Below are 222,443 nucleotides of genomic sequence, written 5' to 3'. Positions count from 1 at the left end.
GTCGATCTTCAGATCCGTGGTGGAGCGGATGGGGATCGAACCCACGACCTCCACGATGCGAACGTGGCGCTCTCCCAGCTGAGCTACCGCCCCACGGAAGCCGCAAATATTAGCAGCGTGCGTTAGGTTCGCCAAGACCTGAGTCGGGATGGACTCAGCCGGGCAGCAGGCCGGGCAGGCGGTCGTGCAGTACCTCGCGGCGCCAGCCTTCGAGGAACTCGGGCCACTCGACGGTGACCACGTATTCCTCCAGCACCTTGCGCGGGCACAGCAGGCCGGGTGGCAGGTCGAGTTCGCCGGCGAGGTCGTCGACCAGGGTCTTCATGCCGGCCAGCGCCTTCTTCGCCTCGCCCTGCGGGTGGCCGGGGATGCGTGCGGTGGCGGCGATCTCCTCGTCGTCGACGGGTGGGGCGAGCAGCTCGAACAGCTCGCTGCGCTGGGCCGAGCGCAGGGCGCGCTGGTCGCGGCTGCGTTGTTCGAGGTCGCCGAGGCTGGCTGGCGGCTGCTGCGCGAGGTTGAGCGCCAGGGTATCGTCGAGCAGCCAGGGGCGCGGCACGTCGAGGCGGCGTGCGCTGCGCTCGCGCCACAGCAATAGGCGGCGCAGCAGGGTTTGCTGCGCGACCGGCCAGTCGGCAGCGCCACGCAGCGCGCGCTGTGGCTGCGCGTCGCCGTCGCGGTGGCTGGCGCGCTGCTTCAGCCGGGCGCAATCCTCGGCGTGCCAGGCGCGGCGATCGCGGCGCAACAGGCGCTCGGCCAGCTGTTCGTGGATGGTCTGCAGGTACACCACGTCCAGCGCGGCATAGCGGCGTTGCGAGTCGGTGAGCGGGCGCTGCAGCCAGTCCGAGCGGGTCTCGCCCTTGTCCAGTTCCACCCCGGCCAGTTCGGCGACCAGCGCGCGGTAGCTCAGGCCCAGGCCCATGCCGACGAAGGCGGCGGCGATCTGGGTGTCGAACAGGATGTGCGGACCGTTAGGCAGCAGCGGTGCGAGGGTTTCCAGATCCTCGCCGGCGCTGTGCATGACGGTGGTGGCCGGGCCGGCACCGAGTTGCGGCTGCAGCGCGTCGCCGATGTCGAAGGCGAGCGGGTCGACCAGCGCATGGCGGCCGTTCCAGCCCAGCTGCAGCAGCGCCAGCTGGGGGTGGAACGTATTGCGGCGCATGAACTCGGTGTCCAGGCCGACCATGGCGTCGGCGGGAATCGGCGCCAGCCAATCCCGCAACGCATCGGGCCGGTCGATCCAGTCGGCGGCGGTTTCGGATGGGGGCATCGGTGCTCCTTGGAAGCTGCGGGCGCGGATTGCCCTGCAGGCGGTTTGTGCCTATGGTGAGCAGCGCACGATAACAGGCCGCACCAAGGACGCCCATCTATGCCGAACAACGCAAGCCTGCGCCGTCAGCGTGCTCTCGGCGGCGCGCTCGGGGTGATCGTGCTGGGGTTCGCGCTGCTGTACCACTTCTTTCCGCGACTGTTCCACGTCAATCCGGCCGAGGCGCCGCGTCGTTCGATGTCGCTTGGCGCCGCCGCGCCGGGCAGCGGACCGCAGCCGGAACGGATTTCGGCGATCAGCGAGCTCAATGCCGGACCGCCGCTGACGCTGGCGCCGGCAACGGTGATCGCCTCGCGCAGCGGCAGAAGCGCGAACCTGCCCGAGCAGCACAGTGCCGATCCGCCGGAGGTGCAGGCCCTGCTGGCGCGGGCGACCCGGGCGCTGCACGCCGGCCAGTTGATCGGCGACGCGAACAGCGCCGCCGCCTTGTTCGGGCGGGCGCTGCAGGAAAAGCCGGACAGCCGCCGTGCCGCGCAGGGCCTGTTCGACGTGCGCGCCAGGATGGTGGCGGAGATCGACCAGGACATCGCGCTGGGCGACGCCGATGCGGCGCGCGAACTGCTCGCCGCCTTGCGCACCCTGCCGAATGCCAACGCGGAAGTGACGCAGCTGGAAGCAGGCCTGCAGACCCTGGAGAAAGTGCGGCCGATGCTGGCCGAGGCCGCCGCCCTGCTGCGGCGGGGCAAGGCCGACCAGCCGCGGGGCGGTAGTGCGCTGGACCTGTATCGCGAGGTGCAGAAGCTCGACCCGCAGAACGCGGTCGCCGAGCAGGGCATCTTCGAGGTGCAGCGTGCCGTGCTGGATCGCGCACTGGCCGCGGTGGCGCAGAACGATTTCGCCGGGGCCGACCGTGAGCTGGCGGCCGCGCAGGCGATCCGCCCCGGTTCGCAGCAGATGATCGACGTGCACAAGCGCGTCGACGACATGCGCGTGCAGCGCGCGAGCGGCGTGCTGGTGCAGGCGCACACGGCGCTGGATGCCGGCAACCTCGGGCTGGCCACGAAGCTGGCGGCGCAGGCGCGCGCGATCGACCCGGGGCTGCCGGCGCTGGCCGCCTTCGGCGACCAGCTCACCAACGCGCGCCTGTACGCCAGCTACAAGCCCGGCCAGGTGTTCACCGACCGCTACATCGACCTGCCGGGCAAGACGCCGGCGATGGTGGTGATCCCCACCGGCAGTTTCCAGATGGGTGCGTCCGCCGACGACGAGGACCGCATCGACGCCGAGCTGCCGCAACATGCGGTCGCCATCGCCAAGGGTTTCGCGCTGGCGCGCACGGCGGTGACGGTGGCGGAATTCCGCGAATTCGTCCGCGCCAGCGGCTACGTGCCCGACTCGGTCAAGCTGGGCGGCGCCAGCGTGTACGACGAGCGCAGCGGCGCGTTGCGCGACGACTCGGACGCGACCTGGCAGGATGACTATTCCGGTCGCAAGGCCGACGACAACCTGCCGGTGGTGAACGTCTCCTGGAACGACGCCAAGGCCTATGCCGACTGGCTCGGCCAGCGGACCGGCAAGGTGTACCGACTGCCCAGCGAGGCGGAGTTCGAATACGCGCTGCGCGGCGGCACCCGCAGCCGCTACTGGTGGGGCGACGGCACGCCCACGCGCACGGTGGAAAACCTCACCGGCTCCGGCGACCGCTCGCGCAGCGGCCGGCGCTGGAGCCATGCCTTCCGCGGCTACCGCGACGGCTATTGGGGGCCGGCGCCGGTGATGAGCTTCGCCGCCAATCCGTTCGGCCTGTACGACATCAACGGCAACGTCTCCGAATGGGTGCTGGACTGCTGGCACGACAACTACATCCGCGCCCCCGGCGACGGCAGTGCCTGGATCAACCCGGGCTGCCGCTCGCACGTGGTGCGCGGCGGCTCCTGGGGCAGCTCGCCCGACCAGGTGGACTCGGCCTATCGCCAGGGCAGCAACGGCGACGCACGCAGCGGCCGGGTGGGTTTCCGGGTGGTGCGGGAGCTGTAGCCGGGCATGAAAAACCCCGCGCGGGGCGGGGTTTTTCCGGTGTCTGGTACCGGTGAGAGGACTCGAACCTCCACTGTGTCACCACAAGCGGATTTTGAGTCCGCCGCGTCTACCATTCCGCCACACCGGCATGTGCGAGCTGGGGATTATGCCGGGTTCAGTGCACGCGGTCGAGACCCAGCTGGCGCACGTTGCGGCCGTACCAGCGGTCTTCCGGCAGCGGCTGGAACACCGAGCAGCGGGTCATCGGGCCGGAATAGATGTGCAGGCTGACGGTGACCGCGTTGTCGCTGGGGTTGCGGATGCTGTGGTATTCATGCGGCGGGATCAGGCTGCCGGCCGAGCCGGCGCCGGCCTGGATCGAGCCGACCGGCTGGAAGCAGTAGCGCTGCGCGTCGTGCTCGACCAGCTCGTACTGCACGATCTCCAGCGCGCCGTTCCACACGCCCTCGACGCACCACATGCCGTCGTGGTCATGGATCGGCGTGCCCTGGCCAGGGCCCCAGGTCATTGCCACCACGCAGTAGCCGTGCTCCTCGCTGCGGTACAGCTCGCGGCGGGCGTAGTGGTCGGGATTGGCCTCGAACACGCAGGGGGGCAGGGTGACGGCCTTGTCGCAGATCAGCCGGCACAGGCTGTGGCGCAGGCTGTCGGTGAGCTCGTGGGTGGTCGGCTTGGCCACGGCGGCGTCGATCGCGTCGATCAGGGTGCGGCTGCCGGGGAAATCCAGGGTAAGCATGGCGGTCTCGGTCTGATGCGTGATGGAATGGATCTTACCAGCGCAGCGGTCAACCAGCCGTCAGCCGGTTCAGGAAGCCGCCGATCGCGCGGCTGTAGTTGTCGATGTCGACCAGGAAGGCGTCGTGGCCCTGCGGCGAGTCCAGCGCCACGAATTCCACCCGCGCGCCCGCCGCTTCCAGGCCTTCCGCGATCTGCTCCTGCTGCTGCAGCGGGAACAGGATGTCGGTGCTGACGCCGATCACCATGGCCTCTTCGATGCGGATGCGCTTGAGCCCTTCCAGCACGCTGCCGTGGCCGTATTCGGCGATGTCGAACCAGTCGCTGGCGCGCGACAGGTACAGGTAGCTGTTCGGGTCGAAGTGGCGCACGAAGCGCTGGGCGTGGCCTTCGAGGTAGGACTCCACCTGGAACTCGCGGCCGAACGGCTCGTCCTCGCGCTGCTCCGGGTCGAGCCGGATGCGCGCGAAGCGGCCGTTCCATTCCATCGCCGAGCGATAGGTGATCACGCCGAGCTTGCGCGCGATGCTCATGCCGATGTCGGGGTAGCTGCCGCCTTCTTCGGCGTGGATGTCGTAGCGGCCCTCGTTCCAGTGCGGGTCGAGCCGGATCGCCTCGCGCTGCAGCGAGCGGATCGCGATGGCGAACGGCTGCGCCTGCGGCGCGGTGTCCACGCTGATGTGGGCACGCACGCTGCCGGGGTGCAGCAGCATGTAGGCCAGCGCGCTCATGCCGCCCATCGAGCAGCCGATCAGGCAGGCCAGCTGGCCGATGCCGAGGCTGGCGACCACGGCGTGCGCGGCGTTGGCGACGTCTTCCAGTGCCAGCTCGGGGAAGCTCAGCCGGTACGGTTCGCCGGTGGCCGGGTCGATCGAGGCGGGGCAGGTGGAGCCCTTGTCGCTGCCCAGCGAGTTCACGCAGATCACGAACCAGCGCGCGGTGTCGATCGCCTTGCCGGGGCCGGCCATCTCCTGCCACCAGCCCGGTGCCGGATCTTCCTCGCAGGAGGTCATGTGCGCACTGGGCGACAGCCCGGTCAGCACCAGCAGCGCATTGTCGCGCGCCGCGTTCAATGTGCCCCAGGTTTCGTAGGCGACGTGCGCGCCGTGCAACGCACCGCCGCGCTTCATCGCGAACGGCGAAGGCAGCGGGAGGTAGCGGCGCGCGTCGCCCATGCTCAGTGCACCTTGTCGATGCTGATTTCGACCGGCGTCGTGCGGTCCACCGCGACCACGCCGGCGTCGCCTTCCAGATCGCCGGGCTGGGCGATCGGCTGGCCGCTGTGGCTGATCCGCGCGCCGACGAAGACCTGCTGGACCGAGGACAACTTGAAGGCAGGCGTCATCGCCATCGCGTCGTTCAGCGTGACGGTGGTGGGCAGCCGGGCGGGATCGAGCCTGGCCACGGCCAGCGGCATCGGCGGGCCCGGCTCTGATGGGGTGCCTGCCGCGCGGGCGTAGACGAACAGCGCATCGCCGGGGGCGAGCTTGTCCTTCAGCGCCGGCGCCAGCGTCACCTGCACCTGCAAGGCGGCGCCCTGCGGGGCAGGCGCGGGGGCGCCGCTCGATGGGTCGGCCGGCGCGCCGCCGGAGCGGGCGTCGGCGACGGCGATCTGTTCGGCCACCGCCTTCGCCACCGACGAGCCGGGCTCCAGCTGTGGCAACAACAGGCGCCAGGTGGCGGCGGCCTCGCGGTATTCGCCACGCTGGAAGTTGCCGATGCCGAGCAGCCACAGGCCGCGCTGGCTGTCAGGGTGCAAGCGCACGGCGCGCTCGAGCAGTTCCCGCGCACGCCCCTCGATCAGGTGGTCGCTGCGCGTCATCGAATCGTTTTCGGCCCAGCCGATCATCGCCTCGGCGTTGTTCGGGTCGAGTTTCAGCGCGTGGTCGAATGCATCGCGTGCCTCGGCCGGTTGGCGCAGCATGCTGCTGGTCTGCGCCAGCAGCATCCAGCCCTGCAGGTCGTCCGGCTGCTGCTGCAGATGCGTGCGCAGCTCGGCGATCGCCTGCGGCAGGCTGATCGCCGCGGGCTGGGCGGCCACCCCGTTCAGGGCGGCGGGCGTGCCCACCAGCAGGTACAGCGCGCCGGCGCCCAGCGGCAGCACCAGGGCGATCAGCAGGCTCGTCACGAACACGCTGCGCGGACGGCCGGACTTGCGGCCCTGGCGCATCAGCGGCAGCAACAGCACGGCCAGCGCCACGGCGACCATCGCGGCGGCGGCAATGAAAAAAACGGTCTTCACCAATCGTCCCCGTTGTCGGTGGGTGCCTCGGCGGCGCCGTCGCCGCGGTTGCGCCGGCGGATCGCGGCCAGCACCACGCCGGTGCCGCCGCACAGGATCAGCAGCGGGCCGAACCAGAGCAGCCAGGTACCCGGTTTCAGCGGCGGGTCGTACAGCACGAACTCGGAATAGCGGGCTACCAGGTACTGCTTGATCTCCTCGTCGCTCCTGCCCTGCTGCATCATCCGGAAGATCTGGTTGCGCAGGTCGCGTGCGATCGGCGCGTTGGAATCGGCCAGCGTCTCGTTCTGGCACATCGGGCAGCGCAGCTGGTGCGTGAGGTGCTGGAAGCGCAGTTCCTGTGCATGATCCTTGAACGGCATGGGCTCGATCGCCTGGGCGTGGGCGAAGCCGCCAAGCAGCAGCGAAGCTGCGAGAAGCATCCGGAACAGCTGGCGCGTCACGGTGCCTCCTTCAGCATTGCCGCGATCGCCGGCTTGAGTTCCTTCGCCACCACGTCGGGCGTCAGCGGGCCGATGTGCTTGTAGCGGATCACGCCCTTCGCGTCGATCAGGAAGCTTTCCGGCGCGCCGTACACGCCGAAGTCGATCGCGGTCTGACCGGGCTCGTCGGCGATCAGCAGGCCGTACGGATTGCCGTGCCGGGCCAGCCAGTTCTTGGCGTCGGCCGGGGCATCCTTGTAGTTGTAGCCGACCAGCGCCACGCCGAGGGACGGACCTTCGGCGGTCAGCACCGGGTGCTCCACGCCGCACTCGATGCACCAGCTGGCGAACACGTTGAGCAGGTAGGGCTTGCCCAGCAGGTCGGCCTTGCTGACCGTCTGCGCGGGCTCGTACAGCTTGGGCAGGTTGAAGGCCGGAGCCGGCTTGTTCAGCAGCGGCGTCGGGATCGCATTCGGATCGTGCCGGGTGTTCCACCAGATGCCAAAGCCGAACAGCCCGACCAGCAGCATGAAACCGATGAAGGGAAGCAGCCGGTTCATGCGTGGTTTTCCTGCACCCGCAGGCTGGCGATGGCCCCGGCTTCAGCTCCCGCGCCGCGCTTGAGGCGGAAGCGCTTGTCGGCGGCGCAGACCAGGCCGCCCAGCATCATCAGCAGGCCGCCGGCCCAGATCCAGCGGACGAACGGCTTGTAGTACAGCCGCAGCGCCCAGGCTCCCTCGACGTTGCCGGCATCCATCGGTTCGCCCAGCGCCACGTACAGGTCGCGGGTGACGCCGGCGTCCACCGCCGATTCGGTCTGCACCTGGCCGCGCAGGTAGGTGCGCTTCTGCGGGTGCATCACGGTGAGCTCCCTGCCGTCGCGGATGACCGTGACCACGCCCTGGTCGGCCTTCCAGTTCGGCCCGTTCGCGCGGTGCACGCCGTCGAAGCGGAACTCGTAGCTGCCGATGTGCTGGCTTTCGCCCGGCGCCATGCGTACGTCGCGGGTCACGCTGAGCGACTCGGACAGCAGCACGCCGGCCACGAACACGCCCACGCCCAGGTGCGCCAGCAGCATGCCGGCCATCTCGGCCGGGTAGCGCCGGCCGCGCGGCATTTCACGCCAGCGCTTGTACGCATAGAGCAGCACGCCGACGGTGATCCACACGGCGGCGGCCACGCCGACGATCGCCTTCAGGTTTCCGTCGACCAGGAAGGCCGCGACGATGGCGCAGGCCAGCGCGGCGATGACCACGCGCAGCAGCAGGCTCTTGAGCACCGGCGCCTCGCCCTTGCCCCAGCGCAGGAACGGGCCGAACGGCAGCAGCAGCACCACCGGCGCCATCAGCAGCGGGAACAGGAAGCCGAAGTAGGGCGGCCCGACCGAGATCCGGCCCAGGTTCAGCGCATCGCCGATCAGCGGGAACAGCGTGCCCAGCAGCACCATCGCCGCGGCCACCGCGAACATCAGGTTGCCGATCAGCAGCACCGTCTCGCGCGAGACCACCTTGAACGGCTTGCCACCCAGCACCCGCGGCGCACGCAGCGCATACAACAGCAGCGAGCCGCCGACCACGATGGTGAGGAAGGCCAGGATGAAGATGCCGCGGCGCGGATCGGAGGCGAACGCATGCACCGAGGTGAGCACGCCCGAGCGCACCAGGAAGGTGCCGAGCAGGGAGAGCGAGAAGGCGAAGATCGACAGCAGAATGGTCCACGCGCGCAGCGAGCCGCGCTTCTCGGTGACCGCCTGTGCATGGATCAGCGCCGCGCCGACCAGCCACGGCATGAAGCTGGCGTTCTCGACCGGATCCCAGAACCACCAGCCGCCCCAGCCCAGCTCCGCATACGCCCACCAGCTGCCGGCGACGATGCCGCAGGTGAGGAAGGCCCAGGCGATATTCGTCCACGGCCGCGCCCAGCGTACCCAGGCCTGCTCGAGCTCGCCGCCGAGCAGGGCGGCGATCGAGAACGCGAACGCCACCGAGAAGCCGACGTAGCCCATGTACAGCATCGGCGGGTGGAAGGTCATGCCCGGGTCCTGCAGCACCGGGTTCAGGTCCGCGCCGTCGCCCGGCATCGGCAGCAGCCGTCCGAACGGGTTGGAGGTGAAGATGATGAAGGCGAGGAACCCCACTGCGATCAACCCCATCACGGCGATCACGCGCGAGGCGAACACTTCGGGCAGCTTCTGGCTGAACGCGACCAGCGCCACCGTCCACACGTTGAGGATCAGGATCCACAGCAGCAGCGAACCCTCGTGCGCGCCCCACACCGCGGCGATGCGGTAGTACCACGGCAGCGCCAGGTTCGAGTTGTCGGCCACGTACTGCACCGAGAAGTCGAAGCGCAGGAACGCCCAGGCCAGGATGCCGAACGCCATCGCGACGAATACCGCCTGGCCGGCCGCGGCCGGGCGCGCCACCGCCATCAGCGCGCGGTTGCCGCGCCATGCGCCGATCAGCGGCAGGATGCTCTGCGCCAGCGCCAGCAGCAGGGCGAGGATCAGCGCGAGCTGGCCGAGTTCGGGGGTCATGGCTTGGGGTTTCCTTGCATGCTGTCCGGCGCCGCCGCGGCTTCTTCGACCCGCTTGCCTTCGTGCGCCTTGGCCATGGCGTCCTTCAGCTCCTTCGGCATGTAGGTCTCGTCGTGCTTGGCCAGCACCTCGGTGGCGACGAAGTGGGCGTTGTCCATGTGGCCGGTGGCGATCACCGACTGGTTGTCGCGGAACAGGTCGGGCAGGATCCCGGTGTACTCCACCGGCATCGCGCCGCCGGCATCGACCACGGTGAAGGTGACCTTGAGCGAATCGCTGGCACGCTGGATCGAGCCGGCCTTGACCATGCCGCCGAGCCGGAACGTCTTGTAGCTGGCGGCCTCGCCCGACTGCACCTGGCTCGGGGTGAGCAGGTAGTTCATGTTGTTCTGCAACGCCAGCACGACCAGCACGGCCGCGACGGCCGCCGCGGCGAGGATGGCCAGCACGATGGTGAGCCGGCGTTTGCGGGTGGGATTCATGGGCATGACGATCGACCGCCCCGGTCAGGGGGACGCTGGAGTGGAAGGGGGTTTGCGTTCCTGTCGCGCGCTCTGACGCGCCAGGCGGGCACGAAGTTCCGTCAGCACGCGGCGGCGGCGCAGGCGCGGCGCGACGGTATCGGCGGCCAGCACGACGAAGAACAGCGCGTAGGCGGGCCACACGTAGGCGGCGTAACCGCCCATCCTGAAGAAGGCGGCGACGCCGTCGCCCGTCACGAGGAAGTGCAGCAGGGCGCTCATCGGCCGGCCTCGCCTTCGGCAATCCTGCGCACCCAGTCCTTGCCGCTCTCCAGATCGAGCAGGTCGGTGCGCGCGCGGCGGAACAGGCTGGCGGCGTAGTAGAACTTGGTCGCCAGGGTCACCGTCAGCAGCGGCCACAGCATCGCGCCGGAGATTTTCGACTGGCCGAACACGTTGACCGTGCTGCCCTGGTGCAGGGTGTTCCACCAGTTCACCGAGAAATGCACGATCGGCACGTTGATGATGCCGATGATGGCGAGGAACGCCGCAGCGCGCGCGCCCTGGCGGCGATCCTCGAATGCGTGGTACAGCCCGATCACGCCGAGAAACAGGAACAGCAGCACCAGCTCGGAAGTGAGCCGCGCGTCCCAGGTCCACCAGGTGCCCCACATCGGCTTGCCCCACAGCGAGCCGGTGACCAGGGTGATGAAGGTGAACGCCGCGCCGATCGGCGCCGACTCCATCGCCACCACCTCGGCCAGCTTGATCCGCCACACCAGCGCGATGAACGAGGCGACGCCCATCACCGCGTAGATGAACATGCTCATCCATGCGCTCGGCACGTGGATGAAGATGATCCGGTAGGCGTCGCCCTGCTGGTAGTCGGCCGGCGCCAGCACCAGGCCGCCGTACAGCCCGATCGCGCCGAGCAGCAGCGCCATCGCCATCGCCCATGGCTGCAGCACGCCGGCGAAGCGGTAGAACGTCGGCGGCGAACCGAGCTTGTGCAACCAGAGCGGAATCCAGCTAGCCATAACCGATCAAGCGTCCAGGGCAATACGAAGGGCCGCCGCGCAGGCCAGCGGCGCCAGCACCACGGCCAGCACCAGCGCGGCGGCGAGCCAGGCGACCGGCGCGAACCATGGCAAACCCTGTTGGGCGGCCGCCACGGCGCCGGCGGCGAAGATCACTGCCGGCACGCAGAGCGGCAACAGCATCAAGGCGAGCAGCATACCAGAGCGCCGGGTGCCGGCCGTCAGCGCCACCAGCACCGCGCCGAGCAGGCTGAGCAGCGGCGTGGCCAGCGCCAGCGCCAGCAGCAGCACCGGGATCACCGCGCCGGGCAGGTGCAGCATCGCGGCCATCAGCGGCGCGATCACGATCAGCGGCAGCGCGGTGGCGAGCCAGTGGGCGAGGATCTTCATGCCCAGCATCAATGCCAGCGGCTGCGGCGCGAGCACCAGTTGCTCCAGCGAGCCGTCCTCGATGTCGCTGGCGAACATCGCGTCCAGCGCCAGCAGCATCGCCAGCAGCACGGTGACCAGCACCACGCCGCCGGCGATCCGCTGCAGCAGGGTGTCCTCGGGGCCGAGCGCGAACGGGAACAGCATGGTCACGATCAGCGCATACAGCACCGGCATCGCGATGTCGCCACGCCGGCGCCAGGCGAGGGTGAGGTCGCGCCGCAGCATCGCGGCGCAGGCGCTGGCGAGGCCCGGGCGGTTCATGGCTTTGCTCCCGCCCCTGCGACCGAAGGAAATCCTTTTGGGGCGTGCAGGGAAGGGTTGGGGAGGGGCCAATACATGCGATGCCGCGCGTTAGTCATGCATGCGGATCCGTCGCGGCTCGCCGCCGTGGAAGCTCACCGTGCCGTGGCTCGTGACCATCGCCGCGCCACCGGCGTCGGTGTGCGCTTCCAGCAACTCGTTCACCAGCGCGATGCCGATGCGGTCGAGGTTCGCGTACGGCTCGTCGAGCAGCCACAGGCTGGCCGGCAGCAACAGCAGCCGTGCCAGCGCGGCGCGTTTTTTCTGGCCGGCGGAGAGCCGGCGCACCGGCTCGTCCTCGTAGCCGCGCAGGCCGATCCGGGCCAGCACCGAGGCTACGCTGGCGCCGTCGCGACAGCCATGCAGGCCGGCGGCGATGTGCAGGTTCTCGCGTGGACTGAGATCGGCCTTGAGGCCGAGCTGGTGGCCGAGGAACAGGATCTCGCCGGCGCAGCGGTCGCGCTGCAGTGGTTCGCCGCGCCAGTGCAGTTCGCCGGCACCGATGTGCAGCAGTCCCGCCAGCATGCGCAGCAAGGTGGTCTTGCCGCTGCCGTTGTCGCCTTCGACCAGGGCCAGTTCGCCCTCGCACAGCTGGAAGTCCAGCGGTGCGAACACCGGCTCGTCCTGGCGATGGAAGCTCAAGGCCCGCGCTTCGAGCAGGGGCATGGCGGCGGGGGCAGCAGTCATCCGCGCGATTGTCCGCAATGCCGAGGGCGCTTGTCCATGCGGCGCGCTGCCGCTGCACAGGTCATCAGGGTGTTGCGCCTTGCCGAATGCGGGCCACCGAGGGCCTGCCACGAACCAGGCATGGCGGGTGCCCGATCCGGCGTAGCTAGGTACGGACATGTGCCGTACCTGGCGGGTAGGGAAAGGGCAGGACGGCCCTTTCCCGACAACCTATCGGTCCAGCACCCGCAGCAGGGCGGCGCTGCCGGCTTCGCCATGCACGTAAGCCAGCTGCCCGTGGGCTCTGGCCAGCTTGTCCAGCACATGGGTGCCGGCCCCGATGACGAACAGGCTGGGCTCGCTCCAGCCGGAAGTGCCTACGCCGAGCGCCGGATGGACGGCGACGCCTGGCTGGTCCTGCAGCGTGGCCAGCAGTTCGCGCTGTGCGGCGAGGTTCTCCGCCGGCGGACGTCGGCGTGCCTGTGGATTCCATGCCGTGATGAAAGCCCACGGGCGCGAACCGATCGCGGCTGCGAGCTGGGGCGGCAGGGGCAGGTCCACGCGTATCGTTGCCCAGGTCACGGTATCCAGGCAGACGTGGTAGGCGGTGGCGTGAAACGCCTCGAGCAGTGCTTCATCCATGGCGCAGCCTCGGCAGTGGCGCCAGCTTCGACTGGAACAGCCGCGCGGCGGCTTCGATGTCGACGGCCGCCACTTCCGGCGTGTCACGCAGCAGCTGTTCCAGCAACTGGTCCTGCGCCCGGCCGCGCTCGAGCGCGTAGGCGTAGGGCACGTGGCTGAACGTCACCAGGCGATAGCGCGCCATGTAATGGCCGGGGATGCGCTGAGCCAGCAAGGCCCCCAGTTCGCGCTTGGCCAGGTAGCGCGGGTCGGCCACCGAGTCGCGCATTTCGACATAATTCTCCAGCGCCATCGTGGCGATCGCGTCGGCGTTCGGTTGGCGCACGCGCTGGAATTCGGCGAACACCCCGGCGCTGTCGTCCGGCGCCTCGGCCAGCAGGTCGGCCAGCACCACGGTGTCCTCGAAGCCGCAGTTCATGCCCTGGCCGTGGAACGGCACGATCGCGTGCGCGGCGTCGCCGATCAGCAGTGCGCGGCCGTCGAGGTGCCAGCGCTCCAGGTACAGCGTGGACAGCGTGCCGACCGGGTGGCTGTCGAAGTCCTCGTCGAAGCGCGGGATCAGCGGCAGCAGGTCGGGGAAGTCCGCGGCGAAGAAGGCGCGCGCCGCGGCCGCGTCGGGCAGGCTGGCGAAGCTCGGCGCGGCGCCCTGCGCCGGCAGGAACAGGGTCACCGTGAAACTGCCCTCGGTGTTCGGCAGCGCGATGCACATGTAGCCGCCGCGCGGCCAGATGTGCAGCGCGTTCGGTTCCAGCGCGAACTGGTCGCGGCCGCTGCCGGGTTGCAGTACCGCGGCCGGCAACTCACCGGCCGGCGGGATTTCCAGTTCCTTGTAGCCGTGGCCGAGCGATTCGATGCGCTCGCCCAGCGGCGCGTGCGCGTTCATCGCCGCGCGCACCGCGGAGCCGGCGCCATCGGCGCCGATCAGCAAGTCGGCCTCCAGTTCGCGTTGCGCGCCCGCCGCGTCGGCGAGCCGGATACGCCGCCGTCCGAAGTCGGCGCCAACCAATGACTGGCCGAAGTGGAAGCGCACGCCGGCCGCCTCGGCCGCGTCCAGCAGCAGCATGTTCAGCGCGCCGCGCGACACCGACCAGATCACCTCGCTGTCGTCCACGCCGTAGCGCTGCAGGCCGCTGTTGCCGCCCGGCGCATGCACCATGCGCCCGCGCATCATCACCGCCCGCTGCAGCACGTCGTCGGCCAGGCCGGCCGTGCGCAATGCCTGCAGGCCACGCTCGGCCAGCGCCAGGTTGATCGAGCGACCGCCGTGGAAACCCGCGCGGCGCGGATCGGGCCGCTTTTCGAACACATCGACCGCAAAGCCGCGCCCGGCCAGCTGCTGCGCCAGCAGCGCGCCGACCAGGCCGCCGCCGATGAGGGTGATGGTTGGCTGCGCCATGCCGCGGTCCGTGGAGAGAGAGTCCGCCCACTGTTCCGCAAGCGGCGCGCGACTGCAATCCCGGGCGGCCGGAGCCTGCCTCAGAAGCTCATGAAGTAGCCGCCGTTTACCGGCAGGTTGACGCCGGTGAGGTAGCCGGCGTCGTCGGCGGTGAGGAAGGCCACGGCGCGGGCAATGTCGGCGGGCAAGCCGAGCCGGCCCACCGGGATGTCGGCGACGATCTGCGCGCGGATCTCGTCCGGCACGGCGGCGACCATCGGAGTGTCGCAGTAGCCGGGCGAGACGGTGTTGACGGTGACGCCCTTGCGCGCGGTCTCGCGCGCCAGCGCCATGCTGAAGCCGTGCACGCCGGCCTTGGCGGCGGAATAGTTGGTCTGGCCGAACTGGCCGGTCTGGCCGTTCACCGAGCTGATGTTGACGATGCGGCCGAAGCCGCGTGTGGCCATGCCCTCGACCACGTGGCGGCACATGTTGAACACGCCGTCCAGATTCACCCGCATCAGCTCGTGCCACTGCTGCGGCGTCATCTTGCGCAGGCTGGTATCGCGGGTGATGCCGGCGGCATTGACCAGGATGTCGACGCTGCCGTGCTGCTGTTCGATCCGTTCTACCAGTTGCCGGCAGCTGTCGAAATCGCTGACGTCGGCCGGCTCGAACGCGATGGCGCCTCCGAAGCCGGCGACCTCGGCGTGGAACGAGGCCACGCGCTCTTCGCGCGAAGCCAGGTCCAGCGCGATCACCTTGCGTCCGGCGCGGGCCAGCTGGCGGCAGATTTCCGTGCCGAGGCCGCCGATGCCGCCGGTGACCAGCGCGGTACGGGAAGAAGGGTCGGTTCGAGTCATGTTCGGATCCATCGGGGCGCCAATGCCGCAGGGCAGCACGTGTTGTGCTGCAGCGATCGGGATGGGGTGCAAACGAACGGCGCGCCGAAGCGCGCCGTGGGGGTCAGGCCGGAATCAACCGGATTTCTTGCCGCCGCGGCTGGACGCACCGGGGGTGGGAATCACCTTGGCGGCGGTGTCCATCAGTCCGCGCTGCAGCGCCTGGAACGCGGCGAGGTTGCGTTCGGTCAGGTCGTTCAGCGTGTTCCAGGGGGTCTGTCCCATCAGGTTGTTGAGCTGGCTGCGGAACTGCGTCTGCTGGTCGAGGAAGACCTGCAGGCTGCGCTCCAGGTAAGGGCCCATGAAGCCCTGCAGCGAATCGCCATAGAAGCGGATGATCTGGCTGAGCAGTTGCGGCGACAGCATCGGCTGCCCCTTGTCCTCGTGCTCGGAGATGATCTGCAGCAGCACCGAACGCGTCAGGTCCTCGCCGGTCTTGGCGTCGCGGACCTCGAAATCCTCGTTGTCCAGCACCAGCTGGCGGACTTCCTCCAGCGTGATGTAGCTGGAGATCTCCGTGTCGTAGAGACGCCGGTTCGGATACTTCTTGATGGTGCGCTTTGTTTGTGCCATGCGGCGAACGCTAGCAGAAGATATTGCGCCGCACCAGTCGGCATGCTGCACCCTCCGGTGCAGCATGCCCGCATCAATGCCCCGCCGCGCCGCCGGCGCTCCCGAACGGCGGTTTGGCGAACCACAGCACCGGGATCAGCAGCACGAACAGGATCGCGCAGGCCCAGAACACGTCGTTCACCGCGAGGGTCAGCGCCTCGCGCGTCAGCAACTGGTCGATCAGGCCCAGGCTTTGCGTGTGCGACAGTCCGCCGTGCGTCAATTGCCCGATGAACTCGGTGGCCGCCGGGTGGCCCGGGCTGACGTACTCGGTCAGGCTGGCATGGTGCGATTCGCCGCGGTGCTGCCACAGGGTCACCATGATCGCGGTGGACACGCTGGAGCCGATCGTGCGGCAGAAGTTGGACAGGCCCGAGGCGCTGGCGATCTGGTCCACCGGCAGGCCGGACAGGTAGACCTGGTTCAACGGGATGAAGAAGCACGGGATCGCCAGGCCCATCACGAAGCGCGGCACCACCAGGGCGGAGAACGAGGCGGAGCTGTCGAAGGTGGAGAACCAGTATGCGGTGCCGGCGAACACCAGGAAGGCGAACGTCACCACCGCGCGCAGGTCCAGCCGGTGCATGTTCTTGCCCAGCACCGGCGCGATCAGGAACGCCAGGATCCCCACCGGCGCGGTGGCCAGGCCGGCCCAGGTGGCGGTGTAGCCCAGGGTGATCTGCAGCCACAGCGGGAACACCACGTTGATGCCGAAGAACGCGAACATGCCCAGCGACAGGCTGATCACGCCGACGGTGAAGTTGCGCTGCCGGAACAGCGACAGGTCGACCACCGGGTGCTTCGCGTGCAACTCCCACGCGATCAGGAAAGTGAGGCAGACCAGCGCGACGAGGCCGAGGGTGAGGATCATCGGCGAGGAGAACCAGTCATGGTCGTTGCCGTTGTCCAGCATGAACTGCAGCGCGCCCACGCCGACCACCAGCAGCAGCAGGCCGATCATGTCGATCGGTGCCTTGTAGGTTTTCGTCTCGCGCTTGCGCAGCAGGCCCCAGGTGACCACGGCCGCCGCCAGACCCACCGGCAGGTTGATGTAGAAGATCCACGGCCAGGAGAAATTGTCGGTGAGCCAGCCGCCCAGGATCGGGCCGAAGATCGGCGCCACCACCACGGTCATCGCCCACAGCGCGAGCGCGATGCCCTGTTTCTCCTTCGGATAGTTCGACAGCAGCAGGGTCAGCGACAGGGCCACCATCGGGCCGGAGCCGGCGCCCTGCAGCAGGCGGCCGATCACCAGCATCGGCATGCTGGTGGCCAGGCCGCACAGCATCGAGAACACCACGAACATCAGCACCGAGCCGACGAAGGTCTTCACCTCGCCGAAGCGGCGCGCCAGCCAGCCGGTCAGCGGCTGCATGATGGCGCTGGCCAGCGCGTAGGAACTGATCGTCCAGGTGCCTTCGCTCGGACTCACGCCGAGGCTGCCGGCGATGTGCGGCACCGCGACGTTGACGATCGTCATGTCCAGCACCTCCATGAAGGTGCTGAACGCGACGGCGATGGTGAGCAGCGCCAGCGGGCCGCCGTGCAGCGGCTTCGGCGGTGCCGCGGAAACGGCGTCGTTCGGCGTGGCGGCCATGGCGGCTCAGTCCGCGGCGCTGGGCAGGTTGGCGCGGATGATCCGCTCCGCTTCCGCATCGGCCTTGCTGGCCATCTGCTCGTAGACGTCGGTCTGCGCCACCGGCTGCGCCGCCGCCGCGTTGGCCAGCACGCTGCCCCGGTCGTTGCGGATGTCGACGGTGACGTCGGTGGACAGGCCGATGCGCAGCGGGTGCTGGTCCAGCTCCTTGTTGTCCAGCGCGATGCGCACCGGCACGCGCTGCACCACCTTGATCCAGTTGCCGGTGGCGTTCTGCGCCGGCAGCAGCGAGAACACGCTGCCGGTGCCGGCGCCCAGGCCGATCACCTTGCCGTGGTAGACGGCATCGCTGCCGTACAGGTCGGAGACGATCTTCGCCGGCTGGCCGATGCGGATGTGGCGCAGCTGGCTTTCCTTGAAGTTGGCGTCGATCCACAGGTCGTGCAGCGGCACCACGGTCATCAGCTGCTGGCCCGGCTGCACGCTGTTGCCCAGCTGCACGCTGCGCTCGGCCACGTAGCCGGACACCGGCGCGTAGATCGCGTTGCGCTGCGCGGCAACCCAGGCCGCGCGGAAGTTCGCGCGGGCCTGCATCACCACCGGGTTCTGCGCCACGTCGGTGCCCTCGATCGCCGCGTGCGCGGCGGCGGACTGCGCCTCGGCCGCGTTCACCGCGGCGCGCGCCTGTTCCACGCCGTCGCGCAGGTGCTGCACGATCTCCGGCGATTCGGCCTGGGCGGCGATCAGCGGCAGGCGCCGCCGCAGGTCCGCCTCGGCCTTCTTCAGGTCGAGCCTCGCGGCGACCACCTGGGCGTCGGCGCTGGTCGCCGAGCTGGTCTGCTGGCGCACGCCGCGCACGGCCTGGGCCAGCGCGCTGCGCGCCTGCGCAAGCCGGGTGTCGGCGTCGGTGCTGTCCAGTTTCACCAGTACCTGGCCGGCCTCGACATGCTGGGTATCGTCGGCGAGGATCGCCACCACCGTGCCCGGTACCTGCGCCGAGATCGCCACCTGATTGCCGCCTACATAGGCGTTGTCGGTCTTCTCGCGGGTGGAGAGCACGAAGAGCCACAGCAGGAACCAGGCCAGCGCGGCGAGGACGAAGACGCCGGTCACGATCAGCAGCGTCCGGCGGCGCTTGGCCGGATCCTTCGCGGCCATGCCGCTGTCATTGGCATCGACGGAGGTCGTGGCGGATTCAGTGGCGCTCATGGCTGGGGGCTCCGGCATTGGCGGAAGGGGATGAGGAGGCAGTGGTTTCGCCGGCGCGGCGGTAACCGCCGCCCAGGGCCTTGATCAGGGCCAGGTCGGTGCTTGTGGCCTGCGCCTGCAACTGGGTGGCGGCATCGCGCTGCTGCAAAAGCGCGGCCTGTGCGCCCAGGCTCTCGCGGATGTCGCGCACGCCCTGCCGCGCGCGCGCCTGCGCGCTCGCCAGCAGGCGCTGCCCGGCGTCGAGCTGGGCCTGCTGCTCGTGCTGGCGGGCGGCGACCTGTTCGGCGCCCAGCGCCTGCGTGGCCACCTCGCGCGCGGCGGCCAGCACGGTGCTGTCGTACTGCGCCACGGCGGCGTCGAGCTGGGCCCTGCGCACGCCGTAGTTGGCTTCGAGCGCGCCGCCGCTGAAGATCGGCAGGTGCAGCGCCGGGGTCAGCGCGAAGGTGCGGCTGCCGGCGGTGAGCAGCTTGTCGAGGTCGATGCTCGACAGGCCGGCGAGCGCGGTGATGCCGATGTCGGGAAAGAATTCGGCGCGTGCGGCATCGGTCTGCTTCAGCGCCGCCTCGACCTGCCAGCGGCTGGCGGCGATGTCGGGACGACGCGCGATCAGATCCAGCCCGGCATCGGCCGGCACGCCGCGCGCGATCTTCGGCAGCGGACGCGCGTGCAGTTCGGGCAGGGTGGCCGGCGCCACGCCGAGCAGCGAGGCCAGCGTGGCGCGACGGATCTTTGCCGAGCCGTCGAGCGCCACCCGCATTTCGCGCACCGCGGCCAGCTGGGCCTGCGCCTTCTGTGCCACGTCGGGCAGGTCCACGCCCTGGCGCACGCGCAGCCCGGCGATATCGGCAAGCCGCTGCTGCGTGGCGAGCAACTGGTCGGCAAGTTGCAGCCGTGCCTGGTCGGCCTGCCAGCCGAAGTAGGTATCGGCGACGGCGTACTGGATCGCCAGGGCGGCCGCGCTGCGCTGCGCCTCGGCGGCATGCGCCTGGTCCAGCGCCGCTTCCATCGTCGCGCGCTTCTTGCCCCACCAGTCGAAGTCGTACTGCAGCTGCACGCCGAGGTCGGCCTGGTTGTACCAGGTGAAACCGAGGAACCTGCTCGGGATCAGTCCGTGCTCGCTCATCCGCTGGCGCGATATCTGCGCACTGCCGTTGACCGACAGGCCCAGCTGCGCCGCCGCCAGCTGGGCCGACTGCTCGGCGCCCTGCACGCGGCTTTGCGCCAGGGCCAGGTCCGGTGACTGCCGCATGGCGCGGTCGATCAGGTCGTCCAGTTGCTGATCATCGTAGTGGCGCCACCATTCGGCGGCCGGCCAGTCGGCGCGGGCCGGTGCCTGCAGGCCGGCCAGCGGCACGTCGTCGCGCAGCGCAGGTTCGCCGAGTCTGGCAGGTGCGGCGGCACAGCCTGCCAGCGCCAGCAGGGTCGCGGCGACCAACGCCGTGCGACCGCGGAGCGGGGCATGTTTCATCGGGGTTTCCTTCATGGGAGGCGGCTCTCGCCCAGCTGATCGAGGTTGCCGGCCAGCTTGCGCAGCAGGCGATCGAGATGGCGTTTGTCGGTATCGCTGAAACCGGAAAACATGGTGGCGACGCGGGGAAACATCGGCGGCAGCATCTTCTGCACGAAGCGCCGTCCGGCCGGGGTGATGCGGATCAGCACGCGGCGGCGATCCTGTTCGCTGCCGCCGCGGGTGATCAGGCCGCGCTTGACCAGTGCGTTGGCGATGCGCGTCATGTTGGTGGCGCCCTGCGAGGTGTATTCGCACAGTTCGCCCGGGGTGGAGCTGCCGTCCGGGCGGCTGTACAGGATCATCAGGGTCAGGAATTCGCTGTGGTTGAGCTTGTACGGCTTCAGCTTGAATTCGAGTTCTTCCTCGATGTCGTCGCCGAGCATCAGCATCAACCGGCACAGTCGCGCTTCGAGCGAAGGTACTTGCGGGATGATCTGGCTGACCCGGCCGACGCCTTCGTCCATCATCACGATGCAGTTTGCCAGTCGTGCCATTTCACTGACTCATATTTCACCAGTGAAATAAAAAATAACAGACCCCGGCCACCGCTCGCAAGTGACGGATGGCCTAAGCGTCAGAGCTTGAGAAGAAAACCACTTCCCGTGGTTTTCTTCTTGTCGCGAGTCCGGTATACGCCCGGACTCGCTCACATGAAACAGTCACCCCAGTGACTGTTTCATGTCCGGCCATCGATGGCCGGTCTGAGAGGTTGAAAAACCCACAGCCTCTCAGTCGAGCCCGAACAGGCGGCGGGCGTTGGCGCTGGTGGCGGCGGCAATCTCCGCTTCCGGCGCGTTGCGCAGCGCCGCGATGCAGCGCAGGACCTCGGTGACGTGGGCCGGTTCGTTGCGCTCGCCGCGGTGGGCGGCGCCGGGCTGGTCCGGCGCATCGCTTTCCAGCAGCAGGAACTCGATCGGCATCTGCGCCACGATGCGGCGCAGGCGCTGCGCACGCTCGTAGGTCACCGGGCCGCCGATGCCCAGGTGGAAGCCCATGGCCCACAGTTGCCGGGCCTGCTGCTCGCTGCCGGAAAAGCTGTGCACCACGCCGCGCAGGCCGCCGTGCCGGCGCAGGGTCAGCGTGACTTCCTCGAGTGCGCCGCGCGCATGCACGATCACCGGCAGGTCGCGCTCTTGCGCCAGCTGCAGCTGGCCGATGAAATAGTGCCGCTGCAATTCGAGATCGAGGCCGTCCACGTGGAAGTCCAGGCCGATTTCGCCGATCGCCACCGGACGGTTTTCGTTCAGCCAGGAAAGCAGCTTGCCGACATCTTCCGGGGCGTGCCGGGACAGGAACATGGGATGCAAGCCATAGGCGGGGTGAAGGCCAGCATGAACGGCGCAGAGATCGCGGATTTTCGGCCAGCTTCCGGCATCGACGGCGGGAATGACCATCCTGCCGATCCCCGCCAGGCGGGCGCGCTGGATGACCGCTTCGCGGTCGTCGGCGAAGGCGGGGTCATCGAGATGGACATGACTGTCGACGAGTTGGAGCATGATTCGCTTTTCGTGCGCTGGCAGAGAGTTCCGCGACCTTGACGTGAAGATAATGTAACGGGCGTGAGCTAGCTCCGATTCAGTTGGAAAAATGTTCAATGACCATGCGGGTTGCTGTGCGGGTGCCGGCAATGCGGCCAAACAAAACAGAGGAGAGGATTGTGATGAACAGGTTGACAGTCAATGTACTGAATATTGCCATCGCGGCAGCACTCGCCACCGGTCTCGCGGCCTGCAACCGCAACGCTGATGCGGGCGTTTCCGGCGCCTCTGCGGATGCCGGCGCCAGTGCCAGTGCGGATGCCGGGGTCAAGTACGCCAAGGTCGTCAGCGTCGATCCGATACGTTCGACCGTGAACAACCCGAAACAGGTCTGCCACGACGAGACGGTCACCCACTCGGAGCCGCCGAAAGACCAGCACCGGATCGCCGGCACGGCGATCGGCGCGGTGGTCGGCGGCCTCCTCGGCAACCAGGTCGGTGGCGGCAAGGGCCGGACCCTGGCCACGGTGGCGGGCGCGGTCGGCGGCGGTTACGCCGGCAACCGCATTCAGGCCAGCCGCCAGCAGGCGCAGGTGAGCACTTCGGTCGAACGCAAGTGCGATACCGTCAACAACACCAGCAACAAGATCGTCGGCTATGACGTGCGCTACGTATACAACGGCGTCACCCGCACGGTGCGGATGGATCACGACCCCGGCGATCGGGTGCAGGTGCAGGAAGGCGTGACGGCCGTGTCCGACGCCCGCTGAAACCAACCACAGGAAAGGACGTGATCCCATGAACGCACTCGTCAGCAAATTTGCCCTGATGTCGGCGATGACCGCGGGACTGGCCCTCGCCGGCTGCGCCACCAGCCCCTACGGCAACAACGGCAACTACGATCGCGGTTACCAGGGTTCGCAGGGTGGTTATGGCTACGGCGACCGGAACGTCCGCTGCCAGACCTGCGGTGTCGTGCAGGACGTGCAGCAGGTCTACGTCGACGGCAGTGGCAACGGCGGCACGCTGGGCGCGATCATCGGTGCGGTTGCCGGCGGCGTGCTCGGCAACCAGGTCGGCAAGGGCGATGGCCGCAAGGCTGCCACCGTGGTGGGCGCGGTCGCCGGTGGCGTGGTCGGCAACCAGATCGGCAAGCGCAGTGACGGCAGCAATGCCGCCTGGCGCATCGTGGTGAGACTGGACAATGGCCAGTACGCCACGGTGACCCAGCGCGAGAATCCCGGTGTCCGCAACGGCGACTATGTCGAGGTGCGTGGCGACCACGTCTATCCACGCTGATCAATCCGATACGGACGTCTGGACGTCCAAAAAAAAGGCCATCGAAAGATGGCCTTTTTTGTTTGTTTGTCGAATCGTGCGACCATGGACGGCCGCTCGTCTCGTTCGCGCGACCATGGATGGTCGCAGGATCGTTGAGAAGTGCAGCCAGGGATGGCTGCCCGTTTGACTCTCGCGATCATGGATGGTCGCAAAGGCGACCCTCACATCAGTTCACGGCGTAGAACGCATGTTCGCCGATCGTCACGCTGGGCCGGTTGCGCGACCATGCCGGCGCGATCGCGGTCGTGGCGAAATGATCCGCGTGCGGCACCAGCATGCGCCGCTGTGCAATCGGCAGTTGCCAGTTGCGCAGCGACGTGCCGGCCACTTGCCACGCCTTGTTGAAGGCTTCCAGGTTGCTGATCTCGAACGAGCCTGGCGTAGTGGTGATCGCGAACTGGTGCGGCGCCGTGACCACCTTGCACAAGGTGTTGCCCCAGCGGCCGCGATCGAGCCGGCGCATCGCGACCTCGGCTACGGCGAGTTGCCCGTTGAGTGGTTCGCTGCGTGCTTCCAGGTAGACCGTGGTGGCCAGGCAAGCCTGGTCGGCGACGGGCTGGGGCATCAGGGACGTCAGCCACAACAGCATGGAAAGTTTCATGGTTCTGCCTCCAACGTGCTGTACGCGCGAAGTCGGATTGCAACTTCATGCGCCGTTGCGGTGGACGGGCGGGCAGGCCGTTCCACCTGGATCACCGTCATGGCCGAAACTTGTGGCCATGACGTTTTGCCACGGGATTGTGGCGGTCGAGCGGCGGATTCGATGCCGATCGGGATTTGGCTGTCGGGCGTTGCGCGGCCGCATCGGCCGTGTTGCCTTCGACTGTTGCGCACTCGTTTGGTTGCGAGGCGATATTCCATCCGGCGTCAGCTTTTGCCGGGTCGCGCCGATCCGGATTCATCCGGTTCGTCGCGTGTATCGGCACCCCGTGTTCCGGATGCCGCGATATTCGATCGGCGGAGCCTAGTGGCTGAATTTTCCGCTGGCAAGTGCCGGGGCGCCGAAGTTTAACTGACGCTCACGATGGGTTGACAAGTGTCGTCACGAAAAAAAACGATCGTCACGCATGCATCACGCGATCATCACTCATGCCGGCCACGAAGCGACGAGTTGCAGCGTGGTGCCGTCGTCGAAGACAAGCGTGTGCCCATCGCCTGCATGCGCAGCGATGTCGTCGTTCAACACGACGAGTGCTTCGATGACGTCGTCTGCAACGATGGCGTCGAGCACACAGCCGACATCGCGACCTTCGCTGCGCAGGACATCGCCGGCATCCATCGCTTGCGACAATCTGACGCGGTGCAGGTGTCGCTTGTGTCCGCCGCGGAAGTGCAGCCGCGCGACGATCTCCTGGCCGGGGTAGCAACCCTTGTCGATGGCGACGGCATGCAGGCGATGCAGCGACAGTGCTGGCGGCAGCAGTTGGTCCTGCAGTTGCGCGGGCAGCCAGGGCCAACCCGCCTGCAGCTGCGGCAGGCGCCATGCGTCGTCGCCGGTACCGGTGGCACTGATGCGCAGACTGTGCGTGTCGCAACCGAGCGAGATGCTTTCGCCATCGTCCGTGACGGAGTGCAGCGGCTTTGCCGGGCCGGTTGCGAGAATGCGCGGCGGCAATGCCGTCACGTCGACGCTCGAGCGGAACACGAAGCGCCGCAGCACATCGGCCATCGACGCGGCGACACCTCCGCGCAGCAGCAGCAGGTAGCGGTCGTCGGCAAGTCGGGCCAGATGGAAGAGGACGCGTACGCGTCCCTGCGGATCGAGCCAGGCACTGAATTGCCAGTGGCCGGCGGCGAGCGAGTTGACCGCGCTGCCGAACTGCGCATGTGCAAAAGCCGCCGCGTCGGGGCCTTCGATCAACAGGGTTTCGGCGGGATGGTGTGTCGGCATGAGACTGGCGGAGTTGGGGGCAGGAGAGGCAAGCCACAAGTGGCGATGTCGCGATATGGCCACGCCGAAGCGTGGTGCATGGTTGTACTGCATTGCCGCAAGTATTAACCTTTGCCGGCTTTCAAAGACCATGTCCGATACCTCCTCTCCAGCCGAATCCACACCAGTTTCCGTTCCGGCGGAAACGACAGCCGTGCCTGTGGGCCTGGCAGCGGACAAGGCGTCGGAGGAGCGGCCGGCTCCGGATCCCACGCGTTACGGTGACTGGGAAAAGAACGGGCGCTGTATCGACTTCTGAACGGCCGCGCGGCGCACGTCGCCGTCGCGTATCAGGACAGGGGAAGGTGCGGCATGGGCATCAGCGATTCCACACAGGATAGCCGCCATGGCAGATACGCAACGACCGCTCTCCCCGCACCTGCAGATCTACCGCAAACAGGTGCAGATGATGACCTCCATCACGCATCGCGCCACCGGCATCGCGCTCGCCATCGGCACCTTGCTGGTGGTCTGCGGCCTGCTGCAGCTGGCGGCGGGTGAGGAGAGCTTCAACCGCTTCAAGGGCATCATCGGCAGTCCGGTCGGCATCGTCCTGCTGCTCGGCTGGAGCTGGTCGCTGTTCTACCACCTGTGCAACGGCATCCGGCACCTGCTGCAGGATGCCGGCCTCGGTTACGAGATTCCCCAGTTCGTCCGCTCCAGCTGGCTGTCGGTCGCCGGCAGCATCGTGCTTACGGTGCTGGTCTGGGCTTATGTCTGGATGGCCGGAGGTGCGGCATGAGCGCGAAGGACGTGGTCGTGAAAGACCGCCGCAACCCGTTGAAGACCGCCCGCGGACTGGGCTCGTCGCAGTCCGGCGTGGGTCACTGGTGGACCCAGCGGGTGACCGCCGCGGCGCTGGTGCTGCTGGGCGTTTGGTTCGTGCTCACCGTGCTTGGCCTGCTGCATGCCGATTACGCCGCCGCCCGTGCCGCGGTGGCGAAGCCCTGGAACGCGCTGCTGCTGATCGCGTTCGTGCTCACCATGTTCTGGCATGCCGTGCTGGGCCTGCAGGTGGTGATCGAGGATTACGTGCACACCCGCTGGAAGGAGGTCGTGCTGCTGGTGGCGATCAAGTTCCTCGCGGTGCTGGGTGCGCTGGCTGGCGTGCTGGCCGTGCTGCGCATTGCGCTGACCCCATAAGACAAGACGCGAGGCCGCGATTTCATGGAAAGCTACAAGGTTCAGCAGCATCTGTATGACGTGATCGTGGTGGGCGCCGGCGGCGCCGGGCTGCGCGCCACGTTCGGCCTGGCCGAGAAGGGCCTCAAGGCCGCCTGCATCACCAAGGTGTTCCCGACCCGTTCGCACACGGTGGCGGCGCAGGGTGGCATCTCCGCCGCGCTCGGCAACATGGGCGAGGACGACTGGCGCTTCCATTACTACGACACGATCAAGGGCTCCGACTGGCTCGGCGACCAGGATGCGATCGAGTACATGTGCAAGAACGCGCCGGCCGCGATCATCGAGCTGGAGCATTACGGAGTGCCGTTCTCGCGCACCGACGAGGGCAAGATCTACCAGCGTCCGTTCGGCGGCATGACCACGCATTACGGCAAGGGCACCGCGCAGCGCACCTGCGCCGCGGCCGACCGCACCGGCCACGCGATCCTGCACACGCTGTACCAGCAGGCGCTGGCGCACGACGCCACGTTCTTCGTCGAATACTTCGCGATCGACCTGATCTTCGACGCCGAAGGCGTCTGCCGCGGCGTGCTGGCGCTGGACATGAACGAGGGCACCTTGCACTTCTTCCGCGGCCACGCGGTGGTGCTGGCCACCGGCGGCTACGGCCGTGCCTATTTCAGCGCCACCTCGGCGCATACCTGCACCGGCGACGGCGGCGGCATGGTGCTGCGTGCCGGCCTGGCGCTGCAGGACATGGAGTTCGTGCAGTTCCACCCCACCGGTATCTACGGCGCCGGCTGCCTGATCACCGAGGGCGTGCGCGGCGAAGGCGGCTACCTCACCAACTCCGAGGGCGAGCGCTTCATGGAGCGCTATGCGCCCAGCGCGAAGGACCTGGCCTCGCGCGACGTGGTCAGCCGCGCGATGACGATCGAGATCCGCGAGGGTCGCGGCGTCGGCGAGCACAAGGATCACATCTACCTGAACCTGATGCACCTCGGCCCCGAGGTCATCCACGAGCGGCTGCCGGGCATCGCCGAGTCGGCGCGCATCTTCGCCGGCGTCGATGTGACCAGGCAGCCGATCCCGGTGATCCCGACCGTGCACTACAACATGGGCGGCATCCCCACCAACTATCACGGCGAAGTGGTGCAGAAGCGCGGCGGCGACGTCGACGCGGTGGTGCCGGGCCTGTTCTCCATCGGCGAGGCGGCCTGCGTATCGGTGCACGGCGCAAACCGGCTGGGTTCGAATTCGCTGCTCGACCTGGTGGTGTTCGGCCGTGCCGTGGCGTATCGCTGCGCCGAGCTGATCCAGCCGGGCACCGCGCACAAGGACCTGCCGACCAACGTGCTTGACCAGTCGCTGGCGCGCTTCGACGCGCTGCGCAACGCGAACGGCAGCACGCCGACGGCGCAGATCCGCGCCACCATGCAGCGCACGATGCAGAAGGACGCCGCGGTGTTCCGCACCGGCGAGTCGCTGGCCGAGGGCAAGCGGAAGATCTCCGAAGTGTTCGACATGTTCAAGGACGTCAAGGTCAGCGACCGTTCGCTGGTGTGGAATTCCGACCTGGTCGAGACGCTGGAGCTGTCCAACCTGTTGGCGCAGGCGGTGGCCACCATGCACGCGGCCGAGCAGCGGCCGGAAAGCCGCGGCGCACATGCGCGCGAGGATTTCCCCGAGCGCGACGACGCGAACTGGATGAAGCACACCCTGGTGTGGGTCGACGAGGCGGGCAGGTCGCGCTTCGACTTCCGCCCGGTGCATTCGAATCCGATGACCGACGAGGTCAAGGCCGTGCCGCCGGCGAAGCGCGTCTATTGACCCGCCGCCGCGGCATCGCGGGAACATCATTGGTTGTACGGCCGGGGCGCAAGCCCTCATGCAGAAAGTCGAAGGGTCCAGCACATGGCAGAGTTTTCGCTACCGAAGAATTCCAAGATCCAGCCGGGCAAGCACCACCCCGCCAAGGATGCGAAGAAGCCGCGTACCTTCCGCATCTACCGCTGGTCGCCTGACGACGGGCAGAACCCGCGCATCGACACCTACGAGGTCGATCTGGCCGCATGCGGCCCGATGGTCCTGGACGCGCTGCTGAAGATCAAGAACGAGATCGACCCCACGCTGACCCTGCGCCGTTCCTGCCGCGAGGGCATCTGCGGCTCGTGCGCGATGAACATCGACGGTACCAACACGCTGGCCTGCACCAAGGCGATCGGCGAGTGCAGCTCGGGCGACGTGAAGATCTATCCGCTGCCGCACATGCCGGTGGTGAAGGACCTGGTGCCGGACCTGACCCATTTCTACGCCCAGTTCGCCTCGATCAAGCCGTGGATCCGCACGCAGAGCCCGGCTCCGGACCGCGAGCGGCTGCAGTCGCCGGAGGAGCGCAAGAAGCTCGACGGCCTGTACGAATGCATCCTCTGCGCGTGCTGCACGACCAGTTGCCCGAGCTACTGGTGGAACGGCGACAAGTACCTCGGCCCGGCGATCCTGCTGCAGGCCTACCGCTGGATCGTCGACAGCCGCGACGAAGCCACCGGCGAGCGCCTGGACGACCTGGAAGACCCGTTCAAGCTGTACCGCTGCCACACCATCATGAACTGCACGCGGACATGCCCCAAGGGCCTCAATCCGGCCAAGGCGATCGCGGAGATCAAGAAGCTGATGGTGGAGCGGCGCTCGGCCTGAGCGCACTACCATGATTCGCAAGGACAGGCCGCCACGCGCGGCCTGTCGCTTTGTGGCGCAGCGGCTACACTTCGCGCTCATGGATACCGATCGAGCCAGTAATGGATGAAGCACGCATCAAGCGCCTGCGCTGGCGCACCCGCCGCGGCACCCGCGAACTGGACGCACTGTTCGGCGGCTGGTTGGACGAGCGCTTCGACACCGCGGATGCGGCGCAACAGCGCGCCTTCGACGAACTGCTCGACGTGCAGGACCCGGACCTGTGGGACTGGGTGATGGGCCATGCGCGTCCCGAACGGACGGACTGGCAGGCGATCATCGATGACATCCGCGCCCGCCATCGGCTTTGAGTACCGTCCGTCGCGGTGGCTGCGGCGGGTCCTGCTGCTGGTCGCCGCGCTGGCGGTGCTGGCGGTGGCGCTGAGCGCGCTGCCCGTGCTGTTGAAGCTGCTGCTGGCAGCGTTCGCGCTGCTGGCAACCTGGCGCACGTTGCGTCGGCTGGCCGCGGATCCCGTCACGGCGGCCGGCTGGGGTGCCGACGACATCTGGACATTGCGCCTGCGCAACCACGAGGACGTACCGGCCACGCTGGCCTCGTTCCGGGTGTATGGCGTGTTCTTCGTGCTGCTGCGCCTGCGCACGGCGGAGCGGGGGGCGCAGGCATTGCTGCTGGTGCCGGACAACAGCGACGCGGACATCCGCCGCCGCCTGCGCATGCGCCTGGCGACCGTGCAGCCCGGCGAAGCCGTGCCGCGCCTTTGATCGGGCGGCAACTTCAACGCTCCAGCGCGGTCCGAGCGAATACCTGATAATGCACGTCCGGGCGGCCCGCCCTGCGATCCCCACAAGCGACCCGCCCATGTTCCGACCGCTCGAACTCTTCATCGGCCTGCGCTACACCCGCGCCAAGCGGCGCAACCAGTTCATCTCCTTCATCTCCACCGTGTCGATCGTGTGCATCGCGATCAGCGTGGTCGCGCTGATCACGGTGATGTCGGTGATGAACGGCTTCGACTACCAGATGCGCTCGCGCATCCTCGGCGCGATCTCGCATGCCACCGTTTCCGGCGTCGGCCAGAGCGTGCAGGAGTGGCCGCGTGCCTTGCGGGTCGCCGAGGCGAACCCGCACGTGCTCGGCGCCGCGCCGTACGTGGAGAGCGAGGCGATGCTGCTGGCGCGGCGCTCCAGCGGTGCGCTGGTGCGCGGCATCGAGCCGGCGCAGGAGCCGAAGGTCGTCGACATCGACAAGCACATGATCGAGGGCAAGCTCGCTGAACTGACCCCCGGCAGCTGGAACATCGTGCTGGGCCGCGAGCTGGCGATGACGCTCGGGGTGGCGGTCGGTGACCGGGTGACCATGGCGGTGCAGCAGCTGCGCGCCACGCCGATGGGCAGCGTGCCGCGCATGCGCAGCTTCCATGTGGTGGGCACATTCGAGCTGGGCATGGAGCAGTTCGACTCCGGTCTGGCGCTGGTCAACATGAGCGATGCCGAGAAGCTCAACGACCTCGACGGGCCGACCGGCATCCGCTTGAAGCTCGACGACCTGTTCAACGCCCGGCCGGTCGCGCGCGAACTGGCCGACCAGCTGGGCCAGGTCTATCGGGTGCAGACCTGGATGGACACCAACGCGAACCTGTTCGCCGCGCTGTCGATGGAAAAGATGGTGATGTTCATCATCCTGTCGCTGATCATCCTGGTCGCGGTGATCAACCTGGTCTCGATGCTGATGATGCTGGTCACCGACAAGCAGGCTGACATCGCGATCCTGCGCACGCTCGGCGCAACGCCGCGCAGCATCATGGGCATGTTCATGGTGCAGGGCGTGCTGGTCGGCTTCGTCGGCATCGGCTTCGGCGTGGGCTTCGGCTCGCTGCTGTCGTGGAAGCTGCCGGGCATCATCAAGTGGATCGAGCACACCTTCCACGTCACCTTCCTGTCGCCGGACGTCTATTACATCAGCGAGGTGCCGAGCCGGCTCGACTGGCACGACGTGGGCTGGACCGCGCTGCTGACCTTCGCGTTCTCGCTGCTGGCCACCCTCTATCCCGCGTGGCGCGCCTCGCGCACGCAGCCGGCGCAGGCGTTGCGCTATGAATAAGGCCGTCATGAACCCCACGACCGAACACGTGCTGCGCGCCAGCCATGTCGCCAAGACCTACGACGAGGGCGGCTTGCGCACCGAGGTGCTGGGCGACGTCAGCTTCACCCTGAAGCGCGGCGAGACGATGGCGATCGTCGGCGCCTCCGGCTCGGGCAAGAGCACCTTGCTGCACATCATCGGCGGCCTGGACACGCTCACCGCCGGCGAGGTGGAAGTGGACGGCCGCGTGCTGTCGAAGCTGTCCGACGCCGAACGCGGCCGCGTGCGCAACCGTTCGCTCGGCTTCATCTACCAGTTCCACCACCTGCTGCCCGAGTTCACCGCACTGGAGAACGTGTGCATGCCGCTGCTGATCCGCGGCACGGCGATCGCCGAGGCGCAGAAGCAGGCCGCGGCCTTGCTGGAACGTGTCGGGCTGGGCGGGCGCACGCACCACAAGCCGTCCGAGCTGTCCGGCGGCGAGCGCCAGCGCTGCGCGGTGGCGCGCGCGCTGGTGACGCGCCCGGCCTGCGTGCTCGGCGACGAGCCGACCGGCAACCTCGACGAAGGCAATGCCGCGCAGGTCTACGCGCTGATGCTGGAACTCAACCGCGAGATCGGCACCAGTTTCGTGCTGGTCACCCACGATCCGCACCTGGCCGCGAAGATGGATCGCACCCTGGTGCTGCACAACGGCGCGCTGCAGGAAAGCCCGAAAGCCTGAACCTCGCCGGCGATGGCGGATGCCGGCGCCCGCCTACGCGTTTTTCATCCGCATCGCCGTCGCCGGGGCGCTAGGCTCGGGCTCTTCCAGGATGGACGGGCAGGCGGCATGAAGCGATTGACGGCGACCACCGCGGCGCTGGCCCTGCTGGCCGGCGTGCTGCTGGTGCAGTGGTTGCCGCAGCTGCCGCCGCGCTGGTGCCTGGTCCTGCCGTTGCCGGTCATTGCCGTGCTGGCCTGGCGCTGCCCGCGCTGGCGCTGGCTCGCGTGGCTGCTGTGCGGCGTCGTGTGGGCGGCGTGGCGCGGCGGTCTGGCGATGGAGGCGCGGCTGCCGCCGGCGCTGGAAGGGCGCGATCTCGCCGTCGTCGGCACCATCGCCGACCTGCCGCTGGCGCACCCGGATGCCAGCCGCTTCACGCTGCAGGTCGAGCAGGCCCGCGTGGACGGCGAACCGGTCGCGCTGCGCGGCCGCGTTACCGTGACCTGGTACCAGGATGCGCCGGCGCTGCCGCCGTGCAGCCGCTGGCGCCTGCTGCTGCGCCTGAAGCGGCCGCGCGGGCTGCTTGATCCCGGCGGCGCCGACAGCGAACGTTCGGCGCTGGAGCGCGGCATCGTCGCCACCGGCTATGTGCGCGACGATCCCGACAACGCGCCGCTCGGCGGCACGCACTGGTGCGTCGACGGCGTGCGCGACGCGGTCGCCCGCGGCATCGCGGCACGGGTGCCCGAGCGCCGCGACGCGGCCTTGCTGCAGGCATTCGCGGTGGGCGACACGCGCGGACTGCAGCCGCACGACTGGGCGGTGGCGCGCGCGAACGGGGTCTCGCACCTGATCGCGATCTCCGGCTTCCACGTGGGCGTGGCGGCGGTGTTCGGCGTGTGGCTGGCACTGCTTGCCTACGCGCTGTGGCCGCGGCTGGGCCTGTGGCTGCCGCGGCCGCAGGCGCAGGCCGCGGCGGCGTTGCTGGTGGCCGGTGCGTACAGCGCGCTGGCCGGGTTCGGCCTGCCGACCGTGCGTACCCTGCTGATGATCGCGGTGGTGGCGCTGGCGCGCTGCAGCCGACGCGCCGGCAGCGGCCCCCAGTCGCTGGCGCTTGCGATGATCGCGATCCTGCTGGCTGATCCGCTGGCGGTGCTGGCAGCCGGCTTCTGGCTCTCGTTCGTCGGCGTCGCGTTCCTGATGCTGTGCCTGCAGTCGCGCGGCCGCGGCCTGCGCGCGTTCCTGCACGAGCTGTCGGCCGGGCAACTGGTGATGACGGTGTCGCTGTTGCCGCTGACCCTGTGGTTCTTCGGCCAGGCCTCGCTGGTGGGTGCGCTGTCGAACCTGGTCGCCGTGCCGGTGGTCAGCTTCGTGATCGTGCCGTCGACCCTGGTCGGCATGCTGCTGCTGGGGCTGTGCCCGCCGCTGGCAGGCCCGGTGCTATGGCTGGCGGCGTGGATCGTGCACGCGCAATGGTGGCTGCTGGAGTACCTGGCGACCTGGCCCGGCGCGAACTGGTACCTGCCCGCGGTGCAGCCGCATGCGCTCGCGCTCGCCCTGTTTGGCGCGTTGTGGCTGTTCCTGCCGCGCGGCGTGCCGCTGCGCTGGCTCGGCTTGCTGCTGTTCCTGCCATTGCTGTGGCCGCCGACCTCGCGGCCGCCGGAGGGGGCGTTCCAGGCCTGGGTGCTGGATGTGGGGCAGGGCCTGTCGGTGCTGCTGCGCACTCGCGGGCACGCCCTGGTCTATGACGCCGGCGCGCGCTATCCGTCGGGCTTCGACCTGGGCGAGGCGGTGGTGCTGCCGTCGATCCACGCGCTGGGCATCGCGCGGCTGGACATGCTGATGATCAGTCACGGCGACAACGACCACGCCGGCGGCGCCGGGGCGGTGGCCGGCGCTTTTCCGCGGGCGCAACGCTACGCCGGCGAACCGTCGCGGATGCGCGTGCCAATGCAGCAGTGCGAAAGCGGCCAGACCTGGCAATGGGACGGCGTGCATTTCCGGGTGCTGGGGCCTCCCCACGGCGAGGGCGACCGCAAGAACGACAGCTCCTGCGTGCTGCTGGTCGAGGGGCGCGGCGGGCGCCTGCTGCTGGCCGGCGACATCAGCACGGCGACGGAACCCCGGGTGGCGGCGGCGCTGGGCCCCGGTCCGCGGCCGGTGCTGCTGGTGCCGCATCACGGCAGCAAAACCTCGTCAGGCGCAGCTTTCATCGCGGCGGTACAGCCACCGCTGGCGGTGGTGTCGGCGGGCTGGCGCAACCGCTTCGGCCACCCGAAACCGGAGGTGCTGGCGCGCTATGCGGACGCCGGCGTGCCGGTATTCAATACGGCGGACCAGGGGGCCATTCCGCTGGACTTCCCCGCCGATGCTCCACCGCGGCGCGAGGCCGGCTGGCGCCAGCGCCGGCCTCGCTACTGGCGCGAGTGAGGAATGCCACGCCTGCCGCAGTACGAACCGACGGGACTGCTATGATGCGCGCTTCCTGTCAGGTAGCGCATCCGGGGTCGAAAAGTGCTGGAAATTCTGATGGCTGGCGGGTGGGCGATGGTACCCATCCTGATCTGTTCGGCGATTGCCCTGGCGATCGTGCTGGAGCGTTGCTGGACCTTGCGCCGCAAGTCCGTGCTGCCGCCGGGGCTGGGCGATGAAGTGCGCGAATGGGCGCGTTCCGGTCAGCTCGATCCGGGCCATCTCGACGCCCTGGCCAGCGGCTCGCCGCTGGGCGAACTGCTGGCCTCCGCCCTGGTCGTGCGCCGGCAGTCGCGCGAGCTGATCAAGGAGCGCATCGAGGACACCGGCCGGCACGTCGTCCACCGGATGGAGCGCTATCTCAACACGCTGGGCACCATCGCGCTGATCGGTCCGCTGCTGGGCCTGTTCGGCACCGTGATCGGCCTGATCCGCATGTTCATGGAAGTGATGGCCGGCGGCATCGGCGATCCGGCCAAGATGGCCGGCGGCATCGGCGAGGCGCTGATCTGCACCGCGTCAGGCCTGACCGTGGCGATCCCGGCCTACGTGCTGCACCGCTACTTCCGTTCGCGCGTGACCGGCTATCGCGTGGAGATGGAGAAGCAGGCCACGGCCCTGCTCGACGACCTGACCCTCTCTCCCTCGGCGGCCGTGCCGGTGCGGCCGCGGCGCACCCCGGCGCCGTCCACGCCGGGCGCAGGCTGAGCGCGCCCATGCGTATCGGCAACGACCGCCGCGGCGACGAGTTCGAGATCAACGTGATCCCGTTGATCGACGTGCTGCTGACCCTGCTGATGTTCTTCGTGCTGACCAGCACGTTCGTGCAGCACTCGCGCCTGCAGGTAACCCTGCCGCAGGCGAGCACGCAGGATCGCGACATGAACGCCCCGGCGCTGACCGTGATGATCGACCGTGACGGCCGTTTCTTCGTGGGCAGCGACGAGGTGATGGGCGAGGGCATCGAGGCACTGAAGCAGACCATCGCGCGCAACGCGGGCGACGACCGCGAGCGCCAGGTGACGATCCGCGCCGACGCGAACACGCCGCACCAGCACGTGGTCACCGCGATGGACGCGCTGGGCCAGCTCGGCTTCACCCGGCTGTCGATCGCCACGACACCGAGTAAGCCGGGCGCAGCGCGGTGAGCGACGCGAACAAGAGCGTCTCGATCTGGGATGCGGAGTCCTGGCGGATCTACAAGCGCCTGCTCGGCTATACCTGGCGTTACTGGGCGGTGGGCCTGGTCTCGCTGTTCGGGATGCTGGCCGATGGCGCCGGTCAGGCGATTTTCACCAACCTGTTGAAGCTCATCACTGACGACTTGTTTGCTAAGAAGGACCCGTACCTGATTTTCTGGATGCCGATCTGGATCATCAGCATCTTTTTCGTGCGCTCCGTCGGCACCTTCGTCAGCAACTACGGCATTTCCTACATGGGACGGCACGTGGTGCAGGCGATCCAGCAAGATGTCTTCGATGCCTACCTGCGACTGCCGGCAGCATTTTTCGGTGCCGAGCCGTCGGGGCAGCAGATTTCCCGCATTACCTATACCAGCGAGCAAGTGGCCGCAGCGGCGACCGACTCGATAAAAACGGTGGTGACCGACGGATTCACCGTCATCGCCATGCTCGCGGTAATGCTCTACAACAGCGTCTATCTAACGTCGGCGCTGCTGGTGATGGTGCCGGCGATCGCATTGATCGCCGCCATGGTGAGCCGGCGCTACCGGCGGATCAGCCGGCGCATCCAGGGATCGATGGGTTCGGTCACCGGCACGGTGGAGGAATCGGTCGGCGCGCATCGCGAGGTGCGTGTCTACGGCGGCCAGGCGCATGAGAGCAACCGCTTCAGCGAGGTCACCCGGCGCACGCGTGGGCTGAACCTGAAGATCGCGGCGACCAATGCCACGTCCAGCTCCACCATTCAGCTGGTGGCCGCCAGTGCGCTGGCCGCGCTGGTGTTCCTGGGTACGCGGCCGCGGGTCCTGAATGAAATGTCGCCGGGTGTGTTTCTGGCCGTGCTGACCGCGATGGGCATGATGCTGCCCGCGCTGCGGCGGCTTGCCAATGTGCAGGCGAACGTCCAGCGCGGCCTGTCCGCGGCCGAGGATCTGTTCGAGATCATCGACCTTCCGCCCGAGCCGGATGACGGCACGCTGCTGCTGGGCCGCACGCGCGGCGAGCTGTCGATGCAGGGCATCCGGCTGGTTTACCCGCGCAGCGAGGTCGAAGCGCTGCGCGGTGTCGACCTGCATTGCGCGCCCGGCACGGTGACCGCGCTGGTCGGTCGCTCCGGCAGCGGCAAAAGCAGCCTGGTCAGTCTGCTGCCGCGGTTCTACGCTCCGAGCTCTGGCCGCATCATGCTGGATGGCGAGAATTACGAAAGTTACACGCTGGCCTCGTTGCGCCGGCAGATCGCCTGGGTCGGTCAGAGCGTGGTGCTGTTCGACGACACCGTGGCCAACAACATCGCGTACGGCGAACTGGCCGGTGCCAGCGAGGCCGACATCGTTGCCGCCGCCGAAGCGGCGAATGCGATGGAGTTCATCGCGCGCATGCCGCAGGGCATCCATACCCAGGTCGGGCAAAGCGGCAACATGCTGTCGGGCGGCCAGCGCCAGCGCATCGCGATCGCCCGCGCGATCCTGAAGAACGCGCCGATCCTGGTGCTGGACGAGGCGACCAGCGCGCTGGACACCGAATCCGAGCGCCTGATCCAGCAGGCGCTGCAGCGGCTGATGAAAGACCGCACCACGCTGGTCATCGCGCATCGCCTGTCCACCATCGAGGGTGCCGACCAGATCGCGGTGATGGACCAGGGCCGCATCGTCGAACGCGGCACGCATGCCGAATTGCTCGCGCTCGGCGGACACTACGCGGCGCTGCATCGCATGCAGTTCCACGACCATGCGGCCGAGCAGGCCGGCGACTGAGGAAGCACCCATGGCGCTGATCGACACGCTCGAATCAGCCTGGTACGGCGGCGGCCGGGCACCGTGGTGGACGCGGCCGCTGGCGATGCTGTACGGCGGCGCATCGCGCCTGCGCCGGGCGCTTTACCAGGCCGGCTGGCTGCGCCGCGTGCGCCTGCCGGTGCCGGTCGTGGTGATCGGCAACATCAGCGTGGGCGGCACCGGCAAGACGCCGCTGACGATCGCCGTGGTCGACGCCCTGCGCGAACGCGGTTACCGGCCCGGCGTGGTCAGCCGCGGGCATGGTGGCAGCCGACGCGAACCGCTGTTGCTCGGCGACGCGCCGGATCCCGCACAGGTCGGCGACGAGCCTTGCCTGATCCGCGCCAGCGGCGTGCCGGTGGCGGTGGGGCGCGACCGTCCGGCTGCGGCGCGGCTGCTGCTCGACGCCGGCTGCGACGTGCTGGTCGCCGACGATGGCCTGCAGCACTACCGCCTGGCGCGCGACGTGGAAATCTGCGTGATCGACGGCATGCGCCGCTTCGGCAACCGCCGGCTGCTGCCGGCCGGACCATTGCGCGAACCGCTGGGCCGCTTGCAGCGGGTGGACCTGCGCGTGTGCAACGGAGGCGCCGCCGAGCCGGGTGAATACCCGATGCAGCTGTGCGGCGGCGAGGCGGTCGCGCTGGACGATGGCCGCACGCGGGCATTGGCGAGCTTCGGCGGCCAGCGCGTCCACGCGGTGGCGGCGATCGGCAATCCGCGGCGCTTCTTCGACAGCCTGCGCGCGGCGGGCATCGAGGTGATCGAGCATGCGTTCGCCGATCACCACGGTTTCGTTCCGGCGGACCTGGACTTCGCGGACGGCCTGCCGGTATTGATGACCGACAAGGATGCGGTCAAGTGTCGGCGCTTCGCCCGGGCGAACTGGTGGCGGGTGCCGGTGCAGGCGCAATTGCCGGCAGCATTTTACGAGGCACTGGGCGAGCGCCTGGACGGTTTGCGACGCGAAACGAGCTCGCCGGCCACATAGACCCTGCGCGCCAGCCCCCCGCCGATCCAGTAGCACAGCTCGGCCGGCTGGCGCACGTTCCACGCCACCAGGTCGGCGCGCTGGCCGGCCGCCAGCGTGCCGCGGTCGTGCAGGCCCAACGCGCGGGCCGCGTTGGCGGTGACCCCGCGCAGCGCTTCCTCCGGGGTGAGCCGGAACAGCGTGCAGGCCATGCCGGCGGCCAGCCGCAGCGACAGCAGCGGCGAGGTGCCGGGGTTGCAGTCGGTGGCGATCGCGATCGGCACGCGCTGTTCGCGCAGCGCCGCCACCGGCGGCAGCTTCGTCTCGCGCAGCGCGTAGAACGCACCGGGCAGCAGCACGGCGACGGTACCGGCTGACGCCATCGCCTCGATGCCCGCCTCGCTCAGGTGTTCCAGGTGGTCGGCGGAGAGCCCGCGGTATTCGGCGACCAGCGCGGCGCCGCCCTGGTCGGACAACTGCTCCGCATGCAGCTTCACCGGCAGGCCGAGCTGTTTCGCGCGCTCGAACACGCGGCGGGTTTCCTCGCGGTTGAAGCCGATGCCTTCGCAGAACGCATCGACCGCATCGACCAGGCCTTCGGCGGCGAGCGCGGGCAGCATCGCGTCGCAGACCAGCGAGACGTAATCGCCGCGTCGGTCGCGGAATTCCGGCGGCAGCGCATGCAGGCCGAGGAAGCTGGTGCGCACGCTGATGCCAAGCTCGCGGCCGAGCCGTCGCGCCACGCGCAGCATGCGGCGCTCGGTCTCCAGCTCCAGGCCATAGCCGGACTTGATCTCCAGTGTGGTCACGCCGTCGGCCAGCAGGGCCTGCGCGCGCGGCAGCGATTGTGCGAACAGCTGCTCCTCGCTGGCGGCACGGGTGGCATTGACGCTGGAGGCGATGCCGCCGCCGGCGTGGGCGATCTGTTCATAGCTGGCACCGTTCAGGCGCAGCTCGAATTCGTGCGCGCGGTCGCCGCCGAACACCAGGTGCGTATGGCAGTCGACCAGCGCCGGCGTGACCAGCGCGCCGTCCAGCGATTCGACTACAGCGGCGAGCGCGTCGGGGGCGTCCGGCAGCGTGTCCATGCGGCCGACCCAGGCGATGCGGCCGTGATGCAGCGCGATCGCGCCGTGCTCGACCAGTCCGTACGGCGCGTCACCGGCGAACGTGGCCAGGTTGGCATTCAGCAGCAGTCGATCCCAGCGGGTCTCGTTCATGTCGGCACCGATTCCGTGTGGATGCTCAGGGTTGCCCAGGCGCAGGCGGGCGGGTCGGGGCGACCGGTTCGCCGAACGCGCTGGTGTGGCCGCCGGGCGGCAGCGGCTCGTCGGGCTCGTCCCCGCTTTCGCCGGCCGACGGAGGGCTGGCCTGCTGGCGCTCGAAGTCCTGCACCATGCGCTCGGCGAAATCGCGGTATACCGGGGTGGGGCAGAACAGCGACGACGCGGCGCGCGCGAGCAGGCAGGCGGCCATGATCGGGATGACCATCTCCTGGTTGTCGGTCAGCTCCATCGCGATCACTGCCGAGGTCAGCGGCGCGCCGGTGACGCCGGCCAGATACGCGCTCATGCCCAGCAGCACCACCGCGGCGGCGGGAGCGCCGGGCAGGAAGTGCGCGATGTTCTGGCCCAGCCCGGCGCCTACCGCCAGCGCCGGCGAGAAGATGCCGCCGGGAATGCCGGCCCAGTACGAGACCACGTTGGCCGCGAGCTTGGCGATGCCGAAACCCTGGTCCGGCATGCCGGCCGTGGCCTGCACGATCGCGCGGGCCTGGTCGTAGCCGGTGCCGTAGACGCTGCCGTGCGTGCACACGCCGAGCAGCGCCAGCGCCAGGCCGCAACCGGCGGCGAAGCTCACCGGCCAGCGCTCGCGCAGGCGACCGACCTGCGCCAGCGGGCCGTGCCGGCTGAGCAGGATCAGCCGCGCGAACAGCCCGCCGAGCAGGCCGCAGACCACGCCGGTCAGCAGCACGGCGAGCCAGGCGTGGCCCAGCGGCAGGCTCGCCTCGACCTCGCCGAAGTAGGAGTAGTTGCCCATGATGCCCAGCGAGACCACGCCGCCGATGATCACCGCGGTGAGCAGCAGGCCGCTGAAGCGGTGCTCGAACGTGCCGGCCAGCTCCTCGATCGCGAACACCACGCCGGCCAGCGGCGTGTTGAACGCGGCCGCGATGCCGGCGGCGCCGCCGGCCAGGATGAAGCGCGAGGCGGCCTTGGGGTCGCTGAAGCCGAAGCGGCGGCCGAGCGAATAGAACAGCCCGGCGCTGACGTGCACGGTCGGTCCTTCGCGGCCGATCGAGGCGCCCACGGCGAGCGCGATCAGGGTCAGCGCCATCTTGCCCGCGGCAATCGGCAGCGCCAGCATCCGCTCGCGGAAACCCGCATCCTCGATGTGCAGCGTGGCGATCACCTGCGGGATGCCGCTGCCGCGGGTCGCGCGCAGGCGTCCCGCGGTGACCCAGGCGAGCAGGCCGAACACCAGCGGAGTGAGGATCAGCGGAATCCAGCTGCCATGGCCGAGGATGCCGAGAAACAGATGGTAGGACCAGGTGCTGGCCTTGGCGAACAGGATCGCCGTCAGCGCCACCAGCACGGCGCCGGACCACAGCACCAGTCGGCGCTTCCAGTGGTGCGGTGCGAAGAATTCGTGCCCGAGCAAAGATTGCAGGCGCGGGTTGGCGGACTTCATTTCGGGTTCGGGCGGCTTGGGCATGGCGCGATTATCGCAGACTCGCCGCCGAGGGCATTCCGCAGGTCGCGATCAGCGCGGCCGCCAGCGGGTCTCGTACAGGTCGAAGCGGCGGTCCTTGAGGTTCTGCACCGCGCCCGCGTTGCGCGCGCTGGCCAGGCTTTCCAGGCGCAGGTCGGCGAACAGCACGGTCTCGATGTTCGGCGTGGAATCCGCGGCGATGCCGTCGCGCGCGAACGGGAAGTCGCTAGGCGTGAGAATGCAGCTCTGGCCGTACTGGATGTCGAAGTTGTTGACGCCCGGCAGGTTGCCCACGTTGCCCGACAGCACCACGTAGCACTGGTTCTCGATCGCTCGCGCCTGCGCGCAGTAGCGCACGCGCAGATAGCCCTCGCGCACGTCGGTGCAGAACGGCACGAACAGCATCAGCGCGCCCTGGTCGACCAGATAGCGCGCCACCTCGGGGAACTCCGCGTCGTAGCAGATCATCACCCCGATCGGGCCGCAGTCGGTCTGCACGGTGGCCGCGCTGTCACCGCCGGTGATGTTCCACACGTTGCGCTCGCTCGGCGTGGGGTGCAGCTTCTCGCGCTCGTGCAGCGAGCCGTCGCGCAGGCACACGTAACAGACGTTGTGGATGTCGCCGTTGGCCTGCTCGGTGGGATGCGTGCCGGCGATGATGTTGATGTTGTAGTGCACCGCCAGTCGGCTGAACAGTTCCTTCACCTGCGGCGTGTACTGGCTCAGCTTGCGGATCGACTCCACCGGCGACAGCTCGGTGTTCTCGATCGACAGCAGCTGCAGCGTGATCAGCTCGGGGAAGGTGACGAAGTCGGCGCTGTAGTCGGCGGCGATGTCGGTGAAGTATTCGACCTGGGTGGCGAACTCCTCGAACGAGGTGATCCGGCGCTGCTGGTATTGCACCGAAGCCACCCGCACCGAGTCGGGCAGCAGCCGGGCCGAGGTGACCGGCGGGATATCCGGCTGGTCGAGCAGTTGCGGGTTGCGCCAGACCAGGTGCGCGGCATAGCCCAGTGATTCGTGGTCGGACGGCACATAGGCGCGCAACACGCCGATCACCTCGAAATCGTTGGAAAGCTGGAAGCTCAGCGTCTGGTCGCGGCGCCGGCCTTCCACCACCGCCTGCACGTAGGCCTCGGCATTGCCGTAGCGCTGGATGTTGCGGGCCAGCCCCGGGATGCGTCCGCCGAAGACGATCCCGCGCAGCTTCAGGTCGACGCACAGCCGCTTGCGCGCCTGGTACAGCCGCTGGCCGATGCGCATGCCGCGATAGTCCGGGTGCACCACCACTTCCATGCCGTACAGCCAGTTGCCGTCCGGCTTGTGCCGCGAGCCCATGCCGCCGCCGGTGATCTGCATCCAGGTATGCGGCGCCAGCGCGGTGGCCTCGTCGATGCGGAAGGTGGCGCAATAGCCGACGATCGCGCCCTCGTACTCGACCACGAACTGGCCTTCGGGGAAGTGCGTCTGCTGCGAGCGCAGCATCTCCGCCGAGTGGCCCCATTCGGGCGTGTAGATCCGTGCGGTGAGTTCGACCAGGGCCGGCACGTCGGCGGGCACCGCCTGGCGCAGCAGCAGTTTCGGCTTGTTTTCGCTGTTTTTCCTGACCATCGCCCGAGTATGCCCGCGGCGGGGTGAAGGCGATTTCACCTCCCGGTTACACTGCGCGGCATTGCCATCCGGAGCCGGAACCATGAGCAGCAACGCCATCGCCCACTTCAAGGCCGGCCATGCATGGCGCGGCGATGGCTGGCAGGCCGATGCGGTGCTGGGCGTGGATGCGGGCGGGCGGCTGCAGGCCGCGCTGGAGCCGGGCGGTGCGACGCTCGGCCGCTGGGTGTTGCCCGGCATGCCGAACCTGCACTCGCATGCGTTCCAGCGCGCGATGGCCGGCCTGGCCGAACGCAAGGGAAGGGCCGACGACAGTTTCTGGAGCTGGCGCGAAACGATGTACGCGTTCGCCGCCACGATCGGCCCGGACGAACTCAAGGCGATCGCCGCCCAGCTCTACGTCGAGATGCTCAAGGCCGGCTACACCAGCGTCTGCGAGTTCCATTACCTGCACCACCAGCCGGATGGCACGCCGTACGCGTCGCCGGAGGCGATGTCGCTGGCGCTGATCGAGGCGGCGCGCGAGGCCGGCATCGGCCTGACCCTGCTGCCGGTGCTGTACATGAGCGGCGGTTTCGACGGCCGTGCGTTGAGCGCGCGCCAGCGCCGTTTCGGTCATGTGGTTGATGCCTGGCTGCGCCTGCTGGAGACGCTGCGCCGGCAGCAGGGCGACGAGGTGTGCGTGGGCCTCGCGCTGCATTCGCTGCGTGCGGTGCCGGAGTCGGCGCTGCGCGAGGTACTCGCCGCCGAGCCGGCCGCCACCGGCCCGATCCACATCCACATCGCCGAGCAGGTCGGCGAAGTGCAGGACTGCGTGGCCACCCGCGGCGCGCGGCCGGTGGAATGGCTGTTCGCGCATGCTGCGGTGGACGCGCGCTGGTGCCTGGTCCACGCCACCCACCTCACCGCGGCGGAAACCGCGCAGCTCGCGCGCAGCGGCGCGGTGGCCGGGCTGTGCCCGACCACCGAGGCGAACCTTGGCGACGGCCTGTTCCCGCTGGCCGATTATCTCGATGCCGGCGGGGCGCTCGGCATCGGCTCGGATTCGCACATCTCGATCTCGCCGGTGGAGGAACTGCGCTGGCTGGAATACGGCCAGCGCCTGGCCACCCGCCATCGCAACATCGCCGCGCGGCACGAGGGCGACAGCGTGGGCGAGACGCTGTGGCGCGCCGCGCTGCATGGCGGTGCGCTGGCCTCGGGCCGGCCGGTCGGCGAGTTGCGCAACGGTGCGCGCGCCGATTTGATCGTGCTGGACGAGGACTCGCCGCTGCTTGCCGCGCGCGAGGCGCGCTCGGTGCTGGACAGCTTCCTGTTCGCCGGCAACACGCCGCTGGTGCGCGACGTGATGGTGGGCGGGCGCTGGCAGGTGCGCGACTTCCGCCATCGCGACGAGGAGCGTATTGCGGCGCGGTATCGCGGCGTAGTATCAAGGTTGCGCTGATTCCGCGGACCGGCGCCGGTGCCCGCCAGCGGGTTCAGCGGCAAGGCGTGTCGAAGGGGCAGTCGGTCATCTCACGAGTCAACCAGGGGAGAGTTGCCATGCAAGGTTCTGCCGATCTGGGCAAGTTGGTGCTGCGTGTCGTGCTGGGCGTGTTGATCCTGTTCCATGGCGTGTCCAAGCTGATCCACGGACCGGGCTACGTCATCGGCGTGGTGACCGGAGCCGGCCTGCCGTCGTTCGTGGCCTACGGAGCGTACGTGGGCGAGGTGGTGGCGCCGCTGCTGCTGCTGGTCGGGTACTGGACGCGGGTGGGTGCGCTGATCATCGTGGTAAATATGCTGTTCGCGTTCGGGCTGGTGCATCTGGCCCAGCTCGCCACGCTGGCCGACACCGGTGGCTGGGCGTTGGAGCTGCAGGGCATGTACCTCGGCACCGCGCTGGCGATCATGCTGCTCGGCGCAGGCCGCTACAGCCTGGGCGGCGCGAACGGCCGCTGGAACTGAGCGCGTCCTGGGCCTGAACGGCCGCCATCCGGCTGCGGATCGGCGGTCGTCGCGCTGCGCGCTGCGGCGTTACGGCGAACACATCCCCCATGAGGAGTGTTCCATGCGCCGCATCGTTTCCATCCTGTGTTCCACTTTGCTGCTGGGCGCGGGCCTCGCACTGGCCGGCTGCGTCGTGGTGCCCGCACGCGGGCCGGTGCGGGTCTGGGTGCCCGGCTACTGGGCCAACCCGCACGTGTGGGTGGAAGGACACTGGCGCTATCGCTGAGTGCCACGGGTGCTGCACGGGCGGGAGCGGATTTGCCACACTGGCGCTTCCCCTCCCGACCCGGAGCGCACGTGCGCCCCCATCCGTTGCTCGCCGTGGGACTGGCGCTGTGCTCGGCGCTGTTCTTCACGCTCACCTACGTGCTCAACCGCAGCATCGTCGCCGGCGGCGGGCATTGGGCGTGGGCGGTGATCCTGCGCTACCTGATCACGCTGCCGCTGCTGGCCATGGTGCTGCCGCTGCAGGGCGGGCTGGGCGAACTGCCGCGCGAGCTGCGCCGGCACGCCCGGCCCTGGCTGCTGTGGAGCAGCGTGGGGTTCGTGCTGTTTGGCGTGCCGCTGACCTGGGCGGCGAGCAGCGGGCCGTCGTGGCTGGTCGCCGGCAGCTTCCAGACCACTGTGCTGGCCGGGCCGCTGCTGGCGCCGCTGATCTATCGCGACGAACGGCGCCGGCTGGCGTTGCGCACGCTGGCGCTCGGCGCGCTGATCGTGGCCGGCGTGTTCGCGCTGCAATGGGGCCATGCGCAGGGCCGGCTGCATGCCGGCGATTGGCTGGCGATCGGCGCGGTGGTGCTGTCCGCATTCGCCTATCCGCTGGGCAACCGCAAGCTGCTGTTGCACCTGGAACACTGCGACAGCCGCCTCAACGCGGTGCAGCGGGTGTTCGGCATGACGCTGTGCAGCTGGCCGCTGTGGCTGCTGTTCGCGCTGGTGGCCTGGTTCACGGTCGGCCCGCCGACGTGGCGCGAGGCGCTGCTGGCCGGCGGCGTGGCGCTGTCGTCCGGCACCGTCGCCACGATCCTGTTCTTCCGCGCCACCGACATGGTGCGCCGCGAACCGACCGCGCTGGCGGCGGTGGAGGCGATGCAGGCGGCCGAACTGCTGTTCGCCACGCTGCTCGGTGTGCTGTTCCTCGGCGAGGCGTGGCCGCATGGCTACGCTGCGTTCGGCGCACTGGCGATTATCGTCGGCATCGCGCTGTTCGGCTGGTTCAGCGGGCGCGGCGCGGCGGGGCACGACGAGGAACTTCGCGCGCTGCGCGGCGACCGCAGCGCCTGAGGCCGGAGCGTCATCCATCGTTCGGCCGTCTCGCTCTATCCTTGCCGGGTTGAGCCACCGGGGTGAGCGAAATGAAGCATGACGCGGAGCCGGAAGCGGCGGGACCATTCGAAGCCGAGGCGCCGGCGCCGTACATCCACCATGGCACGCCCGCGTTCCGCCGCACCAACCTCGCGCTGTTCGCGGCCGGCTTCGCCACGTTCGGACTGCTGTACTGCGTGCAGCCGCTGATGCCGGAGTTCAGCCGGCACTACGGGGTGAGCGAGGCAGGCGCGGCGCTGTCGTTGTCGCTCACTACCGGCGTACTCGCGTTCGCGATGCTGTTCGCCGGCGGGTTGTCGGATGCGTGGGGGCGCAAGCCGGTGATGGTGGCCTCGCTGCTGGCCTCGGCGCTGCTGGTGCTGGCCAGCGCAGCGATGCCGACCTGGAGCTCGCTGCTCGTGGTGCGCACGCTGCTGGGGCTTACCCTGAGCGGCCTGCCCGCGGTGGCGATGACGTATCTCGGCGAGGAGATGGACGCCGAATCGATCGGCCTGGGCATGGGCCTCTATATCAGCGGCAGCGCGGTCGGCGGCATGGGCGGCCGGCTGATCTCCGGCGTGCTGGCCGACTTCTTCGGCTGGCGCATCGGCGTGGCGGTGGTCGGCGCGATCGGCGTGGTGGCCGGGCTGGTGTTCTGGCGCGCGCTGCCGCCGTCGCGGCATTTCACGGCGCAGCCGCTGCGCTGGCGCACGCTGCTGGGGCGCTTCGCCGGCATGTTCCGCGACCGCGGCCTGCCGTGGCTGTTCGTCGAGGGCTTCCTGCTGCTCGGCGCGTTCGTCACCGTCTACAACTACCTCGGCTACCGGCTGATGGCGCCGCCGTACGGGCTCAGCCAGGCGGTGGTCGGGTTGATCTTCGCGATCTACCTGATCGGCACGTTCAGCTCGGCATGGATGGGCCACCTGGCCGGTAAGCTCGGGCGGCGCAAGGTGCTGTGGACGGCGTTCGCGCTGATGCTGGCCGGCGTGGCGCTGACCGTGGCGCGGCCGTTGCCGCTGATCATCCTGGGCATTGTGGCGATCACGTTCGGCTTCTTCGGCGGCCACTCCATCGTCAGCAGCTGGGTCGGCCGGCGCGCCGGTGCGGCGAAGGCGCAGGCCTCGTCGGTATACCTGTTCTGCTACTACATGGGCTCCAGCATCGCCGGCGCCAGCGGCGGCCTGTTCTACGCATTGCACGGCTGGAACGGGGTGGCGCTGTTCACCGGCGCGCTGGTGCTGGCCGGCCTGCTAATCGCGTTGGGCCTGGTGCGGTTGAAGCCACTGGTCGACGTGGCCACCCCGCCCACGCCGATGAGCAAGGGGGCGATGGGGTAGGAGCGCTCTGCTCCTCCCCCTGCTGGCAGGGGGAGGCAGGGAGGGGGTAAAGCTCTTGATCTGAAGTCCGAGCAAAAAGCACCCCACCCCAACCCTCCCCTGCGTGCAGGGGAGGGAGAAAAGCTTCAGCGCGACTCGGGTTTCAGCACGTCCTTCACCGCGTCGTAGTCGCCGTCGTTCGCGGCGGCGGGGAGGCCGAGCAGGTGGGTCATCAGCGGGTACACGTCCACGTTCGGAAACGCCGGCACCTTCGCGCCGGCGCGGAACGCGGGGCCGTGCGCCACGAACAGCGCCTGCATCAGCGGCTCGGCGTTGTCGTAGCCGTGCTCGCCCATGCTCAGCCGGCCCTTGCGCTTCGCCGCGTAGTCGCTGGTGGTGATGCGCCAGTGCACGTTCGCCAGGCACAGCAGCTGCGGCACGCGCGGGTTCCTGCCGTAGGCCAGCCGCGCCGGCACGCGGGTCTTGTCCCAGCACTGCATGTGCGGGTGCGGCTGCTCCAGGGTCTGCTCGACCTTCGCGAAATCGGCGCGCGCCTCCGTGCTGTCCGACGTCGGGTTGAAGCCGGCCAGGATGCCCATGCTCACCGTCTGCACGCGGTCGAGCGGGACCAGTTCGTCGATCATCACGCTGTTCGATTCCGGCACGCCGGCCATGCCGTGGTCGGACAGCACGATCAGGTTGATCCGGTCGAACAGGCCGCGCTGCTTCAGGCCGTCCACCAGCCGGGCCAGCGCCGCGTCGGTGTCGCGCAGCGCCGCGTCCACCTCGGGCGAGTCCGGGCCGTGGACATGCCCGGCGTGATCGACCTCATCGAAGTACAGGGTGAGGAAGCGCGGCCGCTCGGCGACCGGCAGGTCCAGCCACGCCAGCACCTGGTCCACCCGCTCGCCGGCCGTCACGCTGCCGTCGAACGGCTTCCAGTAATCCGGATGATGGCCGTGGATGTCCGCTTCCGAGCCGGGCCAGAACATGGTGGCGGTGCGCACGCCATGCCGGTCGGCGGTTTCCCAGAGCGGCGTGCCCTCGGCCCACCAGCGGCCGTCGCTGACCGCCTTGCGGCTGCCCAGCGAGAACTTGCCGAGCTGCGGGTCGAACATGGTGTTGTTGACCACCCCATGGTGGTCGGGGGTGAGGCCGGTGACGATGGTGTAGTGGTTCGGGAACGTCAGCGAGGGGAACGCCGGCTGCATCGAGGCGGCCTGCACGCCGCCCTGCGCCAGCATCGCCAGGGTCGGGCTGAGCCCGCGCTGCAGGTAGTCGTGGCGGTAGCCGTCGATCGAGACCAGCAGCAGCGGCGCCGGTTCGACGCTGGCAACGGTGGAGTTGCGGGCCTGGTGTTGCGCGGCGCAGCCGGCGCCGAGTGCCACCAGGGAACCCAGCAGCAGGCGAAACAGGATTTTCATGCGATGAGCCTTACGATCGGGACAGTTGCTCCCACATGATCGCGCACCCGTATGACCAAGACACGTCACTTCCGTCACGCCTCGTTCCGGCACGCCCTGGGTTTCGGCTTGCTGGCGTTCGCCCTGCCGGGCCTCGCCGGCGCGTGGCAGGCGACGACGCAGCCGCAGCCGGTGATCCGGCCGCTGCCGGCCAGCGTGCAGTACCAGCAGACCATGCAACAGCAGCAGACGCGCGACCAGCTGCAGAAGAGCCAGCTGCAGCAGCAGTTGCAGCAGGGCGTGGCGGACACCGCGAAGCGTCCCAGCGCGAACGACCCGCGCAGTCAACGCCGGCTCGATCAGGCCGATCGCGCGCAACGCGAGCGCGACCGCGCCAGCCAGCAGGATCTGCTCGACCGCGAGCGCGACGCCGCGAACCTGCCGCGCGTGGTGCCGCAGGCGGCGCCCGCGTCGTCCTCGCGCGACGGGCATTGACGCGGCGTTTCAGCCGAACAGGTCGCCGTGCGCGATGCGCTGTTCCAGGTTCAGCAGGTAGCGTTTCGTCGGCAGGCCGCCGCCGAAGCCGGTGAGGCTGCCGTCGGCGCCGATCACCCGATGGCACGGCAACACGATCGGCAGCGGGTTGCGCCCGTTCGCGGCGCCGACCGCACGCACCGCCAGCGGCTTGTCGATGCGCCGGGCCAGTTCGCCGTAGCTGATCGTCGCGCCGTACGGTATCCGCCCCAGTTCGTGCCAGACCTCCAGTTGGAACGTCGTGCCGACAGGATGCAGCGGCAGCTCGAAGTGCTGGCGTTCGCCGGCGAAGTATTCCTCCAGCTGCACGCGGGCGAACTTCAGCGGCGCGGCTGCGCGGACCCAGCCCGGATGCGCCTGCTTCGGATGGCGTTCGCGCTCGAACCAGATCTGGCGCAGGCCGCGGCTGTCCGCGACCAGGCGCAGCGTGCCGACCGGGCTGTCCATCTCGTCGTAGTGGATCGTGTCGGGCGGGTTAGTCATGCGATCGCTTCCGGTTTTTTCTGGCGTGCCGGCGACAACGCCTGCGAGGCGCCGCGCCACAGGTGGATCACCGCGTACGCGCGCCACGGGCGCCACGCATCCGCGCGTTCGGTCAGCGCTTTCGTGCCGAGCGGCGCGGCGCCCGGCGCCGCTTCCCGGCGCAGGATCAGGTCCGCCGCCGGGAACGCGTCCGGGTCGCCCAGCGCGCGCATCGCGATGTAGTGGGCCGTCCATTCGCCGATGCCGGGCAGCGCGACCCAGCGCACCACAAACGCGTCCAGCGATTGCCCCGCGCTGAAATCCACCCGGCCGTCCAGCAGCGCCTGCGCCATGCCGCTGATCGTCGCGGCGCGCGTCGTGGTCAGGCCGATCTCGCGCAGGTCCGCCTGCGCCAGTGCGGCCGGCGTCGGGAACAGCCGCTCCAGTTCCGGCAACGGCGCGACCGGCAGCGGCTCGCCCCAGCGTTGCACGATGCGCGTCGCCAGCGTGCGTGCCGCCGCCACGCTGATCTGCTGGCCGAGGATCGCGCGCACCGCGATCTCGAAACCGTCCCAGCCACCGGGCAGGCGCAGGCCGGGGTGGCGGGCGACCAGCGGGCCGAGCACGGCGTCGCGGCGGAACGTGTCCGCGATCGCCTGCGGGTTCGCGTCCAGGTCGAACATGCGCCGCAGCGTCGTCACCACGCCGAGCAGCCGCGTCGGCTGCGGACAATGCAGCTGCAGCCGCAGCGCGTGCTCTCCGCCGGGCCACGCGCTGAGCCGCAGCCAGCCGGGCGCATCCGCTGGGCCGAACACGCGCGCGTAGCTGCCTTCGTCGACGAGTTCCACGCCCGGCAGCGCGCGCGTGCGCAGGAACGCGAGCAGGCCCGGAAAGTCGTACGGCGGCCGATAGCTGAGCCGCAGCAGCAGCGGCGCGCCGGCCGCAGTGCGCGGATGCCGGCGCAGTTCGCGCGGCGCGATGCGGTTCGCCTGCGCGAACGCCGCGTTGAACCGGCGCAGGCTGCGGAAGCCGGACGCGAGCGCGACTTCCGTCACCGGCAGCGCGGTTTCCGTCAGCAGCTGTTTCGCGAACAGCAGCCGGCGCGTCGTGTGCACGCTGACCGGCGGCGCGCCGATGCGCTCGACGAACAGCCGGCGCAACTGCCGCGCGCCGATCCCGACGCGCGCCGCCAGCTCGTCCAGCGACTGCTCCGCCAGCACGCCGGCCTCGATCAGCTTCAGCGCACGCGCCACGACATGGTCGCCGCGCTGCCACTGCTCGTTGCCCGGCGCGAGTTCCGGCCGGCAACGCAGGCACGGCCGGAAGCCGGCCGCTTCGGCGGCGGCCGCGTTCGCGTAGTAATGCACGTTCTCGCGCTTCGGCGCCGGCGCCGGGCACACCGGCCGGCAATAGATGCCGGTGCTGCTCACCGCGGTGAAGAACAGCCCGTCGAAGCGCGCGTCGCGGCTGAGTCGGGCCTGTTCGCAGACATGCGGGTCGGGCAGTTCGTTCATGGCTGCAGGCTAGCACCACCCGCGCCGGCCGACTCGCCGTTTTCGGACATTAATGCCGGGGGCAAAACAGGCCGGTCGGGGCGCTAAGTTCGACCGGCCAGGAATCAGTTCGCGCGATCAATCCGCGCAAGCGCCGCGTGTGCTTCCCCGTGGAGAACCTCGAACAACCGTCGATCGGTTCGTCGTCCCGGCGAAAGCCGGGATCCAGTGCCTCAGGCTCCAGACGCCTGAAGTCGCTGGGTTCCTGCTTGCGCAGGAATGACGGCAATTTTTCGACGTCCCCCGCCGTATCTCACTTCACCGGCGCCATCAGGTGCTCGTACGGCGTGCCGGCCCACATGATGTACGGCGCCGCCGTGTCCGGATCCGCGTTCTTCGGATAGTTCGCATAGAACGCCGGGTCCGCGCCGACGATCATGAAATGCGGCCCGGTCTTGATCCAGTGATTGCCGCTGTCCGGTTTCTTCGCGTACGGATCCGTGTTGCTCGCATCCGTGCCGCCGGCCAGCATGTACATCATGCCGAGCTTGCCGGCCGGTGGCGGCTGGTGCGCCATGTACGCGTTCACCCATTCCATCGCGTTCTGGTCCATGCACATCGGATCCGGCCCCGGCGTTGCCGGGTTGTCCGGCATGCAGGTGAACCCGTTCGTGCCCTTGCGCAGCGTGCGCATCTTGCCATCCGCGCCCATCGCCACGATCGTCGCGTCTTTCGCGACGCGCGCCGGTGCCGCGTGCATCGCACTCGCGATCATTTGCGCGTCGCTCGGTGCGGGATGTTCCGCCGCCGGCACACTGCTACCGATGGCGAGCATCGCTACGGCGATGATGGCCCGGTTCCTCCAGTCTTGTTGTTTTCGGCTTGTGGTTTGCATGACAACCTCCTCAACGCGACTTGTGACGGTCGCCCCGGGGTCCCCAGCGGGAAGTCTGTGCTGGCGCCATGGCGCGGTCAATCGGCGCGATGGCCAGTCCGGATGGCGGCCGTTGGGGGACTCGCGCCGGCCTGGGCGGCCGTCCCGCATGGCTCAATCCATGCTTGGGTCGGCCAGCTCACGCGTCGGCAGCGGCGCTCCCGTCGAAGATCGCATCCGCTGCCGGATCAGCGCCTGCCGAGCATGGCCGACAGCACGCCGTCGCGGCGGATCAGGCCGTGGTACAGCGCCCCTTGGGCCTCGTGTGATCGGGGATGCGCGGCGGCGGGTTTTTTGGCCGTGCCGTCAGGTCTTCGCTCCGTGGCGGCATGTCGTTACGTGCGGCTTGCCGGTGTGGCCCGACGGCGGGGCGTGGCCCCATGAGCCACCGTTCGGCTGCACCGGGCGCTGGCCTATACTCGGTGGTCTGACTCACCGGAGCTCTTCGTGATGAACGCACCCACCCGCATCGACACCACCCGCACCATCCGCGCGCCGCGCGGCAGCGAGCTTTCCTGCAAGAGCTGGCTCAGCGAGGCGCCGTTCCGCATGCTGCAGAACAACCTCGATCCCGAGGTGGCGGAGAACCCGGCGGAGCTGGTGGTGTACGGCGGCATCGGCCGCGCCGCGCGCAACTGGGAGTGCTTCGACGCGATCCTGAAATCGCTGCGCGAACTGAACGACGACGAGACCCTGCTGGTGCAGTCCGGCAAGCCGGTCGGCGTGTTCCGCACGCATGCGGACGCGCCGCGCGTGCTGATCGCGAACTCCAACCTGGTGCCGCACTGGGCCACCTGGGAACACTTCAACGAGCTCGATAAGAAGGGCCTGATGATGTACGGCCAGATGACGGCCGGCTCGTGGATCTACATCGGCTCGCAGGGCATCGTGCAGGGCACCTACGAGACGTTTGTGGAGATGGGCCGGCAGCACTACCACGGCTCGCTCAAGGGACGCTGGATCCTCACCGCCGGCCTCGGCGGCATGGGGGGCGCGCAGCCCCTGGCCGCCACGCTCGCCGGCGCCTGCAGCCTCAACATCGAATGCCAGCAGAAGAGCATCGACTTCCGCCTGAAGACCCGCTACGTCGACGAGCAGGCCACCGACCTCGACGACGCGCTGGCGCGCATCGCGAAGTACACCGCCGCCGGCGAAGCGAAATCCATCGCGCTGCTCGGCAACGCCGCCGACGTGCTGCCGGAACTCGTGCGCCGCGGCGTGCGCCCCGACGCCGTCACCGACCAGACCAGCGCGCACGACCCGGTCAACGGCTACCTGCCGCAGGGCTGGACGCTGGAGCAATGGTTCGAGCGGCGCAAGGCCGACCCGGTCGGCACCGCGCGCGCCGCCAAGCTGTCGATGAAAACCCACGTGGACGCGATGCTCGCGTTCCACGCGCAGGGCATCCCCACCTTCGACTACGGCAACAACATCCGCCAGATGGCCCAGGACGTCGGCTGCGAAAACGCGTTCGCGTTCCCCGGCTTCGTGCCCGCCTTCGTGCGCCCGCTGTTCTGCCGCGGCGTCGGCCCGTTCCGCTGGGTCGCGTTGTCCGGCGACCCGGGGGACATCTACAAGACCGACGCCAAGGTCAAGGAACTCATCCCCGACGACGAGCACCTGCACCGCTGGCTCGACATGGCGAAAGAGCGCATCAGCTTCCAGGGGTTGCCCGCGCGTATCTGCTGGGTCGGCCTGGGCCTGCGCGACAAGCTCGGCCTCGCGTTCAACGAGATGGTGCGCAAGGGCGAGTTGAAGGCGCCGGTGGTGATCGGGCGCGACCATCTGGATTCCGGCTCGGTGGCGTCACCGAACCGCGAGACCGAGGCGATGAAGGACGGCAGCGATGCCGTCAGCGACTGGCCGCTGCTCAATGCCATGTTGAACGTGGCTGGTGGCGCGACCTGGGTGTCGCTGCATCATGGTGGTGGGGTGGGGATGGGGTACTCGCAGCATTCCGGGGTGGTGATCGTGTGCGATGGCACGAAGGAAGCGGACGAGCGGATTGCGCGGGTGCTGTGGAACGATCCGGGCACCGGGGTGATGCGGCATGCGGATGCGGGGTATGAGATTGCAGCGGAGTGTGCGAAGGAGCAGGGACTGAAGTTGCCGATGGTGTGAGGTGATTTGCCTCGCGTATGCGCCTAAGTGTTTAACGGAAATGGCACCAATGTGCGTGACGTAGACTTTACTCAATTAGGGGATTGGTAATGCATCTAAAATCATTGGTTATCAAGAATTTTCGGGGCATTCAAGACATTCAGGTTGAGTTCGATAAAAGGGTCGGTGTAATTGTCGGTCCCAATGCGATCGGAAAGACAACAATTTTGGAAGCTATAAGGCTTGCCAAAGCATTGCTCGCACCACGCACTCAGCAGGAAACGCAGCAAGTCCTATTTGCCTTAGGTGCTTCTAATCCACACAATCCGCAACTTTTGATCTTAGAGGCCTTGGCAGGAGATATTGAGAGGAAAGTTGAGATAACTTGCAAATATCGAGCATTGCAGGAAGAAATAGATCTTATTGGATCCTCTATTTCAAAAATGGCTATTGGATTGGTGCAGGCTCGAGCGGGGCAGAATTTCGTAAATCCAGCAGCGCAGGTGGCTTTTTTTTCTTCTCCTCAAACAAAGGCCTTAATTCAAAAGGCGGAGGAGGATCTGAGTAGTTATTTAAGCGCCGTTTGTGACAATGGCAAGCTTATAAAGCTATCTATAGTGATAGACCCTGTGTCTGGAAGAATAGAGAATTTGGATGAATTTGGCCCTCTTTTCTTTGGTTTTATAGATCGAGGCAATCCGCCACAAATTGCGTCCTTCAGTTATTTTCCTGCGGACAGGGCTCTGCCGTATGGTGAGGTGCCTGTTCAGCTTGGTGCTGCTGATGTCAATAATCAGATTGAGTCGCACAACTCTCAACCTCAGCTCAAGTTTTCTAGATTAAAGAATACGATATTTAATGTCGTGGCAATGAGTGGTGGCGATCGTAGCCTGTTGGCGAAAGAGTTCAAAAGGATATTTGAAGGGATATTGCCGGGTCGGGAACTTATGGGTGTGGGCATTAATCAGCACGGTCAATTGAATATTTCAATTCAAGATACCGAAAGCAAGAGAGTTTTCGATATCGATAGACTGAGCAGCGGTGAAAAGGGGCTGATTCTTACGTTCTTATTGCTCTGGCAGACGGTTGCTGAACACGGATTTGTGATGCTTGACGAGCCGGAGCTTCATTTGAATCCGTCGGTTTGTCGCGAACTTTTGCCGTTCCTTGTGAGTTCTTATGTCTTAGAGAAGGATATGCAGATTCTAATTTGCACTCATTCGCCTGAGATACTTACAAGCGCGTTAGAAATTGGTGAGTGCTCTCTATATCATCTCACCTCGGGATACTCTCTGAACAAAGTCATGAGGCAAGATCAAAGTGACGTGGTTGAGGCTCTGCGATGCCTGGGCACTTCTGAAAGTGACGGTTTGCTTTATAAGGCCACAATACATGTAGAAGGCGTAGATGATGTAGACCTTTTGAAGCAAGGCTTTGGTGATTTGTTGCGAAGATATAAGCTCGTTGACTTGGGTGGTCGAGGTGAAGTCGAAAAGCATATTAAAAAGCTTCAATTGTTGGAGGCAGAGGGCAAGGATCTGACGCCGCGATATTTTATTTTTGACCGCGATGAGGCTCCAACAGGGCTGAAAAGCACGAATGCCGTCCGCATCCTTCAATGGAAACGACGGTGTTTGGAAAATTATTTAATTGACGCCGAAGCGATTGGTATGCTTTTACAGGAAAGGGAATTCACAAAAGAGCCTATATCGAGTCAAGGAAAAGCTGGCGCCATTCTTCGCGAATTGGCTATGTCTCAGCTTGACCAGCTCGCCGCCAAAAATGTCTTTGCGACTTATAAATATGAAAGTCCCGGACTTCGTGCTAGCGATGTTTCCGGGAAAGATATTGCCACATTTGCTGATGCGTTGTACGCAAGAATTAAACTTGTGCGCGATCAATTGTGTGGAATTGATGAAATTGCATGGAAAGGTGACTTCATTACTAAGTGTGAAAAGGAGCGCCAAGAGCTGGAGGATTTTTGGGCGAGCGATTGGCAGAATGAGTGTGATGGCAAGAAACTATTCAACGACATTCAGTCTAAGGCATCGTTGAATGTTTCGATCGCGAAATTTAAAAAGAGAATTATGTTGCAAATCGGCCAGACGCCAGCGAAGGAGGGCTGGATGGCAATGAGAGACCAACTTAAATCATTACTTGCAGAAGAAGTTGATGCGAAGATCTAAGGGAGAGGGGGGATAAACCCATGCGCTTGTGAAGCGCTGGTTAGACATCAGCCTTACCCGACCCCAGGTCAGCCAACCTCTAGACCACCCCCGGATAACGGGATGGAGGCAATTAAGCCGCGATCATGGGCTCCACAGAGAAAAGGTGTCAGGGATAATTTTTGTCGCAGAACTCGGGTCAGAGAGCACTTCAATTGGGCGACGTATACGGAAATTCGACTCTACCCCCGGGCCCTTCGATGAGCGCACCATCTCCCACCAAGACCATCGGCCTGCTCGCCTACGACGACATGCAGGCGCTGGATCTCGCCGGCCCGCTGGATGTATTCGGCGGCGCGAATTCGCTCGCGCACGGCACACCGCCGTATGAGCTTTGCACCATCGGTCTGCAGGCGTGCGCGGTGCGTGCGGAGAACGGTTTGTCGATCGTGCCTGCGCACGCGCTGGACGATGTGCCGCCGCTGGATACGCTGCTGATACCGGGCGGCCTGGGTGCGCGGCTTGCCATCAATCGCGATGCGCGCCTGCTCGAATGGTTGCGCGAACGCGCGAAGGACACCCGGCGCATCGTCTCGATCTGCACCGGCGCGTACGTGCTGGCGGCGGCGGGGTTGCTCGACGGCCGCCGCGTCACCACGCACTGGCATTATGCCGACGACCTTGCGCGTCGCTATCCCGCCTTGCATGTCGAAACGGATCGGCTGTTCCTGCGTGACGGCTGCTTTGCCACGTCCGGTGGGCTTACCGCAGGCATGGACCTGGCGCTCGCGCTGGTGGAGGAAGACCTCGGTGCGTCGGCCGCGCTCGGCGTCGCGCGGTATCTGGTGATGTACGTGAAGCGGCCCGGCAACCAGGCGCAGTTCTCCACGCCGCTGGCGGCGCAGGCGCAAGGCAACGGCCGCATGGGTGCGCTGGTGGATTGGCTGCTGGCGCATCTGGACGAAAACGTCGGCATGGAACGCATGGCCGAACAGGTGGCGATGAGCGCGCGGCATTTCCGCCGCGTGTTCGCCGAGACTTTCGGCGTGACGCCTGCGCGTTTCGTCGAGAAGTTGCGGCTGGAACAGGCCTGCATGCGATTGACGCAAGGCAGGGCGCCGATCGAGCGCATCGCATCGAGCGTGGGCTTCAACAGCGCGGATGCGTTCCGCCGGGCGTTCCGCGCCCGCTATGGCACGACGCCGAACGAATACCGCGAGCGCTTCTCCGGCTGAGGTCTGGCCGGATTCGTCGGCTTTGCGTCCTTCGCGGCGCGCATCGAGACAGGAGAATTCCGCTGCCCCTTTCTGTCGGAGAACGCCCGTGCTGTCGAAGCCGCTTTGCCTGGTGCTGATGGCCGCGATGGCCGCCACTTCTTTCGCCGCGGCAGCCGATGATCCGGTCTCGGCGAACACGCATGCTCCCGCCTACACCGCCGACGGCAAGCTGATCCTGCCTGCGGACTATCGCGAGTGGGTGTATCTCAGCTCCGGCCTCGACATGAGCTACAACCCGAAGGCGATGGCCTCGCCCAGCCCGATGTTCGACAACACCTTCGTCAATCCGGAGAGCTATCGCGCCTTCGTGCGCACCGGCAGCTGGCCGGACAAGACCGTGATCGTGCTGGAAGTGCGTGGCTCGACGGGCAACGGTTCGATCAATCAGCGCGGGCATTACCAGAGCGGGGGCGTGCAGGGCATGGAAGTGCACGTGAAGGACACCGTGCGCTTCCAGGGCGGCTGGGCGTTCTTCAGCTTCGACGACAGTGCCGCGCCGGCGAAACAGATCCCGGTTGCCGAGGCGTGTTACTCCTGCCACAGCGCGCATGCGGCGGTAGACACGACGTTCGTGCAGTTCTATCCGACGCTGTTGCCCATCGCACGGCAGCACGCCACGCTGAGCGCGGCGTACCTGGAGGACACGGCGGAACTGCTCGAGTCGCCGGCAAAGTAAGCACAAGACTGATACCGTTCGCCGTATGGCGTGGTCCAGACCGGCCACGCGCCCGTTGTCGGGAGACGACAATCCAGGGGAACGCATCAATGAGCAGGATCTTCATGACTGCGGCGGCGCTTGTGTTGCTGACCGTATGCACGGCGCGGGCAACGATTCCGCCGACGCCGAAACTCGACGATCGGGCCGCCGAGCCGGCGGCAGACGTCGCCCAGTTGGTGCAGAAGGCCTTCACTGACGCCAGTCACAATGACACGGCGTCCGCGCAGGCAAGACTCGACAAGGCGGTTCATGCCGAGGGTTTCGACGACCTTCCGACGGATCTGCGATACCGCGCACTGCTGGTTGCCAGCCTGATCGCCACCCAGAGCGGCCAGGACAAGAAGGCTCACGAAATGGTCGTGCGGGCGACGGCTTTTGACGAGGCCGATGAGACGGCATGGACGACCCGTCTCTCCACCGCGTTTTCCGTCGGCGATTACAGCGATGCAGGGCATTGCGTGGCTGTCTTAGCTCAGCGCTGGCCCGGAAAGCTGGGCAACCTGAATTCCGGTGCGATCAGGCAGCTTCATTACCAGTTCCTGCAGGTGCAGAACCCTGACACCGATCGGGAGATGCTGGACGCACTGTTCGATGCGGGATGGCTGGAGAGTGGTATCGAGCCCAGCAATCTATGGCGTGACCTGGCGCTGCTGCATATTGAACACAACGACATCGCGCGCGCCACGGCGGTCGCGTTGCGGATCACCTCGGCTCAGGCTGCGCTGAGCATGCGCGTGGATCGGCGTTTTGATCCCATCACCCTCAAGCGCCCCCAGGATTTCGATATCGATCGCCTGGTCGCCGCGGAGATCAAGGCAGCGCAGGAACGAGTGAAGGCCCAACCGGACAAGCTTGAGCCCATTGCGGACCTTCAAGCGCTGCTCCTGATCACCGGCCAGTATGCGCGCGTGCTTTCGATCAGCAACACGGTACTCATTCATTCCGGGCACGGAGACGGCCCCAAGACCTACACGGACTTTGACGACAAATACCCTTGGGTGCTCGACAACCGTTCCCGGGCGTTCAAACGGCAGGGACGTTGGGACGATGCCGTGCGCGTAGAAGTATTGGCAGCGCGGCGTCCCGAGCATGGCGGCATGAACGTAAGCCAGTTGATCAATCTCGGGGAGCTGTACGCCGATCTCGATTTGCCCGACAAGGCAGCCGATACCATCGTCGAACTCGGCAACATGAGTCCCTTCGGGCGCATGCAGCTGGAAAGCGTGAAACTGCGAATCGCTGTCGCGAAAAACGACGCCGCCGCCATCGCTGCCTCCATGAGCTATCAGCGCGAGCATCGCGCCGATGCCATTGCCACGTGGGAGGACGCCCTGCTGCTTTGTGGGAAGCTTGACGAGGCCGAATCCCTGCTTATCGAGCGGCTGCAGAAACCCGCTTGGCGGAATGCTGCGCTCGTCGACATGCAGCATTACGCTGATGTCACCGAAACGCCGAAGGAAAAGCTGATTCACGACCGTTGGAACACGGTCACCGCGCGGCCCGATGTCCAGGCCGCCATGCAGAAGGTCGGCCGGGTGGAGAAGTTTCACATTACGGAGGCGCTGCGCTGATCCATCGGGAAAATTGAAGCGAAAGGTTTCAGGGACAATTTTCGACTAGCTATCGCGTCGTTCAAAATGTCCCTGACACCATTCCTGCATTTCCTGGTGCCCAGCGAGCAATTTCCAGTCAGGGGGCAACGTGGGCAATTCCTGTCATCAAGAACAGCCGGGTGCTGCCGTTGCATCGCCCTCCCGCCTCCCGCCGACGCGGGAGAGCGTGATCGTGACCGTGCTTCCCACTGCCGCGTTCGGCGCTGTGGGCGTTTGGCGGTGTCTGCAGGGAGACAACGCGGGATTCCTGTTTCTCGGTCTGACGGCGATGCTCATCGGTCTCGCGATATTCGCTGCAATCCATCGACGCCGTGTTGCTCCGGAGGGGCCGCCCGATCCATCGGCGGCATGGGGGCTGCCAGGGCGCGCGGATCAGCGCGTGCACACGTTCACCTATTCCCGCGGAACGATCTGGACGGCCAGGGCCTGCGGTGCGTTGAGCTTGCTGGCAGGGCCGGCAATCTATCTGGCGAGCAGCCCCCGCCCTGCGGGTACGGACCTTTGGTGGCTGGCCGCGTTCGTCCTGGTATTCAACAGCGCGTTTCTGCTCATGGTGCTGGCCTGCGAGCGATATCGGGTGGAAGTCGGCCCGGACGGCATCGTCCACTATCGTCTCCGGCCCCCGTTGCAGCATGCCTTTGCGGCACTCGGTAGCCTTGCGTTGCTCCAAGGCGGTGGGAGGGGCCCCGCATATGTGCTCGCCCTCTACGACAAACGGGGCCGATGCGTGGATACCTTCGGCGACACGCTGGAAGGTTTCACCGAGCTGACGGCATTGGCGAAGGAATACGCCTTCGCGGCAGGCATCACGTTTCGCTACCGGGATATGTGGGGCGCATGGACAGGCTAGGGTAAAAACAGAGTCAGGGTGCACTTTATTTGGCGGACGCTCTAGAAAGTCGACTCTGACCCGCGTTTCTCCGACGAAAAAAGGTCATTGCGGTGCAGCCTTTGCCCCGAAGAAGCACTGGACGAACAGTGACATATTCTCCCGAGACTGCTGTTGAAAGGCCAGCAATGAAGCCGTCCTCATGGTTGCCATAAATTTCATAACGAGCCACAACGGATTGGTCGGCGTTCAACTCAACAATCAGCGGGACAAATGGATAAATTAACCCTGTCGTCGCGCCAAATATAACTATGGATCCATTGGGCATAGTGACTACACTTGCCAACCCGATACTTCCGGGACTATCCTTAAAGTTTAGGTATTTAGTGTCACTAATTTGATTAAGCTTTTCATCAAGTTGTACCATATGCGGTGTAGTAATTATGGCCTCATTAGCACGACACAAAAATTGGAGGTGCTCGATCGAATTTTGATGATTCACCCATACACAGGGGCCGTCAAGTTTTGCTCTCTTAATTACATTTCCATTCGGGTCAAGCAAGGAGAGGTCATCAAAAGACTCGAGAACGAGATTTCCATTCGATAATGGCCGAGCGATACCGTCTATAGTTTTAATTTCCGACGCAGGCCTTTTAATTTTCCAGACTATTTTACCTTTTCCATCAAGTTTCAGTTGCGTTGTGATCTTATATGTAGTCCTGGCGCCGCCAAGATACGAGCCGGTCACTTGCGCTTCGCCAAACACAAAAAAGCCATCACCCCAATTGCTGCAGCCGGAAGCTTCGGTTAATAACTCATTATTATCAGAGCCACGCAATGCAGGGTCAATTCGATTTACTTCATGTCCCATTTTATCAAGCAGGATGACAACACCTCCTAAAGCGTCCGAATCATTCTTTCCGCTTTCACGTCGGTTGCCACAGAGTAGGACGCCACCATCTAGGGTTGCTGCAGCCCCCGTGAATCCCACAACCGTTCCCGCGTGTATAGGATCGCGATATATCCACTGTGTTTGACCTTGGCCGTCAGTTTTAATAACGCCATTGCCATACCCTGTTTCCAAGACAAAGTAACCGCCATCTGCAGCCTTCAGTAGTTCCGATGGCCCACTATTATTCTCTGAATCGAGAATGACTTCGCGTTCGATCCTGAATCCGCTGAATAGGTTCAGTGCTCCTCCTATCGCGATGGCCGGCAGCACCAGAATCACCAATACGCATAATTTCTTGAATGTAGTCATCACCGTACTTCCCCGTTCATTCGAGGTTTACCGCGGATCGGCCCCTCGGCAAACGAATTACTGTCATGTCGGTGGGCTCGATCCGGCAGGTGCCATCCCTTTCCAGATTGTCGGCCACTTGGGAACCAGCCCCAATGATGCTGAATGCCCTTATCCGCTTTTTAAGGCGAAAACAGGGGTCAGGGTGCACTTTATTTGGCGGACGCTCTAGAAAGTCGACTCTGACCTGGGTTTCCCGTTGTCGGTGTAATCCCGGGATGACCAGGCGGCAGCGATTGAACCGCGATAACCGTCCTCTTGTTTTCAGGAAAGGAACTTCACCAGCAACTGCCGCTTGGGCTCGGGCAGCTTGTGGAATGCATCGAGCAGGCGGCTCTCGCCTTCGGTCAGCCGCCGATAGACGGCGCGGGTTTCTCCCACGCCCAGCGGCATGGGGCCCCGACCGGTGGCAAGCCATTCGAGGCTGATGTCGAAATCCTTGGCCAGCTCGATGATGCGAGAGAGTTCGGGCTGTGCAAGGCCTGTGAGCCATTTGCGGGCTGTTTCCCTCGACACGGCGTAGCGATCCGCCAGGGCGCTCGTTCTTCCGCGTCCCTGTACGAAACCGGTCCGGTCCAGCGTCTTCCGCAGGCGATTCGCGAAGTCCTCGTAGGGTGCGGCCATGCAAATCCCTTTTGTCGCATCGTCCCCGGTGCTTGCGCGTGGCGACGTTTGGCAGGTGCGTTCCATTGTTGCGCACGAGCGTTGGTGCATATGCTATTTTCAGTTGTTGACAATGGCACGTTTCGATTGCATTATGCTTGCTGTGCGAGATACTGCAAACAGGAGTCAGGGCGCATTTCTTCGAGGAGGGGTTGTAGAAGACGACTCTGATCCCTTCGGGTGGGCACTTCATGGAGCGAGGAGGCGAGCATGTCGACGATCGATTCGGATGATCTGGAAGTGACGGGCCATTTCCTGCCGGAGGACAGCCAGCTGCGGCTGAAGAAGCTGCGCGAGTATGTGGAGTTCCTGGCCAACCTGGCACGACCGCGCATGGCGGACGAAGCAAAGGAGTGGTACGCGGGGATTCGCCCGGGCGAGGTGGCGATCTGCCTGGAACTGCTGGAGGAGCAGATCGCTCAGGTGCTGGACGAACTCTCCTGGTCGGCCGAGCGTGGCGAAAGGGCGGCAGCACGCGAGGCCGATATGGAAGCGGAGGCTTGCACGGAAGCCGCGATACCGGACGCTGCCGAGCCGGTGAGGGATGAGGCCGGCAACCGCTTCCTCTTCGGCGTCACCCTGGATCAGATCGACGAGATCAACCTGCTGCTGAGCAGCCTTCGGGCCCTTGGCAACGTGGTGACCTGCAGCGATCACGCCGAGTTATCCGACGTCACGCTGTCGATCATGGGGGATGCCATCGTCCGCGACGTGGAGAAGCTGCGCGAGATCATTCGCGAGGTGAATTCGCAGCGGCTGGGGCCAGCGCGAGGCGTGCGAACCGGCGTACGCGAGGAGCTTGGCACCTACCACACGCTGCCCACCCGTCTGCCCATGCGCAGCATGTCGCATGTCGTGCCGCAGCTTCCGACCTACCAGTAGCGAGAGAGGCAAAGCAGGGGTCAGAGCGCACTTCATCTGGCGGACGCTCTGGAAAGTCGACTCTGACCCGGGTTCGACGCTTTCGCCTGCAGCCGCACCCTCGCCTCAGGCGGAAGTTGGCCCGGTTCGAGCTGCACAGCGCGAGTCAGGACACGACTTTTCACTGGCGTTTGTCTCAAGATGCGCTCCCCGTCGCTCGTCGCGTCAGGGCACGTGACGTGCGCGTCCCCTCCCTCCAAGCAAGGATCACCATGCTCGCACTTGTGTTTGATCGAACAGGAGAACCACGCGAGGTACTTCGTGTTGTGGATATGCCGAAGCCACAGCCGGGGCCTCGCGACGTGCTGATCGCGGTGCGCGCGAGGGTCATCCAGCCCGCCGACGGCATGTTCATCGCAGGGCGCTATCGCGTGAAGCCGAGCTTTCCGCAGGTGGCCGGTTTCGATGCGGCCGGCGTGGTGGAAAGCGTCGGCGCGGAAGTGGGCCATGTGCGGCCGGGGCAGCGCGTGGCGTTTCGCTATCCGGGCGCGTGGGCGCAGTTTGCCGTGGCGGCGGCAGCACGCGTCTATCCGGTGCCAGACGATCTTTCCGCGCAGCTGGACGACGGCGTCGTGTGCCAGTTCGGGCTGAACCCGCTGACCGCATGGGGCCTGCTCGACGTGGCGCGCCTGCCGCGCGGCGCTCGCGTCCTCGTCACGGCGGGCCGTTCGGCGGTGGCGGGCCTGCTGGGGCACCTCGCGTTGCAGCGTGGCGTGGTGGCCGAACGGCTGGTGCGCGCAGGTGAGAACCATAGCCTGCTGGATGCCTCGGGCACGCAGGTTCTGGCGCAGGCGGACGACGTGGCGCAGACGCTGGCCGCCGTCGCTCCCTACGATGCCGTACTGGACGCGGTGGGCGGGCCGGGCGTTCCGGCGCTGATTGCCGCGACCGTGCCCAGTGGCCGGATGGTGACCTACGGCGTGCTCGACGACCGGCCGTTCGAGATGCACGCGGCCACGATGGTGTACCGCAATCTCTCCTGGCAGGGCTTCGGCATCGATGGCTGGCTGAACCAGTGCGGGGCCGCGACGCTGGCCCGCGCGCAGCGCGAATGCTGGGAGCTGTTGGCGGGCTATCCCGAACTGGTTCCCATCGCCGCACAGTACCCCCTGCACGATTTCGACGCGGCGCTGGCGGCGGCAGCTACCGGCAAGGGCGGCAAGGTCCTGCTGGTTTGACGTGCATGGTTTGCGGCTCGCCCCGCTTCCGGTAAAGATGCACGGGCATTCCCGCCCGCCACCGCCTTCGTCCCATGACTGACCGTCGTATCCGCCGCATCGTGATCGTTGGAGGAGGGACGGCTGGCTGGATGGCGGCCGCCGCGCTGGCGAGGGGGTTGCAGGGCAACTGCCGCATCGACGTGGTGGAGTCCGACGAAATCGGCACCATCGGCGTCGGCGAGGCGACGCTGCCGCCGATCAAGCTGTTCAACCAGACCCTCGGCATCGACGAGAACGCGTTCGTCGCCGCGACGCAGGGCACGTTCAAGCTCGGCATCGAGTTTGTCGACTGGAGCAGCCTGGGGCACCGCTATTTCCATCCCTTCGGGCAGATCGGCATGCCGTTCGATGCGGTGCCGTTGCACCAGTACTGGCTGCGCGAGCGCGCTCGTGGCGACACCACGCCACTTCAGGATTACGCCTACGCCTGGGTAGCCGCGCGCAAGGGCCGCTTCGAGCGGCCGTCGGGCGGGCGCCAGCACGTGCAGTCCACGTTCGACTACGCCTACCACTTCGACGCCGCCCTGTACGCGCGCTTCCTGCGTGGCTACGCCGAGCAGCGCGGCGTGGTGCGCACGGAGGGCAAGGTGGTGGACGTCACGCTGCGCGGCGACGACGGTTTCATCGAATCGGTGACGCTCGCCGGTGGCGCGGTGCTGGAGGCCGACCTGTTCATCGACTGCTCCGGTTTCCGCGGCCTGCTGATCGAGGGCAGCCTGAAGACCGGCTACGAGAGCTGGGAGCAGTGGCTGCCGTGCGACCGCGCGGTGGCCGTGCCGAGCGCGCATGGCGAGGCGCCGGTGCCGTACACCCGCGCCACGGCGCATGCGGCGGGCTGGCAGTGGCGCATTCCGCTGCAGCATCGCATGGGCAACGGCCTGGTCTACGGCAGCCGCTACATCGGCGACGACGAGGCGACGGCGCTGCTGCTGTCCAAGCTCGAGGGCGAGGCGCTGGCGGAACCGCGCCTGCTGCGCTTCGTCACCGGGCGGCGGCGCCTTGCCTGGAACCGCAACTGCGTGGCGCTGGGCCTGGCCGCGGGCTTCATGGAGCCGCTGGAGTCGACCAGCATCCACCTGGTGCAGTCGTCCCTGTCGCGCCTCCTGGCGTTGTTCCCCGACCGTGACTTCGATCCGCTGGCCGCGCGCGAATTCAACCGTCTCACGCATGCCGAGCACGAGCGCATCCGCGACTTCCTGATCCTGCACTACCACGCCACGACGCGCGACGACGCCCCGCTGTGGCGCGACTGCCGCGCGATGGCGATCCCCGACACCTTGCAATACAAGCTCGACCAGTTCCGCAGTTGCGGCCGCACCGTGGCCGAGCCGCTGGAGCTGTTCCAGAACCCGAACTGGCTGGCGGTGATGATCGGCCAGGAAGTCTGGCCCGCGCGCTACGACCCGCTGGTGGACCTGCGCACCGCCGTCGACGCACCGAGCCGGCTGGCCGAGCTGCGGCAAGTGATGGAGCAGGTTGCGCTGGCGATGCCGACCCAGGCCGAGTACATCGATCGCCATTGCCGCGCGCGCTAGGGTCCGCCGTCCACCAGCAAAGGGGCTGAAGGGGATGGAGTGCCGGTGTCGCGGACCCATTGAATCCACGGCCCCAAGCGTACTTGTCAGCCGGCCGGCGGCTTGCCGATGAACACCGCCAGTTGGGCGGCGAAGGCGCGTTTGTACGCAGGTCTCGCTTCGCCGCGGGCAACATAGGCGGCGAGGGTCGGGTACTCGTCCAGCATTCCGGAGGGCCTCAGCCGGAGCAGCGCGTGCACCATCATGAGGTCGCCCGCGCTGAACGCGCCGTCGAGGCAGTCGGCGTCGCCGAGGCGGACGGAAAGCTCGCCCAGCCGGCCGCGGATGCGGTCCTTGATGAGCGGCAGGCGTTCCGCGGTCCAGGGCTTGTCGCCTTCCTGGAACCTGGCGATTTGCAGCTCGATGATGGGCTGCTCCACCGTGTTGAGCGCGGCGAACATCCAGCTGACCGCGCGGGCCCGGGCGTTCGCCTCGTCCGGCAGCAGGCCCGCATGGTGTTGCGCGATGTGCAGCACGATGGCACCCGACTCGAACAGGACGAGCCCGTCTTCCTCGTAGGTGGGGATCTGCCCGAACGGCTGCAGCGCGCGATGCGCGGGTTCCTTCATCGCCTTGAACGAAACAAGACGAACGTTGTAAGGCTGCTCCACTTCTTCGAGCGCCCAGCGCACGCGCATGTCGCGCGCAAGGCCCTGGCCGCGGTCGGGCGAGCTTTCGAAGGCGGTGATGGTGGGGATCATGGGAAGGCTCCGGGGGATGGCGTGTCGCGGATGCAGGGGCAGCGTGCCAGCGTCAGCCGCGCCGGGCCGCCTCGATCGCGGAGATGTCGATCTTCGTCATCGTCATCATTGCCTCGAACGCGCGCTTGGCGGCGGCGGGATCGGGGTCGGCGACCGCGGCCGTCAGGGCGCGCGGAGTGATCTGCCACGACAGGCCCCACTTGTCCTTGCACCAGCCGCAGACGCTGGCCTGCCCGCCGTGGTCGATGATGGCGTTCCACAGGCGGTCGGTTTCGGCCTGGTCGTCGGTCGCCACCTGGAACGAGAACGCATCGGTGTGCGGGACTCCGGGGCCGCCGTTCAGGCCCAGGCACGGGATGCCGATGACCGTGAACTCCACCATCAGCACGTTGCCCTGCTTGCCGGCGGGATAGTCACCGGGTGCGCGGTGGACGCTGCCCACGGTGCTGTCGGGAAACGTTTTGGCATAGAACGTCGCGGCATCCAGCGCGGTGCCGTCGTACCAGAGGCAGATCGTGTTCTTGCTGGGCATATCGTTTCTCCTGATCCAGGGCGGCAAGATGCCTTCATGCTTGTGACGAATGGCGGGCGCGCGGATCGACACGACGCCATGGGCTTGTGCCGGCAGAGCCGCACCCTGCATGGGCATGCCGGGGCAGGCTCATGCTTTCTTCGCCGCGAAGCATGAATGTTTCCACGTGTCCGCGGGGCGTGGACCGGCTTGCTGGCGGGCCTGTCGAGCGGGACGGGCTTTTACGCGCCTGCCGCCACGTCGATGCGCAGAAACGGGATCAGGCACCCGCGGTCTCGGCCGCGAAGGCCTCGACCAGCGGCTGGTATTCCTCCATCGCGGGGAAGCCTGCATAGCTGTGCTTCGCCGGGGTCGACGCCCAGGGGAGCCGGGCGGCGGTGCAGGTCTCGATGAACGGCACGAAGTCTTCGTGCGGGTCGAGCACCGAGGGGCGCAGGTTGACCAGCCAGTCCAGCCCTGCCGGGCGGGTCATCACCCACGACTTGCAGAACGCGCAGTACAGATGGCTGTGCTCGCCCTGCAGGCCGCCGCGGACCAGCTCGCCCTCGATCACCTCCACACCGTCGGCGGGCATCGCCAGCGACAGCGAGAACGCGCTGCCGGTCATCTTCTGGCAGCCGTGGCAGTGGCACGCCATGCTGAGCATGGCCGGCTTGGTGATGCGCAGATGCACGCGGCCGCAGCGGCAGGTACCGGTGGCGGGGAGCTGTCGCGGATAGGGCATGGACGGGTTCCTGGTCTGGATGAGGTGTCAGGGCAGTTGCTGACGGAGCACTGGTTTCCCGGACGGCTCATATATAGAAACACAGACTGCGACATCACCAGCGGCCGCCACCATTGTGCCGGTCAGTCCGGAATGTCCGCTTCCACCAGTTTCCCGAGCAGCACCAGCGATTCCTGCCAGCCCAGGTAGCACTGTTCGGCCGGGATGGCTTCGGGCACGCCTTCCTGCACCACCTGCAATTCGGTACCGCAAGATACGGCGCGCAAGGTGATGGTGGTGGTCATCTCGCCGGGCAGGTTGGAGTCATCGAAGCGGTCGTTGTACCTGATCCGCTCGCCCGGCACGAGTTCCTGGTAGGTGCCGCCGAAGCTGTGGCCGTTGCCGCTGGAGAAGTTGGTGAACGTCATCCGGTGGCTGCCGCCGACCTGAGCGTCGAGCTGGTGCACCTTGCAGGTGAAGCCGTTCGGCGGCAGCCACTTGGCGATGGCGTCGGCATCGAGGAAGGCGCGGTAGATCCGCGCGGGCGGGGCGCGCAGCACGCGGTGGAAACGAAGGGTGTTGGTGGTCATGGTGGCTTCCGTGGCAAGAAGATGAGCCCCCGTCCCGCGGGGCGAACGGACGGGACGGGGCGCCGTGGCTAGGCCGGCAGGCTCACGACCGGCATGAAGCCGCCGAAGATCATGCGCTTGCCGTCGAAGGGCATGTCGCCGCCGGCGGCGTCCATGCGCGAATCTTTCATGACTTTCTCCATGCCGGCGTCGCGGGTGGCCTTGTCCGGCCATTCGATCCAGGAGAACACCACGGACTCGTCCGGCTTCGCCTGCACGGCGCGGTGGAAATCGGTGAGCTTGCCTTCGGGCACGTCGTCGCCCCAGCACTCCACCACCTTGGTGGCGCCGAACTCCAGGAAAATGGCGTCGAAGGTACGGGCGTGCGCGATGAATTTGTCGCGGTTGGCGTTGGGTACGGCGATCACGAAACCATCGATGTAGGACATGGCTGTCTCCCTGGGAGAATGGCGGCCGAAACGGTCGCCTTCATGGGTGCGACGAATGGGCAGGGACCGGATCGACATGGAAGCGGACGCGATTGCATTTTCGCGTGAAGGGGGGGCGGCTCGCTCTTGTCGACCCTCGTGGATGAAGGCAACCTTGCTCCGGAATGCCATCCGGCCATTACACGCAGCGGAGTACGCGATGAACGGGCAAAGATTCTTCCTCCTGTGCTGGTTGCTCGTGGCGATGGCCGGTTCGGGGGTTGCCGCTCCGGCCCGGGCGGCCGGCGACGATGCCGCCGCGATCCGCAGGGTGATGGCGCAGCAGGCGGCGGCGTGGAACCGCGGCGATGTACCGGACTACATGCGCGGCTACAAGGACGCAGCCGACACCACCTTTGTCGGCAGCAGCGTGCGCAAGGGCTATCGCACGATCCTCGACGGCTACCGCAAGCACTACGCGAGCCCCGCGCAGATGGGCCGGCTCACGTTCTCCGAGCTGGACGTGCGCCTGCTGCCCGGCGCCGACGGCGAGGTGCGCTATGCCGCGGTGACCGGCCGCTTCCACCTCGACCGCGCGGCGCACGGCGAGGTGGCCCAGGACGATGGCGTGTTCTCGCTGCTGTGGGAGAAGACCGTCGACGGCTGGAAGATCATCCTGGACCACACCAGCTGAGCCGCCGGCTCAAAGCTTGAGAAGAAAACCACTTCCTGTGGTTTTCTTCTGTCGCGAGTCCGGCACATGTCCGGACTCGCTCACGCGAATCAGGCACTGGTGTGCCCGATCCGCGTCCGGCCATCGGGCAACTGCTCCTGCGTTGCCTCAACTCGGGCATCCATGCCCTCGCCGTGGCCGAGCTTCGAGGTTGAAAAATGCACAACCTCTCAGCCCTCCACGAACGCCTTCAGCCGCGCCAGCGCGTCGTCCCACTGGCTCGACACGAGGTCGATGTAGTCGCGCAGTTCCGCGATCGGCTGCGGGTTGAGCGCGTACAGGCTTTCGCGGCCTGCGCGCTCGCTGCGCACGACGCGGGCATCCTCGAGTACGCGCAGGTGCTTGCTGATCGCCTGCCGGGTCAGCGACTGGCCGTCGCAGAGCTGGGTGATCGACCGGCGCGAGCCGTCGCACAGCCGGACCACCAGCGCCAGCCGCGTGGGGTCGCCGAGCGCGGCGAATGCCGTGGCCGCCCGCGGCGACCGCCTTGCCAGGCGCGCCAGTGCGCTAGCCGCCATGGCCGGCTGCAGCGGCAGTGCCCTCGAGATGCTGGCGGATGTTCTCCATCTGGATGCCCCAGCCGTCGTCGTTCATGCGGAACGCCTCGGCGCGGCGACTGGCCGGGATGCTGGCGAAACCCGACTCGACCAGGGTCAGCACGGTACCGTCGCCGTGCGGTTCGAGACGGAACTCGACCAGCGTCGGCGGCTCGGCGGAGTAGTCCGTGTCCGGGTCGATGGCGTAGGGATGCCAGGTGAAGCTGAACAGCCGTTCCGGTTGCATGGCCTGCACCACGGCGCGCCAGACGATGTGCTCGTAACCGGGCCAGGTGATGTGGCCGACAGATTCCCGGCCGGGCTCGAACGGCCCGGACAGGGCAACGCGGAACCATGCGCCGAATTCGCGGTGGTCGGTCAGCGCATGCCACACGCGCAATACCGGCGCTTTCAGCTCGATGCGTTTCTCGATGCGGTCGTTCATATGCTACCTCCTGGTTGCAGGTGAGCCTGCGCCGACAGCGTGGTAAATGCAACTTTTTGGTTGCTTCCGAGAGAGGTTTCGATGCCGGTGAATTCCGGCGATGCCAAATGGTTTCCGCGGTTCGAGGCCTGCGGCTGAGGCGTTGCGCTACTCGCGCAGCGCGGTTTCCGGCCGCTTGCCCGTCTGCAGGAACGCCAGCGCCTCGTGGCAGCGCGCATCGACCTTCAGCGTGAGCAGCGCGTCGGCACGGGTGCGGCCCAGCGTCACCGCGGCGACCGGCTTGCCTGCGCGCGCCGCGGCGTCGACGAAGCGGTAGCCGGAATAGACCATCAGCGAGGAGCCGACCACCAGCACCGCATCGGCGGCCTGCCAGGCGCGCGCCGCGGCATCCACGCGTTCGCGCGGCACCGCCTCGCCGAAGAACACCACGTCTGGTTTCACGATACCGCCGCAGTGCGGGCAGGGCGGCACGTCGAACGACGCGAAGTCGTGGCCTTCCAGATCGGCGTCGCCGTCCGGCGCGTCGGTCGCATCGAGTTGCGCCCATGCGGGATTGCGCTCGACCAGAAGCCGCTGGAACGCATGGCGGGCCAGCCGCCAGTCGCAGCCCATGCAGCGCACCTCGTCGAGGCGGCCATGCAGGTCGATCACCCGCTCGCTGCCGGCGCGCTGGTGCAGGCGGTCCACGTTCTGCGTCACCAGCAGTTCGACCCGGCCGCGCCGCTCCAGTTCGGCCAATGCATGGTGCGCGGCGTTCGGCAATGCACTGCCGAAGCGCCGCCAGCCGACCATGCTGCGTGCCCAGTAGCGCCGGCGCGTGGCCGGCTCATGCATGAAGGCGCTGTAGTTCACCGGCGGCGGACGCTTCCAATGGCCGTCGCGGTCGCGATAGTCGGGAATGCCCGAGTCGGTGCTGCACCCCGCGCCGGTCAGCACGAACAGGCGCGGATGGTCCTCGACGAATTGCTGCAGGGGAGTCATCGGATGGATATGGGTGCGGGGTCGCCGGAAAACAGGGCATCTGCAAAGAGGCGGGCATTTTCACCCAAGCGGATGTCGCTGGAGTAATTTTGGCCGACCGGCGGGCCGTTTCCCGCCTCGCCATGGGGGAATCCAAGCATGCCTTTGCAAATCCACCGCCTCGCGGGCGCCCGGCCGTCGCCAGGCGCTGGCCGGCCCACCCTGCTGCTGGCCGCCGCGCTGGCCGGGTTGTGCGCCGTTTCATCCGCCTGGGGCCAGACGCCGCAGCTGTCGGCGCAGACGCAGCAGTTCGTGAAGTACGCGCAACCGCTGCTGGCGATCACCCATGTGCGGGTGATCGACGGCAACGGCACACCGGCACGGGAAAACCAGACGGTGCTGTTGCGCGACGGCGTCATCGCGGCGGTCGGCAGGCACGTGAAGCTGCCGAAGGAGGCGACGGTGGTCGACGGCAGCGGGCACACGCTGATCCCCGGCCTGGTCGGCATGCACGACCACATGTTCTATCCGGCGCCGAAGGTGAATCCGGAGGCGAAGGAGGCGATCTATCCCGAGCAGGCATCGAGCTTTCCCAAGCTGTACTTGGCCGGCGGCGTCACCAGTATCCGCACCACCGGCAGCACCGAGCCGTACATCGACCTGGAGCTGAAAAAGGCGATCGATGCGGGCAAGGTCCCCGGGCCGAAGATGCACACCACCGGGCCGTACCTGGAGGGCAAGGGCAGCTTCACGCCGCAGATGCACGAGCTGGCGGATGCGGCCGACACCACCGATACGGTCAACTACTGGATCGGCGAGGGCGCAACCTCGTTCAAGGCGTACATGCATATCACCCGCAGCGAACTGGCGGCGGCGATCGCGGCGGCGCATGCGAAGCACATCAAGGTGACCGGCCACCTGTGCGCGATCGGTTTCACCGAAGCGGCCGACATCGGCATCGACGACCTGGAACACGGACTGCCGGTGGACACCGAGTTCAGCGCTGGCAAGCAACCCGACGTCTGTCCCGATACCAAGGCGGCGGTGGCCCATCTGGCGACGATGAGCGTCGACGATCCTCGCATTCAGCAGCTGATCAGGACCCTGGTGTCGAAGCACGTGGCGGTCACCTCGACCTTGCCGGTGTTCGAGACGTTCGTGCCAGGCCGTGCGCCGGTGGATCAACGCGTACTGGACGCGATGCTGCCGGAAACCCGTGTGGAGTACCTCAAGGGCCGCGAGCGCATCGCCGGCATGCACGATTCGCCGTGGCCGAAGATGTTCAAGCTGGAGCAGGAATTCGAGCATGCCTTCGTGCAGCAGGGCGGCACCCTGCTGGCCGGCCTCGACCCCACCGGCTATGGCGGCGTGATCGCCGGTTACGGCGACCAACGCGAAGTGGAGCTGCTGGTGGAAGCCGGTTTCACCCCTGTGCAGGCGATCCGGATCGCCACCCTCAACGGCGCCCGCTTCATGGGCGAGGACAAGCGCATCGGCTCCATCGAGACGGGCAAGGCTGCCGACCTCGTGCTGATCGACGGCAACCCGGCAAAGAACATCAAGGACATCGAAAACGTCGTGCTGGTGTTCAAGGACGGCGTGGGCTACGACCCGGCCAGGCTGGTGAAGGCGGCGAACGGTACGGTGGGCCTGCGCTAGCGCGGGCTTCGTCCCGTGATTGCGGGTGGGCCTGTGGCAAGCCGTATGGCTCACCCGATCTCTTCATCACTTGGCAGCATCGCGGCATGACCGATTCAGAGCTGGACAATCCCTTCTGGGCTTCGCTGCGTAGCCGGCATCGGGCCATCGCGCTTTGCCGGGGCGAGGTGGCGCGTTATCCGGCGGAATTCGCCCCGTTCGTCGGCGTGGCCAGCGCGGAGACGGACGTGGCCGCGGCGGTCGCGTCGCTGGTCGGTCCGGACGAATCGGTCTATCTGCTCGGCGTGGCGCCGGAGCCGCCGGAGGGGTGGTGCATCGAGGCGCAGGCTCCGCTGGCGCAGATGATCTGCACGGCACCGATCGCGGTGATCGACGGGCCGCCGGTGATCGAGCTGACCGAGGCGCATCGCGCCGACGTGCTGGCGTTGACCGCGCTGGTGTATCCGCATTATTTCCGCCCGCGCACGATGGAGCTGGGCCGTTACTTCGGCATCTACCAGGACGGGCGGCTGGCGGCGATCACCGGCGAACGGCTGGGCATGGACGCGCAGCAGGAGATCAGCGCGGTCTGCACGCATCCCGACTTCAATGGCCGCGGCTACGCACGCCGCCTGCTGGCGCTGCTGTCGAACGACAACCTCGAACGCGGCCGCGTGCTGTTCCTGCACGTGAGTCACCAGAACCAGCGCGCGAAGCAGCTGTACGAACGGATCGGCTACCGCCACCGGCGCGACATCGGCTTCTGGTCGCTGCGCCGGGCCCGGGTGCAGGCGCGCCCTGCGCAAGAATGAGCCATGTGCCGCCCGGCTGATGCCGGCGGCCCGTTTTCATCGACATCACATCCCGGGCGCTAGCCTCGGCGCCGCGGCGCAGCGTCGTCCGGTGCGCCGGCAACCCGAGGAGATCACGATGAAGAAGATTCCCACTGGCGCATGGGTCGTGGTGGCTGACGGCACCGGCGCGCGACTCCTGCGCAACGTCGGCAAGGGCCTCCACGTATCGCTCGAACAGGTGAAGCTGGTGGGGCCGAAGGATCTCGCCAACGACGGCCCGGCCGGGCGTCAGCCGCCGGAGCGGAGCATCGCCGAGATCGACGAAGCCACCTTCGCCAAGCAGCTGGCGCAGCGCCTGAACGCCGCGGCGCTGAAGAACGAATATTCCCACCTGGTATTGGCGGCCGATCCGCAGACGCTGGGGCAGATGCGGCCCCTGCTGCACGAGGAAACCACGAAGCGGATGGTGGAGGAGCTGAACAAGTCGTTGTTCCATGCGCCGCTGCAGGAGATCGAGCGCGCGCTGAAAGCGACCTGGTGAAATCACCTGCGCGGGGGGAGGGTTCCTCAGCCGTGTTGAATGCGCTGCCGGAACCGCTTACCGTGCGGAGTTCCCCCGCCGCAGGAGTGCCACGTGCCCCGGTTGTCCGACTTCCCCATCACCACGCGCTGGCCGGCGCAGCATCCCGACCGCATCCAGCTCTATTCGCTCAACACGCCGAACGGGGTGAAGGTATCGATCATGCTGGAGGAGACCGGGCTGCCGTACGAGCCGCACCTGGTCGACATCGGCAACGGCGAGAGCCACCTGCCGGAGTTCCTCGCACTGAACCCGAACGGCAAGATCCCCGCGATCATCGACCCGCAGGGGCCGGGCGGAAAGCCGCTGGGCCTGTTCGAGTCGGGCGCGATCCTGCTGTACATGGCGGAGAAGAGCGGCAGGTTCCTGCCCGCCGATCCGGCGCGGCGCTGGGAGACGATCCAGTGGCTGTTCTTCCAGATGGCCTCGATCGGGCCGATGTTCGGCCAGGTGGGCTTCTTCAACAAATACGCCGGCCGCGAGTACGAGGACAAGCGGCCGCTGGCGCGCTATGTCAACGAGTCGAAGCGCCTGCTCGGCGTGCTGGACGAGCGCCTCGCCGGGCGCGAGTGGATCATGGGCGACGAGTACACCATCGCCGACATCGCCACGCTGGGCTGGGTCAACAACCTGATCACCTGGTACGAGGCGCGCGGGCTGGTGGACTACCACCGCTTCAAGCACGTCGATGCCTGGCTGCAGCGCGGGCTGGCGCGGCCGGCGGTGCAGCGCGGGCTGCAGGTTTGCGGGCGAGGCTGAGTTTTCCCGAAGGCCGGGTTACGGACAACTGACGGGACGAGAAGCGTTTGCACGGGCCGCGGCCCAACTTGCGCACAATGCGTCATCCCACCCGCGAGATCACCGACATGCCACGACACCATCACGAAAGACACCGCACCGACCGCATCGGCTGGTTGCGCGCAGCGGTGCTGGGCGCGAACGACGGCATCGTCTCGACCGCCAGCCTGGTGCTTGGCGTGGCGGCGGCGCATGCCAGCGGGCAGAACATCCTGGTCGCCGGCGTCGCCGGGCTGGTGGCCGGGGCGATGTCGATGGCCGCCGGCGAGTATGTGTCGGTGCATTCGCAGGCCGACAGCGAGCGCGCCGAACTCGAGCGCGAGCACCTGGAACTGCAGACCCAGAGCGAGGCCGAGCATCGCGAGCTGGCAGCGATCTACGTCGGCCGCGGGCTTGACCCGCAGCTGGCGCGGCAGGTGGCCGACCAGCTGATGGCGCACGACGCGCTGGATGCCCACGCCCGCGACGAGCTGGGCATCACCGAAGCGCTGAAGGCGCGGCCGCTGCAGGCCGCCGGGGCCTCCGCGCTGAGCTTTGCGGTGGGCGCCGCGCTGCCGCTGGTAGTGGTGGCGCTGGCACCGGCGACGGTGTTGCTGTGGCTGGTGTTCGCCACCTCGCTGGTATTCCTCGCCGTGCTCGGCGCGGTGGCGGCGTGGGCCGGCGGCGCGAAGATGGGCGTCGGCGCCATGCGCATCACGTTCTGGGGTGCGCTGGCGATGGCGGTCACCACGGGCGTGGGCATGCTGTTCGGCACCGCCGCGTAACGCGGCGGCCCGTAGTGCGACGGCTCATTCGCCGGGGTGGTAGACCCGCTCGGTGTGGCCCTTGAGCTGCTCGGGCCAGAAGTACACCGTGCGCAGGTTGCCGGTGGTGTAGCGCTCGGCTTCGTCGTTGAAGTGCTTCGAGCCCGGGTGGCCGCTCTCGCCGCCGGCGGTGATCGCGCGCGCGCTCACCTTCGGGCCGAACTCCACCACTGCGACGAAGCTGTTGCCGCTGGTGCCGTAGTACTTCTTGGTGCCCGGCCAGCGGTGCGCGCCGAACGAGGCCAGCGAGCCCCAGCGCGAGGACACGAACGGCACCGGGATGCTCGGCCTGGCGTCGTCGAATTTCTGCACAATGGCGCCGTCATTGCGCTGGAAGCGGTTGACCTCGCCCCACGGCACGCCCCAGCTGCCGAAATCCTTCGTCAATCGATCGGATGCCTCGGCCAGCGCCTGCAAGCGCACATTCGCACCGGCCTTGTCGGCGATGTAGTCATAGATCGACAGGCCTTCGGCGGTGTCGGCCTTGCTGGCCTGGTCCCATAGCGTGTCGCCCCAGAACACCGCCAGCGTGGTCGGCATCGAGGCGATGCCCCAGCGGTAATCCCAATCGCGCAACAGCGCGATCTGACCTTTCAGGCGAGACTTGAGCGGATCGCTGGCGGGCAGCGCGTCGTAGTCGGCGATCAGAATCGGCAACTGACGCGCGAACGCCGGCAGGTACGAATCGAACGCCTTGGTGATCAGCGAGGCCATCGTGACGTCGTGCGCGCCGGTGAGCAGGCGGGTGGCGTGGATACCGCGCGGGTTCTCGCCGAAGCTGTCCATGTAGCGCGGGTAGTCCGCCTGCTTCGGGCTGAACGCGCCGGCGGCGGAGTACGGCCAGTTGTTGGTATTCATGATCCAGCCGTTGGGCGGGTTGAGCAGGTGCGGCGCCTCGTCGAGCGCATGCAGGCCCTGCCAGTCGGTGGCCGGATTGCTGCCGTCGACCGGCTTCGTATAGTCGAAGCGGTTGTCGCGCCTCGGGATGAACTGCGGGTGCATGTACGCAATCTCGCCCTTGTCGTCGGCGAAGATGGTGTTGTTCGACGAGTTGGCCTTCAGCTCGGCCACCTTCAGGTAGCTGGCGTAGTCGCTGGCCTTGGTGCGCAGCCAGCTCTGCTCGAGCGCTTGCAGCGGCTTGTTCATCATCGCCACGGCGATCCACCTGCCGTCGGCCGCGCGCACGATCGGGCCGTGGTGGGTGAAGTGCGCGTCGAAGCTGCGCGAGGCCAGCGTGCCGTCCTTCGCGCGATACGACAGGCGGATCGCGCGCGTGGTGACCGGCCGCAGCTCCTTGCCGTAGCGGTAAAACAGCTGGCCGCCCTGGTGCACGATGGTTTCGGCGAACTCGTCGACCACGTCGGCGCCGGTGGAGGTGTGCATCCAGCCGATGTGGTGGTTGAAGCCCTGGTAGACGAAGAACTGGCCCCAGGTCACCGCGCCGTACGCATCCAGCCCCTCGTCGCTGGTCATCTGCAGTTCGGAGCGGAAGAAGAACGAGGTGTGCGGGTTGATCCACAGCAGCGCGTGGCCGTCGGTGGTGAGCTTGGGCGCGATTGCGAAGCCGTTCGATCCGGTGGGCTCAACCCAGCTTGCCGGCGTATCCGCGCGTGCCAGCGCGGCGGGGTTGCGGCCGTAGAAGGCTTCGAGCTGCTTCAGCGACACCCGTTCGATGTCGCCGCCGATGCTGCCCTCGCTGAAGCTGAGCGCCATCCACGGTTCGAAATGTTTGATGACGCGCGGATGCACGTCCGGATGCGTGGCGAGGTACCAGTTCAGCCCGTCGGCCCAGCCGTTCATCAACGCCTGCAGCCACGCAGGGCTCTTCGCGTACAGGGCCTGCAGCTCGACCGGGTCGACGAACAGCCGCTGGCGCAGGTCCTGCCAGATCGCCGATTCGCCCTCGGCCTCGGCGAGCCGGCCGAGCGACACCAGGTAATTCGTCTCGACCCGATTGAAGTCGTCCTCGGCCTGGGCGTAGGCCATGCCGAACACCGCGTCGGCGTCGGTCTTGCCATGCACGTGGGCGATGCCCCAGTCGTCGCGGGTGATGGTGATCGTCTGCGCCCGGCGCCGCCAGCGCGCATGGTCGGCGGGCGAAGCAGTCTGCGCGGTGGCGACCAGACCGTAGGCGAGCAGCGCCGTGGCCAGCAACAGGCGTGGCAGATATCGGCGGTGTGCCTGCAGGCACGGGCTTTTCGAAGTGTATGTGCGCATCAGCTGATCGTCCCCTGGTGGTCGTCGGTGCCGCCGTGTTTCATGGAGTTGACCATCCCTGGGCCGCGCTTGCAAAGCGGCAGTGTGATGCGAGTGGGGAAAGTTTGGCGGCGCGCGTGTTCGTGGCGCCGGCACCACGGAGCGGTGACCATCTGCGGCGACGGGGTGTCGATTTGCGTGCGGGCCGTTCGTCGCAGCCCAGCGAGACGGTGTGCCGGCTCTCCGCTTTACCCACCCCACGACGAGGCCACCCCATGCAAATCCAGCCCTACCTGTTCTTCGACGGCCGTTGCGAAGAGGCCATTGCGTTCTACCGCCAGGCGATCGGCGCCGAGGTGGTCATGCTGATGCGCTATGCCAACGGCCCTGAGGGCTCCGCCCACTGCCCCGACGGCACGCAGGTTCCGGCGGACAAGGTGATGCACGCCTGCCTGCAGATCGGCGCGACCCAGGTGCTGGCCTCGGACGGGTTCAGCGGCGGCCAACCCGAGTTCAAGGGTTTCTCGCTGGCGCTTTCCGCCGATGACGACGCCGCGGCGAAGCGCATGTTCGATGCGCTCGCCGATGGCGGCCAGGTACAGCAGCCGCTGATGCCGACCTTCTTCGCCTCCAGCTTGGGCATGCTGGCCGACCGTTTCGGCGTGGCTTGGATGGTGTTGGTGCCGAGCGCGCCGGCCGGCTGACGGCGCAACGACAGCGGAATTGCCTGGCGCGCGCCTGCATGAGGAACCTGCGGCTGCGGCATGCGTCAGATGACCGGGCGCGCCGTAATATCGGCGCATGCAGGTGGGCGAGATGGCAGAGACGAAACCGGTCGTCGGGAATGCGCAGCGGCGCACCGCCTTCGTGCTGGCCGGAGGCGGCAGCCTTGGCGCGATCGAGGTGGGCATGCTGCAGGCCCTGCTCGACTGGGGCGAGGCGCCGGCGTTCCTGGTCGGTGCCTCGGCCGGGGCGATCAACGCGGCGTATTTCGCCGGCGATCCGACCGTCGCCGGCGCCCGCGAGCTGGAGCGGATCTGGTGCGCACTGACACGGCGCGAGGTGCTTCCGTTCAACCTCGGCAGCGTGTTCGGCCTGCTGCGCCGGCGCGATCATCTGGTGGATTCGTCCGGCCTGCGGCGCCTGCTCGAACGCTACCTGCCTTATCGGCAGTTGGAGGATGCGGCCCTGCCGGTCCATCTGGTGGCGTCGGACATCCTGAACGGTCAGGAGGTGCTCCTGTCTGCCGGGGCGGCGGTCGATGCCGTGCTGGCCAGTGCCGCGATCCCGGGCGTGTATCCGCCGGTGCGGATCGGCGGGCGCTGGCTGGTCGACGGCGGCGTGGCCAACAACACGCCGATCTCGGCGGCGATCGGCCTCGGCGCCACGCGCGTGATCGTGCTGCCCACCGGGTTTGCCTGCGCGCTCGAGCGGGCGCCGTCGGGTGCGATCGCACGCGCGATGCACGCGCTCAGTCTGCTGGTGGCCCGCCAGCTGGTATACGACGCCGAGCGCTTCGCCGGTACCGCGGTGGAGCTGCGCATCGTGCCGAGCCTCTGTCCACTCGATGTTTCGCCGTACGACTATTCCGCCGCGGCCAGGCTGATCGCCCGCGCCAGGACGGAGACCTGCCGCTGGCTTGAACAGGGCGGGCTCGATCGTGCCGGAACGCCCCCGCAGTTGCGCGAGCACCACGACTGAGCGCGCTGGCGGCGGCGAAGCGGACGTACGATCCGGCCGGCCTGTTCTTCGTGCACCACGGCGTGGGCAGCGAGGCGTGGTGTGCGGGTGGATTCACCCGCCGGGAAGACGCCTGAGCACGCTGTTCCGGCATTACCGCGCTGCCCCGGCCATGCCGGCGGCAGCGCGGCTGCCGCCATCGGTCGGTGGCGCCAGAGTCCGGCCTGTGCTCAGGCGGACGGTGGCAATGCACGCACGCCCAGCCAGCCCTTGACCGCGGCGATGGTCAGCGGGATCGCGCCGAAGATGATGAACACCAGGTCGCCGGGCAGGCGCATCCATTCGATCAGGTGCGAGCGCGAACTGCCGATGTAGTCGAGCGAGCGGGCGTGCCAGTAGCCATGTTGGATCACGTCCCACACCTGCAGCACGCCGCTGGGGAACAGGCTGAAAACCACCATCATGGCCAGGCCGATGTTGGTGCCCCAGAAGCCGGTCCGGACGAATTTCTCCATGCCCGCCCAGCGCTCGTCGCTGCTGGTCTGGCGCAGCACGAACACCATCAGCGCCAGCGCCAGCATGCCGAATACGCCCATCATCGCGGCGTGGCCGTGGTTCGGCGTGAGCTGCGTGCCGACTTCGTAGTAGCTGACGATCGGCAGGTTGATCAGGAAGCCGAAGATGCCGGCGCCGACGAAGTTCCACACGCCCACCGCGATCAGGAAGTAGAACGTCCAGCGGTGCGGCACCGCCACCGACTTGCCGCAGACGTCGCACTGGCCGCGGGTGGTGCGCACGAAGTCCCAGGCGTCCAGCGTGAGCAGGGTCAGCGGCACCACCTCCAGCACCGAGATCATCGCCGACATCGCCATGTTGACGCTGGTCTGCCCGGTGAAATACCAGTGGTGGCCGGTGCCGATCAGGCCGCCGAGGAAGTACAGGATGCCGTCCAGGTAGATCACCCGCAGCGCCACATTGCGGCGGGTCAGGCCCAGTTGGTAGAAGGTCAGCGCCACCACCGTGGTGGCGAAGAACTCGAAGAAGCCCTCGACCCACAGGTGGATGATCCAGAAGCGCCAGGTGTCGACTACGGTGTAGTTCGTCTTCGCGCCGAAGAACAGCGCGGGAATGTAGAACACCGGGATCGCCACCGCGGCGAACAGGAACATCTTCACCAGCGGCTTCGACTCCGGGTTGGCCAGCGAGCGCGGGCGCACCAGCAGCCACAGCAGGGCGAACCAGACCAGCAGGCCGACCACCAGCAGCAACTGCCAGAAGCGCCCCAGCTCCAGGAACTCCCAGCCCTGGTTGCCCAGCCAGAACCACCACTTGCCGAGCATCTGGGCAATGCCCAGCCATTCGCCGAGCAGGCTGCCGCCGATCACCACCACGAATGCGCCGAACACAAGATGTACCCAGGGCGCGAACCAGCGCGGCTCGTCGCTGCGCAGCGTGCGGCCCAGGAACAGCGCGGCCGCGACATAGGCGGTGGCGATCCAGAAGATGGCCGTCTGCAGGTGCCAGGTGCGCATCAGGTTGCTGGGGAAGATCGTTTCCAGCTGGAAGCCGTAGAAGCTGCCCGGGTCGGCGCGGTAGTGTGCCACCGCGCCGCCGACCAGGGTCTGCGCCAGGAACAGCAGCGCCACCACCACGAAGAATTTCACCAGCGCGCGCTGGCCGGGGCTGGCCACGCCCGGCAGCAGGTGCGGGTGGATGTGCTGGCCGCGGCTGATCCAGCCGAGGTAGTCGAACTTGCCGAACATCAGCAGCACCACAGCAATGCCGGCCAGCAGTACGATCAGGCTGAGCGCGCTCCACAGCAGCGCCCCCGGCACCGGCGTGTTGCCGACGGCGGGGTCGTAGGGGAAGTTGTTGGTGTAGGAGTAGTTCTCGCCGGGGCGGTTCGCCACCGAGGCCCAGGCGGCCCACGTCACGAACGCGGTGAACTGGTGCAATTCGGCCGGGTCGGTGATCAGCCCGGCCTTGAGACCGCCGTTGCGCTCGGGGTGCAGGAAGTAGTCGGTCCAGTGGGAAACCTGCTGGCTAAAGGCCGCGGCTTCCGGTGCGGTCAGCTGCAGCGTGTCGCTGGCCGGGTCATAGCGATTGGTCTTCAGTTCCACCGCGGTCTGTGCGCGTACCGCCGCCTGCCTGCCCGGCGTCAGCCCGGCCAGTGGCTGCTGGTACTGCTGCTGCGCCATGGCATCGGCAGCGTCCTCGCCGATGCGGTGCAGGGCCGCGGCCGAGTAATCCGGCCCCAGGTAGGCGCCGTGGCCCCAGATGCTGCCGTTGTCCATCAGCCCGTATTTCAGGAAAACCGCCTGGCCGTCGCGGATGTCGTCGCCGCTGAACAACGGGTTGCCCTGCGCGTCCACCACCCGGGCAGGAATCGGCGGGGCGTTGCGGTAGGCCAGCGTGGTGATCGCGAACAAGCCGGCAAAACCGAGCACCATCACGATCAGCACCGTACGCAGCCACCAGGGGGAAAGTTCGGGATCTTCCGGAGTCAATGGCTGGGCAGCAATGCTCATGATGCTTCCTCTTCCGCGACGTGTGGGCGAGTATCGGGCGATATCGCAGACACGTCCGCCCGCCAGTGCCGGAACCGGAGCGTGCCTTGTGGAGATTTCCCCCGAATTGTCGCGGCAAGCTTTTTCTTTTTTCCGTGCAGGACATGTGAACGGCGGTTGGGCTGGCCATCCCTTCGGTCGAGGCCAATCGGATCGACAGCGGAACAGGCGGAGGCGTGCGCTCCGGATATATGCCTTGGAACATCGCGTCGCATCAGCGGCAACGCCCGGTTCCGACGGCGCGCGCAGAAGGGCGCCGCCACGGTGGCCGTGCATGAAGGATTTCGGCATCACCCGCGATGCCGGAAGGCGGCCGGCATTGGGATTTTGTCCTCCGTGCCGGTCATTGACGCTGCGATTGCTCGCAGTACCCATTGATGACCGAGGAAAAACGTTATGCATACTCCCTTTGACCGTACCGGCTCGTTGACCGAACTTGGCAGCTATCCGCAGTGGGCGCAGGACATGGTGGCCGATTGCGAAAGCACGAAGCAGCGCGTTCTGGACCACGATATCTGGCAGATGATGATCGCCCTGCAGCTCGATGCGGAGTCCACCGGCAACTTCATGATGGGCCTGTGGCCTTTCATCGAGCGGTTCCCGAGCTACATGGCGCTGAACCTGCTGAAGACCCGGTATGGCCGCAGCCCGGGCGACGACAAGGCGCGTCGCTGGCTCGTGCGCAATATCCGGGTTGAGCAGAACCACGCCGAGTATTGGCTGAACTGGGCCGAAGGCGCCGGCGTGCCACGCGACGACCTGTTGCGCCGGGCACCTCCGCACGGCACCGACGGGCTTGCCCGCTGGTGCGAGGAGATCAGCGCACGAGGCACCCTGGCGGCCGGCATGGTGGCCACCAACTACGCGATCGAGGGAGCTACCGGCGAATGGTCGCGGCTGATCTACGACAGCGCGAAGTACCGCGAGAGCTTCGACCCGGCGATCAGGGCATCCAGCCTGCGCTGGCTGCACCTGCATGCCGCCTATGATGATGTCCATCCGTGGGAAGCATTGGATATAGTGTGCACGTTGATGGGTGAAACTCCCTCGGCCGATGACGTGGCGCATCTGGCCGAGTGCATCAAGCGGAGCTACGTGAGCATGATCCTGCTTGGTGACCGGTGTATCCGGTCGTGTCGTGATCTGTGGGTGGCTAAAGGAGCCGCAGCTTGAGTCGATACCCGGGACAGGCTCGGGACAGACCGTAACCATGGAAGCGGGCTGCATCATCAATCGAATGGGCGGGCGATGCACTCCAGCGGCAACAGTTTGCAGAAACCTCTGACGCGGCACCTGCTGCCGCTGGCCTATGCGCTGGCGGTGGCGATCGCGTTGATCATGGCGCTGACCTGGGGCGTGCTACAGGTCCAGGTCACTCTCGCTGGTTTCCTCAACAGCGAGAGTGTCTGGTCCAAGGCGCAGAAGCAGGCCGTGATCGACCTGGACAACTACGCGCTCGATGGCGATGCCGCGGACCTTGCCAGCTTCCGCGACCATCACGGGCTGCTCGAGTCTGACCGCTGGGGACGCGAGGCGATCATCTCGGGCGGTTACAGCAAGCAAGCCATCACCCGCGTATTCGAGCGCGGCAACATCATGCCGGCGGCGCAGCCGGGAATGACCTTCATGCTGCGGCACTTCTCCGGCATGCCGCACATACGCGAGGCGCTTGCGGCCTGGCGTTCCACCGATGCATCGATCACCGAGCTCGGCACGATTGCGGACGAACTGCATGCCGCCTACCGTGCCGGCGGCGCGTCGCCGGCCGAGATCGCGCGGCAACGCGGGCGTATCAAGACGCTGAATGGCTACATGGAGCCGCGCACGGACCTGTTCTCGATCGAGGTCGTGCGGGGGGCAGTATGGCTGGGCGAGCTGCTGTTCTGGGCCGTGCTGAGTGCGTTCCTGGTCGCCGCGCTGCTGTGGCTGCACATGGCGCGCCGTACCCTGGAAGGCATCCGCGGCAGCGAGGAGCGTTATCGCCTGCTGTTCGACAGCGCCGCCGACGCGATCGTGATGGTCGACGAGACCAGCGGGCGCATCCTGGACGTCAACCGCACCGCTTCGGCGTGGACCGGGCGCGATGCGAAGGAGCTGGTTGGCGACCGCTTCGTGCACTTGTTCATGCAGTCCATGGCGGGCCAGCGGGCCGGGCGGGCCGCCACCAATGTGCTGCTGGGCGCCAATGGCCAGACCCGTCCGGTGGAAACGCAGACCAGCGTGGCGGAGTGGGGCGCGCAACCGGTGCGCCAGGCGATCATCCGCGACATCTCCGAGCGGGTGGCGATGGAGCGCGAGCGCCGGATCGCCGCCGAGGCGCTGGCCAGCATCGCCGAAGGCGTGATCATCGCCGATGCCGGGCGGCAGGTGATCTCGACCAATGCCGCGCACACCGAACTCACCGGCTTCACCAGCCAGGCGCTGCAGGGCAAGCGCCTCGACGACAGCCGCCGCCTGCCTGACGGCAAGCCGCTGCCGCAGTCGATCTGGGACAGCGTCAACGCCGGCCATGCCTGGATGGGCGAGGTGTTGAGCACCCGCAGCGACGGCAGCAGCTACCCCGAGCACCTGAGCCTCAGCACGATCCGCGATGCCGATGGCCAGGTGGTCCACTATGTCGCGGTATTCAGCAACATCCACGAGGCCAAGACCAACCAGCTCCGGCTGGAACACCTGGCGCGGCACGACCCGCTGACTGGCCTGGCCAACCGGGCGGAATTCGAGCGCCACTGCGCCGAGGCGATCGCGGTGGCCGAACGCGAACGGCTGGCCGTGGTGGTGCTGTTCATCGACCTGGATGCGTTCAAGATCGTCAACGACAGCTACAGCCATGCGATCGGCGACCGCCTTCTGGTCAAGGTGGCCGAGCGGATCCGCCGGCAACTGTCCGAGGGCGACGTGGCCGGGCGCATCGGCGGGGACGAGTTCACCGTGCTGATCCCGCGGTTGAGCCTGCGCGAGGACGCGCGGACCATCGTCAACCACCTGCTCACCACCTTGTCCGAACCGCTGCTGGTGGACGACTACGAGATCGTGCTGAGCGCCAGCATCGGGGTGGCCGGCTATCCGCTGGACGGCGACAGCGCGCTGGCGCTGATCGCGAACGCCGACGCGGCGATGTACGCGGCGAAGATCGAGGAGCGCAATGCGTTCCGTTTCTACACGCCGATGATGCACGCCGACACCCGTCGGCGCCTGCAACTGGCCACCGAGCTGCGCCAGGCGCTGGCGCGCAATGAATTCCATCTCGTGTTCCAGCCCAGCGTGGAACTGCGAACGGGGCGCATCGTGGCGGTGGAAGCGCTGTTGCGCTGGCGGCATCCGGAGCGCGGCGAGGTGCTGCCGGCCGAATTCATTCCGGTGGCGGAGAGCCTGGGCCTGATCCGCCGCATCGACGAATGGGTAATGCAGACCACCTGTGCCCAGATCCAGGCCTGGGACCTGGCCGGCGTACCACCGATCCGCGTGGCGGTGAACATCTCGGCGCGCTGGTTCGGTCACCCGGCCTTCGTCGACGGGGTCAGCCGCACCCTGCAGTCGCGGCAGCTGGCGGCCGGCCGCCTGCTGCTGGAGATCACCGAGAGCGCGATGCTGCGGCTGGGCGACGACATCGCGCGCACCATGCAGACCCTGGACGCGCTCGGCATCGCGGTGGCGATCGACGATTTCGGCACCGGCTATTCCTCGATGGCTTACCTCAAACTGCCGGCGGTGACCTGCCTGAAGATCGACCGCTCCTTCGTCACCGGCCTGCCGGGCGACAGCAACGACGCGGCGATCACCGGGGCGATGCTGGCGATGGCGAAGAGTCTCGGCCTGACCACCATCGCCGAAGGTATCGAGACCGAGGCACAGCATGATTTCCTGCTGCGCAGCGGTTGCATCGAGGGGCAGGGTTACCTGTACTCCTACCCGTTGCGGCCCGAGGAGGTGCAGCATTTGCTGTGCCCGAGCCAGCCGCCGGTGCCGACGCGGTTGAAGCTGGTGCCGCCGAAGCGCAGCTGAGCCGGCGCCGTGCGTACAAATCGGTCCGGGCTGCCTTGATGTGCATCAGGGCGTGCGTGCGCGCGGAGCGTGACACTGGATGCAGTCCAGCCAGCCGCGCATGTCCATGTCCAGCAGTCATTCCGTTCCCGACGGCAGCAAGTACGTCAGTTCGCAGGGCACCCGCGCGGTCAAGGGCGGCATCCGCCCGAACGCCGCCACCGGTGCGCCGGATGTCGACCGCAAGCCGCCGTGGCTGCGGGTCAAGCTGCCGGGCGGCGCGCAGTACGAGGCGGTGCACGAGATCGTGCGCAGCCACAAGCTGAATACCGTCTGCGCCGAGTCGAAGTGCCCGAACATCGCCGAGTGCTGGGGCCGCGGCACCGCCACGCTGATGCTGATGGGCTCGGTGTGCACGCGCGCTTGCAGGTTCTGCTCCGTCAGCACCGGCAACCCGCAGGGTTGGCTCGACCCGCTGGAGCCGCTGCAGGTGGCCGACGCGGTGGCGCTGATGGGGCTCAAGTACGTGGTGCTGACCTCGGTCGACCGCGACGACCTCGCCGACGGTGGCGCGGCGCACTACGCCGCCTGCGTGCGGGCGATCCACCAGCGCGCGCCGCAGGCCGCGGTGGAGGCGCTGACCCCGGATTTCGCCGGCAACCACGCCGCCGTGGCGACCGTGCTCGACGCCGGCCTGGTCACCTACGCGCAGAACATCGAAACGGTGGAGCGGCTGACGCACCCGGTGCGCGATCCGCGTGCCGGCTACGCGCAGACGCTCGGCGTGCTGGCGTTCGCCAAGCGTCACGCGCCGCAGACGCTGACCAAGACCAGCATGATGCTGGGTCTGGGCGAAACCGACGCGGAGATCGAGCGCACGCTGGACGATCTTCGTGGCGCCGGCGTTGACGTGGTCACCCTGGGCCAGTACATGCGGCCCAGCCCGCATCACCTGCCGGTGCAGCGCTTCGTCACGCCGGACGAGTTCCGCCGTTATCGCGAGGTGGCGCTCGGCAAGGGTTTTCTGGAAGCGGTCGCCGGACCGCTGGTTCGTTCGAGTTATCGCGCCGAACGCGTGCTGGAGTACAACAACCTGGGACTGTGACCCGGGCGCGACGGGCCGGTCCATCGCTTCGATGTCCATCGACATCAGGAGGTAGCGTCATGTTTCCTGCCATTGCGCATCGTTTCCCCTGCCGCTCGCTGGTCGCGCCGGATTCTGCCGGCGCCGCGGCCGCGCCAGGCCGCAGGTCGCCCGCGCCGGAGGCCGATGATTCGGCGCTGGCGCGGGAGCGGCGCATCGACGACGAGCTCGCCCAGAGTTTTCCGGCCAGCGACCCGCCCGGCTGGGTGATGGGTGCGGCGTCGGCGCGGCATTGAGTTTTCATCTGGTTCATCGAGGAGGATGACATGGACACGACGATGTACCCGCAGTCGACCGCGGAACTGGCGCGCAAGCGTCGCGAACTGGCGCCTGCGCCGCTGGACGCCTTCAAGGCGTTCAGCGCCGCGGTGTTCGCCGATGGCGCGCTGCCGGCCGTCACCAAGCAGCTGATTGCGGTGGCGGTAGCGCATGTCACCCAGTGCCCCTACTGCATCAAGGGGCATACTGCTGGCGCCTTGAAGCAGGGCGCCAGCGAGCAGCAGATCATGGAGGCGATCTGGGTGGCCGCCGAGATGCGCGCCGGTGGCGCCTACGCGCACTCGACGCTGGCGCTGGACGTGATGCAGCATGCGCACGACGCGCATGGGGCCGGCTGAGATGGCCGCACGCTTCGGCACGGTATCGGACAGCATCCTCGATGCGGTGGGCGGCACGCCGCTGCTGGAGATCGAGGGCGTCTACGCCAAGATCGAGTTCCTCAATCCCTCCGGCTCGATCAAGGCGCGCATCGCCAAGTACATGATCGAGCGGGCGGAGCAGGAGGGTTTGCTCAAGCCCGGCGACACCATCGTCGAGGCGACCAGCGGCAACACCGGCAACGCGCTGTCGATGGTAGCGGCGGTAAAGGGTTACCGCATGCTGGTGGTGATGCCCGAGGGCCTGTCCAGCGAGCGCGTGGCGATCTCGCGGGCGTACGGCGCCGACGTGCTGTTCTGCGGAAACTTCCATGTCAACGAGGCACTGGTGCGCGCACAGCGGCTCGGCCAGCAGCCCGGCTACTTCTGCCCGGGTCAGTTCGAGTCGGAGTGGAACGTGGAGGAGAACCGGCTGCTGCTCGGGCCGGAGATCCTCGCCCAGCTGCCGCCGGGCCGCGTACCGGATGCGCTGGTGCTGGGCGTGGGCACCGGCGGCACGCTGATCGGCGTGGGCCAGGCGTTCCGCGAGGTCAACCCGAACGTGCGGCTGTTCGCGATGGAGCCGTCAGAGTCGTGCACGATCCTGTGCGGCGAGATCGCGGCGCATACCATCGAGGGTATTTCCGACGGCTTCGTGCCGGGTATCTTCCAGCGTCACGCCACCCTGGTGAACGATGTGCTGAGCGTGTCCAGCGCCGACGCGGTGCGCGAGATGAAGCGGCTGGCGCGCAGCTACGGCCTGTTCTGCGGCCCCAGTTCCGGTGCGCACCTGCTGGCGGCCAAGCGCGTGCGCGAGAACTTCCCCGAGCTGAAGACGGTGGTCACCGCGTTCTGCGACGAGGGCGAGAAGTACCTGCACGAGTATTTCATGCAGCCCGCCGCCGTCGACGTGGGCGCCACGCACTTCCGCTGAAGCGCCGAGTCGATCACTCGCGGCCGGCGGTACGGAGCAGCCGCGTAGGGCGGGCACCGCCCGCCGGCTTTTCGCCACAATGAAAGAAAAAGCGGCGCGCAGTGCCCGCCCTACTGCGCCCCGGAGAGGCGCTACAGCGGCGCGCAGTGGCGGTTCAGCCATTCCAGGTCGGCGTCGTCCAGCAGCGGGCTGAGCGCGGCACGCACGCTGGCGTGGTAGTCGTCCAGCCATGCGCGCTCCTCCGGGTTGAGCAGGCCCGGTTCCAGCGCGCGGCGGTCGAACGGGCACATGGTCAGCGTCTCGAAGGCGAGGAATTCGCCGAACTCGGTGCGGTCGGCCTCGACCACCACCGCGAGGTTCTCGTGGCGGATGCCGTGCCGGCCGGGCTTGTACAGGCCCGGCTCGATCGAACTGATCATGCCCGGCTCAAGCGCCACCAGCGCGCCGCCCGCGACCGGCGGGCGGATCGACTGCGGACCCTCGTGCACGTTGAGGAAGTAGCCCACGCCGTGGCCGGTGCCGTGGCCATAATCCATGCCCGAAGCCCACAGCGGCGCGCGCGCCAGTGCATCCAGCTGCGGGCCGCTGGCGCCCCTGGGGAAGCGCGCGCGCGACAGCCCGATCATGCCCTTCAGCACCAGGGTGGCGTCGCGGCGCTGTTCCGGCGTGGTCTCGCCCAGCGCCAGCACGCGGGTGATGTCAGTGGTGCCGCCCAGGTACTGGCCGCCGGAGTCGACCAGCAGCAGGCCCTTGGCCTGCAGCGTGCTGTGCGATTCCGGCGTGGCGCGGTAATGCGGCAGCGCGCCGTTCGCCTGGTAGCCGGCGATGGTGGCGAAGCTCTCGCCGACCCAGCCAGGCTGGACCGAGCGTTCCTCATGCAGCAGGGTGTCGACGTCCAGCTCGGTCACCGTCATGCCGGCGGCGAGGCGCTGTTCCAGCCGGCGGAAGCCGCGCACGAGGGCGGCGCCGTCGCGGCGCATCACGTCGCGGATGTGCTCCAGCTCGGCGGCGCTCTTGACCGCCTTGAACGCGGTGCTCGGGTTGGCTGCCTCGATCCGGGTCACCTCTGGCGGGATTGCCGCGGCGACCGCGCTGACCACCCGGCTGCTGTCCAGCAGCAGGCGGTCGGCCGGGCCCAGTTCCTGCAGGGTTGAAGTGACCGCCGCGTAGTCGGCGATGCCGATGCCGTCGGCGGCCAGCCGGGCGACCAGCGTGTCGCTCAGCTTGGCGCGGCCCACGAACAAGGTGGCGCGGCGGTCGGCCTGAACCAGCAGGTGGGCCAGGAACACCGGGTTGCACTCCACGTCGCTGCCGCGCAGGTTGGTCAGCCAGGCGATGTCGTCGAGGCTGGACAGCAGGTGGTGGGTGGCGCCGAGCTTGTGCATCGCCTTGCGCAGGCGGGCGAGCTTGTCGGCGCGCGGGATGCAGGCGTAGGCCGGCTCGTGTTCGACCACCGGTGCCTGCGGCAGGGCGGGACGATCCGCCCAGACCGCGCCAGGCAGGTCCAGGTCGGTGCGCAGGCTGGCGCCACTGTCGGCGAGCCGGCGGTCGATCTGCTGCCGGGTGGTCGCCGCCACGCTGTCGCCGGCTACGGCCAGCACGTCGCCGTCGTGCAGATGCTGCTGCAGCCATTCCAGGTGTTCGGGCGTATGCGGCACGCGCAGCTTCATCAGACTGACGCCGCTGCCGGCCAGTTGCTGTTCGGCCTGCGCGAAATAGCGCGAGTCGGTCCACACCCCGGCCTGGTCGCGAGCCACGATCAGCGTGCCGGCCGAGCCGGTGAAGCCGGACAGCCATTCGCGTGCGGCCCAGTGGGCGGGCAGGTATTCGGACAGGTGCGGATCGGCGCTGGGAACGAGCACGGCGGCGACGCCGTGCTGCTGCATGGCCGCGCGCAGGGCGGCGAGGCGGGCGGGGGCGGGGTTGTTCATGTCCGAAATGCTAGCAGAGGGCGCCGACTGCGTAGGGCGGCCACTGCCCGCCGCGGCCTGGCCGGCGCAGAGCATGGCGGGCGATGCCCGCCCTACAGAGCGCTTTGCATCAACCTGGAAATGAACCGGAACAGAGAATTCTGCGTTGCCATCTCGCAGCGCGGCGCTTCTGCAGCTAAAATGCCAATTTCCAGCACGGCTGCTTTCCATGACCCCCCTGATTTTCGTCACCGGCGGTGTGGTGTCCTCGCTTGGCAAGGGCATTGCTGCGGCGTCGCTCGCTTCCATCCTCGAAGCGCGCGGCCTTTCGGTCACCATGATGAAGCTCGATCCCTACATCAACGTGGATCCGGGCACGATGAGTCCGTTCCAGCACGGCGAGGTCTACGTGACCGACGATGGCGCCGAGACCGATCTGGACCTCGGCCATTACGAACGCTTCGTCCGCACCCGCCTGACCGGCAAGAACTCGATCACCACCGGCAAGATCTACGAGAGCGTGATCCGCAAGGAGCGTCGCGGCGATTACCTGGGCGCCACCGTGCAGGTGATCCCGCACATCACCGACGAGATCAAGCACTGCATCCACGAGGCCACCCGCGGCTTCGACGTGGCGCTGGTGGAGATCGGCGGCACGGTGGGCGACATCGAGTCGCTGCCGTTCCTGGAGGCGATCCGCCAGCTGCGCATCGAGCATGGCCCGGAGAAGGTGGTGTTCATGCACCTCACCCTGGTGCCGTTCATCAAGGCTGCCGGCGAGATCAAGACCAAGCCCACCCAGCATTCGGTGAAGGAGCTGCGCTCGATCGGCATCCAGCCGGACATCCTGCTGTGCCGCTGCGAGCAGCCGCTGCCCGAGAGCGAGCGGCGCAAGATCGCGCTGTTCACCAACGTGCCGGAGAACGCGGTGATCAGCGCCGCCGACGTGGACATCATCTACAAGCAGCCGCTGTACCTGCACCAGCAGGGCCTGGACGACATCGTGGTCAGGCGCCTCGGGCTGGACGCCAAGCCGGCGGACCTGTCCGCCTGGCAGCGCACGGTCGACGCGGTGGAGCATCCGAAGAGCGAGATCACGGTCGCCATCGTCGGCAAGTACGTCGAGCACAAGGATGCCTACAAGTCGCTGGGCGAGGCGCTGCGCCACGGCGGCATCAAGCAGCTGACGCGGGTGAACCTGGACTGGATCGACTCCGAACAGGTGGAGGCCGAAGGCGCCGCGAAGGTGCTCGGCAAGGCCGATGCGATCCTGGTGCCCGGCGGTTTCGGCAAGCGCGGCTTCGAAGGCAAGGTGCTGGCGGCGAAGTACGCGCGCGAGCACGGCGTGCCGTACTTCGGCATCTGTTACGGCATGCACGCGGCAGTGGTGGATTTCGCCCGCCACGTCGCCGGCCTGGAAGATGCCGACTCCAGCGAGAACGACCGCAACACGCCGAACCCGGTGATCGCGCTGATCACCGAGTGGACCACCGCCAGCGGCGAAGTCGAACAGCGCAGCGACCGTTCCGACTTCGGCGGCACCATGCGCCTGGGCGCGCAGGAATGCCGCCTCAAGGCCGGCACGCTGGCGCGCGAGCTGTACGGCCAGGACGTGGTGCGCGAGCGCCACCGCCACCGCTACGAATTCAACAACCGCTACCGCCAGCCGTTCGAGGACCTGGGGCTGGTGATTTCCGGCAAGTCGATGGACGACCTGCTGGTCGAGATCGTGGAGCTGCCGCAGCAGCGGCATCCGTGGTTCCTGGGTTGCCAGGCGCACCCGGAGTTCACCTCCACCCCGCGCGACGGCCATCCGCTGTTCATCGGCTTCGTGCGCGCCGCGCGCGAGTTCAAGGCCGTGCGCGACGGCGAGAAGCTGGCCAGGGAGCACGTGGCATGAAGCTGTGCAACTTCGACGTCGGGCTGGACCAGCCGCTGTTCCTGATCGCCGGGCCGTGCGTGGTGGAGTCCGAACAGCTGCAACTGGACACTGCCGGCGCGTTGAAGGAGATCACCGGCCTGCTCGGCGTGAATTTCATCTTCAAGTCCAGCTTCGACAAGGCCAACCGTTCCTCCGGCGAAAGTTTCCGCGGGCCGGGCATGGAAGAAGGGTTGCGCATCCTCGGTGAGGTGAAGCGGCAGATCGGCGTGCCGGTACTCACCGACGTGCACGAATACACCCCGATGGACGAAGTGGCATCGGTGGTCGACGTGTTGCAGACGCCGGCCTTCCTGTGCCGGCAGACCGACTTCATCCAGAAGGTGGCGCGCGCCGGCAAGCCGGTGAACATCAAGAAGGGCCAGTTCCTGGCCCCGTGGGACATGAAGCACGTGGTGGCCAAGGCCAAGGCCGTCGGCAACGACCACATCATGGTCTGCGAACGCGGCGCCAGCTTCGGCTACAACAATCTCGTCTCGGACATGCGCTCGCTCAGCGTGATGCGCGAGACCGGCTGCCCGGTGGTGTTCGACGCCACCCACTCGGTGCAGCTGCCGGGCGGCCAGGGCGCCAGCTCCGGCGGCCAGCGCGAGTTCGTGCCGGTGCTGGCGCGCGCGGCGGTCGCCGTGGGCGTCGCCGGCCTGTTCGCCGAGACCCATCCCGATCCCAGCAAGGCGCTGTCGGACGGCCCGAACGCGTGGCCGCTGGGCAAGATGGAGGCGCTGCTGGAAACCCTGATGGAACTGGATGCCGTGACCAAGCGGCACCGCTTCCTGGAGCAGGATGTTTCCTGAGACATGCGGGCGCAGCGATGCGCCCGTTCCAACTCATTCACTACCCGAACATACGGACACCGCATGAGCACCCAGATCACCCGCATCCACGCCCGTGAAATCCTCGACTCGCGCGGCAACCCCACGCTGGAGGCCGAAATCACCCTGGCCGGCGGCGGCTTCGGCCGCGCCGCGGTGCCCAGCGGCGCTTCCACCGGTTCGCGCGAGGCGGTGGAGCTGCGCGACGGCGACAAGTCGCGCTACGGCGGCAAGGGCGTGAAGAAGGCGGTGGCCAACGTCAACGGCGCCATCGCCAGTGCGCTGAAGGGTTTCGATGCGGCCAACCAGGGCGGCCTGGACGCCACGCTGATCAACCTCGACGGCACGCCGAACAAGGGCCAGCTGGGCGCCAACGCGCTGCTCGGCGTCTCGATGGCGGCCGCCCATGCGGTGGCCGCCCAGCGCAAGCAGGCGCTGTGGCAGTACCTGGCGGAGATCAACGGCACCACCGGCAAGCCCGGCGCGCTGCCGGTGCCGATGATGAACATCATCAACGGCGGCGCGCACGCCGACAACAACGTCGACGTGCAGGAGTTCATGGTCCTCCCGGTGGGCATGCCTAGCTTCGCCGAGGCGCTGCGTGCCGGCGCGGAGATTTTCCATGCGCTGAAGAGCGTGCTGCACGGTCGCGGCCTCGGCACGTCGGTCGGCGACGAGGGCGGCTTCGCGCCGAACCTGCGCTCCAACGTCGAGGCGATCGACACCATCCTCGAAGCCATCCACAAGACCGGCTACAAGGTCGGCAGCGAGATCCTGCTCGGCCTCGACGCGGCCAGCTCGGAGTTCTACAGGAACGGCAAGTACGACCTCGCCGGCGAAGGCAAGCAGTACACCTCGGCGCAGTTCGTCGACCTGCTCGCCGGCTGGGCGAAGCAGTACCCGATCGTCACCATCGAGGACGGCATGGCCGAAGGCGACTGGGACGGCTGGAAGCTGCTCACCGATGCGATCGGCGACCGCGTCCAGGTGGTCGGCGACGACCTGTTCGTGACCAACCCGGCGATCTTCCGCGAAGGCATCGAGAAGAAGATCGCCAACGCGATCCTGATCAAGGTGAACCAGATCGGCACGCTGTCCGAGACGCTGGAAGCGATCGCGATGGCCGACGCGGCGAAGTACGCGGCGGTGATCTCGCACCGCTCCGGCGAAACCGAAGACACCACCATCGCCGACATCGCGGTGGCCACCACCGCGACCCAGATCAAGACCGGCTCGCTGTGCCGCAGCGACCGCGTGGCGAAGTACAACCAGCTGCTGCGCATCGAGGAGGCGCTGGGCTCCGCCGCACGCTATGCCGGCCGCGATGCGTTCCCCAACCTGACCCGCCTGCCGGGCTGACCAGGCCTCCGGTCGCCCATGCTGCGCTGGATCGCCCTGGTTCTGATTCTGCTCCTGATCGGGCTGCAGCTGAAGCTGTGGACCGGCAGCGGCAGCATGCGCGAAGTGGATGCCTTGCGCGTGGCGGTGAAGAAGCAGGCCGACGAGAACACGAAGCTGCTGCAGCGCAACCAGGCGGTCGGTGCCGACGTGCTTGACCTGAAGCACGGCGACCAGGCGGTCGAGGCGCGGGCGCGCACCGAACTGGGCCTGATCAAGCCGGGCGAGGTGTTTTACCAGGTGGTCGAGCAACCGGCCCGCGCCGGCAGTGCGTTGCCGCCGCCACCGCCTGCCACACCCGCCGGATCGCCATGAGCGCGCCGGCGCTGTGGTGCGTGGTGCCGGCCGCGGGGCGCGGCACCCGGGTCGGCGGTGACTGCCCGAAACAATATCTGCCGCTGGCCGGGCGCCCGCTGATCGCGCACACGCTGGAACGGCTCGCCGCACATCCGCGGATCGGCGGCCTGCTGGTGACGCTGGCAGCCGGCGACGCGCACTGGCCCGGCATCGACAGGCTCGACGGCAAGCCGGTGCTGACCGCGATCGGCGGCGCCGAACGCAGCGATTCGGTACTGGCCGGAATCGACGCCCTGCCGGCTTCGGTGGGAGCGGACGACTTCGTGCTGGTGCACGACGCCGCGCGGCCCTGCGTGCGGCTGGCCGACATCGGCAAACTGATCGAACTGGCCGGCGCGGGTGACGGCGGCCTGCTCGGCGCGCCGCTGCGCGATACGCTGAAGCGTGCCGACGCCGACGGCCGCAGCGCGTTGACCGAGCCGCGCGACCAGCGCTGGCGCGCCTTCACGCCGCAGATGTTCCGTCGTGGTCAACTGGCGATGGCATTGCGCGGGGCGGCGCGGTGCGGCGTGAATCCCAGCGACGAGGCGATGGCGATGGAGCAGGCCGGCTTCGCGCCGCTGCTGGTCGAGGGCGCCGAGGACAACATCAAGGTGACCACCGCGGCGGATTTCGCGCTGGCCGAGTTCCTGCTGGCGAGGACAATGGCGTGAGGGCAGCCCCATGAGGATCGGACAAGGTTTCGACGTGCATGCATTCGGCGAGGGCGACCACGTCATCCTGGGCGGCGTGCGTGTGCCGCATCGTCGCGGCGTGGTGGCGCATTCGGACGGCGACGTGGTGATCCATGCGTTGTGCGACGCGATCTTCGGCGCGCTGGCGCTGGGCGACATCGGGCGGCACTTCCCGCCCACCGACGAGCGCTGGCGTGGCGCCGACAGCCGCCAGTTCCTGCGCCACGCGGCGATGCTGATGGCGCAGCACGGCTACACGCTGGGCAACGCCGACATCACGGTGATCGGCGAGGCGCCGAAGGTCGGGCCGCATGCGCAGGCGATGCGCGAGAACCTCGCCGCCGACCTGGACAGCGAAGTCGGCTGCATCAGCGTGAAGGCCACCACCACCGAGCATCTCGGCTTTTGCGGGCGTGGCGAGGGCATCGCCGCGCAGGCATGCGTGCTGCTGGAGCACGCGTGACCAAAACCGGGAGGCTCGCCACGCCGCTGGCCGGCTGCACGACTGGCGCGAGGCGATCATGTCCGCCAGCGGCAGCTTCTTCATTTTCCCTGGCCTGTCCGCGGCTTCCCTGATGGGAGTCGCGACGGCCCTCGCTGCTTTCCCCGCCCCCCGAGCAACGTCCATGTCCGATCTTCCGTATGCCTTCGGCGAACCGCCACTGACCGCCCGATTGCGCGCCGGCCCCGAGGACTTCCAGGTCGAGGAGATCCTCGGCTATGACGCCGACGGTGCGGGCGAGCACGCCTTGCTGTGGGTGGAAAAGCGCGGCGCGAATACCGACTGGGTGGCGCGCGAGCTGGCGAAATTCGCCGGCGTGGCGCAAGTCGCGGTGGGTTATGCGGGCATGAAAGATCGCAACGCGGTGACCCGGCAGACCTTCTCGGTGCAACTGGCCGGCAAGCCCGACCCAGACTGGTCGGCGTTTCCGCATGCGGAGGTGAAGGTGCTGGCGGCAACGCGTCACTCGCGCAAGCTGAAGCGGGGCGCACTGCGCGGCAACCGCTTCGTGCTGGTATTGCGCGCGGTGCAGGGCGATCGTGCCGCGGCGGAAAAGGTGCTGGAGCAGATCGCCGCACAGGGCGTGCCCAATTATTTCGGCGAGCAGCGCTTCGGTCGCGAGGGCGGCAACGTGGCGCAGGCGCGGGCGATGTTCGGCGGGCGCCGGGTGGACCGCGACCAGCGTTCGTTCCTGCTGTCGGCGGCCCGTTCGCACATCTTCAACGCCGTGCTGGCGGCGCGGGTCGAGCGCGGCGCATGGGACAGCCCGCTGGATGGCGAGATCTGGTCGCTGGCCGGCTCGCGCTCCTGGTTCGGGCCGGAACCGTTCAGCGCGGCGCTGGCCGAGCGGCTGGCCCGCGCCGACATCCATCCGTCCGGCCCGCTGTGGGGGCAGGGGGAGCCGCCGACACTGGGTGAGGCCGGGGAACTGGAACGCGGGATCGCCGCGGCGAACAGCGATTTGGCCGCCGGGCTGGCCGCAGCGCGGATGGACCAGGAACGCCGCCCGCTGCGGCTGCTGCCGAAGGACCTGCGCTGGCGCTGGCTGGGCGACGACGCGCTGGAACTGTCCTTCGAGCTGCCGGCGGGCGCGTATGCCACGGTGGTGGTGCGCGAGCTGGCGTCGACATCGTAGGAACCTCGAAAAACCATTCTTGTTCGTCGTCCCGGCGCAAGCCGGGATCCAGCGCCGTTGCTTTCGAAAGGTTTGAAAGGCACTGGATGACCAGACGTTCGTCTGTTGAAAACCCTGCTTGCGCAGGAATGACGGATCATCCAAGGCCCCCAGTTAGCTCTTCAGCAGGATGATGACCGCGCCGGTACCGCCCAGCGCCGGCCGCGCGGAGGCGAACGCGATCACGTCGTCGCGTCGGCGCAGCATGCGGTCGGTGAGGCCTTTCAGTACCGGTCCGGCGGCTTTCGAGCGCAGGCCCTTGCCGTGCACGATGCGCACGCAGCGCAGGCCGCGCCGCTTCGCCTCGGCCAGGAAGACGACGATGCTGGCCTGCGCGGCGGCGGCGTTCATCTGGTGCAGGTCGAGGTCGTCCTGCACGCTGAACTGTCCGCGTTTGAGCTGGCGCAGCAGCTTCGGCGGATAGCCGTCGCGCAGGTAGCCCAGTTCCTCGCCGACTTCGAGCAGGGCGGGGTCGAACGCCATGTCCAGCAGCTCGCCCGGCACGGCGGCTTCGTCCGCCTCCAGCATGCGCGGGTGCGGTGCAGGTTTCGCGCCGGCGGGCGGGGCCGCCACCGGATCGAGCGGGCGCACGTCGCCGATCGCCTCGCGGAACAGGCGGCTGTCCTCGGCATCGATCGGGGCGGGCATGCGGCGCTTCATCCGGACATGCTAACCAATGGCAACGCATGTGGTGACGAAGGCGCGTCAACGATGCGCGGACCGGTGAAACCATCGTCACGCTCCGGTAGACTCCACGGCATGAATGCGCGCCGCCGTGGGGCGAAGTGCGCGCCGGCAGTCAGTTTTCGACGGAGCATCATGCGAGTTCTTGTCAGCAACGACGATGGCGTGGATGCACCGGGCATCCACGTGCTGGCCGAGCGTCTCGGCGAAGTGGCCCAGGTGACGGTGGTGGCGCCCGACCGCGACCGTTCCGGCGCCAGCAATTCACTGACGCTCGATGCGCCGTTGCGCGTGCTGCCGATGGGCAACGGCTACTACCGCGTGGCCGGCACGCCGACCGATTGCGTGCATCTGGCACTGTCCGGCCTGCTGGACGAGGAGCCCGACATGGTCGTGTCCGGCATCAACAACTCGGCCAACCTCGGCGACGACGTGATCTATTCCGGCACCGTGTCGGCGGCGATGGAAGGGCGCTTCCTCGGCCTGCCGGCGATCGCCGTGTCGCTGGTCAGCCGCGACCACAAGGGCGTGCACTACGATTCGGCGGCCAAGGCCGTGCTGCTGCTGATGCAGCGCTTGCTGGTCGATCCGCTGCCGGCCGACACCATCCTCAACGTCAACGTACCGGACCGGCCGTGGGCGGAAATCGAGGGCTTCGAAGTGACCCGGCTCGGCCGTCGCCATCGCGCCGCGCCGTGCATCGCGCAGACCGATCCGCGCGGCCGGCCGATCTGGTGGATCGGCCCGGCCGGCGAGGTGGATGATGCCGGCCCCGGCACCGATTTCAATGCGGTGCGAAGCGGTTTCGTTTCCGTGACACCGATCCATGTCGACCTGACCCGGTTCCAGGCGCTGGAGAAGGTAAGCAGCTGGATGCGGCCACTGAGCGACGAGATGGCGTCGGGTCGGACCAGCAGTGACGAGGCGGCCTGAGCGATGACTCTCTATCCATTGCCCGCCGCGGACCTGAAGGGCGAGGGGATGACCTCGCAACGTGCGCGCGACCGGCTCGTGGCGATCCTGCAGGAAGGCGGCATCCGCGATCCGCGGGTGATCGAGGTGATCCGCAACCTGCCGCGCCATCACTTCATCGACCAGGCGTTGCATTCGCGCGCGTATGAAAACGACGCGCTGCCGATCGGCCACGGCCAGACCATCTCGCAACCGTGGGTGGTGGCGCGCATGACCGAGGCCTTGCTGGAGCATTTCGACCCGAAGCAGGGCATGCCGCAGAAGGTGCTGGAGATCGGTACCGGCTCCGGCTACCAGGCCGCGGTGCTGGCGGCGCTGGTGCCGCAGGTGTTCACGGTGGAACGGATCGAGGCCCTGCTGCGCCAGGCGCGCCGGCGCTTCCGCCAGCTCGGCCTGACCAACCTGCGCTCGCGCTACGACGACGGCAAGCTCGGCTGGGCGGACGAGGCGCCGTTCGACGCGATCATCCTCACCGCCGCCGGCGACACCATTCCCACCCGCATCCTCGACCAGCTCAGCCCCACCGGCGTACTGGTGGCGCCGGTCGGCTCGCCCAGCCGGCAGACCCTGATCCGCATGCGCGGTGACGGGCAGGGCGACTTCATCCAGGAGGAACTGGGCGCGGTCAGTTTCGTGCCCCTGCTGGGCGGGATCGGCTGATGCGCCTGTTCGGAGCACTTTACGCGCGTGCGCTGACCTGGGCACGCGAGCCGAAGGCGCTGTACTACCTTTCCGGACTGAGTTTCGTCGAGTCGTTCATCTTCCCGGTGCCGCCGGAAGTGATGCTGGCGCCGATGATGCTGGGCAAGCGGCACAAGGCGTTCCTCTTCGCCAACGTCAGCCTGCTGTTTTCGTTGCTGGGGGCACTGGTGGGTTATGTGCTGGGGCACTGGGCGTTCCATGCGTTGCGCCCGGTGCTCGACATGCTGCACCTGCTGGCGCCGATCGAACAGGGCGTGGCAAGCCTGAGCCGGCAGATGGTCGAGCATCGCTGGGGACTGTTCGGCGTGCTGATCCTCGCCGCACTGCAGCCGGTGGTGCCGATGAAGTTCGTCACCTGGGCCTGCGGCATCATCGGTGTGCCGATCCTGCCGTTCCTGGCCTGCATCGGGCTCGGCCGCGGCAAGCGCGTGTGGCTGCTGGCGCTTTTGATCCGCCTGTTCGGTGAACGTGCCGAGCGGGTCCTGCACAAATACATCGAATGGATCGGCTGGATCGCGCTGGTGGGGTTGGCCCTGCTGCTGGTGTGGTGGTTCTGGCTGCGTTGAGCGGAGCCATCCCGGCGATTGGGGCAGCATGAAAAATGCGGGCCGCCTCGGTATGCTGGAACGCATGGATCGATATCTCCCAAGGCTGGCCGTCCTGGCCGCGACCGCGCTGCTTGCCGCCTGCGGCACCATGCGCAGCTCGGTTGTGGTGGAGCCCGTTGCGGGCAGTGATTACGGCAACCCCCCGGCCCATGTCGCAGCGGTGCCCTCGCGTACGCCGATACCCGGCGGCAGCTATGTGGTGGCCAGGGGCGACACGCTGTACTCGATCGCTTTTCGCAAGGGCGTGGATTTCCGCGACCTGGCGCAGTGGAACGGGGTCGCCGCGCCATACACCATCCGGCCGGGGCAGCGGCTGGTCTTGTCGCCGCCGGCACGGGCGACCCCGCACACGGCGACCGTGCCTGGTCACGTGGCCAGCGCCCCATCTGCCGCGGCTGCACCCGGTCGGGCGGCCAATTCCGGGGCTGTTGCCACTGCCGGCGCGCCGGTGTTCGAATCGGTGACGGCGCCCGCCACGTCCGCCAGCAGCGGGCCGGCCACCATGCCGGCGACTGCCGCCACGACCCCGAGCCACGTCGCCACGCCGCCGGTCGCCCCCGCCGCCACTGCCGCGGTGCCGGTTGCCGGCGTGCCGACTGCGCCGCCGGCGACCATGCCACCGCCGGCACCGGCCGCCGCGGGTGTTTCGCGCGTGGTCAGCGGCGTGCAATGGCGCTGGCCGGCCGATGGCCCTGTGGTCGGCCAGTTCCGCAGCGGCGACGCGATTCCCGGGATCGGGATCGCCGGCAAGTCGGGCGATCCGGTACGCGCCGCCGCCGATGGCGTGGTGGTGTACAGCGGCAATGGCCTGGTCGGCTATGGCGAACTGGTGATCATCAAGCACAACGACAGCTTCCTGTCCGCCTACGGCCATAACCGCAAGCGCCTGGTCAAGGAAGGCCAGCGGGTCAGCATGGGGCAGCAGATCGCCGAGATGGGTTCGACCGGCACCACCCGCGACGAGCTGGAATTCCAGATCCGCAAGGACGGCAATCCGGTCGATCCGCTGGGTTACCTGCCGTCGCGTTGACGGCGGCGGCCGGTCATCAGGCCGGCGGCAGGATGAAACCGGCGATCACCCGGCGCCCTTCGCCGGCGAGCAGGTTGTAGGTGCGTGCGGCGGCGGCGTTGTCCATTACCTCGATGCCGACGCCCTTGCGCAGGAAACCCGCCATGAACGCCGCCGCCGGGAAAATCTGGCGTTCGCCGGTGCCGAGGATCACCAGTTCCGGGCGCAGTGCCAGCAGGGTCTCGACATGGCCGGCGTCCAGCGCGCCGGCGGCGGTCACCGGCCAATGCTCGATCGCCTGGTCGGGTGTCAGCAGGAAGCTCGCGAGCAGTTCGCGATCGATCACGGTGACGCTGCGTGCGCCGACGCGGCGTATGTAGAGGTAACCCTCGGGGCGTTCGAGCGACAGATCCATCAGCGTGGCAGGGCGATCTTCGGCTCGTCGGTGTTGCGGCGGAACAGCACCACGACATGGCCGATCTGGTGGATCGGCTCGGCCCCGGTGCCGGCGGTCAGCACGTCGATCTGGGCCTGTCGTTCATCCTTGTCGCCGCCGGAGAGCTTCACCTTGACCAGTTCGTGGATGTCCAGCGCCAGGCCCAGTTCCTTCACCACGGCTTCGCTGGCGCCCTTGTTGCCGAGCAGGATGACCGGGCTCAGGTCGTGGGCGAGGCTGCGCAGGTAGCGGATCTGCGAGGGGGAAAGGGCCATGCGGCGGTGCTCGATTCGCGGTAAATGAACGGCAAAGGGTATCATGCGCCAACCCGTTCCCCAATCGGCGACCGTGACGACATGGCCCGCAGCAAGAGCAGCGCAGTCTGGCTGCGTGAACACTTCAATGACGAATATGTGAAGAAAGCCCAGGCCGAGGGCTTGCGTTCGCGCGCGGTGTACAAGCTGGAGGAACTGCTCGAGCGCGACCGCCTGCTCAAGCAGGGCATCAACGTGGTCGACCTCGGCGCGGCGCCGGGCAGCTGGTCGCAACTGGTGCGCAACCGGATGGGCGACAGCGGCAAGGTGTTCGCGCTGGACATCCTGCCGATGCAGAGCATCGCCGGGGTGGATTTCCTGCAGGGCGATTTCCGCGAGGAAACCGTGCTGCATGAGCTGGAATCCCGCCTGGAGGGGCTGAAGGTGGATCTTGTGCTGTGCGATATGGCCCCCAATATGAGCGGAGTGGCACTGGCTGACCAGATCCGTGCGATGGATCTGGCCGAACTGGCGCTGGATTTCAGTCGGCAGTGGCTCAAGCCGGGCGGGTCGTTCCTGATCAAATTGTTCCAGGGCGTCGGCTTCGACGATTACTTGCGCAGCTTGCGTGCGGACTTCACCCGCGTAACCATGCGTAAACCTAAGGCCTCGCGTGCGCGTTCACGTGAGGTATATGCGCTGGCGATGGGCCGCAAACCCGCCGCGGCGTCACCGGGCGAGAACCGTGCATGAATGAAACAGCGAAAAACGTGTTGCTCTGGGTGATCATCGCGGTGGTCCTGTTCACCGTGTTCCAGAGCTTCAACCCGCGCGGCGCGGCTTCGTCCGAGCTGCCTTACAGTTCGTTCGTGCAGAGTGTCGACAACGGCAACGTCGCCACCGCCACGATCAGCGCCGACCAGCCGGCGACCATCAGCGGCAAGCTGAAGGACGGCAGCCCGTTCCGCACGGTCGCGCCGATGCTCGGCTTCTCCACCAACGCGGTGGTCAAGCAGATGCAGGACAAGGGCGTCGAGGTCCGCCAGGACCCGTCCGAGGGCTTCTCGCTGATCGGCCTGCTGATCAGCTGGCTGCCGGTGCTGCTGATCGTGGGCGTGTTCATCTGGTTCATGCGCCAGATGCAGTCCGGCGGCGGCGGTCGCGGCGCGATGAGCTTCGGCCGTTCGCGCGCCAAGCTGCAGGGCGAGGATCAGATCAAGGTCAATTTCAGCGACGTCGCCGGCTGCGACGAGGCGAAGGAGGAGGTCGGCGAGCTGGTCGAGTTCCTGCGCGATCCGGGTCGCTTCCAGAAGCTCGGCGGCAAGATTCCGCGCGGCGTGCTGATGGTGGGCCCGCCCGGCACCGGCAAGACCCTGCTGGCCAAGGCGATCGCCGGCGAGGCCAAGGTGCCGTTCTTCTCGATCTCCGGTTCCGACTTCGTCGAAATGTTCGTGGGCGTGGGCGCCAGCCGCGTGCGCGACATGTTCGAGCAGGCCAAGAAGCACGCGCCGTGCATCATCTTCATCGACGAGATCGACGCGGTCGGCCGCCATCGCGGCGCCGGCCTGGGCGGCGGCCATGACGAGCGCGAGCAGACGCTGAACCAGCTGCTGGTCGAAATGGACGGCTTCGAGGGCACCGAGGGCATCATCGTGATCGCCGCGACCAACCGTCCCGACGTGCTGGACCCGGCGCTGCTGCGCCCGGGCCGCTTCGATCGCCAGGTCGTGGTGGGCCTGCCCGACGTGCGTGGCCGCGAACAGATCCTCAGGGTGCACATGCGCAAGGTGCCGATTGCCAGCGACGTTGACGCGATGACCATTGCGCGCGGCACCCCCGGCTTCTCCGGTGCCGACCTGGCCAATCTGGTCAACGAGGCGGCGCTGTTCGCCGCGCGCGAGAACGCGCGCGAGGTGCGCATGAGTCACCTGGACAAGGCGCGCGACAAGATCCTGATGGGCACCGAGCGCCGCTCGATGGCGATGAGCGAGGACGAGAAGAAGCTCACCGCCTACCACGAGGCCGGCCATGCCATCGTCGGCCGGCTGGTGCCCGAGCACGACCCGGTCTACAAGGTCACGATCATCCCGCGTGGGCGCGCGCTGGGCGTCACCATGTACCTGCCGGAGGGCGACAAGTACAGCATCAATCGCGTGGCGATCCAGTCGCAGCTGTGCTCGCTGTATGGCGGCCGGGTGGCCGAGGAGCTGATCTTCGGCGCCGACAAGGTCACCACCGGCGCTTCCAACGACATCGAGCGGGCCACCAAGATGGCGCGCAACATGGCGACCAAGTGGGGCCTCTCCGACGAGCTCGGCCCGATCACCTACGGCGAGGACGAGGACGAGGTATTCCTGGGCCGTTCGGTGACCCAGCACAAGAGCATCTCCAACGAGACCGCGAGCAAGATCGACGAAGTGGTGCGCGGCATCCTCGACCGCGCCTATGCGCGCAGCAAGGAGTTGCTGACCGCGAATCTCGACAAGCTGCATGCCATGGCCGAGGCCTTGCTGCAGTACGAGACGATCGACGCGCACCAGATCGACGACATCATGGCCGGTCGCGTGCCCGGTCCGCCGGCGGACTGGACCAAGAATGCATCGACCGGTACGCAGCCGCCGCCACCGCCGCCGAAGGGTGGCGCCGGTTCGGCAGTGGGCAAGGTGGGTGATCCGGCGCCGCAGAGTCGCACGGGCCTGGACGGCTGATCCCGACTCGGATATCGGGGCGTTGCCCGGTGTAGCGATGGAAGAGGGCGGCCACAGGCCGCTCTCTTCGCATGAGCGGTCCGCAGCATGCGATTCGATGAAGAAATTTTTCAAAAAGGGTTGACGCAAGCGGGTGGAGTCTGAATAATTCCGCTTCTTGCTTCACCGCCTCGATGCCGAGCATCAAAGTGGCAGGGCAGAAAATTTTTTCAGTGCGCCCGTAGCTCAGTTGGATAGAGTACCTGGCTACGAACTAGGTGGTCGGGAGTTCGAATCTCTCCGGGCGCACCATTTTTATTCAGCGAGACGGGGTGCTTGCGCCCCGTTTTGTTTTCGACGAAGGCAATGGATTCCCGGCGTCGAAAACGATGGTTCGGTGTCACAAGGTGTGCTTCGATACGGATTGACTGGGCAAGGCGTCACCCGTAACATTTCAAGGCTCCGACGGGTCATGTCGGGGTTCGAAAACGGGGTATAGCTCAGTCTGGTAGAGCGTTGCGTTTGGGACGCAAAAGTCGGGGGTTCGAATCCCTCTACCCCGACCAGCGACACGTTCTGCTGCAGCGACTGCGCCTGTAGCTCAACCGGATAGAGCATCGGCCTTCTAAGCCGACGGTTGCAGGTTCGAGTCCTGTCTGGCGCACCAGTATCAAACGATGGTGGATGTAGCTCAGCTGGTTAGAGTCCCGGATTGTGATTCCGGTTGTCGTGGGTTCGAATCCCATCATCCACCCCAGTTTCAAACCCAGGTTTCCTGGGCCGTTAGCTCAGTTGGTAGAGCAGTTGACTCTTAATCAATTGGTCGAAGGTTCGAATCCTTCACGGCCCACCAATCTGGCAAAACGCCGATCGCATGCGATCGGCGTTTTGCTTTTTGTGCCGCGCGGCACGAGGGCAACCTGCTGCGCTCCGGAGCTGTACGGCGACCGGAGCCATGCGCTTGTGCTGCACCGTGGGGCGACCGTAAAATGGTCCGCTTTCGTATAAGGGAATCATCGACTTAGACGGGCGCGACCGACAGGGCCGGGCCTCTGCCGGATTCTCCCGGCAGGTGGCAATCGGGTTGGGAATCCTGTAGTTACGTACGTCTGGCGGGGATGGCGAGGCGAAAGTGGCGGAATTGGTAGACGCACCAGATTTAGGTTCTGGCGGTTAACCCCGTGGGGGTTCGAGTCCCCCCTTTCGCACCATGTCCCGCTGGTTTCCTTAGTTTTTGCAGGCGACCGTTGTCGCCAGGGCCCCTGTAGCGGGCCCACAACATCAGGTAGTACCAGGAGACGTCATGCAGGTTTCGGTTGAGAACATCGGCACGCTCGAGCGCAAGCTCACGGTGAAGTTTCCGGCGGAGCGGTTCGAGACGCAGGTGAGCGCGCGCATCGCGGAGATGGGCCGCACGGTTCGCCTGAAGGGCTTCCGCCCGGGCAAGGTGCCGACGACGGTGATCAAGCAGCGTTTCGGCGACCAGGTGCGGGGCGAGGTGTTGTCCGAGCTGATCGGCAGCACGCTGCGCGAGGCGGTGCAGCAGGAGAAGCTGCAGCCGATCGCGAATCCGGCCATCGACACCACCGGCAAGCCGGAGAACGGCGAGATCGCCTATACCGCGACGTTCGAGATCATGCCGGAGTTCCCCGAGATCGATGTCGCCGGCCTCGAGATCACCCGCCCGGTGGCGGTGGTGACCGATGCCGATATCGACAAGATGCTGGAAACCCTGCGCCAGCAGCGCCGCAGCTTCGACGAGGTGGATCGCGCTTCGGCCGAGGGTGATTTCGTGATGTTCGAGTACTCGGCCGAAGTCGGCGACTACCGCTTCCCGGCCGAGGGCCTGGAGCGTGCCGGGAGCGTGCTGGGTTCGGGCACCCTGTTCAAGGCGCTCGACGAAGCCCTGACCGGCCACAAGGCCGGCGACGGTTTCGATGCCGAGATCGCCTTCCCGGAGGATTTCCGCAACGAGCAGCTGGCGGGCAAGTCCGCCAAGGTCGGCTTCCGGATCATCAAGGTGCAGGAACCGAAGCTGCCGGCGGTCGATGCCGACTTCGTCAAGCTGTTCGGCATTGCCGACGGCGATCTGGAGGCGTTCCGCAAGGAAGTCCGTGCGAACCTCGAGCGGGAGTTGAAGGCGGCGCTGATGGGCCGCCTGAAGTCCGAGGTCGCCGAAAAGCTGGCCGATGCGCACGCCGCGCTGGACGTGCCGCGACAGATGGTGCAGTCCGAGGCGCGCAATCTGGCCGCCGGCAGCGTGCCGCAGGGCCAGCAGCCGCCTCCGCAGCTGATCGATGCGGCGATGCCGATCGCACGCAAGCGGGTGATTGCCGGTCTGCTGATGGGTGAAATCGCCCGCAATCGCGAGATCAAGATCGACCGCAAGCGCGTGGCCGAGCAGCTGGCGGCGATCGCCTCGACCTACGAGGAGCCGGAGAAGGTCATTGAACTCTACAACGGCGACCCCCAACTGATGTCCGGGCTGCAGAATCGCGTAATGGAAGACCAGGTGGCGGAGTGGGTGGCGGAGCACGCCAGGACCACCCAGCAGGACCTGAGCTTCGACGACGTGATGCGCCCGGTCAACGCCTGAGCGATTTCGCCAGGCCCATCAAGCGGAGAGCTGCAAACATGGCCATGGATCCGATCCAGAACCTCAATTTGGTACCGATGGTCGTCGAGCAGACCGCTCGCGGCGAGCGCTCCTACGACATCTACTCGCGCCTGCTGAAGGAGCGGGTGATCTTCCTGGTGGGCGAGGTCAACGACCAGGTCGCCAACCTGATCGTTGCGCAGATGCTGTTCCTGGAGTCGGAGAACCCGGACAAGGACATCAACTTCTACATCAATAGCCCGGGTGGCGCGGTCACCGCTGGCCTGGCGATCTACGACACCATGCAGTTCATCAAGCCGAACGTCAGCACGATGTGCATCGGCCAGGCCTGCAGCATGGGCTCGTTCCTGTTGATGGCCGGCGCCAAGGGCAAGCGTTTCGCCCTGCCGAACTCGCGCATCATGATCCACCAGCCTTCCGGCGGCGCGCAGGGCCAGGCCACCGACATCGAGATCCAGGCGCGCGAGATCCTGTATATCCGCGAACGCCTGAACAAGCTGTATGTCCAGCACACCGGACAGCCGCTGGAGAAGATCGAGCAGGACATGGAGCGTGACCGCTTCATGAGCCCGGTCGACGCCAAGGCTTACGGGTTGATCGACGAGGTGCTCGACAAACGGGCCGGCGAAACGGTGAAATCGGCCTGATTTCCGGGTCGGACCCCAGGGTTGCGGAACGGGCTCCGCGTCTGCAGGCAGACGCGGAGCCCTGTGCTATTCTCGCAACGCACACAGATTTACCAGCGGGATCGAAAGTATGAGCGACGACCGGCAGGGGCGTTCCAGCGACAGCGGCAAGATTCTCTATTGCTCTTTCTGCGGCAAGAGCCAGCATGAAGTGCGCAAGCTGATCGCGGGTCCGTCCGTGTTCATCTGCGACGAGTGCGTTGAGCTGTGCAACGACATCATCCGCGAGGAACTGGAGGAAAAGGCGGCTTCCGGCCGTACCCAGCTGCCCAAGCCCAAGGAGATCCGCGAATCGCTGGACCAGTACGTGGTGGGCCAGACCCGCGCCAAGAAGGCGCTGGCGGTGGCGGTATACAACCATTACAAGCGGATCGAGTCGCGCCAGAAGAGCGACGACATCGAACTGGGCAAGTCCAACATCCTGCTGATCGGCCCGACCGGTTCGGGCAAGACTCTGCTGGCCGAAACGCTGGCGCGCCTGCTCAACGTGCCGTTCACGATCGCCGACGCCACCACGCTGACCGAAGCCGGCTACGTGGGCGAGGACGTCGAGAACATTATCCAGAAGTTGCTGCAGAAGTGTGACTACGACGTCGAGAAGGCGCAGTCGGGCATCGTCTACATCGACGAGATCGACAAGATTTCGCGCAAGAGCGAGAACCCGTCGATCACCCGCGACGTATCCGGCGAAGGCGTGCAGCAGGCGCTGCTGAAGCTGATCGAGGGCACGCTGGCCTCGGTGCCGCCGCAAGGCGGGCGCAAGCATCCCCAGCAGGAATTCCTGCAGGTCGACACCAAGAACATCCTGTTCATCTGCGGCGGCGCGTTCGCCGGACTGGAAAAGGTCATCCAGCAGCGTTCCGAGAACACCAGCATCGGTTTCTCGGCCGAGGTGCGCAGCAAGGAGCGCACCGAGAACCTGGGCAAGGTGCTGGCCGACGTGGAGCCGGCCGACCTGGTGCGATTCGGCCTGATCCCCGAATTCGTCGGGCGCCTGCCGGTGGTGGCCACGCTGGACGAGCTGGACGAGGCGGCGCTGGTGAAGATCCTCACCGAGCCGAAGAACGCCGTCACCAAGCAGTTCAGGCGGCTGTTCGAGATGGAGGAGGTGGAGCTGGAGTTCCGCCCCGAGGCGCTGCAGGCGATCGCCCGCAAGGCGCTCAAGCGCAAGACCGGCGCACGCGGCCTGCGCACCATCCTGGAGCAGGTGCTGCTGGACACGATGTATGAGCTGCCTTCGCTGGAACACGTCAGCAAGGTGGTGGTGGATGACGCGGTGATCGAAGGCCAGGCCGAGCCCTACCTGATCTACCGTGGCAGCCTGCAGCAGCGTGTGGCCGGCGATAGCGGCGACGCGGCCTGACCGTTCGCTCCGACTGTCGCGACGACGGCTCCGGCGGATTCGCCGGGGCCGTTTTGTTTTCGGCGGCCTGCATGCCTTGAGTCGGCATCCGGCCGCCTCCACTTGACGAGTTGAGACGCCCGGCGCAGTGTCGGGACGCACCCAGATCCGAATTCCGAGGGACCCCTTCCCCATGGCCAAGAACGCCCCCCTTCCTGTCGTGCTGGACGCTCTGCCGGTGTTGCCGTTGCGCGACGTGGTGGTCTACCCGCATATGGTCATCCCGCTGTTTGTCGGTCGCGACAAGTCCATGCGCGCACTGGAGCGCGCGATGGAAGGCGAGCGCCAGATCCTGCTGGTCGCGCAGAAAAGCCCGGATATCGACGACCCGGAGGCCTCCGACCTGCACCAGATCGGCACGCTGGCCGGTGTGCTGCAGCTGCTGAAACTCCCCGACGGCACGGTCAAGGTGCTGGTCGAGGGCCAGTCGCGCGTGGCGATCGAGGATTTCCAGGAAGAAGGCGGCATGCTGACCGCCCGTTCGCGCGTGATCGAGCCGGTCTACAACACCAAGGAACGTGAGCTCGACGTGGTCTCGCGCACGCTGATCTCGTTGTTCGAACAGCTGGTCAAACAGAGCCGCAAGCTGCCGCCGGAGGTGCTGGCCAGCCTGTCCGGGATCGACGATCCGTCGCGCGTGGCCGATTCCATCGCCGCGCACCTGTCCGTGCGCATGGCCGACAAGCAGAAGGTGCTGGAGACCGCCGACGTCGGCCAGCGGCTGGAATTGCTGATCGGCCTGGTCGATGGGGAGATGGATCTGCAGCAGGTGGAGAAGCGCATCCGCGGCCGGGTCAAGTCGCAGATGGAGAAGAGCCAGCGCGAGTACTACCTCAACGAGCAGATGAAGGCGATCCAGAAGGAGCTGGGCGACAGCGAGGATGGTCCGAACGAGATCGAGGAGCTGCAGAAGAAGATCGAGGGCTCCGGCATGCCCAAGGCCGTGCTGACCAAGGCGCGGCAGGAGTTCGGCAAGCTCAAGCAGATGTCGCCGATGTCGGCCGAGGCCACCGTGGTGCGCAATTACCTCGACTGGCTGATCGGCGTGCCGTGGAAGAAGCGCAGCAAGGTACGCAAGGACCTGCAACTGGCCCAGGAAGTGCTCGACGCCGATCACTTCGGCCTGGAAAAGGTCAAGGATCGCATCCTCGAGTACCTTGCCGTGCAGCAGCGCGTATCCGTGATGAAGGGGCCGATCCTGTGCCTGGTCGGGCCGCCCGGCGTGGGCAAGACCTCGCTGGGGCAGTCGATCGCCAAGGCCACCAACCGGAAATTCGTGCGCATGAGCCTAGGCGGGGTGCGTGACGAGGCCGAGATCCGCGGCCATCGACGCACCTACATCGGTTCGATGCCGGGGCGCATCGTGCAGAACATCAACAAGGTCGGCACCAAGAACCCGCTGTTCGTGCTGGACGAGATCGACAAGATGTCGATGGACTTCCGCGGCGATCCGTCGTCCGCGCTGCTGGAAGTGCTCGACCCGGAGCAGAACCACGCGTTCAACGACCACTACCTCGAGGTCGACCTGGACCTGTCCGAGGTGATGTGGATCGCCACCGCAAATTCGCTGAACATCCCCGGCCCGTTGCTGGATCGCATGGAGGTCATCCGCATCCCCGGCTATACCGAGGACGAGAAGCTCGGGATCGCGCAGAAATACCTGTTGCAGAAGCAGCTCAAGGCGAATGGTCTCAAGCCGGAGGAACTCAGCGTCACCGGCGACGCCCTGCGCGACATCGTGCGCTACTACACGCGCGAGTCGGGCGTGCGCAACCTGGAGCGCGAGATTTCCAAGATCTGCCGCAAGGTGGTCAAGGAGTTGGCCCTGGGCCAGGTGAAGCAGAGCAAGACGAAAGCGGCATCGGCGAGGGCGGGCAAAGCCAAGGCGAAGGCCGCTCCCGGCAGCGTCAAGGTGGATTCGGCCAACCTCGACCATTACCTGGGCGTGCGCCGCTTCGATTTCGGTCGCAAGGAGCTGCAGAACGAAGTGGGCCTGGTCACCGGGCTGGCCTGGACCCAGGTCGGCGGCGAGCTGCTCAGCATCGAGGCCTCGGTGGTGGCCGGCAAGGGCCGGCTGGTGCATACCGGCCAACTCGGCGACGTCATGAAGGAGTCGATCCAGGCGGCACTGTCGGTGGTGCGCGCGCGCGCCGACCGGCTGGGCATCGACCCGGAGTTCCACCAGAAATTCGACATCCACGTACACGTGCCCGAGGGCGCCACGCCGAAGGACGGCCCCAGCGCCGGCATCGGCATGTGCACCGCGCTGGTGTCCGCGCTGACCAAGGTGCCGGTGCGCTCCGAGGTGGCGATGACCGGCGAGATCACCCTGCGCGGACGCGTGCTGCCGATCGGCGGTCTCAAGGAAAAACTGCTGGCGGCGCATCGCGGTGGCATCACTACGGTGATCATTCCGGAGGACAACAAGAAGGATCTGGCCGACATGCCGGCCAACATCACCTCGTCGCTGGAGATCCATCCGGTGCGCTGGATCGACGAAGTGCTGGACATCGCGCTGGAGCATCCGCTGCGGCCGAATCCGGCCAAGGCGGAGACACCGGCTGCGGTGACTGGCGAATCGACGGAAGCGCATTCGCTCACGCATTGAGCCGATCGCATCGTTGCTTGCCGTACCCGCATGAACCTGTCCTGCTCCGGCAGGGCAGGTTCTGCCGTTTTCGCCGCGGGTCGGCGAAGTTCTTCGCCTAGTCCTCCGTTACCTGTTTTGCAAGCGGTTTCGCAGGCCGCGAATCTTCCAGAAACGTTGCTGTGGCTTGTGTTGCGGATTCCGGCAGGGCACTGGTATAAAGGCGATACCGCAATCCCGGCGTTACTTCATTCAGCGCAGCGATGCGGGGTTGCGTTACGGCGTTAGTCACGAGCCAGCCATCCATGCCGTCGTTGTCTCGTCCTCGCGGACGACTGCGTCAGGCGAAATCGAACAAGGGAGTTTTTCAATGAATAAAACCGATCTTATCAATGCCATCGCCGAGAAGGCCGAGCTGACCAAGGCCGATGCGGGCCGTGCGCTCGAAGCCTTTTTCGAGACCGTGCAGAAGTCGTTGAAGAAGGGCGAGGATGTCTCGGTGGTTGGCTTCGGCACGTTCACTGTGCGCAAGCGCGCCGCGCGTACCGGCCGCAATCCGCGCACCAATGAAGCGATCAAGATCAAGGCCTCGAAAGTGCCTGCGTTCAAGGCTGGCAAGACCCTCAAGGATGCCCTAAACTAAGCGGCTAACGCTTGGTTTCGGGTGCTTAGCTCAGCGGTAGAGCGCCGCCCTTACAAGGCGATGGTCGTAGGTTCGATCCCTACAGCACCCACCAGAAAAATGCGGAGTGGTAGTTCAGTCGGTTAGAATGCTGGCCTGTCACGCCGGAGGTCGCGGGTTCGAGTCCCGTCCACTCCGCCACAGTTCGCAAGGGCGCCCGAGTGGCGCCCTTGTCATTTGAGCAGCGCGTGTCCGTATCGTGTATCGGACGGATGCAGGTCGGCGCGGCGGCACCGCGCGCCACGCGCTTCATGCGGCTTCACCATCTTGCGGGAAGATTTCAATGCTGCAGGCAATGCGAAACAAGATGCACGGATGGCCGTCCATCATTGTTCTGGGTCTCGCTGTTCTGGCGATGTCGCTGTTCGGCATGGAGAGCTACTTCACGTCGCGTGACAGCTCGTACGTGGCGAAAGTCGGCAAGCACGATATCGACCAGCGCGCTTTCCAGGACCGGGTCAACCAGCTGCGGCAGCAGGCCAGCGCCGAGCAGGGCGAGCATTTCGACTCCAGCATTTTCGAGAAGCCCGAGACCAAGCATCGCATCCTGGACGGGATGATCGACGAGCAATTGCTGCTGCAGGCCAATGCCGACTGGGGGCTGCGGGTATCGGACCTGGCCATGCGCGACTACATTGCCGCGATCCCGGCGTTCCAGCTCAACGGCCAGTTCGACGGCACCAGCTACCGCGCCTGGCTGGCCAGCCAGCGCAAGACGCCGGGGATGTTCGAGGACGAGGTCCGCTCGTCGCTGGCTGTCCAGTTGCTGCCATCGGCGATCAACGACAGCACCATCGTTGGCAACGCGCAGATCGACCGTTTCCTTGGCTTGCTGACCCAGCGTCGTGATCTGCGCTACTTCCAGTTGCCGCGCCCCGCACTGGCCGACAGCGCGGTCGGCGATGCCGAGATCGCGGCATGGTACAAGGCGCACCAGGCCGACTACATGAACCCCGAGCAGGTCTCGGTGAAGTACATCGAGGTCAATGGCGCGGAGCTGCCGCTGGCGGCCGCACCGGACGATGCAGAACTGAAGAAGCGCTATGCGAACGAAAAGCAGCGTTTCGTGCAGCCGGAACAGCGGCTCGCCTCGCACATTCTGGTCGACGTGCCGGCCAATGCCACGCCGGAGCAGCAGAAGGCCGCATTGGCCAAGGCCGAGAAGATCGCGGCGGAAGTCAATCCGGGGAACTTCGCCAAGCTGGCCGAACAGGATTCGCAGGATCTGGGTTCGCGGCGCCAGGGCGGCGACCTCGGCTGGCTGGAGAAAGGCGTGACCAGCGCGGCCTTCGACTCCGCGTTGTTCGCCTTGCAGAAGGGGCAGATCTCCAAGCCGGTGCTGTCGACGGACGGCTACCACATCATCTGGCTGCGCGACCTCCGCAGCGGTGAATCCAAGCCGTTCGAGGAAGTGCGCGACCAGCTGGTGAAGGAAGCCACCGCGGCCGAACGCGACCGCACGTACAACGAAGTCGCGGGCAAGATGTCCGACAACACCTACCAGAACCCGACCTCGCTGGAGCCGGCATCGGTGGCACTGAAGCTGCCGATCAAGACCACTGCGTTGTTCTCGCGCAAGGGCGGCGAAGGCCTGGCGGGGAATCCCAAGGTGATCGCTGCGGCCTTCGGCGACGACGTGCTGGTACAGGGCAACAACTCCAACCTGATCGATCTGGGCAACAATCACTCGGTGGTGATCCACGTCGACCAGCACGTGCCGGCGGTGGCCAAGCCGCTGGCCCAGGTCCGCAACGACGTGCGGCAGAAGATCATCGACGAGCGCATCGCCGGCGTCGAGAAGAAGCAGGCGGATGAAGCACTCGCGCGTTTGCGCAAGGGCGTATCGATGGAGGACGTGGCGAAGTCGCTGAATGCCAGCGTCACCACGGCCAACGAAGTGGTTCGCCACGGCCAGATGCCGGTGCCGCTGCTGACGCAGGCGTTCCTGCTGCCGCATCCCGCGGCGGGCAAGCCGCAGTACGCCGTGGTGGACATGCAGGACGGCAGCTATGTGCTGCTGGCCGTGGACAAGGTGCAGGACGGTGACCTGTCCAAGGTGCCGGCGGAACAGCGCGATACCCTGCGCCAGCAGATGACCCAGGCCTATGGCTACGAGGCGACGCGCGAGCTGATCGGCCAGCTGAGGGCCAAGACCGAGATCAAGGTCAACGAGAAGCTGATGTAGGCATACCGCGTCGTCGGCATTGCGAACGAAGGGGCGGCCATGGCCGCCCCTTCGTTCGAGCGCGACACGCAGGATCAGTTCGCCGCGCTGACCTGCAACACCTGGCCGGGCTTGAGCGCCTGCCCCTGCAACCGGTTCCAGCGCTGCAACTGGCCGACGCCCACTGCATAGTCGCGTGCGATCTGCCACAGGCTGTCACCGCGCTTGACGGTATGGGTCCTTGGCGCTGTTTGTGCGCCCGCAGGGCCTTTGCCGCCGCTGGAGACGTCACTGGCCTGCGCCGGCATGGCCTCGCGGAATTGCTTGGCATGGCTGGCGGGCAGCAGCAGGTAGGAGGCGGCGCCGGCGTCGATCGTGCTGCCGCGGAACGCTGGGTTGAGCTGCTTCAGCGCATCCGCCGGCATGCCGGCGTGGTCGGCGGCCTGCGTGATCGGCATGGAATGGGAAATGGCCGTCTTCACCAGATGTTCCTGGTCCGGCAGGCTCGGCAGACTCACATGGAAGCGTGCCGGCTCGCGCACCACGCAGGCGATGGCCAGCAGCTTGGCCAGGTGCTCGCGGGTCACCTTGCGCACCGGCCAGTCCGGAATCACCGGCCGCTCCGCCGGCATGCCGTGGCTGCGAACGATCCTGCGCACGCTGAATTCCCCGGCGTTATAGGCATAGTCCGCCACTCGCCAGTCGTGGAACTGGTCGTGGTACCGCTCCAGCAATTTCATCACCGCATGGGTAGCAGCCGGGACGTCCAGGCGGCCGTCATACTGGCGGTCGACGCGCAAGCCCATGGCGCCGGCTGTCACCGGCATCAGCTGCCACATGCCGGCCGAACGGTGCCGCTTGCCGGTTGGAGCCGGATGGAAATGGCTTTCCACCCAGGGCAGCAGTACGAATTCACCGGCGACGTCGTACTGGCCGGCTACCTGTTGCACATAGGCGAGGTGCGGCAAGGCGGACCGCAATTGGCTCTCGAACTGCTTCGGGTTGCGGGTATAGCGCGAGGCCCAGGCCATGATTGCGGGGTCGGCATCGCAGTCGGCCATGGCGAAGCTGCCCCGCAGTCGCTCCCAGATGTCGGCCTGCGGTGCGGGTGCGGGCACGGACTTGGCGGTAGGTTGGCTGACTGACGCTGCCGGCGGGCTTTCAACCGCAGGCTGCCTGGGTGAAGGCATGCTGGCACACGCGCCAAGCAGGACCGCCAGCAGCGGCGGCAGGCATCGCAGGGGCTTTCTCATCCGTGGAATCCGTCCTTGGCGGAGCGTACGGCGGCAAAACGGGCGACCCGGTCATCGCCGCCGGCATGTCGCCGGCACCATTCGGCGACTTCGCTGCCGTCGACACGCAGAAACGGATTCGTGGCCAGCTCGCCGGCGAGGCGCACCGGCAGAGTGGGACGATGTTCCGCGCGCAGGCGAGCGACCTCCTGCAGCCGTCGCTGCAGCTCGGGATTGGCCGGCTCGACGGTGCGGGCGAAGCGGCCATTCGCCTCGGTGTACTCATGGCCGCCGCAGACCAGCGTCTCGCCCGGCAGCTGCGACAGGCGATCCAGCGAAGCGAGCATCTGTGCCGGCGTGCCTTCGAACAGGCGGCCGCAGCCCAGGCTGAACAGGGTGTCTCCGCACAACAGCAGACCTGCGCCGACGTAGGCGATGTGGCTGAGTGTGTGGCCGGGAATGGCCACCACCTCGAAGCGCACGGAGGGTGCGGCCAGTTCGACCAGGTCGCCGTCACGCACCCGCACGGTCGCCTCGCCGATGCGCTCGTCGACGGGTGCGTATACCGGCACGTCGTGGCGCGCGCGCAGCGCCGGAACGCCGCCGATATGGTCATGGTGATGATGGGTCAGCAGGATCGCCCGCAATTGCAGCCTGCGCTCGGTCAGCGCGCGCTCGACCACGGCTGCATCACCCGGATCGACGACGACGGCATTGCCCGCGTCGTCGTGCAGCAGCCAGATGTAGTTGTCGGCCAGGGCCGGTAACGGGACAAGGTGCAAGGCGGGCTCCGCTGCGTTCGAGGAACATCCGGACGGAATCCGGGGATGCCGGTTCCGGGGTCAACGACAGACGCAGCCGTCCTGGGCGCGCATGAGGCGGTCGACTATAAAGTGGTGCCATGGTCGGCTCGTTAGCAGAACGTTAACCGACCGCGCAGCCATTCAGCAGCGTGCGGCAGTTCCGTTCCGCCTGCGACCTGCTGCCGCATCCCGCCAGCCGCTACACTCTCGCTACAGAAGAAAGGCCGGTTGCATGCATCATCGCGATGACGACATCTACGCCAGTGCGCCCTTGCGTCGGTTGCTGGATGAACAGCGGCGCGCATTGATGCCGGAACTGCAGCGCTGCTATGGCACGCATGCGCTGCTGCTGGGCGCGTTCGCCGACGACGTACCGCCGGCGTTGCCGATGCTCGGTTGCTGGACCGTGCTGCAGCTGGCGCATGGCCGTTACCGTGGCGACCTGCTGGCGGCGGCGGACGAGCCGTTGCCGTTCGTCGACGACGCGTTCGAGCTGGTCTTGCTGCGGCACGCACTGGAGCAGGCCTCGGACGCGTCGGCCATGCTCGACGAGGCGGTCCGCGTGCTGGCGCCGGGCGGTGTGCTGGTACTGACCGGCGTGCATCCGCTCGGTGGCTGGTCGCCCTGGTTCCACTGGCGCGCGCGCGGCAGGCGGTTCGCCCTGCAGATGCCATGGCGTCTCGGGCACTGGCTGCGGCAGGCCGGGTTGGAGGTCGAACAGGTGCAGCGGGTGGGCCGCATGTGGCCTGGTCTTGCAGCGCACACGGCGGCTCCGGTCAGTCCCTGGGGCGGCGGCTATGTGCTGATGGCGCGCAAGCGGCGTCGCATGGCTACGCCGTTGCGGATCAGGCCGGTGCCGGTGGCCGTGCCGGCCGGCAACCGGTTGTCGCCCGGCACCCGGCGCAGTTCGGCGGTGTGATTTTTCATGGAATACCTGGACAACGATGAATGAGTGAAGTGGAAGCGTTTACCGATGGCGCCTGCCTGGGCAATCCGGGTCCAGGCGGCTGGGCCGCACTGTTGCGCGCGATGGGCAGCGAGCGCATGGTGTCCGGCGGTGAGCCGGCCACCACCAACAACCGCATGGAGTTGATGGCGGCGATCGGTGCGCTCGAGGCATTGAGGCGGCCATGCCGGGTGACCCTCACCACCGACTCGCGCTACGTGATGCAGGGTATCGAGCAATGGATGCCGAAATGGCGTGCGAACGGCTGGCGTACCGCCGACAGGAAGCCGGTGAAGAACCAGGACCTGTGGCAGCGCCTGTCCGATGCAGTCGGTGCCCACCAGGTGCGCTGGCAGTGGGTGAAGGGCCACAACGGCCATATCGAGAACGAACGGGTCGACCAGGCCGCGCGCGACCAGGCCGAGCTGATGAAGGGCAGGGCATGAGGCAGATCGTTCTCGATACCGAAACCACCGGCCTGGAAGTGCGCCAGGGCCATCGGCTGGTGGAAGTCGCCTGCGTCGAACTGGTTGAGCGCCGACTCACCGGCCGCCACTACCAGACCTATCTGAACCCGGATCGGGCGATCGATGAAGGCGCCCGCCTGGTGACCGGCATCGAGGATGAGTTCCTGCTCGACAAGCCGCGCTTTGCGGAGGTGGTGAAGGAGTTCCTGGCCTTTATCGACGGCGCGGAACTGATCATCCACAACGCCAGCTTCGACATCGGTTTCCTCGATGCCGAACTGGCGCGTCTGGGCAAAGACGCAGGCCGGATCGCCGACCGCTGCAGCGTGCTGGATACCCTGGCCATGGCGCGCGAGCGCTATCCCGGACAGCGCAACAGCCTTGACGCGCTGTGCAAGCGGCTCGGAGTGGACAACTCGCGGCGCGACCTGCATGGCGGCCTGATCGACGCCCAGTTGCTGGCCGACGTGTACCTGGCGATGACCTCGGGGCAGGTGGCCTTCGACCTCGGCTTCGAAAGGGTGGCCGAGCAGCGCGACTCGGTAGTGACGGCGCCTGCGGTGCTGCATGCCCGGCCGCGAGTGCTGCGTGCCTCGGCAGACGAGTTGTCAGCGCACGAGCAACGGCTGGATGCGCTGGACAAGAACAGTGCGGATGGGCAGAGCGTGTGGCGGCGGCTGGGTTGAACGCGCAGCGTCAGGCTCAGCGGGAACGCACGATCAGCACGGTGATGTTGTCGTCGCCGCCACCGTCGAGCGCATCCAGCAGCAACTGATCCACGCATTCCTGAGCAGCCAGTTCGGAGCGTGCAATCGTGCGCGCGATCGTCGTGTCGTTGACGTTTTCGGTGAGCCCGTCGCTGCACAGCAGGAAGGTCGTACCCGACTCCAGCTGGCCGCGGGCCATGCCGATGTGCAACTGTTCGGCAGTGGTCACGCCGAGCGCCTGGGTCAGCACGTTGCGCTGGGGATGCTGCGATGCCTGTGCCGGGTCGAGCCGCCCGGCCTCGACCAGCGCCTGTACCAGCGAGTGGTCATGGCTGATCTGCCGCAAGCCCTGTTTCCACAGGTAGATCCGGCTGTCGCCGACCCAGGCGACTTCGTAGCCGCCGTCGCTCGTCCGCAGCGCAGCAATCGTGGTGCCCATCGGCAGCACGTCGATGCTGTGCCGGGTCTGCGCCAGCAGCCGTCCGGCGGCGGCGTGTATCGCCTCGACCAGGCTCTGCCCGCGGCCGACCAGCTCGACCACGGTGTCGCGCACCAGGGCCGATGCGACTTCGCCATGCTGGTGCCCGCCCATGCCGTCCGCGACCAGGAACAGGCCGAGCGAGGCGTCGGCGTAGTAGGTGTCCTCGTTGCGCGTGCGACGCAGGCCGACGTGGGTGCCGTGTCCGAATTCGATCATGGGAGCCGGGGCAGGATGGGTGTGGGGGAGCATGACGGATGTTGGGGACGGGTGCAAAAGCGGTCGCAACGGTATGCAGCACGGACGGGATTGCTAGGCTCATCCATGAGCCTAACCTCTTCGCGCGCCGCGGGGCTGGCCTGCGATTGTCCAAATTCGTTTCGGACGAACTTCTGTTCACCCCATCCATGGGGCTCACCCTCTCCTGCTGCGCGCTTCAGGACTAGCTTGTGGCTGTCCAAAATTGCTCCAGGCAATTTTGTCGAACCAGTGGGCTCTCATCCAGCCGTCACCAGCAGAAAAGCAAAACGCCCCACGAGGGGGCGTTTTGCTTTTCTGGCGGAGAGGGTGGGATTCGAACCCACGGTACGCTTACACGTACGCCTGATTTCGAGTCAGGTACATTCGACCACTCTGCCACCTCTCCGAAGGGGTGCGCGTGGCCCGCGCGAGCCGGCAAGTTTACGCGGTGCTTCCGGTCGTGACAAGCAGGGTCGTCGCCTGCCGCCACGACCGGATGGGCGGTGCAGCCGGCCTTTTCTTCGCCGGCCGCAGCCAAGTGTCGAGCGTAATGCCCTCGCTGGGGATGCCGGCTCGATGCTCGTGGTCCATCAGCTACCCAGCCAGGTCAGAGGCGGTCGCCGGGACCCGCCACGGATGCCGACATGTTGCGGCGTGACCCGACGCGGATCACGGCTACTTTGTCGGGTGCGGCGAAGCCGGCTCCCCCGGGTTTCCGTGCTTAAGCGGATTCGTGGATACCTCGCGGAACAGCAGCATGTCGCCGAGGCGCGACGAGGCGCCGTCGTAGAACCCCGTCGCCGGGGCGAAGTCACCGGGGTTGTCGAGGGTTCCGAACAGGATGTCGAACAGCGGCAGGTCGGCATAGTTGTTGCGGTGCCGCCCGCGTGCGTGGTGCCAGGAATGGCTCTCGGGGCGCTGGACGATATACCCAAGCCAGCGCGGCGTGCGCACATTGGTGTGCTGGAAGATCGACAGCAGCGTGAAAACGAGCAGGGAAGCCGTCGTTGCGGACGCGGACAGGCCAACGACGAGCGTCAGCGCGAGGCTCGATACGACCGTCCAGCCGATCATGTCGAACGGGTGGAACCAGAACGCGCTCCAGGCATCGACGCGCTCGGCGCTGTGGTGCATCTGGTGCAGGATGCGCCAGAGCAGGTCGGAGGCGTGCATGCCGCGGTGGTAGAAGTAGCCGATGCATTCGTAGACGAGGACGCCGACGAGGGCGCCGGTCGCAGTGCCCAGATGGCTGAGGTCGAAGAGCTGCCACGGCAACAGGTGCTCGGTCCATAGTAGAGGCAGGTATATGGACAGCGCGAAGAAGAGCGCGAATGCGGCGAGTCCGCGAATTCGCCATGCCGGCGCCCGGGGCAGCTCGCGCGCCGGGAAGAAATGCTCACAGAGGATCAGCGTCGCGTAGATGGCGAAAACGGTCAGGGAGATCGGATCGAGCAGGACTTCAATCGGCGTGGGCATGGGAACCTCCGGTTTGCCTGGTACGGGTTACGATAGCGCGCACGACAGCCAGCGCCCCCAGCCATTTCGGCAGCGAATCGGACGGATCGGCCATGACCGCAGCCCGGCAACCCATGATCGCGATCCTTGCCGTGCCCGAGACCTCGGCATCGGTCCTTTACGGCATGTACGACCTCTTCCGCTCTGCCGGCCGCGACTGGAACATGGCCATCGGCGGCGATGCGGGGCCGGGCGTCGTGCGCCCCGTTGTCGTCGCCACGCGCGAAGGCTCGTTCCCGATCGTCAACGACGTGCAAGTGACGCCGGAAACGACGATCGATTGCATCGGCTGCCCCGACGTCGTTGTCGTTCCCGACCTGGCGGTCGATCCGGGCGACCTTTTGACCGCGACCGCTTCGCGGCCGAGATCGCCTGGCTCAAGGATTGCCATGCGCGCGGAGCGGTGCTCGCCTCGGCCTGCTCGGGAGCCCTGTTGTTTGCCGAGGCCGGTCTTCTGGACGGCTACGATGCGACCACTCACTGGGCTTTCGCCGACGGCATCGCGCGGCGCCATCCGCGCATCCGGATGCGCCCGGAGAATGCGCTGGTCGTCACCGGCGAAGGGCATCGCCTGGTCATGGCCGGGGGAGGTACTTCGTGGTCCGATCTCGCGCTGTACCTGATCTCCCGCCTCGCCGGCATTGAGCAGGCCATGGACACGGCGCGCATGAATCTCGTCGAATGGCATGCGGTCGGCCAGCAGCCGTACGCGCGGCTGGCGCGCTCACGCCAGTCGGGGGATGCGGTGATCGCGCGCTGCCAGGTCTGGATCGCGGAGCACTACCAGGAGCCGGCGCCGGTTGCCGCGATGGTGCGCCTGAGCGAACTGCCCGAACGGACGTTCAAGCGGCGCTTCCAGCGCGCCACTGGGTTGTCGCCGCTCGAGTATGTTCACACGCTGCGCCTTGAGGAGGCCAAGCAGATGCTCGAGACCGGCGACGAGCCGGTCGAAGCGATCGCCAACGCGGTCGGCTACGAGGACGCGGGCTTTTTCGGCAGGCTGTTTCGGCGCAAGGTCGGGCTTGCGCCGGTCCAGTACCGGCGCCGCTTCGGGGCGATGCGGCGCTCGTTGACGACGGTCTGACGAGGCGTGGCTCAGCCGGCCTTCTTCTTGGCCAGCCGCAGCCAGGTGTCGACCACGGTGTCGGGGTTGAGCGATACCGACTCGATGCCCTGGTCCATCAGCCACTCGGCCAGGTCAGGATGGTCGCTGGGGCCCTGGCCGCAGATGCCGACGTATTTGCCCTTGGCGCGGGCGGTCTTGATCGCCATGGCAAGCAGTTTCTTCACCGCCGGGTCGCGCTCGTCGAACAGGCCGGCGACGATGCTGGAGTCGCGGTCCAGGCCCAGGGTGAGCTGGGTGAGGTCGTTCGAGCCGATCGAGAAGCCATCGAAGATATCGAGGAATTCGTCGGCGAGCAGGGCGTTCGATGGCACCTCGCACATCATGATGACCTTGAGCTCGTGCTCGCCCTGCTTCAGGCCGTTCTTCGCCAGCACCTCGACCACCTTGCGGCCTTCGCCCAGGGTGCGCACGAAGGGGATCATCACCCATACGTTGTCCAGGCCCATCACTTCGCGCACGCGCTTGACCGCCTTGCACTCCAGACCGAACGCCTCGGCGAAACTCGGGTCGACGTAGCGGCTGGCGCCACGGAAGCCGATCATCGGGTTCTCTTCGTGCGGCTCGTAGCGCGAGCCGCCGACCAGGCCGGCGTACTCGTTCGACTTGAAATCGGACAGGCGCACGATCACCGGCTTCGGATAGACCGAGGCGGCGATGGTGGCGATGCCTTCGGCGAGGCGGTCGACGTAGAACGACACCGGGTCGGCGTAGCCGGCCATGCGCTCGTCGATGCGGGTCCTGGTCTCGGCGTCCTGCTTCGCGTATTCCAGCAGTGCCTTCGGGTGCACGCCGATGTGGCTGGCGATGATCATCTCCAGGCGAGCCAGGCCGATGCCGGCGTTCGGCAGCATGCCGAAGTCGAACGCGCGCTCGGGATTGGCCACGTTCATCATGATCTTCAGCGGCGCGTCGGGCATTGCGCCGAGGTCGGCGGTGATCCGCTCGAACTTCAGGTGGCCTTCGTAGATCGTGCCGGTGTCGCCCTCGGCGCAGGACACGGTGACCTCGGCTCCGTCCGGGATCAGCTCCAGCGCGTTGCCGGTGCCGACCACAGCGGGCACGCCCAGCTCGCGCGCGATGATCGCCGCGTGGCAGGTGCGGCCGCCGCGGTTGGTGACGATCGCCGAGGCGCGTTTCATCACCGGCTCCCAGTCGGGGTCGGTCATGTCGGCCACCAGCACGTCGCCGGCCTGCACCTTGTTCATGTCGGCCAGCGAGCGGATCACGCGCGCCTTGCCCGCGCCGATCTTCTGGCCGATCGAACGGCCTTCGGCCAGCACCTTGCCTTTCTCGCTGAGGTGGAAGCGCTCGAGCTGGGTGGCGTGGGCGCGCGACTTCACCGTTTCCGGACGTGCCTGCACGATGTACAGCTTGCCGGTGTGGCCATCCTTCGCCCACTCGATGTCCATCGGGCGGCCATAGTGCTGCTCGATGACCAGAGCCTGCTTCGCCAGCTCCTGCACGTCCGCATCGCTGACGCAGAAGCGGTTGCGCAGTTCGGCCGGAGTGTCTTCGGTTCTCACCCGCTCGCCCGGTGCGCTGGAATAGACCATGCGCAGCTGCTTGGCGCCGAGGCTGCGGCGGAGCAGGGCGGGCTTGCCGGCCTTCAGCGTGGGCTTGAACACGTAGAACTCGTCGGGGTTGACCGCGCCCTGCACGACCATCTCGCCGAGGCCGTAGCTGCCGGTGACGAACACCACGTCGCGGAAGCCGGATTCGGTGTCCAGCGTGAACAGTACGCCGGCGGCGCCCACGTCCGAGCGCACCATCAACTGCACGCCGGCGGAGAGGAATACATCCTCGTGCTTGAAGCCCTGGTGCACGCGGTAGGCGATGGCGCGGTCGTTGTACAGCGAGGCGAAGACTTCCTTCACCTTGTGCAGCACGTCGTCGATGCCGACCACGTTGAGGAAGGTTTCCTGCTGGCCGGCGAAGCTGGCGTCGGGCAGATCTTCGGCAGTTGCGGAGGAGCGCACCGCCACGGCGATGTCAGGATACTTTTGCGATCGTCCCTGATCGCCGGACTTTTCAACAGGAGCCGCGTCCTTGCACAGTTTGGCGTAGGCGTCGCGGATCGCCTGTTCGAGTTCGGCGGGCAGGGCGGTGTCGACGATCCAGCCGCGGATTTCCTTGCCTGCCGCCACCAGGGCGTCGACGTCGTCGACGTCGAGCGTGGCCAGTCGATCCTGGATGCGCCTGGCCAGCCCGCTCTTTTCCAGGTACTGCTGGAAAGCGCTGGCGGTAGTGGCGAAACCACCGGGCACCGAGACACCTAGTTTGGCCAGGTTGCCGATCATCTCGCCGAGCGAGGCATTCTTGCCGCCGACCTTGCCAAGGTCGGTCATGCGCAGTTGGTCGAGCCAAAGCACCAGGTCGTTCAAGGGTGTCTCCTCAAGGAAGCTCTGTGGGTAGTGGAATGGGCGACAAGCAAAGGCCCGAAGCGGGCTGCAAAGGACTGGTATTGTCCGCTGTGGATGGTGCGCAGCACAAGAAGACCATTCGAGGCCGATGTCATTCCAACCGCATACCAGTCAGTCGGGAGTCAATCGGCGACAGCTTTTCGCGCTTGCGCTAAGGTGCCGCCAAACGCCATGGCGCGACCAGGACGCGGTATGCATCGAACGATTTTTTTCATCTCGGACTCTACCGGCATCACCGCGGAGACGATCGGCAACAGCATCCTCGCGCAGTTCGAGGGCATGCAATTCGACAAGCATCGGCTGCCGTTCACCGACAACGCGCACAAGGCGGAGACGGCCGCCCTGCGGATCAAGACCAACTACGCGCAGACCGGGCAGCGGCCGATCGTGGTCAACACCATGGCCGACCGTGCGCTGTGCGAGATCGTCGCCGCCAGCGGCGCGCTGATGCTGGACGTGTTCGCGCCGTTCATCGGTCCGCTGGAGGAGGAGTTGGGGACCAAGCGCACCGGCCTGGTGAACCGCTCACACGGCCTGGTCGATTTCGACAAGTACGAAGCGCGCATCAACGCCACCAACTACGCGCTCACGCACGATGACGGCATCGATGTGAACTACGCCGAGGCCGACCTGATCCTGGTCGGCGTGTCGCGCTCGGGCAAGACGCCGACCTGCCTCTACATGGCCTTGCATTACGGCGTCAGCGCCGCCAACTATCCGCTGACCGACGAGGACCTCGAGAAACTCGAACTGCCGTCGCGCCTGCGCCCGTACCGGGATCGACTGTACGGTCTGACCATCGACCCACAGCGGCTGGCGCAGATCCGCGAGCAGCGGCGCGCCGGCAGCCGCTACGCGACCTTGCAGCAGTGCCGCTGGGAACTGGATCAGGCCGACCGGCTGATGCGCCAGGCCGGCATTCCCAGCCTCAACACCACGCACGTGTCGATCGAGGAAATCGCCAGCAAGATCTTCGACCGCTTCGGTATCGAGCGGACCATGTTCTGATTGCCCACCCGGAGTCGCGTACACCAGCCATGAGTGCCGTACTGGACAACCGCCGCAGTCTGCTGCCGGGACGCTTCGAGTTCCTGATGGGCCTGTATGCAGAGAACTACCATCGCCTGACACGCCTGTTCGCACCGCAGCAGCTGGCGCCGGGCCACTACGTCTCTGCGGTGGACGACGGACTCGACGTGCACCTGCATGTCCAGGAATGCCATCCGTACACGCTGGAGCTGGAGCTCACCTACGGCTTCGTCGATGCGCATACGGGGCAGCGCGCGCCGTCCGCTCAGTTGCGCATGTATACCGACGCGCATGTGGCCGAGGCCCTGCATTGCCACCCGGGCCGGCACCTGTGGCAGGTGCTGGGGCCCTTCCCGCCGGCGCATAGCGTGTTCCAGCATCGCCTGCGCATGAACGGCTTCCTGTCGCGCTGGCTGGAGTACCTGGCCGAGCAGGGGCATTCCGTCGGCACGCTGGAGCCGCAACCGGGACAGCCGGAAGGTGGCAGCCTTATTTGAAAGTGCGGCCAGGGGTGGCCGCCTTTTGACTTTCCAGCGCGCAGGGATGAGCACATAAGTACAACAAGTGCAGCCACGGATGGCTGCTTGTTGATCTTTGCGCACATGGATGAGCGCACAAATGCACTGACACCACAGCAAAAAGCCCGCACGAGGCGGGCTTTTTGTCTGAATAGTGGCGGAGTGGACGGGACTCGAACCCGCGACCTCCGGCGTGACAGGCCAGCATTCTAACCGACTGAACTACCACTCCGCATTTCATCCAGCTTTGCGAGCCAACTTGGCGTCCCCACGGGGATTCGAACCCCGGTCGCCACCGTGAAAGGGTGATGTCCTAGGCCTCTAGACGATGGGGACGGATAAGTTGGTGGAGCCAGGCGGGATCGAACCGCCGACCTCCTGCATGCCATGCAGGCGCTCTCCCAGCTGAGCTATGGCCCCGCCGCTGGAAGCCCGAAAGAATAGGTCCGAGCCGGATATCCGTCAAGCTTTTTTTCTGTACCGATTGCAGGGGCGTCGAAGGTCTTCCGCGACAACCGCCATTCGCGCGGCGGACGCCGACGGCGGTTCGTTTAAGCTGCGGCGAGACGCAGCCGCAAGGGTTGGGCAGATGCACGAGATCGGCTTCATCAGGGACCTTGCCGTGGTGATGCTGGTGGCCGGCGCCACCACGATCGTGTTCCAGCGGCTGCGCCAACCCGTGCTGCTCGGCTACATCCTCGCCGGCGTGCTGATCGGTCCGCATACGCCCGGCATGCTGGTGGCCGACCCGCGCGCGATCGACGACATTTCCAACCTGGGCGTGGTGCTGCTGATGTTCACGCTGGGCCTCGAGTTCAGTGTGCGCAAGCTGCGCGAGGTCGGCATCGGCGTGTTGGCGGTGGCCGTGGGCGAGGTCGGCCTGATGCTGTGGTTCGGCATCGGGGCTGGCCAGCTTTTCGGCTGGAAGGGCATGGATGCGTTGTTCCTTGGCGCGATCATCTCGTTGTCGTCGACCATGGTGGCCACCCGCACCCTGGCCGAGAACGGCCAGCAACAGCAGCCGTTCGCAAAACCGGTGGTGGGCTTGCTGGTGGCCGAGGACCTGCTGGCCATCGTCATGCTGACCCTGCTCACGGCCATCGCGATCGGTGGGTCGACGCTGGCCGAAACCGCGTTCACGCTGATTGGCCATCTCGGCTTGTTCGTGGTCGTGGCGATGATTCTCGGCCTGCTGCTGTTGCCGAGGCTGGTGGATTACGTGGCCGGTTTCGGGCGCGACGAAACCTTGCTGGTCAGCGTCCTCGGCATCTGCTTCGGCGCGAGCCTGCTGGCGGCCTGGATGGGTTTCAGCATGGCGCTGGGCGCGTTCCTCGCCGGAGCGGTGGTGGCAGAGTCGCGCAGTGTGGGCCGCGTGCTGCCACTGGTGGAGCCGCTGCGCGACATGTTCGCCGCGCTGTTTTTCGTGGCGATCGGCCTGAAGATCGATCCCGCGATGCTGTGGCAGTACGCGCTGCCGGCGCTGGCGATCGCCGCGCTGGTGATCGTCGGCAAGACGCTGGCGTGCGGCCTGGGCGTTTTTCTGGTCGGGCATGAGGCGCGCACGTCGTTCCGCGCGGGCCTCAGCATGGCGCAGATCGGCGAGTTCTCGTTCGTGATCGCCACGCTGGGCCTCTCGCTCGGCGTGATCAGCGATTTCCTCTATCCGATCGCCGTGGCGGTCTCGGTGGTGTGCATGGCGGCTTCGCCGTATCTGAACCGCTCGGCCGACGGGCTGGCCGACCGCCTGCGCCGGATCACTCCGCGTTCGGTGCGGCTGCTGGCGGCCAGTTACAGCGGCTGGCTGGAAAATCTGATGCCGGTCAACGAGAACAGTGCATTGGCCGCGATCTTTCGGCGGCTGCTGTGGCATATCGCGGTCAACGTGCTGCTGGTGGTAACGCTGTTCGTGATCGGCGCCTATATCAATGCGCACAACTGGAGCTGGTTCACCCAGATCGGCATCGAACGTGACCTGCGCCATACGCTGATATGGGCCTGTGCGTTGTTCCTTTCGCTGCCGATGCTGATTGCGGTTTACCGCAAGGCAGAGGCGCTCGGCATGTTGCTGGCCGAGATCGGCATACGCGAGCGGTTGGCTGGCTCGTACACGCAAGGTATCCGCAACGTGCTGGCGCGGGTGATTCCGCTGGCGACCCTGCTGGCGCTGGGCTTGCTGGTGAGTGCGCTCGGTTCGGCTATCCTGCCGCCGCGCGGCATCGCAGTCACCCTGGTGGTGCTCGGGGTGGTGCTGGCCGTGGTGTCGTGGCGGGGTCTGGTGCGGATCCATGCGCGGCTGCAGGCGGCGCTGAAGGAAACCCTGGAGAAACCGGAACCTCCCCCCGGCAGTTCCGGGCCAACGTGAACCTTCCCGGGCAGGGTGCTGAACCTTTGCCACGATTCACGGTCGTAGCCCAAGATCGTTGCCAAGTCCCGGCGAGCGCCGCACAATGCGGGGCCTGCCTCCATCGGGGAGGCCCGGTCGGCAATGCCGGCATATCCATACTTGAGGGAGTTACGAATGAAGCACTTTCTGCGTCCCACGCTGACAGCGGTCGCGATGGCCGTTGCGCTGGGCATGACGGCAGGCGTCGCCGCCCAGACCGCCGGCGCTGCTGGCACGGTTGACAAGGCCAAGGCCAGCTACGTTGTGGGTTGGGAGATTGCTTCCCAGGTTCCGCCGATCATGCGCGATGAACTGGATCCGACCGCGGTGGCGAATGCGGTGAAGGCGGCGCTGTCCGGCCAGAAGCCGACCATGAGCGAGACCGAGGCCAAGCAGGTGCATGACGCCTTCATGGCCAAGATCCAGGCCAAGTACCAGGCCGAGATGACCAAGCTCGCCGCCAAGAACAAGGCTGAAGGCGATGCCTTCCTGGCCAAGAACAAGACCGCTGCGGGTGTGAAGACCACCGCGTCGGGCCTGCAGTACCAGGTGCTCAGCCAGGGCACGGGCGCCCGCCCGGGTCCGAACGACACGGTCGAGATCAACTACACCGGCAGCTTCGTCGATGGCCAGGTGTTCGACGCCTCCGCCAAGCACAACCCGCCGGGCGCCGCCAAGATCCCGCTGGCCGGTGTGATTCCGGGCTTCCGCGAAGGCCTGCAGCTGATGCAGGTGGGTGGCCACTACAAGCTGTTCATCCCGGCCGCGCTGGCCTATGGCGCCGAGCCGCAGCCGCCGATGCCGCCGAATGCCACGCTGATCTTCGACGTGACCCTGGTCAAGACCGGCCCGACGCCGGCCGGCGCTCCGGCCGAGAAGTAATCCACCAGCGCCGATTCATGGCCATGGCGGAACGAAAGGGTGCGAAGCGATTCGCGCCCTTTCGCATTTTTGGCGCCAGGCGGCGGCGTGCGGCAGCCCAGCGCGGCTACAATAGGCAGTTGACGCCTATGGAATCGCGGCCACCACGATGATGAAAGTCACCATTTTCGGCACCGGCTATGTCGGCCTGGTCACGGGCGCCTGCCTGGCAGAGATGGGCAACCACGTGCTTTGCGTCGACATCGACGTCGCCAAGATCGAGCGCCTGCGGCGCGGCGAGATTCCCATCTACGAACCCGGGCTGGAAGCCATCGTGCGGCGCAACCATGCCGGCGGCCGGCTGGATTTCACCACCGAGGCAGCGCCGGCGATCGCGCACGGCGAACTGATCTTCATCGCCGTCGGCACCCCGCCGGACGAGGACGGCAGCGCCGACCTGAAGTACGTGCTGGCGGTGGCCGCGAGCATCGGCAGGCACCTGGACCGCTACGCCGTGGTGGTGAACAAGTCGACCGTGCCGGTGGGCACTGCCGATCGCGTGCACGAGGCCGTCGCGGCCGAGCTGGCTGCGCGCGGGGCCGACGTCGGGTTCGACGTGGTCTCCAATCCCGAGTTCCTCAAGGAAGGCGCGGCGGTGGACGATTGCATGCGGCCCGACCGGATTGTCGTGGGCGCCTCCAGCGAACGCGCGGTGGCCCTGCTGCGCAAGCTGTACGCGCCATTCAACCGCAACCACGATCGCATGGTGGTGATGGACGAGCGCTCGGCCGAACTGACCAAGTATGCCGCCAACGCGATGCTGGCGACCAAGATCAGCTTCATGAACGAGATCGCGAATATCGCCGAGCGGGTCGGCGCCGACGTGGAGCTGGTGCGCCAGGGCATCGGCTCGGATCCGCGCATCGGCTACCACTTCATCTATCCGGGGGCCGGCTACGGCGGCTCGTGTTTTCCCAAGGACGTGCAGGCGCTGGAGCGCACCGCGCATGCCCACGGCTACGATGCGCGGTTGCTCGGTGCGGTCGAGGCGGTCAACCGGCGGCAGAAGGACAAGTTGTTCGAACTGATCTCGCGGCACTTCGACGGCCGGCTGGCGGGCAGGACGGTCGCGCTGTGGGGCCTGGCGTTCAAGCCGAACACCGACGACATGCGCGAGGCGCCCAGCCGCCAGTTGATGGAGGCATTGTGGCAAGCCGGCGCGAAGGTGCGTGCGTTCGACCCTGAGGCGGGCGAGGAAGCGCAGCGCCTGTACGGACGGCGCGACGACCTGGTGTTGTGCGAGCAGGCGATGGACGCCGTGCACGGTGCCGACGTGCTGGCCGTGGTCACCGAATGGAAGGCGTTCCGCAGCCCGGATTTCGCCGCCATCCGTGTCGCGCTGGCAGAGCCGGCGCTCTTCGACGGGCGGAATCTGTACGATCCGGCCGTGGTGGAGGAGGCGGGGTTGGCCTACTACGGCATCGGCCGAGGTCGCAGCCTGCGGTTGCCGCGATGAGCCACGCGGACGACATCCTCGCGCGGCGGCTGGACGACATGGAGGTCAGGCTGACCTTCATCGACGAGGCGGTGCAGGCGCTGACCACGGCCGATGCCGACCAGTCGCAGCGGATCGCCGCGCTCGAGCGCACCCTGCGCGATCTGCGCGGCGAGATGGCCTCGCTGCGCACCGCGCAGGCGGACGATCCGCACGACGAGCCGCCTCCGCCGCATTATTGACCCGCCCCCGTTCTCTGCCTGACCGATCCCTGTCCCACCGATTACGGAATACCCGCATGGCCGACTCCCTGCGCGATCAGCTGCTCAAGAGCGGCATCGTCAAACAGGTCCAGCAGAACCGGGCGCACGAACCGAAACGTGCGCCGCCGCCGTCAGGCAAGCCGGCGCGCAAGGGCGGCAAGCCGTCCGCCCCGGACCAGCGGAAGAGCCGGGAGGATATCGACCTGGCCAAGGCCTATGCGCTGCGCTCGCAGACCGAGGCGCGCGAGCGCAAGCGGGTCGAGCAGGAGGCGGCCGAACAGGCCAGGTTGCGCCGCGAGCAGAAGCAGAAGATCCAGCAGTTGCTCGACGGCAAGGCGCTGAACAAGGCCGAGGCCGACCAGCCACGTCATTTCGAATACGGCGGCAAGATCCGCCGCGTGCATGTGGACGCCGGGCAGATGGCGGAGCTCAATACCGGGCGGCTCGGCGTGGTGCAGCAGGGCGGCCGCTACCTGCTGGTCAGCCGCGAGATCGCCGAACAGGTGCGCGACATCGATGCGCATCTGGTGGCGTTGCTGATTGACCCGAATGCCGCCGGCATGGGCGACGATGGCGTGCCCGACGACCTGATGTGGTGATGCCGGAGCAGGCAGCGGGCATCGCCCGCCGCATGCGTGCAGCTGGCGACAACTTCGCCGTGGACCAGGAACCGGCCAGCGCTGCCCGCCCTGCGTTTCAGCGATCCGTCGTTTGTGCCAGGGCCGCAAGCTCCCAGCCGCTCTTCGGCTTGAAACGGTCGCCGTAGCGCCGGGCCAGTTGTTCGAGCGTGGCCTTGAGCTTGTCCACGCCTTCGCTGCGCGCGTACTGGATCGGGCCGCCGCGGAACGGGGCGAAGCCGGTACCGAAGATCACCCCGGCGTCGAGCAGGTCGGCGTCGTCGACCACGCCGTCGGCGAGGCAGGCGATCGCTTCGTTGACCATCGGCAGGATCATGCGCTCCTGCACGTCGGGCGGCGTCACATACTCCTTGTCGACCTCGGGCTTCAACGGCTTGCCGTCCTGCCAGACGTACAGGCCCTGGCCGTCCTTCTTGCCGCGCTTGCCCGCCTCGAGCCTGGCGTCCAGCCCCGGCGGCAGCTCCAGCCCCAGGAACGGCGCCAGCTCCCGGCCGACGGAGGCACAGACGTCGAGGCCGACGGTGTCGGCCAGCTCGATCGGACCCATCGGCATGCCGAATTTCTTCGCCTCGCGATCCAGCACCGGGCCCGGCACGCCCTCGCTGTAGAGCAGCATCGCCTCCAGCAGGTAGGGCATCAGGATGCGGTTGACCAGGAAGCCGGGCGTGCCCTTGACCGCCACCGGCAGCTTGCCGATCGCCTTGCAGAACGCCAGCGCGCGTTTCTCCACGCCTGGGTCGAGCCGGTCATGGCGCACCACTTCGACCAGCGGCATCTGCGCCACCGGATTGAAGAAGTGCAGGCCGAGGAAGCGCTGCGGCGTCTTCAGGTTCTTGCGCAATTCGTCCAGCGGGATGCTGGAGGTGTTGCTGGCGAGGATGCCCTCGGCCTGGAATTGCGATTCGATGCCGGCATACAGCGCCTCCTTCGCCTCCGCGTTCTCGTAGATCGCCTCGATCGCCAGGTCCGCCGAAGCCACGCCGGTGCCACCGACGTCGGCGCGCAGGCGGCGCATCGCCGCTTCGACCTTCTCCGGCACCTTCAGCTTCTTGTCATACAGTGCCCGGGCGCGATCCAGCGCAGGCTGGATGAACTTCATCTCGCGATCCTGCAGGGTCACCTCGAAGCCCTTGAAAGCGGCCCACGCGGCAATGTCGCCGCCCATCACGCCGGCACCCACCACGTGCACATGCCTGATGCCGTGCTCGACGCCGCCGCCCTGGCCCTTCAGTCGTTCCTGCAGGAAGAAGATGCGGATCAGGTTGTGCGCAGTCGGCGTCTTCGCCAGCTTCGCCACCGAACGCGCCTCGATCTTCAGCCGTTGCTGGATGTTCGAGCCGCCGCGCTTCCACACGTCGATCAACGCGAACGGGGCCGGGTAGTGTTCCTTGCGTACCTTGGCGGAGGTCTGTCCGAGCACCATCGGCGCCAGGATCTGCCGCGCCAGCCAGGTGTTGCTGGCCCAGGCCTTGGCCCGCCGTGCGAACGGGCGCGCCGCGGCATGGCGAAGCAGCAGCCGTGCCTCGACCAGCAACTCCTCGGGTCGGGCCAGCCGGTCGACCACGCCCAGGCCCAGCGCGCGTTTCGCCGACAGCGACTTGCCGGCCAGCATCAGCGGCAGTGCCTCGGTGGCGCCGATCAGGCGCGGCAGGCGCGCGGTGCCGCCCCAACCGGGATGGATTCCCAGCATCACTTCGGGCAGCGCGATGCGGGTCTTGTCGTCGTCGGCCGCGATACGCTGGCGACAGGCCAGGATCAGCTCGGTGCCGCCGCCCATGCAGGCGCCATGCACGGCGGCCACGGTCGGGCAGGGCAGCCGCGCCAGCGCCTCGTAGACGCGCTGGCCATGCTCGATGTTTTCCAGCACGGTGTCATGCCTGGCGTACTCGACGAATTCCTTGATGTCGGCACCCACGGCAAACCCCGAAGGCTTGGCCGAATGGATGATGACGCCGGCCGGCCTCTCGATCGCCAGCCGCTCGACGATCTGCTCGAGTTCGTCCAGCACCGCGCGGGAGATGGCGTTGACGCTGCTGCCGGCCCGGTCGAGGGTCAGCGTGACGATGCCGTCGTCGCCTTCGCTGGTCTTCCAGTGGTTGAAGCGCAGTCCTTCGAACATGGCTGTACAGGCGTGGTGGGGGAGGCTTGAACCATACCGTTCCGCAGCCTTGATTGCGAGATGTGACGCAGCTGCTTGACCGCTGCGGCAGCGCCGGTGTGAAATCGGGCAGTCATCCCCAAAATCCCGGGCCACGGCTGTCGGCAGGGCGTCGGGATCATGTGACAGGGCCGGATAGTGGAGCGTTTTGCCATGCCTCGATCAGCCTTGCCGCCACCTGGCCTCTCATGGCCATCCCCGCCGTCGATCGCCGGCGGATCGGCTTCACCACCGCATTACCGCCGAAACCGCAGGACGGGGGCGCAATGACCTTCGCAATGGCCTCCGCCCCGCCGCAAGCCGGCACCGAGATTTTCGAGCGGATCGTGGCCGCTCCAAGCGGCCTGGTCGTGTTGGACAGCAAGGATGTCCACGCCATGATCGACCAGTTCCGCGCGCTGGCCCGGCATACCGGACAGGCGGTGTACCTGTGGCAGCCCGATACCGGCCTGGGCAGCCTGCGCGATGCGCAGGTGCGGGTGCCCGACTGCCAGCGGCTGGGCAATGCGCTGCGCTACATGCAGCAGAGCATGCATTTCGGGGTGTATTTCCTGCTCGGGCTCGAACTTCCCCTGTCGGCGATGGATGCCACCTTGCTGCGCCAGTTGGCCCGCGCGCCAAAGGGCTACCTGCGGCGCGTCGTGCTGATCGACGCGCCGGTGGCGCTGGTCGAGCATCTGGGGGAGCTGGCCGTGCATCTCGGCAGCGAGGACAGCAAGCCACGGCGCCTGCGCCTGCGCGACGGCCGCTGGCTGGTCTGAGATCATGAACCGGTTTTGAGGCCCGCACGCAGATGAATTCCGGCATCCTGGTGGTCGCTGCCCAGCGCGAATTGCGCCGCAGCCTGTTCGATGCGCTCGACCAGGCGGGCTATCCGCAGATCCACAGCGCACGCGATGTGTCGCACGCCGCGATCCTGCTGGAAGGGCGGCCGCCGCTGCCACCGCTGCAGCTGATGGTGATGGTGCTGGCCGGCGACGAGCGGCAGGCGCGCATCAGCTGCGAGCAATTGCGCCGCCTTGCGGGCGGCGCCGACACGCCACTGATCCTGGTGTTGGCCGACGAGGCCACGCTCAGCCCGGCCGACCTGCCGCCCGGGATCACCGACTGGCTTTCCGCCTCGCAGATCGGCAACGAACTGGTGCCGCGCTGGCGTCGCTCGCAAGCCGCCGGTCGGGGCGCGCGCAAGGCGGTGCCTGCCGAGCCGGACGCCGCGGACGACGACTATCGCTGTGTCTTCGAGGAAGGCGACAGCGAGTGGCTGATCGTCGACGCGCAGAGCCAGCGCCTGCTGGAAGTCAGCCCCACGGTGGCCCGGCACAGCCGGATGCATGCGAGCCAGTGGGAGGGGCTGCCACTGGCCGAGGTGCTGCGTTTCGAAGGCATCGCGACCGAACAGGCGCTGGCCGAGGCCAATCGCAACTGGTATCCCTGCCAGCGCAAATCGGCGCAGGGCGTCGACACCGGTCAGGCCAGCGTGCGGCGGGTTCGGCATGCCGGGAGCGACGCGCTGGCGCTGATGTTCCGCAGCGACCGCGCCGACCTTCGCGCCGAGGCTGCGCTGTCGCTGCTGTCGCGCATTTTCGCTTCCACCACCGGAGTCGACGCGCAGAGCGCGGCCGGCCGCATGCTGTTCGACGAACTGGGGCTGGACTATCTGGCCGTCTGGTCGGCGCGCCAGGACGGCGTCGATGCGCCGACCCAGATGCTGCAGCTGTGGAACGGCGACGATCCGGCATGGCCACCGGCGCAGATGCAGAGTTCGCTGCAGCTCGTGCTGGGCGGCAAGCCGATCCTGTATCGCACCGATGCGAAGCGGCTGGCGCAGGTCGATCCGCTGCTCCGACAGCTCGAACTGGCCGGTTTCGCCGGCCTGCCACTGTACGACGAGCGCCACACGGTGCTCGGCGCGATGCTGGCCGGCAGTCGCCGCGGCTTCGGCGAGATGGGCATCATCGAGCCGGTGCTGCGTTGCGCCGCGGCCCGTTTTGCGCAGATGCTGGAGCTTGGGCGCACCCGCGAACAGGGGCGCGCCGAGGGGTTGGTCGATGCGCTGACCGGCCTGCCGAACCGGCTGCTGTTCAACGACCGGCTGGACACGATCATCCGCGAGGCGACCCGCAACGGCGAGTGCTTCGCCGTGCTGTTCGTCGACCTCGACCGTTTCAAGGCGATCAACGACACCTACGGCCACGCCGCCGGCGACCAGGTGCTGCGCACGGTCACCCAGCGCCTTTGCGGCAGCATCCGTGCCTCCGACACGGTGGCGCGCTATGCCGGCGACGAGTTCACCGTCGTGCTGCGGCACATCGTGAGGAACGACGATGCGTTGCGCGTGGCCGAGAAGATCGTGCAGGTGATGGAGACGCCGCTGTACCTCGAGGACGGCACCGAGCTGCAGGTGACCGCGTCAATGGGATTGAGCTTCTTCCCCGACGACGCCGGCGACACGCAGACCCTGCTCAAGCATGCCGACGAGGCGATGTACGCGGCCAAGCACGAGGGTCGCAACAACTTCCAGATCTACGAAGTCAGCCCCGAGTACGCGCTGCAGCACGGCATGGCGCTGAAGACCCGGTTGCGTCATGCCGAGGGCAACGGCGAGCTGCGCGTGGTCTACCAGCCGCAGGTCGACGCCAAGAGCGAGGACATCGTGGGAATGGAGGCGCTGGTGCGCTGGGAGCATCCCGAGCTGGGCATGATCAGCCCGGCGGTGTTCATCCCGCTGGCCGAAGAAACCGGCCTGATCGTCTCGATCGGCGAATGGGTGATGCGCACGGCCTGCCTCCAGGCGAAGGAGTGGGAACAGCGCTATGGCCTGCGCCTGCGCCTCGGCGTGAACCTGTCCGCGGTGCAACTGATGGAGCCGCAGCTGCTGGACACCGTGGCCAGGGTGCTGCGCGAAACCGACCTGGATCCCGCCCTGCTGGAGATGGAGGTCACCGAAAGCATCAGCATCAAGGCCGTGCCGAACCTGGTCGAGAACCTGCACGGGCTGCACAACCTGGGTTGCCACATCGCGATCGACGATTTCGGCACCGGTGCGGCATCGCTGGATTACCTGCGCCGGTTGCCGGCCGACCGCATCAAGGTTGACCAGAGCTTCGTGCGCAACATCGGGGTGGACCCTGATGACGAGGCGATCGTGCGTGCCACCATCGAGATGGCCCACCGCCTGAAACGCGCAGTGGTGGCGGAAGGCGTGGAGATCGAACAGCACCTGCAGTTCCTGCGCGAGCACGGTTGCGACGAGTTGCAGGGTTACCTGTTCTGCCGCCCGTTGCAGCCGGTCAGCTTCGACAAGCTGCTGGCCGAGCGCCAGCGCCTGCTGGAGGCGCGGGTGGCGGAGCCGGCTTGAGCGGGCGACGGGCGTCCCCATAACTGACCCGGCCCGTCACGGGTCCGGGGCGCCCGCCGGACATGACAACCGGCCAACAGGCTGTACGTTATGGTGGAGGCGCGATCCCACGCAAACTGAACTCGGGCGCCGGACTGCGGTCTGAGCGCCGCGTTCAGTTCAAACAAGCTCCGCAGCGGATGACGGCATTGACGACGGATACGGCCCGGACGGGTGAAAACGAACTGGATCGCGCGCTGGTCGAGCGGGTCCAGCAGGGAGACAAGCGGGCCTTCGACCTGTTGGTGCGCAAGTACCAGCACAAGGTGATCGGGCTGGTTTCCCGCTACGTGAGGAGCCATGCCGAGTGCGAGGACATCGCGCAGGAATCGTTCATCCGCGCCTGGCGGGCGATCGGTTCGTTCCGCGGCGACAGCGCGTTCTACACCTGGCTGTACAAGATCGCGGTGAATACCGCCAAGAACCACCTGGTGGCGCTGGGACGGCGCCCGCCGTCGGGCGACATCGACGCCGACGACGCCGAGTTCATGGCCGGCGCCGAGCGCATGCACGACAGCGCCACCCCCGAGCGCGAACTGATGCGCCAGGAAATTGAACAATCCGTGTTTTCCACTGTCCAATCGTTGCCCGAAGAGCTGCGGACCGCCATCACGCTGCGCGAGGTGGATGGCCTCAGCTACGATGAAATCGCCGAAGCGATGGGCTGCCCGATCGGCACGGTGCGTTCGCGCATCTTCCGGGCGCGCGAGGCGATCGACGAGAAGCTGCGGCCCCTGTTGTCGGACCGCGAGGATCAGACATGAACCAGGCAGGCAATAACCAGGCAGGCGCGGACCAGCAGTTCCGCGAAAGCCTTTCCGCAGGCGTCGATGGCGAGCTGGCGAAGGAGCAACTGCGCTTCCTGTTGCGTCGGCTCGATCACGATGCCTCCCTGCAGCAGACCTGGGGTCGCTACCACGTGGCGCGCGACTGTCTGCGCCGGCAGTTGCCGCCGATGGCGGACAGCAGTTTCGCCGCGCGGGTGAGCCTGGCGATCGAGCGGGAATCCAGGCCGGCGGCCGCCACTCGGCGAAGCCACTGGCTGCGCTGGTCGACCGGCGGCGCCATCGCCGCCAGCGTGGCCGCCGCCGCCCTGATGATCGGCCAGCCGACCGGCGATGCCGAACGCACGATGGCCGCGACCACCCCGCAGGCCACCAGTACCGTCGCCGTCGCCGCATCGGCCGGCAGGTCCGTGGCGCCGGCCACGGTGCCGCCATGGCTGAGCGGCAATTCCGCCGGCCTGCTCAGCCAGCAGGCGTCAGCCACCTTCGGCGGGCCGTTCGTGCAGGGCCAATCGTCGTATGCGCGCCGCCTGTCCGGCTACCCGCCGCTGCGCCGCTATCGCACGCTCGACAACAACGACGGCAGCTACCTGCTGCTGCTCGATCAGGAGCAGCAGATCGCGCCGGATCATCCGCGCCAGGCTTCCGCCGTCGCGCAGTGAGGCGGGTCCGCGTGTGCTTCGCCGCGGCTGCCCGCCATGCCTGTCCCCCCTGACCATCGGCCCGCCGTGTGGCGGATCCGCGCGCGGGTTGCGCCGCAGCCGGCTGAAATCACCCACCAAGGAGGAGTCATGAACCATTCCATCTTGCGCGTCCTGACGTGTTGCGCGCTGCTCGGTGTCGCCGGTGTCGCTGGTGTCGGCAGCGTGCAGGCGCAGGTACCGGCGGCGGCGAGCTTGCCGGATTTCACCGGGATCGTGCAGAAGAACGCGCCGGCCGTGGTGCACGTGGAGGCCCGCTACAACGGCGAACGGCAGGGCGGCAGCCGGGGCGTCGGGCAGGCGATGCCCGGCCAGGGCATGCCGGACGATCCGCAGGCCGACATCCTGCGGCGTTTCTTCGGCATGCCGATGATGCCGTCGCCGCAGGATCAGAAGCATACTTCGCTGGGCTCCGGCTTCATCATCTCCGGCGACGGCTACATCCTCACCAACAACCACGTGGTCGATCACGCCGACAAGGTGACCGTGCGCCTGCAGGACCGGCGCACGCTGACCGCCAAGGTGGTCGGCACCGACCCCACCTACGACATCGCGCTGCTCAAGGTCGATGCCGGCGGCAGCCTGCCGGCGGTAAGCCTCGGTGATTCGCGCAGCCTCAAGCCTGGCCAGTGGGTGCTCGCGATCGGTTCGCCGTTCGGTTTCGACTACACCGTGACGCAGGGCATCGTCAGCGCGGTGGGCCGCAACCTGGGCCAGCGCGATCAGCCCTACACCTCGTTCATCCAGACCGACGTGCCGATCAACCGCGGCAACTCTGGTGGCCCGCTGTTTGACCTGCAGGGCCGCGTGGTCGGCATCAATTCGCAGATCTACTCCAACACCGGTACCTATTCCGGCGTGGCGTTCTCGATCCCGATCGACGTGGCGATGAACGCGGTGCAGCAGATCAAGAGCAAGGGCTACGTCTCGCGCGGCATGCTCGGGGTGATGGTGCAGCCGGTCGACGACGACATGGTCAAGGCATTCGGCCTGGACAACGGCGTGGGCGCTGCCGTGGTCGAGGTCACGGCGGACAGCGGCGCCGCCAAGGCCGGCATCCAGCCCGGCGACATCATCCTGGCCTACGACGGACGGACGCTGCAGCAGGCCTCGGACCTGCCGCCGCTGGTCGGCATGACCAAGCCGGGAACCAAGGTGCCGCTGGAGATCCTGCGCAATGGCAAGCGGCAGACGCTCGAGGTCGCCATCGGCGAGGCTTCGCGCGACCGCGATGCGGTGGGCGGCAAGGGCGCTGCGCCGGGTCCGGGCAGCAGCGGCTCGGCCGCGCTTGGTCTTGCCGTGGAGCCGCTCGACGGCGATACCCGCAAGCAGCTGGGGCTGAAACCCGGACAGGGCGTGGTGATCAGCGACATCACCGGCTCGGTGGCGGCGCAGGCCGGCCTGCGCGCCGGCGACGTGATCACCATGGTCAACCAGCAGAGGATCGGCAGCGTGGCCGAGTTCCAGGCCGCCACCAAGGACGTGAAGGCCGGCAGCACGGTGCTGTTGCTGGTGCGCCGCGGCGACCAGAGCAGCTTCATCGGCCTGACCGTACCGGAAGGCAGGTAGGCGGCCCGGCGGCTGGCGTATCCATGCGGTCCGGTCGCGGCCCGTTCGCTCCGGTGAACGGGCCGCGGCTGTGGCGCATGGCCCGGTGGCGGCGACGGGTTCCATGCGATAATGCCGGGTTAGCGTCGCGTCATCGCGATGCGCCGTCACGCATGGTGCGTGACGGCGAGACCCAAGCCCGACAGGCCGCCAGCGCTCCATGGAATTGATCCGCAACTTCTCCATCATCGCCCACATCGACCATGGCAAGTCGACGCTGGCCGACCGCATCATCCAGCTTTGCGGCGGCCTGGCCGACCGCGAGATGGAGGCGCAGGTGCTGGACAACAATCCGATCGAGCGCGAGCGCGGCATTACCATCAAGGCGCAGTCGGTGTCGCTGCCGTACAAGGCGCGCGACGGCAAGACCTACCAGCTCAACTTCATCGACACCCCCGGCCACGTCGACTTCTCCTACGAGGTGAGCCGCTCGCTGGCGGCCTGCGAGGGCGCGCTGCTGGTGGTGGACGCCGCCCAGGGCGTGGAGGCGCAGTCCGTCGCCAACTGCTACACCGCGGTGGAGATGGGCCTGGAAGTGGTGCCGGTGCTGAACAAGATCGATCTGCCCACCGCCGACATCGAGAAGGTGAAGGGCGAGATCGAGGCGGTGATCGGCATTGACGCCACCGACGCGGTGGCGATCAGCGCCAAGACCGGCCTCAACGTGGTGGAGGTGCTGGAGGCGATCGTCGCGCGCATCCCGCCGCCGCAGCCGCGCGATACCGACCGGCTGCAGGCGCTGATCATCGACTCCTGGTTCGACAACTACCTGGGCGTGGTGTCGCTGGTGCGCGTGATGCAGGGCGAGATCAAGCCGGGCGACAAGCTGCTGGTGATGTCCACCGGGCGCACCCACGAGGTGGACGACGTGGGCGTGTTCACGCCCAAGCGCAAGAAGCTGGACAAGCTGGGCGCCGGCGAGGTGGGCTGGATCAATGCATCGATCAAGGACGTGCATGGCGCGCCGGTGGGCGACACGCTGACCCTGGCCGCGAAGCCGGCCGGGAAGCCACTGCCCGGTTTCCAGACCATGCAGCCGCGCGTGTTCGCCGGCCTGTTCCCGGTGTCCTCGGACGACTTCCCGGCGATGCGCGAGGCGCTGGACAAGCTGCGCCTCAACGACGCCGCGCTGTTCTTCGAGCCGGAATCCTCCGAGGCGATGGGTTTCGGCTTCCGCTGCGGCTTCCTCGGCATGCTGCACATGGAAATCGTGCAGGAGCGGCTGGAGCGCGAATACGATCTGAACCTGATCACCACCGCGCCGACCGTGGTGTATGAGGTACTCAAGACCGACGGTTCGATCCTGATGCTGGACAACCCGGCCAAGTTGCCGACGAATTCCAGCCTGGTGCAGGAAATCCGCGAGCCGATCATCGTTGCCAACATCCTCACGCCGCCGGACTACATCGGCAACGTGATCACCCTGTGCGAGGAGAAGCGCGGCGTGCAGCGTTCGATCCAGTACCTGGCGACCCAGGTGCAGATCAGCTACGAAATGCCGCTGGCCGAGGTGGTGCTGGATTTCTTCGACCGGTTGAAGTCGGTCTCGCGCGGCTACGCCTCGATGGACTACCACTTCGACCGCTTCGAGGCTGGCCCGTTCGTGCGCGTGGACGTGCTGATCAACGGCGAGCGCGTGGATGCGCTCTCGCTGATCGTGCACCGCAGTCATGCCGACCGGCGCGGGCGCGACCTAGTCGAGCGGATGAAGGACCTGATCCCGCGCCAGCAGTTCGACGTGGCGATCCAGGCCGCGATCGGCGCGCAGGTCATCGCGCGCTCCACGGTGAAAGCCCTGCGCAAGAATGTTCTGGCCAAGTGCTACGGCGGCGACGTCAGCCGCAAGAAGAAGCTTCTGGAAAAGCAGAAGGAAGGCAAGAAGCGCATGAAGCAGGTCGGCCGCGTGGAAATCCCCCAGGAAGCGTTCCTGGCCGTATTGAAAGTAGACAAATAGCAAGGCCGGAAACCGGAAGCCGGTAATCGGGAATCGCAAAGCTGGCCGCTTAGGTTCCCGACCACCGCTTTCCCACTCCCGGCCCCAACGGAGCTCTGCATGGAATTCGATTTCTCCGCCATCCTGCTTGCCCTCACCGTGCTGTTCGGCGTGGTGTGGGGGCTGGATCGGCTGTTTCTGTACAAGCGGCGCAAGGCACGCCTGGACGCCGCCGGCGAGGAGTATCGCGACCCGGCCCCGGTGGACTGGTCGCGCTCGCTGTTTCCGGTGGTGCTGGTGGTACTGCTGTTGCGCTCGTTCGTGGCCGAGCCGTTCCGCATTCCGTCCGGCTCGATGATGCCGACGCTGGACGTGGGCGATTTCATCCTGGTGAACAAGTTCGCCTACGGCTTGCGCATGCCGGCGTTCAACAACAAGTTCGTCGAACTCGGCGAGCCGAAGCGCGGCGACGTGGTGGTGTTCCGCTTCCCCGGCTACCTGTGCCAGGACGGCGGCCGGCTGGTGCGCAGCGGCGATATGAGCTGCAGCGACCCCCAGGCGCCGGTGCAGCAGCAGAACTGGATCAAGCGGGTGGTCGGCCTGCCGGGCGACAGTATCGAGGTGCATGGCGCCGACCTGCTGGTCAACGGCCAGCGCGTGAACGCCGAGGAGATCGGCCCCTACGTGGGCAATCCGCAGCGCAGCGTCGACCAGATCATGCTGAACATGGGTGCCACGGTGTGGACCGAGCACCTGGGCAAGGTCAGCCACATGATCGCGCGGATGCCGGCCTACACCACGCCGAATTCGATCCCGAACGACCGGGTGCCCTCGAAGGTGCCGCCGGGGTGCTATCTGGTCATGGGCGACAACCGCAACGACAGCCTCGACAGCCGCTGGTGGGGCTGCCTGCCGGAGCAGAACCTGGCCGGCAAGGCGTTCCTGATCTGGATGAGCTGGAAGGGCTGGGGCACCGGCGGCGTTGATTTCTCGCGGATCGGCACGGTGATCCACTGAGGCCGTGGTGGCGCCGGGGCGTTTGCCAAAGCGTGACGGGATCGAACCGTCGCGCACGTGCAGCAGCCGACAGTGCGAGAATCCGCAGGCATAATCGGCACGCCGGCGAGGCCAGCCCCGCCGCACCCGGACCAACCACAGACAGGCACGCCGCACCGGCGGCACTAGCGAGGGGACTATGAAATCGAAGCAGTCGGGCATCACCCTGATCGGGTTCCTGATCGTCATGGCCTTCGTGGCCTTCCTGGCCTACATGGCGATGAAGCTGGCGCCGTCGTATTCGGAATACATGGGCGTGGTGAAGGCGATGAACCAGGTCGCCACCGAAGGCACCAACGGCAAGTCGCTGGACGATATCCGCCGGGGCCTGATGTTCAAGATGGGCTTCCAGTACGTCGACGACGCCACCATCCAGCCTAAGGACATCACCATCGTGCGCAACAGCGGCGGCGCCAGCCAGCTGCGCGTGGCCTACGACAAGCAGATCCCGTTCATGTACAACATCGATTTCCTGCTGCACTTCGACAAGAGCGTGCCGCTGCAGGGCAACGTGGGCGAGTGATTTGTCGGAACTGAACTACCGCTTCCGCGATCCGGCACTGGCGCAGCTGGCGCTGACCCACCGCAGCGTCGGCAAGCCGAACAACGAGCGGCTGGAGTTTCTCGGCGACGCGCTGCTCGGCGCGATCGTCGCCGAGATGCTGTACGAGGTGCACCCCAAGGCCAGCGAGGGCGAGCTGTCGCGGTTGCGGGCGCAACTGGTCAACGGCCAGGCGCTGGCGGTGATGGCGCGTGAACTGGCGCTGGGCGACGGGCTGAAGCTTGGCCCCGGCGAGCTGAAGAGCGGCGGCTTCCGGCGCGACTCGATCCTCGCCGACGCGTTCGAGGCGACGGTGGCCGCCGTATACCTGGATGGCGGTTTCGAAGCCTGCCGCGAAACCGTGAGGGGGCTGTTCGTCGAACGCATCGCAGCCCTGCGCCGCTCCTCCAAGGATGCCAAGACGCGGCTGCAGGAATGGCTGCAGGCCAAGGGCCTGGCGTTGCCGCAGTACGAACTGATCGCCAGCCACGGCGAAGACCATGCCAAGACCTTCGACGTCAGCTGCTCGGTCACCGAGCCGCTGGCGTTCACCGCGGAGGCCCGTGGCGGCAACCGCCGCGCCGCCGAGCAGGATGCGGCCGAGGCCGTGCTCAACCGGCTGCTGGAGCAGCAGCGCGGCGCCTGACCCTCTCCGCTTCGCCGCCGGCACCGTCCGCGTGCCGCCTCCGGCTAAGCACTACACTTGCCATCCGAACCGTCGAGCAACCCGCGTCATGAACCAAGAACTGGACTCCGCCGCCGGCAGCCTGCCGCACGAGAATTTCCGCTGCGGCACGGTCGCGCTGGCCGGGCGGCCCAACGTGGGCAAGTCGACCCTGCTCAACGCGCTGATCGGCTTTCGCCTGTCGATCACCAGTCCGCGGCCGCAGACCACCCGCCACCGCATTCTCGGCATCAACACCAGCGAGGCCGGGCAGATCATGTACGTCGACACGCCGGGCCTGCATCGCGGTGCCAAGCGGGCGATGAACCGCAGCCTGAACCGCGCCGCGCGCTCGGCGATCAGCGATGTCGACCTGGTGGTGCAGGTGATCGAGGCCGGCCGCTGGACCGACGAGGACGAGGCGCTCTACGCCGCCCTGGTCGAGCAGTCGACGCCGCGCCTGCTGGTGATCAACAAGGTCGACCTCAGCAAGGACAAGTCGGCGATGCTGCCGTTCGTGGCCGAGCTGGCGGCGAAGCACAGCTACGACGAGATCCACTACGTCAGCGCGCTCAAGCGCAAGGGCCTGAAGGAGCTGGAACAGGCGATCCTCGAGCGCCTGCCGGTGCGCCCGCCGGTGTTCGGCGAGGACGAGATCACCGACCGCAGCGAGCGCTTCCTCGCCGCCGAGATGGTGCGCGAGCAGCTGATGCTGCGGCTCGACCAGGAACTGCCGTATGCCACCACGGTCGAGATCGAGCAGTTCAGCGACCGCCCCGACGGCATCGCCGAGATCCACGCGGTGATCTGGGTCGAGCGCGACGGCCAGAAGGCGATCGTGATCGGCAACGGCGGCGCCCAGCTCAAGGCGATCGGCACGAACGCGCGGCGCCACATGGAGCGCATGTTCGAGCGCAAGGTGTTCCTGAAGCTGTGGGTGAAGGTGCGCGAAGGCTGGGTCGACGACGAGAACATGCTGAAGAAGTTTGGCTATACCGACTAGGGTCGTGGTTCGGGATCCAGGATTCGTAAAAACCTCGAAGCCTGCAGCTCTTGTGAATCCCCGATCCCGAATCCCGGTTTTCACTCATGCGCATCGAACAGCAACCCGCCTACGTCCTGCACGCGCGTCCCTACCGCGAGACGTCGCTGCTGCTGGAATGCCTGACCCGCGGGCATGGCCGGCTCGGCGTGGTGGCGCGTGGCGTGCGCGGCGAGCGCTCGCGCCTGCGGCGGACCCAGCTGGAGCCGTTCCAGCCGCTGGCGCTGGGTCTGCTGCTGCGCGGCGAGCTGGCCACGCTGACCGCGGTCGAGGGGGTGGGTATGCCGGCCCGCCTGTCGGGCGACGCCGGGCTGGCCGGGTTGTATCTCAACGAGCTGGTGGTACGTCTGACCGGGCGGCAGGATCCACACCCGCTGCTGTTCGATGCCTACGCGCGGACGCTGGCGCGGCTGGCTGCCGGCGAATCGCTGGCATGGAGCCTGCGCCGCTTCGAGCGCGACCTGCTCGAGGCGATCGGCTACGGCTTGCAGCTGCGGCATGACGCCGACAGCGGCGAGGCGATCGAACCGGCAGCATGCTACCGCTATGTGGCCGAGCAGGGCGCGGTGCGTTGCGTCGCCGGCAGTCCGCACGCACTGCGCGGCAGCGACCTGCTGGCGCTGGGACGGGACGAGATGCCCGACAGCGGTGGCCTGAAGGATCTGCGCGACATGATGCGCGAGGTCATCCGCTTCCACCTCGGCGGCGGCGAACTGCGCGCCTGGCGGGTATTGGCGATGGCCGTGTCGCGGCGACCCTAGTCGTCCAGCGCCTGCAGCGTCGCCTGGAGCACGGTACGGAAGCGGGCCAGGGCCGCCGGCGTGGCGCCACGTCGCGAGACCTGCTGCTGCAGCAGCACGGTCTGCCGCGACAGCGCGGCCGCGCCGCAGAAACCGCAGGACGAGCGCAGCCGGTGCAGACGTTCGCTGAAGCCGTCGCGATCGCGGCTCAGCGGATCCAGTTCCTGCTGGAGCAGGGCCAGTTCCTCGCGCAGCAGCAGGCGCAGCGCGCGCATGGTGGTGGCGTCGCCGGTGGTGTCCAGCGCGGCGCGGTCGTCCAGCATGGAGGCCTCGTCGCGCCCCGGCTGTACCAGGGCCAGCACACGCTGCAGCTCGGCCAGCCCGCAAGGCTTGACCAGCACCTCGCTGAAACCGGCGTCGAGCAACGGCTGGCGACCGTCCGGCGTCAGCTCGGCGGTGGTGGCGACGGCGAGGCTTTCCGTCGAATGCGCCAGCGGGTCTTCGCGCAACGCGGCGAGGATCTGCCGCGCGCCGGCGCCCGGCATGCGGCAGTCGAGCAGCAGCAGGTCGAAGGCCTCGGTGCGGGCGAGCTGCAGCGCCGCCAGGCCGTCCATGCAGGCCTGCGCGCGGGCGCCCAGTGCATCGAGCCCGTCGCACAGGAAACGGCAGCTGCCGGGGTCGTCGTCGGCTACCAGCACGCGTGGACGGGCGAGGTCGATCGGGTCCGGATCGGGGTCGGCAAGGTGGCTGGTCATGACAAAATCCGTGTCGTTCAGCTTGATTTGGCAGAATGGCGCCACATGCGCCCAAACTCAAGCCACCTGTTGCTGCTTTGCTGCCTGCTGCTGGGCCTCGGCTGGATGCTGCCCGCGCGGGCGGATGTGCTGCTGACGGCGAAATCGATCAGCGTGCCCGGGCTGCGCCTGCAGGGGGTAAGCGTCCGCCTCGGCGAGGACGCGGCTGGTGGCCTGCGTCTGCAGTTGAGCGCGGAGCAGGCGGACGTGCCGGCGATGGGCTGGCGGCGGCTGGCACTGAACCTCGATGGCAACCTGCAGCGGGATGCCCGGCTGCGCTGGATCATGGACGGCAACGTGCGTCTGGCCGGCGCCCCCGGCGGCGCGCTCGGCGATGCCCACGTGAACGTGCTGCTCAGCGAGGCGGCCAACACGCTGCAGGTCGACATCCAGCAGGGCAAGGCGCATGCCCGGAGCGCGCTGCCGCTGGACCAGCCGACCCACGCGCAGATCAACCTTTACAACCTTCCCGCCGGATGGCTGCAGGGCCTGCTCGGCACGGTATGGTCGGGCCGTCCCACCGGCGGGCGGCTGGATGCCGAACTGGCGCTGGACCTGCGCAGCCCCGGCCTGCAGTCGTCCGGCCAGTTCACCCTGCGCGGTGTCGGTTTCGACACGCCGGGCGGCACCATGGCCGGACAGGGCCTGGGCGGCACCGGGCGCTTCAGCCTCGATACCACCGGCGGCCCGGCCAAGGTCGACCTGGACGCCAGCCTGCATGGCGGCGAGCTGCTGCTCGGACCGCTGTACGCGAAGCTGCCGGATCATCCGGTGCAGCTAGCTCTACGCGCCAGCGCGCAGAATGGGGCGATCGAGCTGAGCCGTTTGCGCCTGAACGATGCCGACGCCCTGCAGCTCGACGGCGCGCTGGGCTTCGACGCCAAGGGCAGCTTGAAGACGCTGCGGCTGGAGCGCCTGCACGCCAGTTTTCCCGCCGCCTACCAGCGCTACGGCGAGGCCTGGCTCAGTACGCTGGGCCTGCGCAACATGCATATCCGCGGCCAGCTGAATGGCAGTGTGGACCTGCGCCCCGATGGCCCGCACGGTTTTGCATTCAATACCGAGGGTCTGGACCTGGCGGATGCGGACGGCCATCTGGCGATCGACGGCCTGCAGGGTGGGCTGGACTGGGTGGCCGACGGCGAACGTCCGGCCAGCACGCTCGGCTGGCGCCGCCTGCAGTTCTACCGCGTTCCCTTGGGTGCCGCACAGGCGCAGTGGCGCAGCCGCAACGGCACACTCAGCCTGCTGCAGCCGCTGCAGATGCCGGTGCTGCAGGGCCAGTTGCGGATCGGCGAGCTGGACTGGCGCCCGGCGGCGGCAAAAGGCCAGCGGCTGGCGGCGTCGCTGGCGCTGACCGGGGTGGACATGAGCGCCTTCAGCCAGGCGATGGGCTGGCCGGCCTTCCCGGGCACGCTGGGCGGCGCGGTTCCATCGCTGCGCTGGATCGATGACGGCTTCGAGCTGCAGGGCGGGCTGTCGGCCAACCTGTTCGGCGGCTTCGTCGACATCACCCGGCTCTCGCTGCAGCAGCCGTTCGGAGCGAATCCGGTGCTGACCGGCGACATCGCGATGCAGCAGCTGGACCTGGGCGCGATCACCAGCGTGTTCGATTTCGGCAGCATCACCGGGCCGCTGGACGGTTCGATCCGCAACCTGCGGCTGGTCAACTGGAGCCCGGTGGCGTTCGAGGCCAGCCTGCGCGCCAGCCAGGGCGGCCGGATCAGCCAGCGCGCCGTGAACAACCTCACCACGGTCGGCGGCGGCGGCATCGCCGCGGGCCTGCAGGGTGCCATGCTGAAACTGTTCAAGACCTTCGGCTACAAGCGCATCGGCCTCGACTGCACGTTGCAGGGCACGGTGTGCCAGATGGGCGGGCTGGACACCACCGATGATGGTTACACTATGGTCGAAGGCAGCGGCCTGCCGCGGCTGCAGGTGATCGGCCACCAGACCCGGGTCGACTGGCCGACCCTGGTGCGGCGCCTGCAGGAAGCCGTGCACGGGGCGGCCCCGGAAGTTCGCTGAGCGCCACCCTCGACCCCCGTCGTCAAACTTCGTCGTCAAACCGGGAGCAACGTCATGCGCAAGCTCGTCTACGTCGTCCTGACCGCACTGGCCGTGGCGCTGGTCGGCTGCGTCACCATCAACGTTTACTTCCCCGAGGCGGCGGCGCAGAAGGCCGCCGACCAGTTCATCGGCAAGGTGCTGGACAACGGGGGGGCCAATCCCGCGCCGGCGCCGAAGCAGCCCAAGCCCGCCGCGACGGACGGCCAGCCGTCGGCGATGCTGCTCGACCTGCTGGTACCGGCCGCGCATGCCGCCGACACGCCGGACATCCGCATCCAGACCGCCGCCACCGAGGCGATCAGCCAGCGCATGCAGGGACGCTTCCAGGGCGCGCTGGGCGACCTGCTCGACAGCGGCGCGGCGGGCTTCACCCGCGACGGCATGGTGGCCATGCGTGATGCCGCCAAGGTGCCGCTGAGCCAGCGCGCGCAGGCGAATGCCACGGTGGCCGACGAGAACCGCGACCGCGCCGCGCTGTATCGCGAGGTCGCCAATGCCAACAACCATCCGGAATGGGAGGCGCAGATCCGCGCCACCTTCGCCAAGAGCTGGATCGAGAAGGCACACGCGGGCTGGTACTACCAGAACGCATCCGGCGCCTGGCAGAAGAAGTAGCCGCGGGCGCCAGCGGGGCCGATCTGGGATAATCGGGGGCCAGCCGGCACGGCCCCATCGTTTGCACCTCATGTCCCGATCCAACTCCGTTCCGTCGACGCCTTTCGAAGCCCACATCACCGACCTCGGCCATGACGGTCGCGGCGTGGCACGGGTCGACGGCAAGACAGTGTTCGTCAGCGGCGCCTTGCTCGGCGAGCAGGTGACGGCGAAGCTGCGCAAGCGCCACCGCCACTTCGACGAGGCGGAAGTGGTCGAGGTGATCGTTGCCTCGCCGCACCGCGTGGAGCCGCGCTGCCGCCACTTCGCCGAGTGCAGCGGCTGCTCGCTGCAGCACCTGGACGCGGCCACGCAGATCGGGACCAAGCAGCGCGTGCTGGCGGAGAATTTCGAGCGCATCGGCAAGGTCACGCCGCAGACGTGGCTGCCGCCGCTCACCGCCGAGCCGTGGGGTTACCGGCGCAAGGGCCGGCTGTCGGTGCGCAACGTGGCGAAGAAGGGACGCGTGCTGGTGGGTTTCCGCGAGGAGCAGAACCCTCGCTTCGTCACCGAGATCCAGCAGTGCGAGGTGATGCACCCGGCGCTGGGCACGAAGGTGGGCCTGCTCGCCGACCTGCTCGGTGGGATGGATGCGGTCGACGACATCCCGCAGATCGAGTTCGCCGCCGGCGACGACATCATGGCGCTGGTGTTCCGCCACATGCAGCCGCTGAGCGAGCGCGACTCGGCCGCGCTGACCGCGTTCGGCCAGCAGCACGGTTTCGCGATCTACCTGCAACCCGGCGGCACCAGCAGCGTGCATCCGCTGTGGCCGGAAAACCCGCGGCTGGCCTTCCGCATCGCCAGCGGCGACGCGCGTTTCGCCGACGTCGAGCTGGAGTTCCAGCCGCTCGACTTCGTGCAGGTCAACGCCGGCATGAACCAGCTGATGATGGCGCGCGCCATGGAGCTGCTCGATCCGCAGCCCACCGACCGCGTGCTGGACCTGTTCTGCGGCCTCGGCAATTTCACCCTGCCGATCGGCCGCCGCGTGGCCGAGGTGACGGGCGTGGAGGGCGAGCATGGCCTGGTCGAGCGCGCCGCGCAGAACGCGGCGCGCAACGGCATCGCCAACGCGCGCTTCCACGTCGCGAACCTGTTCGAGGACCAGCGCGCCGCCGACTGGGCCAAGCAGCCATGGGACAAGCTGCTGCTCGATCCGCCGCGTGCCGGCGCCGACAAGGTGCTGGAATACCTGCCGCACAAGCAGACGCGGCGCATCGTCTACGTCTCCTGCCATCCCGCCTCGCTGGCGCGCGACGCCGGCATCCTGGTCGAGCGGCACGGCTTCACGCTGGCCGCTGCCGGGGTGATGGACATGTTTCCGCATACCTCGCACGTCGAGTCGATCGCTGTATTTGTGCGGTCTTCCTGACCGCGAAGATCAAACGGGCGGCCATCCTTGGAGTGGCTCATGCATCCGTCCATGGATGCGAAAGTCAAAAAGCGCCCATCCGTGGCCGCACTCTTCAATAGAAGCCGTTTCATTGCAGGTATTGTCGCTGGTTGAAATCTGGACTCCATGGCTATCGAGATCGAACGAAAATTCCTGTTGGCCAACGATGGCTGGCGCGCCGCCGTCGAGCGCAGCGAGCCGATCGCGCAGGGCTACCTGGTTGGCGCGAAGGCGCTGCGTGACGGCAGCGCGCGCGCCTCGGTGCGCGCGCGGCTGGCCGGCGAACAGGCGTGGCTCAACATCAAGGCCGCCACGCCGGGCATCGCGCGGGCGGAATTCGAGTACCCGATCCCGGTGGAGGATGCCAGGAGCCTGCTGGCGGCATTGTGCGATGGCGTGCTGGAGAAGACGCGCCATTACGTGCGGGTCGATGGCGTGCTGTTCGAGGTCGACGAATTTGCCGGCGACAATGCAGGTCTGCTCGTCGCCGAAGTCGAGCTGCCCGCGGTCGATGCGCCGTTTCCGCGGCCGCCGTGGCTGGGCCGCGAGGTAAGCGTGCTGACGCGCTACTACAACGTCAACCTGATCGCGCATCCGTACCGGCAATGGTCGCCGGCGGAGCGCGCCGCGGAGGATGCCGCATGCTGATGATCGGCGTGGCCGCGCTGGAACTGGCCGAACACGAGAAGCGCTGGCTCCGCGCGCCGGGTGTGGCCGGCGTGCTGCTGTTCGCGCGCAACTACGCCTCGCGCCAGCAGCTGATCGCGTTGTGCGAGGCGATCCGCGAGGCCGGCGGCGACGAGCTGCTGATCGCGGTCGACCAGGAAGGCGGCCCGGTGCAGCGCTTCCGCGACGGCTTCACCCGGCTGCCGCCGCTGGCGGCGATCGGCGCGGTGTACGACCGCGATCCGGATGAGGCGGTCCGTCTGGCCGAGGAACACGCCTGGGTGATGGCCAGCGAACTGCGCGCCAGCGGCGTCGATTTCAGCTTCGCGCCGGTGGTGGACCTGGCCCGCGGCAACGCGGCGATCGGCCTGCGTGCCTTCCACGCCGACCCGACGGCGACCGCCGAACTGGGCCAGGCCTACGTGCGCGGCATGCACCTGGGCGGCATGGCGGCGGTGCTCAAGCATTTTCCGGGACATGGCTCGGTTGCCGCCGACACGCACAAGGCGCAGGCGATCGACCCGCGCAGCCTGGATGCGATCCGCCGCGACGACCTGCTGCCGTTCGCCGAGTGCATCGAGGCGCGCGTCGAGGCGGTGATGATGGCGCATGTCACCTACCCGGCAGTGGACAGCCACCCGGCGGGCTACTCGAAAGTGTGGATCGAGCGGATCCTGCGCGGCGAACTGGGCTTCGCCGGGGCCGTGGTGAGCGACGACATCAGCATGGCCGCGGCCGGCGCGGCCGGCAGCGTCGGCGAACGGGTGCGCGCGCACCTGGACGCCGGCTGCGACCTGGTGCTGGCCTGCTTCCCCGAGGTGGTGGACGAAGCGATCGCCGCACTGCCGGCCGCCGCCGCGCCGGGACCGCCGCGACTGGCCGCCCTGCGCGGCGCCATCGGCGCCAGCTGGGACAGCCTCACCGACAACCCGCAGCGCGACCGCTTCATCGCGCGCATCACGGCACTGCATGCCGACCGAGGAACCGCATGACCACCCCGACTCCGCAGCTCGCCGATGCGCTGGCCCAGTCCGAACTGCTGTACGCGCGCAACACCCTGGACGGCGTGATCGCCGATATCGGCCGGCGCATCGATGCCGCGCTGGACGGCGAGCGCGCAGTGTTCCTCACCGTGATGAACGGCGCGCTGATCTTCGCCGGACAGCTCGCGCTGGCGATCCGCACCGACCTGGAATTCGACTACGTGCACGCCACCCGCTACCGCGGCGCCACCAGTGGCAGCGAGCTGCACTGGTTGCGCGAGCCGGCGGTGCCGCTGGCCGGCCGCACCGTGCTGCTGGTCGACGACATCCTCGACGAAGGTCACACGCTGAAGGCGGTGCGCGACGACTGCTATCGGCGCGGCGCGAAACGCGTGCTGATCGCCAGCCTGTGCACCAAGCGGCACGACCGCCTGGTCGATGGCATCGCCTCCGACTTCAATGGCGTCGAACTGCCGGACCGTTACGTGTTCGGCTACGGCATGGATTACTACGAGCAGGGCCGCAATCTGCCAGGGATCTATGCATTGAAGGAGGACGACGCATGAGCACGATCAATCTGGCCGTGATCGGCGGCAGTTTCGTAGGGCGGGGAGTGCCCGCCGTGCTTCTCGACGGTGCGCACGGGCAAGAGCGGCGGGCAGTGCCCGCCCTACGAAACGGTCCCGATTCCGAATGGCGCCGTGCCCATGGTCGGCTTTGCTCCTCCACTTGGCTGCGCGGGGCAGGGAGCAAGGCCGGCAACACCCCGTTCCGCTTCAGCCTGCAAACGGATCACCACGATGCCTCATCCTGACCACGCCTCCATCGACCTTGCCGTGATCGGCGGCAGCGGCCTGTACAAGTTTCCGGGCCTGGAAAACACCACACGACAGGCGGTGGATACGCCCTACGGCGCGGCATCGGGTGATGTCGTGACCGGCGATTTCGCCGGCAAGCGCATCGCCTTCCTGGCCCGCCACGGCGAGGGCCACACGCTGCCGCCGCACCGGGTCAACTACCGCGCCAACCTGTGGGCGCTGCACAGCCTGGGCGCACGCCGGGTGGTGGGGGTCAATGCGGTGGGCGGCATTCGCGGCGACATGGGGCCGCGGATGATCGTGGTGCCGGACCAGCTGATCGACTACACCCACGGCCGCTATACCAGCTATTGCGACGTCGAGGGCGCCGAGGTGAAGCACATCGACTTCAGCGAGCCGTATACCGAGGCGCTGCGCCTGCAACTGCTGGCGGCGGCGCGCGCGGCGAACGTCGAGGCGATCGGCGGCGGCTGCTACGGCGCCACCCAGGGGCCGCGGCTGGAAACCCGCGCGGAGATCGCGCGGCTGAAGCGCGACGGCTGCGATCTGGTCGGCATGACCGGCATGCCCGAAGCGGCGCTGGCGCGCGAACTGGGCCTGGAGTACGCCTGCCTGGCGCTGGTCGCCAACTTCGCTGCCGGCTGCGGCGACGAGGCCGAGATCAGCATCGAGGAGATCTTCGCGCACCTGGCGGCGGCCACTGCCGAGGTACCGCGCATCCTCGGCGCGATGCTGCAAAGCTGAGCGCCGCGGCGAATTTGTGGACCGTCCGGGTTTTTTCGTATTGCACTGGGCCTTCACATATTGCTACTTTTCTCCGGCCGGGGGCGGCGAGCCCAGGGGGAGAACGACGGTTCGGTGCAGTTCCTGGCGCACCCATTCCATGGATCCAGAGGTTCGCTCAAATGAGTTTCGGTACGGTCAAGTGGTTCAACGATGCCAAGGGTTTCGGCTTCATCGCACCCGAGGACGGCAGTGCGGACGTGTTCGTCCATTTCTCGGCGATCACCAGCAAGGGCTTCCGTAGCCTGCAGGAAGGTCAGCGCGTGAAGTTCGAAGTGACCCAAGGTCCGAAGGGCGCCCAGGCATCGGCGGTCGAAGCGGTCGCCTGATCAGCTCGGCCAATGTTGTAAAGCAAGAACGAAACCCCGCATCCTGTGCGGGGTTTTTTTGTTTTCAGGCACGGGAGAAGGCAGTGACCGACCGCAGGCGTTTCCTCAAGGCCTCCTTGCTGGGGGCTTCGGCTTCGATGTTCGCGTGGGGTGACCGGCTGGCCGCGTGGCCGGCGGCCCGGCCCCCGAAAACGCCGAACGTAAGGGTCGTCTCGACCTGGGATTTCGGCATCGCCGCCAACCAGGCGGCCTGGGCGATCCTGGGCAAGGGCGGCCATGCGCTGGATGCGGTCGAGACCGGCGTGCAGGTGCCCGAGTCGGACCTGAAGAACCACAGCGTGGGCAAGGGCGGCTACCCTGACCGCGACGGCCGCGTCACTCTCGACGCCAGCATCATGGACGCCGACGGCAACTGCGGCGCGGTGGCCGCGCTGGAATACATCGAGCATCCGATCTCGGTGGCACGGCGCGTGATGGAACGCACGCCGCACGTGCTGCTGGTCGGCGACGGTGCGCTGCAGTTCGCGCTGGAGCAGGGCTTCAGGAAGGAAAACCTGCTCACGCCGGAAGCCGAGAAGGCCTGGCACGAGTGGCAGAAGACGGCGCACTACCAGCCGTCGATCAACAGCGAAGTGCACGACTACGGCCGCATCGGCATGCCCGGCGGCGCACACAACCACGACACCATCGGCATGCTGGCGCTGGATGCGCAGGGCCGCCTCGCCGGCGCGTGCACCACCAGCGGCATGGCGTGGAAGCTGCACGGCCGCGTCGGCGACAGCCCGATCATCGGCGCCGGCCTGTACGTGGACGGTGAAGTCGGCGGCGCCACCTCCACCGGCGTCGGCGAAGAGGTGATCCGCAACGCCGGCAGCTTCCTGGTCGTCGAACTGATGCGCCAGGGCCGCTCGCCGCACGAGGCCTGCAGGGAGGCGGTGATGCGCATCGTGAAGAAGCGCCCGGAGGCATCGAAGACCCTGCAGGTCGGCTTCCTGGCAATGAACCGCGCGGGCGAAGTCGGCGCCTACGCGATCCAGCACGGTTTCTCCTACGCCGTGTGCGATGCGCATAAGCAGGACGCCCTGATCCCGTCGCAAAGCGTCTACACCACGAGCTACTCGTGATCCTGGAAATTGCCGCCAACTCGGTCGCCTCCGCGCTGGCCGCCGAGCAGGGTGGGGCGGACCGGGTCGAACTCTGCACCGCGCTGGAACTGGGCGGGCTGACGCCGTCGCACGCGCAGATTGCACTGGCCAGGGATCGCCTGCGCATCCCGCTGTACGTGCTGATCCGCCCGCGCGCCGGCGATTTCCTCTACGGCGACCTCGAATGCGAAACCATGCAGCGCGACATCGAAGCCTGCGCGGCGCTGGGCTGCGACGGCGTGGTGCTGGGCGTGCTCGACGCCGAGGGCAACGTGGACACGCCGCGTTGCCGCGCTTTGATCGCCGCAGCTGGCAAGCTGGGCGTGACCTTCCACCGTGCCTTCGACATGAGCCGCGATCCGGTGCGCGCGCTGGAGGACATCATTGCGCTGGGCTGCGAGCGCGTGCTGACCTCGGGCGCACAGGCCAGCGCGGTGGAAGGCGCCGCGCTGATCCGCGAGCTGGTCGTGCAGGCAGGCGGGCGCCTCGCGGTCATGCCCGGCGCCGGCATTACCGCGCAGAACATCGCGGCGCTGGCCGCCGCCACCGGCGCGCGCGAGTTCCATGCCTCCGCCAAACGCGGGCTGCCCTCGGGCATGCGCCATCGGCGCCCGGTGCCGGACGACATGCAAGCCGGGGAACTGCGCAGCGATGCCGAGCAGGTGCGCGCCGTGGCTACGGCGTTGGCGATCGCGGTGCAGGACGCGACAAGCTTCTGAGAGGATTCCAATCCAGAGACGATCCTTCGAGGCACCTCGCTCCCCGCATCGTCATTCCGGCGTAGGCTGGAATCGCACTTCCGCAACGAGCAGGGTCATCCGACGTATCGTTTGCAACAGCCAGTGCGATCCCGGCCTGCGCCGGCATGACGAGCGAGGGGGGCTTTCGAAGCTCCCTACGGCAGCGCATGGCCGCCCCGCTTGGTTAATATGACGAACTGCCCATCCGCATCCGCATCCGAATACAGCAGGAGTCCCCGAGTGATCATCAAGCCCAAAGTCCGCGGTTTCATCTGCGTCACCGCCCATCCGGTCGGTTGCGAGCGCAACGTGCTCGACCAGATCGCGGTCACCGAAGCCGCCGGCCACGCCAAGGGCAACGGTCCGAAGCGCGTGCTGGTGATCGGCGCCTCCACCGGCTACGGCCTGGCCTCGCGCATCACCGCCGCGTTCGGCTACGGCGCGGCCACGCTCGGCGTGTTCTTCGAGAAGCCCAGCAGCGAAGACAAGACCGGCACCGCCGGCTGGTACAACTCCGCCGCGTTCGACAAGGCCGCCAAGCAGGCCGGCCTGTACAGCAAGTCGATCAACGGCGACGCGTTCGCCCACGAAACCCGCGCCAAGGCCATCGAGATCATCAAGAGCGAGATGGGCGGTCCGATCGACCTGGTCGTCTACTCGCTGGCCTCGCCGGTGCGCAAGCTGCCCGATACCGGCGAAGTGGTGCGCTCGGCACTCAAGACCATCGGCCAGCCGTTCACCAATACCTCGGTCGACACCAACAAGGACACGGTGATCGAGGCCACCATCGAGCCGGCCACCGAGCAGGAGATCAAGGACACCGTCACCGTGATGGGCGGCGAGGACTGGGCGCTGTGGATCGACGCGCTGAGCGCCGCCGGCGTGCTCGCCGAGCACGCCAAGACCATCGCCTACAGCTACATCGGCACCGAGATCACCTGGCCAATGTACTGGCACGGCACGCTCGGCCAGGCCAAGCAGCACCTGGACAACACGGCGAAGCAACTGCGCAGCCGCCACCCCGGCCTCGAAGCCTACGTCGGCGTGATGAAGTCCGTCGTAACCCAGGCCAGCGCCGCCATCCCGGTGATCCCGCTGTACGTCTCCATCGCCTTCAAGATCATGAAGGAGCAGGGCATCCACGAAAACCCGATCGAACAGGCCAACCGCCTGTTCCACGACCGTCTCTATCGCGCCGATGGCAAGCCGGCGCCGACCGACGACGAAGGCCGCATCCGCCTGGACGACTGGGAATTGCGCGACGTCGTGCAGGACGCCTGCAAGACCGTGTGGCCCACGGTCACCACCGAAAACCTCCGCCAGATCACCGACTACGACGGCTACAAGCACGAGTTCCTGCAGCTGTTCGGGTTTGACCGGGCGGATGTGGACTACGACGCCGAGGTGGAGGCGGATCGGCGGTTTGATTGCGTGGAGGGGTGAGGTTGCTTGATAGTCACTGAGGCCGCGTGGCTTCGTTGGCTGCTGCCTTACGGTCCTCTAGGTGCAAACTAGTCCGGTTTTTTCAACGTGATCTTCGCTCCGTCAGTTGAAAGTGGGGGGATTACCTGATGAGCGTCGAGAGCCGAAAGAGTTGTTAGAGATGATCTGAAGCGTCTGACGAGTGTCGCCGGCACGCACGCCTCGGCTTGATCATGTGGAAACCACAGTTTACACTTTGACGGTGTTCGAACTGGTCAAATCCGCGACTTTCGATGCCTGGCTCGGCGGCCTGCGTGATAGCCGCGCCAAGGCGCGAATCGCGGCGCGACTTGATCGCGTAGCTGACGGAAACTTCGGTGACGTCAAGCCGATAGGCGGCGGCATCAGCGAACTGCGGATCGACTACGGGCCGGGCTATCGGGTGTACCTCATGCAGTGTGACTTGGTACTTGTTGTGGTGCTGGCCGGTGGCGACAAGCGCAGCCAGCGCACCGACATCAAGACAGCCCAACACATTGCAGCCGAGTGGGAGCGTGGATCATGAAAGGTGCAAAAGAAAAAGGTGTGCGGGAAACCTTTTCCCGTTACGACAGCGCCGACTATCTCAAGACCGAGGCGGATATTGCCGCCTACCTCGAAGCTTGCGCGGAAGAGGCGCCCAACGATCCCGTGTTCATGCTGAAAGCCCTCGGCACGGCGGCGCGCGCGCGCAACATGAGCCAACTGGCCGAAGCCGCCGGGATGACCCGGGCAGGGCTTTACAAGGCACTGTCGGGCGAAGGCAACCCCAGTCTCGCCAACACGATGAAAGTGGCAAAGGCGCTCGGTTATCGGCTGGCCCTGGTACCTGATCGGGAGTGACATCGCGTGGCCCTGCGCGATCATTGAGACCGCACATTCCGACAATGATCCATCCCGGGCCGGCCCGCTAAGATGGTGGTCTTGCCACTCCCCAGGCACACACCGCCATGCGTTCAAACCTCTCCACCTGCTTGCTCGCTGCCGCACTGTGCCTGACCGTCCCGCTTCCATCGACAGCAGGCGAACAGGGCACCCCGACCATCGGCCAGCAACGCGAGGCGGTGCTGTTCTGGCCGCAGGCGCAGCGCGAGGCACAGTTCCGGAAGATGTACGAGCTGTTCCCGAGCGATCGCGCGGCGCACGGCACGCACGTTCATGCATTGCCACAGGGCAAGCCACTGGTCGTTCCGGGACAGAACGCCTCGGCGTGGCTGGCCGGCTACATGGACGACCACCACCTCGCCGGCGTGATGGTGCTGCAGCATGGCCGCATCCGCCTGCAGCGCTATGCCGTGGGCTTCGGGCCGGAGCAGCGCTGGGAGTCGTTCTCGGTGGCCAAGTCGGTCACTTCCACCTTGCTGGGCATCGCGCTGCAGCAGGGCTATATCCGCAGCATGAACGACACGCTGGGCCACTACATCCCGGAGCTGCGCGACGGCGCCTACGCGAAGGTCACGGTGCAGCAGTTGCTGACGATGACTTCCGGCGTGCACTGGAACGAGGACTACGCCGACGCTAACTCGGACGTGGCGCAGATGTATCGCGGCGCCTGCGTCAGCGGCCGCGCGCACATCCTGACCTACCTGGCGAAGCAGCCGCGGCAATGGCCGGCCGGCACGCACTTCAACTACAACACGGCCGAAACCGACCTGCTCGGCATCCTGGTGCAGCGTGCCACGCACCGCTCGCTGGCCGCCTACCTGTCGCAGGCGATCTGGAAACCGTACGGCATGGCCGCCGATGCGTACTGGATCAAGGATGAATGCGATGGCAGCGACACCGGCGGCAGCGGCCTGTCGGCCACGCTGGGCGACTACGCGCGGCTGGGCCAGTTCATGCTCGACGGTGGCCGCATTGCGGGCAAGCCGGTGATCGCCGCGGCCTGGCTGCAGGGTGCAGTGCGCCGCCAGGCCGCCGTGGGCGAGCCGGAGCGCGGCTACGGTTACCTGTGGTGGACCGACACCGACGGCAGCTACGCGGCAATCGGCATCTTCGGCCAGATGGTCTACGTCGATCCCGCGCGTGACCTGGTGATCGCCCAGGTTGGCGCGTGGCCGCACGCCACCTCCGATGCGCTGGTTGCCGCGCGGCGCGAGTTCGTGGCTACGGTGAAGCGGGCGGTGGATGCGGAGCGGGATGCTTCGACGCACTGAGTGAGAGGGTGCGCGCGGTCATTCCCGTGAACGCGGGAGGCGCTTTACAACAGTGAAACTGGTCATCCAGTACTTTGGGACGTTCAAGTCCCTGGATTCCTGCTTGCGCAGGAATGACGAAAGTGACGTCTTTCGCTTGAGTAAGCGCCTTGCGTCTGGGCTGATTCCCGGTGCGTTGGCCTCAAACCTCAGCCCCGTTTCCGCAGCGCCTCCACCAGCAGCGAGAACGCGGGCGAGGGCTGCCGCCGGCTTGGGTAGTAGAGGTGGTAGCCGGGGAAGGGCGGGCACCAGTCGGCGAGCAGGCGTTGCAGCCTGCCGTCCGCGATGTCCGCCAGGACCATGTCTTCGGGCACGCAGGCCAGGCCGAACCCATCGACTGCCGCTGCAATGACGTGGCTGGTGTTGTTGAAGGTCAGCCGACCTTCCACGCGCACGTTCAGCGGGCGGCCCTTCTTCTCGAACTCCCAGGCGTACAGGCCGCCATGGGTGAGGAAGCGCAGGTTGATGCAGTCGTGCCTGGTGAGGTCGCGTGGCGTCTTCACCGGCGGCCGCGTGGCCAGGTAGGCGGGCGAGCCCACCACTGCCATGCGCATCGGCGGCCCGATGGGCACGGCGATCATGTCCCTGGCCACCTGTTCGCCCAGGCGGATACCGGCGTCGAAGCGCTCGGCGACGATGTCGGTGAGGCTGGAGTCGCTGATCACCTCGACGCGGATGTCCGGGTAGTCCGGCAGCAGCTTGCGCAACACCGGCCACAGGATGGTGGTGGCGGCATGTTCGCCGGTGGTGATGCGCAGGGTGCCGCTGGGCTTATCGCGCAGTTCGCTCAGGTTGGCGAGCGCCGTGTCGATGTCCTCGAAGTTCGGCGTCAGCTCCTTGGACAGTCGTTCGCCGGCTTCGGTGGGAGCAACGTTTCGCGTGGTGCGGGTCAGCAGGCGCAGACCAAGCCGGGCTTCCAGGGCGCGGATGGTATGACTGAGCGCCGAGGGCGACACGCCAAGCTGCGCGGCGGCCCGCGTGAAGCTGCGCTCGCGCGCCACGGCGAGGAAGGCCAGCAGATCGTTGTAGTTTTCGCGTGCCATGACCGGGGCTCATTAATGAATTTAGATCATAAGTGCATTCTCATTGCACCGGCTAATCAAGTTAAACCGGCGGGTCCAGACTAGGCGCATCACCACTCCCTGACGGAGCAATGCGATGCAGACGCGCACCCTTGGCCGTAGCGGCCTCGACGTCTCGGCCCTCGGCTTCGGCTGCATGGGCCTGAACTTCGGCTACGGCCCGGGCCCGGGCAAACAGGAGGCGATCGCGCTGATCCGTGACGCCTTTGCCAACGGCGTGACCTTTTTCGATACCGCCGAAGCCTATGGGCCGTTCACCAATGAGGAACTGGTCGGCGAGGCACTGGCGCCGATCCGCAACCAGGTGGTGATCGCCACCAAGTTCGGCTTCAAGGATGGCGATTCGAAGACCGGTACGGACAGCCGGCCGCAGCGCATCCGCGCCGTCGCTGACGCGTCGCTCAAGCGCTTGCGGACCGATCGCATCGATTTGTTCTACCAGCATCGCGTCGATCCCGACGTGCCGATGGAAGATGTGGCCGGCACGGTCGGAGAGCTGATCGCGGAAGGCAAGGTGAAGCATTTCGGCCTGTCGGAAGCGGGCGTGCCGTCGATCCGTCGCGCGCACGCGATGCAGCCGGTCGCCGCGCTGCAAAGCGAATACTCGCTGTGGTGGCGCGAGCCCGAGCAGGACGTGCTGCCGGCGTGCGAGGAACTGGGCATCGGCTTCGTGCCGTTCAGCCCGCTCGGCAAGGGCTTCCTCACCGGCAAGATCGATGCGGGTACGGCGTTCGCCAAGGACGACTTCCGCAACATCGTGCCGCGCTTCTCGCCGGAAGCACGCCAGGCCAACCAGACGCTGGTCGAGCTGCTTGGCGAGATCGCAGCCGGCAAGCAGGCGGCACCGGCGCAAATTGCGCTGGCGTGGTTGCTCGCGCAGAGGCCGTGGATCGTGCCGATTCCGGGCACCACGAAGTTGCATCGCCTGAAGGAAAACATAGGCGCCGCCGCGATCACCTTGAACGCTAGCGAACTGCGCCAGATCGAGGATGCTCTCGCCCATATCCAGGTGCAGGGCGATCGCTATCCGGCCCACCTGGCTGCGCTCGTGGGCAAGTAACCAGGATCAATGAGGCAACACCATGGCAATTACCGAAGCCGCACTGCGCAATCACAAGCAACTGTTTCCCGGCCACGTCTCCACGTTGAAGGTCACCGACCCCGAACTGATCGAGATCTTCGACAACTGGGCCTTCGACGAGGTGATCGAAGCCGTAGGCATGGATATCCGCCTGCGCCTGATGGTGCAACTGGCGGCGCTGATCGCCTGCCAGGCGGTGAACGAATACCGCGTCATGCTTGGCGGCGCGCTCAACGTCGGCGTGACGCCGGTGCAGGCGAAAGAGACCCTGTATCAGGCTGTGCCTTACGTGGGCATGGCCAGGGCGTTCGACTTCCTGCATGCCATCAACGAGGTGTTCAAGGAACGTGGCATCGACCTGCCGCTGCCGGCGCAGGCGACCACCACGGCGCAGACGCGCTTCGACAAGGGGATGGAGACGCAGGCGCGGATCTTCGGCGACCGCAGCAAGACGTCGGCCGCGCAGTCACCCGCGGATCTCGAACACGTCCCCCGCTTCCTCTCCGCGAACTGCTTCGGCGACTACTACACGCGCCACGGCCTGGATTTGCAGACACGTGAACTGCTGACGTTCGCCATCCTCGCCTCGCTCGGCGGCTGCGAGCCGCAGCTGACGGCCCACCTCGCGGGCAACCTGGCCATGGGCAACGACCGCCAGACGCTCATCGCAACCGTCACGCAGCTTTTGCCCTACATCGGTTATCCACGCACATTGAATGCCATCAAAGTGATCAACGAGGGTGCCCCGGCCTGAGCAAGACCGATCGATCAGGCATGAGCGGGGTCTCTCGAAGTTTCGAATGGCCACGCGCTCTCATTCCGCATGTCTGGCATCTATTTCATCCATCAGAGCAACGACCATGGAAATCATCCGCAACGGCTCGCAGCCCTCCGTCACCGGGCCGGCCGGGTACTTCACCGGCAAGGTGCGCATCGATTCACCATTCAAGGGTGGCGACGGCGCGAACATCTCCGGGGCCTTCGTGACCTTCGAGCCAGGCGCGCGCAGCGCCTGGCATACGCATCCGTGCGGGCAGGTTCTGATCGTCACCGCCGGCAAGGGCTGGACCCAGTGCGAAGGCGGCCCGATCGTCGAGATCAACGCCGGCGACATCATCAGCTGTCCGGCGAACCACCGGCACTGGCACGGCGCCACGCCGACCATCGCGATGACCCATATCGCCATCCAGGAGGCGAAGGACGGCAAGGTGGTCGAATGGATGGAGAAGGTCACCGACGAGGAGTACCTTGCGGGTCCGGCATCCTGACCCATCCCTTCACTCTCATTCCCGTTCCCCAGCCAGGAAAACCCATGACCACCAAAGCCTACGGCGCACACGCCGCCGACAAGCCGCTGCAGCCGATCGACATCGAGCGCCGCGCACCCGGTCCGCAGGACGTGCAGATCGATATCGTCTATTGCGGCGTCTGCCATTCCGACCTGCATACCGTGCGTTCCGAATGGGGCGGCACGCTCTATCCCTGCGTGCCCGGCCACGAGATCGTGGGCCACGTCAGCGCCGTGGGCAGCGCGGTGACCGGCTTCAAGCTTGGCGACACGGTGGGCGTGGGCTGCCTGGTGGGCAGCTGCCAGCATTGTGCGTCCTGCGACGAAGGGCTGGAGCAGTACTGCGAGAACGGCTTCGTCGGTACCTACAACGGCCCGACGAAGGATGCGCCCGGCCACACGCTGGGCGGCTATTCGCAGCGCATCGTGGTGGACCGGAAGTTCGTGCTGAAGATCCGCCATCCCGAGGAGCAGCTGGCGGCGGTGGCGCCGCTGCTGTGCGCGGGCATCACCACCTATTCGCCGCTGCGGCACTGGAACGCCGGCCCGGGCAAGAAGGTCGGCGTGGTCGGCATCGGCGGGCTGGGCCACATGGGTGTGAAGATCGCGCATGCGATGGGCGCCTACGTGGTGGCCTTCACCACCTCGGAAAGCAAGCGCCAGGATGCGCTGGACCTGGGCGCGGACGAGGTGGTGGTCTCGCGCAACGAGGGCGAGATGCGCGCGCACGCCGGCAGCTTCGACCTCATCCTCAACACGGTGGCTGCCAGCCACTCGCTGGATGCGTACACCTCGCTGCTCAAGCGCGATGGCACCCTGGTGCTGGTCGGCGTGCCGGAGCACCCGCACCCCACGCCGAGTATCGCGAACCTGATCTTCAAGCGCCGGGCAATCGCCGGCTCGCTGATCGGCGGCATCGCCGAGACCCAGGAGATGCTGGATTTCTGTGCGGACAAGGGCATCGTCGCCGATATCGAGATGATTACGGCACAGCAGATCGACGAGGCCTACGATCGCATGGTGAAGAGCGACGTGAAGTACCGCTTCGTGATCGACAACAGCTCGCTGGCTGCCTGAGCCATTCCGACGGTGCCGGGCGGCACGGCTCCGTAGGGCGGACACCGTCCGCCGCATCCAGGCACAAGGCTGTGGCGTACGGTGTCCGCCCTACGGAACCGGCTTTTCCGGGTTGCTCTTCGTCAAGCCACGAACTGCAGCCTTGCCAGCTCCGCGTACAGGCCGCCCTCGGCCAGCAGACTCTCGTGCGTGCCCTGCGCCACGATGCGCCCGCCGTCCATCACCACGATGCGGTCGGCGCGCTGCACGGTGGCGAGGCGGTGGGCGATCACCAGGGTGGTGCGGCCCTGTTCCAGCCGCGCCAGCGCCTGCTGGATCGCCGCTTCGGACTGCGCGTCCAGCGCGGAGGTGGCCTCGTCCAGCAACAGCAGCGGCGCGTCGCGCAGGATCGCGCGGGCGATCGCGATGCGCTGGCGCTGGCCGCCGGACAGGCGCACGCCGCGCTCGCCCAGTTCGGCGTCATAGCCGTGGTCCAGCGCGCTTATGAACTCGTGCGCCTCGGCGGCGCGGGCGGCCTCGCGCACTTCGTCGTCGCCGGCGTCCTGGCGGCCGAAGCGGATGTTGTCCGCGGCGCTGCCGGCGAAGATCACGGTTTCCTGCGGCACCAGCGCGATCGCGCCACGCAGGCCGGCCAGAGTGGTTTCGCGCAGGTCGACGCCGTCGATGCGGATGCTGCCGCCCTGCGGGTCGTAGAAGCGCAGCAGCAGGGCGAACACCGTGCTCTTGCCGGCGCCGGAGGGGCCGACCAGGGCCACCGTCTCGCCGGGGCGGACGGTCAGGGTGAAGTCGTGCAGCGCCGCCGTGTCGGGGCGGGTGGGGTAGTGGAAGGTCACGCCGTCGAAGCGCAGCTCGCCGCGCATCGGTTGCGGCAGCGCGCGCGGCTGTGTTGGGTCGACGATGTCGGCGCGCTCGCCCAGCAGTTCGCCGATGCGCTCCATCGCGCCGGCCGCGCGCAGCACGTCGCCCCAGACTTCGGACAGGCCCGCCACCGAGCCGGCGGCGAATACCGCGTACAGCACGAACTGGCCCAGCACGCCGGCACCCAGTGTGCCGGCCAGCACGTGGCGTGCGCCGGCCCACAGCACCAGGGTGATCGCGCCGAACACCAGCACGATCACCGCCATGGTCAGCAACGCGCGCATGCCGATGCGCCGGCGCGCGGTGGCCAGCGCGCGGGTGATCGCGCCGCCGTAGCGGGTGCTCTCGATGTCCTCGCGCGCATACGCCTTCACCGCGGTGGAGGCGTTGAGCGTCTCGTTGGCGATCGCGGCGGCGTCGGCCAGACGGTCCTGGCTGGCCCGCGACAGCTTCTGCACGCGGCGGCCGAACACCAGGATCGGCAGCATCACCGCCGGGATTACCAGCGCGGTGAGGCCGGCCAGCGACGGCGCGGTCCACACCATCGCAACCGCCGCGCCCACCAGCATCACCGCGCTGCGCAGCGCCACCGACACGCCCGAGCCGATCAGCGCCTGCACCACTTCGGTATCGGCACTCAGCCGCGACAGCAGCTCACCCACGCGGCTCTTCTCGAAGAAGCCCACGTCGAGCCGGATCACGTGCGCGTACAGCGTCTGCCGCAGCGAGGCGAGCGCCCGCTCGCTGAGCAGGGTGATGCAGAAGTAGCGTGCGGCGGTGGCGAAGGCCAGCACCAGCGCCACGCCGAACAGGGCGACAAAGGTCTGGTTGATCACCGCCTGGCTGGAATGCCCGAAGCCCTGGTCGATGATGTGGCGGAACGCCATCGGCAGCACCAGCGAGGCGCCGGAGGACAACGCCAGGAACAGCAGCCAGCCGAGCGCGAGCGCGCGATGCGGTTTCAGGAACGGCCAGAGTTCGCGCAGCGCGCCGATACGGCGCGGCGATCGGACATCGGGTATCTGGGGTGTGCTCATGGTGCTCGCCGCGACGGAATCCCGAAACACATGGGGGCCGCCGCAGGCGATTCAATCGCGCGGCGCGGTGGCACCGCTCAGGCCGGCGCGGCTTCCACGACGGCGGCCGGATCGCGAGCCATCCCCAGGCGCGTGCGCAGGCGCAGGAACGGCCGTTCCACGGCGTAGTGGAGCAGGGTGCCGGCGGCGAGGACCGCCGCCGCGTAGGCGGCGAAGGCGGCCCAGCCGTGCAGCGGCCGTGTGGTCAGCACGCCGGCCACCGCGTGGAAGACCATCTTGTGGCTGAGGTAGAGGCTGTACGAGATCGCGGCGATCCAGCCGGCGCCCGGCATGCGCCGGCGGCCGAGCCAGCCACGCGGGCTCGCTGCGGAGGCAACCAGCAGGGCCAGGCCCAGCGCGAGCAGCGGATAGCCGAACACGCTCGCCGCCAGCGTGAAGCGATGGCGGAACAACACGATGGCAGCGCCGGTCACGAGCAGCCCGAGCCAGGCGAGCGTGCCGGCCCGCGTCTGCAGCGCGGCCCACCAGTCCTTGCGCCAGGCCTGGATCGCCGCCAGCGTCACGCCGGCGAGCAGGCCGTCCAGTCGGGTCCAGGTCGGGTAGTAGATGTTTTCGAGATAGTCCAGGCCGCGCAGCGAGGCCTGCGCACGCAGCAACATGCCCACCGCGACCACGGCGAGGCCGACGCCCACGCTGCGCCGCCACGACGGAGATCGCGCCAGCCACCACGCCAGCAGCGGAAACAGCAGGTAGAAATGCTCCTCCACGCACAGCGACCACGCATGCGAGAACGCCTGGTTGTGCCGGTAGTCGATCAGCAGGTTCATCGTGAACGTGGGGAACTGCCACAGTGGCTGCATGCCGGGCGCCTCGCGCCACGACGGGCACAGCGCGTACACCGCCAGCATCGCGAGGAAGGCGGGCAGGATGCGGAATGCGCGGCGCAGGTAGAACGCACCGAAGCGCAACGGTGCGCCGTGGCTCAGCGGTTCCAGCAGCTGGAAGCCGATCAGGTAGCCGCTGAGCACGAAGAACAGGTCCACGCCCATCCAGCCGTAGTCGGCGATCGGCTGGTACGGCGCGCCGAGGCCGCCGATCATCCAGGAGTGGAACAGCATCACCCACACGATGGCGATGGCGCGCAGCAGGTCGAGGCCGGGCAGGCGGTGCATGGCATCCCCTTGGGGGCGGCATGCTCCGCATCGGGCTCCATGCCCGATGCCGCCGCCGGCCCGATGAGGCGGCGAGTATGGGCGGGGAATCTGTCTCGCTGGGGACCGGCTTCGGGCGATTCCGTGGCAGCCGGCCGGGTGCGGATTCAATCCAGCAGGCGCGCCTCGCTGCGCCCGCGGCTGAGGTCGCGCACGCGCGCCTGCGCGGCGGCCACCCGATCCTGCGGCAGCTGCAGCTGCAGTGCTACGCCGTCGGCCTCGTAACGCTCCTGCTCGACCTCGGCACCCAGCTCCGCCAGCCGCGCCTTGAACAGCGCCAGCTCGGCGAAGTCGCAGCGCAGGGCCAGCCGCGCCATCGCCACGATCGGTACGCGCCCAGCGCGGCGCAGGCATTCCGCCGCGGTGCCGCCGTAGGCACGCACCAGGCCGCCGGCGCCCAGCTTGATGCCACCGTACCAGCGCGTCACCAGCACCACGACGCGATCCATCGCCTGTCCCTCGATCGCCTGCAGGATGGGCCGGCCGGCGGTGCCGCCGGGTTCGCCGTCGTCGTTGAAGCGGTAATCCTGGCCGATGCGGTAGGCCCAGCAATTGTGCGTGGCGGTGGGGTCGCCAGCCTCGCGCACGAACGCCAGCGCGCGCTCGATGGATTCGACCGGAGCGGCCTGCGCGAGGAAGCGGCTCTTCCTGATCTCTTCCAGGTGGCGGCAGGGTTGGGCCAGCGTCGACAACGCTTCGCTCATGGCTCGCGCCGTTCCGAACGCAGCTTCGGCGGCAGCTCCCGTTGCGGATGCCTCCGGTCCGTGGATTCGCCCGGCAGGAAGTGGCGCGGCGCGCTGCGCCGATGCGCATGCGGCGTCTGGACCGCGGCGGGCTTGTGGCGCGCGCGGGCCGGCATCGGCATCGTATCGGGGGCGGCCGCAGCATCCATGGGTGGCGAGGTTAAGGCAAACCGCCGGGCACCGGTAGGCGCGGCGCGGACCGGCTTCACCGGGTACGTGGGGCCGGTGCGGTAGCATGGCGTCCCCCGCAGGACCGACCGGACCCCATGATCAACAACGACGTATTGCGCGCCATCCGCTACATGCTCGACCTCAGCGACGGCAGGGTGGTGGAGATCATCCACCTCGCGGATGCGGCCGCTCCGATCGGCAAGGAAGACGTGCAGGCGTTCCTGAAGAAGGACGACGAGCCCGGTTACGCGGAATGCAGCAACAAGGTGCTGGCGCTGTTCCTCGACGGCCTGGTGTTCCATCGCCGCGGCAAGGACGAGAGCCGGCCGCCGCGCCCGCCGGAGAAGCGCGTCACCAACAACGTGGTGCTGAAAAAGCTGCGCGTGGCGTTCGAGTTGAAGGACGTGGACATGCACGAGATCCTCGAAAGCGCCGGTTTCCCGGTCTCCAAGCCGGAACTCAGCGCGCTGTTCCGCCAGCCCGAGCACAAGAATTTCAAGCTGTGCGGCGACCAGTTGCTGCGCAACTTCCTGAAGGGGCTGACGATGCGGATGCGCGGCAACGGCTGAGCCGTTTCGTGCGCGTCCGCCGTCACCGCGTTGCGCCCGGTGAATGTTTGATCGAGGCGGGAGTCCGTCGCCGGACTCCCGCCTCCCGCTTACTGCACCATCACGCTGACGTCGTCGATCACGAACGAGGTCTGGTTGGACGCATCCTCGACGCCGTAGAAGTTGATCTGGATGGTCTGGCCGATATAGGGCGACAGATCCACGGCGTGCTCGACGTAGCCGCTGGCCGCGTCGAGGTTCGACCAGGTCGCCAGCGTCACGTACTTGCCGGCGGAGGTGATCACCTGCGCGCTGAGCTTGTCGTAGGCCGTGCTGGTCGTGGTCTCGGCGGTGTCGACGTGCATGAAGAAGTCCAGCGTGGCCTTGGTGGCCGTGGCCGGGATGGTGATGCTCTGGCGCACGTAGTCGGTGTGCGTGGTGCCATAGCCATCCAGCCAGGCCTTGTAGCTGCCGGTGCGGGCCGGTTCGCTGGCGGTGTTGTTGATCACGCCGGAGGTCTGCGTCCACGGCGTGGTGCCGTTCTCGAAGCTGTTGTTCTGCACCAGCTGCGTGCCCGTGCCGCCCGTGCTGTTGGACACGCTGAAGCTCACCGCACTGCTGGTGCCCACGTTGTTGGCCGCGTCATAGGCCTTCGCCACCAGGTTGTGGCTGCCGTTGGCCAGCGTGGTGGAGTCGAGCGTCATCTGGTACGGCGTGGCCGTATCGGTCCCCACCAGTGCGTTGTCGACGTAGAACTCCACCTTGGTCACGGCCACGTTGTCCGTGGCATTGGCCGACAGCGTGATGGTGCCCGAGCTGCCGCTCTCGGACGCACTCACCGTGGGCGGCGTGGTGTCGACGCCGGTGCTGTTGGAAACGCTGAAGCTCACCGCACTGCTGGTGCCCACGTTGCCAGCCGCGTCATAGGCCTTCGCCACCAGGTTGTGGCTGCCGTTGGTCAGCGTGGTGGAATCGACCGTGGCCTGGTACGGCGTGGCCGTATCGGTAGCCACCAGCGTGTTGTCGATGTAGAACTCCACCCTGGTCACACCCACATTGTCCGTGGCGTTGGCGGACAGCGTGATGGTGCCCGAGCTGCCGCTCTCGGACGCGCTCACCGTCGGCGGCGTGGTGTCGCCGCCGCCCGTGCCCTGGGTGACCCATACCGGCGCGGACCAGAGCTGCTTGCCGTCTTCCTGGGTGATCTTGGCGTAGTAGAAGTGATCGCCATTGGCCGGCGTGATGGTGGTGGTCGCCGTGCTGGACGTGTTGCCGATGGTGCCGTTGCTGCCCGGCACGCCTTCGAACACCTGCACGCGCTGCGCGGCGTGGCCGGCGCTGCTGGCGTAGTTGACGGTCAGCGTCAGCGGGCCGCTGTTGCTGAAGCGGTCGCCCATGATGTGCCCGTTCGCCGTCAGCACGATCTGGCCGGTCTTGTCCTCGGTGGCGAACACGTGGCGCGCACGCACCGCATCGAGGAAGGCGTTGAGGCTCAGCGCGGTGCCGTTGGGGATCAGCACGCCGGTGCGGTTGGTGTAGCTTGCGCCCCAGTTGGCGCAGTGGTTGTCCTGGTCGGAGCTGGGCGCCACGTGGTAACCGCGCTCGAGCAGGATGTTGTAGGCGGCCTCGTAGCTGGTGCGGCTGGTCTCGGTCTCGGTGGTGTTGCTGGAGAACGCCGAGCTGTTGAGCACTTCGGCCAGCGCCATCACCTGGTCGCCGTCGGCCGTGTAGGCCAGGTCGGTGCCGCCCACGTTGAACTGGCCGGTGGTGGCGGGATGGTTGAACTGACCCACCCAGCCGTTCGCCTTCATCAGCGTGTACAGCGAGCCGTAGTCGCTCTTGGCGGTGAACACGTCGCCGATCAGCTGATTGGAGCTGTTGTACTCCCACTCCAGCAGACTGGGCGTGTTGAGGATGTTGAGGTGGCCGCCGTTGCTGATCACGCCCCATTCCAGGCCGTAGATCGCCAGGAAGTTCGCATGCGCGGCGTTGAACGCGCTGGCCGCCTGCAGGCCCGACTGGTAGAGGTTGTGCGCGGTGGTCGGACTGGCCGACGTGTTGGTGCCGGTCGAACCGTCGTACATGTGGTTGTGCTCGGACGTCATCAGGATGTCCAGGCCCTCGTTCATGGCGTACTGGTAGGCATCCGACGGACCGTAGGCGCCGCTCTGCGGGTTCTGCGCGCCGACGCAGCTGGAGAGTACGCCGCCACCGTCGCTGTGGTTGGTCTGGCTGTGCAGGTTGCCGAAGTAGATGGTGTACGGCAGGCCACCCGTGGTGGTCGCCGACATCGGCGACAGCGCCGTGGTGGTGACGGCGTGCCGGCGCAGGGCCTGGAAGTGCGGCATGGCAGGTGCGGCGACCGCACCCACCAGCACATCGTAGCGTTGTTCCTCGACCAGCTCCGGTGCCCGCTGTTGCGCCAGCGTCAGCGCCTGGCCGGGCAGGCCGTTGCCGATGCGCGCCACCGTGGCACCATCCAGTGCCACGGCGCGCAGCCGTACCGTCACATAGCCAGCGGGCACGGCGTGGCCCTGGCGATCCAGCCCATCCCACGGGACCTGGGCCCGCGTGCTGCCGGTGCCGAGCGCGCTGTGCCCCTGCCATGTACGCAGCTCGCCGCCGTCGTGGCCGAGCACGGCGACTTCCCATGCCACCTGGGTCCCCGGCATCGCGCCGGGATAGGAGAAGTGCATCGTCACGGGACGCACCCCGGTGCTGCGGAACGGCACCTGCAGCGTGGCTTCGAACTCTTCATGGTCGGGCAGGCTGCCGGCGAATGCCGGAGCGGCAACGATTGAGCAGGCCAGCAGCAAGCCGCCAGCGATCCTGGTTTTCCAATTCATTTGGTTGGGTTCCCTGGTTGAGTGGGTCGAGCAAAGCCCCCCGGCCTCTTGCGCGACCCGCCTTTTATCCCAGCGCAAGATGACAGGAGTAGGACCGTCGTCGCGACAGCCTTGACCGACTGCTCAAAATTGCCGTGACGGGATCGGATGTTTCTGCGCAGAGGCCATGGGTCGCAGGGCGCAGCAATCATGCGGATGAGCGCGTGGCCGGCGGTATCCGCGCGTCGCCCGCGGCAGGCGCCGCGCATTGCTGTCAGGCGCTGTCAGCAATGGCGGCGGCGGGAGGGCCGGCATGGTGGGCTGCGCCGGAGTCTTCGCGCATCATGGCAGGGTCTCCCGCCATGGCCGCACTCATGTCACCACGCTCCGCCGTTGCTCCGCTCGCGCTGGCGATCGGCATGCTGTTGATCAGCATGGTCTCGTACCAGTGCGGCGCGTCGCTGGCCAAGCACCTGTTCCCGCAGGTCGGCGCTCAGGGAGCCACGGCCTATCGGCTGGGGCTCAGCGCGCTGATCCTGCTGCTGTGGCGGCGGCCGTGGCGCCGGTCTGGCACCCGGCGCGACTGGAGCGCGTTATGGGGATATGGCCTCTCCATGGGGGCGATGAACCTGGTGTTCTACATGTCGCTGCGCACGATCCCGCTGGGCATCGCGGTGGCGCTGGAATTCACCGGGCCGCTGGCGCTGGCGCTGTTTGGTTCGCGCCGCTTGCTCGACTTCGCCTGGATCGCGCTGGTGGTGGCCGGGTTGGCCCTGTTGCTGCCGCTGCGCGGGCAGGTGCAGACGCTCGATCCGGTGGGCGTGGTGTACGCACTGGCCGCTGGCGTGGGCTGGGCGCTGTACATCGTGCTGGGGAAGAAGGCGGGGGCAGCCCACGGCGCGGATGCAGTGACGCTGGGCACCTCGATCGGCGCCTTGCTGGCGATCCCGTTCGGCGTCGCGCATGCCGGCAGCGCGCTGTTGTCGCCGGCGCTGTTGCCGTATGCATTGGGCGTGGCGGTGCTCAGCTCCGCGTTGCCGTATTCGCTGGAAATGGTCGCGCTGACCCGGTTGCCTGCGCGCACGTTCAGCACCTTGCTGAGCCTGGAGCCGGCCGTCGCGGCGGTGGCTGGCGTGGCGTTGCTGGGCGAGCGGCTCAGCCTGCTGCAGTGGCTGGCCATCGGGGCGATCATCGTGGCGGCGGCGGGTACCGCGTTGAGCGTGCAGCGGCCCACGCTGACCGAGCCGCTGGCGAACTAGGATCCGCAGTCGCCGCTCACGACTTCAATTCCTCGCTGGCGTTCACCGTCGCCTTGCGCTCCTGCTTGCCCCAGCCCACGGACGGGCCGCGGATGGCGGTCCAGACTGAACGCACCACCACGTAGTACATCAGCTGGCGGTAGCCGAAGCGCTGCAGCACCAGCCACCACAGCAGGCTCCAGCGCTCCTTCTTCTCCATCGCGAAGGCGAGCGCCGAGGCGCCGAGGTCGACCGCCATGAAAGCGGCGTAGAAGACCAGCATCCGCAGCAGGTTGGTGTCGTCGAACTGGTTGCGGTGCTGAAGGTAGTCCATGCCGGTGCTGACGATCTGCCACACCAGCACCAGGTCGACCAGCGGCGACACCACCGAGAACAGGATCTGGAACAGCCACACCTGCGGCAGCGCCACCGTGCCCAGCGCGCCGTAGCGCGGGTTGAAGGTGGCGTCGCGGTGCTTCCACAGGCACTGCAAGGTGCCGTAGGCCCAGCGGAAACGCTGCCGGGCGAGGCCGCGGAACGTGTCGGGCGCTTCGGTCCAGGCGATCGCCTCGGCGTCGAACAGGGTGTGGTAGCCGGCCTTCTGCACGGCGATGGTGAGGTCCTGGTCCTCCGCCAGCGTGTCGGCGGGGAAGCCGCCGAGCCGTTCCAGTGCCTCGCGCCGCCAGGCGCCGACCGCGCCCGGCACCACGGTGATCGCGCCCAGCGCGGCCAGCGCGCGGCGTTCCAGGTTCTGCGCGGTGACGTATTCCAGTGCCTGCCACAGGGTGATCAGGTTGATCCGGTTGCCGACCTTGGCGTTGCCGGCGACGGCGCCGACCTTCGGATCGGCGAACCAGCGCACCAGGTGGGAGATGGTGTGCGGCTCGAACTGGGTGTCGGCGTCCAGCGCCACCACCACCGCGCCCTTCGATTCGCGCAGGGCGGTGTTGACGGCGTGCGCCTTGCCGCCGTTGGGGATGCTGATCAGCCGCACGCGCGGCTCGCTGGCGTAGTGCTCGCGCACCACCGCCGAGGTGGCGTCGGTGGAGCCGTCGTCGACCACGATCACCTCGAGGTTGGCATAGCGGCTCTTGAGGATGCGGCGGATCGAGCTGACGATCACCTTTTCCTCGTTGTAGGCGGGAATCAGCACCGAGACCAGCGGCGGATCGTCCGGCAGCGCCGGCTTCGCGCGCCGACGCTCCTGCGCCCGGTTGAACAGGGCGAGGCCGCCGAGCAGCAGCAGCCGGGCCACGCCCAGCGTGATGGCGACGGTCAGCAGCCAGCGGATCAGGTGACCGAGCCAGCCCAGCGCGAGGAACACCGAGCGATCGGCCCAGCGCGACAGCGAACCCGGCGGCAGCGGCGGCATGGTCTGCTCGCGGGTGAGCCCGGCCAGCGTCGACACGGTGACGAACTCATAGCCCCTGGCGCGCAGGCCGTCGATGATGCGCGGCAGCGCCGCTATCGTCTGCGAGCGTTCGCCGCCGGCGTCGTGCAGCAGCACCACCTGGCCGGTGCGCTCCGGGTTGCTGGCGGCGACCTGGGTCAGCACGTTGTCGACGATCTTGTCCGCGCCGGGCCGTTGCCAGTCTTCCGAGTCGACATGCAGGCCGACCGAGATGTAGCCCATCTTCTGCGCGATGCCGATCGGCACCAGCTCGTCGGCGGTGGTCGGTTCGGCGTCGCCGAAATAGGGCGCACGGAACAGCCGCATCGAGTGGCCGGTGAGCGCCTCGAACAGGCGCTGGGTGGCGTTGAGTTCCAGCGACACGATACCGGGCGGGCTGTCGCCGAGATTGGGATGGGTGAAGGTGTGGTTGCCGACGTCGTGGCCTTCGGCGACCTCGCGCTGCACCAGTTTCGGCGACATCTCGGCGTTCGCGCCGATGATGAAGAACGTCGCCGGCACCTGCTTGGCCTTGAGGATGTCGAGGATCTGCGGCGTCCATTCCGGATCGGGGCCGTCGTCGAAGGTCAGCGCGATCTTGTGCGGCAGGGTGCCGGCGCGCTGGATCACGTAGGAACTGGGCAGGGCGGTGTAGCTCTCGTCGACGACGCTGCCGTCGTCCTTGTCCAGCTCGAGGGTGCGTGCGCCCGGGGAGGGCTCCGAGGCGATTTCCAGCACCTCGCCCTGGCCCTCGATGTCGATGTCCTCGCCCTGGCCGATCGTGCGCAGCTCCGGCGGTGCCGCGGCTCCGTAGGGGCGGCCCAGCACCGACCATACTGAAGGATCCTCCGAGCCCAGACGCCACAGCGCGTAGCCGTAGGGCTTGTAGTCGTCGGCGACATGGATCTGGTTGTAGGCGGTGACGCCGTCGAGGAACCAGACCTGGTGCGCGCTGCCGTCGTCCTCGCTGTAGGAGAAATGCGGGTTCAGCGTGTCCGGGTCGAACGTGACGTCGGCCTGCGCATCGGAGGCGCGATCCATCGCATCCTGGAAGGTCAGCGTTTCGGCGTTCTTGCCGTGCGACCAGTCGTAGCCGTAGTTGCCGATTGCGATGATGGTATGGTCGGGGTCGAGCTCCTTCATGCGCTCGTCCAGCTTCTGCTCGAACCAGTCGGCGCCGGCGATGCTGCCGGCATCCTTGCCGGCCCAGTGCTGGTCATAGGCCATCAGCAGCTCGAAGTCGACGATGGCGGCATAGCCGGTGTAGTCCCAGCCGGCTTCATCGAACGGCACCGAGAGCACGATGCCCCAGCCATGCGGGCTGAATGCATCGCTGAGCTCGGACAGGAACGCCTTGAAATCCGGCTGGGCCTCGGTAGGCACTTCCTCGAAGTCGACCGTCACGCCCTGGAAGCGGTTGGCGGCAAGGAACTCGACGATCTGCGCGATGCGCGCCTGGCGCAACGCGGGATTGGCCAGCATGCGTGCCAGGCCGGGACCGTCCCACTGCGTGTTCGCCGCGTTCTGCAGCAACGGCAGAATCGGCGTGGACGGCTTCTTCGAGCGGATCAGGTTCAGCGCCTTGGCGTCGACGCTGGTGTGCAGCGCCATGTCGGGGCCGCTGACGCTCATCCAGGTGGGGATCACCCAGTCCAGCGTGGGCAGCGTGCGCTTCAGCGAGGCGTAGCTGCTGTCGTCCCAGTTGACGTAGAAGCCGATCGCCAGCGGCCGGCCGGCCGGCTTGTCCAGCGACGGCGGCGGCGCATGCGCGGAAGCGGCCTTGCCGGCGTGCGTGCGCGGCGGGTGCAGCAGCTTCTGCCGGGCGCGCACTTCGGCGGCCAGTTTCGCCGCCGGCTTCAGCAGCTCCGGATCGGCCGCCTTCACGTTGGCCAGCGCATGCCGGGTGCGGTTGTGTTCGCCGATATGCAGCCCCGTCATGCTCGGCCAGACGAACAGGCTGATCGCGCAGGCAGCCGCGAGCAGCGTGCTGAGCACGCCGGCGAGCAGCGCCACCCGCGAGACATGGATGGCGCGTCGGCCGGTGGGGTCGAAGAAGATCGGTTTCTTTTGCATGCCAGGGCTGGCTCGGCGTATGCCACGAAGTGAATCGGCGTTGGTCCCGGAGCCGCCGGAAGCCGACGCAGAACCGCAGGTGCGCAGTATCGCCGATCTGCATGCCTCCACGCAGCAGGGCGACGGAACCGGTCAGCGCGCGTTGCCCTCCCGGCCGGCGCTAGCCGATCACCGGGCCCGCCACCGGCTCGCTGAAGTCCTCCGGTGCGAGGTTCCGCGTCAGCCGGAACACGCCCTCGTGGATCTTGCGCGGCAGCACCACGTCGAGCACGGTGGTCTGGTGCGGACCGAGGATGGCGAGCAGGTCGTCGCCGGCGGCGCTCTGCGCCAGCGCGTGGTGCACCAGGCCGCCAAGGTCGAGCGGTTGCACGCTGGCGCCGTACGGCTGGCGGCTGGCCACGGCGGGGCGGAGCGTCTTGCGGCTGTTGCGCGGGTCGGCCACGCGATCGTCGCCGGCGAGCAGGCTGTGGTCGAGAAACAGCGAGATGGTGGTGCGCTGCTTCGAGTTCGCCTGGCGGTCGAGCATGAAGCCTTCCGGCAACAGGTCCGGGCTGGCCGGCGTGCCGGCGGTGAGCAGGAAGCCGGCGCCGGTCAGCGGCTCGCCGGCTTCGTCGCCGAGCCGCACGATCAGCAGGCTGCGCGGATCGTGGATATGCACGCGCGGCGCGAACAGCCCGGCGGGTTCCAGCTCGACCTTGTCGGCGTCGCGCGCATCGTTCTCGTGCTCGAACGCGTCGCAGAGCGCTCCGTAATCGTTCGCGCTGCGCACCTGCAGGCAGCGCAGGATCGCCTGCGTCGTGGCGGGTGCGGCGCTGGCCATGATGCCCAGTTCGTCGCCGGAATGCGCCGCGCCGGCGATCAGCTTGAACGCGCAGCGCGGGCCATGGCTGAGGTTCAGCGCCAGTATGTCGCCGCCGCTGCCGCCGGCCGGCGGCGACAGCACGGCATGCCGGGCGTTGAGGTTGGCTGCGGCGATGCGCACCACGCCGTCGGAGCCGTCCTCGCCGGTATAGCTGTTGAGGTGGTCGTAGAGCGTGCGGTCGGGCCGGTCGCCGGTGAGCACGAACAGATACTGGCCGCGCTGGGCCGGGTCGTCGCCGTGAATGTGGTCGAGGTTGAGCGACAGCGATGCCGCGCTGCCCAGTTCCAGCCAGTCGAGGATGCGCTGGCCCGGGTCCACGCCGGCGAACCAGGCCTTGAGCCGGCCCAGCGTGCTCTTGCCGAGCTGCGCCAGCGCGGAGCCGAAGTTGGCCGGCGCCAGCATCACCAGATGGCTGAGCCGGATCGTGCTGTGCGTGCCCGGCATGTCGCTCTGTGCGCGCAGCCACTCGCGCACCACCGGGCCGCCGGTGGAGTGGGTGACGCAGGCGAAGCTGGCGTCGAGCAGGTGCAGGTCGCGCAGCGCGTGGTCGAACGCGCGCACCAGGTCGGGCATGGTCACCGCGTCGTCGAAACTCACGTACTCGGACAGCCAGATGTCGGCCAGGGTCAGCGCCAGGCCGGCCGCGGCCGCCTGCTGCTGCAGTTGCCGCGGCAGCTGCCCGTAGGTGGCGGTGGAGGTGACGCTCCAGCCGTGGACGAAGACGAGGGTGGTCATGGCTCAGCTCCCGTGCAATGGCCCGGTCCATCAAGGGTCCGCGACAGTGGGCTCATGACGCATGGCGATGCGGCCCGTGCGGCGGTGCGGCGTATCGGCATAATGACATCGGCGCCCCGCCATCTCCACCGGCTCTGTCCATGACCGCAAACATGCTGCTGATCCTGATCGTGCTTGCCGGTGTGCTGGCGCTGTTGAAGTGGCGCCGCTGCAGCCAAGTGCTGCTGGCATTGGCGATGGTCCTGTTCCTGGCGGTTGGGTGCGGGCCGCTGCCGATCTGGCTCCTTGCGCGACTGCAATCGGATTATGTGAAAGCGGCACCCGTCGCCTGGGGCCAGCGCAATGCGATCGTGCTGCTGGGCGCCGGTGCGGTGCGGGTGGCCGGCAGCGGCGAGGTCGAGGCGAGCCTGTTCGGCTACGGGCGCATCGGCAAGGCTGTGGAGTTGTACCGCGCATGCCGGCAGGCCGGACACGAGTGCAAGGTCGAGGCAAGCGGCGGCGATGCGCTCGGGGTAGGCCGGTCGGAGGCGGCGGTCTACGCCGGCGACCTGCAAGAGCTGGGTGTGGATGCCGTCGACCTGCTGCTGGAAACGCGCAGCATGAATACTTGGCAGAACGCGCAGTTCAGCGGCCCGCTGTTGAAGGCGTATGGTGCCGATCGCGTGCTGCTGGTGTCGTCCGCCTACCACCTGCGCCGCGGCATGCTGTACTTCGCGCACTTCGGCATCCACGCCGTGCCGGTGTCCGCCGACTACGTCGACGGCATGCCGTCCTGGCTGCCGCTGTCCTACAACTTCGCCATGGCCGACGTGGCCCTGCACGAGTACGCCGGCATCATGCGCTACCACGTGTACAACGCGATGGGCTGGAACGTGCAGGCGACGAAACCTGGCGCACTGTAGGGCGGGCACTGCCCGCCGGCTGTTTGGCGATGGATCGGCCGGCATTGCCCGCCCTTGCGGCGGGTACGACGCGATGGGCCGTGGGACGCACCACGCTCCCGCAATCAGGACTCGCGCATCACCATCAGGCGGACCTCGCTCATGTCCTCGATCGCGTAGCGCACGCCTTCGCGACCCAGGCCGGACAACTTCACGCCGCCATATGGCATGTTGTCCACGCGGAAGCTGGGGATGTCGTTGACGATCACGCCGCCCTGTTCCAGCTCGCTCCAGGCGCGCATCGCATGGTCGAGGCTGTCGGTGAAGATGCCGGCCTGCAGGCCGTAGTCGGAGTCGTTGACCATGGCGATCGCCTCGTCGAACTTCCGGAACGGGGCGAGCAGGGCGAACGGCCCGAACGCCTCCATGCGGTTCGCCTTCGCGTCGGCCGGCACGTTCTCCATCAGGGTGGCCTCGAGCATGTTGCCGCTGCGCCTGCCGCCGCAGAGGATTTTCCCGCCGCCCTTCTTCGCCTCGAGGATCCAGCCGTGCAGGCGCTCGGCGGCAGCCTCGTCGATCATCGGGCCGAGGAACACGCTGCCGTCCTTCGGGTCGCCAGATTTCAGCTTCCTCGTGGCGGCGACCAGCTTGCGCTTCAGCGCGTCGTACACGTCGGCGTGGGCATAGATGCGCTGCACTCCGATGCAGCTCTGGCCGGACTGGTAGAACGCGCCGAAGATCAGCCGCGCCACCACCTTGTCCAGTTTCGGACCCTGGTCGGCGTCGACGACGCATGCAGCGTTGCCGCCCAGTTCCAGCGTGACCTTCTTGCGCCCCGCGCGGGCCTTGAGCTGCCAGCCGACCTGTCCGCCGGTGAAAGAGAGCAGCTTGAAGCGCTCGTCCTCCACCAGCGGCGCGGCATGCGCGCCGTCCAGCGGCAGGATGGAGAACGCACCGCGCGGCAGGTCGGTCTCGGCCAGCACCTCGCCGATGACCAGCGCGCCGATCGGTGTCTTCTCCGACGGCTTCAGCACGAACGGGCAGCCTGCCGCGAGCGCCGGCGCCACCTTGTGCGCCACCAGGTTCAGCGGGAAGTTGAACGGCGTGATGAAGGACACCGGCCCGATCGGCACGCGCCTGGTGTAGCCGTGGTAGCCGTCCAGCCGCGCGGCCAGTTCCAGGTTCAGCGTCTCGCCGTTGATCCGCACGGACTCCTCGGCGGCGATGCGGAACGTCTCGATCAGCCGCGTCACTTCGCCGGCGGCATCCTTGATCGGCTTGCCCGCCTCGATGCAGAGCGCCTCGGCCAGCTCGTCGCGGCGCTCGACGAAGCGGGCCGCGCAGTGCTGCAGCACCGCCTGCCGCGCCCACGGCTTGAATTCGCGCATCGGTTTCGCCGCCTGCACCGCGGCGGCGATCGCCTTTTCAGTGGCTTTCGCGTCGGGTACGGCGACGCGGGTGGCGACCTTGCCGCTGAATTTGTCGCGCACGTCCAGCATCTGCTTCGATGTCTGCGGCCGGCTGGCGAGGTAGTAGGGGTAGGTTTTCCTGAGCATGGACTTTGTCCCGGAGCGGATCGCGCCAGCATAAAGGCATGCCGTGTTCAGTACGTGTGAGCCGTTCAGTCGTCGCCGGTGACGCGCAGTGGCAACTCGCCGTCGGCGAGGCGGGCGTGCAGCGGCGTGTCGACGGCAACGTTCCTTGCCGACCGCAGCACCTGGCCCTCCGCGTCGAACAGGATCGCGTAGCCGCGTTCCAGCGTGGCCAGCGGGCTGACCGCATGCAGCGCGTGGCCGGCGTGGCGCAGCGCGGTCTGCCGGCGTTCGAGGATGTGCGCGATGGCGCGCCGCAGGCGCAGGTCCTGTTCGCTCAGGCGGCGCGTCAGCAGCGGCAGGCGCGTGCGCGGATGCTGTGCCAGCAGACGCGCATGCAGCCGCTCCAGCCGTGTGCGGCGCAGCTGGGCTTGCTCGCGCAGCACGACGGTGAGGCGGCGCTGCAGATTCTGCAGCCGTTCGCGATCGCGTTGCAGCCGTGCCTGCGGGCGTTGCGCCTGCAGCCGTGCCAGCAGGTGGTCGACGCGTTGCGCCTGTGCCTGCAGCCGGCGCTGCTGCAGGGTGGCCACGCGCTGCTGCAACTGCCGCAGGTGGCGGGCGGTTGCCGCCGCGTCAGGTACCAGCAGCTCGGCCGCCGCCGATGGCGTGGGGGCGCGCAGGTCGGCCACGAAGTCGGCGATGCTGAAGTCGATCTCGTGGCCCACCGCGGAGACCACCGGCACCGGGCTGGCATGGATCGCCCGCGCCACCGCTTCCTCGTTGAACGCCCACAGGTCCTCCAGCGAGCCGCCGCCGCGGGTCAGCAGCAGCACGTCGTAGCGCGCGCTGCTCGATGCCTTGCGCAGCATCGCCACGATCGCCGGCGGCGCCTCGCGGCCCTGCACCGGTACCGGCAGCACCTCGACCTCGGCCAGCGGCCAGCGTCGCGCCAGCACGCTGAGCACATCGCGGATCGCCGCGCCGGTGGCCGAGGTGATCACGCCGATGCGCCGCGCAAAGCGGGGCAGCGGACGCTTGCGCGCGGCGTCGAACAGGCCCTCGGCATCGAGCCTGGCCTTGAGCTGCTCGAACGCGCGCTGCAGCGCGCCTTCGCCGGCTGGCTCCATGTATTCGGCGACCAGCTGGAACTCGCCGCGCGGCTCGTACAGGCCGACCCTGGCGCGCAGCAGCACCTGCATGCCGTCGGCCGGCCGGAAGCGCAGCGCGGCAGTCTTAGGCTTGAACATCGCACAGCGCACCTGGGCGCCGCTATCCTTCAGGGTGAAGTACAGGTGCCCGGAGGCGGGCCTGGCCACGTTCGACAGCTCGCCCTCGATCCACACCAGCGGCAGCGCGTCGCCCAGCAGGTCGCGCACCAGCCGGTTGAGCGAGCTGGGGGTGAGGACATGGCGTGGTGTGGAGTCGTCGAACGGCGCTTGCATAAGGGCGCGAGCCTAGCATGCGGTCGGTATCAAGTCGTGAAAAAACATCCGCTTGACGCGTGAAGTGCAGGAACAGCCTGAAGCGTGGAGCTTCAGTCGTCGCCGGCTTCGCGCAGTTCGCGCTGGTGTCGCCGGCGCACGCGCCAGGCGCGGATGCCGAGGTTGAAGGAGAGCCACGCGGCGAAGGCGCCCAGCGGCCAGCCGATCCAGGCCGGCCACAGGAAGGCCACCACCGCCAGCACGGCCAATGCCAGGGTGCCGATGGACAGCGGGCCGCTGCCGGTGTCGCCGAGCACGCGACGGTTGGCCAGCACGGCGCCGACGCTGTTGGCGATGCGCAGGGCACCGGCGGCGGCGCGGCCGGAACTGCCGCCGCCGTGGCGCACCCGCAACGGCCGCGCCGCGCTGCTGCGCACCTGTTCGCGGCTGCCGTTGCCGTGCCGGCGGCGGCGCGGGGCCAGCACGATCTCGGTCGCGTTGCCCAGGTCCTGTTCGTATTGCGCGGCGAGCTGCGCGGCGAGGCCGGCGTCCTCGATCGCCACATCGATCTCGCGGTTGCCCAGCCAGCTGGCGATGTTGAGGTTGGAGGAGCCGACCCGCGCCCACTGGCCGTCCGCCACCGCGGTCTTCGCGTGCAGCATCGAGCCGTTCCACTCGAACACGCGGATGCCGGCCTTCAGCAGCGGCCGGTAGCCCGCGCGCGACATGCCCGCCACCACCGGGACGTCGCTGCTGCCCGGCACCAGCAGGCGCACGTCCACGCCGTCGCGCGATGCCGCCACCAGCGCCTGCACGTACGGCGCCAGGCCGACGAAGTACGCGTCGGTGAGCCACAGCGTCCTGCGCGCCATCGAGGCGATCAGCTGGTCGAGCCGGTACATGCCGGCGGTGGACGGCTGGGTGGCGATCACCCGCAGCGCCACCTCGCCGGCCGGCGCGGCCGCGTCCGGCTGCGCGGCGAACGGCGCCAGCGCCGCCCCGGTCTCGGCCCAGCTCTGCGCGAACGCGGCCTCCAGCTCGGCCACCGCCGGGCCGCGCAGGGCCACGCCGGTGTCGCGCCACGGTGGCACCTTGCGTCGCGGGTCGCCCAGCCATTTCGCGCTGATGCACACGCCGGAGAGGAAACCGTGGATGCCGTCGACCACCAGCAGCTTGCGGTGGTCGCGGCTGATCCAGCCGAACGGCTGGCCCAGTTGCGGCGGATTGAACACCCGCACCTCGCCGCCGGCCGCGCGCAGCGGCGCCCAGAACGCGCTGCGCGACTGGCCCAGGCAGCCGAGCCAGTCGACCACCACCGCGACGGACACGCCGGCCTGCGCCCGCTCCACCAGGGCGTCGCGGAATGCGCGGCCTACCTCGTCGTCGCGGATGATGTAGTTCTCCAGCAGCACGCGGCCACGCGCGCTGCGGATCGCAGCGAGCCAGGCGTCGTAGTGCGCCGCGGCGTCGATCAGCCATTCGGCCGCGTTGCCGCCGAGCAGCGGCGCGCCGGCGGTGCGGCTCAGCGCCTGTTCGGCGAGCAGACGGCTCGGGGTGGAGGGAATCAGCGGCATGGGCATGGCCCGAGTGTAGGCGATGCTCCAACGGTGCGTCGCGATCATGGGGCTTCTGGCATGATCGCGCGCATGCCGATCGAGCACCGCTATATCGACACCGATGCCTGCGCGCGCCAGCTTGTCGAGAAACTGGGGCCGCACCTGCGCATCGCCGCGCCGCTGGGCCTGGGCAAACCGCACGGGCTGCTCAACGCGCTGTACCGCCGGATTGCGGCCGACGCCTCCCGTTCGATGCGCCTGTACACCGCGCTGTCGCTGACCCGGCCGCAGCCGGCGCCGGGGCTGGAGCAGCGTTTCCTCGGGCCGTTCGTCGAACGCCATTTCGGCGCCGACGCGATCGACCCGCAGTACGCGCTCGACCAGGCGCGCAATGCGCTGCCCACGAACGTCGAGGTGCACGAGTTCTACATGCAGTCCGGCGCGCTGTTGCATTCGGGCAGCGCCCAGCGCAACTACATCAGCCAGAACTACACCCACGTGGCGCGCGACCTGGCGATGCAGGACATCAACCTGCTGGTGCAACTGGTGGCGCGGCGCGAAGGGCCTGACGGCGTGCATTACAGCCTGTCCTGCAACCCTGACCTGACCCTGGATTTCCTGCGCCAGGCGCAACTGGCCGGCAGGCGGCCGTTGTGCGTGGCGGTGGTGCATCCGGACCTGCCGTACCTGGGCGGCGACGCCGAGGTGGCCGAAGCGTATTTCGACGTGGAGCTGCGCCCGGAACATTCGCCACGGCTGTTTGCGCTGCCGCGGCTGCCGGTGGATCTCGTCGAATACGCGCTGGGGCTGCATGCCAGTGCGCTGGTCAGGGACGGCGGCTGCCTGCAGGTCGGCATCGGCACGCTGTCCGATGCGCTGGTGAAATCCCTGCTGCTGCGCCAGCAGGACAACACCCTGTGGCGGCGCGCGCTGGTGGCGCTGGACCCGGGCGGCGCCACCCACGCACTGGCCGGCCAGCTGGGCGGGTTGGCGCCGTTCGGGGCCGGCCTGTACGGCGCCAGCGAGATGGTGATGGACGGCTTCATGCACCTGCAGCGCGCCGGCATCCTGAAACGGCGCAGCTGGGACGACCTGGCGCTGGAGCGCGCTGCCGCTGATGGCCGCCCGAGTCCATCCACTCCCGGCGGGCACTACCTGCGCGGCGCGTTCTTCCTCGGTTCGCGCGAGCTGTACGACTGGCTCGACGCCACCGAGGCGGCCGATCCGGATGCGATCGACATGTGCGCGGTGTCCAACGTCAACCAGCTATACGGCGACCACCAGGCGCTGGCGACGCTGCAACGGCGCGGCGCGCGCTTCTTCAATACCTGCATGATGGCGACCCTGCTCGGCGCGGCGGTGTCCGACACCCTGGAAGACGGCGGCGTGGTCAGCGGTGTCGGCGGCCAGTACAACTTCGTGGCGATGGCGCACGAGCTGCCGGACGGCCGCTCGGTGCTGCTGTTGCGAGCCACCCGCCAGGGCCGCGGCGGCATCGAGAGCAACATCCGCTGGAATTACGGCCAGACCACCATCCCGCGCCACCTGCGCGATCTTGTCGTCACCGAGTACGGCGTTGCCGACCTGCGCGGCAAGAGCGACAGCGAATGCGTCGAGGCGATGCTGTCGATCGCCGACGCGCGCTTCCTCGATGCGCTGTGCGCGCAGGCGAAGGCGCACGGCAAGCTGGCGGCGGATTTCGCGATCCCCGAGGCGTGGCGCCGCCACCATCCGCGCCATCTGCACCAGGCGCTGGCACCGTTCCGCCACAAGGGCCTGCTGCCGACGTTTCCGTTCGGCAGCGACTTCACCGCGGTCGAGCAGCGCCTGCTGCCGGCGCTGGAATGGCTGAAGGCCGCCAGCGGCGGCTGGCGTGGCCGCTGGCGCCTGCTGCGCGCGGTGATCCGACCCGGTGAAGCGGCGGACGGCGAGGCCGAAGCGCTGGCGCGGATGGGCCTGGCCGGCCCGCTCAGACTGGCCGATCGTCTGCAGCGTCGCCTGCTGCGGGCGGCGTTGCGTCAGGTGGCGCCGGCGGATCGAGCGGCGCCGCCCGCTCCGCCATCGGGTCCGTAGCCGGGTCGTCCATCAGCGGCAGGACCGCCGGGCTGTCCAGGTCGTCGAATTGCTGGTGGTTGACCGCCCAGAAGAACAGCCACACGCCGACCCCCACGATCAGCGTGGTGACCGGGATCAGCACCAGCAGGATGTTCATGCGCGCAGCTCGCGCGTGCGCAGCGTGGGGCCGGAGTTGCTGGCCTGGTCGGCGTTGTAGTCGTTGCCGACGCGCAGCGCGTACAGCACCACCAGCAGCGAGCTGAGCGACATGCCGATCGCGGCCAGCCACGGCGTCACCAGGCCGAACGCGGCGAACGGCACCACGGCCAGGTTGTACCACAGCGACCAGCGCCGCCCTCGCCGCGTCATCCGCTGCACCTGGCGGGCGATCGCGCGGGCATCGGCCAGGCTGCCGAGGTGGCCGTCGAGCAGCAGCAGGTCGGCGTGGGCCTGCGCCAGTTCGGTGCCCGAGGCCAGAGCGGCGGAGACGTCGGCACCGGCCAGCACCGGGGCGTCGTTGCTGCCGTCGCCCACGGCGAGGGTGACGTGGCCGGCGGCGTGCGCCGCCTGCAGCAGGGTCAGCTTGTCCTCGGGCGACTGCCGCGCGTGGCGGTCGGCGACCTCGAGCCGGTCGGCCAGCGCGGCCACGCGGGCGGCGTGGTCGCCGCTGGCGATGGCGACGGCGACGCCGTCGGCGCGTAGCGCGTCGAGCAGGCGACGGGCCTCGGCGCGCGGCTGCTCGGCGAGGTGGAAGGCGGCGATCGCGCCGACGGCGTCGGCCAGCACCAGCGCGTCGGCGATCTCGGCCGGCACCTGGTGGCCGCTGGGCGCCAGCGCGAAATCGGCACGGCCCAGGCGCAGCGCGCGGCCGTCGACCTCGCCGCTGATGCCAGCTCCGGCGCTGACCCGTACCGATTGCGCCAGCAGCGGCAGCGACTGCTGGCGGGCCGCGTCGGCGAGCGCGCGGGCCAGCGGGTGCGAACTTTCGTGGGCCAGCGCGGCGGCCAGCTGCAGCGCCTGCTCCGGCGTGCCGCCGCGCAGGACTTCGATATCGTGGCGATCCAACTGCGGTACGCCGAGAGTGCCGGTCTTGTCGAACAGCGCGTAGTCGACCCGGGCCAGCGTGGCCAGCGCCTTGCTGTCGGTGACCAGCACGCCGCGCGCGGCCAGCACGCCGAGCGCGCGGGTCAGCGCAGCCGGCCGGGCCAGCGCGAACGAGCAGGGACAGGCCACCACCAGCACCGCCACCGCGGCCTCGAACGCGCGGGCGGGATCGACCAGCAGCCAGCCCAGCGCAGTGAGCACGGTGAGCAACAGCACGCGGGCGACGAAGCGGCCGACCTCGTGGTCGTTCGGCGTCGCCAGCACGCGTGCCTGCCGCGCACGGGCGGCCAGCGTGCCCAGCCGCGCCGCCGTGGTGGTGGCACCGCTGTACTCGACGCGAAGCTCGGCCGGCCCGGACAGCAGCAGGCTGCCGGCGATCAGCCGCTCGCCGCGCTGGCGCCGTACCGGGCGCGACTCGCCCGACAGCAAGGCCTCGTCCACCTGCACGCCGGCGCTTTCCAGCACGCCGTCCGCCGGCACGGCGGCGCCTTCGGCGATGTGCACGCGATCGCCGGCCAGCAGGGCGATCGCGGCGACGGTTTCCAGCGCGCCGTCCGCACGCCGGCGTTGCGCCAGCAGCGGAGTGGCGTCGATCACCGCGTCGCCGAGCGCGCCGCTGCGGTGGCGCGAGCGCAGTTCCAGGTAGCGTCCGCCGAGCAGCAGGAACACGAACATGGTCACCGAGTCGAAGTAGATCTCGCCGCTGCCGCGGAACGTGTTGAACGCGCTGGCCGCGAATACCAGCACCACCGCCAGCGCCACCGGCAGGTTGATGCCGAGCCGGCGCTCGCGCAGCTCGCGTACGGCGCCGGTGAAGAATGGCTGCGCCGAGTAGAACACCACCGGCAGGCTGGTCAGCAGGCCGAGCCAGCGGAACAGGTTGCGCGTGCTGAAGTCGACGAAATCGACCACGCCGATGTAGATCACGAAGGCGTACGTCATCACCTGCATCGAGCACATGCCGGCCACCAGCAGGTGCTTCAGCGCGTCATGCTGCTCATGCGAGCGGGCATCGTCGATGCTGTCGTGCTGCAGCGGCTGCGCCGGGCAGTGTGCGGCGTCGAAATTGTCGAGCAGGGTCGGTAGCGAGGTGCCCCGGGCGTCCCATACCACCCGCACGCGCCGGGCGGGCCGGTCGATGGCGACGCGCCGCACGCCGGGCAGCGCGCGGATCCGCTGCTCCAGCCACAGCACCTGACGCGGGTCGTGCAGCGACTCGACCCGCAGGGCGACTTCGCTGGCGCCGTCGCGGCGGGTGCGCACCACCTGCGCGGCGAGCTGCGGGTGAGCCCATGCCGCATTCGCGTTCACCGCGGCGGACCCGGGGGCGGACTGTGTGGCCTGGCGGCGCTGTGCGGCGCGATTGGCACGCCGAACACGGTATGCGGGGTGTCCAGCGGCGTGTCGGCGTGGCGGGCGCCGAGCACGATCATCCAGACGCAGCCGGCCAGCGACGCCAGGAAGACCGCGATGCCGAGCCACAGCACCGGCTGGCGATACCAGGTCGCGGTGCTGCGGATGGCGGGATCATTGGCGGCTGGCATCGCTGGTCTGGTGCGACTGGTGGTAGACGTAGGCGGCTAGCACGTGGATCTGCTCGTCGGACAGACGCGGGCTCCACGCCGGCATGTGGCCCTGGCGACCTTCGCCGATGGTCTTCTCGATGTCGGCCACGCTGCCGCCGTGCAGCCATATGTGGTCGGTGAGATTGGGCGCGCCCAGCGCCTGGTTGCCCTTGCCGTCGGCGCCGTGGCAGGCGGCACAGGTGGCGAACAGCGGCTGGCCGGCGGCGGCCCTGGCGGCGTCGTGCGGCGAACCGGACAGGCTGAGCACGTACTGTGCCAGGTTCTTCACGTTGTCCGCGCCCAGGCTGGCCCACGGCGGCATCACGCCGCTGCGGCCGTCGTGGATCGAGGTGGTGATGTCGCTGCCGCTGCCGCCATAGAGCCAGTCGTTGTCGGTGAGGTCGGGGGCGCCGAGCGCCACGTTGCCCTTCGCGCTGCGCTGGTGGCAGGCGGCGCAGTTGTCCTCGAACAGCACCTTGCCCATCTGCAGCGCGTCGGGGTCGCTGGCCAGCTGCTCGACCGAATAGAGCTTGAAGCGGTCCATCAGCGGTGCCAGCTCGGCCCGGTTGGCGGCTACATGCCTGGCCAGTTCGCCGTGCGAGGTCCAGCCGAGCGCGCCCTTGAAGTTGCCGAAGCCGGGGAACAGCGCCAGGTAGACGAAGCCGGCGACGAACATCGCGCCAGAGAACAGCACCCACCACATCGGCAACGGGCGCACGCCCTCGCGCAGCACGCCGTGCGCCCAGACGTGGCCGCTGGTGCCGTCGGGCAGGGTGGGGATCTTCGCGCGCGGTCCCCACAGGTACAGGAAGAACGTGATGCCCATGTTGAGCACCACCAGGAACATCACCCAAAACGACCATCCCGTGCTCATGGGCGATCCTCCTCGACGTCGGCTTCAGGCTCGTCTTCCATCGGCAGGCGCGCCATGCGGTTGAACACCGGCTTGTGGTACTTGCGCCACGCCCAGATCCAGATGCCGATGAAGCTGAACATCATCAGCAGGATCAGCACCCCGGCGACATGCCCCCACACCGGGCTCATGGCGCACCCCCGGTGCTGGCCGGCGTGGCGGCGGGATCGGGTTCGTTGCGGATGCCGAGGCCCTGCAGGTATGCGATCAGCGCCTCCATCTCGGTCTTGCCTTCCACGGCGGCGGGCGCGGCGGCGATGTCGGCATCGGAGTAGGGGTCGCCCAGCTTGCGCAGGACGCGCATGCGCGCCTGGATGTCGGCGGCATCGAGTTTCTTGTCGGCCAGCCACGGGTAGCCGGGCATGTTCGACTGCGGCACGACTTGGCGGGGGTTCATCAGGTGCATGCGCTGCCAGTCGTCGGAATACTTGCCGCCGACGCGGGCCAGGTCCGGGCCGGTGCGCTTGGAGCCCCACTGGAACGGACGGTCGTAGACCGACTCGGAGGCCACCGAGTAGTGGCCGTAGCGCTGGGTCTCGAAGCGCAGCGCGCGGATCATCTGCGAATGGCACAGGTAGCAGCCCTCGCGCACGTAGACATCCTTGCCGGCCAGCCGCAGCGGGTCGTACGGGTGCACCCCCGGCGGGGCCTTCAGCGAGTGCGCCTCGACGAACAGCGGCGTGATCTCGGCCAGCCCGCCCAGCGACACCATGATCGCGATGCCGATGCCGAGCAGGCCGGCGTGTTTCTCGATTGCTTCGAAATGCTTGTAGGCCATGGTGTGAGCTCTACTTGAAAAGTGCGGCCATGGATGGCCTCTGTTGGATTTGCCGGGCCGGCTTGCCGCCACGCAAGAAGGACTTGATCGAAGCGGCGATCATGGACGAGCGCATCGGTCAGCCCCCTCTCAACCGGCGGCGGGCAGCGGTGCAGGCACCTGGTGCGGCACGGGTTCGGGGACCGGCACCGGAATCGGCTTGATCAGCCGTGCCCGCGCGTCCGCAGCGGTGTGCCACAGGTTCCACGCCATCACCACCATGCCCGACAGGATCAGCACGCCACCCATCCAGCGGATCAGGTACATCGGCTTGATCGCGATCAGGCTGTCCAGGAAGCCGTAGGTGAGCGCGCCGTCGGGCTGGGTGGCGCGCCACATCAGGCCTTCGGTGACGCCGGCGGTCCACATCGCGCCCACGTACAGCAGGGTGCCCATCATGTGCAGCCAGAAATGCACTTCCATGCCCTTGTGCGAATACATCTCCGGGCGACCCAGCGCACGCGGCGCCATCGCGTACAGCGAGCCGATGGTGATCATCGCGACCCAGCCGAGCGAGCCGGAATGCACGTGGGCGATCGTCCAGTCGGTGTAGTGCGACAACGAGTTGACCGTCTTGATCGCCATCATCGAGCCCTCGAAGGTGGCGGCGGCGTAGAACACCAGCGACATCACCATGAACTTCGCGGCAGGGTCGTTCTTCAGTCTGTACCAGGAGCCGTTGAAGGTGAGCAGGCCGTTGGCCGCCGAGCCCCAGCTGGGCATCAGCAGCACCAGCGAGAACGCCATGCCGACCGACTGCACCCAGTCGGGCAGCGCGGTATACATCAGGTGGTGCGAGCCGGCCCACATGTAGACCGAGATCAGCGCCCAGAAATTGACGATCGAGAAGCGGTAGCTCCACAGCGGCTGCTGTGCCTGGCGCGGTACGAAGTAGTACATCATGCCGAGGAAGCCGGCGGTGAGGAAGAACGCCACCGCGTTGTGGCCGTACCACCATTGCACCATCGCGTCGACCACACCGGAGTAGATCGGGTAGGACTTGGTCATCGACACCGGAATGGCGAGATTGTTGACGATGTGGAGCAGGCCCACCGCGATGATGAAGGCGCCGTAGTACCAGTTCGCCACGTAGATGTGCTTGATGCGCCGGCGCGCCAGGCTGCCGAAGAACACCACGCCGAAGCTCACCCACACCACCGCGATCAGGATGTCGACGAACCATTCCGGCTCGGCGTATTCCTTGCTCTGGGTGATGCCCAGCGGCATCGTGGTCATCGCCAGCACGCAGACCAGTTGCCAGCCCCAGAACGTGAACCCGGCCAGTTTGGAGAAGGCCAGCCGGGCATGGCCGGTACGCTGCACCACGTAGTAGCAGGTGCCCATCAGCGCCGAGCCGCCGAAGGCGAAGATCACGCCGAACGTATGGTCGGGGCGCAGCCGGCTGAAGGTGATCCACGGCAGGTTGAAATTGAGCGCCGGCCACATCAGCTCGGCGGCGATGTACACGCCCACCGACATGCCGATGATGCCCCACACGGCTGCGGCCAGCAGGAACTGGCGCACGACCTTGTCGTTGTAATACTCGGTGTTCGGCATGGACTTCCCCGGGAAGATATCGGCGCATTCTGGCGTGAAGCATGGACGGCCGTCATGACTTCGATCAAGCGACTGCGGCAATCCGCCCCTGTCCCCCTGGTGGCCCCTGCGGCGGCCTCGCCGCGGGCAGGCGCCCGATACTGGCGAACGGCGCGTCGAGGGATTGTGCAGGCATTTCATGGCGATGCCGTCGCCGGTGCCGGAGCCGCCCGATCCGGTGCGTGTCGTGGCGGTGCCGGCATGCGCCGATTTGTCACAGGGCGGCAGGCACGATCGGGTATCCTTGTTGCATCGCTGCGAGCCCTCGCAGCCTGCATTCCGGTTGATTCCATGAGCGAGATCGCTGCACAGAAACCGCGTCCGGCCGCGCCGGCGCTACGCCGGCCCAGCGTGGCCGTGCAGATCGGCAAGGTAACGGTGGGCGGCGGAGCGCCGGTGGTGGTGCAGTCGATGACCAACACCGACACCGAGGATCCGGCCGGCACCGCGAAACAGATCGCCGAGCTGGCCCGCGCCGGCTCCGAGCTGGTGCGCATCACGGTCAACACGCCGGCCGCCGCCGCGGCGGTGCCGCGGATCGCCGAGCGGCTGGCGATGATGGGCGTGGAGGTGCCGATCGTCGGCGACTTCCACTACAACGGCCACCAGCTGCTGGAGCGCGAGCCGGCCTGCGCCGAGGTGCTGGCGAAGTACCGCATCAACCCCGGCAACGTCGGCTTCGGCAAGAAGAAGGACAGCCAGTTCGGTGCGATCATCGAGAAGGCGATCCAGTACGGCAAGCCGGTGCGCATCGGCGCGAACTGGGGCTCGCTGGACCAGGGCATGCTCACCGCGCTGATGGACGAGAACGCGCGCCGCGCCGACCCGTGGGACGCCTCGCACGTGGCGCGCGAGGCGCTGATCCGCTCGGCGCTGGATTCGGCCACGCTGGCCGAGAAGATCGGCCTGCCGCGCGAGCGCATCATCCTGTCGTGCAAGGTCTCCGGCGTGCAGGAACTGATCGCGGTATACCGCGACCTCGCCGCGCGCTGCGACTACGCGCTGCACCTGGGCCTGACCGAGGCCGGCATGGGTTCCAAGGGCATCACCGCGTCCAGCGCCGCGCTGGCCGTGCTGCTGCAGGAAGGCATCGGCGACACCATCCGCATCTCGCTGACGCCGGAGCCGGGCGCCTCGCGCACCGGCGAGGTGATCGTGGCGCAGGAACTGCTGCAGACCATGGGCCTGCGCTCGTTCACGCCGCTGGTCACCGCCTGCCCGGGGTGCGGGCGCACCACCAGCGAGTTCTTCCAGGTACTGGCCAAGACCGTGCAGGAACACGTGCGCGAGCAGATGCCGGTATGGCGCATCAAGTACGACGGCGTGGAGAACCTCACCCTGGCGGTGATGGGCTGCATCGTCAACGGCCCGGGCGAGTCCAAGCACGCCAACATCGGCATCTCGCTGCCGGGCAATGGCGAGGCGCCGGCGGCGCCGGTGTTCATCGACGGCGAGAAGGCGATGACCCTGCGCGGCGACAACATCGCGAACGAGTTCGTGGGGATCCTCGACGATTACGTGGCCCGCAAGTACAGCGCGCGGGCCGGCTGACAACTCAGCCGCCGGCGCCGGGCTGCAGCAGCCGCGGCGTGAAGTCGGCCCAGCTGCCGGCCAGCCCGGGCATCCGGCCGAGTTGCGCGACCTGCCGCAGGAACTCCATGCGTGGCATCTCGATCGCGCCGAGGCCGAGCGTGTGCGCGTTGCTTACCTGGGCGTCGAGCAGCGGGAAATCCATCTCGTGCAGCAGTTGCGCCAGCGCGACCAGGGCCAGCTTCGAGCTGCCGCTCTCGGCGCTGAACATCGATTCGCCGCAGAACAGCCGGCCGACGGCCACGCCATAGATGCCGCCGACCAGCCGTTCACCGTCCCATACCTCGACGCTGTGGGCGTGGCCAAGCTTGTGCAGCCGCACGTAGGCGTCGAGCATCGCCGGCACCAGCCAGGTGCCGGAGTCGTTGGCGCGCGGCGCGGCGCAGGCGCGGATGACCTGTTCGAAGGCGTGGTCGACGCTGAGTCGCCATGGTTTGTCCCGGAGCTGGCGGCGCAGGCTGCGGTTGATCCGCAGCGCCGCGGTGGGGAACACGCAGCGCGGGTCGGGCGACCACCACAGGATCGGTTCGCCCTCGCCGAACCACGGAAAGATGCCTTTCCGGTACGCTGCCAGCAACCGCCGCGGCGACAGGTCGCCGCCGAACGCGAGCAGGCCGTTCGGATCGGCCAGCGCGTGGCCCGGATCGGGAAAGCGATCCGGCTCGTCGGGGTCCAGCAGCGGCAGGCGCATCATCGTTCCGGGTGGCCGCGATCGGCGTAGGGGCTGTGGTCCTGCAGCTCGGCGGCATAAGCGTCGACCGCTTCGGCCTCGCTGGCAAGCGCCGTGGCTACGGCGCCACGGAAATCCGGGTTCACCAGGTAGTGGCGCGAATGCGTGCGTACCGGCAGGAAGCCGCGCGCCAGCTTGTGCTCGCCCTGCGCGCCGGGTTCGAAGCGATCCAATTGGTGCGTGATCGCGTATTCGATGCCGCGGTAGTAGCACAGCTCGAAATGCAGGCCGGGCACGTCCACCGCGGCGCCCCAGTAGCGTCCGTACAGCACGTTGTCGCCCTGCACGAACAACGCCATCGCCACGATGGTCTCGTCGTGCCGGGCGAGCGCCAGCTGCGCCGTGGCCCCCAGCCCGCCGAGCCGGCGGAAGAACGCCGCGGTCAGCGTCGCGTGGTTGCCCTTGGCGTCGAAGGCGGCCTCGTACAGCGCATGCACGCGGCGCCACTCGTCGTCGTCGAGCGTGTCGCCGCCGCGCCACTCGATGGCCAGCCCGCTCGCCGCCACCTGGCGGCGCTCGTGCAGGATGTTCTTGCGCTTCTTGTGGCTGAGCGCGGCGAGGAAGTCCGGGAAATCGAGGTAGCCGCGGTTGTGCCAGTGGAACTGCACGTCCGAGCGTGCCAGCCAGTCGTGGCCGAACGCGGCGAGTTCACCGCCCTGCAGGAAGTTGGCGTGCACCGACGACAGCCCCAGCCGCTCGGCCTCGCCACGCATGGCCGCGACCAGTGCGCGCTGCAGCGACGGCGTGCGCGCGTGGTCGCCCGCCAGCAGGCGCGGGCCGGGCACCGGCGAGTAGGGCACGCCGCAAAGCAGCTTCGGGTAATACTCGCCGCCGGCGCGCTCCCAGGCGCGCGCCCAGCTCCAATCGAACACGAATTCGCCGTGCGAGTTGCCCTTCAGGTACAGCGGCGCGGCGGCCAGCAGGCGGCCGCTTTCGTACAGGCCCAGGTGATGCGCCTGCCAGCCCCAGTCATGGCGGATGCAGCCGCTGTGCTCCAGCGCGTGCAGGAACGCGTGCGACACGAACGGGTTTGCCTCGGCGCGCAGGGCGTCCCATTCCGCGGCAGGCAGTTCGGCGATCGCGTCGTGGAAGCGGATCTCGTGCATGGCATGGAGAGTGGAACGAGCGGTACGGTCCATGCCACCGCTCGTTCCTCACTCCTCTCCACTCATTCCTGCTTCATCAGCCGGCCGGCGTCTGCTGGTCCAGCCAGCGTTCGGCGTCGAGCGCGGCCATGCAGCCGAAGCCGGCCGAGGTGACCGCCTGGCGGTAGATGTGGTCGGCCACGTCGCCGGCGGCGAACACGCCGGGCACCGAGGTCATCGTGGCCATGCCGTGCTGGCCGCTGTGGATCTTGATGTAGCCGTCGTGCATGTCGAGCTGGCCTTCGAAGATGCCAGTGTTCGGCGTATGGCCGATCGCCACGAAGAAACCGGTGGCGGCGATGTCGCGGGTGGCGCCGGAGTTGACGTCCTTCACGCGCACGCCGGTGACGCCGGTGTGGTCGCCGAGCACCTCGTCGATGCTGTGGTTCCAGACCAGCTCGATCTTGCCGGCGGCAGCCTTCTCGAACAGCTTGTCCTGCATGATCTTCTCGGCGCGCAGCTTGTCGCGGCGGTGCACCAGGTAGACCTTGCGGCCGATGTTGGCCAGGTACAGCGCTTCCTCGACCGCGGTGTTGCCGCCGCCGATCACCACCACGTCCTGGTCGCGGAAGAAGAAGCCGTCGCAGGTGGCGCAGGCGGACACGCCCTTGCCCTTGAACTTCTCCTCGCTCTCGATGCCCAGGTACTTGGCGGTGGCGCCGGTGGCGATGATCATCGCGTCGGCGGTGTACTCGCCGGAGTCGCCCTTGAGCCGGAACGGACGCTGCTTCAGGTCCACCGTGTGGATATGGTCGAAGATCATCTCGGTGTGGAAGCGCTCGGCGTGCTCGGCCATGCGCTGCATCAGCGCCGGGCCCTGCAGGCCCTCGACGTCGCCCGGCCAGTTGTCCACGTCGGTGGTGGTCATCAGCTGGCCGCCCTGCTGCAGACCGGTGATCATCGTCGGCTTGAGGTTGGCGCGGGCCGCGTACACCGCGGCGGTGTAGCCGGCGGGGCCGGAGCCGAGGATCAGCAGGCGGCTGTGTCTGGGGGCGACGCTCATGGTTATAATCCTTGGGGTTTTCGGGTGACTTGAGTGGCTATTCGCTCCAGCCCCTGCGGCTGTTTCCTTTCGGACCGCAGCGGGGATGACGACGGAGCGCACGACCCCGGAAGAATGGGGAATACGCGGCACCGATTCAAGGCATCGGCAGATCGGCGGCACGGCCGCGGCGATGGCGCGATGGGTTCAAGCTTTCCACAGGGGTCCTTATTCCATGCGCATCGGCATTCCCTCCGAAACCAAGACGATGGAAGGGCGTGTCGCCCTGATTCCCGCCGCCGCCGCCGACCTGGCACGCCGCGGCCATGACGTGTTCATCCAGTCCGGCGCCGGCCTGAACAGCGGTTTTGCCGACGAAGCCTATGCCAGGGAGGGGATCACGGTGGTGGCGGACGCGGCCGCGCTGTACGAGGCCGGCGAGCTGATCGTCAAGGTGAAGGAGCCGATCGCCGGCGACCTGGCCCTGCTGCAGAAGCACCATCTGCTGTTCTGCTACCTGCACCTGGCTGCCGAGCCGGAGCTGACCCGCCGTCTGCTAGGCATCGGCCTCACCGCCGTGGCGTTCGAGTCGGTGACCGAGAACGGCATGCTGCCGCTGCTGTTGCCGATGTCGGTGATCGCCGGTCGCATCGCCACCCAGCTCGGCACCACCCTGCTGCATCGCCCGCAGGGCGGCAAGGGCAAGCTGCTCGGCGGCATGGCGTCCACTCCGCGCGGCAAGGTGGTGGTGCTCGGCGCGGGCGCGGCCGGCGGCAACGCCGCGGCGCTGGCCGCGGCTGCCGGCGCCAACGTGGTGGTGTTCGACAAGCGCCACGACCGCCTCGCCGAGATGATGGCGATGGGTCCCAACGTCACCGCGCTGTACGCCTACGAGTCGTCGGTGGCCGAGGAAGTGCGCGATGCCGACATCGTGGTCGGCGCGGTGCTGATCCCCAGCGCCCGGGCGCCGCACGTGGTCACCGAGGCGATGGTGAAGACGATGGAGCCCGGCAGCGTACTGGTGGATATCGCGATTGACCAGGGCGGCTGCTTCGAGACATCGAAGCCGACCACCTGGGAGAAGCCCACCTACGACGTGCACGGCGTCACCCACTTCTGCGTGACCAACATGCCGGGAGCGGTGCCGCAGACCTCGTCGCTGGCGATTTCCGCCGCGATCCTGCCGTACGTGCAGCGCCTGGCCGCGGGCAGCGAATGGCGCCAGTTCGGCCCGCTGAACAGCGGCATCAATGTCGACGGCGGCAAGCTGGTGCACCCCGCGCTGCAAGGTATGCTCTGACCTTGGGCAGGAAAGGAATACCAAGAGTGGCGCGCAGCACGAATGCAAGGCAACAACCGAAGGAAGGACTCAGCGAGGAGCTGAAGCGCCGGCTGCGCGAGGCCGGCGCGCTGCTGCTGCTGCCGCTGGCGCTGTATCTGCTGGTGTGCCTGTTCAGCTACAACCCGCATGACCCCAGCTGGACGAACGCCGGCCAGCTGGAGCACGCGCACAATTTCGGCGGCACCGTGGGCGCCTACATCGCCGACCTGCTGCGCTGGATCTTCGGCCTGGTCGCCTACTGCTTCCCGTTGCTGTTGCTGCTGCTGGGCGTGCAGGTGCTGCGCCAGCGCGGTGACGAACGGGTGGTGCACCCGTGGGAGCCGGCGCTGCGCCTGATCGGCTTTGTGTTCTTTTTCATCACCGGGCCGGCGCTGCTGTACCTCAATTTCCACGACGAGCCGGTGCTGCCGCAGGGCGTGGGCGGGATCATCGGCGTGTGGGTGGGCAGTGCCCTGCTCGGCGCGTTCGGCGACAAGGGCGCGCCGTTGCTGCTGCTGGCGCTGTTCCTGGTCGCGGTGACCCTGGCCACCGGGCTGTCCTGGTTCAAGCTGATGGACTGGACCGGCCAGGGCGTGCTCCGGCTGGCTGGCTGGATCCGCGGCAAGTTGCGCGAGGCGCCGCAGGTGCTGGCCGCGCGGCAGGCGCGCACCGAGCGCGAGGTGGTCAAGAAGGCCGACGCGGTACGCCAGGCCAAGCGCGAGCCGGTGCGCATCGAGGCCGCGCCGGCGCCGGTGGCCAAGAGCGAGCGGGCACGCCTGGAAACCCAGATCCCGCTGTTCACCGGCGCGGCTGCGCCGGGCGAACTGCCGCCGCTGTCGCTGCTGGACGAGGCACCGCCGCAGGGGCCGGGCTACTCGGAGGAAACGCTCGAGGTGCTCTCGCGCCAGGTCGAGTTCAAGCTGAAGGATTTCAAGATCGACGTGAAAGTGGTCGGCGCCTATCCGGGCCCGGTGATCACCCGCTTCGAGATGGAGCCGGCGCCGGGCATCCGCGGCTCGCAGGTGTCCAGCCTGGACAAGGACATCGCGCGCGGCCTGTCCGTGGTCAGCGTGCGCGTGGTCGACGTGATCCCCGGCAAGAACGTGATCGGCCTGGAGATCCCCAACACGCACAAGCAGATCGTGTATCTGTCGGAGATCCTGCGTTCGGACAAGTACGACCAGACCAAGTCGCCGCTGGCGCTGGCGCTGGGCAAGGACATCGGCGGCAAGCCGGTGGTGGTCGACCTGGGCAAGATGCCGCACCTGCTGGTGGCCGGCACCACCGGTTCGGGCAAGTCGGTGGCGGTCAACGCGATGGTGCTGAGCCTGCTGTACAAGGCCAGCCCGAAAGACGTGCGGATGATCATGATCGACCCGAAGATGCTGGAACTCTCGGTGTACGAGGGCATTCCGCACCTGCTGGCGCCGGTGGTCACCGACATGAAGGAGGCCGCCAACGCATTGCGCTGGTGCGTGGCCGAGATGGAGCGCCGCTACAAGCTGATGGCTGCGGTGGGCGTGCGCAACCTGGCCGGCTTCAACAAGAAGGTGAAGGACGCCGAGAACGCCGGCCAGCCGCTGCTGGACCCGCTGTTCCGGCCGAATCCGGAGATGCCGAACTTGGCCGCCGAGCCGCTGGAGCCGCTGCCGTACATCGTGGTCTTCATCGACGAATTCGCCGACATGATGATGATCGTCGGCAAGAAGGTGGAGGAACTGATCGCCCGCCTGGCGCAGAAGGCGCGCGCCGCCGGCGTGCACCTGATCCTGGCCACCCAGCGCCCGTCGGTGGACGTGATCACCGGCCTGATCAAGGCGAACATCCCCACCCGCATCGCGTTCCAGGTCTCCAGCAAGATCGACTCGCGCACGATTCTCGATCAGAGCGGCGCGGAGACCCTGCTCGGCCACGGCGACATGCTGTACCTGCCGCCCGGCACCGCCACGCCGGAACGTGTGCACGGCGCCTTCGTCGACGACCACGAGGTGCATCACGTGGTGGCCTGGCTGAAGGCGCAGGGCGCACCGCAGTACATCGAGGGCGTGCTGGAGGAAGTGCAGGCCACCGGCGACGGCAAGTTCATCAACGACGCCGGCTTGCCGCAGGAGGGCGAGGAGGGCGGCGACGCCGAAACGCAGCTCTACGACAAGGCCGTGGCCATCGTCACCCAGACCCGCCGCGCCTCGATCTCGGGCGTGCAAAGGCACCTGCGCATCGGTTACAACCGCGCCGCACGGCTGATCGAGCAGATGGAGCAGGACGGCGTGGTCAGCGCGCCCCAGCACAATGGCAACCGCGAGGTGCTGGCGCCGCCACCGCCGAAGAATTGAGCCTTTGGCAGGGCGGGCGGTGCCCGCCGGCTTCTGCTCTCTCCGGCGGGGTAAAAGCGGCGGGCGGTGCCCGCCCTACAGATCCGTTAAGCCGATACGCTCCACAATTCACCGCCATCGTCACGTTTCGGGGAATCCGATGAAACGCTTCATGCTCGTCCTGTCCGCCATCGTGTTGGCACTCTCGCTGAGTACCGTGGCGCGGGCCGCCACCGGTCCGGCGCGCGCGCGGCTGGACGCCTTCGCCACCGGCCTGCATTCGCTGACCGGCCACTTCAGCCAGACCCTGACCGACATCAACGGCCACACCAGCAAGAACAGCTCCGGCACGCTGGCGCTGCAGGCGCCGCGCCAGTTCCGCTGGGACACGCTGGCGCCGTACAAGCAGACCATCGTGGCCGACGGCAGCCGGGTGTGGATGTACGACCCGGAACTGGAGCAGGTCACCGTGCGCATCCAGTCGAGCGAGGAGGCGCACAGCCCGCTCACCGTGCTGACCGACCTCAAGCAGATGGACAAGGATTTCAAGGTGGTCGAGCAGGGCGAGCACGACGGCCTGGTCTGGCTGCGGCTCAGCTCCACCGGCAAGGACCCGCAGTTCGACCACGCCGACCTTGGCTTCGACGCGAACGGCCTGGCCCGCATGACCTTCCGCGACCAGCTCGGCTCCACCACCGAGATCCGCTTCTCCGGCTGGCGGCGCAACGCGCCGATCCCGCCGGCCACCTTCAATTTCGTGCCGCCGAAGGGCGCCGATGTGATCGGCGACGCGCCGGTGATCGACGTGCAACCGCTGAAGGACTGATGCCGCCATGACCGTGCTGCGCAAGTTGCCGCGCTGGGCGTGGATCGGCGGCGGCATACTCGCCTTCATCGCCGGCATGGTCAACGCCGCCGGCTACATGGGTTTCCGCCACCAGTCGATCACCAACCTCACCGGCTCCACCAGCCTGCTCGGCATCGCGGTGGGCACCGGCGATGGCGGCGAGGCGTGGCACTGGCTGCTCTCGATCAGTGCCTTCGTGGTCGGCGCGCTGCTCAGCGGCCTGATCGTGCAGCAGCACACGCTGAAGCTCGGCCGCCGTTATGGCGTGGCGCTGGCGCTGGAGTCGCTGCTGCTGTTCGCCGCGGTGCCGCTGCTGGACGCCGGCAGCTCGTATGGCCTGGACCTGGCCGCGATGGCGGCCGGGCTGCAGAACGGCATGGCCAGCACCTACAGCGGCATGGTGTTCCGCACCACCCATGTCTCGGGCATGTTCACCGACCTGGGCATCTACATCGGCCAGCGCCTGCGCGGGCTGGAGGTGGATACCTTGCGCATCCGCGTCTGCCTGCTGGTGGTCGGCAGCTTCACCTTCGGCAGCGGGGTGGGCGCGGTGCTGTTCCGCGTGTTCGGCGAGCACACTCTGCTGATCCCGGCCACGCTCACCGGACTGTGCGGCGTGGGCTACGGCATCTACCGCCAGTACACGATAACGGCGGGAATCCGACCCGACGAGGTGTGACCGTCGCGCGGGTCGCGGCCGTCGTCGCCGGCACCGCATATGCCAGCCTGGCCCGGATAGCCGCCCGGCCACCCCATGGGGCAGCGGCGGCATGACGTATCATGCGGGCATGCCCCGTCCCGTCCCCACACCCGGCGCCGGCCTGTTCGCCGAGCCCGACGCGCTCAAGCCGCTGGCCGAACGCATGCGTCCGCGCAGCCTCGACGAGATCGTCGGCCAGCAGCGCCTGGTCGGCCCGGACAAGGCGCTGCGCCGCGCGCTGGAGGCCGGCAAGATCCACTCGATGGTGCTGTGGGGCCCGCCCGGTTGCGGCAAGACCACCCTGGCGCTGCTGGTGGCGCGTTACGCCGACGCGGATTTCCGCGCGATCTCCGCCGTGCTGTCCGGTCTGCCGGACGTGCGCAAGGCGCTGGCCGAAGCCGAGGTGAACTTCGCCCAGGGCCGGCGCACCGTGCTGTTCGTGGACGAGGTGCACCGCTTCAACAAGACCCAGCAGGACGCGTTCCTGCCGCACATCGAACGCGGCGTGATCATCTTCATCGGTGCCACCACCGAGAACCCCTCGTTCGAGCTGAACTCCGCGCTGCTCTCGCGCTGCCGCGTGCACGTGCTGGAGCCGGTCTCGACCGACGACATCATCGCCGCGCTGAAGCGCGCGTTGGCCGACAGTGAGCGCGGCCTCGGCGAGTTGCAGCTGCAGGTTTCCGACGAGTCGCTGGACTCGATCGCCCAGGCCGCCGACGGCGACGTGCGCCGCGCGCTGACCTTGCTGGAAATCGCCGCCGAGCTGGCCGACAACCGCACCATCGACGAAGCCACCCTGGCCCAGGTGCTGGCCGACCGCACCCGCCGCTTCGACAAGCAGGGCGAGCAGTTCTACGACCAGATCTCGGCGCTGCACAAGTCGGTGCGCTCGTCCGATCCCGACGCCGCGGTGTACTGGCTGTGCCGCATGCTCGACGGCGGCGTCGACCCGCTGTACCTGGCCCGCCGCATGACTCGCATGGCGGTGGAAGACGTCGGCCTGGCCGAGCCGCGCGCCTGGCGCATGGCGCTGGATGCGTGGGATACCTACGAGCGCCTGGGCAGCCCCGAGGGCGAACTCGGCCTGGCCCAGCTGGCGATCTGGCTGGCCATCTCGCCCAAGAGCAACGCTGCCTACATGGCCTACAACAAGGCCCGCGACGCGGTGCGCGAAGGCGGCACGCTGGAAGTGCCGATGCACCTGCGCAATGCGCCCACCAAGCTGATGAAAGGCCTCGGCTACGGCAAGGGCTACCAGTACGACCACGACGCCGAAGGCGGCATCGCACTCGACCAGCAGTGCCTGCCCGATGCGCTCGCCGGCAGCATCTTCTACGAGCCGGTCGAGCGCGGCCTGGAGCTGCAGCTGCGCGAGAAACTGGTCGTCCTGCGCGCCGCCCGCGCCAAGGCCCGCAAGGCGTAAATGCCAGCGCGGGCGATGCGCTTCCTTCATGCGGCGGTGTTGCACGCCCCCTTGCCGCCATCGCGGCCCACGGCCTAGATTCGCCCCACCAATCGGGGAGGGTGAACCATGCGCGTACTCGTGGCAGGTCTGATCGGTGGCATCGTGGTCTTCGTGTGGGGCGTGCTGGCGCACATGGCGCTGGGGCTGGGCAATGTCGGCATCCATCTGCCGGCCAACGAAAACGTCGTGTTGAGCAGCCTGCATGAAGGACTCGGCGACCAGCCGGGCGTCTACATCCTGCCGTCGCTGGATCCGAAGCAGATGGGCGACGCGGCGGTGATCAAGGCTTACTCGGCCAAGGCCGCGACCTCGCCGTACGCCTGGGTGGTCTATCTGCCGCAAGGCGAGGACATGATGCAGATGGGGCCACAGATCAGGCGCCAATGGGCGTCCGACACGCTTGCCGCGCTGGCACTGGCCTTCGTCATCGGCCTTGCCGGCCTGGGCTTCCGGCGGCGCATTCTCGTGGCCGCCGCCGCGGCCGTCTTCGCCTGGCTGAGCACGATGCTGCCGTACTGGAACTGGTACCGCTTCCCGCTCGATTTCACCCTGGCCGCGCTGGTCGAGCAGCTGGTCGGCTGGCTGCTTGCCGGCGCTGCGATGGCATGGTGGCTGGGCCGCAGCGAACGCAGGCTGGCCAGCTGAACGCCCGCGCGCTCCCCTGCGACCCGCAGGGGAGCGCGCCCGGCCCGCATTGCGGCCACCGCCGCCCGGCAGCGATAATTCGCGATTCAAGCCTTCACCCGGACTTCGCTCATGCTGGATCCCGCCCTGCTGCGTTCGCGCCTCGCCGAAACCGCCGCACGCCTCGCCGAAACCCGCGGCTACACGCTCGACGTGGCCGCCGTCGAGTCGCTGGAGAACAGCCGCAAGCAGCTGGCGATGGAGACGCAGGAACTGCAGAACCTGCGCAACACCCGCTCCAAGGCGATCGGCCAGGCGAAGGCAAAAGGCGAGGACGTGGCGACGCTGATGGCCGAGGTCGCCGGCATCGGCGACCGGCTCAAGGCCAATGAACAGGCACTCGCCGAGGTGCAGGCGAAGCTCGCCGACATCGCGCTGGGCATTCCCAACATCCCGCATGCGTCGGTGCCGGTCGGCAGGGACGAACACGACAACGTCGAAGTCAGCCGCTGGGGCGCGCCGCGCGAATTCGCCTTCGAGGTGAAGGACCACGTCGAACTCGGCGAGCGCCACGGCTGGCTCGACGGCGACGCCGGCGCCAAGCTGTCCGGCGCGCGCTTCACCGTGTTGCGCGGCCAGCTCGCCCACCTGCACCGCGCGCTGGGCCAGTTCATGCTCGACCTGCACACCGCCGAGCACGGCTACCTCGAGTGCAACGTGCCGGTGCTCGTCAACGCGGACAGCATGCGGGGGACCGGCCAGCTGCCGAAGTTCGAGGAAGACCTGTTCGCCACCGAAGTCGGCGAAACAAAGCGCTACCTGATCCCCACCGCCGAAGTCTCGCTCACCAACCTGGTGCGCGACACCATCCAGGACGCCGACGCGCTGCCGCTGCGCATGACCGCGCACACGCTGTGCTTCCGCGCCGAGGCCGGCAGCTACGGCCGCGACACCCGCGGCATGATCCGCCAGCACCAGTTCGAGAAGGTCGAGATGGTGCAGATCACCCGTGCCGACCAGTCGCATGCGCAACTGGAGGAGATGGTCGGCCACGCCGAGAAGGTGCTGCAGAAACTCGGCCTGCCGTACCGCAAGATGCTGTTGTGCAGCGGCGACATGGGCTTCACCGCCGTCAAGACCTACGACCTCGAGGTGTGGCTGCCCAGCCAGCAGGCCTACCGCGAAATCTCCAGCTGCTCCAACTGCGAGGACTTCCAGGCGCGCCGCCTGCAGGCCCGCGTGCGCAACGCCGACAGCGGCAAGCCCGAACTGGTGCACACGCTCAACGGTTCCGGCCTCGCCATCGGCCGCACCCTGATCGCGGTGATGGAAAACAACCAGAACGCGGACGGCTCGATCAACATCCCCGAAGCGCTGCGCCCGTATATGGCCGGCCTGGACCGCATCGCATGAACACCCTGGCTGTGCCCGGTGGCAGGTGGGACAAGGTCGAGTTCTACACCAGCTACTTCCTGCTCGTGGTGCTGGCCTCGGTGATCGGCACCCGCCTCGGCTTCGACGGCGTGTGGCAGATGCCGAAGATCGACCTGGTGCTGTCGATCATCGCGCTGTTGCTGGTCATTGGCAGCTTCTGGTTCGCCCGCCACAACCGCCGTTGGCGCCTATGGATCATCGCCTTCGCCAGCGCCACCCAACTGGTGCCGATGGTGATGCGCGAACCGGTGCTGCTGTTCCCGCTGCTCGGCGCGCTGATCCCGGTGGCGATCCTGGTGGGGTGCCTGGTGGCGTTGTCGAAGAAGGGCGGCAACGGCCGTCCGCCGCATGGTTCCTGATAGACTCGCCGCGTCGTCGGCAGCGCAAGGCTGCCATGCAAGGTTCCTCGGAGAGATGGCCGAGTGGTTTAAGGCACCGGTCTTGAAAACCGGCGAAGGGTCAAACCTTCCGTGGGTTCGAATCCCACTCTCTCCGCCACCGTTCGATGGGTTAAGTGAACCTGACGCTGTTTTTGGAAGCCTCGTGGAGAGGCTTTTTTGTTTGCCGGAAGGAGAACAGGGGGAAGGATGAACGAGACACTCGATACGATTCAGCGCAGCTTGCAGCAGGTAGTGGCACAAGTTAAGGCGTGCGTGCCTAACGATGAGCCACTTGGAAATGCACACAACAATTGGAGCTTTCCTGGTGTAACTAAGCCGGAGTTGATAGAGGAAGCAGAGTCGATCATCGCCCTCATCAAAGAGAGTGGTGTCGATGACCTGGGCGAGTGGGAAGCGCGGATCGCCGATTACAATCGACGGTTGCAACACCTCGCCCAGCAGACCATCCCGCAGCTATGGGGGAACGCGAATCATGCGGTCCCAGCATATCTGCTAACTCTGAGTGGTCTACGGAAGGCTCTCAGCTCAGCGCTGGCGATCGATGATCGTGCTGAGGCTATGGCCTCCTTAAGGAAACTAACGACGCAAGTTAGAAGCATGGAGGCTAGACTCAAGGGGCTGACGCCTAAAGCTGAAAGTGTTGAGTTGATGGTTGAACGTATTGAGCAGGCATATAACGCCGCAGACCAACTTCCCACAGACCTTGAGGCGCTAGCTGAAGCCAGACAGACGATCGCCGACCTCGCTAGGGACGCTACAAAGGACCAAGCGCGTGTCGCTGGAATTAGGGAGAACGCCGACGAAATCGACGAGAAGCTGAAGAAGAGTTCCGATGACGCGCTGGACGTATTGCGTCGCTGCGAAACGGCGTATTCGGCTGCAACCAGCGTGGGTCTTGCTGCTGCCTTTAATGAACGTTCCGTCTCGCTTGCCAAATCCATGTGGATTTGGGTCGTCGGTTTGATCGGAGCCCTGGCGGCGGGCAGTTTTTTTGGAGCGGGCCAATTGCATCGCCTCTCGGAGCTCCTGAAAATTCCTAATGCATCAACGTCAGTTGTGGTGCTAAACATGCTCCTGTCTTTGCTTTCCGTCGGTGCGCCAATTTGGTTCTCATGGCTGGCTACGAAACAAATTGGCCAACGCTTTAGGCTTGCAGAGGACTACGCGTTCAAGGCCTCAATCTCACGGGCGTATGAGGGATTTCGACGCGAAGCCGCGAGGGTCGATAAAGATCTGGAGGCGCGTTTGCTGGCATCAGCCTTGACTAGGCTCGACGAACTTCCCATAAGGCTGGTGGAAACTGACAGCCATGGCAGCCCTTGGCATGAGCTTGCGTCATCGAACGTCGTTCAGCAGGCGATTAAGGTAGTGCCGGGGTTTGCTTCCCAGGTTCACGATCTCGCCATCAAGGCCGTAAATACCATTGCAGAGAAGCGTCTTCGCCCTAGTGCGCCGCAGGTGGCGGCAAATGAGGCAGAGTAGTTAGGGTGGCGAGGTCTGGCCAAACAGAAGCCTCGCTTTGGTGGGGCTTCTGTTGCTTGAAAAACGGGGCCAGCTCAGATTCATTTTCCAGCCTGTCCTCCGTTTCGAGTTGCTTCCCCACTCCATGCTCCGCCAGCCCATCACTCTGCCTTGTCGACCCCCGGCGGGTAAACACCGGCAAGCCGCGCGATCAGGATCGCGACGAACAGTGAAAAGGTGCCACGGACAATTTTCGACGGCTAAAACACTCGCGCGCTTCGGCGAACGTCGCTTGTAGTTTTTCCAGCTTCCGCGCATAGGCTGCGGCGGCTTCGGTCGTGCGTTCGCTGATGCGCTGAATGTTCCCGGAGGAGAGCTTGACCCCGGACGGGATCGTGTTGAAGTTGATCGGCGGCATGGACTGGTCCTCTGCGCGATGCGGCGGCCCATTCCCGACACTCGCGCGGACCATAGCTGGCGCGTTGGAAGCGGGCAAATGATAACTTCTTGTATTTTATATTGTTTGTGTGATAACACTTCAGCCTCGGGGAGGATGTCGTTTCCAACTCAGGGGAAGACTATGCCGAGCCTTACAGTTCGCGCGATGGCGGAGATGCTTCGCCAACCGGCCTATGCGCAGGCCAGAATCCTTGCTGATCAGAAATATCCCAAACAGGAACCCCAGGTTTTCCGTACTCCCTACTATCAACAAGCGCTGACGGGAATCCGAAACTTCTACCGTTCGGGCCGCAATTCGTCACAAATATCAGCGGCGCTTAGCAAGATTGAAGGCCTTGGGCAGGAGACACGCAGACTGAATAATGGGCGTGTTATCACGTCCTTCCAAAAGTCACCCCTATTTGACAGGGCGCTGTCGCTTCAAAAGGTTCCCCACTGGAAGTCATCGCTGGGGACGGTCGAGTTCCGGCTCTCGCCTGACCTCAACGTCACCGAAGATGACGAAAACAGACTGCTCTTTCTGAATTTTAGGAATGCCAAGCTTGATCCCGAAGTGGCGAAGCTCACATCTGAAATTTCGCACTGGGTTCTGGAAACGAATGGCATCAAGATGCCTATCGACCATATCGAGTACGTGGACCTGTTCACGGGAGAAATTTACTCTGTGAAGAAGCGTAGAGCAGCGACTACAAAGGCCGTGATTGAGAGCGCAAAGATCATTGAGGCGTTGTGGCCAACTCTCTGACGCTATACATGGAGCCGGCGCCGAACGGCTTGTCGGCGGTCGTCGCCCCGCACTGGAACACGTAGCGCATCAGATAGCCGCTCGCGGTGACATGCAGTGCAGCGTCAAACCAGCGCGACATGACCGGCGCCTGCCGGCCGCCGGATCGCAAGGCTGCCATGCTATGTTCCCGGAGAGATGGCCGAGTGGTTCAAGGCAGTAGTCCCGCTCGCGCGAACGGATGCCGAAGCGAGTTCGATCGTTGGATGTCTACCTCCCATTGCAGGAGTCGAGCGCGACAGGTCATCGAGGAGGCTGTGCAAGTGAGAACACTGGGATTGATTGGTGGCATGAGTTGGGAGTCCACCGTCTCTTACTACCGGCTGATCAACGAGGCAGTCAAACAGCAGCTGGGCGGGTTGCACTCTGCCAAGCTGGTCCTCTTCAGTGTGGACTTCCACGAGATCGAGCAATTGCAGCACGCCGGCGAGTGGGAAAAGGCCGGTGCGGTCCTGGCGCAAGCCGCATCTGCACTGGAACGGGCGGGAGCGGAAGGCCTGGTGATCTGCACCAACACCATGCACAAGGTGGCTGCACAAGTGCAGTCGGCCGTCTCCATTCCCTTGTTGCATATCGCCGATCCCACGGCCGCAGCGATCAATGCCGCCGGGTTGACCAGCGTCGGCTTGCTGGGGACCCGCTTCACCATGGAGCAGGACTTCTATCGGGAGCGCCTGGAGAAGAGCCACGGGCTCAAGGTCCTTGTCCCCGGCGAAGAGGATCGCGCCGTGGTGCACAGGGTGATCTACGACGAACTTTGCCTGGGCATCGTGCGTGAAGAATCGCGCAAGGCGTACTTGGACATCATCGACCGCCTGGTCGGCAACGGGGCACAGGCCATCATCCTCGGGTGTACCGAGATCTCCCTCCTGATTCAGCCGGCGGACACCCACGTTCCGCTGTTCGACACGACGGCGATTCACGCGGCTGATGCCGTGCGCTGGTCTCTCGAGGGTGGGGCAGCCTAGTCGGCTGCGGATTGTTGCGAGGAGGGCTACCTCAGATTCACTTTTCAGCCTGTCTTCCGTTTCAAGTTGCTTTCCCACTCCATTCCCTGCCAGCCCCATCACTCCGCCTTGTCGACCCCCGGCGGATAAACGCCGGCAAGCCGCGCGATCAGGATCGCGACGAACAGCGATCCGGTGATCTGCTCTACCGTGCAGATGCCGCGCGCCTGCCTGCCGAGCGGGGCCAGGTCGCCGAATCCGGTGCTGGTGAGTACCGTGAAGCTGAAATAGACGAAATCGAAAAACCCGGGATTCGTCGGCTGGCCGCCCAGCGTGAACGAGCCCGGATGGTAGTTGTCGATCAGCGCATACAGGAACGCCCAGAAGACGCCGATCAGCAGGTACATCGAGGCCGCGCCGAACAGCTTGTCGGCGGTCATCACCTCGCGCTGGAACACATAGCGCATCAGGTAGCCGATGGCGGCGGCGTACAGCGCGACGGCGAACCACCTCGACATGACGAGTGCGTGCGGATCGCCGGATCGCAGGGCGATCCATTGATAGACCAGTGCCGGGGCGGCGAGGACCAGCGCCAGCAGAAACGAAAGTGTCGTGCGACCGACCGAGGCGACCGTCGCCACCACCAGGAACGCATTGGCACCAGCGATCGCGATACGGCCCAGGGGTGTCGGGTCGATGAACGACACCACGGCGACGAAGGACATCAGCATCAGGAACAGATAGAAACAGCGCTGATAAAAAATGCCACCCAGGATCCGGCCTACACCTCTGATCAACATGGCTGCTCCGCATTGCGGTTCGTGAGGCAATACGCAGGGAAGGCTAGGCCTGAATGTCCCCGTCAGGGGCGATCCACGTCAAATCACCTTTGCCAATCTATCGCATTCAGCCCTACGCGAAAGAGCAAATCCGAGCGAATCCGCGTCAGTCGAGTTGCTGCGAATCACCCTTGGTAGGCCGCGACCGGGTGCCAGGCGATTCTGCCCGTATGGCACGCCCGGCCAGGCCTCACTTCCCCCACGTCACGAACATCCCCACCACCGCCGCCCCCATCGCGGCGGTAGCCAGCCAGCCGAACAGTTTCAGCGGCCACGGCATGGTGAATTCGCCCATGACCTTGCTGCTGGAGCCCATCAGCATCATCGCGATCATCAGCGGCACGGCGGCGACGCCGTTGACCACCGCGCTCCAGTACAGCGCCTTGATCGGGTCGAGCGGGGTGAGGTTGAGCGCGATGCCGAGCAGGGCTGAGCCGATCAGCATGCCGTAGAAGAACCTGGCCTCGTGCGGCTTGTGTTCGAGCCCGCTGCGTTGGCCGAACGCGCCGGCGGCGGCGTAGGCGGTGGCGCCGGCCAGCACCGGCACGGCGAGCAGGCCGGTGCCGATGATGCCGGCGGCGAACAGCGCGAACGCCAGCTCGCCGGCCAGCGGCCGCAGCGCTTCGGCGGCCTGGGCCGAGGACTGGATGTCGGTCTTGCCGTGCGCATGCAGCACCACGGCGGCGGTGAGGATGATGAAGAACGCGATCAGGTTGGAGAAGATCATCCCCACCGTGGTGTCGATGCCGATCCGGCGCAGGGCGCTTGGCGCCTGTTGCGGAGCGTCCTGCAGTGGCTTGCGCCGTTTGCTCGTCTCGATCTCTTCCACTTCCTCGGAGGCCTGCCAGCAAAACAGATAGGGGCTGATGGTGGTGCCGAGCAGGGCGACCAGGCCCACGGCGTAGGCGGCGTCCCAGCGGATCGGCGGCAGCACGATGCTCCTCAGCACGGCGCGCCAGGGCACGTCGATCACCAGCACGGTGGCCACGTAGGCGAACAGGCTCAGGGTGAGCAGCTTGAGGATCGGCGCGTAGCGGGTGAACGGAATGAACACCTGCAGCAGCAGCGACAGCACGGCGAAGAGTGCGGCGTAGAGCAGGGCCGGGCCGCCGATCAGCAGTTTCAGCGATGCGCCCATGGCGCCGATGTCGGCCGCCAGGTTGATCACGTTGGCGACGAAGATCAGCGTCAACAGCCCATAAACCAGCTTGCGCGGGTAGTGCAGGCGCATGCCGTCCATCAGGCCCTGGCCGGTGACGCGGCCGATGCCGGCGCTGATCGCCTGGATCGCGATCATCAGCGGCATGGTCAGGAACACGCACCACAGCATGCCGTAGCCGAACGCCGCGCCCACCTGCGAGTAGGTGGCGATGCCGCTGGGGTCGTCGTCGGCCGCGCCGGTGATCAGGCCGGCACCGAGATTTTTCCAGGGCGGGGTTTCCCGACCGCCGTCTTCGGTGTTTTTGCGAGTGGCCATGCTGCTGTTTCCGCGGTGTGACCCCGCCCGGGGCCGTGGCAGGGTATCCGTGCGGATGATGCAACAGTCCCCGACCCCGCGTGTGACGAGGTGTCGCAGCGAAATTCACGGCCCGGGGTGTACACAATGCGCTTAACCGCATCCACGGGGTTGTCCGACCATGACTACCGATGCCCTCGCCCGCCTGTCGCTCGACCCCGACCAGCTGCACGGCATCGACGCCTGGTGGCGTGCCGCAAACTACCTTTCGGTCGGGCAGATCTACCTGCGCGCCAATCCGCTGCTGCGGGAGCCGCTGGCGCTGGCGCACGTCAAGCACATGCTGCTGGGCCACTGGGGCACCACGCCGGGGCAGAACTTCATCTATGCGCACCTGAACCGGGCGATCCGGCAGTACGACCTGGACATGTTCTACATCTCCGGGCCCGGCCACGGCGGCCCCGCGGTGGTGGCAAACGCATACCTGGATGGCACCTACAGCGAGGTGTACCCGGACATCAGCCAGGACGAGGCAGGGTTGCAGCGGTTGTTCAAGCAGTTTTCCTTTCCGGGCGGGATCCCCAGCCACGCCTCGCCGGAATGCCCCGGCTCGCTGCACGAGGGCGGCGAACTCGGCTACTCGCTGAGCCATGCATTCGGTGCGGTGTTCGACAACCCCGGACTGATCGCGGCCTGCGTGGTCGGCGATGGCGAGGCGGAAACCGGGCCGCTGGCCACCGCCTGGCATTCGAACAAGTTCCTCGATCCGGTGGGCGACGGTGCGGTGCTGCCGATCCTGCATCTGAACGGCTACAAGATCGCCAACCCCACGGTGCTGGCGCGGATCGGCCGCGACGAGCTGGAGCAGTTGCTGCGCGGCTACGGCTGGACGCCGTATTTCGTGTCGGGCAGCGAACCGGCGGCGATGCACCAGGCGATGGCGGCGGCGCTGGATGCGGTGGTGGCGCAGATCCGGCTGATCCAGCGCGATGCACGGGAACATGGCGTCACCGCGCGACCGCGCTGGCCGATGATCGTGCTCGACTCGCCCAAGGGCTGGACCGGCCCGAAGCTGGTGGACGGCAAGCCGAACGAGGGCACCTTCCGCGCCCACCAGGTACCGCTGTCGGTCTCCGCCAGCAGCCCGCCGGAGCACCTGCAGCAGCTCGAGGCGTGGCTGCGCAGCTACCGGCCGGACGAGCTGTTCGACGCGCATGGCCGGCTGCAGCCGGAGCTGGCCGCGCTGGCGCCCGCCGGCACGCGCCGGATGAGCGCGAACCCGCACACCAACGGCGGCATGTTGCTGCGCGACCTGCGCCTGCCGGACTTCCGCGACTACGCGGTTGCGGTGCCGCAGCCCGGCGTGCCCGGGATCGGCGATACGCACGTGCTGGGGCCGTTCCTGCGCGACGTGATCCGCCTGAACCAGCAGCCGCGCAACTTCCGCATGTTCGGCCCGGACGAGACGGTATCGAACGGCCTCAATGCGGTGTTCGAGGCCACCAACCGCCAGTGGGAGGCCGCGCTGAAGCCGAACGACGAGTTCCTCGCCGCGCAGGGCCGGGTGGTCGAGATGCTCAGCGAGCACCAGTGCGAAGGCTGGCTGGAAGGCTACCTGCTGAGCGGGCGGCATGGCCTGTTCAACTGCTACGAGGCGTTCATCCACATCGTCGATTCGATGTTCAACCAGCATGCCAAGTGGCTGAAGACGACCGCGGCGATCCCGTGGCGACGCCCGCTCGCCTCGCTGAACTACCTGCTGGCCTCGCACGTGTGGCGGCAGGACCACAACGGCTTCACCCACCAGGACCCCGGCTTCATCGACCACGTGGTCAACAAGAAGGCGCAGATCGTGCGTGTGTACCTGCCGCCGGACGCGAACTGCCTGCTGTCGGTGATCGACCACTGCCTGCGCAGCCGGCATTACGTCAACGTGGTGGTCGCCGGCAAGCATCCTGCACCGCAATGGCTGGCGATGGACGCGGCGCAGCGGCACTGCAACCAGGGCATCGGCCTGTGGCCGTGGGCCAGCAGCGACCAGCGTGGCGAGCCCGACGTGGTGATGGCCTGCGCTGGCGACGTGCCCACGCTGGAGACGCTGGCGGCGGTGACGATCCTGCGGCGCTACCTGCCGGAGCTGAAGCTGCGCGTGGTCAACGTGGTCGACCTGATGAAGCTGCAATCGCGCAGCGAGCACCCGCACGGCCTGGACGACGACGATTTCGACCAGCTGTTCACCCGTGACAAGCCGGTGGTCTTCGCGTTCCACGGCTACCCGAGCCTGGTCCACCGGCTCACCTACCGGCGTACCAACCACGACAACCTGCACGTGCACGGCTACCAGGAGGAGGGCACCATCACCACCCCGTTCGACATGACCGTGCTGAACGCGCTGGACCGTTTCCACCTGGTGATCGACGTGATCAACCGCGTGCCGCAGGCGGGCGAGCGGGGCATCTACCTCAAGCAGAAGCTGCTGGACAAGCTGCTCGAGCACAAGCAGTACATCGACGACAACGGCGAGGACCTGCCGGAGATCCGCAACTGGGCGTGGGGCGCGCAGGACGCCGGCATGCTGGCCTGAACCGCTCCGGTCGACCCGCGTCCGTCAGACGTGGACGAGCGCAGCGGCGGCCGTCGCGGCCACCCATTCCTCGTTGGCGGCTTCCACCACCACCTTCACCCGGCTGGCTGCGCTGGAGATGACCGGTGCGTGGGCGGCATTCGCTACCGGGTCGATCGCCACGCCGAGAAAACCCAGGCCGGCGCAGACGCGCTCGCGGATCACCGCCTGGTGCTCGCCGATGCCCGCGGTGAAGGCCAGCATGTCCAGCCCGTCCAGCGTGGCCGCCAGCGCGCCCACTTCGCGCACGATGCCGCGCACGTACAACGCCAACGCCTCGCGCACCGGCGCCTCGCCTTCGCGCGGCAGCAGCTCGCGCGGGTCGGAGGAAACTCCGGAAACGCCGAGCAGGCCGGACTCGTGGTAAAGCATGCGGGCCACGCGTTCGAGCGACAGCTTGCCGATCTCCATCAGGTAGATCACCGCGCCCGGGTCCAGCGCGCCGCAGCGCGTGCCCATCATCAGCCCGTCCAGCGCCGAGAAACCCATGGTGGTGGCAACGCTTTGCAGGTTGCGCATGGCGCACAGGCTGGCGCCGCTGCCCAGGTGCGCCACGATGGTGCGACCGCGCGCGCCGTCGCCGTAGCGCTCGCCCAGCACCTGCGACTGGTACGCGTAGGACAAGCCGTGGAAACCGTAGCGGCGCAGGCCCTGGTCCCACGCCCAGCGCGGCAGCGGCAGCATCTTCTCGACCGTCGGCATGCTCTGGTGGAAGGCGGTGTCGAAGCAGGCCACCTGCGGCAGTTGCGGCAGTTCGGCCAGCAGTGCGCCGATCGCCTCCAGCGCGAACGGCTGGTGCAGCGGCGCCAGCGGGATATAGCTTTTCAGGTCGGCCAGCACCGCGGCATCGACCCGCACCGGCTCGAAGTACTTGCTGCCGCCGTGCACCACGCGGTGCGCGATCGCCACGATGCGGCGGCCGTGCAGCTGCGCCACGATGCGCTGGCGCAGGTAGGTCAGCGCGGCGTGGTAGGGGTGCTCGCAGTCCAGCGTCAGCGTCTCGGCCGCGCCGTCGCTTGCGCTGAATGCCGGGGCATCGCCGGTGATGCCTTCGATCTTGCCGCTCCATGCGGGCGTGCGCGCCAGGGGCGTCTGGTCCGCGTCGAACAGCGCGAACTTGATGCTGGAGGAGCCGCAGTTCAGCACCAGGATCAGCGAGTCGCCGCCGCTGTCGTTCATGGCGGGCTGAGCCGGTAGCGGTGCGCCACCAGCGCGGCGAGCGCGCACGAGGCGATGCGCGATTCGCGCGAATCGGCGCGGCTGGTCAGCACGATCGGCACGCGCGCGCCCATCACCACCGCCGCGCTGCTGGCGCCGCCCAGGTATTCCAGCTGCTTGGCCAGCATGTTGCCGCTTTCCAGGTCGGGCACCAGCAGGATGTCGGCGAGGCCGGCCACGTCCGAGACGATGCCCTTGATCCGCGCGGCGACCGCGGAGATCGCGTTGTCGAATGCCAGCGGTCCGTCCAGCACGGCACCGGCGATCTGGCCGCGGTCGGCCATCTTGCACAGCGCGGCGGCGTCGAGCGTGGTCTGCATGCGCGGGTTGATCGTTTCCACCGCGGCGAGGATCGCCACGCGCGGCGTGGCGACGCCGAGGATGTGCGCCAGGTAGATCGCGTTGCGCACGATGTCGGCCTTCTCTTCCAGCGTGGGCGCGATGTTGACTGCACCGTCGGTGATGATGAATGGGCGCGGATACGCCGGGCTGTGCATCAGGTAGCAGTGCGAGATGCGCCGCGCCGTGCGCAGGCCGGCCGCAGAGGCCACCACGGCGGCCATCAGCTCGTCGGTGTGCAGGCTGCCCTTCATCAGCGCGTCGACGCGGCCACCGGCGGCCAGCTCGACCGCGCGTGCGGCGGCGGCGTGGCTGTGCGGCACGTCCTCGATGGCGATGCCGGCAAGATCGAGTCCGGCCCTGCGCGCCACCTCCGCGAGTTTCGCCCGCGGCGCCACCAGCACCGGTTCGATCAGGCCGGCCGTGCGCGCATCCAGCGCGGCGCCGAGGCTGGTTTCGTCGCAGGGATGCACCACCGCGATGCGGATCGCACCCAGTGCCAGCGCGCGAGCCACCAGCGGGCTGCGGTCGCCGTCCGGCAGGCGCACTGCCGGCAGGCGGGTGGCGGTGTATTCGATGCGCTCGGCGGGCGCGATCACCTCGACCGTGCCGTCGATCGCCAGCACACCGTGCTGGTTCACACCGCGGCAGGCGAAACGGATCTGCCGGGTGGCCGCATCGCGCGCAACGGCACACACCTGCACCGCCAGCGTGTCGCCGATGCGCATCGGGGCGTGAAAACGCAACGCCTGTTCCAGGCAGGCGGTGCCGGCGCCAGGCAGGTGCATGTCCAGCGCGGCGGAAATCAGCGCCACGCCCCATATGCCGTGGCCGATCGTGTCGTGGAAGTCGGGCAGGGCGGCGCATGCCGGATCCAGCCGCTGCGGATCGCCGTCGCCGTACAGGGTCGCCAGCAGCTGCACGTCTGCGGCAGTCAGCACGCGCTCGACTGTCGCGCTGTCGCCGATGGCGATCTCATCGAAGATACGGTTGCGGATCACCACTGCGGCGGTGTCGGGCATGATCTCGTCCATGCTGGGGTTCCGGTCGGTGTCTGCCATGCCGGCGGCGCCAGCGCGGACAGCGTAGCGCCGCCGGACCCGGCGCGTCGAAGCGGCATTCAGCCGCGCCCGCCGGGAATCTCGACCGGGCCGGCGCCGGCGCCGTGCTTTTCAGCAGCCATGCCAGTACCCGCGGCGTCGCCATCGCGGTGGGCAGCGACATCGCCACGATGATTGCGTGGATGCGAAGGACGGTTGATTGTCGCCAAACGCATGGACTCGGTGAGCCATCGAATTTGGCCATCGCCCAAACAAAGCGCCGCCGGGTGTTTTGTCTCTCCACTACTCCCGCAAGTTTTCACGCATCCGCACGATATTCCGGTTTGCTCCGCCCGCACCATGTTGCTTTTGCGAATGGAGCTCATCGAAACCGTGGCGAGTCTTTTCCGGCGGGTCGAGCAGGAGTAGGTTGCGATGCTGGGGCCAATGGGGCTAATTCAAGGGGAGGAACAGATGCCTAAACAAACAGGTGTCAACGTGGTGCTTTTGCGCGCGGTGCGCACGGCACTTGCCGCCGCTGCACTGGTGGCGTGGTCGGCGCAGGCGCAGGAACCGGGTGCGGTGGATGGGGGAGGGCAGTCCACCAGCGGCCAGACAACCAATGCGCAGGGGAAGAGCAACGCCGCAAACAGCAAGACAACCACCAACCTGCAGGAGGTGGTGGTGACCGGCACGCACCGGGCCGGACTGTCGCCGACCGCATCCATTTCGCCGATCGACGCGTTCAGCGGCAAGCAGATCGCGGAGCAGCCTTCGGCGGACCTGACCGACACGCTGACCAGCATCGTGCCGTCGCTGACCACCCAGCGCTTCCCGATCGCCGACGGCACGGCGTTCGTGCGGCCGGTGTCGCTGCGCAACCTGTCGCCCGACCAGACTCTGGTGCTGGTCGACGGCGTGCGCTTCCATCGTTCGGCGCTGGTCAACCTGCAGATCGATCCGCTCGGCACCTTCAACCAGGGCGCGCAGGCGGTCGACTTCTCGGTGTTCCCGTCCAACGCGATCGAGCGCGTCGAAGTGCTGCGTGACGGCGCCTCGGTGCTCTACGGCTCGGACGCGATCGCCGGCGTGGTCAACGTGATCCTGAAGAAGGCGCCGAAGGGCGTGACGGTCAGCGCGGAACTGGGCAAGTACGACAAGGGCGACGGCGAGCTGCGGCGCTACGACGCCGATGCAGGGTTCCGGCTCGGCACCGACGGCTTCGTGCACGTGAGCGCCGAGCGCGAAACCACCGACCCCACCTCGCGCGGCGTTCCGCAGCATGCTGCGGCAGCCGTGGCGGGGGTGGTAGGCGCGAACCTGGTGCCGTACAACGGCCTTGGCCAGCGCTGGGGCGACCCGCAGACCAAGACGAACAAGCTGTTCGTCAACGCGGGCCTGCCGCTGGCCGACGACGTGCAGCTCTACGGCTACGGCAACTTCATGGACAAGAAGGTACTGTCCAGCTTCTTTTACCGCACCCCGGTGCTGCCGCCGCAGGACGGCATCTCCGGCCGTTCCACCCTGGTCAGCTACGCCAACGGCACCCTGACGCCGGCGAACGCACCGCAGTCGCTGGTGGACAGCATCACCGCCGGCGGTGGCAACCCGGCGAACTACCTCACGGCCAATGCGGCCAGCCCGAGTGGCTGGGAGCTGCTCAACCCGATCTACAAGCTGTTCCCCGGCGGCTACAGCCCGATGTTCGGCGCCGACATCGCCGACCACCAGCTGGTCGGCGGCGTGCGTGGCGGTGGGCAGAGCAACTTCCAGTGGGATGCGCACTACCGCACCGGCAGCAACGAGGTCGACTACCGGTTGCAGGGCTCGATCAACCCGAGCCTGGGCAGCCTTTCACCCACGAGTTTCCATCCCGGCAAGCTGACCCAGCGCGAGCAGGGCGCCGGTGCGGATTTCGTCCGTTCGTTCGACAACTCGCCGCTCACGCTCGCCTTCGGCGCGCAGTGGCGCCAGGAAACCTACATCATCCACCAGGGCGACGCCGGTTCGATCCAGGTGGGGCCGACCGCGTCGGTGTTCGGCGTGGGCTCGGACGCCTTCCAGGGCTTTCCGAGCAATGCGGCCGGACGGTTCACGCAGAACAGCGACTCCGCCTACTTCGATGCCGAGACGAACCTCACCGACAAGTGGTCGGGCGCCGCGGCGGTGCGCTACGAGCATGCGAACGGCTACGGCTCCAAGGTGGTGTACAAGGTGTCCAGCCGCTACGCGTTCACCGACACGTTCGCGCTGCGCGGCACGTTCAACACTGGCTTCCGCACGCCGACCCCGGGCCAGGCGAACACGCTCAACGTCACCACCACGGCGAACGCCCAGGGTGGCCTGATCCCCAGCGGCACTTATCCGGTGAACAATCCGGTGGCGCGCGCGCTCGGCTCGACACCGCTGCAGACCGAAACGTCGAAGAGCCTGTCCGTCGGTGCCGTCTGGACGCCGATCGACAACATCACCACGACCCTGGATTACTACCGGATCAGGATCGACAACCGCATCGGCCTGGTCAGCAAGACCATTACCCAGGCCACCGTCGACCAGCTCGCCGCCGGCGGCTACCCGAACGCGCCACTGCTGCTCGGCAGCGATGCCAGCTACTTCGGCAATGCGTTCGGCTCCCATGTCAGCGGCATCGACTTCGTGGTCGACACGCGGCACCACCTGGGCGATGGCACGCTCAACGTCGACTTCCGCTACAACCGCAACAAGCAGGACGTGGTCAAGGTCAAGCCGAACACGCTCAACAACGATTTCGTGTATGACCTCGAACACCAGGTGCCAAAGACCCGCTCCGTGCTGAGCTTCGACTACGGGTGGCACCAGTTCGACGCCATCGCGCGGGTCAATCACTACGGCGGCTGGAGTACCACGGTCGGCTTGTTCGGCAGCAACAATCCGCCGGACGACGTGAACCACTACAGCGGCAAGACGTTGCTGGACTTGGAGGCGCGCTACAAGTTCAACGACACCTTCTCGGTAGCTGTCGGCGGCAACAACGTCTTCGACACCTACCCCGGCAAGGAACAGAACGCCACGTTGCAGTACCTCGGCGTCAAGTACGCGCTCACCTCGCCGTTCGGCTTCAACGGTGCCTTCTGGTACGCGCGGGTGACGGCCAGCTTCTGACCGCAGCTTTCGCCGGTCCGGAGCGGGTGGAGTTCACCCGGATCCCGCGGCAGTCGATCCTGCCGGCCCGTCCAGGCAAAACGCTCCGCAAGGGGCGTTTTGTCTTTCAGCGATCCGTCGTCTCCCGGGCGCGCGGCCACGGCGACCACGGAGCCGGGCTCACTGGCCCGCATCCGTCCCCAGTCCGCGCCACGCCAGCAGGAACAGCCACGTGGTCAGCACGAACGGAAAGGTGAGCGCGGGGATGCCCAGCGTGCCGGCGAACGTGGCCGTCGCGCCCTGCACGATGACCGTGAACAGCGTGGCGGCGGCACCGTAGAGCAGGCTGCGTGGACCGGGTTTCAGGAACACGCAGCCGATCGCCGGGGCGGTCAGTACTGCCGAGTAGCTCCACAGGCCGTGGGCGACCACGTTCGCGTCCGCGCCCATTGCCAGGGCGCAGGCCGTGGCGGCTGCCGCGCCGAAGGCGGCGAGGGCGGCGCACCAGCGCGATTCGACGGCGAGCGCGAGCAGGAAGATGGCGCCGGAGACGGGGTTGTCGACGAAGAATACCTGCGCCACGCCGCGCAACGCGGCGCGGATGAATGCATCGATGCTGGCCAGGCCGCCGCCGGCGCTTGCCTGCGACGCCAGTTCCGCGGGCGGCAGCGCGGCGATCGGCAGGCCGGGAAGCCGGTAGGCCGCCAGCAGCACCAGCCAGGTGGTCAGTACGAAGGGGAAGGTGAGGCCGGGCAGTTTCCGGGCGTCGAACCAGCGGCCGATCGCCAGCGTGACCACGGTCGAACCCGCAGCGGCGAACACCAGCAACAGCCACATCAGCGGCGTGTGGGCGAGGAAGGTGGGGATGCCGGCGCCGACCAGCAGGCCGTTGAATCCGCACAGCCCGCGGCGCAGCGCGGCACGGTCCGCGCGCAGCGGATAGGCGGCCGCGGTCGAGACCAGGTTGCCGACGACCGCGCCGATCGCGACCGCGAGCGTGGTGCCGCCGGCGAAGGCGCCCCAGCACAGGGCGACGAAGTTCAGCAGGCCAGTCAGCGGGTTGTCCATGAAGATGACCTGCCCGCTGCCGCGCAGCGCGGCGTCGAGCCAGGCCAGCAGCGGGTGGCGACCAGCGAGCCGCGCCCAGCCGGACGCCGCGCTCACGGGCGCCGCGCCGTTGCCGGTCATGTCCGCCCTGCCTGCCCTGATGTCGCCGGCATCATGCGGACGACTGCTCGCCCTGCGGCGCGCGCCGCAGCAGCCAGGCCAGCACCGGCGGCGTCACCATCGCGGTGAGCAGCGACATCGCCACGATGATCGCGTAGATCCGATTGTCGAACACGCCGGCGGCCAGCCCCAGGGTGGCGACCACGATGCCGACTTCGCCGCGCGGCACCATGCCGAAGCCGATGATGGTGGCACTGCGCGTGCCCAGCGTGAGCGAGCCGAGCCAGCCGCCGACCAGCTTGGAGACGATCGCGATCGCGGTGACCACGGCCAGCATCCACAGCGCGTCGGCACCGGCCAGCTCGTGCAGGTCGACCTTGCTGCCGGTGACCACGAAGAAGAACGGGGTGAGCAGGGCCAGCAGCGGCTGGGTCTGCTTTTCCAGGGTGTGCTGCTGGCGCGTTTCCGAGGCGATCATGCCGGCCAGGAACGCGCCGATGAT

At 67.4% G+C, this 222,443-nt stretch carries 205 protein-coding genes and 15 tRNA genes (1 of these 220 only partly in view); 133 read left to right on the top strand and 87 right to left on the bottom strand.

Annotation, left to right across the window (positions count from 1 at the left end):
- Positions 1-17: 17 nt before the first annotated feature.
- Positions 18-93 (bottom strand) — tRNA-Ala (locus DEO45_RS04150).
- Between the two features lie 61 nt (positions 94-154).
- Entirely contained in the window at positions 155-1,267 is a 1,113-nt protein-coding gene (locus DEO45_RS04145; protein ID WP_114341025.1) for a ribonuclease D, read from the bottom strand.
- A gap of 99 nt (positions 1,268-1,366) precedes the next feature.
- Here DEO45_RS04145 and DEO45_RS04140 point away from each other — a divergent pair, with 99 nt between their 5' ends.
- Positions 1,367-3,304 carry a formylglycine-generating enzyme family protein gene (locus tag DEO45_RS04140; RefSeq protein WP_114341024.1) on the top strand — a complete coding sequence of 646 codons (1,938 nt, stop codon included), beginning with the start codon at positions 1,367-1,369 and terminating at the stop codon, positions 3,302-3,304.
- Positions 3,305-3,348: 44 nt separating this feature from the next.
- Here DEO45_RS04140 and DEO45_RS04135 read toward each other — a convergent pair.
- The 21 genes from DEO45_RS04135 to DEO45_RS04035 form a co-directional block, all read right to left on the bottom strand.
- A tRNA-Leu gene (locus DEO45_RS04135) sits at positions 3,349-3,434 on the bottom strand.
- A 27-nt stretch (positions 3,435-3,461) separates the two neighbouring features.
- Positions 3,462-4,043 carry a cysteine dioxygenase family protein gene (locus DEO45_RS04130; protein ID WP_114341023.1) on the bottom strand — a complete coding sequence of 194 codons (582 nt, stop codon included), beginning with the start codon at positions 4,041-4,043 and terminating at the stop codon, positions 3,462-3,464.
- A gap of 49 nt (positions 4,044-4,092) precedes the next feature.
- Entirely contained in the window at positions 4,093-5,217 is a 1,125-nt protein-coding gene (gene metX, locus DEO45_RS04125) for a homoserine O-acetyltransferase MetX (protein ID WP_114341022.1), read from the bottom strand.
- A 2-nt stretch (positions 5,218-5,219) separates the two neighbouring features.
- Positions 5,220-6,284, bottom strand: a complete 1,065-nt coding sequence (locus DEO45_RS04120) for a tetratricopeptide repeat protein (RefSeq protein WP_114341316.1) — start codon at positions 6,282-6,284, stop codon at positions 5,220-5,222.
- A complete protein-coding gene (locus DEO45_RS04115) occupies positions 6,281-6,706 on the bottom strand; it encodes a cytochrome c-type biogenesis protein (RefSeq protein WP_114341315.1) in 426 nt (141 codons plus the stop codon). Before DEO45_RS04115 ends, DEO45_RS04120 begins: the two co-directional genes overlap by 4 nt.
- Positions 6,707-6,723: 17 nt before the next feature.
- Positions 6,724-7,266, bottom strand: coding sequence for a DsbE family thiol:disulfide interchange protein (locus DEO45_RS04110; RefSeq protein ID WP_114341021.1), 543 nt, complete (start codon positions 7,264-7,266; stop codon positions 6,724-6,726).
- Positions 7,263-9,242: a heme lyase CcmF/NrfE family subunit gene (locus tag DEO45_RS04105; RefSeq protein WP_114341020.1), complete on the bottom strand. Its 1,980-nt coding sequence runs from the start codon at positions 9,240-9,242 to the stop codon at positions 7,263-7,265. The genes DEO45_RS04110 and DEO45_RS04105 overlap by 4 nt, the downstream gene beginning before the upstream one ends.
- Entirely contained in the window at positions 9,239-9,724 is a 486-nt protein-coding gene (gene ccmE / locus DEO45_RS04100) for a cytochrome c maturation protein CcmE (RefSeq protein ID WP_189339672.1), read from the bottom strand. Before ccmE ends, DEO45_RS04105 begins: the two co-directional genes overlap by 4 nt.
- Positions 9,725-9,748: 24 nt before the next feature.
- A complete protein-coding gene (ccmD, locus tag DEO45_RS04095; RefSeq protein WP_114341018.1) occupies positions 9,749-9,985 on the bottom strand; it encodes a heme exporter protein CcmD in 237 nt (78 codons plus the stop codon).
- On the bottom strand, positions 9,982-10,740 hold the full coding sequence (locus DEO45_RS04090) for a heme ABC transporter permease (RefSeq protein ID WP_114341017.1): 759 nt from the start codon (positions 10,738-10,740) through the stop codon (positions 9,982-9,984). Before DEO45_RS04090 ends, ccmD begins: the two co-directional genes overlap by 4 nt.
- Positions 10,741-10,746: 6 nt before the next feature.
- Positions 10,747-11,433, bottom strand: a complete 687-nt coding sequence (gene ccmB, locus DEO45_RS04085) for a heme exporter protein CcmB (protein ID WP_114341016.1) — start codon at positions 11,431-11,433, stop codon at positions 10,747-10,749.
- A gap of 90 nt (positions 11,434-11,523) precedes the next feature.
- Complete coding sequence (ccmA, locus tag DEO45_RS04080; RefSeq protein WP_114341015.1) at positions 11,524-12,159, bottom strand: cytochrome c biogenesis heme-transporting ATPase CcmA; 636 nt, start codon at positions 12,157-12,159, stop codon at positions 11,524-11,526.
- A 210-nt stretch (positions 12,160-12,369) separates the two neighbouring features.
- Complete coding sequence (locus DEO45_RS04075) at positions 12,370-12,780, bottom strand: DUF3293 domain-containing protein (protein WP_114341014.1); 411 nt, start codon at positions 12,778-12,780, stop codon at positions 12,370-12,372.
- Positions 12,773-14,176: an FAD-dependent oxidoreductase gene (locus DEO45_RS04070; RefSeq protein WP_114341013.1), complete on the bottom strand. Its 1,404-nt coding sequence runs from the start codon at positions 14,174-14,176 to the stop codon at positions 12,773-12,775. Before DEO45_RS04070 ends, DEO45_RS04075 begins: the two co-directional genes overlap by 8 nt.
- A gap of 80 nt (positions 14,177-14,256) precedes the next feature.
- Complete coding sequence (phbB, locus tag DEO45_RS04065) at positions 14,257-15,018, bottom strand: acetoacetyl-CoA reductase (protein ID WP_114341314.1); 762 nt, start codon at positions 15,016-15,018, stop codon at positions 14,257-14,259.
- A 114-nt stretch (positions 15,019-15,132) separates the two neighbouring features.
- Positions 15,133-15,630, bottom strand: coding sequence for a polyhydroxyalkanoate synthesis repressor PhaR (gene phaR, locus DEO45_RS04060; protein ID WP_114341012.1), 498 nt, complete (start codon positions 15,628-15,630; stop codon positions 15,133-15,135).
- A gap of 73 nt (positions 15,631-15,703) precedes the next feature.
- Positions 15,704-17,266 (bottom strand): DHA2 family efflux MFS transporter permease subunit, encoded by a 1,563-nt coding sequence (locus DEO45_RS04055; protein ID WP_114341011.1) that lies wholly within the window; start codon positions 17,264-17,266, stop codon positions 15,704-15,706.
- Between the two features lie 6 nt (positions 17,267-17,272).
- Positions 17,273-18,475, bottom strand: a complete 1,203-nt coding sequence (locus tag DEO45_RS04050) for an efflux RND transporter periplasmic adaptor subunit (protein WP_114341010.1) — start codon at positions 18,473-18,475, stop codon at positions 17,273-17,275.
- Entirely contained in the window at positions 18,462-19,943 is a 1,482-nt protein-coding gene (locus DEO45_RS04045) for an efflux transporter outer membrane subunit (protein ID WP_114341313.1), read from the bottom strand. Before DEO45_RS04045 ends, DEO45_RS04050 begins: the two co-directional genes overlap by 14 nt.
- Positions 19,944-19,954: 11 nt before the next feature.
- Complete coding sequence (locus DEO45_RS04040) at positions 19,955-20,479, bottom strand: MarR family winged helix-turn-helix transcriptional regulator (protein ID WP_114341009.1); 525 nt, start codon at positions 20,477-20,479, stop codon at positions 19,955-19,957.
- A 234-nt stretch (positions 20,480-20,713) separates the two neighbouring features.
- Complete coding sequence (locus tag DEO45_RS04035) at positions 20,714-21,481, bottom strand: TatD family hydrolase (RefSeq protein ID WP_114341008.1); 768 nt, start codon at positions 21,479-21,481, stop codon at positions 20,714-20,716.
- A gap of 164 nt (positions 21,482-21,645) precedes the next feature.
- Between DEO45_RS04035 and DEO45_RS04030 the strand changes: the two genes are divergently transcribed.
- On the top strand, positions 21,646-22,233 hold the full coding sequence (locus DEO45_RS04030; protein WP_114341007.1) for a glycine zipper 2TM domain-containing protein: 588 nt from the start codon (positions 21,646-21,648) through the stop codon (positions 22,231-22,233).
- A gap of 28 nt (positions 22,234-22,261) precedes the next feature.
- On the top strand, positions 22,262-22,762 hold the full coding sequence (locus DEO45_RS04025) for a glycine zipper 2TM domain-containing protein (protein ID WP_114341006.1): 501 nt from the start codon (positions 22,262-22,264) through the stop codon (positions 22,760-22,762).
- Between the two features lie 208 nt (positions 22,763-22,970).
- Here DEO45_RS04025 and DEO45_RS04020 read toward each other — a convergent pair whose 3' ends face one another.
- Both DEO45_RS04020 and DEO45_RS04015 read right to left on the bottom strand, forming a co-directional pair.
- A complete protein-coding gene (locus DEO45_RS04020; RefSeq protein ID WP_223250778.1) occupies positions 22,971-23,405 on the bottom strand; it encodes a cell wall hydrolase in 435 nt (144 codons plus the stop codon).
- 486 nt (positions 23,406-23,891) lie between these two features.
- A complete protein-coding gene (locus tag DEO45_RS04015) occupies positions 23,892-24,827 on the bottom strand; it encodes a YgfZ/GcvT domain-containing protein (protein WP_223250777.1) in 936 nt (311 codons plus the stop codon).
- Between DEO45_RS04015 and DEO45_RS16800 the strand changes: the two genes are divergently transcribed.
- The 14 genes from DEO45_RS16800 to lpxK all read left to right on the top strand — a co-directional run bounded on the left by DEO45_RS16800 (position 24,751) and on the right by lpxK (position 37,761).
- Entirely contained in the window at positions 24,751-24,993 is a 243-nt protein-coding gene (locus tag DEO45_RS16800; protein WP_343170877.1) for a DUF1674 domain-containing protein, read from the top strand. The two genes, DEO45_RS04015 and DEO45_RS16800, sit on opposite strands and share 77 nt — an antisense overlap.
- A gap of 87 nt (positions 24,994-25,080) precedes the next feature.
- Positions 25,081-25,476, top strand: a complete 396-nt coding sequence (gene sdhC / locus DEO45_RS04005; protein WP_114341002.1) for a succinate dehydrogenase, cytochrome b556 subunit — start codon at positions 25,081-25,083, stop codon at positions 25,474-25,476.
- Positions 25,473-25,877, top strand: coding sequence for a succinate dehydrogenase, hydrophobic membrane anchor protein (gene sdhD / locus DEO45_RS04000; protein ID WP_114341001.1), 405 nt, complete (start codon positions 25,473-25,475; stop codon positions 25,875-25,877). Before sdhC ends, sdhD begins: the two co-directional genes overlap by 4 nt.
- Positions 25,878-25,901: 24 nt before the next feature.
- A complete protein-coding gene (gene sdhA, locus DEO45_RS03995) occupies positions 25,902-27,689 on the top strand; it encodes a succinate dehydrogenase flavoprotein subunit (RefSeq protein ID WP_114341000.1) in 1,788 nt (595 codons plus the stop codon).
- Positions 27,690-27,773: 84 nt separating this feature from the next.
- Entirely contained in the window at positions 27,774-28,556 is a 783-nt protein-coding gene (locus DEO45_RS03990) for a succinate dehydrogenase iron-sulfur subunit (protein WP_114340999.1), read from the top strand.
- Between the two features lie 101 nt (positions 28,557-28,657).
- The gene (locus DEO45_RS03985) at positions 28,658-28,906 is read left to right on the top strand and encodes a succinate dehydrogenase assembly factor 2 (RefSeq protein WP_114340998.1); all 249 of its coding nucleotides are present in this window, start codon (positions 28,658-28,660) and stop codon (positions 28,904-28,906) included.
- A complete protein-coding gene (locus tag DEO45_RS03980) occupies positions 28,878-29,318 on the top strand; it encodes a protein YgfX (RefSeq protein ID WP_114340997.1) in 441 nt (146 codons plus the stop codon). The genes DEO45_RS03985 and DEO45_RS03980 overlap by 29 nt, the downstream gene beginning before the upstream one ends.
- 97 nt (positions 29,319-29,415) lie before the next feature.
- Positions 29,416-30,657 carry a lipoprotein-releasing ABC transporter permease subunit gene (locus DEO45_RS03975; protein WP_114340996.1) on the top strand — a complete coding sequence of 414 codons (1,242 nt, stop codon included), beginning with the start codon at positions 29,416-29,418 and terminating at the stop codon, positions 30,655-30,657.
- A 7-nt stretch (positions 30,658-30,664) separates the two neighbouring features.
- A complete protein-coding gene (gene lolD, locus DEO45_RS03970) occupies positions 30,665-31,363 on the top strand; it encodes a lipoprotein-releasing ABC transporter ATP-binding protein LolD (RefSeq protein WP_114340995.1) in 699 nt (232 codons plus the stop codon).
- A gap of 108 nt (positions 31,364-31,471) precedes the next feature.
- On the top strand, positions 31,472-33,772 hold the full coding sequence (locus DEO45_RS03965) for a DNA internalization-related competence protein ComEC/Rec2 (protein ID WP_114340994.1): 2,301 nt from the start codon (positions 31,472-31,474) through the stop codon (positions 33,770-33,772).
- A gap of 99 nt (positions 33,773-33,871) precedes the next feature.
- A complete protein-coding gene (locus DEO45_RS03960; protein ID WP_114340993.1) occupies positions 33,872-34,522 on the top strand; it encodes a MotA/TolQ/ExbB proton channel family protein in 651 nt (216 codons plus the stop codon).
- Between the two features lie 8 nt (positions 34,523-34,530).
- Positions 34,531-34,962: an ExbD/TolR family protein gene (locus DEO45_RS03955; RefSeq protein ID WP_114340992.1), complete on the top strand. Its 432-nt coding sequence runs from the start codon at positions 34,531-34,533 to the stop codon at positions 34,960-34,962.
- Positions 34,959-36,749 carry a lipid A export permease/ATP-binding protein MsbA gene (msbA, locus tag DEO45_RS03950; RefSeq protein ID WP_114340991.1) on the top strand — a complete coding sequence of 597 codons (1,791 nt, stop codon included), beginning with the start codon at positions 34,959-34,961 and terminating at the stop codon, positions 36,747-36,749. The genes DEO45_RS03955 and msbA overlap by 4 nt, the downstream gene beginning before the upstream one ends.
- Before the next feature lie 10 nt (positions 36,750-36,759).
- Positions 36,760-37,761: a tetraacyldisaccharide 4'-kinase gene (gene lpxK, locus DEO45_RS03945; RefSeq protein WP_114340990.1), complete on the top strand. Its 1,002-nt coding sequence runs from the start codon at positions 36,760-36,762 to the stop codon at positions 37,759-37,761.
- Here the strand turns inward: lpxK and hutI are convergent.
- The 3 genes from hutI to DEO45_RS03930 are packed head-to-tail and all read right to left on the bottom strand — an operon-like array spanning position 37,698 to position 42,063.
- Positions 37,698-38,960, bottom strand: coding sequence for an imidazolonepropionase (hutI, locus tag DEO45_RS03940; RefSeq protein WP_114340989.1), 1,263 nt, complete (start codon positions 38,958-38,960; stop codon positions 37,698-37,700). The two genes, lpxK and hutI, sit on opposite strands and share 64 nt — an antisense overlap.
- Before the next feature lie 25 nt (positions 38,961-38,985).
- A complete protein-coding gene (locus tag DEO45_RS03935; protein ID WP_114340988.1) occupies positions 38,986-40,455 on the bottom strand; it encodes a chloride channel protein in 1,470 nt (489 codons plus the stop codon).
- A 48-nt stretch (positions 40,456-40,503) separates the two neighbouring features.
- Positions 40,504-42,063 (bottom strand): bifunctional GNAT family N-acetyltransferase/carbon-nitrogen hydrolase family protein, encoded by a 1,560-nt coding sequence (locus DEO45_RS03930; RefSeq protein WP_114340987.1) that lies wholly within the window; start codon positions 42,061-42,063, stop codon positions 40,504-40,506.
- An 82-nt stretch (positions 42,064-42,145) separates the two neighbouring features.
- On the opposite strand from DEO45_RS03930, the gene DEO45_RS03925 reads away from it, so the two are divergent.
- From DEO45_RS03925 to DEO45_RS03905, 5 genes are all read left to right on the top strand, one after another.
- Positions 42,146-43,507 carry a formimidoylglutamate deiminase gene (locus tag DEO45_RS03925; RefSeq protein ID WP_114340986.1) on the top strand — a complete coding sequence of 454 codons (1,362 nt, stop codon included), beginning with the start codon at positions 42,146-42,148 and terminating at the stop codon, positions 43,505-43,507.
- Between the two features lie 98 nt (positions 43,508-43,605).
- Positions 43,606-44,010, top strand: coding sequence for a DoxX family protein (locus tag DEO45_RS03920; RefSeq protein WP_114340985.1), 405 nt, complete (start codon positions 43,606-43,608; stop codon positions 44,008-44,010).
- Positions 44,011-44,113: 103 nt separating this feature from the next.
- Positions 44,114-44,278 (top strand): YXWGXW repeat-containing protein, encoded by a 165-nt coding sequence (locus DEO45_RS03915; RefSeq protein WP_114340984.1) that lies wholly within the window; start codon positions 44,114-44,116, stop codon positions 44,276-44,278.
- A 71-nt stretch (positions 44,279-44,349) separates the two neighbouring features.
- Positions 44,350-45,336 (top strand): DMT family transporter, encoded by a 987-nt coding sequence (locus tag DEO45_RS03910; RefSeq protein ID WP_114340983.1) that lies wholly within the window; start codon positions 44,350-44,352, stop codon positions 45,334-45,336.
- Positions 45,337-45,407: 71 nt separating this feature from the next.
- A complete protein-coding gene (locus tag DEO45_RS03905; protein ID WP_223250776.1) occupies positions 45,408-46,694 on the top strand; it encodes an MFS transporter in 1,287 nt (428 codons plus the stop codon).
- A gap of 125 nt (positions 46,695-46,819) precedes the next feature.
- Here DEO45_RS03905 and DEO45_RS03900 read toward each other — a convergent pair whose 3' ends face one another.
- Positions 46,820-48,097 carry an ectonucleotide pyrophosphatase/phosphodiesterase gene (locus DEO45_RS03900; RefSeq protein ID WP_114340982.1) on the bottom strand — a complete coding sequence of 426 codons (1,278 nt, stop codon included), beginning with the start codon at positions 48,095-48,097 and terminating at the stop codon, positions 46,820-46,822.
- Between the two features lie 51 nt (positions 48,098-48,148).
- On the opposite strand from DEO45_RS03900, the gene DEO45_RS03895 reads away from it, so the two are divergent.
- Positions 48,149-48,571 carry a hypothetical protein gene (locus tag DEO45_RS03895; RefSeq protein ID WP_114340981.1) on the top strand — a complete coding sequence of 141 codons (423 nt, stop codon included), beginning with the start codon at positions 48,149-48,151 and terminating at the stop codon, positions 48,569-48,571.
- 9 nt (positions 48,572-48,580) lie between these two features.
- Here DEO45_RS03895 and DEO45_RS03890 read toward each other — a convergent pair whose 3' ends face one another.
- The 3 genes from DEO45_RS03890 to DEO45_RS03880 all read right to left on the bottom strand — a co-directional run bounded on the left by DEO45_RS03890 (position 48,581) and on the right by DEO45_RS03880 (position 51,610).
- Positions 48,581-49,093 carry a methylated-DNA--[protein]-cysteine S-methyltransferase gene (locus DEO45_RS03890; RefSeq protein ID WP_114340980.1) on the bottom strand — a complete coding sequence of 171 codons (513 nt, stop codon included), beginning with the start codon at positions 49,091-49,093 and terminating at the stop codon, positions 48,581-48,583.
- A complete protein-coding gene (locus DEO45_RS03885; protein WP_114340979.1) occupies positions 49,090-50,586 on the bottom strand; it encodes an AlkA N-terminal domain-containing protein in 1,497 nt (498 codons plus the stop codon). The genes DEO45_RS03890 and DEO45_RS03885 overlap by 4 nt, the downstream gene beginning before the upstream one ends.
- Before the next feature lie 292 nt (positions 50,587-50,878).
- Positions 50,879-51,610, bottom strand: a complete 732-nt coding sequence (locus DEO45_RS03880; RefSeq protein WP_223250775.1) for a hypothetical protein — start codon at positions 51,608-51,610, stop codon at positions 50,879-50,881.
- A gap of 339 nt (positions 51,611-51,949) precedes the next feature.
- On the opposite strand from DEO45_RS03880, the gene hutU reads away from it, so the two are divergent.
- From hutU to DEO45_RS03850, 6 genes are all read left to right on the top strand, one after another.
- On the top strand, positions 51,950-53,620 hold the full coding sequence (hutU, locus tag DEO45_RS03875; RefSeq protein ID WP_114340977.1) for a urocanate hydratase: 1,671 nt from the start codon (positions 51,950-51,952) through the stop codon (positions 53,618-53,620).
- Between the two features lie 89 nt (positions 53,621-53,709).
- Positions 53,710-55,785 (top strand): ATP-dependent nuclease, encoded by a 2,076-nt coding sequence (locus DEO45_RS03870; RefSeq protein ID WP_114340976.1) that lies wholly within the window; start codon positions 53,710-53,712, stop codon positions 55,783-55,785.
- A 239-nt stretch (positions 55,786-56,024) separates the two neighbouring features.
- Entirely contained in the window at positions 56,025-56,999 is a 975-nt protein-coding gene (locus tag DEO45_RS03865) for a GlxA family transcriptional regulator (protein ID WP_114340975.1), read from the top strand.
- Between the two features lie 88 nt (positions 57,000-57,087).
- Positions 57,088-57,717 (top strand): cytochrome P460 family protein, encoded by a 630-nt coding sequence (locus DEO45_RS03860; protein WP_223250774.1) that lies wholly within the window; start codon positions 57,088-57,090, stop codon positions 57,715-57,717.
- A gap of 89 nt (positions 57,718-57,806) precedes the next feature.
- Positions 57,807-59,330: a hypothetical protein gene (locus DEO45_RS03855; protein ID WP_114340974.1), complete on the top strand. Its 1,524-nt coding sequence runs from the start codon at positions 57,807-57,809 to the stop codon at positions 59,328-59,330.
- A gap of 208 nt (positions 59,331-59,538) precedes the next feature.
- Positions 59,539-60,222, top strand: a complete 684-nt coding sequence (locus DEO45_RS03850) for a hypothetical protein (RefSeq protein ID WP_114340973.1) — start codon at positions 59,539-59,541, stop codon at positions 60,220-60,222.
- A gap of 25 nt (positions 60,223-60,247) precedes the next feature.
- Here DEO45_RS03850 and DEO45_RS16465 read toward each other — a convergent pair whose 3' ends face one another.
- Together DEO45_RS16465 and DEO45_RS03845 are read right to left on the bottom strand one after the other, a co-directional pair.
- A complete protein-coding gene (locus DEO45_RS16465) occupies positions 60,248-61,462 on the bottom strand; it encodes a hypothetical protein (protein WP_147269679.1) in 1,215 nt (404 codons plus the stop codon).
- 303 nt (positions 61,463-61,765) lie between these two features.
- Entirely contained in the window at positions 61,766-62,125 is a 360-nt protein-coding gene (locus DEO45_RS03845; RefSeq protein ID WP_114340972.1) for a helix-turn-helix domain-containing protein, read from the bottom strand.
- Positions 62,126-62,374: 249 nt separating this feature from the next.
- Between DEO45_RS03845 and DEO45_RS03840 the strand changes: the two genes are divergently transcribed.
- The 3 genes from DEO45_RS03840 to DEO45_RS03830 all read left to right on the top strand — a co-directional run bounded on the left by DEO45_RS03840 (position 62,375) and on the right by DEO45_RS03830 (position 65,840).
- On the top strand, positions 62,375-63,046 hold the full coding sequence (locus DEO45_RS03840; protein ID WP_114340971.1) for an XAC0095 family protein: 672 nt from the start codon (positions 62,375-62,377) through the stop codon (positions 63,044-63,046).
- Between the two features lie 251 nt (positions 63,047-63,297).
- Entirely contained in the window at positions 63,298-64,263 is a 966-nt protein-coding gene (locus tag DEO45_RS03835) for a quinone oxidoreductase family protein (RefSeq protein WP_114340970.1), read from the top strand.
- Between the two features lie 74 nt (positions 64,264-64,337).
- Positions 64,338-65,840, top strand: coding sequence for a tryptophan halogenase family protein (locus DEO45_RS03830; RefSeq protein ID WP_114340969.1), 1,503 nt, complete (start codon positions 64,338-64,340; stop codon positions 65,838-65,840).
- Between the two features lie 86 nt (positions 65,841-65,926).
- Here the strand turns inward: DEO45_RS03830 and DEO45_RS03825 are convergent, their stop codons facing one another.
- The 5 genes from DEO45_RS03825 to DEO45_RS03805 form a co-directional block, all read right to left on the bottom strand.
- The gene (locus tag DEO45_RS03825; RefSeq protein WP_114340968.1) at positions 65,927-66,580 is read right to left on the bottom strand and encodes a glutathione S-transferase family protein; all 654 of its coding nucleotides are present in this window, start codon (positions 66,578-66,580) and stop codon (positions 65,927-65,929) included.
- 52 nt (positions 66,581-66,632) lie between these two features.
- Positions 66,633-67,112, bottom strand: a complete 480-nt coding sequence (locus DEO45_RS03820) for a VOC family protein (RefSeq protein ID WP_114340967.1) — start codon at positions 67,110-67,112, stop codon at positions 66,633-66,635.
- A gap of 259 nt (positions 67,113-67,371) precedes the next feature.
- The gene (locus tag DEO45_RS03815) at positions 67,372-67,836 is read right to left on the bottom strand and encodes a GFA family protein (RefSeq protein ID WP_114340966.1); all 465 of its coding nucleotides are present in this window, start codon (positions 67,834-67,836) and stop codon (positions 67,372-67,374) included.
- Between the two features lie 122 nt (positions 67,837-67,958).
- A complete protein-coding gene (locus tag DEO45_RS03810) occupies positions 67,959-68,405 on the bottom strand; it encodes an SRPBCC family protein (RefSeq protein ID WP_114340965.1) in 447 nt (148 codons plus the stop codon).
- A gap of 68 nt (positions 68,406-68,473) precedes the next feature.
- The gene (locus tag DEO45_RS03805; protein ID WP_114340964.1) at positions 68,474-68,833 is read right to left on the bottom strand and encodes a DUF1428 domain-containing protein; all 360 of its coding nucleotides are present in this window, start codon (positions 68,831-68,833) and stop codon (positions 68,474-68,476) included.
- Positions 68,834-69,032: 199 nt separating this feature from the next.
- Here DEO45_RS03805 and DEO45_RS03800 point away from each other — a divergent pair, with 199 nt between their 5' ends.
- Entirely contained in the window at positions 69,033-69,506 is a 474-nt protein-coding gene (locus tag DEO45_RS03800; protein ID WP_114340963.1) for a YybH family protein, read from the top strand.
- A gap of 209 nt (positions 69,507-69,715) precedes the next feature.
- On the opposite strand, the gene DEO45_RS03795 is transcribed toward DEO45_RS03800, so the two are convergent.
- The 3 genes from DEO45_RS03795 to DEO45_RS03785 form a co-directional block, all read right to left on the bottom strand.
- Positions 69,716-70,063, bottom strand: coding sequence for an ArsR/SmtB family transcription factor (locus DEO45_RS03795; RefSeq protein ID WP_114340962.1), 348 nt, complete (start codon positions 70,061-70,063; stop codon positions 69,716-69,718).
- Complete coding sequence (locus tag DEO45_RS03790) at positions 70,053-70,526, bottom strand: SRPBCC family protein (protein WP_114340961.1); 474 nt, start codon at positions 70,524-70,526, stop codon at positions 70,053-70,055. The genes DEO45_RS03795 and DEO45_RS03790 overlap by 11 nt, the downstream gene beginning before the upstream one ends.
- A 147-nt stretch (positions 70,527-70,673) precedes the next feature.
- Positions 70,674-71,507 carry an NAD-dependent protein deacetylase gene (locus DEO45_RS03785; protein ID WP_114340960.1) on the bottom strand — a complete coding sequence of 278 codons (834 nt, stop codon included), beginning with the start codon at positions 71,505-71,507 and terminating at the stop codon, positions 70,674-70,676.
- 138 nt (positions 71,508-71,645) lie between these two features.
- Here DEO45_RS03785 and DEO45_RS03780 point away from each other — a divergent pair, with 138 nt between their 5' ends.
- The 5 genes from DEO45_RS03780 (at position 71,646) to DEO45_RS03760 (ending at position 76,060) form a co-directional block, all read left to right on the top strand.
- A complete protein-coding gene (locus DEO45_RS03780) occupies positions 71,646-73,145 on the top strand; it encodes an amidohydrolase family protein (RefSeq protein WP_114340959.1) in 1,500 nt (499 codons plus the stop codon).
- Between the two features lie 86 nt (positions 73,146-73,231).
- The gene (locus tag DEO45_RS03775; protein ID WP_114340958.1) at positions 73,232-73,936 is read left to right on the top strand and encodes a GNAT family N-acetyltransferase; all 705 of its coding nucleotides are present in this window, start codon (positions 73,232-73,234) and stop codon (positions 73,934-73,936) included.
- A gap of 118 nt (positions 73,937-74,054) precedes the next feature.
- Complete coding sequence (locus DEO45_RS03770; RefSeq protein ID WP_114340957.1) at positions 74,055-74,459, top strand: host attachment family protein; 405 nt, start codon at positions 74,055-74,057, stop codon at positions 74,457-74,459.
- A gap of 93 nt (positions 74,460-74,552) precedes the next feature.
- Positions 74,553-75,257: a glutathione S-transferase N-terminal domain-containing protein gene (locus DEO45_RS03765; RefSeq protein ID WP_114340956.1), complete on the top strand. Its 705-nt coding sequence runs from the start codon at positions 74,553-74,555 to the stop codon at positions 75,255-75,257.
- A gap of 107 nt (positions 75,258-75,364) precedes the next feature.
- A complete protein-coding gene (locus DEO45_RS03760; protein WP_114341310.1) occupies positions 75,365-76,060 on the top strand; it encodes a VIT1/CCC1 transporter family protein in 696 nt (231 codons plus the stop codon).
- A gap of 24 nt (positions 76,061-76,084) precedes the next feature.
- Here the strand turns inward: DEO45_RS03760 and DEO45_RS03755 are convergent, their stop codons facing one another.
- Positions 76,085-78,316: a penicillin acylase family protein gene (locus DEO45_RS03755; RefSeq protein ID WP_114340955.1), complete on the bottom strand. Its 2,232-nt coding sequence runs from the start codon at positions 78,314-78,316 to the stop codon at positions 76,085-76,087.
- 254 nt (positions 78,317-78,570) lie between these two features.
- On the opposite strand from DEO45_RS03755, the gene DEO45_RS03750 reads away from it, so the two are divergent.
- Positions 78,571-78,999: a VOC family protein gene (locus DEO45_RS03750; RefSeq protein WP_114340954.1), complete on the top strand. Its 429-nt coding sequence runs from the start codon at positions 78,571-78,573 to the stop codon at positions 78,997-78,999.
- A gap of 112 nt (positions 79,000-79,111) precedes the next feature.
- Positions 79,112-79,996 (top strand): patatin-like phospholipase family protein, encoded by an 885-nt coding sequence (locus DEO45_RS03745; protein ID WP_114341309.1) that lies wholly within the window; start codon positions 79,112-79,114, stop codon positions 79,994-79,996.
- 209 nt (positions 79,997-80,205) lie between these two features.
- Here DEO45_RS03745 and DEO45_RS03740 read toward each other — a convergent pair whose 3' ends face one another.
- On the bottom strand, positions 80,206-82,503 hold the full coding sequence (locus tag DEO45_RS03740) for a nitric-oxide reductase large subunit (RefSeq protein ID WP_114340953.1): 2,298 nt from the start codon (positions 82,501-82,503) through the stop codon (positions 80,206-80,208).
- Between the two features lie 435 nt (positions 82,504-82,938).
- Between DEO45_RS03740 and DEO45_RS03735 the strand changes: the two genes are divergently transcribed.
- The 6 genes from DEO45_RS03735 (at position 82,939) to DEO45_RS03710 (ending at position 89,239) form a co-directional block, all read left to right on the top strand.
- A complete protein-coding gene (locus DEO45_RS03735) occupies positions 82,939-83,715 on the top strand; it encodes a TenA family transcriptional regulator (protein WP_114340952.1) in 777 nt (258 codons plus the stop codon).
- Between the two features lie 75 nt (positions 83,716-83,790).
- Positions 83,791-86,547, top strand: coding sequence for a putative bifunctional diguanylate cyclase/phosphodiesterase (locus DEO45_RS03730; protein ID WP_114340951.1), 2,757 nt, complete (start codon positions 83,791-83,793; stop codon positions 86,545-86,547).
- Positions 86,548-86,653: 106 nt separating this feature from the next.
- Entirely contained in the window at positions 86,654-87,631 is a 978-nt protein-coding gene (gene lipA / locus DEO45_RS03725; protein ID WP_223250773.1) for a lipoyl synthase, read from the top strand.
- Between the two features lie 59 nt (positions 87,632-87,690).
- A complete protein-coding gene (locus DEO45_RS03720; protein ID WP_114340950.1) occupies positions 87,691-87,906 on the top strand; it encodes a hypothetical protein in 216 nt (71 codons plus the stop codon).
- A gap of 30 nt (positions 87,907-87,936) precedes the next feature.
- Positions 87,937-88,287, top strand: coding sequence for a carboxymuconolactone decarboxylase family protein (locus DEO45_RS03715; protein WP_027493453.1), 351 nt, complete (start codon positions 87,937-87,939; stop codon positions 88,285-88,287).
- Positions 88,259-89,239 carry a PLP-dependent cysteine synthase family protein gene (locus DEO45_RS03710; RefSeq protein ID WP_223250772.1) on the top strand — a complete coding sequence of 327 codons (981 nt, stop codon included), beginning with the start codon at positions 88,259-88,261 and terminating at the stop codon, positions 89,237-89,239. The genes DEO45_RS03715 and DEO45_RS03710 overlap by 29 nt, the downstream gene beginning before the upstream one ends.
- Positions 89,240-89,370: 131 nt before the next feature.
- Here DEO45_RS03710 and DEO45_RS03705 read toward each other — a convergent pair whose 3' ends face one another.
- Positions 89,371-91,170, bottom strand: coding sequence for an aminopeptidase P family protein (locus DEO45_RS03705; RefSeq protein ID WP_114340948.1), 1,800 nt, complete (start codon positions 91,168-91,170; stop codon positions 89,371-89,373).
- 208 nt (positions 91,171-91,378) lie between these two features.
- Between DEO45_RS03705 and DEO45_RS03700 the strand changes: the two genes are divergently transcribed.
- The 7 genes from DEO45_RS03700 to truD all read left to right on the top strand — a co-directional run bounded on the left by DEO45_RS03700 (position 91,379) and on the right by truD (position 97,966).
- Positions 91,379-93,049, top strand: a complete 1,671-nt coding sequence (locus DEO45_RS03700) for a CTP synthase (RefSeq protein WP_114340947.1) — start codon at positions 91,379-91,381, stop codon at positions 93,047-93,049.
- Positions 93,046-93,882, top strand: coding sequence for a 3-deoxy-8-phosphooctulonate synthase (gene kdsA, locus DEO45_RS03695; RefSeq protein WP_114340946.1), 837 nt, complete (start codon positions 93,046-93,048; stop codon positions 93,880-93,882). Before DEO45_RS03700 ends, kdsA begins: the two co-directional genes overlap by 4 nt.
- Before the next feature lie 63 nt (positions 93,883-93,945).
- Positions 93,946-95,259 (top strand): phosphopyruvate hydratase, encoded by a 1,314-nt coding sequence (gene eno / locus DEO45_RS03690; protein WP_114340945.1) that lies wholly within the window; start codon positions 93,946-93,948, stop codon positions 95,257-95,259.
- Between the two features lie 18 nt (positions 95,260-95,277).
- Entirely contained in the window at positions 95,278-95,613 is a 336-nt protein-coding gene (gene ftsB / locus DEO45_RS03685) for a cell division protein FtsB (protein ID WP_114340944.1), read from the top strand.
- Positions 95,610-96,308 (top strand): 2-C-methyl-D-erythritol 4-phosphate cytidylyltransferase, encoded by a 699-nt coding sequence (gene ispD / locus DEO45_RS03680; RefSeq protein WP_114340943.1) that lies wholly within the window; start codon positions 95,610-95,612, stop codon positions 96,306-96,308. The genes ftsB and ispD overlap by 4 nt, the downstream gene beginning before the upstream one ends.
- A gap of 10 nt (positions 96,309-96,318) precedes the next feature.
- A complete protein-coding gene (gene ispF / locus DEO45_RS03675; protein WP_114340942.1) occupies positions 96,319-96,792 on the top strand; it encodes a 2-C-methyl-D-erythritol 2,4-cyclodiphosphate synthase in 474 nt (157 codons plus the stop codon).
- A gap of 163 nt (positions 96,793-96,955) precedes the next feature.
- Positions 96,956-97,966, top strand: a complete 1,011-nt coding sequence (truD, locus tag DEO45_RS03670; RefSeq protein WP_114340941.1) for a tRNA pseudouridine(13) synthase TruD — start codon at positions 96,956-96,958, stop codon at positions 97,964-97,966.
- A 153-nt stretch (positions 97,967-98,119) separates the two neighbouring features.
- On the opposite strand, the gene DEO45_RS03665 is transcribed toward truD, so the two are convergent.
- Positions 98,120-98,653, bottom strand: coding sequence for a Smr/MutS family protein (locus DEO45_RS03665; RefSeq protein WP_189339671.1), 534 nt, complete (start codon positions 98,651-98,653; stop codon positions 98,120-98,122).
- Between the two features lie 171 nt (positions 98,654-98,824).
- On the opposite strand from DEO45_RS03665, the gene surE reads away from it, so the two are divergent.
- The 4 genes from surE to DEO45_RS03645 are packed head-to-tail and all read left to right on the top strand — an operon-like array spanning position 98,825 to position 102,001.
- On the top strand, positions 98,825-99,622 hold the full coding sequence (gene surE / locus DEO45_RS03660) for a 5'/3'-nucleotidase SurE (protein WP_114340939.1): 798 nt from the start codon (positions 98,825-98,827) through the stop codon (positions 99,620-99,622).
- Positions 99,623-99,625: 3 nt separating this feature from the next.
- Positions 99,626-100,321, top strand: coding sequence for a protein-L-isoaspartate(D-aspartate) O-methyltransferase (locus DEO45_RS03655; RefSeq protein ID WP_114340938.1), 696 nt, complete (start codon positions 99,626-99,628; stop codon positions 100,319-100,321).
- Positions 100,321-100,929: a YqaA family protein gene (locus DEO45_RS03650; protein WP_114340937.1), complete on the top strand. Its 609-nt coding sequence runs from the start codon at positions 100,321-100,323 to the stop codon at positions 100,927-100,929. Before DEO45_RS03655 ends, DEO45_RS03650 begins: the two co-directional genes overlap by 1 nt.
- Before the next feature lie 52 nt (positions 100,930-100,981).
- Positions 100,982-102,001, top strand: coding sequence for a peptidoglycan DD-metalloendopeptidase family protein (locus DEO45_RS03645; protein WP_114340936.1), 1,020 nt, complete (start codon positions 100,982-100,984; stop codon positions 101,999-102,001).
- Positions 102,002-102,017: 16 nt separating this feature from the next.
- Here the strand turns inward: DEO45_RS03645 and DEO45_RS03640 are convergent, their stop codons facing one another.
- Positions 102,018-102,395, bottom strand: coding sequence for an Mth938-like domain-containing protein (locus DEO45_RS03640; RefSeq protein ID WP_114340935.1), 378 nt, complete (start codon positions 102,393-102,395; stop codon positions 102,018-102,020).
- A complete protein-coding gene (locus DEO45_RS03635) occupies positions 102,395-102,691 on the bottom strand; it encodes a YhbY family RNA-binding protein (protein WP_114340934.1) in 297 nt (98 codons plus the stop codon). Before DEO45_RS03635 ends, DEO45_RS03640 begins: the two co-directional genes overlap by 1 nt.
- 81 nt (positions 102,692-102,772) lie before the next feature.
- Between DEO45_RS03635 and rlmE the strand changes: the two genes are divergently transcribed.
- The 16 genes from rlmE (at position 102,773) to DEO45_RS03555 (ending at position 115,516) form a co-directional block, all read left to right on the top strand.
- Positions 102,773-103,423: a 23S rRNA (uridine(2552)-2'-O)-methyltransferase RlmE gene (rlmE, locus tag DEO45_RS03630; RefSeq protein WP_114340933.1), complete on the top strand. Its 651-nt coding sequence runs from the start codon at positions 102,773-102,775 to the stop codon at positions 103,421-103,423.
- Positions 103,420-105,378 (top strand): ATP-dependent zinc metalloprotease FtsH, encoded by a 1,959-nt coding sequence (ftsH, locus tag DEO45_RS03625; RefSeq protein ID WP_189339670.1) that lies wholly within the window; start codon positions 103,420-103,422, stop codon positions 105,376-105,378. Before rlmE ends, ftsH begins: the two co-directional genes overlap by 4 nt.
- 214 nt (positions 105,379-105,592) lie before the next feature.
- Positions 105,593-105,669: transfer RNA gene (locus DEO45_RS03620), tRNA-Arg, on the top strand.
- A 177-nt stretch (positions 105,670-105,846) separates the two neighbouring features.
- Positions 105,847-105,923 (top strand) — tRNA-Pro (locus DEO45_RS03615).
- Between the two features lie 24 nt (positions 105,924-105,947).
- Positions 105,948-106,024, top strand: a tRNA-Arg gene (locus DEO45_RS03610).
- A 13-nt stretch (positions 106,025-106,037) separates the two neighbouring features.
- Positions 106,038-106,114 (top strand) — tRNA-His (locus tag DEO45_RS03605).
- Positions 106,115-106,134: 20 nt separating this feature from the next.
- Positions 106,135-106,210 (top strand) — tRNA-Lys (locus DEO45_RS03600).
- Between the two features lie 273 nt (positions 106,211-106,483).
- Positions 106,484-106,568 (top strand) — tRNA-Leu (locus DEO45_RS03595).
- 92 nt (positions 106,569-106,660) lie between these two features.
- Positions 106,661-107,953: a trigger factor gene (tig, locus tag DEO45_RS03590; RefSeq protein WP_114340931.1), complete on the top strand. Its 1,293-nt coding sequence runs from the start codon at positions 106,661-106,663 to the stop codon at positions 107,951-107,953.
- 38 nt (positions 107,954-107,991) lie between these two features.
- Entirely contained in the window at positions 107,992-108,621 is a 630-nt protein-coding gene (gene clpP / locus DEO45_RS03585; RefSeq protein WP_114340930.1) for an ATP-dependent Clp endopeptidase proteolytic subunit ClpP, read from the top strand.
- Positions 108,622-108,730: 109 nt separating this feature from the next.
- Entirely contained in the window at positions 108,731-110,023 is a 1,293-nt protein-coding gene (clpX, locus tag DEO45_RS03580; RefSeq protein ID WP_114340929.1) for an ATP-dependent Clp protease ATP-binding subunit ClpX, read from the top strand.
- Between the two features lie 172 nt (positions 110,024-110,195).
- Positions 110,196-112,670: an endopeptidase La gene (gene lon, locus DEO45_RS03575; protein ID WP_114340928.1), complete on the top strand. Its 2,475-nt coding sequence runs from the start codon at positions 110,196-110,198 to the stop codon at positions 112,668-112,670.
- Between the two features lie 349 nt (positions 112,671-113,019).
- Complete coding sequence (locus tag DEO45_RS03570) at positions 113,020-113,292, top strand: HU family DNA-binding protein (protein WP_007511239.1); 273 nt, start codon at positions 113,020-113,022, stop codon at positions 113,290-113,292.
- A 19-nt stretch (positions 113,293-113,311) separates the two neighbouring features.
- Positions 113,312-113,386: transfer RNA gene (locus tag DEO45_RS03565), tRNA-Val, on the top strand.
- Positions 113,387-113,395: 9 nt separating this feature from the next.
- Positions 113,396-113,472: transfer RNA gene (locus tag DEO45_RS03560), tRNA-Asp, on the top strand.
- A gap of 142 nt (positions 113,473-113,614) precedes the next feature.
- A complete protein-coding gene (locus DEO45_RS03555) occupies positions 113,615-115,516 on the top strand; it encodes a SurA N-terminal domain-containing protein (RefSeq protein WP_114340927.1) in 1,902 nt (633 codons plus the stop codon).
- Between the two features lie 74 nt (positions 115,517-115,590).
- Here the strand turns inward: DEO45_RS03555 and DEO45_RS03550 are convergent, their stop codons facing one another.
- Both DEO45_RS03550 and gloB read right to left on the bottom strand, forming a co-directional pair.
- Positions 115,591-116,556 carry a transglycosylase SLT domain-containing protein gene (locus tag DEO45_RS03550; protein ID WP_114340926.1) on the bottom strand — a complete coding sequence of 322 codons (966 nt, stop codon included), beginning with the start codon at positions 116,554-116,556 and terminating at the stop codon, positions 115,591-115,593.
- A gap of 188 nt (positions 116,557-116,744) precedes the next feature.
- Positions 116,745-117,509 carry a hydroxyacylglutathione hydrolase gene (gene gloB, locus DEO45_RS03545; protein WP_114340925.1) on the bottom strand — a complete coding sequence of 255 codons (765 nt, stop codon included), beginning with the start codon at positions 117,507-117,509 and terminating at the stop codon, positions 116,745-116,747.
- A 253-nt stretch (positions 117,510-117,762) separates the two neighbouring features.
- On the opposite strand from gloB, the gene DEO45_RS03540 reads away from it, so the two are divergent.
- From DEO45_RS03540 to dnaQ, 3 genes are read left to right on the top strand one after another with little or no spacing between them, the layout of a single operon-like run.
- Complete coding sequence (locus DEO45_RS03540) at positions 117,763-118,449, top strand: class I SAM-dependent methyltransferase (RefSeq protein ID WP_114340924.1); 687 nt, start codon at positions 117,763-117,765, stop codon at positions 118,447-118,449.
- 29 nt (positions 118,450-118,478) lie between these two features.
- Positions 118,479-118,922, top strand: coding sequence for a ribonuclease HI (gene rnhA, locus DEO45_RS03535; protein WP_114340923.1), 444 nt, complete (start codon positions 118,479-118,481; stop codon positions 118,920-118,922).
- Positions 118,919-119,629, top strand: a complete 711-nt coding sequence (gene dnaQ / locus DEO45_RS03530) for a DNA polymerase III subunit epsilon (RefSeq protein ID WP_114340922.1) — start codon at positions 118,919-118,921, stop codon at positions 119,627-119,629. Before rnhA ends, dnaQ begins: the two co-directional genes overlap by 4 nt.
- 16 nt (positions 119,630-119,645) lie before the next feature.
- Here the strand turns inward: dnaQ and DEO45_RS03525 are convergent, their stop codons facing one another.
- From DEO45_RS03525 to DEO45_RS03510, 3 genes are all read right to left on the bottom strand, one after another.
- Positions 119,646-120,347: a PP2C family protein-serine/threonine phosphatase gene (locus tag DEO45_RS03525; RefSeq protein ID WP_114340921.1), complete on the bottom strand. Its 702-nt coding sequence runs from the start codon at positions 120,345-120,347 to the stop codon at positions 119,646-119,648.
- A 337-nt stretch (positions 120,348-120,684) separates the two neighbouring features.
- Positions 120,685-120,774, bottom strand: a tRNA-Ser gene (locus DEO45_RS03515).
- Positions 120,775-121,043: 269 nt separating this feature from the next.
- Positions 121,044-121,844 (bottom strand): sterol desaturase family protein, encoded by an 801-nt coding sequence (locus DEO45_RS03510; protein WP_114340919.1) that lies wholly within the window; start codon positions 121,842-121,844, stop codon positions 121,044-121,046.
- 472 nt (positions 121,845-122,316) lie between these two features.
- Between DEO45_RS03510 and DEO45_RS16685 the strand changes: the two genes are divergently transcribed.
- The gene (locus tag DEO45_RS16685; RefSeq protein WP_223250771.1) at positions 122,317-122,967 is read left to right on the top strand and encodes a GlxA family transcriptional regulator; all 651 of its coding nucleotides are present in this window, start codon (positions 122,317-122,319) and stop codon (positions 122,965-122,967) included.
- 11 nt (positions 122,968-122,978) lie between these two features.
- Here DEO45_RS16685 and ppsA read toward each other — a convergent pair whose 3' ends face one another.
- A complete protein-coding gene (gene ppsA, locus DEO45_RS03500; RefSeq protein ID WP_114340918.1) occupies positions 122,979-125,390 on the bottom strand; it encodes a phosphoenolpyruvate synthase in 2,412 nt (803 codons plus the stop codon).
- Positions 125,391-125,621: 231 nt separating this feature from the next.
- On the opposite strand from ppsA, the gene ppsR reads away from it, so the two are divergent.
- Entirely contained in the window at positions 125,622-126,437 is an 816-nt protein-coding gene (gene ppsR, locus DEO45_RS03495) for a posphoenolpyruvate synthetase regulatory kinase/phosphorylase PpsR (protein WP_114340917.1), read from the top strand.
- Between the two features lie 29 nt (positions 126,438-126,466).
- The gene (locus tag DEO45_RS03490; RefSeq protein WP_114340916.1) at positions 126,467-126,955 is read left to right on the top strand and encodes a DUF1249 domain-containing protein; all 489 of its coding nucleotides are present in this window, start codon (positions 126,467-126,469) and stop codon (positions 126,953-126,955) included.
- Between the two features lie 176 nt (positions 126,956-127,131).
- Here DEO45_RS03490 and DEO45_RS03485 read toward each other — a convergent pair.
- The 3 genes from DEO45_RS03485 to DEO45_RS03475 form a co-directional block, all read right to left on the bottom strand.
- Positions 127,132-127,208: transfer RNA gene (locus DEO45_RS03485), tRNA-Asp, on the bottom strand.
- Positions 127,209-127,236: 28 nt separating this feature from the next.
- Positions 127,237-127,312, bottom strand: a tRNA-Glu gene (locus DEO45_RS03480).
- An 8-nt stretch (positions 127,313-127,320) separates the two neighbouring features.
- A tRNA-Ala gene (locus DEO45_RS03475) sits at positions 127,321-127,396 on the bottom strand.
- A 169-nt stretch (positions 127,397-127,565) separates the two neighbouring features.
- On the opposite strand from DEO45_RS03475, the gene DEO45_RS03470 reads away from it, so the two are divergent.
- The 5 genes from DEO45_RS03470 to DEO45_RS03450 all read left to right on the top strand — a co-directional run bounded on the left by DEO45_RS03470 (position 127,566) and on the right by DEO45_RS03450 (position 132,577).
- Positions 127,566-129,338 carry a cation:proton antiporter gene (locus tag DEO45_RS03470; RefSeq protein ID WP_114340915.1) on the top strand — a complete coding sequence of 591 codons (1,773 nt, stop codon included), beginning with the start codon at positions 127,566-127,568 and terminating at the stop codon, positions 129,336-129,338.
- A 156-nt stretch (positions 129,339-129,494) separates the two neighbouring features.
- Entirely contained in the window at positions 129,495-130,241 is a 747-nt protein-coding gene (locus DEO45_RS03465; RefSeq protein WP_114340914.1) for an FKBP-type peptidyl-prolyl cis-trans isomerase, read from the top strand.
- A 151-nt stretch (positions 130,242-130,392) separates the two neighbouring features.
- The gene (locus DEO45_RS03460; RefSeq protein WP_114341307.1) at positions 130,393-131,736 is read left to right on the top strand and encodes a UDP-glucose dehydrogenase family protein; all 1,344 of its coding nucleotides are present in this window, start codon (positions 130,393-130,395) and stop codon (positions 131,734-131,736) included.
- Positions 131,733-131,957, top strand: coding sequence for a SlyX family protein (locus DEO45_RS03455; protein WP_114340913.1), 225 nt, complete (start codon positions 131,733-131,735; stop codon positions 131,955-131,957). Before DEO45_RS03460 ends, DEO45_RS03455 begins: the two co-directional genes overlap by 4 nt.
- A 56-nt stretch (positions 131,958-132,013) precedes the next feature.
- The gene (locus DEO45_RS03450; RefSeq protein WP_114340912.1) at positions 132,014-132,577 is read left to right on the top strand and encodes a DUF2058 domain-containing protein; all 564 of its coding nucleotides are present in this window, start codon (positions 132,014-132,016) and stop codon (positions 132,575-132,577) included.
- Positions 132,578-132,674: 97 nt separating this feature from the next.
- Here the strand turns inward: DEO45_RS03450 and DEO45_RS03445 are convergent, their stop codons facing one another.
- A complete protein-coding gene (locus DEO45_RS03445) occupies positions 132,675-134,735 on the bottom strand; it encodes a 3-hydroxyacyl-CoA dehydrogenase NAD-binding domain-containing protein (protein WP_114340911.1) in 2,061 nt (686 codons plus the stop codon).
- Between the two features lie 305 nt (positions 134,736-135,040).
- Between DEO45_RS03445 and DEO45_RS03440 the strand changes: the two genes are divergently transcribed.
- From DEO45_RS03440 to recO, 11 genes are all read left to right on the top strand, one after another.
- Positions 135,041-135,535: a hypothetical protein gene (locus DEO45_RS03440; RefSeq protein ID WP_114341306.1), complete on the top strand. Its 495-nt coding sequence runs from the start codon at positions 135,041-135,043 to the stop codon at positions 135,533-135,535.
- 32 nt (positions 135,536-135,567) lie between these two features.
- Complete coding sequence (locus DEO45_RS03435; protein ID WP_114340910.1) at positions 135,568-138,132, top strand: putative bifunctional diguanylate cyclase/phosphodiesterase; 2,565 nt, start codon at positions 135,568-135,570, stop codon at positions 138,130-138,132.
- Between the two features lie 179 nt (positions 138,133-138,311).
- On the top strand, positions 138,312-138,935 hold the full coding sequence (gene rpoE / locus DEO45_RS03430) for an RNA polymerase sigma factor RpoE (protein ID WP_189339679.1): 624 nt from the start codon (positions 138,312-138,314) through the stop codon (positions 138,933-138,935).
- On the top strand, positions 138,932-139,618 hold the full coding sequence (locus DEO45_RS03425) for a sigma-E factor negative regulatory protein (RefSeq protein ID WP_114340909.1): 687 nt from the start codon (positions 138,932-138,934) through the stop codon (positions 139,616-139,618). The genes rpoE and DEO45_RS03425 overlap by 4 nt, the downstream gene beginning before the upstream one ends.
- 129 nt (positions 139,619-139,747) lie before the next feature.
- Entirely contained in the window at positions 139,748-141,226 is a 1,479-nt protein-coding gene (locus DEO45_RS03420) for a Do family serine endopeptidase (RefSeq protein ID WP_114340908.1), read from the top strand.
- A 199-nt stretch (positions 141,227-141,425) separates the two neighbouring features.
- Entirely contained in the window at positions 141,426-143,219 is a 1,794-nt protein-coding gene (gene lepA, locus DEO45_RS03415; protein WP_114340907.1) for a translation elongation factor 4, read from the top strand.
- Positions 143,220-143,318: 99 nt separating this feature from the next.
- On the top strand, positions 143,319-144,215 hold the full coding sequence (gene lepB, locus DEO45_RS03410) for a signal peptidase I (protein ID WP_114340906.1): 897 nt from the start codon (positions 143,319-143,321) through the stop codon (positions 144,213-144,215).
- A 178-nt stretch (positions 144,216-144,393) separates the two neighbouring features.
- Complete coding sequence (locus DEO45_RS03405) at positions 144,394-144,777, top strand: DUF4845 domain-containing protein (protein ID WP_114340905.1); 384 nt, start codon at positions 144,394-144,396, stop codon at positions 144,775-144,777.
- A 1-nt stretch (position 144,778) separates the two neighbouring features.
- A complete protein-coding gene (gene rnc / locus DEO45_RS03400; RefSeq protein WP_114340904.1) occupies positions 144,779-145,441 on the top strand; it encodes a ribonuclease III in 663 nt (220 codons plus the stop codon).
- Between the two features lie 88 nt (positions 145,442-145,529).
- Positions 145,530-146,462 carry a GTPase Era gene (gene era / locus DEO45_RS03395; RefSeq protein ID WP_114340903.1) on the top strand — a complete coding sequence of 311 codons (933 nt, stop codon included), beginning with the start codon at positions 145,530-145,532 and terminating at the stop codon, positions 146,460-146,462.
- 86 nt (positions 146,463-146,548) lie between these two features.
- On the top strand, positions 146,549-147,262 hold the full coding sequence (gene recO / locus DEO45_RS03390; RefSeq protein ID WP_114340902.1) for a DNA repair protein RecO: 714 nt from the start codon (positions 146,549-146,551) through the stop codon (positions 147,260-147,262).
- On the opposite strand, the gene DEO45_RS03385 is transcribed toward recO, so the two are convergent.
- On the bottom strand, positions 147,259-147,996 hold the full coding sequence (locus DEO45_RS03385; protein ID WP_114341304.1) for a response regulator: 738 nt from the start codon (positions 147,994-147,996) through the stop codon (positions 147,259-147,261). The genes recO and DEO45_RS03385 overlap by 4 nt on opposite strands.
- Before the next feature lie 45 nt (positions 147,997-148,041).
- Between DEO45_RS03385 and DEO45_RS03380 the strand changes: the two genes are divergently transcribed.
- The 15 genes from DEO45_RS03380 to DEO45_RS03315 all read left to right on the top strand — a co-directional run bounded on the left by DEO45_RS03380 (position 148,042) and on the right by DEO45_RS03315 (position 161,236).
- The gene (locus DEO45_RS03380) at positions 148,042-150,063 is read left to right on the top strand and encodes a hypothetical protein (protein ID WP_114340901.1); all 2,022 of its coding nucleotides are present in this window, start codon (positions 148,042-148,044) and stop codon (positions 150,061-150,063) included.
- 54 nt (positions 150,064-150,117) lie between these two features.
- Entirely contained in the window at positions 150,118-150,720 is a 603-nt protein-coding gene (locus tag DEO45_RS03375) for a YdbL family protein (RefSeq protein WP_114340900.1), read from the top strand.
- A 70-nt stretch (positions 150,721-150,790) separates the two neighbouring features.
- Positions 150,791-152,134: a 23S rRNA (uracil(1939)-C(5))-methyltransferase RlmD gene (gene rlmD / locus DEO45_RS03370; protein WP_114340899.1), complete on the top strand. Its 1,344-nt coding sequence runs from the start codon at positions 150,791-150,793 to the stop codon at positions 152,132-152,134.
- Positions 152,135-152,281: 147 nt separating this feature from the next.
- Complete coding sequence (locus tag DEO45_RS03365) at positions 152,282-152,803, top strand: CYTH domain-containing protein (RefSeq protein WP_114340898.1); 522 nt, start codon at positions 152,282-152,284, stop codon at positions 152,801-152,803.
- Entirely contained in the window at positions 152,797-153,813 is a 1,017-nt protein-coding gene (gene nagZ / locus DEO45_RS03360) for a beta-N-acetylhexosaminidase (protein ID WP_114340897.1), read from the top strand. The genes DEO45_RS03365 and nagZ overlap by 7 nt, the downstream gene beginning before the upstream one ends.
- Complete coding sequence (locus DEO45_RS03355) at positions 153,810-154,370, top strand: hypoxanthine-guanine phosphoribosyltransferase (RefSeq protein ID WP_114340896.1); 561 nt, start codon at positions 153,810-153,812, stop codon at positions 154,368-154,370. Before nagZ ends, DEO45_RS03355 begins: the two co-directional genes overlap by 4 nt.
- Entirely contained in the window at positions 154,367-154,618 is a 252-nt protein-coding gene (locus DEO45_RS16460) for a hypothetical protein (RefSeq protein WP_147269678.1), read from the top strand. Before DEO45_RS03355 ends, DEO45_RS16460 begins: the two co-directional genes overlap by 4 nt.
- The gene (locus DEO45_RS03350) at positions 154,605-155,366 is read left to right on the top strand and encodes an S-methyl-5'-thioinosine phosphorylase (protein ID WP_114340895.1); all 762 of its coding nucleotides are present in this window, start codon (positions 154,605-154,607) and stop codon (positions 155,364-155,366) included. The genes DEO45_RS16460 and DEO45_RS03350 overlap by 14 nt, the downstream gene beginning before the upstream one ends.
- A gap of 161 nt (positions 155,367-155,527) precedes the next feature.
- Positions 155,528-155,734: a cold-shock protein gene (locus DEO45_RS03345; RefSeq protein ID WP_114340894.1), complete on the top strand. Its 207-nt coding sequence runs from the start codon at positions 155,528-155,530 to the stop codon at positions 155,732-155,734.
- An 83-nt stretch (positions 155,735-155,817) separates the two neighbouring features.
- Positions 155,818-156,858: a N(4)-(beta-N-acetylglucosaminyl)-L-asparaginase gene (locus DEO45_RS03340; protein ID WP_189339669.1), complete on the top strand. Its 1,041-nt coding sequence runs from the start codon at positions 155,818-155,820 to the stop codon at positions 156,856-156,858.
- Positions 156,855-157,598 carry a copper homeostasis protein CutC gene (locus DEO45_RS03335; RefSeq protein WP_114340892.1) on the top strand — a complete coding sequence of 248 codons (744 nt, stop codon included), beginning with the start codon at positions 156,855-156,857 and terminating at the stop codon, positions 157,596-157,598. The genes DEO45_RS03340 and DEO45_RS03335 overlap by 4 nt, the downstream gene beginning before the upstream one ends.
- A 261-nt stretch (positions 157,599-157,859) precedes the next feature.
- Complete coding sequence (fabV, locus tag DEO45_RS03330; RefSeq protein WP_114340891.1) at positions 157,860-159,062, top strand: enoyl-ACP reductase FabV; 1,203 nt, start codon at positions 157,860-157,862, stop codon at positions 159,060-159,062.
- A gap of 214 nt (positions 159,063-159,276) precedes the next feature.
- Positions 159,277-159,606 carry a type II toxin-antitoxin system RelE/ParE family toxin gene (locus tag DEO45_RS03325; RefSeq protein ID WP_428992422.1) on the top strand — a complete coding sequence of 110 codons (330 nt, stop codon included), beginning with the start codon at positions 159,277-159,279 and terminating at the stop codon, positions 159,604-159,606.
- Positions 159,603-159,923, top strand: a complete 321-nt coding sequence (locus DEO45_RS03320) for an addiction module antidote protein (protein WP_114340890.1) — start codon at positions 159,603-159,605, stop codon at positions 159,921-159,923. The genes DEO45_RS03325 and DEO45_RS03320 overlap by 4 nt, the downstream gene beginning before the upstream one ends.
- Positions 159,924-160,030: 107 nt before the next feature.
- The gene (locus DEO45_RS03315) at positions 160,031-161,236 is read left to right on the top strand and encodes a serine hydrolase domain-containing protein (protein WP_114340889.1); all 1,206 of its coding nucleotides are present in this window, start codon (positions 160,031-160,033) and stop codon (positions 161,234-161,236) included.
- Between the two features lie 188 nt (positions 161,237-161,424).
- On the opposite strand, the gene DEO45_RS03310 is transcribed toward DEO45_RS03315, so the two are convergent.
- Positions 161,425-162,318 carry a LysR family transcriptional regulator gene (locus DEO45_RS03310; RefSeq protein ID WP_114340888.1) on the bottom strand — a complete coding sequence of 298 codons (894 nt, stop codon included), beginning with the start codon at positions 162,316-162,318 and terminating at the stop codon, positions 161,425-161,427.
- Positions 162,319-162,433: 115 nt separating this feature from the next.
- Here DEO45_RS03310 and DEO45_RS03305 point away from each other — a divergent pair, with 115 nt between their 5' ends.
- From DEO45_RS03305 to DEO45_RS03290, 4 genes are all read left to right on the top strand, one after another.
- The gene (locus DEO45_RS03305) at positions 162,434-163,417 is read left to right on the top strand and encodes an aldo/keto reductase (RefSeq protein ID WP_114340887.1); all 984 of its coding nucleotides are present in this window, start codon (positions 162,434-162,436) and stop codon (positions 163,415-163,417) included.
- Between the two features lie 85 nt (positions 163,418-163,502).
- Positions 163,503-164,192: a carboxymuconolactone decarboxylase family protein gene (locus DEO45_RS03300; RefSeq protein ID WP_223250770.1), complete on the top strand. Its 690-nt coding sequence runs from the start codon at positions 163,503-163,505 to the stop codon at positions 164,190-164,192.
- A gap of 106 nt (positions 164,193-164,298) precedes the next feature.
- Positions 164,299-164,706 carry a (R)-mandelonitrile lyase gene (locus DEO45_RS03295; RefSeq protein ID WP_114340885.1) on the top strand — a complete coding sequence of 136 codons (408 nt, stop codon included), beginning with the start codon at positions 164,299-164,301 and terminating at the stop codon, positions 164,704-164,706.
- A 44-nt stretch (positions 164,707-164,750) separates the two neighbouring features.
- On the top strand, positions 164,751-165,803 hold the full coding sequence (locus tag DEO45_RS03290; RefSeq protein WP_114340884.1) for an NAD(P)-dependent alcohol dehydrogenase: 1,053 nt from the start codon (positions 164,751-164,753) through the stop codon (positions 165,801-165,803).
- A gap of 122 nt (positions 165,804-165,925) precedes the next feature.
- On the opposite strand, the gene DEO45_RS03285 is transcribed toward DEO45_RS03290, so the two are convergent.
- From DEO45_RS03285 to DEO45_RS03275, 3 genes are all read right to left on the bottom strand, one after another.
- A complete protein-coding gene (locus DEO45_RS03285) occupies positions 165,926-167,698 on the bottom strand; it encodes an ABC transporter transmembrane domain-containing protein (protein ID WP_114340883.1) in 1,773 nt (590 codons plus the stop codon).
- 77 nt (positions 167,699-167,775) lie between these two features.
- Entirely contained in the window at positions 167,776-168,870 is a 1,095-nt protein-coding gene (locus DEO45_RS03280; protein ID WP_114340882.1) for an acyltransferase family protein, read from the bottom strand.
- A gap of 146 nt (positions 168,871-169,016) precedes the next feature.
- On the bottom strand, positions 169,017-169,613 hold the full coding sequence (locus tag DEO45_RS03275) for an IMPACT family protein (protein ID WP_114340881.1): 597 nt from the start codon (positions 169,611-169,613) through the stop codon (positions 169,017-169,019).
- Positions 169,614-169,918: 305 nt separating this feature from the next.
- Here DEO45_RS03275 and DEO45_RS03265 point away from each other — a divergent pair, with 305 nt between their 5' ends.
- Complete coding sequence (locus DEO45_RS03265; RefSeq protein WP_114340879.1) at positions 169,919-170,392, top strand: DUF1456 family protein; 474 nt, start codon at positions 169,919-169,921, stop codon at positions 170,390-170,392.
- Positions 170,393-170,481: 89 nt separating this feature from the next.
- Here the strand turns inward: DEO45_RS03265 and DEO45_RS03260 are convergent, their stop codons facing one another.
- Positions 170,482-173,217 carry an Ig-like domain-containing protein gene (locus DEO45_RS03260; protein ID WP_114340878.1) on the bottom strand — a complete coding sequence of 912 codons (2,736 nt, stop codon included), beginning with the start codon at positions 173,215-173,217 and terminating at the stop codon, positions 170,482-170,484.
- 353 nt (positions 173,218-173,570) lie between these two features.
- On the opposite strand from DEO45_RS03260, the gene DEO45_RS03255 reads away from it, so the two are divergent.
- Positions 173,571-174,455 carry an EamA family transporter gene (locus DEO45_RS03255; protein WP_114341302.1) on the top strand — a complete coding sequence of 295 codons (885 nt, stop codon included), beginning with the start codon at positions 173,571-173,573 and terminating at the stop codon, positions 174,453-174,455.
- A 16-nt stretch (positions 174,456-174,471) separates the two neighbouring features.
- Here DEO45_RS03255 and DEO45_RS03250 read toward each other — a convergent pair whose 3' ends face one another.
- Together DEO45_RS03250 and DEO45_RS03245 are read right to left on the bottom strand one after the other, a co-directional pair.
- Positions 174,472-177,897: a glycosyltransferase gene (locus DEO45_RS03250; protein ID WP_114340877.1), complete on the bottom strand. Its 3,426-nt coding sequence runs from the start codon at positions 177,895-177,897 to the stop codon at positions 174,472-174,474.
- A gap of 160 nt (positions 177,898-178,057) precedes the next feature.
- A complete protein-coding gene (locus DEO45_RS03245; RefSeq protein WP_114340876.1) occupies positions 178,058-179,494 on the bottom strand; it encodes a phospholipase in 1,437 nt (478 codons plus the stop codon).
- A gap of 140 nt (positions 179,495-179,634) precedes the next feature.
- On the opposite strand from DEO45_RS03245, the gene DEO45_RS03240 reads away from it, so the two are divergent.
- On the top strand, positions 179,635-180,396 hold the full coding sequence (locus DEO45_RS03240) for a YdcF family protein (RefSeq protein ID WP_114340875.1): 762 nt from the start codon (positions 179,635-179,637) through the stop codon (positions 180,394-180,396).
- A gap of 104 nt (positions 180,397-180,500) precedes the next feature.
- Here the strand turns inward: DEO45_RS03240 and DEO45_RS03235 are convergent, their stop codons facing one another.
- From DEO45_RS03235 to DEO45_RS03225, 3 genes are all read right to left on the bottom strand, one after another.
- Positions 180,501-181,931 (bottom strand): aldehyde dehydrogenase family protein, encoded by a 1,431-nt coding sequence (locus DEO45_RS03235; protein WP_114340874.1) that lies wholly within the window; start codon positions 181,929-181,931, stop codon positions 180,501-180,503.
- 65 nt (positions 181,932-181,996) lie between these two features.
- Positions 181,997-183,349 (bottom strand): exodeoxyribonuclease VII large subunit, encoded by a 1,353-nt coding sequence (gene xseA / locus DEO45_RS03230; RefSeq protein WP_114340873.1) that lies wholly within the window; start codon positions 183,347-183,349, stop codon positions 181,997-181,999.
- Between the two features lie 92 nt (positions 183,350-183,441).
- Positions 183,442-184,908 (bottom strand): phospholipase D-like domain-containing protein, encoded by a 1,467-nt coding sequence (locus DEO45_RS03225; RefSeq protein ID WP_114341301.1) that lies wholly within the window; start codon positions 184,906-184,908, stop codon positions 183,442-183,444.
- Positions 184,909-184,974: 66 nt separating this feature from the next.
- Between DEO45_RS03225 and DEO45_RS03220 the strand changes: the two genes are divergently transcribed.
- Positions 184,975-186,957, top strand: a complete 1,983-nt coding sequence (locus DEO45_RS03220; protein WP_428992421.1) for an acetyl-CoA hydrolase/transferase C-terminal domain-containing protein — start codon at positions 184,975-184,977, stop codon at positions 186,955-186,957.
- Here DEO45_RS03220 and ccoS read toward each other — a convergent pair.
- The 7 genes from ccoS to ccoN form a co-directional block, all read right to left on the bottom strand.
- Positions 186,854-187,096 (bottom strand): cbb3-type cytochrome oxidase assembly protein CcoS, encoded by a 243-nt coding sequence (ccoS, locus tag DEO45_RS03215; RefSeq protein ID WP_114340871.1) that lies wholly within the window; start codon positions 187,094-187,096, stop codon positions 186,854-186,856. The two genes, DEO45_RS03220 and ccoS, sit on opposite strands and share 104 nt — an antisense overlap.
- Positions 187,093-189,354 (bottom strand): heavy metal translocating P-type ATPase, encoded by a 2,262-nt coding sequence (locus DEO45_RS03210; RefSeq protein ID WP_114340870.1) that lies wholly within the window; start codon positions 189,352-189,354, stop codon positions 187,093-187,095. The genes ccoS and DEO45_RS03210 overlap by 4 nt, the downstream gene beginning before the upstream one ends.
- A complete protein-coding gene (locus DEO45_RS03205; protein ID WP_114340869.1) occupies positions 189,351-189,587 on the bottom strand; it encodes a hypothetical protein in 237 nt (78 codons plus the stop codon). The genes DEO45_RS03210 and DEO45_RS03205 overlap by 4 nt, the downstream gene beginning before the upstream one ends.
- The gene (gene ccoP / locus DEO45_RS03200; protein ID WP_114340868.1) at positions 189,571-190,482 is read right to left on the bottom strand and encodes a cytochrome-c oxidase, cbb3-type subunit III; all 912 of its coding nucleotides are present in this window, start codon (positions 190,480-190,482) and stop codon (positions 189,571-189,573) included. The genes DEO45_RS03205 and ccoP overlap by 17 nt, the downstream gene beginning before the upstream one ends.
- Positions 190,479-190,652: a cbb3-type cytochrome oxidase subunit 3 gene (locus DEO45_RS03195; RefSeq protein WP_114340867.1), complete on the bottom strand. Its 174-nt coding sequence runs from the start codon at positions 190,650-190,652 to the stop codon at positions 190,479-190,481. Before DEO45_RS03195 ends, ccoP begins: the two co-directional genes overlap by 4 nt.
- Entirely contained in the window at positions 190,649-191,299 is a 651-nt protein-coding gene (gene ccoO, locus DEO45_RS03190) for a cytochrome-c oxidase, cbb3-type subunit II (protein WP_114340866.1), read from the bottom strand. Before ccoO ends, DEO45_RS03195 begins: the two co-directional genes overlap by 4 nt.
- Positions 191,300-191,428: 129 nt before the next feature.
- Positions 191,429-192,895, bottom strand: a complete 1,467-nt coding sequence (ccoN, locus tag DEO45_RS03185; RefSeq protein WP_114340865.1) for a cytochrome-c oxidase, cbb3-type subunit I — start codon at positions 192,893-192,895, stop codon at positions 191,429-191,431.
- A gap of 330 nt (positions 192,896-193,225) precedes the next feature.
- On the opposite strand from ccoN, the gene ispG reads away from it, so the two are divergent.
- The gene (gene ispG / locus DEO45_RS03180) at positions 193,226-194,485 is read left to right on the top strand and encodes a flavodoxin-dependent (E)-4-hydroxy-3-methylbut-2-enyl-diphosphate synthase (RefSeq protein ID WP_114340864.1); all 1,260 of its coding nucleotides are present in this window, start codon (positions 193,226-193,228) and stop codon (positions 194,483-194,485) included.
- A 4-nt stretch (positions 194,486-194,489) separates the two neighbouring features.
- Here ispG and aat read toward each other — a convergent pair whose 3' ends face one another.
- The 3 genes from aat to trxB all read right to left on the bottom strand — a co-directional run bounded on the left by aat (position 194,490) and on the right by trxB (position 197,402).
- Positions 194,490-195,218 carry a leucyl/phenylalanyl-tRNA--protein transferase gene (aat, locus tag DEO45_RS03175; protein ID WP_114340863.1) on the bottom strand — a complete coding sequence of 243 codons (729 nt, stop codon included), beginning with the start codon at positions 195,216-195,218 and terminating at the stop codon, positions 194,490-194,492.
- Positions 195,215-196,360: a GNAT family N-acetyltransferase gene (locus tag DEO45_RS03170; protein ID WP_114340862.1), complete on the bottom strand. Its 1,146-nt coding sequence runs from the start codon at positions 196,358-196,360 to the stop codon at positions 195,215-195,217. The genes aat and DEO45_RS03170 overlap by 4 nt, the downstream gene beginning before the upstream one ends.
- Positions 196,361-196,436: 76 nt before the next feature.
- A complete protein-coding gene (trxB, locus tag DEO45_RS03165) occupies positions 196,437-197,402 on the bottom strand; it encodes a thioredoxin-disulfide reductase (protein WP_114340861.1) in 966 nt (321 codons plus the stop codon).
- Between the two features lie 214 nt (positions 197,403-197,616).
- Here trxB and ald point away from each other — a divergent pair, with 214 nt between their 5' ends.
- From ald to DEO45_RS03115, 10 genes are all read left to right on the top strand, one after another.
- Positions 197,617-198,681 carry an alanine dehydrogenase gene (gene ald, locus DEO45_RS03160; protein WP_114340860.1) on the top strand — a complete coding sequence of 355 codons (1,065 nt, stop codon included), beginning with the start codon at positions 197,617-197,619 and terminating at the stop codon, positions 198,679-198,681.
- 26 nt (positions 198,682-198,707) lie between these two features.
- A complete protein-coding gene (locus DEO45_RS03155) occupies positions 198,708-201,035 on the top strand; it encodes a DNA translocase FtsK (RefSeq protein WP_114340859.1) in 2,328 nt (775 codons plus the stop codon).
- Between the two features lie 139 nt (positions 201,036-201,174).
- Positions 201,175-201,840: an outer membrane lipoprotein chaperone LolA gene (lolA, locus tag DEO45_RS03150; protein WP_114340858.1), complete on the top strand. Its 666-nt coding sequence runs from the start codon at positions 201,175-201,177 to the stop codon at positions 201,838-201,840.
- A 7-nt stretch (positions 201,841-201,847) separates the two neighbouring features.
- The gene (locus DEO45_RS03145; protein ID WP_114340857.1) at positions 201,848-202,540 is read left to right on the top strand and encodes a YoaK family protein; all 693 of its coding nucleotides are present in this window, start codon (positions 201,848-201,850) and stop codon (positions 202,538-202,540) included.
- Positions 202,541-202,649: 109 nt separating this feature from the next.
- Positions 202,650-203,987, top strand: coding sequence for a replication-associated recombination protein A (locus DEO45_RS03140; RefSeq protein WP_114340856.1), 1,338 nt, complete (start codon positions 202,650-202,652; stop codon positions 203,985-203,987).
- Between the two features lie 108 nt (positions 203,988-204,095).
- On the top strand, positions 204,096-204,674 hold the full coding sequence (locus tag DEO45_RS03135; RefSeq protein ID WP_114340855.1) for a hypothetical protein: 579 nt from the start codon (positions 204,096-204,098) through the stop codon (positions 204,672-204,674).
- Positions 204,675-204,785: 111 nt separating this feature from the next.
- Positions 204,786-206,066: a serine--tRNA ligase gene (gene serS, locus DEO45_RS03130; RefSeq protein ID WP_114340854.1), complete on the top strand. Its 1,281-nt coding sequence runs from the start codon at positions 204,786-204,788 to the stop codon at positions 206,064-206,066.
- Positions 206,063-206,446, top strand: a complete 384-nt coding sequence (locus DEO45_RS03125; RefSeq protein WP_114340853.1) for an LrgA — start codon at positions 206,063-206,065, stop codon at positions 206,444-206,446. Before serS ends, DEO45_RS03125 begins: the two co-directional genes overlap by 4 nt.
- 49 nt (positions 206,447-206,495) lie before the next feature.
- Positions 206,496-206,585: transfer RNA gene (locus DEO45_RS03120), tRNA-Ser, on the top strand.
- Positions 206,586-206,674: 89 nt separating this feature from the next.
- The gene (locus DEO45_RS03115) at positions 206,675-207,970 is read left to right on the top strand and encodes a hypothetical protein (RefSeq protein WP_223250769.1); all 1,296 of its coding nucleotides are present in this window, start codon (positions 206,675-206,677) and stop codon (positions 207,968-207,970) included.
- A 190-nt stretch (positions 207,971-208,160) separates the two neighbouring features.
- On the opposite strand, the gene DEO45_RS16455 is transcribed toward DEO45_RS03115, so the two are convergent.
- Positions 208,161-208,367 carry a hypothetical protein gene (locus tag DEO45_RS16455; protein WP_147269677.1) on the bottom strand — a complete coding sequence of 69 codons (207 nt, stop codon included), beginning with the start codon at positions 208,365-208,367 and terminating at the stop codon, positions 208,161-208,163.
- Positions 208,368-208,529: 162 nt separating this feature from the next.
- Between DEO45_RS16455 and DEO45_RS03110 the strand changes: the two genes are divergently transcribed.
- Positions 208,530-209,153: a hypothetical protein gene (locus tag DEO45_RS03110; protein ID WP_147269676.1), complete on the top strand. Its 624-nt coding sequence runs from the start codon at positions 208,530-208,532 to the stop codon at positions 209,151-209,153.
- Here the strand turns inward: DEO45_RS03110 and DEO45_RS16450 are convergent.
- Complete coding sequence (locus DEO45_RS16450; protein WP_147269675.1) at positions 209,125-209,313, bottom strand: hypothetical protein; 189 nt, start codon at positions 209,311-209,313, stop codon at positions 209,125-209,127. The two genes, DEO45_RS03110 and DEO45_RS16450, sit on opposite strands and share 29 nt — an antisense overlap.
- Before the next feature lie 85 nt (positions 209,314-209,398).
- On the opposite strand from DEO45_RS16450, the gene DEO45_RS03105 reads away from it, so the two are divergent.
- The gene (locus DEO45_RS03105; RefSeq protein WP_428992420.1) at positions 209,399-210,160 is read left to right on the top strand and encodes an aspartate/glutamate racemase family protein; all 762 of its coding nucleotides are present in this window, start codon (positions 209,399-209,401) and stop codon (positions 210,158-210,160) included.
- Between the two features lie 98 nt (positions 210,161-210,258).
- Here the strand turns inward: DEO45_RS03105 and DEO45_RS03100 are convergent, their stop codons facing one another.
- Together DEO45_RS03100 and DEO45_RS03095 are read right to left on the bottom strand one after the other, a co-directional pair.
- Positions 210,259-210,969 carry a potassium channel family protein gene (locus DEO45_RS03100; protein WP_223250768.1) on the bottom strand — a complete coding sequence of 237 codons (711 nt, stop codon included), beginning with the start codon at positions 210,967-210,969 and terminating at the stop codon, positions 210,259-210,261.
- Positions 210,970-211,168: 199 nt separating this feature from the next.
- Positions 211,169-212,455, bottom strand: coding sequence for an NRAMP family divalent metal transporter (locus DEO45_RS03095; protein ID WP_114340850.1), 1,287 nt, complete (start codon positions 212,453-212,455; stop codon positions 211,169-211,171).
- A 160-nt stretch (positions 212,456-212,615) separates the two neighbouring features.
- On the opposite strand from DEO45_RS03095, the gene DEO45_RS03090 reads away from it, so the two are divergent.
- Positions 212,616-215,018: a phosphoketolase family protein gene (locus tag DEO45_RS03090; RefSeq protein ID WP_114340849.1), complete on the top strand. Its 2,403-nt coding sequence runs from the start codon at positions 212,616-212,618 to the stop codon at positions 215,016-215,018.
- A 24-nt stretch (positions 215,019-215,042) separates the two neighbouring features.
- Here the strand turns inward: DEO45_RS03090 and DEO45_RS03085 are convergent, their stop codons facing one another.
- Positions 215,043-216,236 (bottom strand): acetate/propionate family kinase, encoded by a 1,194-nt coding sequence (locus DEO45_RS03085; protein ID WP_114340848.1) that lies wholly within the window; start codon positions 216,234-216,236, stop codon positions 215,043-215,045.
- Positions 216,233-217,648, bottom strand: a complete 1,416-nt coding sequence (locus tag DEO45_RS03080; RefSeq protein ID WP_114340847.1) for a bifunctional enoyl-CoA hydratase/phosphate acetyltransferase — start codon at positions 217,646-217,648, stop codon at positions 216,233-216,235. The genes DEO45_RS03085 and DEO45_RS03080 overlap by 4 nt, the downstream gene beginning before the upstream one ends.
- 480 nt (positions 217,649-218,128) lie before the next feature.
- On the opposite strand from DEO45_RS03080, the gene DEO45_RS03075 reads away from it, so the two are divergent.
- Positions 218,129-220,795, top strand: coding sequence for a TonB-dependent receptor plug domain-containing protein (locus tag DEO45_RS03075; RefSeq protein ID WP_114340846.1), 2,667 nt, complete (start codon positions 218,129-218,131; stop codon positions 220,793-220,795).
- 159 nt (positions 220,796-220,954) lie between these two features.
- Here DEO45_RS03075 and DEO45_RS03070 read toward each other — a convergent pair whose 3' ends face one another.
- Both DEO45_RS03070 and DEO45_RS03065 read right to left on the bottom strand, forming a co-directional pair.
- Positions 220,955-221,938, bottom strand: coding sequence for an urea transporter (locus tag DEO45_RS03070; RefSeq protein WP_189339668.1), 984 nt, complete (start codon positions 221,936-221,938; stop codon positions 220,955-220,957).
- Between the two features lie 55 nt (positions 221,939-221,993).
- Positions 221,994-222,443, bottom strand: partial view of a cation:proton antiporter gene (locus DEO45_RS03065; protein WP_114340844.1) — the final stretch only. It continues 741 nt past the right edge of the window; only the last 450 of its 1,191 coding nucleotides appear in the window; the start codon falls outside the window, past its right edge; the stop codon is at positions 221,994-221,996.

This window comes from Rhodanobacter denitrificans (genome assembly GCF_003335105.1).
Taxonomy (GTDB): domain Bacteria; phylum Pseudomonadota; class Gammaproteobacteria; order Xanthomonadales; family Rhodanobacteraceae; genus Rhodanobacter; species Rhodanobacter denitrificans_A.
This window is presented reverse-complemented; position numbering and strand designations above follow the sequence as displayed.

What these genes read in the sequence shown, in the direction of transcription:
- truD (WP_114340941.1), top strand. Translation starts at nt 96,956, where the DNA reads ATGTCCGATCTTCCGTATGCCTTCGGCGAACCGCCACTGACCGCCCGA.
- DEO45_RS04140 (WP_114341024.1), top strand. Translation starts at nt 1,367, where the DNA reads ATGCCGAACAACGCAAGCCTGCGCCGTCAGCGTGCTCTCGGCGGCGCG.
- ccoS (WP_114340871.1), bottom strand. Translation starts at nt 187,096, where the DNA reads ATGAACATCCTGCTGGTGCTGATCCCGGTCACCACGCTGATCGTGGGG.
- dnaQ (WP_114340922.1), top strand. Translation starts at nt 118,919, where the DNA reads ATGAGGCAGATCGTTCTCGATACCGAAACCACCGGCCTGGAAGTGCGC.
- DEO45_RS03700 (WP_114340947.1), top strand. Translation starts at nt 91,379, where the DNA reads ATGACCCCCCTGATTTTCGTCACCGGCGGTGTGGTGTCCTCGCTTGGC.
- trxB (WP_114340861.1), bottom strand. Translation starts at nt 197,402, where the DNA reads ATGAGCGTCGCCCCCAGACACAGCCGCCTGCTGATCCTCGGCTCCGGC.
- clpP (WP_114340930.1), top strand. Translation starts at nt 107,992, where the DNA reads ATGGCCATGGATCCGATCCAGAACCTCAATTTGGTACCGATGGTCGTC.
- DEO45_RS03800 (WP_114340963.1), top strand. Translation starts at nt 69,033, where the DNA reads ATGAACGGGCAAAGATTCTTCCTCCTGTGCTGGTTGCTCGTGGCGATG.
- DEO45_RS03925 (WP_114340986.1), top strand. Translation starts at nt 42,146, where the DNA reads ATGAGCAGCAACGCCATCGCCCACTTCAAGGCCGGCCATGCATGGCGC.
- DEO45_RS03810 (WP_114340965.1), bottom strand. Translation starts at nt 68,405, where the DNA reads ATGACCACCAACACCCTTCGTTTCCACCGCGTGCTGCGCGCCCCGCCC.
- DEO45_RS16450 (WP_147269675.1), bottom strand. Translation starts at nt 209,313, where the DNA reads ATGGCAGCCTTGCGATCCGGCGGCCGGCAGGCGCCGGTCATGTCGCGC.
- DEO45_RS16800 (WP_343170877.1), top strand. Translation starts at nt 24,751, where the DNA reads ATGGCCACGCCGAAGCGTGGTGCATGGTTGTACTGCATTGCCGCAAGT.
- DEO45_RS03170 (WP_114340862.1), bottom strand. Translation starts at nt 196,360, where the DNA reads ATGCACGAGATCCGCTTCCACGACGCGATCGCCGAACTGCCTGCCGCG.
- DEO45_RS03420 (WP_114340908.1), top strand. Translation starts at nt 139,748, where the DNA reads ATGAACCATTCCATCTTGCGCGTCCTGACGTGTTGCGCGCTGCTCGGT.
- DEO45_RS03795 (WP_114340962.1), bottom strand. Translation starts at nt 70,063, where the DNA reads ATGGCGGCTAGCGCACTGGCGCGCCTGGCAAGGCGGTCGCCGCGGGCG.
- DEO45_RS03550 (WP_114340926.1), bottom strand. Translation starts at nt 116,556, where the DNA reads ATGGCCGACTGCGATGCCGACCCCGCAATCATGGCCTGGGCCTCGCGC.
- DEO45_RS03790 (WP_114340961.1), bottom strand. Translation starts at nt 70,526, where the DNA reads ATGAACGACCGCATCGAGAAACGCATCGAGCTGAAAGCGCCGGTATTG.
- DEO45_RS03440 (WP_114341306.1), top strand. Translation starts at nt 135,041, where the DNA reads ATGACCTTCGCAATGGCCTCCGCCCCGCCGCAAGCCGGCACCGAGATT.
- DEO45_RS03455 (WP_114340913.1), top strand. Translation starts at nt 131,733, where the DNA reads ATGAGCCACGCGGACGACATCCTCGCGCGGCGGCTGGACGACATGGAG.
- DEO45_RS03260 (WP_114340878.1), bottom strand. Translation starts at nt 173,217, where the DNA reads ATGAATTGGAAAACCAGGATCGCTGGCGGCTTGCTGCTGGCCTGCTCA.
- ccmD (WP_114341018.1), bottom strand. Translation starts at nt 9,985, where the DNA reads ATGAGCGCCCTGCTGCACTTCCTCGTGACGGGCGACGGCGTCGCCGCC.
- DEO45_RS03195 (WP_114340867.1), bottom strand. Translation starts at nt 190,652, where the DNA reads ATGAGCCCGGTGTGGGGGCATGTCGCCGGGGTGCTGATCCTGCTGATG.
- DEO45_RS03865 (WP_114340975.1), top strand. Translation starts at nt 56,025, where the DNA reads ATGAGCGCACCATCTCCCACCAAGACCATCGGCCTGCTCGCCTACGAC.
- DEO45_RS03255 (WP_114341302.1), top strand. Translation starts at nt 173,571, where the DNA reads ATGTCACCACGCTCCGCCGTTGCTCCGCTCGCGCTGGCGATCGGCATG.
- ccoO (WP_114340866.1), bottom strand. Translation starts at nt 191,299, where the DNA reads ATGGCCTACAAGCATTTCGAAGCAATCGAGAAACACGCCGGCCTGCTC.
- DEO45_RS03720 (WP_114340950.1), top strand. Translation starts at nt 87,691, where the DNA reads ATGTTTCCTGCCATTGCGCATCGTTTCCCCTGCCGCTCGCTGGTCGCG.
- lepA (WP_114340907.1), top strand. Translation starts at nt 141,426, where the DNA reads ATGGAATTGATCCGCAACTTCTCCATCATCGCCCACATCGACCATGGC.
- DEO45_RS03125 (WP_114340853.1), top strand. Translation starts at nt 206,063, where the DNA reads ATGAACACCCTGGCTGTGCCCGGTGGCAGGTGGGACAAGGTCGAGTTC.
- DEO45_RS03240 (WP_114340875.1), top strand. Translation starts at nt 179,635, where the DNA reads ATGACCGCAAACATGCTGCTGATCCTGATCGTGCTTGCCGGTGTGCTG.
- DEO45_RS03385 (WP_114341304.1), bottom strand. Translation starts at nt 147,996, where the DNA reads ATGACCAGCCACCTTGCCGACCCCGATCCGGACCCGATCGACCTCGCC.
- DEO45_RS03110 (WP_147269676.1), top strand. Translation starts at nt 208,530, where the DNA reads ATGCCGAGCCTTACAGTTCGCGCGATGGCGGAGATGCTTCGCCAACCG.
- lpxK (WP_114340990.1), top strand. Translation starts at nt 36,760, where the DNA reads ATGGCGCTGATCGACACGCTCGAATCAGCCTGGTACGGCGGCGGCCGG.
- DEO45_RS03920 (WP_114340985.1), top strand. Translation starts at nt 43,606, where the DNA reads ATGCAAGGTTCTGCCGATCTGGGCAAGTTGGTGCTGCGTGTCGTGCTG.
- DEO45_RS03915 (WP_114340984.1), top strand. Translation starts at nt 44,114, where the DNA reads ATGCGCCGCATCGTTTCCATCCTGTGTTCCACTTTGCTGCTGGGCGCG.
- eno (WP_114340945.1), top strand. Translation starts at nt 93,946, where the DNA reads ATGAGCACCCAGATCACCCGCATCCACGCCCGTGAAATCCTCGACTCG.
- DEO45_RS04090 (WP_114341017.1), bottom strand. Translation starts at nt 10,740, where the DNA reads ATGGCTAGCTGGATTCCGCTCTGGTTGCACAAGCTCGGTTCGCCGCCG.
- metX (WP_114341022.1), bottom strand. Translation starts at nt 5,217, where the DNA reads ATGGGCGACGCGCGCCGCTACCTCCCGCTGCCTTCGCCGTTCGCGATG.
- ccmA (WP_114341015.1), bottom strand. Translation starts at nt 12,159, where the DNA reads ATGACTGCTGCCCCCGCCGCCATGCCCCTGCTCGAAGCGCGGGCCTTG.
- clpX (WP_114340929.1), top strand. Translation starts at nt 108,731, where the DNA reads ATGAGCGACGACCGGCAGGGGCGTTCCAGCGACAGCGGCAAGATTCTC.
- ccoP (WP_114340868.1), bottom strand. Translation starts at nt 190,482, where the DNA reads ATGAGCACGGGATGGTCGTTTTGGGTGATGTTCCTGGTGGTGCTCAAC.
- phaR (WP_114341012.1), bottom strand. Translation starts at nt 15,630, where the DNA reads ATGGCACAAACAAAGCGCACCATCAAGAAGTATCCGAACCGGCGTCTC.
- DEO45_RS03855 (WP_114340974.1), top strand. Translation starts at nt 57,807, where the DNA reads ATGAGCAGGATCTTCATGACTGCGGCGGCGCTTGTGTTGCTGACCGTA.
- DEO45_RS03840 (WP_114340971.1), top strand. Translation starts at nt 62,375, where the DNA reads ATGTCGACGATCGATTCGGATGATCTGGAAGTGACGGGCCATTTCCTG.
- rlmE (WP_114340933.1), top strand. Translation starts at nt 102,773, where the DNA reads ATGGCCCGCAGCAAGAGCAGCGCAGTCTGGCTGCGTGAACACTTCAAT.
- DEO45_RS03250 (WP_114340877.1), bottom strand. Translation starts at nt 177,897, where the DNA reads ATGCAAAAGAAACCGATCTTCTTCGACCCCACCGGCCGACGCGCCATC.
- DEO45_RS03080 (WP_114340847.1), bottom strand. Translation starts at nt 217,648, where the DNA reads ATGGACGAGATCATGCCCGACACCGCCGCAGTGGTGATCCGCAACCGT.
- serS (WP_114340854.1), top strand. Translation starts at nt 204,786, where the DNA reads ATGCTGGATCCCGCCCTGCTGCGTTCGCGCCTCGCCGAAACCGCCGCA.
- aat (WP_114340863.1), bottom strand. Translation starts at nt 195,218, where the DNA reads ATGATGCGCCTGCCGCTGCTGGACCCCGACGAGCCGGATCGCTTTCCC.
- DEO45_RS03890 (WP_114340980.1), bottom strand. Translation starts at nt 49,093, where the DNA reads ATGACTAACCCGCCCGACACGATCCACTACGACGAGATGGACAGCCCG.
- DEO45_RS03290 (WP_114340884.1), top strand. Translation starts at nt 164,751, where the DNA reads ATGACCACCAAAGCCTACGGCGCACACGCCGCCGACAAGCCGCTGCAG.
- lepB (WP_114340906.1), top strand. Translation starts at nt 143,319, where the DNA reads ATGGAATTCGATTTCTCCGCCATCCTGCTTGCCCTCACCGTGCTGTTC.
- DEO45_RS04030 (WP_114341007.1), top strand. Translation starts at nt 21,646, where the DNA reads ATGAACAGGTTGACAGTCAATGTACTGAATATTGCCATCGCGGCAGCA.
- DEO45_RS03280 (WP_114340882.1), bottom strand. Translation starts at nt 168,870, where the DNA reads ATGCACCGCCTGCCCGGCCTCGACCTGCTGCGCGCCATCGCCATCGTG.
- lolA (WP_114340858.1), top strand. Translation starts at nt 201,175, where the DNA reads ATGAAACGCTTCATGCTCGTCCTGTCCGCCATCGTGTTGGCACTCTCG.
- DEO45_RS03825 (WP_114340968.1), bottom strand. Translation starts at nt 66,580, where the DNA reads ATGATCCCCACCATCACCGCCTTCGAAAGCTCGCCCGACCGCGGCCAG.
- nagZ (WP_114340897.1), top strand. Translation starts at nt 152,797, where the DNA reads ATGCTGATGATCGGCGTGGCCGCGCTGGAACTGGCCGAACACGAGAAG.
- DEO45_RS03295 (WP_114340885.1), top strand. Translation starts at nt 164,299, where the DNA reads ATGGAAATCATCCGCAACGGCTCGCAGCCCTCCGTCACCGGGCCGGCC.
- DEO45_RS03905 (WP_223250776.1), top strand. Translation starts at nt 45,408, where the DNA reads ATGAAGCATGACGCGGAGCCGGAAGCGGCGGGACCATTCGAAGCCGAG.
- DEO45_RS04040 (WP_114341009.1), bottom strand. Translation starts at nt 20,479, where the DNA reads ATGGCACGACTGGCAAACTGCATCGTGATGATGGACGAAGGCGTCGGC.
- DEO45_RS03745 (WP_114341309.1), top strand. Translation starts at nt 79,112, where the DNA reads ATGGCAGAGACGAAACCGGTCGTCGGGAATGCGCAGCGGCGCACCGCC.
- ftsB (WP_114340944.1), top strand. Translation starts at nt 95,278, where the DNA reads ATGCTGCGCTGGATCGCCCTGGTTCTGATTCTGCTCCTGATCGGGCTG.
- DEO45_RS03885 (WP_114340979.1), bottom strand. Translation starts at nt 50,586, where the DNA reads ATGAACGAACTGCCCGACCCGCATGTCTGCGAACAGGCCCGACTCAGC.
- DEO45_RS03355 (WP_114340896.1), top strand. Translation starts at nt 153,810, where the DNA reads ATGACCACCCCGACTCCGCAGCTCGCCGATGCGCTGGCCCAGTCCGAA.
- DEO45_RS03980 (WP_114340997.1), top strand. Translation starts at nt 28,878, where the DNA reads ATGACATCCGCGCCCGCCATCGGCTTTGAGTACCGTCCGTCGCGGTGG.
- DEO45_RS03710 (WP_223250772.1), top strand. Translation starts at nt 88,259, where the DNA reads ATGCGCACGACGCGCATGGGGCCGGCTGAGATGGCCGCACGCTTCGGC.
- kdsA (WP_114340946.1), top strand. Translation starts at nt 93,046, where the DNA reads ATGAAGCTGTGCAACTTCGACGTCGGGCTGGACCAGCCGCTGTTCCTG.
- DEO45_RS03960 (WP_114340993.1), top strand. Translation starts at nt 33,872, where the DNA reads ATGGCTGGCGGGTGGGCGATGGTACCCATCCTGATCTGTTCGGCGATT.
- hutU (WP_114340977.1), top strand. Translation starts at nt 51,950, where the DNA reads ATGAACGCACCCACCCGCATCGACACCACCCGCACCATCCGCGCGCCG.
- DEO45_RS03085 (WP_114340848.1), bottom strand. Translation starts at nt 216,236, where the DNA reads ATGAACGACAGCGGCGGCGACTCGCTGATCCTGGTGCTGAACTGCGGC.
- DEO45_RS03235 (WP_114340874.1), bottom strand. Translation starts at nt 181,931, where the DNA reads ATGCTCAGGAAAACCTACCCCTACTACCTCGCCAGCCGGCCGCAGACA.
- DEO45_RS04070 (WP_114341013.1), bottom strand. Translation starts at nt 14,176, where the DNA reads ATGGCGCAGCCAACCATCACCCTCATCGGCGGCGGCCTGGTCGGCGCG.
- sdhD (WP_114341001.1), top strand. Translation starts at nt 25,473, where the DNA reads ATGAGCGCGAAGGACGTGGTCGTGAAAGACCGCCGCAACCCGTTGAAG.
- ftsH (WP_189339670.1), top strand. Translation starts at nt 103,420, where the DNA reads ATGAATGAAACAGCGAAAAACGTGTTGCTCTGGGTGATCATCGCGGTG.
- DEO45_RS03525 (WP_114340921.1), bottom strand. Translation starts at nt 120,347, where the DNA reads ATGATCGAATTCGGACACGGCACCCACGTCGGCCTGCGTCGCACGCGC.
- DEO45_RS03450 (WP_114340912.1), top strand. Translation starts at nt 132,014, where the DNA reads ATGGCCGACTCCCTGCGCGATCAGCTGCTCAAGAGCGGCATCGTCAAA.
- hutI (WP_114340989.1), bottom strand. Translation starts at nt 38,960, where the DNA reads ATGAACGAGACCCGCTGGGATCGACTGCTGCTGAATGCCAACCTGGCC.
- DEO45_RS03870 (WP_114340976.1), top strand. Translation starts at nt 53,710, where the DNA reads ATGCATCTAAAATCATTGGTTATCAAGAATTTTCGGGGCATTCAAGAC.
- DEO45_RS03315 (WP_114340889.1), top strand. Translation starts at nt 160,031, where the DNA reads ATGCGTTCAAACCTCTCCACCTGCTTGCTCGCTGCCGCACTGTGCCTG.
- lolD (WP_114340995.1), top strand. Translation starts at nt 30,665, where the DNA reads ATGAACCCCACGACCGAACACGTGCTGCGCGCCAGCCATGTCGCCAAG.
- surE (WP_114340939.1), top strand. Translation starts at nt 98,825, where the DNA reads ATGCGAGTTCTTGTCAGCAACGACGATGGCGTGGATGCACCGGGCATC.
- DEO45_RS03785 (WP_114340960.1), bottom strand. Translation starts at nt 71,507, where the DNA reads ATGACTCCCCTGCAGCAATTCGTCGAGGACCATCCGCGCCTGTTCGTG.
- DEO45_RS03645 (WP_114340936.1), top strand. Translation starts at nt 100,982, where the DNA reads ATGCTGGAACGCATGGATCGATATCTCCCAAGGCTGGCCGTCCTGGCC.
- DEO45_RS04045 (WP_114341313.1), bottom strand. Translation starts at nt 19,943, where the DNA reads ATGAAACATGCCCCGCTCCGCGGTCGCACGGCGTTGGTCGCCGCGACC.
- DEO45_RS03470 (WP_114340915.1), top strand. Translation starts at nt 127,566, where the DNA reads ATGCACGAGATCGGCTTCATCAGGGACCTTGCCGTGGTGATGCTGGTG.
- DEO45_RS03815 (WP_114340966.1), bottom strand. Translation starts at nt 67,836, where the DNA reads ATGCCCTATCCGCGACAGCTCCCCGCCACCGGTACCTGCCGCTGCGGC.
- DEO45_RS03705 (WP_114340948.1), bottom strand. Translation starts at nt 91,170, where the DNA reads ATGAACAACCCCGCCCCCGCCCGCCTCGCCGCCCTGCGCGCGGCCATG.
- lipA (WP_223250773.1), top strand. Translation starts at nt 86,654, where the DNA reads ATGTCCAGCAGTCATTCCGTTCCCGACGGCAGCAAGTACGTCAGTTCG.
- DEO45_RS03935 (WP_114340988.1), bottom strand. Translation starts at nt 40,455, where the DNA reads ATGCCCAAGCCGCCCGAACCCGAAATGAAGTCCGCCAACCCGCGCCTG.
- DEO45_RS04055 (WP_114341011.1), bottom strand. Translation starts at nt 17,266, where the DNA reads ATGGCCGCCACGCCGAACGACGCCGTTTCCGCGGCACCGCCGAAGCCG.
- DEO45_RS04110 (WP_114341021.1), bottom strand. Translation starts at nt 7,266, where the DNA reads ATGAACCGGCTGCTTCCCTTCATCGGTTTCATGCTGCTGGTCGGGCTG.
- recO (WP_114340902.1), top strand. Translation starts at nt 146,549, where the DNA reads ATGCGCATCGAACAGCAACCCGCCTACGTCCTGCACGCGCGTCCCTAC.
- DEO45_RS03460 (WP_114341307.1), top strand. Translation starts at nt 130,393, where the DNA reads ATGAAAGTCACCATTTTCGGCACCGGCTATGTCGGCCTGGTCACGGGC.
- DEO45_RS03845 (WP_114340972.1), bottom strand. Translation starts at nt 62,125, where the DNA reads ATGGCCGCACCCTACGAGGACTTCGCGAATCGCCTGCGGAAGACGCTG.
- DEO45_RS03895 (WP_114340981.1), top strand. Translation starts at nt 48,149, where the DNA reads ATGACCAAGACACGTCACTTCCGTCACGCCTCGTTCCGGCACGCCCTG.
- xseA (WP_114340873.1), bottom strand. Translation starts at nt 183,349, where the DNA reads ATGCAAGCGCCGTTCGACGACTCCACACCACGCCATGTCCTCACCCCC.
- DEO45_RS03205 (WP_114340869.1), bottom strand. Translation starts at nt 189,587, where the DNA reads ATGCCAGCCGCCAATGATCCCGCCATCCGCAGCACCGCGACCTGGTAT.
- DEO45_RS03640 (WP_114340935.1), bottom strand. Translation starts at nt 102,395, where the DNA reads ATGGATCTGTCGCTCGAACGCCCCGAGGGTTACCTCTACATACGCCGC.
- DEO45_RS04025 (WP_114341006.1), top strand. Translation starts at nt 22,262, where the DNA reads ATGAACGCACTCGTCAGCAAATTTGCCCTGATGTCGGCGATGACCGCG.
- DEO45_RS03665 (WP_189339671.1), bottom strand. Translation starts at nt 98,653, where the DNA reads ATGCCCGCCCCGATCGATGCCGAGGACAGCCGCCTGTTCCGCGAGGCG.
- DEO45_RS04145 (WP_114341025.1), bottom strand. Translation starts at nt 1,267, where the DNA reads ATGCCCCCATCCGAAACCGCCGCCGACTGGATCGACCGGCCCGATGCG.
- DEO45_RS03740 (WP_114340953.1), bottom strand. Translation starts at nt 82,503, where the DNA reads ATGAGCATTGCTGCCCAGCCATTGACTCCGGAAGATCCCGAACTTTCC.
- DEO45_RS04075 (WP_114341014.1), bottom strand. Translation starts at nt 12,780, where the DNA reads ATGGATGAAGCACTGCTCGAGGCGTTTCACGCCACCGCCTACCACGTC.
- DEO45_RS04115 (WP_114341315.1), bottom strand. Translation starts at nt 6,706, where the DNA reads ATGCTTCTCGCAGCTTCGCTGCTGCTTGGCGGCTTCGCCCACGCCCAG.
- DEO45_RS03095 (WP_114340850.1), bottom strand. Translation starts at nt 212,455, where the DNA reads ATGGCCACTCGCAAAAACACCGAAGACGGCGGTCGGGAAACCCCGCCC.
- DEO45_RS03880 (WP_223250775.1), bottom strand. Translation starts at nt 51,610, where the DNA reads ATGCGGGACGGCCGCCCAGGCCGGCGCGAGTCCCCCAACGGCCGCCAT.
- DEO45_RS03140 (WP_114340856.1), top strand. Translation starts at nt 202,650, where the DNA reads ATGCCCCGTCCCGTCCCCACACCCGGCGCCGGCCTGTTCGCCGAGCCC.
- DEO45_RS03220 (WP_428992421.1), top strand. Translation starts at nt 184,975, where the DNA reads ATGCCGATCGAGCACCGCTATATCGACACCGATGCCTGCGCGCGCCAG.
- DEO45_RS03490 (WP_114340916.1), top strand. Translation starts at nt 126,467, where the DNA reads ATGAGTGCCGTACTGGACAACCGCCGCAGTCTGCTGCCGGGACGCTTC.
- DEO45_RS03305 (WP_114340887.1), top strand. Translation starts at nt 162,434, where the DNA reads ATGCAGACGCGCACCCTTGGCCGTAGCGGCCTCGACGTCTCGGCCCTC.
- DEO45_RS16460 (WP_147269678.1), top strand. Translation starts at nt 154,367, where the DNA reads ATGAGCACGATCAATCTGGCCGTGATCGGCGGCAGTTTCGTAGGGCGG.
- DEO45_RS03350 (WP_114340895.1), top strand. Translation starts at nt 154,605, where the DNA reads ATGCCTCATCCTGACCACGCCTCCATCGACCTTGCCGTGATCGGCGGC.
- DEO45_RS03770 (WP_114340957.1), top strand. Translation starts at nt 74,055, where the DNA reads ATGAAGAAGATTCCCACTGGCGCATGGGTCGTGGTGGCTGACGGCACC.
- DEO45_RS03135 (WP_114340855.1), top strand. Translation starts at nt 204,096, where the DNA reads ATGCGCGTACTCGTGGCAGGTCTGATCGGTGGCATCGTGGTCTTCGTG.
- DEO45_RS03650 (WP_114340937.1), top strand. Translation starts at nt 100,321, where the DNA reads ATGCGCCTGTTCGGAGCACTTTACGCGCGTGCGCTGACCTGGGCACGC.
- DEO45_RS03775 (WP_114340958.1), top strand. Translation starts at nt 73,232, where the DNA reads ATGACCGATTCAGAGCTGGACAATCCCTTCTGGGCTTCGCTGCGTAGC.
- sdhC (WP_114341002.1), top strand. Translation starts at nt 25,081, where the DNA reads ATGGCAGATACGCAACGACCGCTCTCCCCGCACCTGCAGATCTACCGC.
- ppsR (WP_114340917.1), top strand. Translation starts at nt 125,622, where the DNA reads ATGCATCGAACGATTTTTTTCATCTCGGACTCTACCGGCATCACCGCG.
- DEO45_RS03955 (WP_114340992.1), top strand. Translation starts at nt 34,531, where the DNA reads ATGCGTATCGGCAACGACCGCCGCGGCGACGAGTTCGAGATCAACGTG.
- DEO45_RS03730 (WP_114340951.1), top strand. Translation starts at nt 83,791, where the DNA reads ATGCACTCCAGCGGCAACAGTTTGCAGAAACCTCTGACGCGGCACCTG.
- DEO45_RS03540 (WP_114340924.1), top strand. Translation starts at nt 117,763, where the DNA reads ATGCATCATCGCGATGACGACATCTACGCCAGTGCGCCCTTGCGTCGG.
- DEO45_RS03975 (WP_114340996.1), top strand. Translation starts at nt 29,416, where the DNA reads ATGTTCCGACCGCTCGAACTCTTCATCGGCCTGCGCTACACCCGCGCC.
- DEO45_RS03225 (WP_114341301.1), bottom strand. Translation starts at nt 184,908, where the DNA reads ATGCCCATGCCGCTGATTCCCTCCACCCCGAGCCGTCTGCTCGCCGAA.
- DEO45_RS04035 (WP_114341008.1), bottom strand. Translation starts at nt 21,481, where the DNA reads ATGCTCCAACTCGTCGACAGTCATGTCCATCTCGATGACCCCGCCTTC.
- ccoN (WP_114340865.1), bottom strand. Translation starts at nt 192,895, where the DNA reads ATGCCGAACACCGAGTATTACAACGACAAGGTCGTGCGCCAGTTCCTG.
- DEO45_RS03445 (WP_114340911.1), bottom strand. Translation starts at nt 134,735, where the DNA reads ATGTTCGAAGGACTGCGCTTCAACCACTGGAAGACCAGCGAAGGCGAC.
- DEO45_RS16455 (WP_147269677.1), bottom strand. Translation starts at nt 208,367, where the DNA reads ATGCCGCCGATCAACTTCAACACGATCCCGTCCGGGGTCAAGCTCTCC.
- lon (WP_114340928.1), top strand. Translation starts at nt 110,196, where the DNA reads ATGGCCAAGAACGCCCCCCTTCCTGTCGTGCTGGACGCTCTGCCGGTG.
- DEO45_RS04015 (WP_223250777.1), bottom strand. Translation starts at nt 24,827, where the DNA reads ATGGTCTTTGAAAGCCGGCAAAGGTTAATACTTGCGGCAATGCAGTAC.
- DEO45_RS03985 (WP_114340998.1), top strand. Translation starts at nt 28,658, where the DNA reads ATGGATGAAGCACGCATCAAGCGCCTGCGCTGGCGCACCCGCCGCGGC.
- DEO45_RS04020 (WP_223250778.1), bottom strand. Translation starts at nt 23,405, where the DNA reads ATGAAACTTTCCATGCTGTTGTGGCTGACGTCCCTGATGCCCCAGCCC.
- ald (WP_114340860.1), top strand. Translation starts at nt 197,617, where the DNA reads ATGCGCATCGGCATTCCCTCCGAAACCAAGACGATGGAAGGGCGTGTC.
- era (WP_114340903.1), top strand. Translation starts at nt 145,530, where the DNA reads ATGAACCAAGAACTGGACTCCGCCGCCGGCAGCCTGCCGCACGAGAAT.
- DEO45_RS04130 (WP_114341023.1), bottom strand. Translation starts at nt 4,043, where the DNA reads ATGCTTACCCTGGATTTCCCCGGCAGCCGCACCCTGATCGACGCGATC.
- DEO45_RS03105 (WP_428992420.1), top strand. Translation starts at nt 209,399, where the DNA reads ATGTCTACCTCCCATTGCAGGAGTCGAGCGCGACAGGTCATCGAGGAG.
- DEO45_RS03435 (WP_114340910.1), top strand. Translation starts at nt 135,568, where the DNA reads ATGAATTCCGGCATCCTGGTGGTCGCTGCCCAGCGCGAATTGCGCCGC.
- phbB (WP_114341314.1), bottom strand. Translation starts at nt 15,018, where the DNA reads ATGACTCGAACCGACCCTTCTTCCCGTACCGCGCTGGTCACCGGCGGC.
- DEO45_RS03835 (WP_114340970.1), top strand. Translation starts at nt 63,298, where the DNA reads ATGCTCGCACTTGTGTTTGATCGAACAGGAGAACCACGCGAGGTACTT.
- rnhA (WP_114340923.1), top strand. Translation starts at nt 118,479, where the DNA reads ATGAGTGAAGTGGAAGCGTTTACCGATGGCGCCTGCCTGGGCAATCCG.
- DEO45_RS03075 (WP_114340846.1), top strand. Translation starts at nt 218,129, where the DNA reads ATGCCTAAACAAACAGGTGTCAACGTGGTGCTTTTGCGCGCGGTGCGC.
- DEO45_RS03320 (WP_114340890.1), top strand. Translation starts at nt 159,603, where the DNA reads ATGAAAGGTGCAAAAGAAAAAGGTGTGCGGGAAACCTTTTCCCGTTAC.
- DEO45_RS03930 (WP_114340987.1), bottom strand. Translation starts at nt 42,063, where the DNA reads ATGGTCAGGAAAAACAGCGAAAACAAGCCGAAACTGCTGCTGCGCCAG.
- DEO45_RS03830 (WP_114340969.1), top strand. Translation starts at nt 64,338, where the DNA reads ATGACTGACCGTCGTATCCGCCGCATCGTGATCGTTGGAGGAGGGACG.
- DEO45_RS03265 (WP_114340879.1), top strand. Translation starts at nt 169,919, where the DNA reads ATGATCAACAACGACGTATTGCGCGCCATCCGCTACATGCTCGACCTC.
- DEO45_RS03570 (WP_007511239.1), top strand. Translation starts at nt 113,020, where the DNA reads ATGAATAAAACCGATCTTATCAATGCCATCGCCGAGAAGGCCGAGCTG.
- DEO45_RS03805 (WP_114340964.1), bottom strand. Translation starts at nt 68,833, where the DNA reads ATGTCCTACATCGATGGTTTCGTGATCGCCGTACCCAACGCCAACCGC.
- DEO45_RS03285 (WP_114340883.1), bottom strand. Translation starts at nt 167,698, where the DNA reads ATGAGCACACCCCAGATACCCGATGTCCGATCGCCGCGCCGTATCGGC.
- DEO45_RS03380 (WP_114340901.1), top strand. Translation starts at nt 148,042, where the DNA reads ATGCGCCCAAACTCAAGCCACCTGTTGCTGCTTTGCTGCCTGCTGCTG.
- DEO45_RS03405 (WP_114340905.1), top strand. Translation starts at nt 144,394, where the DNA reads ATGAAATCGAAGCAGTCGGGCATCACCCTGATCGGGTTCCTGATCGTC.
- DEO45_RS03555 (WP_114340927.1), top strand. Translation starts at nt 113,615, where the DNA reads ATGCTGCAGGCAATGCGAAACAAGATGCACGGATGGCCGTCCATCATT.
- DEO45_RS03245 (WP_114340876.1), bottom strand. Translation starts at nt 179,494, where the DNA reads ATGACCACCCTCGTCTTCGTCCACGGCTGGAGCGTCACCTCCACCGCC.
- DEO45_RS03655 (WP_114340938.1), top strand. Translation starts at nt 99,626, where the DNA reads ATGACTCTCTATCCATTGCCCGCCGCGGACCTGAAGGGCGAGGGGATG.
- DEO45_RS03090 (WP_114340849.1), top strand. Translation starts at nt 212,616, where the DNA reads ATGACTACCGATGCCCTCGCCCGCCTGTCGCTCGACCCCGACCAGCTG.
- DEO45_RS03755 (WP_114340955.1), bottom strand. Translation starts at nt 78,316, where the DNA reads ATGCGCACATACACTTCGAAAAGCCCGTGCCTGCAGGCACACCGCCGA.
- DEO45_RS04105 (WP_114341020.1), bottom strand. Translation starts at nt 9,242, where the DNA reads ATGACCCCCGAACTCGGCCAGCTCGCGCTGATCCTCGCCCTGCTGCTG.
- DEO45_RS03820 (WP_114340967.1), bottom strand. Translation starts at nt 67,112, where the DNA reads ATGCCCAGCAAGAACACGATCTGCCTCTGGTACGACGGCACCGCGCTG.
- DEO45_RS03715 (WP_027493453.1), top strand. Translation starts at nt 87,937, where the DNA reads ATGGACACGACGATGTACCCGCAGTCGACCGCGGAACTGGCGCGCAAG.
- rlmD (WP_114340899.1), top strand. Translation starts at nt 150,791, where the DNA reads ATGTCCCGATCCAACTCCGTTCCGTCGACGCCTTTCGAAGCCCACATC.
- sdhA (WP_114341000.1), top strand. Translation starts at nt 25,902, where the DNA reads ATGGAAAGCTACAAGGTTCAGCAGCATCTGTATGACGTGATCGTGGTG.
- rpoE (WP_189339679.1), top strand. Translation starts at nt 138,312, where the DNA reads ATGACGGCATTGACGACGGATACGGCCCGGACGGGTGAAAACGAACTG.
- ccmE (WP_189339672.1), bottom strand. Translation starts at nt 9,724, where the DNA reads ATGAATCCCACCCGCAAACGCCGGCTCACCATCGTGCTGGCCATCCTC.
- DEO45_RS03375 (WP_114340900.1), top strand. Translation starts at nt 150,118, where the DNA reads ATGCGCAAGCTCGTCTACGTCGTCCTGACCGCACTGGCCGTGGCGCTG.
- DEO45_RS03115 (WP_223250769.1), top strand. Translation starts at nt 206,675, where the DNA reads ATGAACGAGACACTCGATACGATTCAGCGCAGCTTGCAGCAGGTAGTG.
- DEO45_RS03345 (WP_114340894.1), top strand. Translation starts at nt 155,528, where the DNA reads ATGAGTTTCGGTACGGTCAAGTGGTTCAACGATGCCAAGGGTTTCGGC.
- ccmB (WP_114341016.1), bottom strand. Translation starts at nt 11,433, where the DNA reads ATGAACCGCCCGGGCCTCGCCAGCGCCTGCGCCGCGATGCTGCGGCGC.
- DEO45_RS03275 (WP_114340881.1), bottom strand. Translation starts at nt 169,613, where the DNA reads ATGAGCGAAGCGTTGTCGACGCTGGCCCAACCCTGCCGCCACCTGGAA.
- DEO45_RS03310 (WP_114340888.1), bottom strand. Translation starts at nt 162,318, where the DNA reads ATGGCACGCGAAAACTACAACGATCTGCTGGCCTTCCTCGCCGTGGCG.
- DEO45_RS03965 (WP_114340994.1), top strand. Translation starts at nt 31,472, where the DNA reads ATGAAGCGATTGACGGCGACCACCGCGGCGCTGGCCCTGCTGGCCGGC.
- DEO45_RS03780 (WP_114340959.1), top strand. Translation starts at nt 71,646, where the DNA reads ATGCCTTTGCAAATCCACCGCCTCGCGGGCGCCCGGCCGTCGCCAGGC.
- DEO45_RS03510 (WP_114340919.1), bottom strand. Translation starts at nt 121,844, where the DNA reads ATGCCCACGCCGATTGAAGTCCTGCTCGATCCGATCTCCCTGACCGTT.
- DEO45_RS03365 (WP_114340898.1), top strand. Translation starts at nt 152,282, where the DNA reads ATGGCTATCGAGATCGAACGAAAATTCCTGTTGGCCAACGATGGCTGG.
- ispG (WP_114340864.1), top strand. Translation starts at nt 193,226, where the DNA reads ATGAGCGAGATCGCTGCACAGAAACCGCGTCCGGCCGCGCCGGCGCTA.
- DEO45_RS03900 (WP_114340982.1), bottom strand. Translation starts at nt 48,097, where the DNA reads ATGAAAATCCTGTTTCGCCTGCTGCTGGGTTCCCTGGTGGCACTCGGC.
- DEO45_RS03635 (WP_114340934.1), bottom strand. Translation starts at nt 102,691, where the DNA reads ATGGCCCTTTCCCCCTCGCAGATCCGCTACCTGCGCAGCCTCGCCCAC.
- ispF (WP_114340942.1), top strand. Translation starts at nt 96,319, where the DNA reads ATGAGGATCGGACAAGGTTTCGACGTGCATGCATTCGGCGAGGGCGAC.
- DEO45_RS03750 (WP_114340954.1), top strand. Translation starts at nt 78,571, where the DNA reads ATGCAAATCCAGCCCTACCTGTTCTTCGACGGCCGTTGCGAAGAGGCC.
- DEO45_RS03425 (WP_114340909.1), top strand. Translation starts at nt 138,932, where the DNA reads ATGAACCAGGCAGGCAATAACCAGGCAGGCGCGGACCAGCAGTTCCGC.
- DEO45_RS03990 (WP_114340999.1), top strand. Translation starts at nt 27,774, where the DNA reads ATGGCAGAGTTTTCGCTACCGAAGAATTCCAAGATCCAGCCGGGCAAG.
- DEO45_RS04050 (WP_114341010.1), bottom strand. Translation starts at nt 18,475, where the DNA reads ATGAGCGCCACTGAATCCGCCACGACCTCCGTCGATGCCAATGACAGC.
- DEO45_RS16465 (WP_147269679.1), bottom strand. Translation starts at nt 61,462, where the DNA reads ATGACTACATTCAAGAAATTATGCGTATTGGTGATTCTGGTGCTGCCG.
- DEO45_RS03145 (WP_114340857.1), top strand. Translation starts at nt 201,848, where the DNA reads ATGACCGTGCTGCGCAAGTTGCCGCGCTGGGCGTGGATCGGCGGCGGC.
- DEO45_RS03465 (WP_114340914.1), top strand. Translation starts at nt 129,495, where the DNA reads ATGAAGCACTTTCTGCGTCCCACGCTGACAGCGGTCGCGATGGCCGTT.
- DEO45_RS03735 (WP_114340952.1), top strand. Translation starts at nt 82,939, where the DNA reads ATGCATACTCCCTTTGACCGTACCGGCTCGTTGACCGAACTTGGCAGC.
- tig (WP_114340931.1), top strand. Translation starts at nt 106,661, where the DNA reads ATGCAGGTTTCGGTTGAGAACATCGGCACGCTCGAGCGCAAGCTCACG.
- DEO45_RS03760 (WP_114341310.1), top strand. Translation starts at nt 75,365, where the DNA reads ATGCCACGACACCATCACGAAAGACACCGCACCGACCGCATCGGCTGG.
- ispD (WP_114340943.1), top strand. Translation starts at nt 95,610, where the DNA reads ATGAGCGCGCCGGCGCTGTGGTGCGTGGTGCCGGCCGCGGGGCGCGGC.